The 230,686-nt window shown below is 34.5% G+C and carries 213 protein-coding genes, 1 tRNA gene and 4 pseudogenes (2 of these 218 cut by a window edge); 117 read left to right on the top strand and 101 right to left on the bottom strand.

The genetic code is table 11. The annotated features are described in order from the left end of the window. Both BFU36_RS07620 and BFU36_RS07615 read left to right on the top strand, forming a co-directional pair. Positions 1-406: the 3' end of a xanthine dehydrogenase family protein molybdopterin-binding subunit gene (locus BFU36_RS07620; protein ID WP_069283106.1), read on the top strand. The gene continues 1,916 nt to the left of window position 1, outside the view; the window shows 406 of its 2,322 coding nt (coding positions 1,917-2,322); its start codon lies beyond the left edge, outside the window; it ends in the stop codon at positions 404-406. Further along, positions 406-1,809 (top strand): FAD binding domain-containing protein, encoded by a 1,404-nt coding sequence (locus BFU36_RS07615; protein WP_069283105.1) that lies wholly within the window; start codon positions 406-408, stop codon positions 1,807-1,809. Before BFU36_RS07620 ends, BFU36_RS07615 begins: the two co-directional genes overlap by 1 nt. A 44-nt stretch (positions 1,810-1,853) precedes the next feature. Here the strand turns inward: BFU36_RS07615 and BFU36_RS07610 are convergent, their stop codons facing one another. The 6 genes from BFU36_RS07610 to BFU36_RS07580 form a co-directional block, all read right to left on the bottom strand. Continuing rightward, entirely contained in the window at positions 1,854-2,141 is a 288-nt protein-coding gene (locus BFU36_RS07610) for a hypothetical protein (protein ID WP_069284664.1), read from the bottom strand. A gap of 439 nt (positions 2,142-2,580) precedes the next feature. Further along, positions 2,581-3,654: a nitric oxide response protein gene (locus tag BFU36_RS07600; protein ID WP_069284663.1), complete on the bottom strand. Its 1,074-nt coding sequence runs from the start codon at positions 3,652-3,654 to the stop codon at positions 2,581-2,583. After that, positions 3,651-4,016 (bottom strand): metal-sulfur cluster assembly factor, encoded by a 366-nt coding sequence (locus BFU36_RS07595; protein ID WP_069283103.1) that lies wholly within the window; start codon positions 4,014-4,016, stop codon positions 3,651-3,653. The genes BFU36_RS07600 and BFU36_RS07595 overlap by 4 nt, the downstream gene beginning before the upstream one ends. 5 nt (positions 4,017-4,021) lie before the next feature. Further along, on the bottom strand, positions 4,022-4,633 hold the full coding sequence (locus BFU36_RS07590; RefSeq protein ID WP_069283101.1) for a DUF2249 domain-containing protein: 612 nt from the start codon (positions 4,631-4,633) through the stop codon (positions 4,022-4,024). Between the two features lie 38 nt (positions 4,634-4,671). Then, a complete protein-coding gene (locus tag BFU36_RS07585) occupies positions 4,672-5,088 on the bottom strand; it encodes a hemerythrin domain-containing protein (RefSeq protein ID WP_069283097.1) in 417 nt (138 codons plus the stop codon). 3 nt (positions 5,089-5,091) lie between these two features. After that, the gene (locus BFU36_RS07580) at positions 5,092-5,682 is read right to left on the bottom strand and encodes a hypothetical protein (protein WP_069283096.1); all 591 of its coding nucleotides are present in this window, start codon (positions 5,680-5,682) and stop codon (positions 5,092-5,094) included. Positions 5,683-5,798: 116 nt separating this feature from the next. Between BFU36_RS07580 and BFU36_RS07575 the strand changes: the two genes are divergently transcribed. Next, positions 5,799-6,503, top strand: coding sequence for a hypothetical protein (locus BFU36_RS07575; RefSeq protein ID WP_069283094.1), 705 nt, complete (start codon positions 5,799-5,801; stop codon positions 6,501-6,503). Positions 6,504-6,868: 365 nt separating this feature from the next. Here BFU36_RS07575 and BFU36_RS14255 read toward each other — a convergent pair whose 3' ends face one another. The 3 genes from BFU36_RS14255 to BFU36_RS07560 form a co-directional block, all read right to left on the bottom strand. Next, entirely contained in the window at positions 6,869-7,072 is a 204-nt protein-coding gene (locus tag BFU36_RS14255; protein ID WP_231961294.1) for a PIN domain-containing protein, read from the bottom strand. Between the two features lie 168 nt (positions 7,073-7,240). Further along, positions 7,241-7,504, bottom strand: a complete 264-nt coding sequence (locus tag BFU36_RS07565; RefSeq protein ID WP_231961082.1) for a hypothetical protein — start codon at positions 7,502-7,504, stop codon at positions 7,241-7,243. A gap of 64 nt (positions 7,505-7,568) precedes the next feature. Then, positions 7,569-8,003, bottom strand: coding sequence for a hemerythrin domain-containing protein (locus BFU36_RS07560; protein ID WP_069283090.1), 435 nt, complete (start codon positions 8,001-8,003; stop codon positions 7,569-7,571). A 226-nt stretch (positions 8,004-8,229) separates the two neighbouring features. Here BFU36_RS07560 and BFU36_RS07555 point away from each other — a divergent pair, with 226 nt between their 5' ends. Further along, the gene (locus tag BFU36_RS07555; RefSeq protein WP_069283088.1) at positions 8,230-8,583 is read left to right on the top strand and encodes a DUF488 domain-containing protein; all 354 of its coding nucleotides are present in this window, start codon (positions 8,230-8,232) and stop codon (positions 8,581-8,583) included. 5 nt (positions 8,584-8,588) lie between these two features. Next, complete coding sequence (locus BFU36_RS07550) at positions 8,589-9,197, top strand: helix-turn-helix domain-containing protein (RefSeq protein WP_069283086.1); 609 nt, start codon at positions 8,589-8,591, stop codon at positions 9,195-9,197. A gap of 208 nt (positions 9,198-9,405) precedes the next feature. On the opposite strand, the gene BFU36_RS07545 is transcribed toward BFU36_RS07550, so the two are convergent. After that, positions 9,406-10,839, bottom strand: a complete 1,434-nt coding sequence (locus BFU36_RS07545) for an aldehyde dehydrogenase family protein (RefSeq protein WP_069283085.1) — start codon at positions 10,837-10,839, stop codon at positions 9,406-9,408. Between the two features lie 85 nt (positions 10,840-10,924). Here BFU36_RS07545 and BFU36_RS07540 point away from each other — a divergent pair, with 85 nt between their 5' ends. Both BFU36_RS07540 and BFU36_RS13835 read left to right on the top strand, forming a co-directional pair. Beyond that, positions 10,925-11,806 (top strand): fumarylacetoacetate hydrolase family protein, encoded by an 882-nt coding sequence (locus BFU36_RS07540; RefSeq protein ID WP_197490554.1) that lies wholly within the window; start codon positions 10,925-10,927, stop codon positions 11,804-11,806. 371 nt (positions 11,807-12,177) lie between these two features. Continuing rightward, complete coding sequence (locus BFU36_RS13835) at positions 12,178-12,381, top strand: hypothetical protein (RefSeq protein WP_156770066.1); 204 nt, start codon at positions 12,178-12,180, stop codon at positions 12,379-12,381. A gap of 29 nt (positions 12,382-12,410) precedes the next feature. On the opposite strand, the gene BFU36_RS07535 is transcribed toward BFU36_RS13835, so the two are convergent. After that, a complete protein-coding gene (locus BFU36_RS07535) occupies positions 12,411-12,632 on the bottom strand; it encodes a VapB-type antitoxin (RefSeq protein ID WP_231961080.1) in 222 nt (73 codons plus the stop codon). Between the two features lie 312 nt (positions 12,633-12,944). Between BFU36_RS07535 and BFU36_RS07530 the strand changes: the two genes are divergently transcribed. Further along, complete coding sequence (locus tag BFU36_RS07530; RefSeq protein ID WP_069283083.1) at positions 12,945-14,318, top strand: APC family permease; 1,374 nt, start codon at positions 12,945-12,947, stop codon at positions 14,316-14,318. A gap of 214 nt (positions 14,319-14,532) precedes the next feature. On the opposite strand, the gene BFU36_RS07525 is transcribed toward BFU36_RS07530, so the two are convergent. Both BFU36_RS07525 and BFU36_RS07520 read right to left on the bottom strand, forming a co-directional pair. Continuing rightward, positions 14,533-15,261, bottom strand: coding sequence for a glycosyltransferase (locus BFU36_RS07525; RefSeq protein ID WP_069283082.1), 729 nt, complete (start codon positions 15,259-15,261; stop codon positions 14,533-14,535). A gap of 416 nt (positions 15,262-15,677) precedes the next feature. Continuing rightward, a complete protein-coding gene (locus BFU36_RS07520; RefSeq protein ID WP_069283080.1) occupies positions 15,678-16,232 on the bottom strand; it encodes a hypothetical protein in 555 nt (184 codons plus the stop codon). Between the two features lie 456 nt (positions 16,233-16,688). Between BFU36_RS07520 and BFU36_RS07515 the strand changes: the two genes are divergently transcribed. From BFU36_RS07515 to BFU36_RS07500, 4 genes are all read left to right on the top strand, one after another. Further along, entirely contained in the window at positions 16,689-17,765 is a 1,077-nt protein-coding gene (locus tag BFU36_RS07515; RefSeq protein WP_069283078.1) for an amidohydrolase family protein, read from the top strand. Positions 17,766-17,775: 10 nt separating this feature from the next. After that, positions 17,776-18,201 carry an iron-sulfur cluster assembly protein gene (locus BFU36_RS07510; RefSeq protein WP_185957817.1) on the top strand — a complete coding sequence of 142 codons (426 nt, stop codon included), beginning with the start codon at positions 17,776-17,778 and terminating at the stop codon, positions 18,199-18,201. Then, positions 18,198-19,223 (top strand): NAD(P)-dependent alcohol dehydrogenase, encoded by a 1,026-nt coding sequence (locus BFU36_RS07505; protein ID WP_069283075.1) that lies wholly within the window; start codon positions 18,198-18,200, stop codon positions 19,221-19,223. Before BFU36_RS07510 ends, BFU36_RS07505 begins: the two co-directional genes overlap by 4 nt. A 361-nt stretch (positions 19,224-19,584) precedes the next feature. Further along, a complete protein-coding gene (locus BFU36_RS07500; RefSeq protein ID WP_069283073.1) occupies positions 19,585-21,600 on the top strand; it encodes a GH116 family glycosyl hydrolase in 2,016 nt (671 codons plus the stop codon). Between the two features lie 178 nt (positions 21,601-21,778). Here BFU36_RS07500 and BFU36_RS07495 read toward each other — a convergent pair whose 3' ends face one another. The 5 genes from BFU36_RS07495 to BFU36_RS07475 all read right to left on the bottom strand — a co-directional run bounded on the left by BFU36_RS07495 (position 21,779) and on the right by BFU36_RS07475 (position 28,246). Continuing rightward, a complete protein-coding gene (locus BFU36_RS07495; RefSeq protein WP_069283072.1) occupies positions 21,779-23,314 on the bottom strand; it encodes a class I adenylate-forming enzyme family protein in 1,536 nt (511 codons plus the stop codon). Between the two features lie 180 nt (positions 23,315-23,494). After that, entirely contained in the window at positions 23,495-24,172 is a 678-nt protein-coding gene (locus tag BFU36_RS07490) for a helix-turn-helix domain-containing protein (RefSeq protein WP_069283071.1), read from the bottom strand. 162 nt (positions 24,173-24,334) lie between these two features. Then, positions 24,335-25,270 carry a nucleoside hydrolase gene (locus tag BFU36_RS07485; RefSeq protein WP_069283070.1) on the bottom strand — a complete coding sequence of 312 codons (936 nt, stop codon included), beginning with the start codon at positions 25,268-25,270 and terminating at the stop codon, positions 24,335-24,337. Further along, positions 25,267-26,658 (bottom strand): cytosine permease, encoded by a 1,392-nt coding sequence (locus BFU36_RS07480; protein WP_069283069.1) that lies wholly within the window; start codon positions 26,656-26,658, stop codon positions 25,267-25,269. The genes BFU36_RS07485 and BFU36_RS07480 overlap by 4 nt, the downstream gene beginning before the upstream one ends. Positions 26,659-26,836: 178 nt before the next feature. Beyond that, positions 26,837-28,246 (bottom strand): MFS transporter, encoded by a 1,410-nt coding sequence (locus BFU36_RS07475; RefSeq protein ID WP_069283068.1) that lies wholly within the window; start codon positions 28,244-28,246, stop codon positions 26,837-26,839. Positions 28,247-28,860: 614 nt separating this feature from the next. Between BFU36_RS07475 and BFU36_RS14250 the strand changes: the two genes are divergently transcribed. From BFU36_RS14250 to BFU36_RS14240, 3 genes are read left to right on the top strand one after another with little or no spacing between them, the layout of a single operon-like run. Next, a complete protein-coding gene (locus BFU36_RS14250) occupies positions 28,861-29,037 on the top strand; it encodes a hypothetical protein (RefSeq protein WP_231961077.1) in 177 nt (58 codons plus the stop codon). After that, positions 29,024-29,251, top strand: a complete 228-nt coding sequence (locus BFU36_RS14245) for a hypothetical protein (protein WP_231961074.1) — start codon at positions 29,024-29,026, stop codon at positions 29,249-29,251. The genes BFU36_RS14250 and BFU36_RS14245 overlap by 14 nt, the downstream gene beginning before the upstream one ends. After that, positions 29,211-29,450, top strand: a complete 240-nt coding sequence (locus BFU36_RS14240; RefSeq protein ID WP_069283066.1) for an IS200/IS605 family accessory protein TnpB-related protein — start codon at positions 29,211-29,213, stop codon at positions 29,448-29,450. The genes BFU36_RS14245 and BFU36_RS14240 overlap by 41 nt, the downstream gene beginning before the upstream one ends. Before the next feature lie 56 nt (positions 29,451-29,506). On the opposite strand, the gene BFU36_RS07460 is transcribed toward BFU36_RS14240, so the two are convergent. The 8 genes and pseudogenes from BFU36_RS07460 to BFU36_RS07430 all read right to left on the bottom strand — a co-directional run bounded on the left by BFU36_RS07460 (position 29,507) and on the right by BFU36_RS07430 (position 37,152). Beyond that, complete coding sequence (locus BFU36_RS07460; protein ID WP_069283064.1) at positions 29,507-30,163, bottom strand: helix-turn-helix domain-containing protein; 657 nt, start codon at positions 30,161-30,163, stop codon at positions 29,507-29,509. A 22-nt stretch (positions 30,164-30,185) separates the two neighbouring features. Beyond that, positions 30,186-30,450, bottom strand: a pseudogene (locus tag BFU36_RS13585) (zinc ribbon domain-containing protein); the annotation flags it as partial. A gap of 33 nt (positions 30,451-30,483) precedes the next feature. Then, positions 30,484-31,593 carry a glucose ABC transporter ATP-binding protein GlcV gene (gene glcV, locus BFU36_RS07455; RefSeq protein WP_069283062.1) on the bottom strand — a complete coding sequence of 370 codons (1,110 nt, stop codon included), beginning with the start codon at positions 31,591-31,593 and terminating at the stop codon, positions 30,484-30,486. Between the two features lie 2 nt (positions 31,594-31,595). Then, a complete protein-coding gene (glcU, locus tag BFU36_RS07450) occupies positions 31,596-32,486 on the bottom strand; it encodes a glucose ABC transporter permease GlcU (RefSeq protein WP_069284660.1) in 891 nt (296 codons plus the stop codon). A gap of 5 nt (positions 32,487-32,491) precedes the next feature. Further along, on the bottom strand, positions 32,492-33,328 hold the full coding sequence (gene glcT / locus BFU36_RS07445) for a glucose ABC transporter permease GlcT (protein WP_409349240.1): 837 nt from the start codon (positions 33,326-33,328) through the stop codon (positions 32,492-32,494). 44 nt (positions 33,329-33,372) lie between these two features. Next, a complete protein-coding gene (glcS, locus tag BFU36_RS07440; RefSeq protein ID WP_069283058.1) occupies positions 33,373-35,205 on the bottom strand; it encodes a glucose ABC transporter substrate-binding protein GlcS in 1,833 nt (610 codons plus the stop codon). A gap of 213 nt (positions 35,206-35,418) precedes the next feature. Further along, positions 35,419-36,093, bottom strand: coding sequence for a helix-turn-helix domain-containing protein (locus BFU36_RS07435; protein ID WP_231961072.1), 675 nt, complete (start codon positions 36,091-36,093; stop codon positions 35,419-35,421). A 489-nt stretch (positions 36,094-36,582) separates the two neighbouring features. Then, entirely contained in the window at positions 36,583-37,152 is a 570-nt protein-coding gene (locus tag BFU36_RS07430; protein WP_069283051.1) for a hypothetical protein, read from the bottom strand. A gap of 472 nt (positions 37,153-37,624) precedes the next feature. Here BFU36_RS07430 and BFU36_RS14495 point away from each other — a divergent pair, with 472 nt between their 5' ends. The 4 genes from BFU36_RS14495 (at position 37,625) to BFU36_RS07410 (ending at position 40,728) form a co-directional block, all read left to right on the top strand. After that, the gene (locus tag BFU36_RS14495) at positions 37,625-37,903 is read left to right on the top strand and encodes a hypothetical protein (protein WP_306416239.1); all 279 of its coding nucleotides are present in this window, start codon (positions 37,625-37,627) and stop codon (positions 37,901-37,903) included. Between the two features lie 171 nt (positions 37,904-38,074). Continuing rightward, a complete protein-coding gene (locus BFU36_RS14490; RefSeq protein WP_069283049.1) occupies positions 38,075-38,467 on the top strand; it encodes a zinc ribbon domain-containing protein in 393 nt (130 codons plus the stop codon). Between the two features lie 212 nt (positions 38,468-38,679). Continuing rightward, positions 38,680-39,603 carry a GH12 family glycosyl hydrolase domain-containing protein gene (locus tag BFU36_RS07415; protein WP_069283047.1) on the top strand — a complete coding sequence of 308 codons (924 nt, stop codon included), beginning with the start codon at positions 38,680-38,682 and terminating at the stop codon, positions 39,601-39,603. An 18-nt stretch (positions 39,604-39,621) separates the two neighbouring features. Then, positions 39,622-40,728 carry a hypothetical protein gene (locus BFU36_RS07410; protein ID WP_069283046.1) on the top strand — a complete coding sequence of 369 codons (1,107 nt, stop codon included), beginning with the start codon at positions 39,622-39,624 and terminating at the stop codon, positions 40,726-40,728. A gap of 125 nt (positions 40,729-40,853) precedes the next feature. On the opposite strand, the gene BFU36_RS07405 is transcribed toward BFU36_RS07410, so the two are convergent. Beyond that, complete coding sequence (locus BFU36_RS07405) at positions 40,854-41,924, bottom strand: alanine racemase (protein WP_197490524.1); 1,071 nt, start codon at positions 41,922-41,924, stop codon at positions 40,854-40,856. Between the two features lie 2 nt (positions 41,925-41,926). Beyond that, positions 41,927-42,295, bottom strand: coding sequence for a RidA family protein (locus tag BFU36_RS07400; RefSeq protein WP_069284659.1), 369 nt, complete (start codon positions 42,293-42,295; stop codon positions 41,927-41,929). 314 nt (positions 42,296-42,609) lie between these two features. Between BFU36_RS07400 and BFU36_RS07395 the strand changes: the two genes are divergently transcribed. Further along, positions 42,610-43,779 (top strand): PLP-dependent transferase, encoded by a 1,170-nt coding sequence (locus BFU36_RS07395; protein ID WP_069283044.1) that lies wholly within the window; start codon positions 42,610-42,612, stop codon positions 43,777-43,779. A 1,640-nt stretch (positions 43,780-45,419) separates the two neighbouring features. On the opposite strand, the gene BFU36_RS07390 is transcribed toward BFU36_RS07395, so the two are convergent. Both BFU36_RS07390 and BFU36_RS07385 read right to left on the bottom strand, forming a co-directional pair. Further along, the gene (locus tag BFU36_RS07390; RefSeq protein WP_069283043.1) at positions 45,420-46,184 is read right to left on the bottom strand and encodes an SDR family NAD(P)-dependent oxidoreductase; all 765 of its coding nucleotides are present in this window, start codon (positions 46,182-46,184) and stop codon (positions 45,420-45,422) included. A 53-nt stretch (positions 46,185-46,237) separates the two neighbouring features. Continuing rightward, complete coding sequence (locus BFU36_RS07385) at positions 46,238-46,963, bottom strand: cyclase family protein (protein ID WP_069284658.1); 726 nt, start codon at positions 46,961-46,963, stop codon at positions 46,238-46,240. 114 nt (positions 46,964-47,077) lie between these two features. Between BFU36_RS07385 and BFU36_RS07380 the strand changes: the two genes are divergently transcribed. Genes BFU36_RS07380 through BFU36_RS07370 form a run of 3 tightly spaced genes read left to right on the top strand, consistent with a single transcriptional unit; the run spans position 47,078 to position 49,859 of the window. Beyond that, a complete protein-coding gene (locus tag BFU36_RS07380) occupies positions 47,078-48,106 on the top strand; it encodes a sugar ABC transporter substrate-binding protein (RefSeq protein WP_069283042.1) in 1,029 nt (342 codons plus the stop codon). A gap of 18 nt (positions 48,107-48,124) precedes the next feature. Further along, positions 48,125-49,135 (top strand): ABC transporter permease, encoded by a 1,011-nt coding sequence (locus BFU36_RS07375; RefSeq protein ID WP_083216365.1) that lies wholly within the window; start codon positions 48,125-48,127, stop codon positions 49,133-49,135. Further along, a complete protein-coding gene (locus BFU36_RS07370; protein WP_069283034.1) occupies positions 49,119-49,859 on the top strand; it encodes an ATP-binding cassette domain-containing protein in 741 nt (246 codons plus the stop codon). Before BFU36_RS07375 ends, BFU36_RS07370 begins: the two co-directional genes overlap by 17 nt. Positions 49,860-50,067: 208 nt before the next feature. Here BFU36_RS07370 and BFU36_RS14535 read toward each other — a convergent pair. Both BFU36_RS14535 and BFU36_RS14530 read right to left on the bottom strand, forming a co-directional pair. Then, positions 50,068-50,209: pseudogene (locus BFU36_RS14535) on the bottom strand (IS6 family transposase); the annotation flags it as partial. 151 nt (positions 50,210-50,360) lie between these two features. Next, on the bottom strand, positions 50,361-50,531 hold the full coding sequence (locus BFU36_RS14530; protein ID WP_156770065.1) for a hypothetical protein: 171 nt from the start codon (positions 50,529-50,531) through the stop codon (positions 50,361-50,363). A gap of 303 nt (positions 50,532-50,834) precedes the next feature. Here BFU36_RS14530 and BFU36_RS07365 point away from each other — a divergent pair, with 303 nt between their 5' ends. Next, a complete protein-coding gene (locus BFU36_RS07365; RefSeq protein ID WP_069283032.1) occupies positions 50,835-52,166 on the top strand; it encodes an MFS transporter in 1,332 nt (443 codons plus the stop codon). Between the two features lie 25 nt (positions 52,167-52,191). Here the strand turns inward: BFU36_RS07365 and BFU36_RS07360 are convergent, their stop codons facing one another. Further along, the gene (locus BFU36_RS07360) at positions 52,192-52,653 is read right to left on the bottom strand and encodes a MaoC family dehydratase (protein WP_069283030.1); all 462 of its coding nucleotides are present in this window, start codon (positions 52,651-52,653) and stop codon (positions 52,192-52,194) included. An 85-nt stretch (positions 52,654-52,738) separates the two neighbouring features. Between BFU36_RS07360 and BFU36_RS07355 the strand changes: the two genes are divergently transcribed. The 3 genes from BFU36_RS07355 to BFU36_RS07345 all read left to right on the top strand — a co-directional run bounded on the left by BFU36_RS07355 (position 52,739) and on the right by BFU36_RS07345 (position 56,331). Next, on the top strand, positions 52,739-53,944 hold the full coding sequence (locus BFU36_RS07355) for a CaiB/BaiF CoA-transferase family protein (protein WP_231961069.1): 1,206 nt from the start codon (positions 52,739-52,741) through the stop codon (positions 53,942-53,944). Positions 53,945-53,963: 19 nt separating this feature from the next. Continuing rightward, positions 53,964-55,103, top strand: coding sequence for an extracellular solute-binding protein (locus BFU36_RS07350; protein WP_069283028.1), 1,140 nt, complete (start codon positions 53,964-53,966; stop codon positions 55,101-55,103). Between the two features lie 589 nt (positions 55,104-55,692). Continuing rightward, on the top strand, positions 55,693-56,331 hold the full coding sequence (locus BFU36_RS07345) for a helix-turn-helix domain-containing protein (RefSeq protein ID WP_069283026.1): 639 nt from the start codon (positions 55,693-55,695) through the stop codon (positions 56,329-56,331). A gap of 267 nt (positions 56,332-56,598) precedes the next feature. Here BFU36_RS07345 and BFU36_RS14225 read toward each other — a convergent pair whose 3' ends face one another. Continuing rightward, positions 56,599-57,903 (bottom strand): MFS transporter, encoded by a 1,305-nt coding sequence (locus tag BFU36_RS14225; protein WP_083216443.1) that lies wholly within the window; start codon positions 57,901-57,903, stop codon positions 56,599-56,601. 1,108 nt (positions 57,904-59,011) lie between these two features. On the opposite strand from BFU36_RS14225, the gene BFU36_RS07335 reads away from it, so the two are divergent. Further along, positions 59,012-59,683 carry a helix-turn-helix domain-containing protein gene (locus BFU36_RS07335; RefSeq protein WP_069283024.1) on the top strand — a complete coding sequence of 224 codons (672 nt, stop codon included), beginning with the start codon at positions 59,012-59,014 and terminating at the stop codon, positions 59,681-59,683. Positions 59,684-59,776: 93 nt separating this feature from the next. Here the strand turns inward: BFU36_RS07335 and glcS (BFU36_RS07330) are convergent, their stop codons facing one another. Further along, positions 59,777-61,474: a glucose ABC transporter substrate-binding protein GlcS gene (gene glcS / locus BFU36_RS07330; RefSeq protein ID WP_069283022.1), complete on the bottom strand. Its 1,698-nt coding sequence runs from the start codon at positions 61,472-61,474 to the stop codon at positions 59,777-59,779. Between the two features lie 679 nt (positions 61,475-62,153). Between glcS (BFU36_RS07330) and BFU36_RS14080 the strand changes: the two genes are divergently transcribed. The 8 genes from BFU36_RS14080 (at position 62,154) to BFU36_RS07290 (ending at position 70,916) form a co-directional block, all read left to right on the top strand. Beyond that, a complete protein-coding gene (locus BFU36_RS14080) occupies positions 62,154-62,378 on the top strand; it encodes a hypothetical protein (RefSeq protein WP_069283020.1) in 225 nt (74 codons plus the stop codon). Positions 62,379-62,837: 459 nt separating this feature from the next. Further along, entirely contained in the window at positions 62,838-63,485 is a 648-nt protein-coding gene (locus BFU36_RS07320; protein WP_069283018.1) for an RraA family protein, read from the top strand. 246 nt (positions 63,486-63,731) lie between these two features. After that, on the top strand, positions 63,732-64,493 hold the full coding sequence (locus tag BFU36_RS07315) for an SDR family oxidoreductase (protein WP_069283016.1): 762 nt from the start codon (positions 63,732-63,734) through the stop codon (positions 64,491-64,493). Positions 64,494-64,612: 119 nt separating this feature from the next. Further along, positions 64,613-66,292 carry a glucose ABC transporter substrate-binding protein GlcS gene (gene glcS / locus BFU36_RS07310; protein ID WP_069283014.1) on the top strand — a complete coding sequence of 560 codons (1,680 nt, stop codon included), beginning with the start codon at positions 64,613-64,615 and terminating at the stop codon, positions 66,290-66,292. A 172-nt stretch (positions 66,293-66,464) separates the two neighbouring features. Next, the gene (locus tag BFU36_RS07305) at positions 66,465-67,703 is read left to right on the top strand and encodes a mandelate racemase/muconate lactonizing enzyme family protein (RefSeq protein WP_069283013.1); all 1,239 of its coding nucleotides are present in this window, start codon (positions 66,465-66,467) and stop codon (positions 67,701-67,703) included. A gap of 38 nt (positions 67,704-67,741) precedes the next feature. Further along, entirely contained in the window at positions 67,742-68,803 is a 1,062-nt protein-coding gene (gene glcV / locus BFU36_RS07300; protein WP_069283012.1) for a glucose ABC transporter ATP-binding protein GlcV, read from the top strand. A gap of 153 nt (positions 68,804-68,956) precedes the next feature. Then, positions 68,957-69,985, top strand: a complete 1,029-nt coding sequence (locus BFU36_RS07295; protein ID WP_069283011.1) for a mannonate dehydratase — start codon at positions 68,957-68,959, stop codon at positions 69,983-69,985. Continuing rightward, entirely contained in the window at positions 69,972-70,916 is a 945-nt protein-coding gene (locus BFU36_RS07290; protein WP_069283010.1) for an MBL fold metallo-hydrolase, read from the top strand. Before BFU36_RS07295 ends, BFU36_RS07290 begins: the two co-directional genes overlap by 14 nt. Positions 70,917-71,149: 233 nt before the next feature. On the opposite strand, the gene BFU36_RS13825 is transcribed toward BFU36_RS07290, so the two are convergent. After that, on the bottom strand, positions 71,150-71,320 hold the full coding sequence (locus tag BFU36_RS13825) for a hypothetical protein (protein WP_156770064.1): 171 nt from the start codon (positions 71,318-71,320) through the stop codon (positions 71,150-71,152). A 454-nt stretch (positions 71,321-71,774) separates the two neighbouring features. Between BFU36_RS13825 and BFU36_RS07285 the strand changes: the two genes are divergently transcribed. Further along, positions 71,775-72,479, top strand: a complete 705-nt coding sequence (locus BFU36_RS07285; RefSeq protein ID WP_069283008.1) for a helix-turn-helix domain-containing protein — start codon at positions 71,775-71,777, stop codon at positions 72,477-72,479. A 352-nt stretch (positions 72,480-72,831) separates the two neighbouring features. On the opposite strand, the gene BFU36_RS07280 is transcribed toward BFU36_RS07285, so the two are convergent. Further along, a complete protein-coding gene (locus tag BFU36_RS07280; protein WP_409349239.1) occupies positions 72,832-74,886 on the bottom strand; it encodes an ABC transporter substrate-binding protein in 2,055 nt (684 codons plus the stop codon). A gap of 586 nt (positions 74,887-75,472) precedes the next feature. Between BFU36_RS07280 and BFU36_RS07275 the strand changes: the two genes are divergently transcribed. Beyond that, positions 75,473-76,933: an APC family permease gene (locus tag BFU36_RS07275; RefSeq protein ID WP_069283004.1), complete on the top strand. Its 1,461-nt coding sequence runs from the start codon at positions 75,473-75,475 to the stop codon at positions 76,931-76,933. A gap of 15 nt (positions 76,934-76,948) precedes the next feature. Here BFU36_RS07275 and BFU36_RS07270 read toward each other — a convergent pair whose 3' ends face one another. Beyond that, a complete protein-coding gene (locus tag BFU36_RS07270) occupies positions 76,949-78,049 on the bottom strand; it encodes a glucose 1-dehydrogenase (protein ID WP_069283002.1) in 1,101 nt (366 codons plus the stop codon). A 176-nt stretch (positions 78,050-78,225) separates the two neighbouring features. Then, positions 78,226-79,689, bottom strand: a complete 1,464-nt coding sequence (locus tag BFU36_RS07265; RefSeq protein WP_083216364.1) for a DUF2139 domain-containing protein — start codon at positions 79,687-79,689, stop codon at positions 78,226-78,228. Positions 79,690-79,787: 98 nt separating this feature from the next. On the opposite strand from BFU36_RS07265, the gene BFU36_RS07260 reads away from it, so the two are divergent. Further along, the gene (locus BFU36_RS07260; RefSeq protein ID WP_069283000.1) at positions 79,788-80,987 is read left to right on the top strand and encodes an enolase C-terminal domain-like protein; all 1,200 of its coding nucleotides are present in this window, start codon (positions 79,788-79,790) and stop codon (positions 80,985-80,987) included. A 21-nt stretch (positions 80,988-81,008) separates the two neighbouring features. After that, positions 81,009-81,890 carry a dihydrodipicolinate synthase family protein gene (locus BFU36_RS07255; RefSeq protein WP_069282998.1) on the top strand — a complete coding sequence of 294 codons (882 nt, stop codon included), beginning with the start codon at positions 81,009-81,011 and terminating at the stop codon, positions 81,888-81,890. Here BFU36_RS07255 and BFU36_RS07250 read toward each other — a convergent pair. Continuing rightward, positions 81,883-83,973, bottom strand: coding sequence for a glycoside hydrolase family 31 protein (locus BFU36_RS07250; RefSeq protein ID WP_069282996.1), 2,091 nt, complete (start codon positions 83,971-83,973; stop codon positions 81,883-81,885). The two genes, BFU36_RS07255 and BFU36_RS07250, sit on opposite strands and share 8 nt — an antisense overlap. 256 nt (positions 83,974-84,229) lie before the next feature. Between BFU36_RS07250 and BFU36_RS07245 the strand changes: the two genes are divergently transcribed. From BFU36_RS07245 to BFU36_RS07180, 14 genes are all read left to right on the top strand, one after another. Further along, on the top strand, positions 84,230-84,739 hold the full coding sequence (locus tag BFU36_RS07245; protein ID WP_083216363.1) for a cupin domain-containing protein: 510 nt from the start codon (positions 84,230-84,232) through the stop codon (positions 84,737-84,739). 194 nt (positions 84,740-84,933) lie between these two features. Further along, on the top strand, positions 84,934-85,989 hold the full coding sequence (locus BFU36_RS07240) for a Gfo/Idh/MocA family protein (protein ID WP_069282988.1): 1,056 nt from the start codon (positions 84,934-84,936) through the stop codon (positions 85,987-85,989). 427 nt (positions 85,990-86,416) lie between these two features. After that, positions 86,417-87,094, top strand: coding sequence for a sugar phosphate isomerase/epimerase (locus tag BFU36_RS07235; protein WP_069282986.1), 678 nt, complete (start codon positions 86,417-86,419; stop codon positions 87,092-87,094). Between the two features lie 380 nt (positions 87,095-87,474). After that, positions 87,475-89,817 carry an ABC transporter substrate-binding protein gene (locus BFU36_RS07230; RefSeq protein ID WP_069282984.1) on the top strand — a complete coding sequence of 781 codons (2,343 nt, stop codon included), beginning with the start codon at positions 87,475-87,477 and terminating at the stop codon, positions 89,815-89,817. Between the two features lie 77 nt (positions 89,818-89,894). Further along, positions 89,895-90,923: an ABC transporter permease gene (locus BFU36_RS07225; protein WP_069284655.1), complete on the top strand. Its 1,029-nt coding sequence runs from the start codon at positions 89,895-89,897 to the stop codon at positions 90,921-90,923. After that, a complete protein-coding gene (locus tag BFU36_RS07220; RefSeq protein WP_069282983.1) occupies positions 90,920-91,861 on the top strand; it encodes an ABC transporter permease in 942 nt (313 codons plus the stop codon). Before BFU36_RS07225 ends, BFU36_RS07220 begins: the two co-directional genes overlap by 4 nt. After that, positions 91,861-93,708 carry an ABC transporter ATP-binding protein gene (locus BFU36_RS07215; RefSeq protein ID WP_069282981.1) on the top strand — a complete coding sequence of 616 codons (1,848 nt, stop codon included), beginning with the start codon at positions 91,861-91,863 and terminating at the stop codon, positions 93,706-93,708. The genes BFU36_RS07220 and BFU36_RS07215 overlap by 1 nt, the downstream gene beginning before the upstream one ends. Before the next feature lie 340 nt (positions 93,709-94,048). After that, positions 94,049-95,821, top strand: coding sequence for a hypothetical protein (locus tag BFU36_RS07210; protein WP_069284654.1), 1,773 nt, complete (start codon positions 94,049-94,051; stop codon positions 95,819-95,821). A gap of 159 nt (positions 95,822-95,980) precedes the next feature. Then, the gene (locus tag BFU36_RS07205; RefSeq protein ID WP_069282979.1) at positions 95,981-97,012 is read left to right on the top strand and encodes an ABC transporter permease; all 1,032 of its coding nucleotides are present in this window, start codon (positions 95,981-95,983) and stop codon (positions 97,010-97,012) included. After that, positions 96,999-97,976: an ABC transporter permease gene (locus BFU36_RS07200; RefSeq protein WP_409349238.1), complete on the top strand. Its 978-nt coding sequence runs from the start codon at positions 96,999-97,001 to the stop codon at positions 97,974-97,976. The genes BFU36_RS07205 and BFU36_RS07200 overlap by 14 nt, the downstream gene beginning before the upstream one ends. Next, complete coding sequence (locus BFU36_RS07195) at positions 97,964-98,959, top strand: ABC transporter ATP-binding protein (RefSeq protein ID WP_069282975.1); 996 nt, start codon at positions 97,964-97,966, stop codon at positions 98,957-98,959. Before BFU36_RS07200 ends, BFU36_RS07195 begins: the two co-directional genes overlap by 13 nt. Further along, positions 98,952-99,752 carry an ABC transporter ATP-binding protein gene (locus tag BFU36_RS07190; RefSeq protein WP_069282974.1) on the top strand — a complete coding sequence of 267 codons (801 nt, stop codon included), beginning with the start codon at positions 98,952-98,954 and terminating at the stop codon, positions 99,750-99,752. The genes BFU36_RS07195 and BFU36_RS07190 overlap by 8 nt, the downstream gene beginning before the upstream one ends. Before the next feature lie 51 nt (positions 99,753-99,803). Then, the gene (locus BFU36_RS07185) at positions 99,804-100,760 is read left to right on the top strand and encodes a GH12 family glycosyl hydrolase domain-containing protein (RefSeq protein WP_069282973.1); all 957 of its coding nucleotides are present in this window, start codon (positions 99,804-99,806) and stop codon (positions 100,758-100,760) included. Positions 100,761-100,835: 75 nt separating this feature from the next. Beyond that, positions 100,836-103,016, top strand: coding sequence for an ABC transporter substrate-binding protein (locus BFU36_RS07180; protein WP_185957804.1), 2,181 nt, complete (start codon positions 100,836-100,838; stop codon positions 103,014-103,016). A gap of 26 nt (positions 103,017-103,042) precedes the next feature. Here BFU36_RS07180 and BFU36_RS07175 read toward each other — a convergent pair whose 3' ends face one another. Further along, a complete protein-coding gene (locus tag BFU36_RS07175) occupies positions 103,043-104,557 on the bottom strand; it encodes an amidase (RefSeq protein WP_069282972.1) in 1,515 nt (504 codons plus the stop codon). Between the two features lie 48 nt (positions 104,558-104,605). Then, on the bottom strand, positions 104,606-105,382 hold the full coding sequence (locus BFU36_RS07170) for a sugar phosphate isomerase/epimerase (protein ID WP_069282971.1): 777 nt from the start codon (positions 105,380-105,382) through the stop codon (positions 104,606-104,608). Between the two features lie 91 nt (positions 105,383-105,473). Between BFU36_RS07170 and bgaS the strand changes: the two genes are divergently transcribed. Genes bgaS through BFU36_RS07155 form a run of 3 tightly spaced genes read left to right on the top strand, consistent with a single transcriptional unit; the run spans position 105,474 to position 110,159 of the window. Beyond that, positions 105,474-106,943 carry a beta-galactosidase BgaS gene (bgaS, locus tag BFU36_RS07165; protein WP_069282969.1) on the top strand — a complete coding sequence of 490 codons (1,470 nt, stop codon included), beginning with the start codon at positions 105,474-105,476 and terminating at the stop codon, positions 106,941-106,943. Between the two features lie 14 nt (positions 106,944-106,957). Continuing rightward, positions 106,958-107,881: an alpha/beta hydrolase gene (locus tag BFU36_RS07160; RefSeq protein WP_069282967.1), complete on the top strand. Its 924-nt coding sequence runs from the start codon at positions 106,958-106,960 to the stop codon at positions 107,879-107,881. 55 nt (positions 107,882-107,936) lie between these two features. Further along, positions 107,937-110,159 carry a glycoside hydrolase family 3 N-terminal domain-containing protein gene (locus BFU36_RS07155; protein WP_231961280.1) on the top strand — a complete coding sequence of 741 codons (2,223 nt, stop codon included), beginning with the start codon at positions 107,937-107,939 and terminating at the stop codon, positions 110,157-110,159. On the opposite strand, the gene BFU36_RS07150 is transcribed toward BFU36_RS07155, so the two are convergent. Beyond that, positions 110,145-111,173 carry an aldo/keto reductase gene (locus tag BFU36_RS07150; protein ID WP_069282963.1) on the bottom strand — a complete coding sequence of 343 codons (1,029 nt, stop codon included), beginning with the start codon at positions 111,171-111,173 and terminating at the stop codon, positions 110,145-110,147. The genes BFU36_RS07155 and BFU36_RS07150 overlap by 15 nt on opposite strands. Positions 111,174-111,416: 243 nt before the next feature. Here BFU36_RS07150 and BFU36_RS07145 point away from each other — a divergent pair, with 243 nt between their 5' ends. Then, complete coding sequence (locus BFU36_RS07145) at positions 111,417-112,232, top strand: sugar phosphate isomerase/epimerase (protein WP_069284652.1); 816 nt, start codon at positions 111,417-111,419, stop codon at positions 112,230-112,232. Positions 112,233-112,442: 210 nt separating this feature from the next. Next, positions 112,443-113,903 (top strand): sugar porter family MFS transporter, encoded by a 1,461-nt coding sequence (locus BFU36_RS07140; RefSeq protein ID WP_069282961.1) that lies wholly within the window; start codon positions 112,443-112,445, stop codon positions 113,901-113,903. A gap of 150 nt (positions 113,904-114,053) precedes the next feature. On the opposite strand, the gene treH1 is transcribed toward BFU36_RS07140, so the two are convergent. From treH1 to BFU36_RS07125, 3 genes are all read right to left on the bottom strand, one after another. Continuing rightward, on the bottom strand, positions 114,054-115,754 hold the full coding sequence (gene treH1, locus BFU36_RS07135) for an alpha,alpha-trehalase TreH1 (RefSeq protein ID WP_069282959.1): 1,701 nt from the start codon (positions 115,752-115,754) through the stop codon (positions 114,054-114,056). Between the two features lie 315 nt (positions 115,755-116,069). Beyond that, entirely contained in the window at positions 116,070-117,200 is a 1,131-nt protein-coding gene (locus tag BFU36_RS07130) for an MFS transporter (RefSeq protein ID WP_069282957.1), read from the bottom strand. 51 nt (positions 117,201-117,251) lie between these two features. Next, positions 117,252-118,919, bottom strand: coding sequence for a thiamine pyrophosphate-binding protein (locus BFU36_RS07125; RefSeq protein WP_069282955.1), 1,668 nt, complete (start codon positions 118,917-118,919; stop codon positions 117,252-117,254). A 224-nt stretch (positions 118,920-119,143) separates the two neighbouring features. On the opposite strand from BFU36_RS07125, the gene BFU36_RS07120 reads away from it, so the two are divergent. Further along, the gene (locus BFU36_RS07120) at positions 119,144-119,998 is read left to right on the top strand and encodes an amidohydrolase family protein (protein WP_069282953.1); all 855 of its coding nucleotides are present in this window, start codon (positions 119,144-119,146) and stop codon (positions 119,996-119,998) included. Positions 119,999-120,017: 19 nt separating this feature from the next. Here the strand turns inward: BFU36_RS07120 and BFU36_RS07115 are convergent, their stop codons facing one another. Continuing rightward, positions 120,018-121,085 (bottom strand): Gfo/Idh/MocA family protein, encoded by a 1,068-nt coding sequence (locus tag BFU36_RS07115; RefSeq protein ID WP_069282952.1) that lies wholly within the window; start codon positions 121,083-121,085, stop codon positions 120,018-120,020. A 123-nt stretch (positions 121,086-121,208) separates the two neighbouring features. Between BFU36_RS07115 and BFU36_RS14075 the strand changes: the two genes are divergently transcribed. Beyond that, positions 121,209-121,382 (top strand): hypothetical protein, encoded by a 174-nt coding sequence (locus tag BFU36_RS14075; protein WP_197490545.1) that lies wholly within the window; start codon positions 121,209-121,211, stop codon positions 121,380-121,382. 11 nt (positions 121,383-121,393) lie between these two features. On the opposite strand, the gene BFU36_RS07110 is transcribed toward BFU36_RS14075, so the two are convergent. Next, positions 121,394-122,335 carry a Gfo/Idh/MocA family protein gene (locus tag BFU36_RS07110; protein WP_069282950.1) on the bottom strand — a complete coding sequence of 314 codons (942 nt, stop codon included), beginning with the start codon at positions 122,333-122,335 and terminating at the stop codon, positions 121,394-121,396. A gap of 145 nt (positions 122,336-122,480) precedes the next feature. On the opposite strand from BFU36_RS07110, the gene BFU36_RS07105 reads away from it, so the two are divergent. Continuing rightward, positions 122,481-125,066, top strand: a complete 2,586-nt coding sequence (locus BFU36_RS07105) for a DUF1854 domain-containing protein (RefSeq protein WP_069282944.1) — start codon at positions 122,481-122,483, stop codon at positions 125,064-125,066. On the opposite strand, the gene BFU36_RS07100 is transcribed toward BFU36_RS07105, so the two are convergent. The 5 genes from BFU36_RS07100 to BFU36_RS07080 all read right to left on the bottom strand — a co-directional run bounded on the left by BFU36_RS07100 (position 125,041) and on the right by BFU36_RS07080 (position 133,082). Beyond that, entirely contained in the window at positions 125,041-126,126 is a 1,086-nt protein-coding gene (locus BFU36_RS07100) for a Gfo/Idh/MocA family protein (RefSeq protein ID WP_069282942.1), read from the bottom strand. The two genes, BFU36_RS07105 and BFU36_RS07100, sit on opposite strands and share 26 nt — an antisense overlap. A gap of 66 nt (positions 126,127-126,192) precedes the next feature. Then, on the bottom strand, positions 126,193-127,365 hold the full coding sequence (locus BFU36_RS07095) for an MFS transporter (RefSeq protein WP_069282940.1): 1,173 nt from the start codon (positions 127,363-127,365) through the stop codon (positions 126,193-126,195). A gap of 94 nt (positions 127,366-127,459) precedes the next feature. Further along, positions 127,460-129,637, bottom strand: a complete 2,178-nt coding sequence (locus BFU36_RS07090) for a xanthine dehydrogenase family protein molybdopterin-binding subunit (protein WP_069282938.1) — start codon at positions 129,635-129,637, stop codon at positions 127,460-127,462. Between the two features lie 364 nt (positions 129,638-130,001). Beyond that, entirely contained in the window at positions 130,002-131,234 is a 1,233-nt protein-coding gene (locus BFU36_RS07085; RefSeq protein ID WP_069282936.1) for a Gfo/Idh/MocA family protein, read from the bottom strand. Between the two features lie 54 nt (positions 131,235-131,288). Then, positions 131,289-133,082, bottom strand: a complete 1,794-nt coding sequence (locus BFU36_RS07080) for a DUF4434 domain-containing protein (protein WP_069282934.1) — start codon at positions 133,080-133,082, stop codon at positions 131,289-131,291. A gap of 37 nt (positions 133,083-133,119) precedes the next feature. Here BFU36_RS07080 and BFU36_RS07075 point away from each other — a divergent pair, with 37 nt between their 5' ends. The 7 genes from BFU36_RS07075 (at position 133,120) to BFU36_RS07045 (ending at position 143,709) form a co-directional block, all read left to right on the top strand. Further along, positions 133,120-136,011, top strand: a complete 2,892-nt coding sequence (locus BFU36_RS07075; protein ID WP_069282932.1) for an alpha-mannosidase — start codon at positions 133,120-133,122, stop codon at positions 136,009-136,011. After that, a complete protein-coding gene (locus BFU36_RS07070; protein ID WP_069282930.1) occupies positions 136,008-136,892 on the top strand; it encodes an SDR family oxidoreductase in 885 nt (294 codons plus the stop codon). The genes BFU36_RS07075 and BFU36_RS07070 overlap by 4 nt, the downstream gene beginning before the upstream one ends. Next, a complete protein-coding gene (locus BFU36_RS07065; RefSeq protein WP_069282928.1) occupies positions 136,889-137,893 on the top strand; it encodes a BadF/BadG/BcrA/BcrD ATPase family protein in 1,005 nt (334 codons plus the stop codon). The genes BFU36_RS07070 and BFU36_RS07065 overlap by 4 nt, the downstream gene beginning before the upstream one ends. Before the next feature lie 91 nt (positions 137,894-137,984). Further along, positions 137,985-139,085 carry a glucose 1-dehydrogenase gene (locus tag BFU36_RS07060; protein ID WP_069282927.1) on the top strand — a complete coding sequence of 367 codons (1,101 nt, stop codon included), beginning with the start codon at positions 137,985-137,987 and terminating at the stop codon, positions 139,083-139,085. Between the two features lie 210 nt (positions 139,086-139,295). Continuing rightward, the gene (locus BFU36_RS07055) at positions 139,296-140,705 is read left to right on the top strand and encodes a glycosyltransferase (protein ID WP_069282926.1); all 1,410 of its coding nucleotides are present in this window, start codon (positions 139,296-139,298) and stop codon (positions 140,703-140,705) included. A 99-nt stretch (positions 140,706-140,804) separates the two neighbouring features. Next, positions 140,805-142,403 carry a thermosome subunit alpha gene (thsA, locus tag BFU36_RS07050; protein WP_069282925.1) on the top strand — a complete coding sequence of 533 codons (1,599 nt, stop codon included), beginning with the start codon at positions 140,805-140,807 and terminating at the stop codon, positions 142,401-142,403. A 46-nt stretch (positions 142,404-142,449) separates the two neighbouring features. After that, complete coding sequence (locus BFU36_RS07045) at positions 142,450-143,709, top strand: mandelate racemase/muconate lactonizing enzyme family protein (RefSeq protein WP_069282924.1); 1,260 nt, start codon at positions 142,450-142,452, stop codon at positions 143,707-143,709. A gap of 245 nt (positions 143,710-143,954) precedes the next feature. On the opposite strand, the gene BFU36_RS07040 is transcribed toward BFU36_RS07045, so the two are convergent. Beyond that, positions 143,955-145,106, bottom strand: coding sequence for a 3-hydroxyacyl-CoA dehydrogenase (locus tag BFU36_RS07040; protein WP_069282922.1), 1,152 nt, complete (start codon positions 145,104-145,106; stop codon positions 143,955-143,957). A 127-nt stretch (positions 145,107-145,233) separates the two neighbouring features. Between BFU36_RS07040 and BFU36_RS07035 the strand changes: the two genes are divergently transcribed. Then, positions 145,234-146,439 (top strand): NRAMP family divalent metal transporter, encoded by a 1,206-nt coding sequence (locus tag BFU36_RS07035; RefSeq protein ID WP_069284651.1) that lies wholly within the window; start codon positions 145,234-145,236, stop codon positions 146,437-146,439. A gap of 10 nt (positions 146,440-146,449) precedes the next feature. Here BFU36_RS07035 and BFU36_RS07030 read toward each other — a convergent pair whose 3' ends face one another. The 3 genes from BFU36_RS07030 to BFU36_RS07020 all read right to left on the bottom strand — a co-directional run bounded on the left by BFU36_RS07030 (position 146,450) and on the right by BFU36_RS07020 (position 149,421). Next, complete coding sequence (locus tag BFU36_RS07030) at positions 146,450-147,322, bottom strand: hypothetical protein (RefSeq protein ID WP_069282920.1); 873 nt, start codon at positions 147,320-147,322, stop codon at positions 146,450-146,452. Between the two features lie 225 nt (positions 147,323-147,547). Beyond that, the gene (locus BFU36_RS07025) at positions 147,548-148,957 is read right to left on the bottom strand and encodes an NAD(P)/FAD-dependent oxidoreductase (protein ID WP_083216360.1); all 1,410 of its coding nucleotides are present in this window, start codon (positions 148,955-148,957) and stop codon (positions 147,548-147,550) included. Continuing rightward, positions 148,954-149,421: a sterol desaturase family protein gene (locus BFU36_RS07020; RefSeq protein ID WP_069282918.1), complete on the bottom strand. Its 468-nt coding sequence runs from the start codon at positions 149,419-149,421 to the stop codon at positions 148,954-148,956. Before BFU36_RS07020 ends, BFU36_RS07025 begins: the two co-directional genes overlap by 4 nt. 120 nt (positions 149,422-149,541) lie before the next feature. Here BFU36_RS07020 and BFU36_RS07015 point away from each other — a divergent pair, with 120 nt between their 5' ends. The 4 genes from BFU36_RS07015 (at position 149,542) to BFU36_RS07000 (ending at position 152,599) form a co-directional block, all read left to right on the top strand. Beyond that, positions 149,542-150,387 carry a phytoene/squalene synthase family protein gene (locus BFU36_RS07015; protein ID WP_069284649.1) on the top strand — a complete coding sequence of 282 codons (846 nt, stop codon included), beginning with the start codon at positions 149,542-149,544 and terminating at the stop codon, positions 150,385-150,387. Then, complete coding sequence (locus BFU36_RS07010; RefSeq protein WP_069282916.1) at positions 150,360-151,052, top strand: lycopene cyclase domain-containing protein; 693 nt, start codon at positions 150,360-150,362, stop codon at positions 151,050-151,052. Before BFU36_RS07015 ends, BFU36_RS07010 begins: the two co-directional genes overlap by 28 nt. Then, positions 151,037-151,921 carry a hypothetical protein gene (locus BFU36_RS07005; protein ID WP_069282914.1) on the top strand — a complete coding sequence of 295 codons (885 nt, stop codon included), beginning with the start codon at positions 151,037-151,039 and terminating at the stop codon, positions 151,919-151,921. Before BFU36_RS07010 ends, BFU36_RS07005 begins: the two co-directional genes overlap by 16 nt. A 390-nt stretch (positions 151,922-152,311) precedes the next feature. Continuing rightward, a complete protein-coding gene (locus BFU36_RS07000) occupies positions 152,312-152,599 on the top strand; it encodes a winged helix-turn-helix domain-containing protein (RefSeq protein WP_069284648.1) in 288 nt (95 codons plus the stop codon). Here BFU36_RS07000 and BFU36_RS06995 read toward each other — a convergent pair. Then, positions 152,588-153,106, bottom strand: coding sequence for a hypothetical protein (locus BFU36_RS06995; RefSeq protein ID WP_069282910.1), 519 nt, complete (start codon positions 153,104-153,106; stop codon positions 152,588-152,590). The genes BFU36_RS07000 and BFU36_RS06995 overlap by 12 nt on opposite strands. Positions 153,107-153,223: 117 nt before the next feature. Next, positions 153,224-153,799 (bottom strand): NADPH-dependent FMN reductase, encoded by a 576-nt coding sequence (locus BFU36_RS06990; protein WP_069282908.1) that lies wholly within the window; start codon positions 153,797-153,799, stop codon positions 153,224-153,226. 459 nt (positions 153,800-154,258) lie between these two features. On the opposite strand from BFU36_RS06990, the gene BFU36_RS06985 reads away from it, so the two are divergent. Beyond that, a complete protein-coding gene (locus BFU36_RS06985) occupies positions 154,259-155,503 on the top strand; it encodes a glycosyltransferase family 4 protein (protein WP_069282906.1) in 1,245 nt (414 codons plus the stop codon). On the opposite strand, the gene mvaD is transcribed toward BFU36_RS06985, so the two are convergent. Both mvaD and BFU36_RS06975 read right to left on the bottom strand, forming a co-directional pair. Further along, complete coding sequence (mvaD, locus tag BFU36_RS06980) at positions 155,481-156,464, bottom strand: diphosphomevalonate decarboxylase (RefSeq protein ID WP_069282904.1); 984 nt, start codon at positions 156,462-156,464, stop codon at positions 155,481-155,483. The genes BFU36_RS06985 and mvaD overlap by 23 nt on opposite strands. A gap of 27 nt (positions 156,465-156,491) precedes the next feature. Then, positions 156,492-157,190: a hypothetical protein gene (locus BFU36_RS06975; RefSeq protein WP_069282903.1), complete on the bottom strand. Its 699-nt coding sequence runs from the start codon at positions 157,188-157,190 to the stop codon at positions 156,492-156,494. Between the two features lie 195 nt (positions 157,191-157,385). Here BFU36_RS06975 and BFU36_RS06970 point away from each other — a divergent pair, with 195 nt between their 5' ends. Then, positions 157,386-157,955: a hypothetical protein gene (locus tag BFU36_RS06970; protein WP_069282901.1), complete on the top strand. Its 570-nt coding sequence runs from the start codon at positions 157,386-157,388 to the stop codon at positions 157,953-157,955. A 3-nt stretch (positions 157,956-157,958) separates the two neighbouring features. On the opposite strand, the gene BFU36_RS06965 is transcribed toward BFU36_RS06970, so the two are convergent. Continuing rightward, positions 157,959-158,564 (bottom strand): hypothetical protein, encoded by a 606-nt coding sequence (locus BFU36_RS06965; protein ID WP_069282898.1) that lies wholly within the window; start codon positions 158,562-158,564, stop codon positions 157,959-157,961. A gap of 49 nt (positions 158,565-158,613) precedes the next feature. Here BFU36_RS06965 and BFU36_RS06960 point away from each other — a divergent pair, with 49 nt between their 5' ends. The 4 genes and pseudogenes from BFU36_RS06960 to BFU36_RS14220 all read left to right on the top strand — a co-directional run. Next, positions 158,614-159,588: a phosphomevalonate kinase gene (locus tag BFU36_RS06960; protein WP_069282896.1), complete on the top strand. Its 975-nt coding sequence runs from the start codon at positions 158,614-158,616 to the stop codon at positions 159,586-159,588. A gap of 113 nt (positions 159,589-159,701) precedes the next feature. After that, on the top strand, positions 159,702-159,929 hold the full coding sequence (locus BFU36_RS06955) for an AbrB/MazE/SpoVT family DNA-binding domain-containing protein (protein ID WP_069282895.1): 228 nt from the start codon (positions 159,702-159,704) through the stop codon (positions 159,927-159,929). Continuing rightward, the gene (locus tag BFU36_RS06950) at positions 159,889-160,317 is read left to right on the top strand and encodes a PIN domain-containing protein (RefSeq protein WP_069282889.1); all 429 of its coding nucleotides are present in this window, start codon (positions 159,889-159,891) and stop codon (positions 160,315-160,317) included. The genes BFU36_RS06955 and BFU36_RS06950 overlap by 41 nt, the downstream gene beginning before the upstream one ends. Before the next feature lie 1,262 nt (positions 160,318-161,579). Beyond that, a pseudogene (locus BFU36_RS14220) lies at positions 161,580-161,732 on the top strand (putative integrase); the annotation flags it as partial. A gap of 28 nt (positions 161,733-161,760) precedes the next feature. Here BFU36_RS14220 and BFU36_RS06945 read toward each other — a convergent pair. After that, a tRNA-Ala gene (locus BFU36_RS06945) sits at positions 161,761-161,834 on the bottom strand. A gap of 171 nt (positions 161,835-162,005) precedes the next feature. Here BFU36_RS06945 and BFU36_RS06940 point away from each other — a divergent pair. Next, entirely contained in the window at positions 162,006-163,346 is a 1,341-nt protein-coding gene (locus BFU36_RS06940) for a hypothetical protein (protein ID WP_069282887.1), read from the top strand. A 1-nt stretch (position 163,347) separates the two neighbouring features. Here the strand turns inward: BFU36_RS06940 and BFU36_RS06935 are convergent, their stop codons facing one another. Next, positions 163,348-164,649, bottom strand: coding sequence for an MFS transporter (locus BFU36_RS06935; protein ID WP_069282885.1), 1,302 nt, complete (start codon positions 164,647-164,649; stop codon positions 163,348-163,350). Between the two features lie 532 nt (positions 164,650-165,181). Here BFU36_RS06935 and BFU36_RS06930 point away from each other — a divergent pair. From BFU36_RS06930 to BFU36_RS06915, 4 genes are all read left to right on the top strand, one after another. Beyond that, a complete protein-coding gene (locus tag BFU36_RS06930; protein ID WP_069282883.1) occupies positions 165,182-165,451 on the top strand; it encodes a hypothetical protein in 270 nt (89 codons plus the stop codon). Between the two features lie 73 nt (positions 165,452-165,524). Beyond that, positions 165,525-167,474, top strand: a complete 1,950-nt coding sequence (locus tag BFU36_RS06925; RefSeq protein ID WP_069282877.1) for a hydantoinase/oxoprolinase family protein — start codon at positions 165,525-165,527, stop codon at positions 167,472-167,474. Then, a complete protein-coding gene (locus BFU36_RS06920; protein ID WP_069282876.1) occupies positions 167,471-169,003 on the top strand; it encodes a hydantoinase B/oxoprolinase family protein in 1,533 nt (510 codons plus the stop codon). Before BFU36_RS06925 ends, BFU36_RS06920 begins: the two co-directional genes overlap by 4 nt. 170 nt (positions 169,004-169,173) lie before the next feature. Next, the gene (locus BFU36_RS06915) at positions 169,174-169,797 is read left to right on the top strand and encodes a hypothetical protein (RefSeq protein ID WP_069282875.1); all 624 of its coding nucleotides are present in this window, start codon (positions 169,174-169,176) and stop codon (positions 169,795-169,797) included. Between the two features lie 179 nt (positions 169,798-169,976). Here the strand turns inward: BFU36_RS06915 and BFU36_RS06910 are convergent, their stop codons facing one another. After that, on the bottom strand, positions 169,977-170,525 hold the full coding sequence (locus BFU36_RS06910) for a hypothetical protein (protein ID WP_069282874.1): 549 nt from the start codon (positions 170,523-170,525) through the stop codon (positions 169,977-169,979). Positions 170,526-170,746: 221 nt separating this feature from the next. Between BFU36_RS06910 and BFU36_RS06905 the strand changes: the two genes are divergently transcribed. Continuing rightward, a complete protein-coding gene (locus tag BFU36_RS06905) occupies positions 170,747-170,920 on the top strand; it encodes a hypothetical protein (RefSeq protein WP_156770063.1) in 174 nt (57 codons plus the stop codon). A 3-nt stretch (positions 170,921-170,923) separates the two neighbouring features. Here BFU36_RS06905 and BFU36_RS06900 read toward each other — a convergent pair whose 3' ends face one another. Further along, positions 170,924-171,721 carry a helix-turn-helix domain-containing protein gene (locus tag BFU36_RS06900; protein WP_083216359.1) on the bottom strand — a complete coding sequence of 266 codons (798 nt, stop codon included), beginning with the start codon at positions 171,719-171,721 and terminating at the stop codon, positions 170,924-170,926. Between the two features lie 97 nt (positions 171,722-171,818). Between BFU36_RS06900 and BFU36_RS06895 the strand changes: the two genes are divergently transcribed. The 5 genes from BFU36_RS06895 (at position 171,819) to BFU36_RS06875 (ending at position 176,031) form a co-directional block, all read left to right on the top strand. Then, complete coding sequence (locus tag BFU36_RS06895) at positions 171,819-172,409, top strand: hypothetical protein (protein WP_069282871.1); 591 nt, start codon at positions 171,819-171,821, stop codon at positions 172,407-172,409. Positions 172,410-172,499: 90 nt separating this feature from the next. Next, entirely contained in the window at positions 172,500-173,378 is an 879-nt protein-coding gene (locus BFU36_RS06890) for an ABC transporter ATP-binding protein (protein WP_069282869.1), read from the top strand. Continuing rightward, entirely contained in the window at positions 173,375-173,992 is a 618-nt protein-coding gene (locus BFU36_RS06885; RefSeq protein ID WP_231961277.1) for a hypothetical protein, read from the top strand. The genes BFU36_RS06890 and BFU36_RS06885 overlap by 4 nt, the downstream gene beginning before the upstream one ends. After that, on the top strand, positions 173,989-174,366 hold the full coding sequence (locus BFU36_RS06880) for a hypothetical protein (protein WP_069282864.1): 378 nt from the start codon (positions 173,989-173,991) through the stop codon (positions 174,364-174,366). Before BFU36_RS06885 ends, BFU36_RS06880 begins: the two co-directional genes overlap by 4 nt. 504 nt (positions 174,367-174,870) lie before the next feature. Next, positions 174,871-176,031 carry an MFS transporter gene (locus BFU36_RS06875; protein WP_069282863.1) on the top strand — a complete coding sequence of 387 codons (1,161 nt, stop codon included), beginning with the start codon at positions 174,871-174,873 and terminating at the stop codon, positions 176,029-176,031. A 1-nt stretch (position 176,032) separates the two neighbouring features. Here BFU36_RS06875 and BFU36_RS06870 read toward each other — a convergent pair whose 3' ends face one another. Beyond that, positions 176,033-177,841: a cation:proton antiporter gene (locus tag BFU36_RS06870; RefSeq protein WP_069282862.1), complete on the bottom strand. Its 1,809-nt coding sequence runs from the start codon at positions 177,839-177,841 to the stop codon at positions 176,033-176,035. Positions 177,842-177,906: 65 nt separating this feature from the next. Between BFU36_RS06870 and BFU36_RS06865 the strand changes: the two genes are divergently transcribed. Further along, positions 177,907-178,140: a hypothetical protein gene (locus tag BFU36_RS06865; protein ID WP_069282860.1), complete on the top strand. Its 234-nt coding sequence runs from the start codon at positions 177,907-177,909 to the stop codon at positions 178,138-178,140. Here the strand turns inward: BFU36_RS06865 and BFU36_RS06860 are convergent. The 8 genes and pseudogenes from BFU36_RS06860 to BFU36_RS06825 form a co-directional block, all read right to left on the bottom strand. Next, positions 178,117-178,695 (bottom strand): class I SAM-dependent methyltransferase, encoded by a 579-nt coding sequence (locus tag BFU36_RS06860; RefSeq protein WP_231961276.1) that lies wholly within the window; start codon positions 178,693-178,695, stop codon positions 178,117-178,119. The two genes, BFU36_RS06865 and BFU36_RS06860, sit on opposite strands and share 24 nt — an antisense overlap. Before the next feature lie 73 nt (positions 178,696-178,768). Beyond that, a complete protein-coding gene (locus BFU36_RS06855; protein WP_069282857.1) occupies positions 178,769-179,557 on the bottom strand; it encodes a DUF929 domain-containing protein in 789 nt (262 codons plus the stop codon). Between the two features lie 49 nt (positions 179,558-179,606). Next, the gene (locus tag BFU36_RS06850; protein WP_069284646.1) at positions 179,607-180,293 is read right to left on the bottom strand and encodes a hypothetical protein; all 687 of its coding nucleotides are present in this window, start codon (positions 180,291-180,293) and stop codon (positions 179,607-179,609) included. An 82-nt stretch (positions 180,294-180,375) separates the two neighbouring features. Next, positions 180,376-180,813, bottom strand: a complete 438-nt coding sequence (locus tag BFU36_RS06845) for a hypothetical protein (protein WP_069284645.1) — start codon at positions 180,811-180,813, stop codon at positions 180,376-180,378. Positions 180,814-181,010: 197 nt separating this feature from the next. Beyond that, a complete protein-coding gene (locus BFU36_RS06840) occupies positions 181,011-181,463 on the bottom strand; it encodes a quinol oxidase subunit 2 (RefSeq protein ID WP_069282856.1) in 453 nt (150 codons plus the stop codon). Position 181,464: 1 nt separating this feature from the next. Beyond that, complete coding sequence (locus BFU36_RS06835; protein WP_069282854.1) at positions 181,465-181,905, bottom strand: cytochrome c oxidase subunit II; 441 nt, start codon at positions 181,903-181,905, stop codon at positions 181,465-181,467. Further along, positions 181,892-183,415, bottom strand: a complete 1,524-nt coding sequence (locus BFU36_RS06830) for a cytochrome bc complex cytochrome b subunit (RefSeq protein WP_069282852.1) — start codon at positions 183,413-183,415, stop codon at positions 181,892-181,894. The genes BFU36_RS06835 and BFU36_RS06830 overlap by 14 nt, the downstream gene beginning before the upstream one ends. A gap of 1 nt (position 183,416) precedes the next feature. After that, positions 183,417-184,177, bottom strand: a pseudogene (locus BFU36_RS06825) (Rieske 2Fe-2S domain-containing protein). Positions 184,178-185,214: 1,037 nt separating this feature from the next. On the opposite strand from BFU36_RS06825, the gene BFU36_RS06820 reads away from it, so the two are divergent. The 3 genes from BFU36_RS06820 to BFU36_RS06810 all read left to right on the top strand — a co-directional run bounded on the left by BFU36_RS06820 (position 185,215) and on the right by BFU36_RS06810 (position 188,902). Beyond that, positions 185,215-185,802, top strand: coding sequence for a sulfocyanin (locus tag BFU36_RS06820; RefSeq protein WP_069282850.1), 588 nt, complete (start codon positions 185,215-185,217; stop codon positions 185,800-185,802). 127 nt (positions 185,803-185,929) lie between these two features. Then, a complete protein-coding gene (locus BFU36_RS06815; RefSeq protein WP_069282849.1) occupies positions 185,930-188,287 on the top strand; it encodes a cbb3-type cytochrome c oxidase subunit I in 2,358 nt (785 codons plus the stop codon). 12 nt (positions 188,288-188,299) lie between these two features. Next, positions 188,300-188,902, top strand: coding sequence for a DUF1404 domain-containing protein (locus tag BFU36_RS06810; protein ID WP_069282848.1), 603 nt, complete (start codon positions 188,300-188,302; stop codon positions 188,900-188,902). Here BFU36_RS06810 and BFU36_RS14215 read toward each other — a convergent pair. Then, positions 188,834-189,034, bottom strand: coding sequence for a hypothetical protein (locus tag BFU36_RS14215; RefSeq protein WP_231961292.1), 201 nt, complete (start codon positions 189,032-189,034; stop codon positions 188,834-188,836). The genes BFU36_RS06810 and BFU36_RS14215 overlap by 69 nt on opposite strands. Here BFU36_RS14215 and BFU36_RS13815 point away from each other — a divergent pair. Both BFU36_RS13815 and BFU36_RS06805 read left to right on the top strand, forming a co-directional pair. Beyond that, complete coding sequence (locus BFU36_RS13815) at positions 188,961-189,125, top strand: hypothetical protein (protein WP_156770062.1); 165 nt, start codon at positions 188,961-188,963, stop codon at positions 189,123-189,125. The two genes, BFU36_RS14215 and BFU36_RS13815, sit on opposite strands and share 74 nt — an antisense overlap. 118 nt (positions 189,126-189,243) lie before the next feature. Beyond that, on the top strand, positions 189,244-189,651 hold the full coding sequence (locus tag BFU36_RS06805) for a hypothetical protein (RefSeq protein ID WP_069282847.1): 408 nt from the start codon (positions 189,244-189,246) through the stop codon (positions 189,649-189,651). On the opposite strand, the gene BFU36_RS06800 is transcribed toward BFU36_RS06805, so the two are convergent. Beyond that, positions 189,641-190,657 carry a stage II sporulation protein M gene (locus tag BFU36_RS06800; RefSeq protein WP_231961273.1) on the bottom strand — a complete coding sequence of 339 codons (1,017 nt, stop codon included), beginning with the start codon at positions 190,655-190,657 and terminating at the stop codon, positions 189,641-189,643. The two genes, BFU36_RS06805 and BFU36_RS06800, sit on opposite strands and share 11 nt — an antisense overlap. A gap of 5 nt (positions 190,658-190,662) precedes the next feature. Continuing rightward, positions 190,663-191,754: an S-methyl-5-thioribose-1-phosphate isomerase gene (locus BFU36_RS06795; RefSeq protein ID WP_069282845.1), complete on the bottom strand. Its 1,092-nt coding sequence runs from the start codon at positions 191,752-191,754 to the stop codon at positions 190,663-190,665. Positions 191,755-192,269: 515 nt separating this feature from the next. Between BFU36_RS06795 and BFU36_RS06790 the strand changes: the two genes are divergently transcribed. Further along, on the top strand, positions 192,270-193,181 hold the full coding sequence (locus tag BFU36_RS06790; protein WP_069282844.1) for an NAD(P)-dependent oxidoreductase: 912 nt from the start codon (positions 192,270-192,272) through the stop codon (positions 193,179-193,181). Here BFU36_RS06790 and BFU36_RS06785 read toward each other — a convergent pair. Next, positions 193,173-194,132, bottom strand: coding sequence for an alpha/beta hydrolase family protein (locus BFU36_RS06785; RefSeq protein ID WP_069282843.1), 960 nt, complete (start codon positions 194,130-194,132; stop codon positions 193,173-193,175). The genes BFU36_RS06790 and BFU36_RS06785 overlap by 9 nt on opposite strands. A 346-nt stretch (positions 194,133-194,478) precedes the next feature. After that, a complete protein-coding gene (locus BFU36_RS06780) occupies positions 194,479-194,697 on the bottom strand; it encodes a hypothetical protein (RefSeq protein WP_069282842.1) in 219 nt (72 codons plus the stop codon). Positions 194,698-194,754: 57 nt separating this feature from the next. Here BFU36_RS06780 and BFU36_RS06775 point away from each other — a divergent pair, with 57 nt between their 5' ends. Then, on the top strand, positions 194,755-195,273 hold the full coding sequence (locus BFU36_RS06775) for a hypothetical protein (RefSeq protein WP_069282841.1): 519 nt from the start codon (positions 194,755-194,757) through the stop codon (positions 195,271-195,273). 149 nt (positions 195,274-195,422) lie between these two features. Here BFU36_RS06775 and BFU36_RS06770 read toward each other — a convergent pair whose 3' ends face one another. Next, a complete protein-coding gene (locus BFU36_RS06770; protein WP_069282840.1) occupies positions 195,423-195,830 on the bottom strand; it encodes an STK_08120 family protein in 408 nt (135 codons plus the stop codon). A gap of 136 nt (positions 195,831-195,966) precedes the next feature. Between BFU36_RS06770 and BFU36_RS06765 the strand changes: the two genes are divergently transcribed. The 3 genes from BFU36_RS06765 to BFU36_RS06755 all read left to right on the top strand — a co-directional run bounded on the left by BFU36_RS06765 (position 195,967) and on the right by BFU36_RS06755 (position 199,349). Then, on the top strand, positions 195,967-197,079 hold the full coding sequence (locus tag BFU36_RS06765) for an MFS transporter (protein WP_069282839.1): 1,113 nt from the start codon (positions 195,967-195,969) through the stop codon (positions 197,077-197,079). 385 nt (positions 197,080-197,464) lie between these two features. After that, positions 197,465-198,475, top strand: coding sequence for a TrkA family potassium uptake protein (locus BFU36_RS06760; RefSeq protein WP_069282838.1), 1,011 nt, complete (start codon positions 197,465-197,467; stop codon positions 198,473-198,475). Positions 198,476-198,800: 325 nt separating this feature from the next. Further along, the gene (locus tag BFU36_RS06755; protein ID WP_143576854.1) at positions 198,801-199,349 is read left to right on the top strand and encodes a DUF998 domain-containing protein; all 549 of its coding nucleotides are present in this window, start codon (positions 198,801-198,803) and stop codon (positions 199,347-199,349) included. 89 nt (positions 199,350-199,438) lie between these two features. On the opposite strand, the gene BFU36_RS14485 is transcribed toward BFU36_RS06755, so the two are convergent. Beyond that, entirely contained in the window at positions 199,439-199,558 is a 120-nt protein-coding gene (locus BFU36_RS14485) for a hypothetical protein (protein WP_342719106.1), read from the bottom strand. Between the two features lie 173 nt (positions 199,559-199,731). Between BFU36_RS14485 and BFU36_RS06750 the strand changes: the two genes are divergently transcribed. Together BFU36_RS06750 and BFU36_RS06745 are read left to right on the top strand one after the other, a co-directional pair. Next, positions 199,732-199,998 carry a VapB-type antitoxin gene (locus BFU36_RS06750; protein ID WP_069284644.1) on the top strand — a complete coding sequence of 89 codons (267 nt, stop codon included), beginning with the start codon at positions 199,732-199,734 and terminating at the stop codon, positions 199,996-199,998. Between the two features lie 9 nt (positions 199,999-200,007). Further along, a complete protein-coding gene (locus BFU36_RS06745) occupies positions 200,008-200,400 on the top strand; it encodes a PIN domain-containing protein (RefSeq protein WP_083216356.1) in 393 nt (130 codons plus the stop codon). Between the two features lie 12 nt (positions 200,401-200,412). Here BFU36_RS06745 and BFU36_RS13810 read toward each other — a convergent pair whose 3' ends face one another. The 3 genes from BFU36_RS13810 to BFU36_RS06740 form a co-directional block, all read right to left on the bottom strand. After that, positions 200,413-200,574 (bottom strand): hypothetical protein, encoded by a 162-nt coding sequence (locus BFU36_RS13810; protein ID WP_156770061.1) that lies wholly within the window; start codon positions 200,572-200,574, stop codon positions 200,413-200,415. An 80-nt stretch (positions 200,575-200,654) separates the two neighbouring features. After that, the gene (locus BFU36_RS13805) at positions 200,655-200,792 is read right to left on the bottom strand and encodes a hypothetical protein (RefSeq protein WP_156770060.1); all 138 of its coding nucleotides are present in this window, start codon (positions 200,790-200,792) and stop codon (positions 200,655-200,657) included. Positions 200,793-201,743: 951 nt separating this feature from the next. Beyond that, a complete protein-coding gene (locus BFU36_RS06740) occupies positions 201,744-202,361 on the bottom strand; it encodes a hypothetical protein (protein WP_069282836.1) in 618 nt (205 codons plus the stop codon). A 107-nt stretch (positions 202,362-202,468) separates the two neighbouring features. On the opposite strand from BFU36_RS06740, the gene BFU36_RS06735 reads away from it, so the two are divergent. Then, entirely contained in the window at positions 202,469-203,134 is a 666-nt protein-coding gene (locus BFU36_RS06735) for a DUF72 domain-containing protein (RefSeq protein WP_069282835.1), read from the top strand. A gap of 324 nt (positions 203,135-203,458) precedes the next feature. Here the strand turns inward: BFU36_RS06735 and BFU36_RS06730 are convergent, their stop codons facing one another. The 7 genes from BFU36_RS06730 to BFU36_RS06700 all read right to left on the bottom strand — a co-directional run bounded on the left by BFU36_RS06730 (position 203,459) and on the right by BFU36_RS06700 (position 209,600). Continuing rightward, positions 203,459-203,809, bottom strand: a complete 351-nt coding sequence (locus tag BFU36_RS06730) for a Zn-ribbon domain-containing OB-fold protein (protein ID WP_069282834.1) — start codon at positions 203,807-203,809, stop codon at positions 203,459-203,461. Further along, complete coding sequence (locus BFU36_RS06725; protein ID WP_069282833.1) at positions 203,809-204,963, bottom strand: thiolase family protein; 1,155 nt, start codon at positions 204,961-204,963, stop codon at positions 203,809-203,811. Before BFU36_RS06725 ends, BFU36_RS06730 begins: the two co-directional genes overlap by 1 nt. Continuing rightward, entirely contained in the window at positions 204,960-205,697 is a 738-nt protein-coding gene (gene fabG / locus BFU36_RS06720) for a 3-oxoacyl-ACP reductase FabG (RefSeq protein WP_069282832.1), read from the bottom strand. Before fabG ends, BFU36_RS06725 begins: the two co-directional genes overlap by 4 nt. A gap of 171 nt (positions 205,698-205,868) precedes the next feature. Continuing rightward, on the bottom strand, positions 205,869-206,258 hold the full coding sequence (locus BFU36_RS06715) for a CBS domain-containing protein (protein ID WP_069282831.1): 390 nt from the start codon (positions 206,256-206,258) through the stop codon (positions 205,869-205,871). A 170-nt stretch (positions 206,259-206,428) separates the two neighbouring features. Next, positions 206,429-207,355 (bottom strand): hypothetical protein, encoded by a 927-nt coding sequence (locus BFU36_RS06710; RefSeq protein ID WP_069282830.1) that lies wholly within the window; start codon positions 207,353-207,355, stop codon positions 206,429-206,431. Between the two features lie 98 nt (positions 207,356-207,453). Further along, entirely contained in the window at positions 207,454-207,885 is a 432-nt protein-coding gene (locus BFU36_RS06705; protein WP_069282829.1) for a universal stress protein, read from the bottom strand. Between the two features lie 185 nt (positions 207,886-208,070). After that, positions 208,071-209,600 carry an APC family permease gene (locus tag BFU36_RS06700; protein WP_069282828.1) on the bottom strand — a complete coding sequence of 510 codons (1,530 nt, stop codon included), beginning with the start codon at positions 209,598-209,600 and terminating at the stop codon, positions 208,071-208,073. 572 nt (positions 209,601-210,172) lie between these two features. Here BFU36_RS06700 and BFU36_RS06695 point away from each other — a divergent pair. The 6 genes from BFU36_RS06695 (at position 210,173) to BFU36_RS06670 (ending at position 214,645) form a co-directional block, all read left to right on the top strand. After that, on the top strand, positions 210,173-210,490 hold the full coding sequence (locus tag BFU36_RS06695) for a DUF4364 family protein (RefSeq protein WP_069282827.1): 318 nt from the start codon (positions 210,173-210,175) through the stop codon (positions 210,488-210,490). Positions 210,491-210,557: 67 nt separating this feature from the next. Beyond that, positions 210,558-211,541: an iron-containing alcohol dehydrogenase gene (locus tag BFU36_RS06690; protein WP_069282826.1), complete on the top strand. Its 984-nt coding sequence runs from the start codon at positions 210,558-210,560 to the stop codon at positions 211,539-211,541. Between the two features lie 2 nt (positions 211,542-211,543). Beyond that, complete coding sequence (locus BFU36_RS06685; RefSeq protein ID WP_069282825.1) at positions 211,544-211,981, top strand: hypothetical protein; 438 nt, start codon at positions 211,544-211,546, stop codon at positions 211,979-211,981. A 56-nt stretch (positions 211,982-212,037) separates the two neighbouring features. Further along, positions 212,038-212,577 (top strand): ParA family protein, encoded by a 540-nt coding sequence (locus BFU36_RS06680; RefSeq protein ID WP_069282824.1) that lies wholly within the window; start codon positions 212,038-212,040, stop codon positions 212,575-212,577. Positions 212,578-212,667: 90 nt separating this feature from the next. Further along, the gene (locus BFU36_RS06675; RefSeq protein ID WP_069282823.1) at positions 212,668-213,585 is read left to right on the top strand and encodes an alpha/beta hydrolase; all 918 of its coding nucleotides are present in this window, start codon (positions 212,668-212,670) and stop codon (positions 213,583-213,585) included. A gap of 55 nt (positions 213,586-213,640) precedes the next feature. Continuing rightward, a complete protein-coding gene (locus BFU36_RS06670) occupies positions 213,641-214,645 on the top strand; it encodes an acryloyl-coenzyme A reductase (protein ID WP_069282822.1) in 1,005 nt (334 codons plus the stop codon). Here BFU36_RS06670 and BFU36_RS06665 read toward each other — a convergent pair. The 5 genes from BFU36_RS06665 to BFU36_RS06645 all read right to left on the bottom strand — a co-directional run bounded on the left by BFU36_RS06665 (position 214,642) and on the right by BFU36_RS06645 (position 219,645). Beyond that, positions 214,642-215,832: an acetyl-CoA C-acetyltransferase gene (locus tag BFU36_RS06665; protein WP_083216441.1), complete on the bottom strand. Its 1,191-nt coding sequence runs from the start codon at positions 215,830-215,832 to the stop codon at positions 214,642-214,644. The two genes, BFU36_RS06670 and BFU36_RS06665, sit on opposite strands and share 4 nt — an antisense overlap. Positions 215,833-215,890: 58 nt before the next feature. Then, complete coding sequence (locus BFU36_RS06660) at positions 215,891-216,781, bottom strand: acyl-CoA dehydrogenase family protein (RefSeq protein WP_069282821.1); 891 nt, start codon at positions 216,779-216,781, stop codon at positions 215,891-215,893. An 11-nt stretch (positions 216,782-216,792) separates the two neighbouring features. Continuing rightward, positions 216,793-217,716: a R2-like ligand-binding oxidase gene (locus BFU36_RS06655; protein ID WP_069282820.1), complete on the bottom strand. Its 924-nt coding sequence runs from the start codon at positions 217,714-217,716 to the stop codon at positions 216,793-216,795. A gap of 92 nt (positions 217,717-217,808) precedes the next feature. Continuing rightward, positions 217,809-218,567: an SDR family oxidoreductase gene (locus BFU36_RS06650; protein WP_069282819.1), complete on the bottom strand. Its 759-nt coding sequence runs from the start codon at positions 218,565-218,567 to the stop codon at positions 217,809-217,811. 31 nt (positions 218,568-218,598) lie between these two features. Beyond that, entirely contained in the window at positions 218,599-219,645 is a 1,047-nt protein-coding gene (locus BFU36_RS06645) for a zinc-binding dehydrogenase (RefSeq protein WP_069282818.1), read from the bottom strand. A 436-nt stretch (positions 219,646-220,081) separates the two neighbouring features. Here BFU36_RS06645 and BFU36_RS06640 point away from each other — a divergent pair, with 436 nt between their 5' ends. Both BFU36_RS06640 and BFU36_RS06635 read left to right on the top strand, forming a co-directional pair. Next, complete coding sequence (locus BFU36_RS06640) at positions 220,082-221,248, top strand: alpha/beta hydrolase (RefSeq protein ID WP_069282817.1); 1,167 nt, start codon at positions 220,082-220,084, stop codon at positions 221,246-221,248. A 328-nt stretch (positions 221,249-221,576) separates the two neighbouring features. After that, positions 221,577-222,974: an MFS transporter gene (locus BFU36_RS06635; protein WP_069282816.1), complete on the top strand. Its 1,398-nt coding sequence runs from the start codon at positions 221,577-221,579 to the stop codon at positions 222,972-222,974. A gap of 90 nt (positions 222,975-223,064) precedes the next feature. On the opposite strand, the gene BFU36_RS06630 is transcribed toward BFU36_RS06635, so the two are convergent. From BFU36_RS06630 to BFU36_RS06620, 3 genes are all read right to left on the bottom strand, one after another. Next, positions 223,065-223,469 (bottom strand): STK_08120 family protein, encoded by a 405-nt coding sequence (locus BFU36_RS06630; RefSeq protein WP_069282815.1) that lies wholly within the window; start codon positions 223,467-223,469, stop codon positions 223,065-223,067. Positions 223,470-223,528: 59 nt separating this feature from the next. Continuing rightward, positions 223,529-224,917 carry a 4-hydroxyphenylacetate 3-hydroxylase family protein gene (locus BFU36_RS06625; RefSeq protein WP_069282814.1) on the bottom strand — a complete coding sequence of 463 codons (1,389 nt, stop codon included), beginning with the start codon at positions 224,915-224,917 and terminating at the stop codon, positions 223,529-223,531. A gap of 311 nt (positions 224,918-225,228) precedes the next feature. Beyond that, positions 225,229-226,656: an MFS transporter gene (locus BFU36_RS06620; protein WP_069282813.1), complete on the bottom strand. Its 1,428-nt coding sequence runs from the start codon at positions 226,654-226,656 to the stop codon at positions 225,229-225,231. Between the two features lie 284 nt (positions 226,657-226,940). Here BFU36_RS06620 and BFU36_RS06615 point away from each other — a divergent pair, with 284 nt between their 5' ends. Next, complete coding sequence (locus BFU36_RS06615) at positions 226,941-227,534, top strand: TetR/AcrR family transcriptional regulator (RefSeq protein ID WP_069282812.1); 594 nt, start codon at positions 226,941-226,943, stop codon at positions 227,532-227,534. Here the strand turns inward: BFU36_RS06615 and BFU36_RS06610 are convergent. Further along, on the bottom strand, positions 227,526-227,969 hold the full coding sequence (locus BFU36_RS06610; RefSeq protein WP_069284641.1) for a Fis family transcriptional regulator: 444 nt from the start codon (positions 227,967-227,969) through the stop codon (positions 227,526-227,528). The genes BFU36_RS06615 and BFU36_RS06610 overlap by 9 nt on opposite strands. Before the next feature lie 98 nt (positions 227,970-228,067). On the opposite strand from BFU36_RS06610, the gene BFU36_RS06605 reads away from it, so the two are divergent. From BFU36_RS06605 to BFU36_RS06595, 3 genes are all read left to right on the top strand, one after another. Continuing rightward, positions 228,068-229,216, top strand: coding sequence for a thiolase family protein (locus tag BFU36_RS06605; protein WP_069282811.1), 1,149 nt, complete (start codon positions 228,068-228,070; stop codon positions 229,214-229,216). Further along, complete coding sequence (locus tag BFU36_RS06600; protein WP_069284640.1) at positions 229,216-229,566, top strand: Zn-ribbon domain-containing OB-fold protein; 351 nt, start codon at positions 229,216-229,218, stop codon at positions 229,564-229,566. The genes BFU36_RS06605 and BFU36_RS06600 overlap by 1 nt, the downstream gene beginning before the upstream one ends. Before the next feature lie 208 nt (positions 229,567-229,774). After that, positions 229,775-230,686: the 5' portion of a long-chain-fatty-acid--CoA ligase gene (locus BFU36_RS06595; protein WP_069282810.1), read on the top strand. It continues 738 nt past the right edge of the window; 912 of the gene's 1,650 nt are visible here — the first part of the coding sequence; its start codon is at positions 229,775-229,777; its stop codon lies off the right edge, out of view.

Genomic DNA, 230,686 nt, shown 5'->3' with positions numbered 1-230,686 from the left:
TCCTATTACTTATGACGTTAAAATACTAAAATATGTAATAATACATGATGTGGGGAAAATATTAAAGAAGGAATTATTAGAGGGACAGACTATTGGAAGTCTATTTCATGGCATAGCAGAGACACTATATGAAAGATTAACTTACGATGAAGAAGGAAATCCTTTAGTAACAACCTTTGATGCTTATGAGACTCCAACACTTTCAGAAGCATTAGATATCGAGGTGATTATGAAGCACTTCGAAAGCCAAATTGACTACATACCTTCAGGTGCTTTAGGAGGTGGAGAAGGTCCTATGATGGGAGTTTTAGCAACCATAATTAATGCGATTTCTAATGCATTAGGAAGGAGAATAAAAAGTGAAGTTCCCATAACTCCAGAAAAGTTAATGGAAGTGATGAAATAATGTTCGCTCTAGGTTTTCCTAAAAAGTTCAAGTATGAGAGACCTTTGAATCTGTCAGAGGCACTCAAAATTCTAAAGGACTCTAACACTAAGGCATTAGCAGGAGGCCAAAGTTTAATCCCAATGCTTAAGTTGAGGGTCATTAACGTCGAGAAGCTAGTGGATATTAACGAGTTAAAGGAGCTAAAAGGAATAGAAGAGAGGGAAGGAGCGATAAAGATAGGTTCTTTAACTACTCACAACGAAATAGCTACTAGCAAGATTATCAGAGAAAAATTTGAAGCTTTAGCTAAATCAGCTTGGACCATAGCAGATTTACAAGTCAGAAATAGAGGGACTATAGGGGGATCGATAGCCCACACTGATCCATCTGGTAATTACTTCCCAATCTTATTAACATTAGACGCTAACGTAGTGATCGTAGAAGAAAATGGAGGTAAGAGAAAGATCAAATTAGAGGACTTCGTTAAAGGTCCTTATACTAATGATTTAAGGGAAGGAGAGTTAATTGAAAGCGTTGAAATACCTTTAAGATCAAACATAATAAGCAACTTTAATCTTATCAAGAGAGGAGGAGCATCATATCCGACAGCCTTAGTTGCAGTAACGTTTGAAGTGGATAAAGAGGAGATTATCTCTTCTAGAATTTCTATAGGTGGAGTGTTTGAGAAGCCAGTACTATTTAAGGAAAATCCATTATTAGGAGTCAAATTAAGCGAATTAAAGAAAATGGACTTGTATGCCTTAGCTGACAGTTTACTTAGAGATGTGAACCTTAATGTGATCTCTGATTCACATGGCAGTAAAGAATATAGGATTAGATTAGCTAGGAATTTATTAGTCTCCACTATCTTAGGATATAATAACATAAAATTACCAAAAAAAGAGATTATAAATGATTGGCATACCGGCGTAAGTTTGGACGTTAGGGAAGTATATGCCATAAAATTAAGGGTAAATGGAGAAGAGATTGAGGGATACACTGAGGCGAGAAAACTTCTCTTAGATTTCTTAAGGGATAAAGGATTTGTGGAGGTTAAAAGGGGATGTGATGAAGGTAAATGCGGAGCCTGCACCGTATTAATAGATGGTAAGTCGGTTAAGTCTTGTAATATGCTTGCTATTCAAGCAATAAATAAGGATATAAGGACTATTAAAGGATTAGGCAATAACAGTTATGAATTAAACTACTTACAAAAAGCTTTCCTCGAGAATTATGCAATGCAGTGTGGGTATTGTACTCACGGGTTTATGATGGTTACACATGATTACTTAAATAATGTGGATCCAGATGCAGATAAAGACGTAATGTATTATGCGATAAAGAATATTTGTAGATGTACGGGATATATAAACATTATCAATGCTATAAAGACTTCAGCAGAACTCTTGAAAGGAAAATGAAGAAGACATAGCCCTATAAGGCATGAAGAGGTCCAGAAAACTTTTTAGTCAGCTCGTTTTTTTAGATACTGAATCTCCTTTTCTACAATGCTCAAAGCATCTTTAAGATCTCTTTCAATAAGCTCAAGAACTTGTATTTTAGCTTCATTTGGCAAATATTGTAATAATCTTTCAATAGCCTCATCAGATACCTTAGCTCTACTAGCCCAGAAGAAACTTTTCTTATGTTCCCCTACAATCTCTTTAACTTGTTTAGAAGTTAGATACTTTAATACGAGACTATAAATTTCTCTTCTCGTATCATTACTGACGTAACTTATATATTTTACCATAATATATTGTTTGAAAAACATGCATATACATTATTACCCTTAACTTTTAGGGTATAAACTATTAATCAACATTTTGTCAATCCTTTTATGGACTTAGTCGTTACAATTTTATCGTAAATAATGGTATTAGAGCATGCTTTGATAGGTACACTAGCATTAATAAAACATAGGACCGTAAATCGAAAGATAGGAGTTCCATTAGCTATATTCGAGATGATATACTACTCTTTTCTGCTCATAACCTTTCTAAACTTCTCATATCAATTCATTTCTATAACAATTGTTTTCCTTCTAATTCATTTCTTAGGAGGATTTTGGTACATATTTGATAAACTGTATAGTTATAATGATAAAGGAACGATAAGCCTTACCCTTTTAGGGCGGGAAGGAGGTCAGAAAAAACTCTATACTGTATATTCTTTTTTCGAATTTGGTGAGCTCATTTTTCTACTTTATATCCTTTTCTTATCTGTTTAAATACTTGTCTAAATGTGTTTAAATAGAATGATAAAATTCCAATCCCCTGCAGAGGTGCGGATAATATCAATAATGGTGAGCTGAAACCTAAATCGTATATTGTTCTCAGCAATAATCCGATATTAAGAATTATAATGGGTATGTATGAAGGTTTAATCTTAATGTGAAAGCCTGTGGAGGCAATTAACATGTCTATTAATACTGCATCTACTCCAAATACCGTATTAAATAAAAAACCTACAGCAATTGAGTGTATGAAGGCATCATAACTCTTCAACGACAAGATTGCTGAAGCTAAAAGCCAAGTCCAAGCTATACTCAGACTAATCCTTGGATATAGTCTTCCTTTAGCCTTTAATAACCCAGATCCATGGAAGGAGAGTAGCCATCCTAAAAATATAAAAACTGATGCTAAGGTTAAAGGATAAATCAAAAGTCCTAAAAGTAGGAAAATATAAGCTGCGGCTATTTCCTTATCTCTAATTAATCTTCCTCCGAATACTAGTCCAATGTCCCTACTCATCACGGAGAAGATAGTAAGTGTAGGGAAAATTAGGGATAACCAAGGTAAATCGAAGTTAGTTTGAAATGCGGTGATGAAAATCGTTATCATGAGAGTTGCAAATAATAAGTAATTATACGTTGTTGGCTTTAATCCTAGTTGTGATGAATTAAAGTAAATTTTAGAGTGGTAGATTAGCATAGCTAAGGAGATTAATACCACGTATAGCGCATAAGGGGATGAAGGTAATAGAACTGAAAGTAGTAAGGAAATTAGCACAGTTATTGCGAATACTATTACGTAATAATTAGGGGCAGGCTTACCACTCCATTCAACGCTCAACGCGACAAGTATTTCGTTGCCTATTATTGTTAAGAAGAAGCCATAAATCATAATAAACCAATGAGATTCAAAAAATGTTGTAGGTAAAGGGTAAGGAAATCCTTGCAAATTCATGAAGTTAAAAACTGCGGGTATTCCACCAAATAAAAGAATAATAAAGCCTTCAATAAGTAATAGCATTCCTACTTTCATTGATCTTCCCCATATTGTAATTTCCACATCTGAACTATATCGTAACCATACTTCTGTTTAAACTGCTCTCTACCTTCCTCAGTCATCATTAAAGGAGTCCATCTCGTATCTAAATCTAGATCTACCTTTATGCTTTTAGCGCTAACAGTTTCCTTAATCACTTGTTCTACAGTATAAACTAGATCTTCCGTAACCGGGCAAGCTGGTGTTGTAGCTCCAACCCTAATATAAACATCTCCATCCCCACTTATTTTTAATTCATATATTAGACCTAAATTTACAATATCTATAGGTATTTCTGGGTCATATACTTCTTTAAGCCCCTCCATTATTTTCCTTTTCCACTCATCAATATTTACCATCTCTCCTAACCCTCAAACTTGCCCTTCCTTAATCCATCTTCTACTTCCTCATGATCTTTTTCAGTAGGGGGTGGTGAAACTATATGAAGTATTTCCATTTCTGTCTCAGCCAATACCCCTCTTTTTTCGCCTTTAGGGACTATTATCAAATCCCCTTCTTTAACATCATACTCCTCATCTCCTGCTACAACTTTTCCTTTACCTTTCTTTATAAACAGAATAACATCTATGTTAGGTTTGTGAACAGGTATAAATTGACCAGCTTTAAAGTACGCTAAAATCACAGCATAGTTATTGGTTCTATAGACTTGTACTGGTGTGAATGAGTTTTCCGAAAATTTTCTATTCTTATCGAAATTAGTGAAAATCGTTTTTCTGACCTCGACTTGTTTCTTCTTTAAGAAGGCAATCCATTTACCTCCTTCAATTTCTTTAGCATAATATGCATCCATATCAAAATCCTCTCTATGAGATAGGAAGTGCAGTAGATGGACTGGTTCATGATCATTTATAATGTACATTGCCTCTCCAGATTTTAACTTCTCAAACTCTTGAAGAATTATTGAGTGTCTAACAGACGGTGAGTATTTTCTTACATCCAAGATTTTTTGCTCCATAATTCCCTATTCATAAAATAAATTCTAAAGTATATACCCTAAAAAGTTAGGGAATTTTCTCTCATAAACTTAGGAACCCATTCCTTCGGCATTTTTTCATTTATGTCCTTTAAATTTAGTTTTTCGAGTTCTGGATATACGTTACTCTCCTCTATAGCATTATGTACTTTTAATAGTGAGGATAATAGGCTTAATGAGTTAAGATACTCATCATCCTTTACTGATTCCTCAATTCTACTCATCAAATTCCACATGGCAACGTGTTGGTGCATTAGTTCTATAATTATAGGATCAAGTCCAAGCTTAGGGAATAATATCTCTTCCTCAATGAAAATATGTTTCTTCAAATTTTCTGAAAATTCATAAAATTTTTCGTTACTACCCAATTCCCTTATTTCTTCAATTAACCTATCCTCTTCCAAATGTTCTTTTATTAATCTCTGAACTAAGCTCAAAAATCACACCTCAGCTATCCACAAATCTTCCCCCACTTTCACCTTACGTTTAACCTTATGTAATCTCTCTGGATCTAACCCAGTTACAAGAATTACCTTATCTCTTTTAACCTTATGCTGTATAGTATCTATAATTGAGTAGTTATCCATTATTTTACTGAAAATCTCATTTGCCTTAATTACATAATTTCTATGTACATCTTCTCCTATTTCCCTCTCAACCTCCTCTAATACCTCAGAGTAATCCCCATCTAAATTGTTTAACCATCTATTCTCCTCCTCAGTAATATGATCTAGCATTGTACTCACGAATTCTCCTATCCCTTCTTGTGAATTGAGAGCTTTTTCCGCCAAGCTTTTCATAGATGGATGATCTTTAACCACTTCATCAAACCCGCTTATTGAAGCTATTCTCTCTTCTTTTTTATTGTGGCAACTGATTACGAAGGTATAATAGAAGTCTTTATAAAAAGATAGTATATCATTGAAATAATTGGAATCCCCTAAGAGGGTTTTTATAGCATAAGAATATAGTAATGATTTAGTCGCCTTGAGAATAACAAGGTGTTCCTCTTTAATTTCTTCTTTCCACATAGGTTAGTCTCTAGACTAAAAGTAAATAATGGTAGACCCTAAAAGATTAGGTTTTACACCCAAAAGGTTTAGGGTACAGATTTTTTTTAATCACGGAAAGCTAGTCATGGTGTCTTATGGTGAAAGTTAAAGCTAGAAATCATGCCTTATACTTTGTCGGCGTTTTGTCATACTTAGTGTCCCTAATACCGTTTTACAGCATAAACGCCATCAGATCGTTAATCCTTATCCCTATACTAGTATATACCTTACCCATTTTAGAATATCTACAGCCTAAGATATCAATAATTAGATTGAGTTACAAGGACTTCTTATTGATTATATTAGCTGGCATTCCTTACTTGTTTATTAAGCCGTCCATTTTCATCTTTATCCCATTACTTCTAATCTTTATAACGCTTTGGTTATTTTATGTCAAGAACGCAATGTGGGGAAACGTATTAGGCACTACATTCCTAGCATCCTTATCAATCGTTTGGAGTATCTTTGTTGATAATAACTTTATTTTACCTTCCATTTATTGGATATTATATATTTTTACCGGTGCTTTATATGTGGAATACAAGATACCGTATAGAAAATTAGATAAAAAGGTAGTAGAAGTTTCTTGGGTAATCTCGGTAATAATCCTCATAATACTAAGCGTTAAAACTCCATTAATGCTAATTACACTTTTAGAGCCTTCAACGAGGTATTTACTACCGGGGGCTAAGCTGAGCTCCGCTAAGGAAATTGGAAAATTAGGTAGGAGAGGAATTAAGAGGGATATATTCTTCGTAATTTTGCTGATATTGACTGGGACGTTAACTTTTTTGTTATAGCACTCACTATATTAGTTCTAACTTCCTCCCCGCCATAGAGGCTTTCCTCACTTTGTAAATATATCCATTTCAATAAATACTAACTCTTCCTTGCGTCTCTTTATTTCACTCCACTTACTTCAGTCCTTTCATCTCATTAGCTCAGCATACCTCATGGACCCTATTTCTTTAATGGACTCTGGCCGTGACCAAGAAAAGGCAAGTCTCACCTTTTAAGGCGGGGAGGAGATCAGTAGAAAGCTTTCTTAACTCTGACTTCCTCACCGCGATAAATGGCGAGGCTTGTCCTTCCTTTGTCAGCAAGGCTTATATGTTTTTCTAGCTATTCGAGTTGAATAGGAAAGTTCCTCCTAATACTAAAGCCCTTATTCACCTATTAAAATAACCTCTGGAATATTTAGTTCTTTAAGCTCCCTCTCCTCTCTAAATAAGGCTTTAGTATTTTCCACCCTCGCAGTAGCTATTGTTATACAGTCAGCTAATGAGATAGGGTATTTACACTTACACTTCCCAGCTTCCCTTATTACTTTCCTATTAACTCCAACTACTCTAAATAACCCTGAACTTATTAAGTTATCAATTATCTCCTCAGCCTTCTCTGCACCAAAGTCCTACAAATAATGTAATAGGTTTCAACTAAGCTTAACGAATTAACTATAGGTCTTATTTTACCACTCCTTATCTTATCAAAAATTTCCTTGTACTTCCCTTCAATAAAGGATAGCAATATACCGCTATCAAGAACTAAACTTTCTGACAGCCCTATCTTCTCTCCTCTCAGCCCTCAACATTTCGTACAGCTCAACGCCTTTAGCTACTCCAAATACTTGATCTAAGAGTTCAGGTCTTTTTCCTCTCCTCTTTTCTAACAAATAGTTTATTGCATCATCAATAGTGAATTTTCTTCCATACTTCATTTCCAATTTTCCTATTAACTTTATTAATTTCTTTTTTGTTCCAGCTTTAATCTTTACTGTTTCTAGTTTTTCTCCCTTTTCCACTTTTTCCACCATTATAATTTTTCACACTAGCCTTTATCAAGCTAGTTCTTCTCTCTTCTCAGCCTTATTGCAGCCTCAGTCCAGTAAGCTCTGAATATAAGGGGTACTTCTTAGCATCGTCCAATATATACTTCATCACGTCTTCTTTTATCACAATACTATCACTGAAGAGCATCACCTCCTCGTTTAAATTGTGGTCTAAAACTATTTTGACATATCTTTTTATCCAATCCTTTCTTCTCTCCTTTATCGCAGATCCCCCATATTTCTCTATTAATAAATGATCATTGCTAAATGGTTTAGCCTTATCTCCGAATAGCGGGAAAACATACTTATCCTCAATTTTTGCATGCCAATTAACAATGAAGTCGTGCGTCTTCTCAAGGATTTCTATCGCCTCGTTTTCAGACTTGTCGAGAAGAGAAAGGGCAATTGAAAATCTAACCCTTAATATCGAGTGCTCGAAATATAGTAAGTCTATAGGACTTTTGATCCACATAAGATAGCATAGGTTAAAGATGGATAAAAAGATTCAACAAAGACGTACTATTTTATAGTTAGATATATTTAATATTACGGGTGTATGAAAAAAGTTAATAATAATTACCTTGTACTTCACTATTAAGAGAACAGCAAACCTCACCTTTTAAGGCGGGAAAGAGGTCAGATACCCTAAAGGTTTAGGTTATAGCTTTTATACACTAAGTGAGGTAATTATAGTGAAAATGATAAAAGTAAAAAGAGTGTACGAGAAGCAAGAAAAAGATGATGGAATTAGGATACTAGTTGACAGACTATGGCCTAGGGGAATTAAGAAAAATCAGATTGATGTTTGGCTTAAAGATATAGCTCCATCAGAGGAATTAAGGAAGTGGTTTAATCATGATCCTAGTAAATGGGAGGAATTCAAAGCAAGATATTTTAATGAATTGAATAATAATCCAAAAGTAAAGGTTCTCTTAGAGCTAGTAAAGAAATCTAATAACATTACCTTGTTATATTCTGCTAGATCACCTCATAATAATGCCATAGCACTTAAGGAATATTTGGAAAACTTATTAAAGGTCAATGAGAGTTAGAATAGATGAAACAACCCGTTGAGGCTACAATCCTAATAGAGAATCATCCTTGTGAAGTAATGGCAACTTTCCAGAAATTGGGTATCAATGCCAATGTGGAGAATATAAAACTGCGTGATGACGTTACTGATCACGTTGCTGAGTTGAAGTCAAATAATGGTAAGGTTGTTGAAGAGCTTAAGAAAGCCTCGCTTAAAGTTTTAAGAATAAGCGAGGATAAGGTTTGGATAAGGACTAATGGTTGTAGTGTTTGTAAATTATTATACCACAATGATGTGATTGTGGAAAAAGTGAAAGTCATCGGTAACAAAAGTGTCATGTATTCCCTAATGTTACCCAACGTGCATTCCCTAAAAAAATTTTTAGAAGAACTGAACAATATAGGAGTTAAAGTAACCGTTATTAACATTTCTGAGATAGACAGTGAAGAACTGACTGAGAGGCAAATGGAGATATTGAAGTTAGCTTATAAGTTAGGTTATTTCGATGTGGATAGGAGAATTTCGTTAAGAGAATTGGCTGAAAAGCTAGGAATAAGCCCACCAACGTTAGAAGAAACGTTAAGAAGAGCATTAAAGAAGGCAGTTAAATATTATTTAAATAAGAAAGGATAAAACGATAATAATGATCCCATAAAACTTAAAATATCTCTACATCAAGAATTTATCGCCAGTATAACTAAAACAGTTATACTAAAAACTTTTTATTATAATCGATCATGAAAAACTTTTGGCTTATCACGAATTTTGTAACGAATTTATAAAATGAGGAAGGAGGGAAGAAAGCAATAGCCTTTAAATGCTTTTCATTACAAAATCTACCTCACCAGCCCTCATATATTGTCTTCTCTCTGGTGTAAAACTCTAATGCCTCTTCTCCCATTTCTTTCCACGTGGTAGCTCCAGAATTCTTAAACCCACCAAACGGAGCTTGCAACTCTAAACCCACTGTAGGCTTGTTAACCTTTATAACACCTGCTTCAACCTTTGTAACAAATTCATTTATTGCCCTTATGTCAGTTGCTACAATTCCCGCGGTATGTCCATAATCAACAGCATTCACGAGATCTATAGCCTCATCTAAACTCTTCACCTCTGTTACGCTTAGGATTGGTCCGAATATTTCTTCTTTAAATAGCCTCATCTCCTTAGAAACTCCTTCAAATATAGTTGGCTCTAGGAAATACCCTTTACCTCCCAATGTATTCCCGCCATAAATTAATTTAGCTCCCTCATTTTTACCAACCTCAATGTACTGTAAATCTTTCTTATATTGTGATTCGTCTACTACTGGTCCCATATCAACATCTTCGGTACCTGGTCCCACTTTCCACCTCTTTACCCTTTCTAACAATTTTTGCTTAAATTGACTATAAACCTCTTTATGAACAATCACTCTACTTGTCGCAGTACAAGACTGTCCAGTGAGTCCAAAGGCACCCCTAACAGCTAACTCTGATGCTAATGTTAAGTCAGCACTTTTATCAATGTATAAAGCATTTTTTCCTCCCAATTCCAATTGTATCCTAGTCATTCTGTCTTTGGAGCCAACTAGTTTATATATCCTTTTACCTGTTTCCGTAGAACCAGTAAACGATACTGCAGCTATGTTATTATCTGTAACTATAACGTCTCCTACTTCATTTCCTTTACCTACTACAAGGTTTATTACGCCCTCCGGTAATCCGGCTTTATGTAATATATCTACGAACTTAGCTACTATTAAAGGTGTCTTGGATGCAGGCTTTATTATTACAGCGTTTCCTGCTGCTAATGCCGGAGCTACTTTCCATACTGGTATTGATAGAGGGAAGTTCCAAGGCGTTATTGCAGCAACAACTCCTAAAGGCTCCTTAATAGTAAATATTCTAGTGTTTTGATCAGCTGATGGTAAGGTTTTTCCTCCCAATTTAAAGGCTAAAGCTCCATAGAATTTTAATAGATTGTAACTTCTAGTCACTTCTGCCATGCTATCTTTTAGCGTTTTCCCTTCTTCTAGCGTCATAAGTAATGCAAAATCTTTAGCTTCCTCTTCCATGAGCTCCCCTGCCTTCAATAGTATACTCCCCCTCTTTGGGGAAGGGGTCCTAGCCCATTCGTCAAATTTACTGATAGCCTTATTAATAGCCTCCCTAACATCGTCTTTAGTAAATAATTTTATCTTAGCTAATACTTGATCTTTATCAGCGGGATTAACATCTAGATATTCTTCTCCACTCCCCTTAATCCACTTGTCAGCTAACTCTTGATAAGACATATGAACATTTTGTAATCATGCTTTAAATTTTATAGTGTTAACATGTTTAGTATCAAGCTTATTACTTCTCGAATAAATATTTATAATTATGAAACTATTTAGGGTCTTGAGAAGGAAAAGTAATTGTTACATATCATATGCAATAATAAATAATAATGTGATCAGATTAGATGAAGATCCTGTGAAAACTTTAATAAGGTACTCAGAAAATAAGGAAGTCCTAGGAGATAAGGTAGTAGACTTAGATTATAACGTGTTGCTGAATAAGTTTGAGGTAAATGAAGCAAGGATCACTAAACCGTTTGATCCCTTAGAAGTATGGGGTTCTGGAATTTCGTACGAAATGGCTAGGCAGAGGTACTCAGAGGAAAACGTGGCTAAAATTTTAGGTATGACGATTTATGAAAGGGTTTATGATGCAGTAAGACCAGAAATATTCTTTAAGGCTACAGCTGATAGATGTGTAGGTCACGGCGAGGCAATTGGTGTTAGGTCAGACTCTGAATGGACATTGCCAGAGCCAGAACTTGCCGTTGTTTTAGACTCTAAGGGAAAAATATTGGGATATACAATTATGGACGACGTGTCAGCTAGGGACCTAGAAGCTGAAAATCCATTATACTTACCTCAATCTAAAATATATAGTGGTTGTTGCGCTTTTGGTCCTTTCATAGTAACTCCAGACGAAATAGGGGATCCATATAACTTAGAAATAAGATTGAGAATAATTAGGGAGAATAAGGTGTTCTATGAGGGTAGTGTAAGCACAAGCAAGATGAGAAGGAAAATTGAAGAACAAATACAATACTTGATTAGAAATAATCCTATACCTGACGGCACTATATTAACTACTGGTACAGCCATAGTTCCGGGAAGGGATAAGGGATTAAGAGATGGTGATATAGTAGAAATAAGTATAAGCAATTTAGGAACCTTGATAACACCAGTAGTGAAGTTAAAGGGCTAATCCATCTATACTTACTTCTCCCCATCCATAAATGGCTTTCCTCATTTGTGTGTGAACAACAATTTGGTTGTTTTGATATAAATTGAATTTTCCTTATTGTGGAAAAGTATTTTTAGAGTTATTTATTAGGATGAGAATAGGTTTGATTTCCTCGCTTACCCAAATTATCTCTTATCCTTTTAAACTTACTTTCATTCCTTGGACGAGATTAGCCTTGACGTCTTACTCGCTTGCCAAATTGGAGGACTTCATTGCCTCACACTACGTTGATGAGGGTTAATGGTGAGATGGGTTGTTAGGCATTACGAGTCTGTGTATTCTTCATGTTCTTAGGAGTGATAGCTTCTACGTTTACGTAAATGGTATTAAGCTTGAGAATTGGAAGGATAAAGTTATCTTCCTACACGATAAGGCATCAGTCTACAAGACATTCTCTTGTTCAGAAGCCTAAAACTAGCAGGCATGAACTTCACATGGAACTCAACAAGAAACACAATAAAGAGATGGCTAAAAATATTCTTCAATACAATTTACTCGAAATCTATTGGCATAAGTTAGAATATGGGGTAAATTAAATTGTTGTCCACACACAAGACGTCAGTATCTAGGCAAATCTTCTTTTCCATCTTGTCCTATCCTCCTTAATAATCTTTTTTAGCAATTCTGCCTTCTCCGGTGACAACTTTGGGACTTCTTCTTTTAATAGCTCATTAAAGAACTCGTCCCAAGATAAAGGTCTATTAATCTTTTCCTCAATTTCTTTTTTCTTTAGCTCTAACAACTTTTTCGTTTTCTCACTAATGGATATTGTAGTTATATTTGACACAATATAATTATATAGTTTTTAATTATATAAAGCTGAGTAGCCTAGCTTTAGAAAAGGTAATTCTTCACACATTAAATGCCGTAGAGTGCTTATAGACTTTGAACTACCGTTAACTATTAACAGATAGTTTACATTATTTATATGTGTAGATATTTCCTCCCATTCATAAATAGCTTTACTCGTTTCGTAACTTTTTAGATAGATTAAAATCGTATATATTAAATAAACTTTAGATTTAAGGTTTATATTTTTATAGAAGATTCTTTCAACTTCATAAAAAATGCTTAAATCCGAATATGTTATTTACGAGTTATGCCGAATAAGGATGACAAATACCTAGCCAAAAATTCAATAACATATAAGGAAGTATTAGCTCAAGGTATAGGTGGAGCAGCTCCTGCTATGGCAAGTTTAGTTACACTGACAGGGGCAGCGGCATATACGTACGCATCACTCCCGTTAGCTATGGTATTAGCCCTATTTGCAGTATTATTGGACGCCACCAGGCTTTCAATAACCGCTAGATATGTTCAGAGTGCAGGAGGTATCTATGCCTTCATTTCCTATGGATTTGGAAAATTTGTAGGTTACTTAATAGGTTGGGCTTACGTACTTTATACGTTAACTGCTCTAGTCTTCATCTACTTATCAGTAGGTGTATTCTTACCTGCAGCTTTTAGCGTCATTGGTCTTAATACGCCAGATTGGCTTTGGTTACCAATAGTTATAATAGTGTCACTGTTTGGTGGAGTTTTATCATACTTAGGTATAAGACCATCCCTAAGATTTTCCCTAATAATGAGCATGCTAGAAATAGCTTTCATAATTGGAACCTCTCTGCTAATAATGTCAAAAGTTCCACCGGATCCTAAGACATTTACCCCCGCTTATGCTCCCTCTGTTTTCAATATAGGTGTAGGCATGGCTTTCGCTTTTTTAGCCTTTGCTGGTTATGAGACTACATCAGTCCTCGGAGAAGAATCAGTAGACCCTAAGAATACTATAGCTAAAGGAGTTTTCACTAGCGCGTTACTTGTTGGGATTACTTACATTTTGGCGAGTACTGCCTTCGTTACTGGATGGGGAGTAAACAATATGCCTAGTTTCTTCAATAATTTAGTCCCTGGAATAGTGTTAGGTGTAAGATACGGAGGACTCATCTTAGGATTAATCTTAACAATCTTATTAATTAATAGTGGATTAACTGACTCCGTAACATTCTTTAACACGGTTTCCAGAGTGTTGTTCGCGATGGGAAGGGATGGAGTGCTGTCAAGAAAGTTGCACGAAGTACATAAATTTAGAAAAACCCCTTACATAGCGATATTTTTCTCATTAGCCTTCTCATTAATATACACTATAATTTTCTCATTAGTTATAGGTCCAGCTAATGTGTTTCTGGCTGTAGGTATAACATCGACTTTCGGATTCCTCATTGCGCTATTCTTCGCCAACATAAGTCTATTGCTAATATTAAGGAGGAATAACGCCCTAAGTATATGGAATATATTGTTAACAATCATAATAAACGCTATAATATCGTTTGTAATATTCGCAAATATAATCACTACATCTGTAAACATTCCAGTATTAATAGGTGTGATAACGTTCTTAGTATGGATGATAGTTGGCGTAATCTATTATTACTCAATCGGAAAATATCAAGTAACAGAAGAGAAAAATTAATTTTTTTAAAATTCAATTAAATCCAAATATTATACGTAAATATTTTTGGTTTGTATCAAGCTTCTCCACTAAAACTACTATCTGCAAGCTATAACACTCTTAACGTTTATTTCTTATTCTCTTAGGTAAAATATAGCTCTCAAATATCAATACTACAATATAGAAACTTTAAGAATATTCTCAAATTATTGGCAAGGAATTAGGTGGAAAAATGCTACCTTAGCTTATTGAGTATGTAGCTTTGAACCTTATTGAATGTATTAGTGTGGAGAATCTTTCTAAGTGGGGAGTAGTAAACCCTCAACTTGACTAGGGATAAGAACATTAGTATTATTACTTTAACCAATTTCTTAGATATTTTACTGTTGCTTTCATCATGAATATAGCTAATTTCAACTTCCTTTATTTTATACCCCCTTCTCTTAAAGGCGTAAATCAAGTTTACATCAAATAGTAAGTCATTTATAATTAATTCGTCTATTAAATTACTGACTTTTTCCTTATCAATTAATTTAACGCCCGATTGAAAATCGGAAAATTCTGCTAAACTAGGAAAGAATATTTTTACCAGTAATATAAACGCTTTATGCAAAAATCTTCTTCTCAATGGCATGCCTATAATTTTTCTCTTGGGTAACACTAGATCAGCATCAGTTAATAATATCTTTTCAATGTCATTCTTCATTACCGGCAAGTCAGCATCTAACAGAAGTATCTTTTTATTCATTGATCTAATGATTCCATCTCTGAGGGCTGCACCCTTACCCACTCTGGTTTTATACTCTATAACTTTCACTCCATACATTTTAGCTACTTCTGCAGTGTTATCGTTACCATCGAATAGTACGATGATTTCTGAGTTAGGTAACCAATCTTTTAAAGAACCCAACGTCTTGTTGATTCTTTTCTCTTCGTTGTACGCTGGTATAACAATCGACAGCATTTTTATAGAACTACTCCTTTGTAATTTAAAAGCTTTACTTTGCGTAATATCATGAACATTAAAAAGTGATTAAAAGTATTTCGATTGGAATACGATTATTGTTCACTTTGTCCTAAATTTTCTTTCGTAATACTTAAAAATTTTATGCAGCTAATAGGAAAGTTCCTAACTATTTTAATATGAATTAATGTGTGTATCATAAGGCGTATTTAACTTTCAATTAATTATTATTTAAAAACCTAAAAAAAGATTATGGTACTAAAGTAACTCTATCCTAGTATATATAGTAACACTACAAGAAACTTAAAAGAAACTATTCCTAAAAATCTTAAGGCTGACAATATTATTAGGCTCTTATTTAGTGATTTCTTATACTCTCATAATATTTTATTCATAAAAACTTCAGTAATGACGTTCTAATTAAAATACGAGTAAATCAATTCTCTCCTTTGTTTTATGGGCGAGAACTTCTGATTAATATCAATCTCCTCATTGGAAAATACCACGAACTCAGTTAATGGAGACATAGCTAACTGCTTTCTCCATAAATTTTTTGCAAAAGCATATATTTCAGTGTAAAAATCCTCATACTTTAAGCCTAACGGTTTCGAAATCCAATAAGCGTACTTTAACGATGGAGTCTTAAACTCACCTCTTAATAGTTTATATAACCCGCCTTTTCCATTTCTAGCCATTTTGGCGATTATATCGTGCACCCGTTTAGTACTGGGATCGTTTACTATAGAATCGTTAAGTATATCCAAAGTTTTAGAACTTTCTATAAAATACCAGTCCTCGTATGCAGATTCATTAGACCAAGGGACATAATCGACTTTTACTACTATAGAGCCTAGGTAACCTTTGACCTTGACGTTATTATTATAATACTTATGAAAACTTATCAATGCATCATCATATTCCTTTTCAGTAAACTCACTTCCTCTTTGATGCCAAAACACATATGCTAACATTCTATCTTATTCTAATATCTTCCTTTATTATATTTTCGGATAATAAACCGGAAGTAATCTAGTGTATAACTGACTTCCTCCCTGCCATAAATGACGAAACTCACTTTCTAAAAAGTCTAGGAATGCATGCTTATATATAGCTTATTGGCGTTATAGATTTTCCTATGCGATATGCCTTTTACTCATAAGTACTATCGTTGTGTAAATTGTGGTTATGAGAAAGATCGTGGTGTTGTTATAATAATAATACTTATGGTAATCCGAGTGTCTTAACTGCCCCTTAAAGATAAGAGATACAATTCAGAATCGATGAGGGGAACCCCTCTAAAGGGGGAGTTAGTTTTACCACCTTATATTTATCATCCACTACATCAAATTCGAACTATCTTAATCCTTATTATGCTTATTATCACGATAATCCTTATATGCTAAAGAGATAATATTAAATTGATTAATATGATAATAGTTGAAACCCAAGAAGGAAAAAGGCATGAAATACCGGTAATAGATTATCACGTCCACGTTTGGAGAGCTGATGAAGATAATTGGCTAAGACCAGAATTAGGTAAAGGATGGATAAATTGTTTTTATGACTACCATAAGAGTCTTAGCCCAGAAGATTATATCATGGATTTTAACACGTTCAAGTACTATGGGCATAATAGAATGATAGAAGATGTAATGATTAAGGGTTATGTAGATGTTGCCATAACTCAGCCCCAGTATTTACTTTACTTTTATAGAAGACCTTTTGGCAATACTGAGGAGTTTGGAAAGTTAGCATTAGAAAATCCCTACAAGTTTGTTATAGGTACTAGATGGGATCCTAGAGATGGTGAAGAGGGTAAAAGGCAACTAGAAGAAGACGTTAGAAAGTATAGGGTTAAACCATGGCAAATGAAGCACGTAAAGTTATACACCGCTGAATGGAAGGAGATTAATGGCAGTTTATCCAGAGGCTGGAGATTAGACTCTAAAGAGGCTTTCGAGTTCATAGAGTTCAGCAAATCATTGGGAATAGAGATATTAGTCCCACACAAGGGTCCAACGGTTTGGCCTTTAGATAAGGACGCATTTGACGTTAAAGACGTTGACTCTGCAGCATCATCTTTTCCAGAGATGAAATTTGTTGTAACTCATGTAGGCTTACCTAGATTAGACGACTTCTGCTGGATAGGGGTTCAGGATAAGAACGTTTACGCTGGTTTAGCTGTTGCGACAGCTTTCATAAGGAAAAGGCCTAGATATTTTGCCCAAATCATGGCTGAACTGCTCTTCTGGCTAGGACCGGATAGAATACTTTATGGTTCAGATTATGCAATATGGAATCCAAAGTGGATAATAGAGGACTTCATAAAGTTCGAACTACCTAAAGATATTGAGAGAGAATATGGTGTTGAATTGACGTTAGACGTGAAGAAGAAGATATTATATGAGAACTCTGCTAAGTTATGGGGAATTCCGATAGAAGAAGTGGTAAAAAGAGAAGATGAGATTTCTAAAAGAAGGAACGTGTTACAAGTTAAATTATAAGTGATTGAACATGAATATAGAGGATATAATCAAGGAGGTAATAGATCCAGAAACTAACAATTCCATTATTGATTTGAAGTTCTTGAAGGGTTATAATATCGATAAAAATGGTAAGTTGACAATTACTATTTCTCCTCCAACCTTCTTCTGGCCGCCAATATTTCTTTATATGATAATGGAAGATATTAAGAGAAAATTACCTAATGTAATAATAAACGTTATTGACCATCACGATGCTAAGAGATTAAGTGAATGTATCAATAGAGGGTTAACATTTAAAGAATGTTATCAAGATGAGGCAATAGGAAATCATTATGAAGAGGTTAGGAATAAGTTTATGGTAGAGAAAAGAGGTAAAGAAGATAGATTAACTAAACTTTCGTTAAGTATAAACGGGGAGTTCTGCAAACTAATAGCTGAGGCGAAAGAGAAATGAAGGCTGTAAGGATTCACGAGTATAATAAACCATTAAGTGTAGATGAAGTCCCAGAGCCTAAAATTACCTCGCCTTATGACATAATTGTTAAGATAAGAGGGGCTGGGGTTTGTAGAACTGATTTGCATATCCAAGAAGGAGTATGGAAGGATATCTTTAATCCAAAACTACCTTTTGCAATAGGACATGAGAACGTAGGAATAGTTGAAGAAGTTAGTGATAATGTTGATTGGCTACAGAGAGGGGATCAAGTAATATTACACCCATTTATAACTTGTAGGAGATGTAAGGCTTGTAGAGCTGGAAATGACATGCATTGTGTTAATGGAAAGTTTCCAGGTTTAGATGGTACTGATGGAGGATATGCAGAATATCTGAAGACGTCAGCTTTTTCAGCTGTAAAGGTACCTAAGGGTGTTGATTTAGTTTCGATGGCTCCATTAGCTGATGCAGGATTAACTGCATATCATGCAGTAAAGAAAGTTTCTAAAGAACTTTATCCCGGCACGTTTTTAGCAATAATTGGCGTAGGAGGTTTAGGTCATATAGGTTTACAAGTAGCTAAAGCATTAACATCAGCTAAAATCATAGCAATTGATATTGATGAACGAAAATTAAAGTTCGCAAAGGAGTTAGGAGCAGATTATACGATATTAGCTAAGGACGCAATAGATGAGATTAAGAAGATAACTGATAATGTAGGCGTTGACGTGGTAATTGATTTCGTAGGTGAGCATAACACTCCTAGAGATTCGCTTCAAATGATAAGGAAGGGAGGGTTGTATTCTATAGTAGGTTATGGTGGAGAGTTCAGAGATCTAACGGTGGATTTCATCAGCAGAGAGATAAGCGTAGTTGGAAATTTAGTAGGCACGTATAATGAGTTAGCTGAACTAGTTGAACTATATGTCCAGGGTAAGGTGAGGGTAAATGTTAAGACTTTCTCACTTACAGAAGCTAATCAAGCTTTAGAGGAATTGAAGAGAGGACAGATATTAGGAAGAGCTGTACTAATACCATAAGTCTTCCATTTTATTAAATGAGTGATACTAATTCTGATAGTGATAAAAAGAACGGCAGACCTCGCCCTTAGGGCAGAGAGGAGGTCAGATTTTTCTTAAACAATCTTAAAGTAAAAATTCATTTTATTGATTTTAAACGGTAGATATTTAATGGAGTCTGACAAAGGAAGGACAAGCCTCGCCCTTTAGGGCGGGGAGGAAGTCAGCACTTATGTGATAGAGTCTTCTTTACAAACGAAAGGAAAGACTCACCCTTCAAAGTGGGGTCTGCTTTAATAAAATTCTCCATCTTAATTCGTGGTTTAATAACGGCGCTAAATTCACATATGACTTTATAACTAACATCATTAAAATTTAAAAAATGGTTATTTATAGCAGTGACAGTAAACTCTCGTCTGGCGTTCCTTTAGGAGGAATAGGGGCTGGTAAGATAGAATTAGATAATAAAGTGAGGATGGTAAATGTTTCGATATTAAATAATTGGAATAATCCCATAAGACTGCTTAGGGGTTTTCACGTTTTTATAAAGCCTAGAGAGAAATCTCAAGGATTCCTCTTTCAGAAGAATAGCGGTTTATCAACAATTAGGGAATATCAAGGAGAAATTACTTACGAAGGAAGATATCCTTTTGTTAAGGTATTAGGTAAAATTGATAACATTTCAATCAAGCTAGAAGCTTTCTCACCTATAATCCCCCGAGATTTAAAGAATTCTACTTTACCCGTAGTAGGCATTACTATAACTATAATTGGAAGCAAAAATGGTATAATATCTATATCTATGCCTAACATAATTGGAACTACTAGTATAGGAAGGATTAACGAAAGAATTAGTGATAATGCAGTTATACATAAAAATCTTAAAGCAAATGAATACGATCCAGCTAAAGGTGATGCAACATTAATAGTAAATAAAGCTAAACATATCATCACCCAATATAACTTAAAGAAGAAACCAAGTGAAAGTTTGAATTATTGGTTAAATCAGTACGAAAACGAAGAGCCTTGGCAAAATTTGGACAAAGATAAAATACCAGTTGATGATATCCACGAAGTTCAAGGTCATAGAGATGAACCTGCCAGTATAATAATATCGGAATATGAGGAGAATGAAGAGGTAAGATTTGCTTACTCTTGGTATATAACAGGAAAATATGTATTTTACCCTTATGGACATTATTACCACAACTTCTTCAAGAACTCTTACGAAATTGCCAAGTACTTCATGGAGAACTATGAAGAGTTAAGGAGAAAAAGTGAAGAATGGCATAAAAATTTGCCAAACTATTTTCCAGATTGGCTTAAAGATGCAATAATAAATAGTGCGTACATACTTTCTACAAGCACTTGGCTTGACGAAAAGGGGAGGTTTGCAATCTATGAAGCACCAGAGAACTGCCCCTATCTAGGTACGATTGGGACTTGTTATGAATTTGGTTCATTACCAGTTTTATTAATGTTTCCGGAATTAGAAAAATCGTTTCTTAAAACCCTTTCAAGTCAGATTAGAGAAGACGGCTATGTTCCACATGACTTAGGATACAATTCCTTAGATTCTCCAATAGATGGCACAACTTCTCCACCAAGGTGGAAAGATATGAATCCAACATTTATTTTATTAGTATATAGATACTTCAAGTTTACTAATGATTTAGAGTTCTTAAGGGAGATATACCCTAGCTTAGTCAAAGCAATGGAGTGGGAGTTTGACGTATGTAAGGATGGATTACCCTACCTGGAGGGAGAAATGGACAACGCGTTTGACGCTACTATAATTAAAGGTCATGATAGTTACACTTCTTCTCTGTATATAGCCTCTCTAATCGCCATGGAGCAAATCGCTAAGTTGATGAAAGATAATAAGACGCTAAGTAATGTAGAGGAGAAGCTAAAAATAGCAAGAGAAGTGTATAGAAAGATGTTCAATGGAAAGTATTTCAAACCCTCAGATAATTTGGATGGCTGTTTCATAGCCCAGATTTTCGGAGAATGGTGGACTTCTTTACTGGGATTAGAAAAAATTATGGAAGAGGAAAAAATAGTTAGTGCGTTAAATTGTATCTTAAATTTAAACGGTAATGCATCAAAGTACTGTACTCCAAACTTAGTTAGTGATAAGGGCGAAATAATGAATTACAGCCAACAGACTTACTCCTCATGGCCCAGAATGGTCTTTGCCATTTCTTGGCTGGGGTATAAGTATGGTATTACAGACTTCTTGAAGTTAGCTGAGAAGGAGTGGAAAAATCTAGTCGAGAATGGATTAACTTGGGATCAGCCTTCTAAGATTAACGCTCGTAATGGTAAACCTGAGCCTATTGTAAACTATTTAGACCATTACATAGGTAGTCCTAGCGTCTGGAGCTTTCTCTTCTAAAATTAGAGCTCCAACCTCTTCCAACACCTTAAAGCGCCTAGATTTATCTCCCCTTTTTAACGAAAGCCTATTATAGATGAAGTTAATACTCTATCGATTCATTAGGAAGGCTTACAAAGTGAGGAAAAAGAGGAAGGCGCTCTATCTATACGTTAGTTCAATAGCTTCACCAAACTAACTAGCCTAAGGAATCACCTTTGAAAACCCTTCTCATAATTTTCCCAGAAGGAGTTTTAGGGATCTCATTCGTAAATCTGACCTCTCTAGGAACCTTATAAGGCGCTAGATTCTTCCTACAGTGATTAATGATATCCTTTGCTAATTCTTCTGATGGAATAAAACCTTGTCTTAACTTAACGAAAGCTACTACAGCCTCTCCTCTGTAAGCATCTGGTAAGCCGACTACTGCTACTTCATCAACTGCAGGATGCTTATAGATAACCTCTTCAACCTCTCTGGGCATTACCTTAAATCCAGAGGTATTAATTATATCTTTCTTTCTGTCCAAAATGTAAATCCATCCGTCAACTATTTTACCTAAATCCCCAGTTGGAAGCCACCCATCTTTAAATTCTCCTAACTTCCAATAACCTTTAACCACTTGAGGTCCTCTAACAAGTACCTCGCCATCTTGAGCTATTTCAATTTCAGTTTCGTAAACTGGTACTCCGGAACTAACAATATCCGTTTCTGGATCAATCGGTAACTTTCCTTCATAGGGATAAGGCCATAAGGTAGCTGGAGAAGTAGTTTCTGTTAATCCCCAAGCCATGTAAATGTAAGTTCCAACTTTAACTTTCCATTCCTCTTCTAAAGCTTTAGGCATAGCCATTCCTCCAGACGACCATACTCTCATACTAGATAGATCTTGTTTATCGTACACGTTTAACATTGCCCTATAGGTAGTAGCGACAGCCATAGTAATTGTAGTCTTCTCTTCTTCGACCGTTTGTAAAGATAAATTGGGATCAAAGCGGAAGAACGTTGATATTGATGAGCCAGAGTAAATTGAGGTAGTTATGTGAAATATTTGCCCGGTTATGTGAAAAAATGGGGCTATACCTAATACTTTATCATTTTCATTAAATTTAAACCACTTATTATATATCCATGTTGAAGCATAAATATTGGCATGAGTTATAGGCACTCCCTTGGGTTTTCCCGTAGTCCCGGAGGTGTAAACTAGTAAAGCTATATCTGATGGCTTTACATCTCTTCTTATCCCCTTCTTATTGCTTTTTAGATCTAACATTTCCTCACATTCATCATTTATCTTCCATTTCTCCTTATACTCACTGGGAATTTCTGCAAAAGTGTTAGGATTTGTAGTTATCGTCTCTATGTTAGCCTTAGTAGCCTCACATGAGGCTATCATTAACTTCGCTCCAGAGTCATTAACGAGAAATTCTAATTCTCTAGCAGAGTAAGCTGGATTAACTGGTAATACAATCCCCCCTAAACTCCAGACTGCGTACTCAACTATTATGAACTGAGGTATATTTTGTGTAGCTAATATTACCACGTCTCCCTTGTTTACTTTTTCTGATAATTGCTGGGAAACAGAGTTAATCATTCTTAATAAATCATCATAGTATATATTCCTCTTAAAGTATGATAAGACAACACGATCCTTATATTTGTGACTACTTTCCTCTAAAATTTTTGGTTGTATAATTGGAATGTACAATTCTTTTGCCTCTTCTCCCTTAATCATGAATTTTCCACCTCTTATAGGAAGCTAAAAATTTTTATGATGAAAGATGTCAGAGTTATACTTGTGGAAGACAATTTAAATACCATATACTTTACAAGTATATCTAGAAATTGATAAAGGCTATTCTATATAATACTAACCTTCTGCCCGCCCTAAAAGGCGAGGTTTGCCGTTCTTTTATCAAACTAAGTTAGATAATTTCCTAAAAATGCTTCTCATAGATAGGGATACATACATCTTACTTTTACCGAGCTCTTTTGCCACATCATCTAGTCTCATCTTCCTAGGAGAATTTAAATAACCTAGCTCTCTAGCTCTAGTAATAACTTTTCTTTCGTTATCAGTTAATAGCATCTCTCCTACATTCCTAGATATCGCTTTAAATAAGTTTTTCTCATTTAAATCTCTTTCAGTGAAGTTTATAATTTCAATTCTACTATCACTTTTTTGCAAACTGTTAACAAAGGTTTTAGGAGGTATGTTAAGTAAAACATCATAATACTCTAAGCCATCCTTAATAGTAGCGTTTATCAGTAATACTCCCTTAGAGTTAAGTCTACTTATTACTGCTTTATCAGCATCTTGAAGCATTGATATAATGAATACTGAGTATCTATTCGTAGTTAAAACGTTCCACAAGTCATAATTTATTATGCTACTATCCCTATCTAAAGCATACCTTAGCTTCGATTTACCCTCATCACTCCTACCCCTAATCATTGTAATTCTGTTCGCTTTAAGAATTCCAAAACTAGAATACTCTACGTTAATAAGGGAATCAGCATAAGTGAAATTTGTTAGCTCAGACCAACACCCGTTATGCTTTATTGTGAGACTTACATAAGAAGTATCTCTCATTGATTGAATTTATAATGTTTATACATTATAAAACTTATGTCTAATTAGTGTTGAGATTCTTGAGAGGAAAAAATATGCATTAATCATTCAAAGAAGTCATCCTAAGTATTAAATTAACAAAAGACAATAATACACTACAGTATTTAAAAAATTCCCTTAAATTTAAAACCAGTTAAGTAAGTCATATAACATCTCTAAGAATTTTCCCTCATTTATCTGATATACTAATTCGACATTAGGTTCTTTCTTCCATATAGATAAATAGTCAACCACAGTCATACCTCTAGTTAAACAATCGCAATTCTCTATATCAATATAGTGTTTCTCCGAACTCTTTACTACACTATCATGATCTATAGCTACAGCTGTAGTAATCAAATCTGGATGAGGATTTCCTCTCATCTTCTGTCTAGTCATGGCATAGTTTCGATAGTAGGTGTAAATATCAACATAAAAATTAGCCATCCTTGTATTAATACTCATTATCTTCTTCCAATTTTGTTCATCTATAGCATAATTAACTATCACATCCCAAGGAACCATAGTTATATTAAAGCCAGCATTAAATACTATCTTAGCTGCATCAGGGTCAACCCATATGTTATACTCAGATACTGGCGTGATATTTCCTCTTCCCCATGCTGTACCACCCATGACCCAGACTTTCTTAATCTTATTTACTATAGACTTATCTTTCAAGTAAGCTAATGCGAGATTAGTTAAAGGGGAAATGGCTAAAAACTCTAGCTCACCAGCATATCTATCTGCTATTTCAACTATTGCATCCATAGCCTTTTTCTTATCAGCAACCAACTTTTTCGGTAATGTTACCTTATCCCCTATTCCTCCTTTTCCATGAACCTCTTCAACAGTTCTAAAACTTTTTATTAACGGTCTATCACTACCTGGATACACTTTAATGTCTTCCCTTCCAATGAACTCTAAAGCCCATAATGCGTTGTTTATTTCTTGTTCATAAGATATATTTCCCTCAACAATTGTTACTCCCTCAACTTTTACGTTATTTCTTAGCAACATGTATAAACTCATAATATCATCTTCGGCCGTATCACAATCAATTATGAAAACTCTACTCATTGTCTCACCTTAATTTTTAGTATATCATGACCTCTTATCCTCAATAACAAATAGTAAATAAGGGCTGATATTAAGCTACCTAAAACTTGATATGGGAAATAGTTAGACACAGCTCCAAAGACGTCATAATAGTTTAAGGCTACTCCTATTGCCAATGCTATTATACCATTCCAACCAATTGATTTGGTTGCTTTATAGAATACAGTAATTGGTGCATTTCTTAATGAAAAATAATAGTCCACTATTAAGATAAACGTAAATGGAAATATCACATCACCTACTAGTAATAAGAAGTTCTCTACATAATTAAGTATTCCTAAAATTGCTAATATCGTAGAGATAACACCTAAACTTAAGGTAGATATGGGTTGAGAAATCTTATAGGACTTTATCCTCTTGAAGAAAACCTCAACAGCTACTAATAAGTCAGCTACAGCTGGGTACAAGTTCATTGCATTAGTGTGGATTATAGCTATTGACGCACCTATAGCTGCAAATATTACCCAAACTGGATCTCCCGGTCTATAGATGGCTGCTAGGTTCCAATTTCCGGTAGTAGCTTGAGATATGTATCCTAATATTCCCATCAATAGTACTGGTAACATTATTCCTAAACCTGGGGAAAGAAAATAGGCTACTGACCTCCCGTTATAGGGCTTTGCAAATCTGGTTACAGTAGTTATCTTATATGACCATGACAGTATGGAGAAGGATAGTATCAAATCCATATCTAGACCCCAATTTATGGGAGAAGAAGGCTGTAACAATTTATTTAAGTCTGGATGGAAGGCAGAGAATAGGTAATAAGTTAATATTGCATAACTTATCACGAGTAAGGGAGCAGTATATTTGTAGAAATAGTTTAACCATTTTGCTCCAAACATTACTAGAATTATTTGTAATATGCCAAGAATGATAGCCCATAATACGAAGGATAACCCACTTGTAGCAGATAATATCTGTGCACCTACAGCTAAGTTAAGTCCAAACCAACCCATGTTAACTATCGTATATAACATTGAGAGAGCGTTAGCAGGATAGTATCCAAACGTTCCTCTAGCTTGGACTAATGACACAATTGGTTTCTGTCTACCTATTTCAGAGAACAGTCCTGCTGGAATTATTCCTATGATAGTTGAGAGCAATATTATGACAATAAAATATGGTATACCAACACCATATACGAGTAAGCCTGCTAAGGGAGTTGCAGCAGATGCACTAGCCATTGCCCAGAAAATAAATAGTGAAGCATAGCTCATGTTTCTCATCTTGTTTGGGATTGGAAGAATTCCTATTGTCTCCATCTCTCTACCTACTTTTCCAATCTCTGGTATTCCCTCTGATGCAGCTTTGATTTTCTCTTCTAATTCTTTTTCATCTTCTGGCATCGAGATTAATATAGAGAAAGGACATATATTAAATATACTATTTACAAGGGAAAAGGGAAACCCGTTATCTATAGTGAGGAGGAAGTAAGTTAGAATAGAATCACGTCCATATTTAAACTAATAGAATAATTTTTCATGTAAAGTTTCGAAGAATATAAAAAATGTAGCTTTAAAAAAATTATGTAGCTTTAACTACTTCTTCCACATCTACTAACTTATATGTTCTAGTATCATAACCTATTATCAAACCTATTATGCCGGTAATAATGCCATATGCTGATAGCCCTAAAGTAGTAGTTACTGGATTTAGTGTGACTCCAGCGAATCCTATGATTATTCCGATTACAGCAGCAGCCTTCACAAAAGCGTATCCCCAACCAGCGGCTGTACCTCTTTCAGCTGTCCCAAAAAACGCATTTATCGATGTCATTCCTTGACTAGCAGGACCTATAACGTGGAAAAAGTAGAATAGGAATGAAAAGAACACGAAGAAGGGTAATGGTAAGTGTAGAATGTATGTTAGTGCTATTAATCCCACGGAAATACCTTCTCCGACAGCACCAATTACATACTGTGACTTCGTACCTATCCTAGGAGTCAGCCATGCAGTTAAATACCCTCCTATTACCCCTCCTAAATAAAGTATTGCTGAAGCTATCAGAGTAGCTAAAGGACCAACTAATTTTAAGGCTAATAAAATATATGGTATATAAAAACCAAATGTGTAAAAGATGAAGCTCTGCTCAAAGTTACCATTAAATGAATACACTAACTCCCGCCATTTATCGGCTTTAAATATACTAAATGCACTTTTAACCCCCTTAGCTACTGGTCTCAAGCTCACATCCACGTCTGGTATTGGTAAATCAACTCCATAAGTTTGTTTTATTATCCTTTTAGCAGTAGCTAACTTACCTTGATATGCTAACCATAATACTGACTCCGGTATTTTACTTCTCAGCCCTAATATAATAGCAGCTAAAACTCCCCCAATTATCATAATTACTCTCCATAATATAGGAGTAGTCAAGCTATGTTCTATGAAATAGAATGGAAATAGTATAAGAAATATAGTTACAAGATACATTATATACCACTGTAATTGCCATAAATTACTCCAAAATAACCTCTGATTTTTTTCTAAATATTCAAAAATATATGCGAAACCAGTAGCAGTATCAGCTCCTAATGCAAAACCTAAAAGACCTCTGAAGACAGTTAGTTCATAAATGTTTGCCGATATCCCCGCTAATATAGCCATTAATACGAAGAGTATCATATTCAATATGAACATATTCCTCCTTCCTATTCTATCGTTTAGCCAACCCCCAGCTATAGCTCCTATTACTGCCCCTAATTGTATTACACCTATACTAAAAGAAATTAATATTGAGGGAACGTGAAGAAACGTATTTTGTATCGATTTTACAGCAAAAGTTATTGCTGCAAAATCATATGCATCCAACCACAATGAGGCTAAGGCTATTATAACTATATACTTTGCTGTAACATTCTTTTTAGATAAGACGAAATTATATACCTCTTTTATTCCGTTTTCTATTTCTTGTCTACTGGGTTGTGATGCCACAAGAGTTTTCTCTACATAGGGGTTTAAATAGATTTACGTTAACAAGTTAAGATTGATTCATTATTTTATCAACTATTAAGATTTTATATTTAGAATTTAAAATAAATTTACAAATATTAGGAAAATATTCTAGTTAAACGTTATAGATAAGTTAGAAAATGCTATTGTTGTGCCGACTTCTGACCTCGTTCCCACCCTAAAGGATGATGTTTATCCTCTTTTTTATCAAAGCCTGCCCTATACGTGAAAAACTTAATTCATAACTACATTACAAAGTTAAGGAAAGCCTCGCCCTTTAGGTGAGGATGAAAAGTATATAAATGTTTTCCCATTCTATATTTAAGGGCTAAGAACGAGGTGGGTTAGGAATCTTGGCTACTCTAAGCTTTCTGATTTCCCTCTCCTATTCAGCCTTATTCAAAGATATGAGATAGGTTTAAAATATGTCCTTAATTGGTTGAGGGAAAGTAAGCTTGAGAAGAACTTGTTTAAAAAAGTCCATAGGTAGACTTATGAATTTTTAAAAGAGAGATTTAGCCTACACCCTAAGCTTGCCCAAGACTACTATAAGGATGCTATAGCAATATACAAGAGTTAGTTAAAAAATCCCAAACGTGGTAGGTATCCTAGAAAACGTAAAGTATCAGTTTGTTGACTCCCATAAGTTAGATCTTGAGGGGATAAGGGTTTGGGTTAGGCAAGTTTATGAGTTACCAATACTGGGTTATCCAAGGAATTTATCGTTTTACAAGGATTGGGAAGTGAGAGAGGTTAGTCTTGAGGGATGGTAATGCATTTTTGAAAGTCTCTCTTTTAAAGAGTGATGAGTCCTTAGCTAAGGATAGTGTTGATATTAATATGAGTGAAATCGTTGTTGGCAAAGATGATTTTAATTACGTTAGAATACCAACACGTCTAGATGATGCACATCATTATAAGAGTTTGCTGCCCCTTCAGGAGAAATATGATAAGGAATGGAAGGGAGAACGAGAAAATATTAAGTAGGGATTTTCATAAGAAGGCTAAAAATATACTGGAGGATTCTGTTAAGAAAGTTGGTAAGTGGATTGTCGATACAGCTAAACTATTTAACGTTTCAGCTGTTTTCCTAGAGGATTTAGATAATATGATTAAGAAAGTTAAGAGGTTGCCAGTAGATTTTAGGGATAGGCTATATTTGATACAATATCATAGGATACAATAGTGGATTGAGTGGGAGGGTAAAAAGCATGGTCTAGTCAACATGAGTCTGATTTCAAATTAAAGATTATTTTCTTTCACATACGTTTTAACAAGTTTATTCATCGCCCTCCTTAAAGTTTGTAACGTTGCTGTTTTGCTAATTCCTAACTGATTTGCTAAATCTTCTAGATCTATCTCCTTAGGCCAATTGAAGTAACCTAATTTGTATGCCTTGTAAATAATCTCCTTCTCCTTAGATGTTAAGGAATTCCTTGCGCTTAACAAGTTATTTTCGAGTTCTCTGTACTTTAGGGTATAAGTTACCTCTTTGAGTTTAGCTAAAGCTTCCTTAAATGTCTTATCGTCTATCACTATGAACCAATTTTCAAGCCCTTCATATATATTCTCAGAAACATAGAAAGCTCCGTTGTTTATAAGTATCTCAGATATACCGCCTTCCAATTTTGCGGTAACCAATAAAAGAGCCCTCACTTCATTTTTTGTATTAATTCTCTCAAGAATCTTCACTTTGCATATTCTTTTATTCTCTTTTATCCAATTTATCAAATTATTTAACGTAAGCAGATCAGACGTGTAAACCTCAGCAATGATATTTTCTTGACCTAAAGAAGAGACCCTATTTTTCATTAAAACTCTTAGTTCAGTCTTGGGATATCTCTCAGTGAATAAGGACCAATCTTCATGGGATAGTACTATATTATAACTTTTTATCACAATATCAATTTTCCACTTAAGCCTAAATAACTTTAGATGATAATAACAATTCTGACTTACTCCTAGCCATAAATAGCGAGAGTTGCCCTCGTCGATTAGTAATTACATCTCTCATATGTCGAGAGGGTCAGAGACCCCCTCCCATACAAATTCATTATTCCAATAACATTCCTATCATTCTCATAACCACAATTAACACAACGAAAGTATCTATAAGCAGCTTCCTCCATCTTACAACCACACTTTGGGCAATGGGTAGATGAAAAACTAGGATTAACATAAACAACCTTTAAACTATAAAAATATTTTGTGGAAAAAAATTATGTTATCATTTTTTCTCTGTATAAAATATTTTTGCCATCTTTACTGAAAACTTTTACCTTTCCAGCCCTTATTAGTAGATGCTTCTCTGAACCTATCTCTAATGGTTCATCTGAGTCTACTATGATCTCTATATCCTCATTTGATATAGGATTTACGATTATCTTAAAAATTCCAGAACTATAACTAACTAACTTTACTTTAACCATACCTACGTCCATGTACTTATCTTTCCTTTCATCAGATAGTGTTATATCATCTGGTCTAATTCCTATTATAGCCTCATCTATATCGTCTAACTTATAGTCTAAAGGTATGTTTAAATTTCCTACTATAGCGTAATTCTTTATAATTTTAGCATTTATTAGATTTATTTCACCGGTTAACCTTGCTATTATTTCACTTGCAGGGGACTCATAAATCTCTATTGGGTTTCCTATTTGAGCGAATTTCCCTTGTACAATAACTCCAGCTCTATTTGCTATTGCAAAAATATCAGCTGGGTCGTGAGACACTATAAGAGTAGTTAATTTTCTCTCCCTCTGAATTTTTCTAACTAATGCCCTAGCACTCTCCCTAACTTGAGCATCTAAATTACTAAACGGCTCATCCAATAAGAGAACCTTTGGATCTTTGACTAATGCCCTAGCTAGAGCCGTCCTTTGCATTTGTCCTCCGGACAATTCTTTAGGATATCTATTTAATACGCCACCTAATCCTAGTTCATCTGCCACTTCCTTTACTTTCGGTTCTATTTTATCCTTAGGCACTTTTGCTAATTTTAACGGAAAAGCAATGTTGTCAAATACTGTCATGTTAGGATATAAGGCCCAATTTTGAAACACCATTGCAATCCCTCTTTTTTCCGGTCCTAAAACAACTCTTTTCGGTTCAGATACCACCTCATTACCAAAATAAATGTACCCATCAGTAGGCTCTTCAAGACCAGCAATTAATCGCAAGAACGTAGTTTTACCGTGACCACTAGGTCCTAAAACTCCAAAAGCAGTTCCGCTTTCTAGTGTTATGCTAATATTGTCAACTGCCCTTACCTCAGTTTTACCTTTCTTAAAAATTTTACTTAATTTTTCAACTTTTATATCCACCATTTTCACACCCCTTTAGCTCCTCCTCCTAATGCTGCTAACCCACGAATGAAGTATCTTCCAAGAAATATAAATATTACGAGAGGAATTAAAGAAGATATTACTCCCGCAGCGAATGACCTATTATATATTAGGGCGTAAGCTGCGGTATAGAATCTGGCTGCAACCGGTAACATCAACATGTTTGGAGTGTTAGTTAATATTAAAGGTATAAAGAACTGGTTCCACACTTGTAGGAAGACAAATATTAACGTTGAGAGAAATCCGGGAAAAATCAATGGAAATACAACTCTCCATAATATGGTCCAATCACCAGCACCGTCAATTCTTGCCGATTCCAGTAGATACTTAGGTACAACAGGGATAAATATGGACATTAGTAAAGCTGACGTTGGCACATAAAATATGAGTAGTGCAAATATTAATCCTTGATATGTATCATATAGGTTTAACGAAGTTTCCATCTCAATTAAGGGAAATGTTACAGTCTCTATAGGCAAGAAAGTTGCTAATGCCAAAATCGAAAATAAGGTATTACTTAGAATATTGTGCTTTTCGCTTAATATAAAGAAGAAATAGGCAGTCATCGTACCTAATACTGTGGATAATAGTACTGAAGGTATCACTACTATTAAATATCTTAACATAGTTGGTTCTAGACCAGGTATTGTTGCATAACCAAACCACGCAAAAGCATATGCTTCTAACGACGGTTTGTTAGGAGGGAGAAGAATTGAGGTACTAGCTGCCTCGAGGTTAGACTTTAAACCTCCCAAGATCATGGCATATAAGGGGACTAACCATAAAATTATAAGAATAGCTGCAACTAATTCGAGTAAAGCGTACTTAATAACATTTAACGTATAGTTTGACCTGTTCACGCTTCTTTGCCCCATTTTACTCACCTTCTGAACACCCATCTCTTCAATCCGAGTATAGCATAAGGTATGATCACTATCGCAGCAATGATTGCTACTAATACCGATAGCGCTGACGAAAGAGAGAAATACTCAGTGCTGAATAAAATATAAATATATTCCACAAGACTCATCATATTAGGATTCGTAGGGCCACCTATAGTAAATGGTACTGTGAATATTCTGAAAGAAAATAAGAATAGTAAGGCTGTAGAGACTATCATTCCGTTCATTGAATTTGGCAATATTACTCTAAATAATATGTATAAATTATTAGCTCCGTCTATTTTAGCAGCCTCTATAATTGATCGATCTACACTCATATATGAGGCTAAGAAAAATAGTACAGCTAATCCGGTATATGCCCAAGTCTCTATGATTATCATACCAGCATATACAGTGGGCTCAGTAGTTAACCAAATTATGTTCGGAAAATGAAATACCCTTAGAACAAGGTTTATACCAGTTTGAGGATTAAATAACCATTGCCAAGTAATAGCGTAACTAGATGATGGTACAGCTAACGGATATAAGAATATTGATAGATATATGGCTCTTCTTATGTTGCTTTTAATAAAGTATAATATTCCCGCCACTAGAATTCCTAATACATCACCTATTATCACAGCAGATAAGACGTAAACAACAGTGTGAGTCAAAGCCAGCTTAAAGAAATATTGAGAGACTAACGACTGATAAGTAGATATTCCCGCAAAGCTAGGGTGAAGATTAAAAAGGGACCAATTCAAGAAAGAGAAATATACATTTAACACTAATAAATATATCAATATCGCTCCAAATATAAATCCGGGAATGGCCATCAATAATCCTTGTTTACCCAAATTTATATCACCTTTATATATAGTTAATAATCGTTCTTAAATATAAAAAGTTTCAAAAAAAGAGATACCTTGATTTGACTTACAAAATCTTTCAGAAAAATATAATATTTTTTGTCAGCTAGCAGTAACAGATATATTACAGTAAACGCGATGAAATTAATTTCGTTTGTTAGAACTGCTATACCATGATTTGAGCTACTCTTAGGTGAGGTTAACATCTTAAGATAAGGCAACATATACTTTGGAGGTGATAGTAAGAATGACGGAGTATAGCTTGAGTTATAAGTATAAGTTTGAGGATTAACCCATGGTGGTAAATAGTTGCCAAATGGTTGCCCGGGTCTGCCTACAAATCCAAAACCATCCTTAGCTGCTATTTGCCATTCGTGGAAGGTCATATTCTCAGCTTTTAGTAAAGCTGCGTTAAATGTTGGAATGTACGAAGAACCTTGTTCTTGTAAGTTAAGTTCTTGACTTATTAGGAAGTAAAATACATCATCAAACAATGTACCATCAGCAAATGCCCAAGTAAAGTTCTGAATCGGAGTGTTAAACAATGCTTGATAATCATACCACTGCATAGGCGTAGCGTAATAGTCAGTTGCGTTATCCCAGAACGTCACTCCCTTATAATAGGTCCATATTTTTTGCCCTTCATAAGAGGACCAGAATTTAACAAAATTGATTGCAGCTTGTTCTTGTGGATTATTCACAGTAGGTATAGCTACAGAGTCTACATCTATTACATAAACTCCTTGTGTGCCGGGGAATGGTAATGCCATTAATGTAATGTTCGTCCAATTCAAGTAAGGTTCAGTGGCTGGATATGTAGTAGTATTATACCAAATCGCGGCATACTCAGCTAACCAATTTCCACCAGCTTCAAATACTGCTTGTCCTTTTATGACTAATGCCAGAGCTGACCATATGGATTGACTCTGCCAACTTGGAATAACAGCACCTGGACTAACAAATTGTACGAATATATTGTCAGTTTGATTAATAATCTTTTGTACTGTGGTATTATCTAAGTTTAACACACCATACATTAGTTCATTAGATAACTTGGCAGCACCAGCTGGACCATAATATTGGGCTGCAACTGAAAGGAATATTGCAAACCATAAGTGTAATTGCTCATATCCGCCTTCCGCACCTGACACAGCCCATGGAGTTATTCCGTGAGCCTCCAGCTGTTGAGTATCGTAAATTAGTAAACTTAGATTAGTAGGAATAGGTAAGTTGTATTTTCTTAATATTTGAGGATTAAAGTACAATTCTTCAGCCCTGTGAACATTAGTTGGTGATCCGAAAATCGTACCGTTGTACGAAATAGCTAACATAGTAGCTAAAGAGCCCTTTTGGAATGCACCTTCTTGTTGCAATAACGGCGTCATATTGTATAAGTCATGAGGATTAGGTAATAACTCCACGTAAGATAACACTTCTGGACCTCCATGAGCCCAAAAAGCTCCTTGTAACTTTCCAGCTTCTATATCATTAATTACCACATATCTCTCTTCTACGCCACTAGCTCCAGGTAAGGAAGTATACTGAACAGAAAAGCCAGGATAGTATATGGAGAAATTACCTTGTATCCATTTCAGACCTACAGGATCTTCAGCACCCCATGGGTTTATGAAATCTACCACTTGTGATGATGTAATAGAAGAAGTAGAAGAAGTAGTTGTAGTGACAGAAACGGATGAGGTAGGAGTGGAAATAGATGTGGTAGTTGTTGAAGGGTGCCTAGTTAAATAATAACCACTTACTCCTCCGACAACTGCTATGACTATTATCACTACTATAATTGCTACTATCGTCCTTGATATAGCTCTATTTTTCTTATTTATCATGCTTCTTCAGATCATATTGTCACTCATCATTATAATTAATATTATACTTAACTTGTTAGTTTAACATTTTATTTTGCTTTTATAGACTATGACTCTCTAATATTCTTTATTTTTTATGAACCTATCCGAAAAATTAACAAAGAATTGATCACTACGATATAATATGCATACAATATAAATATCTAAGATGACAAGATATTGACCAAAAATAATTTATTTAGCATTATCGAATATCTGTGATAATATCTTTCTTAACCCATTTCTTATCGTCCTATCTAAGGCTACTTTAGTAACACCAAAAGATTTAGCTAAATCATCCAGCTTTATGTTTTTAGGATAGTCAAAGTAACCCATCTTATATGCAGCATATAATACCTTCTTTTCCGTAAAAGTTAAACCATTTATCAAGAACATTTCCTTTTTCATATCCTCCATTTCAAATCTGTCATAAGTTAAATCCTCTATCTTAACTTCCACTTTACTTAATTCCTTTGAAATATTACCCATTACAGAGTCTATATCATTTCCTAAATAATACAGATCCCATTCCTCTACTCCATTATAGGCTAATACATTACCTATTATTACACCATTACTAAGTAAAGTTCTCGTTATGGATCCGTCGTAAAGTTTGAAGTAATACATTAATGCAGTTTTTGACAATCTTGAACGTTCGACGTCAATTAGACTTAGGTTACGTCTATATTTCTTACTATTCATTAAGTTTATGAAATCACTTACATCACTTCTGCTTTCAGAAGTGATCTCAGCTATCTCGAAAATCAAGTTCTTGGAAACTATGGGAAATAAGTACTTAACGTGAGCTTTTACGTCATAATTTAACGTGTTAAACGTCCAGCACGTAGGATGCTCGACTTGAAGCCTCATTTTATAAGCCTTTAACATTTTCCTCCTATTACATTAGGCTTCTAGGATTTTATATATTACGGCGTGTTTATCGATATGATATCGTACTTTTTATCATAAATAAGATTGCTAAAACGTAGTATTAAGTTAACTGGCTTCCTCCCCGCCATAAAAGGCGAGGCTTTACCTCACTTTGTAAATGGAATTAACTATTATCTGATACTTCCCGCCCTAAAGGCGAGGTTTACTATTCCTTTGTCAACTATATTACCTTTTTACGTCCTCAGAAAGTCATAGTAAAATTAGAAATCTCTTAAAGGTTAGAACCATTATATGAACAACATAATTAAATCGATAAACAGTTTTAATATAACTATCTTTTATGATGATAATTTTTCATTAAAACACGGTAATATATAATTTTTAGACAACGAATAAAGGTGTTTAGCACGAAATTTTAAAAAAATATAATATATTTTTAGTATATAATTGGGAAAGAGATATACATCGTCATCTAGATACATTTAAGTCTAGCCATAATAGAGTATATATAGATAAGTCTCTTGATCCACAAACGCTACACTTTCTATCATATAAATAATTTATGCTACCGCATATCTTGCATATCTTGTATTGCCCACCATCTCTATAACCTTTACTCATAAGAATTTTTCTAATCTTGCTTATATTTCTATTTAAGATCACAAACTTGAAGATTAACTTGTTATTATAGGTTATTACTAGCCCTCCCAAGAAGCTACTCCTCTTCAATCCTATTAACAAGTTAACGTCTTTTATTTTGAACTCAGTCAGAGAGGGTCGAAATATCAAATTTTTAACGAACATTTCGCTTTCCTTAAAACTTATCTCATAAGTTAATGAGAGGACTATGACTAATATTATTATAAACGAGATAAAGTAAATGAAGAAGTCCAATGTGATAAGCATAGGCATATTCATAGTTACGATTAAATATGCTGAAATGAATACAGCTATTACTATAACTGAAACATGAAGAATCAAGTAGGGTACCCGGAAGTCTGTTATACTTATAACTCTAAGCGATTGAACCTTCTGCATAATTAAATATATGTAATTGACGTTAAATAACTTAGTCTATAAATAGTTAAAAGCGTGATGGAAATAATCTAAAAATTTTGTACTTGATTGCTTGTAAATACTTAAATTGATCTCTTAATTTTAAAGAAGAGTTAGTGTTTTTTAACGTGTATTTTTATAATTAACTCCTAATGAAGTTACAAGGTGAGGAAGTCCTCGCCCTTAAGGGAGGGGATTGTAAAGTATATAAACTCCCTTTTTCCTACATGTATCTGTGGGTAGGGGAGCTATTAGTAAGGGTGGGTTAGGAATCAGGGCTACGCTAAGCTTTCTGATTTCCCTCTCCTATTCAGCCTTATTCAAAGATATGAGATAGGTTTAAAATATGTCCTTAATTGGTTGAGGGAAAGTAAGCTTGAGAAGAACCTAATTAGAGAAGTTCATAAGGCAAATTATCAAGTTTTGAAGGAGAGGTTTAACCTTCACCCTAAACTTGCTCAAGATTGTTATAGGGATGCTACAGCAATATATAAAAGTTGACTTAGGAACCCTAAGAAGGGTAAGTACTCTAGGGTACGCAAAGTATATTTGGTTAACTCCGAGCATCTCGTTAGATCTTGAGGGAATGAACGTTTTTAGGGGTGTTAATGAGTTGCCAATTCTAGGTTATCTAAGGAGTTTATCATTTTACAAGGATTGGGAGATAAGAGAAGCTAGTTTTAAGGAATGGGACGCTTATTTGAAGATCTCTCTTCTTATGATCAACCCCTAGCTAAGGATGGTGTTGCTGTTGAATATGAATGAAATTGTTGTTAGCAAGGATGATATATGTTACGTTAAGATTCTAACACGTTTAGAGGATACTTATCATTTTTAAGGCTTTAGCTGAGGATTTGCAAAGGAAATATGATAAGAGGAAGATAGTGAGAAAATATTAAAGATAGTGAGAAAATATTATAGGATTAGGGATTTCCATAAAAAGGCTAGGAAAATCGGTAAGTGGGTTGTTGATACAGCTAAATCACTAAACGTTTCAGCTATCTTCTTAGAGGATTTGAATAATATGATTAAAAGGCTACCAGTAGAGTTTAGGGATAAGTTGTATTCGATCCAGTATGGTCGCATTCAATACTGGATAGAATGGCAAGCTAAGAAATATGGTGTTAAGGTTGTTTATGTTGACCCTAGTTTCTCATCTACTCACTGTCCTAAGTGTGGTAAAGAAATGAAAGAGGTTTCTTATAGGTATTTTCATTTTATAAAGTGTGGTAATGAGAATGATCATGACGTTATTGCTATTTTGTATGGTTCTCTGAGCATCTCAACTGTTCCTTAAATGAGAGATGTAAACACGAATCGATGAGAGAAACCCCTTAAGGGGAGGAAGTCAGTTACGTTATACTAAAGGTAATCTTCTAGGGATCTGATAGATAGCTGACTTTCTCCCCGTCTTGAAGGGCGAAGCTTTTCTCATTTTGTAAAGAGCGAGGCTTTTATACTTAACTTGTAATATAAATAGCTTATTATTAAGGGGGTTAAAAACAAATTATGCGAAGAATATTATTGGTCTCTTTAGCTGTTCTAATAACTGTCTTATTATTGATTTCATTAATATTTTTACAACACCAAGGTAATCCACAACGTATCATTAAGGAGAGTTTACTCCAAGGTGGGGAATCAATAGAGATAATTGGAACTCCTACTAATCCCTATAATTCCTTTTCAATAAATCACATAAGCATAAATACGAATCTATGGAACATGGCTAACTCATCAGTTGGCAATGTTACTATGACGTTGTTTAATAATAAGATGATAGTAAACCTAAGTTTCATTAGAGCGTTATATGAAGACAATCCCACAGTATTGGGTTATCCGGAAATACTTTATGGCGTTAATGTATGGGGTGGAGGCATACCGTCTCCTAGTGGGATTCTCCCACTACCTATAGTGCTATATAACGTTAGTAAGGGAGTATACTTGGAAGTTAATTACTCTATTAAAGACATATCAAATACTCCTATAGATTTCGCGTATGACATCTGGATGACTAGGAACGTCACCACGTTGGGAGCAACACATGGAGATATAGAGCTAATGATATGGCTTTATCATACAGCAGGCACTGTGCCAGCCGGGACCTATGTTACGACGATAAGAATACCAGTGATAGTAAATGGTAAGACAGTATATGCGAATTGGGAAGTATACGTGGATAATGGAAGTTCTAATCCATGGACTATAATTACTTTTTCAATAGATATAAGAGGAGGCGATGTAATGGTAAACTTATCAAATTTCATCAATGAAACTATATACATTTTATCTCATTACTTTAATTGGAATTCTGAATACATATATAATCTGCATTTGCAGACAATTGATCTGGGTTCAGAGTTTAGACCCAATCCAAATGGTGAAGTAATGTATTCATTCGAAATATTTTCATATGATATTGTTGTTAAAAGTTAATGAGGAGGAGATCCAGTCTTGATAAAATTAGCCAATGTCAAACTTTTCACTGGAGAAGAGTTAATTAAGTGTGACGTTAGGATAAATAATGAAAAAGTCGATAAGATAGGGGAAATTTCAGATTCATCAGTAGATAAGACATATAATTTGAGAGAATTGATACTAATCCCTCCTCCAATAGACTTGCACACTCACGTTTATTATTATGCAACAAGTTTAGGAGTAAATCCAAACGATATAGTTAGCAAAAGTGGGTTAATGACTCTAGTTGATGCCGGAAGTTCTGGAGCTGGAAATTTCATGGGTCTTAGGAAATTCGTAATAGAACAATCTGAAACTAAAATTTTTGCATTCATCAATATTGCCTTCGCTGGAATACCTTTCTTCGGAGTTTCTAAAAAAGGACAATACTCAGACATTCCTAATATTGAAATAGCTGATGTTAACTTGTGTAAGTCAACTATTCAAAATAACTTAGATGTAATAGTAGGCGTGAAGGTTAGATTAAGTGGAGACGCTAATGGAGAATTAGGAATCGAACCATTAAAGAGGGCTAAAGAGTGTGCTAAACCATTCAATTTACCTGTAATGGTCCATTTTGGCATACCCCCTCCAGACTTAGATGAGATTATTCCTTACCTTGAGAAGGGGGATATTTTAACTCATACCTTTAGACCTGAACCAAATTCCATCTTAAATAGGTTAAATAAAGTAAAGGGATTGAAGAATAAAGGGGTTATAATTGACGTTGGTCATGGTCGGGGAAGTTTTTCATTTACAACTGCTAAAAAGGCACTAGAAGAAAACCTTCTACCGGATACTATAAGTACTGATATACATAAATATAGCATACCGTTGCCAGTAGTTGACTTATACACTACTATGTCAAAATTCTTACATCTAGGCATGGATTTACAAGATATATTAAGGAGTGTGACGATAAATCCAGCTAAGGCTATAAATAGGCAATTAGATGGGAAGGCTAATTTCATAGGCATCGAGGTAGTAGAAGGAAAAAGAGTTCCACTATATGACTCTGAGGGAAAAGTGGAACACTCTACAAGATTTATTATACCTAAGGTTCAAGTCAAAGGTGAGGTAATTAAACCTTTGCAATATAGCTGACTTTTTAATGAATACTCTTTTTACAATTATTGTCTTCATATAAACAGATCGTACTTTGTAAGAAGGAATTTCTGCTTAGATCTACTAACGTCATTATATGAACAGATCGTATTGTCAGATTAATGTTATAGTTTCTTCCCCCTCGCTTCTATTTTTAAACTCGTTATAACTTTATCATTATTTACCAATATAGCCTCATCCCATAAGTCAATAGTAGGGCATACGTGATATGGTATTAATTGAACTTTCTCCTCATAGTCAGGTAAAGGTGATCCTTTCAATACAGTGTGTTCTTCAGACATCGACTTCACGGCTAACCATTTATGCGATACCACAGTCGGGTATATGCCTTGTTCTATGGTAATACCCTTATAGCCCACATCTAAAACCACTCTATCTTCAGCCCTACTTATAACTTGGCTTAAAACGTAAGCTGATATGTGATCTATATCAGTTACACCCAATTCTACTTGATGGATATCGTAGAAAACATATGTCCCAGGCTGGAGTTCATTTATTTCCTCCTTTAAAGCCCACAAACTGGCTGATGGTGTACCTCCCACTGATACTATATCAGCATGTAAACCCTTCTTCTCAAATAAACGTTTAATCTTTAAAATGTCTTGATATCCCTTCTCCACAGCCTCAGCCCTAAGTTTTAAATCTTTTATGTTCGCTGTATGCCCATCGTATCCCATAAAGCCCTTAAATAACACGTGGGGAGAGTTCTTCAAGCTATCGACTATCTTTTCTAAACTATTATTGTCATTGACGTTTACTCCACATCTGTTCATTCCTACGTCTACATCAACTAAGACCTCAACGTAATTAGAATACTCCTTACCTATGGTCTCTAATTCTCTTATACCAATATGGGAGTCTACGGCTACACTTATTTTGTTACCTAAGTTTATTAGTTCAAATATTTTTCTTATTTTCTTCTCTCCTAATACCTCATTGCTAATCAGAATATCATTAATACCAGATTTAGCGAACACTTCAGCTTCACTTACTTTTTGCGCACATATTCCTACTGCTCCCTCATTTATCTGCAAATGGGCTAGGTACGGTATCTTATGTGTTTTGGCATGGGGTCTTAATCTCTTTCCACTCTTATTAGCTAACGCCTGCATTTCTTTTATGTTTCTGATTGTCTTTCCATAGTCTATCACTAAGGCTGGGGTTTCAATATTCATTTTCATATACCTGCAACCACGTCAATTTCAACTTTTATTTTATCGTTAACGAATCTACACACTATAGTTGTTCTCGCCGGTGGATTGTTAGGAAAATAATATTTGAAGAGTTCGTTCATCTTATTAAAGTATTGAGGATCAGAGAGATAAACTGTCACTTTTAAAACTTTATCTAATGACGAAGAAGCTTGCTCTAGTACCTTAGCAATCTTTTCTATGGCGTTCTTAAACTGCTCCTCAAAACTAAGATCTTTTTCTGGGTCTTGTCCAGTCATGCCCGAAATGAAGACTAGATTGTCATAGATTACTGCATGAGAGTAGGGTCCTCCTTTACTTAAGCTTGGTACGTCTATAACCTTTTTCTGAGGCATATAGAAGTTTTGATAATACATATAAAAAAGCTTCTGGGGAAGGAAAAGCTTACTTACTTTATACAATTAGTCTCAAGTATTTTAACCCTCTATTTAAGAACACTTTAAAAAGAGGAATAGCCTCGTCTTTTAGGGAGGGAGAAGATCAGTTGTTTTGGCTAAGATTCACGTCAAGTTTTCCCACCTCCTTAGACAAAACGTTAAAATTTAAAAAATGAGCCTTCGCCATTTATAGAGGAGGAGAGGAAGTCAGATAGTTTCTTGATGATTCTGCTTATATAATCTTTTATTCCTAGAACTCTACTTTTCTACTGATGAAGGGCTTTAATACTAAGGCAGTACATGAAGGAGAATTGATAGATAAGAGATTTGGCAACGTGGTAACGCCAATATTCCAGACCTCAACTTTCCTTTACCCTAACGAATATGTGGAAGCGTATAGAGATCCATTTACTGGGAATACATACTTATATACTAGAGAGAGTAATCCTACCTTAACATCACTAGAGTTAAAGTATGCTTCACTCGAGAATGCTAAATATGGAATATCTTTTTCTTCTGGTATGGCTTCTATTTCATCAGTGTTACTAAGCTTAATAAGGAAAGGTACTAAGATTCTTGCAATTAATCAGCTTTATGGAAGAACGTATACTTTACTTAATGAGCTAAAATCAAAAGAAGATATAGAAGTAGATTTCGTTTCAGTTAGAGCAATCAACTCATTAGATATAAATAATAAGAAATATGATATAATCTACGTTGAATCTATAACTAACCCTACTGTTCAAGTAGTAGACATGGTTGAACTAGGTAAGTATAGCTATGAGACTGGTTCTAAATTAATAGTAGATGCAACTTTTGCCTCGCCCTATAATCAGCAACCTTTAGACTTAAAAGCTAAAATCGTTGTTCATAGTGGTACTAAATATATTTCTGGACACAGCGATGTGGTAATAGGACTTTCAGCTACAAACGATGAAGAAATGTTTAATAGAATAATTAATGTTAGGAGAACTTATGGAGGCATACCAGACCCTTTTAGTGCTTACTTAACTTTACGAGGAATTAAGACCTTAGGTTTGAGAATGGAAAAGCATAATAAGAACGCGATGGAATTAGCTAAGTCCTTATCTGAAAATAGTAAGGTTAAAAAAGTATATTATCCGGGCTTACCAGACTTTGAGTATTATGGTGTTGCGAAAAAAGTTTTAAAGGGCTTTGGAGGAATGCTATCCTTTGAACCTAAAGGAGGATACGATTGCGCTAAAAAGATAATTAGATCGTTAAAAATAGCGATATCTGCGTCAAGCTTAGGAGGAGTGGAGACGTTAGTTACATTACCTAGAGAGACAAGTCACGCTTCACTATCTAAAGAGGAGTTAAAGAGAATGGAAATACCCGAGGGACTTGTTAGAGTGTCAGTAGGTATAGAGGATATAGAAGATTTAATAGAGGATTTCAATAATGCTTTAGCTATTTGCTGAGAACTCTTTTTCACTTTTTAACTTTCACTCAAAAAAAGTCCATAAGTTTAAGATACGTTACAATATTGAAGATTGTAACATTATTAGTATATCGATAAGCTATACCCCTTATCCTATACTTCCTACCTTTAGAGAGTTACTTTCATCGATTCTAATCTGAGAACTTTTTTACTGACAGACCAACCTATTTACAGTCTTTTTCCATATGATGATTGCTCACTTGATGCTCTAAGGGTGGGTAAGAGGCTAATGGGGATATGAGCTCTGTGCTGTTTAGTTCGAAGGAATACCATGAGTCACCTATCCTAAGCAGATGGCTGAGGACTAAGTTCCTACGCTTGAATTTCGATGAAATGATAGAAATGATGTTGCAATAATGAACTTGTATGATTCTCTGAGCCTCTCGACTGCTCCTCATATAACAATCGATGAGAGGAACCCTCGCCTTTCAAGGCAAGGAGGAAGTCAGAACCTATCATTCCTACATCATGAATCAATATAACGGAAATACTTATAAATAACTTCTTTCACACCCTTACATCACTTAGAATAATAAGTAGAACAACAGTGAGGATAAACAAATTTCATACCACGGTTCTCGGCTTAAAACTTATTCCAATGTTGTATGCAATGATGTTGCATTAAGTATAACTCATCCCTAAAATCTATTGACAATATCTTAATGCATTTTATAAAATTCTTCGAATTCTCCAAGAAGATATGTGGATATAGTGCCGTTATGAAGTTAAAAGTTTACTAATCCCTTTTTCCATCTATGCGTGAGGGAGGTAGGAAGAAGGTTTATATGGATATTCCTCGTTCGTTGTCATGACGTTGTTAATGTTAGGGGTAAGCAGGAGTATAAGCGGTAGGAAGATTCTTGAGGATACTAAGCATAAAGTAAGCACGTTAAGGAATTGTCTCTGTCTTATCCTACAAGTTACTTCTCCCTACCTCTTAATGCAGTACCCCCTTACTTAAAAACCCTAGCTATAGCCCTAGCCATTAGTATATTCAAGGACAATTTCAAAATTTTCTAACTCGCATGAAAAGGACTATATAAGTGGATATTCATAATAATACGTAGACAACGGAATTACTTAGTATTCTAAATTGGAACGAGAAAATCTTCAAGGAAGCTAAAATACATTACGAAGAGTGATCACTATAATGTGTTACCTAAAGAAACCATAATACATCCAGTAAACGATGGAATTAACTCCTCAATGAAACTAGTTAAGAGGGGAACAAAGGCAGTAAATAAAAACACTCAAATACACACTATCCACGTTTGAAATAAGACTATAACCACATTTTGTAGCTTAATAACGGTACCTATATCCACACATATTTTTTAGATTAATGATAAGAAGTTTGAAAAAGATGAATAAGTTTATAATGGGTTAATCGCTCATGATATCATTAAGGAGAGGGAAAATGTTTTAGCATCGAAATGATCACAGATTTAAGCTTGAAGTTTTGAAAATAGATAGCAAGGTTAGAAATTTTAATGGAATGTTTCTCTTTTGAGAATCTTTGCGTGCAAAAATAATATATTTTAGGCTTTTTCTTCATATTTAGCATCTCTTAATCATCTTCAAATATAAAAAACAGAAATATATTATCAAAAATATTAAAAATTATCTTATTAGATACCCCCCATCAATAGGTATTAATGAACCGGTCATAAAAGTTGAGAGATCTGATGCTAGAAACGCTATCAAGTAAGCTACTTCCTCAGGTTTACCCCATCTCCCCATAGGTACCATTTCCTTAATTAATTTCTGCCATTTTTCTTTGTCTATACCTTTGGTTCGTCTAAAAGTTAATGGCGTATCTAATGGCCCCGGTAAGATAGCATTAACTCTTATATTATCCTTTACAAGCGTTCTTGCTAACGTGATGGTTAATGAAATTATACCTCCTTTTGTAGCTCCGTAACACACTAAGTCTTCTTCTCCTCTAAACGCTGTAACTGACGAAACATTAATTATTGATGCGTTTCCGCTTTTTCTAAGTAGTTGCAAAAAATACTTAGTCAAGAAAATATATGGTTTTAGATTAACATTAATTACTTTATCGCATTCTTCCTCTGAGAGTTCTTCTAAGATTTTATATTCTGCTGTTCCAGCATTATTTACCAATATATCTACCTTGTTAAACTTTTTTTCTATAAACTCTGCTAACTCTTTAAATTGTTTAGTATTAGTTAAATCTATTGTTTTATGCACGAACCAATTTCCCTTATTGTTATTTATTTCTTGCTCCAATTTTTTCCCTTCTTCCTCATTAATGTCTAATCCTATTACATTAGCCCCCAAGCTTACAAATAATTGGGCTGTAGCTCTTCCTATCCCTGATGATGATCCTGTTACAACTGCCACTTTATTATTTAAGTTTAACATGCCTCGTATCACCTTTATGAGTATACGAAGTTTAGGATATAAATATGATACGCTTAACTTGTTTTGGGCTTAAGGAATACAGCCCTAGCTATTCCTCCATCTACTCCTACTATATTAAGCGGTAACGCTATTAATATACCCTCAATAGTTGGTTCATTCTTTACAAAAACTTTATTTAAACCATATAGTCCTTCTAGAATTAGTATATCTTTTTCCAATAACTTTAAATGTATTTTTATAGCCTCATCCACAGTTATTTCGTGTGATTTATACGGAACCTCTCCTGACCAGCCTGCAATACTAGGAGAATCTATAGCTACTAGCCTCACATTATTAAATCTACTTAAATATTCAGCACCAGACACATCTAGATAAGACCAATCGTATTCATATTTATGTAAGTCTTTATTGAAACCAGTATAAAGAATTATTCCAGAATAACTATTTAAATATTTTTGAAATTTTTTCAAATCTTCTTGAGATATTGGAAATCCATTTCTATTTTGTAAGTTCAGAATTACAGCGTCTAGTATAAATCTATTTATTTCGTACTTATCTATACTTTTACCATCAGCTATCATATGTGAAGGAGCATCATAATGTGTATAATCTTGTGTGGTCATGCTAATTTCATGCATTTCATAGAGATCTCTATCGACCCTCTTAACCTTCTTGACCATTATTGGTTGATGAGTGGGCCATGACACGACATCATGTGAAAGAGGAAAAGACAAATCATACATCTCGTATTCATCTAGAACTACCTTAAATTTATTCATTATCTTTGTTCCCCTCATATTCGATACTTAGCTATAAAATAAAGAATCACCTTAACATATAAAGGTGAACCTTTTTAAATTTAGCCCAAGAAAGGATGCGCGAGGAGATATTAGATGCCTCTGGATAAAACTAGACGGAATTTATTAGTGGGGATAGGTGTAGCTAGTGTATTAGCTGCCGCAGGTTGGGGAGTTGCAGGCTATGAAATGATTAAACCTCCAAAGGTCACTCAAGCTACTTCAAGCTTTGGTAAAGGAATTAAAATGATTTTTAATGGCCATTGGGGTCCAGAGAATGTATTCGGTAACGTAGTAGAAAACGGCTTTGATGCGGCATGTGAATTAACCGGGGCTGATTGCAAGATGTACAGACCACAGAATGGTTCTTCTGATGTATCTGAAATTATATCTAATTTACAAACAGCAATAAACCAAAACCCTGATGTACTTATAGCTACTGACATTTATACTAGCGTGCAGCCTTATCTTCACCAAGCTTCACAACAAGGGATTATAGTAATTCTTGTAAATGTTAATGCTCCTACTCAGCAAGACTTTGAATATACTGGAGCAGTTAGCTTCATAGGACAAGATTTAGTCGAGGCTGGTTACGTTCAAGCTCAAGCATTAAGTAAGTATTTTCCCCAAGGTAGTCACGTCGTTATAATAGATGAGGGACCGGGTCAAGTATGGGCAGAACAAAGAAATCAAGGAATAGAAGAATTTCTAAAAAGCTATGGCTGCACCTGGGATGTAATAGAATCAAGCTTTGACTTATCTCAAGTTTCCTCACAGATTTCTGCTTATCTTGAAGCTAACCCAAATACTAAAGCAATATTGAGCAATGGATATGGGGGGGCAGTAGCTCAACAAGTATTCCCTAAACTCAATATTGCTCCTGGTCAAATACCCGTGGCTACTTTTGATATCACTCCACAAGTTTTAAATGCAATATTAGCAGGTTACGTGCAACTTACAATAGATCAGCAACCATATTTACAAGGCTTTTTACCTGTAATTCAAGGTATATTTATAAAGAAATATATGTTCGGCGGATGGAATGTGAATACAGGGAGTTTAGTAATAACCAAAGATATAGCAGAAGAAGTGCAAAATCTAGTCAATGAAGGTATATTCTATTAAATCTATTAGGCGATCAAGTTGGCTGATAGTAAAAGGAGAACATTTTTATCTAAGCTTATAAGTAATAAGGAATTTGCAGCTATATTCACATTAATACTATTATGGTTATTCTTTTATATACTAAATAATTCTTTTTTGAGCTTAAATAATTTAGGCATATTATTTTCAGTTATACCAATATATGGATTGGTAACAGTAGGTGTTACATTACTTATGATAGCTGGTGAATTTGACCTATCAGTAGCTGCTGTCTTTGCTTTAAGTCCTATGATCTCTGCGTTGCTTATAGCTGAAGGGTTTAATGGGTATTTAGCTCTATTTTTATCGTTATTAGTAAGTGCAACAATTGGATTTTTAAATGGTCTAATTACTACTAAGGGAGGTATACCCTCATTTATAGTAACATTAGGCACACTATTATTGTGGTTAGGTATAACCTTACAGTTGTCAGGTGGCGAGCCTCATGCGTTTCCGGTCCCTATATCGCTTGAAAAGGTATTGGTAGGAAATATATATTTAGATGGGATAATTAACTCACAATTGTTATGGTTCGTTTTAATCTCGTTTATATCTACTATATTACTAGAAAGGCATAAATGGGGTAATTGGATTTACGCCGTAGGTGGAAATAAGGACGCAGCAAGGGCTAAAGGAATTAACGTGGATCTTGTAAAAATTAGTCTATTTATTTTATGTTCGCTCTTAGCCGGTTTCGCCGGCTTGATGCAAAGCGCCTTATACGGACAAGTAATAGCTAATCAAGGAGGAAATTTAGAACTTGATGCTATTGCCGCAGCAGTCATAGGTGGAACATCACTTTTTGGTGGAGAAGGTAGTGTAGTTGGGGGAGTAATAGGTACGATAATCATTTGGAGTATGGAAAATGGCCTAATATTAATAGGCGTTACCTCTTATCTTTATGAAACTTTAATAGGAGCTATAACTATAATTGTAGTATTGGTATATAGATATAGTAAGAAAATGAGTAGAAATATAAGATTAGGTGAGCTAAATGAGTCAGAGGAGTGAACTATTAGTTAGAATGGTAAACATTCATAAAAGATTTGGTGGATTACACGCTGTAAGGGGAGTGGATCTCGAGATTTATAAGGGAGAAATTCTTGGTCTAGCTGGGGACAATGGAGCAGGCAAATCGACATTAATGAAAATATTAGCAGGATATTATAGACCAGATGAGGGAGAAATGTATTTCGAAGGCAATCGAGTTTCTTTTAATTCGCCTAGGGAGGCTAGAGAGTACGGTATTGAAATGATGTATCAAGATTTAAGCTTGATCAACGTGTTAGATATTACACGAAATTTCTTCCTAGGGAGAGAAATTACTGGTAAATTCGGATTTTTAAATTTAAGAAAAATGAAAGAAGAAGCAAGGAGGGCAATAGAAGAAGTAGGGTTAAGAGTCCGTAATTTAGAGTTAAGAGTAAATGAGTTGTCTGGGGGACAAAGGCAAGGATTAGCTTTCGCTTCAGCTTACTATCACAAAAGAAAACTACTTATACTTGATGAGCCTACAAATAATTTATCAGTAAAGCAGACAGAAAGTGTTATAAATTTCATAAGGGCATTAAAGGAAAAAGGCATATCCGTAATATTTGTAACCCATAATCTATTCCATATACACGAGGCATCTGATAGAATAGTGATTATGGCTAGAGGAAAGAAAATAGGCGAATATTTAAAATCAGATATAAGTGTCAATGAGTTAGCTAATTTAATCATAAAAAACAAATAAAAACTCAGAAAATTATTTTGTGCAAATATGAGATTAAAAATTTATTTAAGAAAAAGTTATAAATACTTATTTTAAATTGCAACCTTGGAATATGTGAATAACAATTTTGTTATATATTCTTCAATTTTTTGTATACAAAAAGTGTGTGGACAATAATTTCATCCACCCCATAAAATTCAATTTTATTCCAACTTATGCCAATAGATTTCGAGTAAACTGTATTGAAGAATATTTTTAGCCATCTCGTTATTGTGTTCCCTGTTGAGTTCCATGTGAAGTCCATGCTCGCTAGCCTATGTTTTAGGCTTCTGAATATTTGCTAAGCTTCTCTTGCCAAAAGTTTCAACCTCTGTATTAAACCAAGAGAATGTCTTGTAGACTTAACCGTGTATGAAGATAACTTTATCCCTCAAATTCTCAAGCTTACGTAGACGTCGAAACCACTCTTAAGAACATGAAGAATACAACCAGACTGGTAATGCTTAACAACTCATCTCACCATTAACCCTCATCAACGAGCAAATGATCCCCCTCTTTAACATCAACCTTGACCTCGTAATTAACATTAGCCAACTTATGAAAATAGTAGAGCAAGGTAGTGTGAGGCAATGAAGTCCTCCAACTTGACAAGCCTAGCAAGTAAGACGGCAAGGCTAATGCAATCTCATCCAAGGAATGAAACCTAGGCTTAAAAGGGTAGAGATAATTTGGGTGAGGGCGAGAAAATCAAACCTATTCTCGCCCCAATAAATAACTCTAAAAATACTTTTCTATCTAAAGAAAATTCAATTTATACCAAAACAACCAAATTGTTGTCCACACACATCTCTATAAACCTCCTTCCTACCTCTCTTACCCATAAGCATTACTTTTTGGAAAAAGGTACTACTTTTTACTTAATAAATTAACTTAACATATTAAGAGGAACATTTTAAAATCAAAATTAGTCATGCAGTAAACTGAGGGAAAAGAGTGATGCCGTCTAAAAATTCTAATAAAGAAATTAGAGACTATGTAATATTAAGATCTCTAAGGTATAGGATTTTCCTTACTGTAATAGCATTAGCAGGTTGGGCATTACTGGCCTATGATATTCAATTATCCTCGATAGTCTTGCCAGTAGTAGCTAGTTCCTTAAATTTCGCAGTGTTTGAGATAGGGTTATATGGATTTTTGATATATGCATCACAAGCTATTATGACATTTTTAGTTTCTCCATTAAGTGATTATTTAGGCAGAAAAAGGCTATTTCAATGGTCACTTATAATAACAGCGTTAACTACCGGAATGACAGGTTTAGCAAATTCTTTCGCCTCATTTGCGGTGATTAGAATGTTAGCAACTGGTATGGGAGAGGTAGAGCAGACCGTAGGGCCCGCCATTACAATTGAAGAATATCCTGCCAAAACCAGAGGAAGATGGTATGGATGGGTTCAAGGAGGTTTTCCTTTAGGGGCATTTTTAGCGTCAGCGGTTTCTGGGATACTATTACCAATAGTAGGATGGCGAGGAGTCTTTATAGCTGGTATTATTCCTATGATATTGGTGATTATTGCAAGGAGATGGATATCAGAGCCTGAAAGGTTTGAGAGAGTTAGGCAAATAAGAAAAGCTCTTCGACAAGGGCAGATTCAATATGCTCAGCAACTTCAAGAAAAATACAAAATTAATGCAGAAGAATTGAAGAAGGTTACATGGCATCAAATAATATCAGATATAAGGTTTAGACGTACAGCATTAGCTTCTATGATTGCCTATTTTATTAATTCAATTAATTGGCCTGTGATAGATGGCTTCGTTACTTATTGGCTTGTAAACTTTAAAGGATGGCCAGAAAGCGAGGCAATAAAACTAACCTTGATAGGAAGTGCAGTTATATATTTTGGCTATGTATCAGCAGGTTTTCTTGGAGACATTATAGGTAGAAGAGAGGTAATAGCAATTGGAGGGATAATCTCAGCTTTGGGAGTATATCTTATGACAGTTTCTAACTCCTTCTGGCCAATGACTATAGCATGGATATTAGCGTTCTATGGAAATGGGGCATGCATGGCAGGAGCAGGATTTGGATATTGGGCTGAGGTAGCCCCTACGCGTGTAAGATCTACATTCATAGGCATGGTTTATGCATCGGGTATGTTAGGAGCCATGCTAGGTACTTTCTTATTTGGAATACTTTATACCGCAGTGGGAGGAGCATTAACATGGATATATCTAGGCTCAATCCCTGGAATCCTATGGACTGTTACGATTCTTTTCGCTAAACGAGTTAAACCCGGTACACCATTAGAAGAAATAAGTCAATAAAGTTTAAAAAGAAAACTAAAAATTTTTACTCCCTTTTTTCCTTTCCATCTTCTGACTTATATAACATAAAGATATAATCGTATGTACATGCAGTTTCACCAGTATGTTTTTTACATTCACACTTAAGTGTTACTATTTTTGCACCGGGTCTACTTTTACTTTCTCTTACCTCAGTTACTTCGAAAACGGAAAAGATAGTGTCTCCCGGATACACGGGTAAAAGAAACTTAATGTTATTAAATCCTAGTAATACTATTCTATCTCTTTCCCAATCAAAAACGTTAGATCTAACAAACAGCCCTTGAGATATACTTAATACCAAAAGTCCGTGGGCTATTCTCCTTCCTAATAATGGGTCTTTTTTAGCGTATATCTCATTAGTATGTGCTGGATGATAGTCACCAGTTAAACCAGAAAATAGAACAATATCGGCATCAGTTATAGTTCTAGCATTAGTTACTATTCTTTCACCTTTCTTTAATTCCATAACAAACAATGTTTAATATATTTTGCTAATAATTTATGACCTTAATATGTAAAGGTAATAATTTAAAAGTTTTCGCCAAGCGCTTATGGTTGAGATGAACCAATTCAAACCATTGTCAGATATAAGAGTTCTAGAATTAACTGTATTCTGGAGTGGACCTTATACTGGAAGACTTCTAGCAGAATTAGGTGCAGAAGTAATAAAAATTGAACCTCCTTGGGGAGATCCGCAAAGATATGTCCCGCCATATGTTAACATTGTAGATGAAAAAATGTCATTACATTTCATATTTTATAATGCTAATAAGAAATTTATAACCTTAAATCTGAAAACTGAGAAAGGTAGAAGTTTATTTTTGGAACTTATTAAGAAGACAGATATATTTATTGAAAATTTAAAGCCCGGTTCTCTAGAAAGGATGGGATTAGGATACGATACCTTAAAGGTAGTTAATCCAAGGCTTATCTATTGCAGTATTACAGGCTATGGGTATCATGGACCGTATAAAGAATTACCAGGTTTTGATCCTACAGTAGAAGCAGAAAGCGGATTTATGGATACTAATGGTTTTCCGGAAATGCCCACCAGAGTAGGTATGGGTATACTAGACATCATGACACCATATGCCGCAGTAGGAGCAATTCTAGCAGCATTAAGGTATAGAGACAAAACCGGAGAAGGGCAAAGAATTGATATGGCAATGTTTGATATGGCTGTGATTGCGTCGCAGCAAAGTATGGTATATTACTTAGGGAACTTGCCATACAGAGTAGGACCATCTAGCAGTATGTTCTATCCAGAGTATTTATACAAGACTAAAGATGGTTATATTTATGTTATTATTCATACGGATGACGCATGGAAAAGATTAGCGGAATACTTTGGAAGGGAAGATTTAGCAAATAATCCTAACTATAGGACTAATGAGGGTAGGCTAAGACATAAAGAGGAATTACATAAAATAGTTTCAAAGTGGTTCGAAGACTTATCTACTGAAGAAGCTTTTAGGATAGTGAGCCAAGCTGGAGGAGTTGCAGGAAGATTTAGGCCTTTATCATCTCAACTAACTGATCCTCATGTTAGAGCTAGAGAGCTATATAAAGAAATAGAAATACCGTCTGAAAATAAGAGGATCATCCTTCCTAATTCGGTGTTTAAGCTAGAAAAAATTCAGGCTGAAGTAAATACTGTGCCGATGCCAAGAGGATATCATAATTTTGAAATATTTAAGTCGCTACTAGGCTTAACTGATGACGAAATCAAGAGACTAAAGCAGGAAAAATCAATTTAAGGTTAAAAGATGATTAATTATGATAACGCTGAAAGGTTTAACTTGGAATCATATACGAGGTTATAGTGGCCTTATTGCTTCCTCTAAATATTATACAGAAAACGTTAATAATCAGATTAAAATTGAATGGAATACCATATCTTTAGAGGAATTCGAGGGACCTTTCTTTGAAAAATACGTTAATAATTATGATCTTCTTGTTATCGATCATCCTACTATAGGATATTCAGTAAGCATAAATGCATTTACTCCTATAGATTTAATAGTAAATGAGAGAGATCTACAAGAGATCTATAGAAACTCTATAAAGAGGTCTCTAGTAAGTTATATATATGATAATCATATATGGGCGTTACCTATAGACGTTTCAAGTATATTTTCAGCATATAGGGAAGACATTGTTAAAAAAGTTCCTAAAACGTGGGATGAAGTAGTAGACTTAGCTTTACAATCTAAAAATTTTAAAATAGCTCTCCCATTAAGCCCAGTTCATGCATTATGCAGCTTTCTAACTTTACTCTCGAATTATGGAGACTTTCCACTATATCATAAAAGATATTTCGCAAACAAAAGTATATCAATAAAAGTTTTGAAATTTATGTCAAATTTACTGAAATACTTACACCAAGATTCTTTAAAAATGAATCCAATTTTAGTCCTAGAGAAAATGAGCGAGACTGACGAAATAGGCTATGTTCCTTTAATTTTTGGATACGTAAACTATTCAATAAGGGGATTTAGAAAAAATGTAATAAAATTTACTAATATTCCCTCAACCTCGTCAGGTCCAATAGGAAGCGTCTTAGGAGGAGCTGGAATAGCGATATCAAATTACTCTAGATATAAAGAAGAAGCTATAAAATTTTCAGTATGGCTAATGAGAAAGGATATCCAGAAGAGTTTGTACTTCGAAAATGGTGGACAACCTGGAAACTTATATGTGTGGCTTGATGATGAAGTAAATAATAAGGCGAATAATTTCTTTTTAGATACTCTACTGACTGTCGAGAATTCATATATACGACCTAGACATCATAATTTTCCAAGATTCCAATTAGAAGGATCTATCATATTACATGAATATTTAAGGGGAGAAACCTCTGAGAACGAGGTTTATAGAGAATTGAACGATCTGTATCTAAGTTTACTAGGAAATTAAATGAGCGTGTAAAAATTCATAAGTTTATGAAGTATAAACTAAAAATTTTTACTTAAACTCCTTTTTTACCCCTTGAAAAGTTACATCGCTTGCTTGTGTATTAATTGTGAACATTCACTTGTATACTCCTTTGAACTCTTGATGTAAACCAATGAATTTTGGGATCGCCTTAGACTCAACCTTATCCCACAGCTCAACAAGTTGTAAATACTTTTGCTTGCCTTTTAATCCAAGCGAAAACGTATACCCTCTTATTTAAAAACCCTAGCTATAGCCCTAGCCATTAATATATTCAAGGACAATTCCTTAACGTGCTTACTTTATGCTTAGTATCCTCAAGAATCTTCCTACCGCTTATACTCCTGCTTACCCCTAACATTAACAACGTCATGACAACGAACGAGGAATATCCATATAAACCTTCTTCCTACCTCCCTCACGCATAGATGGAAAAAGGGATTAGTAAACTTTTAACTTCATAACGGAACTATATCCACACAATATATTAATAACAAATCTCTTCATTTCAAAGAATGAGATGTAATTGTATGTAAGGCTTATTAACCTTAGTCTAAAAAATCTTTAGATAATGATAAAGGCTAATCTTGAATTAATCCATAGTGGAGATTGGACTGAACTTACTAAAGGTTTAGAGGTTAAGCTAATAAGCTTATATTATCTAATAAATCCAATTAATCATATTAATCTGGAGATTATGTTATTTTATGGTAATGATCCATCTAAGTTCATAAGTAATTTAAAAAAACATAATAACATATATAAGGTTATAAATACTAAAAAAATAAGAAGAAATTTATTTGAAATAAGTTTTATGGGGAATTATAATGACTCAATAAGAAGAGTATTATTTCAAAATAATGTTATAGCAAGCTCTCTAGTGGTAGAGGATGGAGTAGAAAAATTTTCCATATTTTCTTTAAATGATAATAACTTAGAGACGGTTACAAATTCTTTAGCTAAAATGAAAAATGTTAACTTAATTAAAAATCAGAGACGTAAATATGATATAGTTGACGCTATACAGCTACTTACTCCTTTAGAGTCCCGAATAATCATAGAAGCTTACAATAGAGGGTTCTTTGAACATCCAAGAAACATAACTCTTGATAAGTTAGCTGAAGAATTTGGTATTACCAAAACTACACTTAATTTCCACTTAAGGAATGCAATAAGGAAGATAATATCGAATTTTCTATATAATCAATAATGACTATATAAGTAAACATTTTCACTATAAAAACTATTTCAACATCTATATGAAGACATGTTTATAGCATTACCTCAAAGGCATAAGTTAGGATTACCTCGATTGCATAAGCCATAAATATAAAAAATTTTATATTTATGATTTACTTTTATTTATTTTATATATATTTGGATATTAAAGTTAAATTAACATTATCAATTTTGCATGAAAAAGATTTTCCTATTATTGTCTCCAAAAATTATAAAAAATATTTTGTAGAAAAATGATCTAGCTTACATTCTTCCTCTTAGATTCAGTACTTGCTAATTGCTCGGTAAAATCTAACGGTTTATCCTTCAACTCTAATGCCGTAGTAGACATTGTGACTACATAAATAATGAAGCAAATTATAGAAGAGATAAATACTAGGTTCCACTCGTTCAGTGCAATCCATATACCTCCTATATATGCTGCAATAGAATAAAATAGTCCATAAGTTAACGCCCATAAGAATCCTTCACCTGAATGTCTAATTCTTGTAGGGTATATTTGTGGCATATAAGCTGGAGCGAAACCCCATATAGTCTGCACTGAATATCCTACAAAGAACAATATTATGAAATCTATTACTGGGCTAATCTTAATGGGTACGAACCAAAATGCTATAAGCGCTGGTACCGTAGCTAAAGTTATCATAGATGCTTTTCTTGTTCCTATATGATCCATAAACCAACCTTCAGTAGCATTCGCGACAAAATGACCCAATACAAATCCGTAGAAAACTATCGTAAAAGTAAAAGCCGGAAGTGGTGATCTAGTTATTCCTCCTATTAGGTACCAATCCTCATAATAGTAATCATGAAATGCAGTACCGAAAAATGCTGCAGCCAATCCTATAAATGCTAGTAATGTTATATTTCTATACTGGCCACTAAAGATCTCTCTAACTCCTTGTTTTATCGTAGCTCCTTCTCCCTTAGTTTTTTTAACACTCATTATTTTTTCCCAGCTCGGAGATTCTTTAATAGCTATTCGTATTAGATAAGCTGCAAAACCAAATGCAGCATTAGCTAAAAATCCAGCCCTCCAACCTAACGCAGACGCTGCAGCAAAGGTACCTGCGAACGTGTCAGCCAGAAAATATCCAACAGCTACACCCCCTTGTGAAAAAGATATGTACCAACTCCTCTTACCTGTTCTAACTTGCTCTGCTAATATAACCCAACCAGCAGTCATTTCCCCACCAGAAAATATTCCAGCCCCCAGTCTAGATATCAGAAACATTGGGTAATTTATTGCTAGTCCACTCATCGCTGTAAATATCATTACACCTACTAACGTAGTCAAAAATGTAAGCTTTCTACCCCAAGTGGTATCATCAATTTTACCGAAAATAAATCCTCCTATTCCATCACCTACACCAAACATTATGCCTATAAGTCCAAAAAGCGCTACAGAAATGTGGAAAGCCTTAGTTATCTGGTCTATTAAGAAGGCGTTAAGTACTATATCGGTGGCGGAAACGGCCCAGCCGAAGAATACCGCTATTAAGAGCAAAGCCTCATATTTACTATCATAATTACCGTCTGACATTGCTATTCTGTAAAAAGCTCTTTTGTTTTGCTTAAAAACATACATTCTTATCTGTAAGATAGGTTACAGATGCGGTGTTTTATTGATGTACAAATTATGGTTATCTTTGGGAAGACAAAGAATTAGCACATGTTTAAGTTTCTCAAGTTACATGCTTTAGCCTTTATCGAACTTTTTAATCTGATGAGTAAGCACATTACCTTATCAGGAAATACAGTTCCTCGTTTAGTAAAACTGGGTACGGTGTGATTCTTTAATGAAAAGATGTAATCATCGCCTATTCATTCCCTCTAGACAGTGTATTTTTCCTTAAGTGATCTTTCATCTCTATCTCTCATTGACAATACTAAGTACTGTCCACTAGTTGTATAAGCTTTTTATCATGAGATGCACTTACAGAAGGTTTTATTATTTCTCCTTAAACACGTTTAAGTATCATCAATGAATTTAGAGATAACTGTACGCTCCTTCACAGTCTTGTCTTATAATCCAATTAGTCCTAATTATTCTTACCATTTCTTAATCCAAGTGAATACAGTATTCCTCGTAGTTTAAAGTCTTGGTTATTGCCCTAGCATTCATACAATTTGAATACATCCTCAAGGTTCCTTAATGGCCTCATCAGGACGGTTGTTCTTGGAATTCTCTATAAAATACATATCACAATTCTTGCAGTTGTATTCTTGTTATCTCCACCGTTCTTATCAATCCTAACAATCTAATCTACAGTCTATGAGTAATATTAATTAAGGAATTAATAGACATACATCAATAGTAACGCTACAACTATAATTTAACTATACATCTAGAGGATAATAGTATTATAGCTTTGATCAGATTTATCTTAAATTCTTGATAAGACATCTTATAGAAGATACTTTATTTTAAAACCATTATCGAGAAACCTTTATAGGGCTCATCAAGGTGAGCTAAAGATACATCTTAATGAATAGTTTGGTAGCATAACTAAAAGTTAGATTAACGTTTTTAAAATAAAATCACACTACAGAAATCTACTAGCAAGTTACATTTTCTCTCTCGGCTCGCATAAATCTTTTCCTTTCTCAGTGAGAAAGAATTAATACTCTATAATTTAGATTATTAAATAATGATAGCTAGATTAAATGTAGCTCTTGAGCACTATGGAGATTGGAGTTTACTCACTAGAAGCTTTGATGTTATAGTAACTTCGAGATACTTTTATCCGTATAAAGAAAAGGGATATAGCTTAGAAGTGATTAGAGTTGAAGGCAAAAAAGACGAAATTAGAGATTTTATCAAAAAATTAAATAAATCTAGTAATATAAAGAAAGTAATAAATATAATTAAAATAAATAATATTCAATATGATATAATATTCTTAGGAGATTACGAGGAAATGGTAAAGTATGTATTTCTTGAGAGAAACGGGATATTAAGGAAGTCTGTTGTTAAAGATGGATTAAAAATATTTGACGTATATTTTATAAGATATAATAAAACTCAAGTAGAAAATATATATGATATTCTTAGAGATAAGGGAAGAATACTGAGGTTTAACATAAATAAAAATGATAAAAATAAATTAAAAACATTAAGTGAAAATGATTATTTAACACCAAATGAAAAATTGTTGCTGGAATTCGCTTACAAAAATGGTTTTTTCGATACCCCTCGGAAGATAGACCTAGATCACATAGCTAAAAACTTTAAACTTAGCAAAACTACTGCTAATTTCCATATTCGGAATGGAATAAAGAAAATCTTGAAAAATGCCTTTTCAGATGATGATATAATATAATTGTTTTTGAGTATGAAAATTTATTTTGCGAAGTTGTAGAAAAGACTTATATAAGATTTCTTTTATATATGAATTTTTGAATATTAAAAAAATTTATCTTTTAATTAGTTTGGTGATCATTTCCTTGCTTATGAATTTTTTGTTTATTAATACTTCAGTTGCCAATATTGTTGAGCCTAATAGTATTAGTATTAATGATAAGCTTGATGTATCACTATTTACGCTTTTACTACTCTTTAACCCATATGCTGCTGGATCTTTAACCCATGGTGGATAATAGTTTGCAAATGGATGGTTTGGAAATCCTAAGTATCCTAAGCCTAGTTTTGCTGCCGCTAGCCATTCACTCTCCTCTTCATGCATTGCTGAGACTAGTGTTGAGTTCCAAGCTGATAAACCTGCATTACCAACTTGAGCTAGAGTTAAAATTCCACTATCTAATTCAGCAAAGACGTCATCAAATACTCCACCATCAGATAATTGATATACGAAGTCTTGGGGTGAAGTGTTTAGAAGCCTCTCATAATTGTACCATTGCGCAGGAGTAACATAAAAATCAGTGTCATTGGTGTAATACCCTATCATTTTCCATTTAGTCCATAATTCTTGTCCTTGATATGATGCCCAAGTCTCTGCTAAAGTTATTCCGGCATTTTGATAAGGAGATTTAGGAACCGCTACAGAGTCTACTACTAATGCGAAGTAGTTTTGTGTACTTGGGAAAGGTTCTACTACTACAGAAACATTAGGCCAACTTATATAAGGCTCAGTAGCAGGATAAATTGTAGTATTAAGAAAATCGTAAGCATAATCTGTTACCCAGTCACCGTTGGTCTGAAAAGCTGTTTGTCCTTGGATTAATAAGGCAATGCCTTGAGTCCATTGCATAGGCTGCCATCCAGGATAGTTATACGAACTGTAATTTAAGAAGAGGTAGTTGGTCTGATTGATTATTTTTTGTACAGTAATATTATTGAAATTTATAGTACCATAAGTCATTTCGTTATATAGTCTAGGTCCACCTAATGCTAAAAATATATTCTCCCACAGATTAAGTTGGTCCCATCCCCCGTCCCCACCAGGTATTATCCACGGGTGAATTCCGTGATTGTATAATTGAATAGTATCGTAGGTTAAAGCGGATAAGTTGGTAGGTAATGGCAAGTTATATTCCCTTAATAATTTAATATTGACATAGAGAAGTCCACCTTCACCTGCATCTATAGGTAATGAAAATAAAGTGCCATTATATGCTCCAGCCTCAAGCACTGAAGGAACTACGTACTTAAATAAGCCCATGTTTTGCGCTATAGGAGTCATATTTACAAAATTATATGATCCATTAGGTGCAGCTTCAACATAACTAATCATTTCTGGACCATAATGAGTTTGAAAAGTAGTAGGAGGTTTGCCAGCCTCTATTAATGCCAATATAGCATATTTTGCGTTTACTCCTCCAGCACCTGGAACTAAATAGGATTGAAACATATAATTAGGATACAACTTCTCGAAATATGGGATAAAACTATTAAATGCATCTTGATTTACAGAACCCAGCCAATTATAGAATACTATATTTACTTTAGCTTGTGTTATACTTGTTGTTGTCACTACTGGTGTTGTTGTGCTTGTTGTTATTGTGCTTGTTACTGTTGTTGTTACTACTGTTGTTGTTGGTTTTCTTGTTAGTAGTACTCCTGCTACTGCCCCAATAACTACAATTATTACTACTACAGCAACAATTATGGCTATTTGTGTTGATGATAAACCCTTAACTAAACTATATTTCATAAGTAAACGGCAACCTAATGAAATAATAAAGTATAGCTCTTATCAGTAAAAAGGATAACATATTAAAATATGAAAAACATAAAAATAACCAATAACAAACAAAATAAAAATCTCTTAAGTCAAATTCTACGATAGTATAAATACTACTTGTTAAATGGATAAATAAAGATTATACCTACAATTTATTTAAAACTTACTTAAAATGTTGTATAAACGCTATTAGATAGTTTGACGCCTTTTTGTACAGTATCGTCATTAAGTCATAGATTTCTGGTTATAGTCCCGATTCAAACGTGTATATTGCTAGTGTGTATTTGAGTGTTTCTAGACTTACTGCCTTTGTTGCTCTTTTAACTAGTCTGTCCCTCATCGATATGCCCTCATTTACTGGGTGTATTACAGTGTGGTTTCTTAAGGTGAAGTGCACGTTGTAATAATCGCTTATCCATCCTCTGGGCAATATATTTTATAGTCCTTTTTGAAGTATGTCGAAGTCTACGAATTTTGATGTTGCCTTGGACTCAAGCCTTGTCCCACGGCTCAACAAAACTTGCCATACTCAAGTGAGTGCGTGGAAAACAATTTGGTTGTTTTGATATAAATTGAATTTTCTTTATTGTGGAAAAAGTATTTTTAGGGTAAGGGCGAGTCATTTATTGGGACGAGAATATGAATAGGTTTGATTTCCCAAATTATCTCTACCCTTTTAAGCCTAGGTTTCACTCCTTGGATTACCTTTGCTTTTTACCTCTTACTTGCTAGGCTAAAGGACTTTACTACCTCACGCTACCTTGCTCTTCGCAAGTTGGCTAATGTTAATTATGAGCTTAAGATTGATATTAAGGATGGGGATCATTTACTCGTTGATAAGGTTTTGAGGGTTAATGGTGAGATGGGTTGTTAGGTATTACGAGTCTGGGCTAATTCTTCATGCCTTAGGAGTGGTTTCCACGTTTACGTAATATTAAATTAAGCTTGAGAATTGGAGGGATAAGGTTACACGATAAGCCTATAAGGCATTCTCTTGGTTTAAACACGAGGTTGAAACGTTTGGCAAGAGAAGCTTAGTAGAACTATTATTCAAAGTTTAAAACTGGCAAGAATGGACTCACACTTCACATGGGACTCAACAAGAAACACAATAACGAGATGGCTAAAAATATTCTTCCACAATAATACAAAATAATACAATTTACTCTAAATCTATTAGCATAAGTTGGAATAAAATTTTATGGGGATGAATGAAATTGTTCTCCACACATGTAAAAGGGGTTAATAAATTTTACCTTTATTACGGCATTATATCCACACTTTCTCACACATAGCGAAATGAATATAAGCCATTTATTAAGAACTTATTAACATGATACAAGATTTTGAAGAAGTAGAGAGAAAATTATATTCTGCAGTTATTTCAGATATTCTAGATGATTTAGGATATAGAAAACATGTTATGAGCGCATGTATTAAGCCTTTAAGAAATGATATGAGGATTATTGGTAGAGCTTTACCTATACTTGTTAAAGAAGTTAAAGAGGAGCCTATTGAACCATATAAAATTATGCTAGAGGCAATAAGTAATATTAAGCCTAATGATGTTGTGGTTATAGTTTCAGAATCTAAGAATACTGCGTTATGGGGGGAATTATTTTCTAATGCTGCAAAGATCAGAGGAAGTAGGGGAGCTATAATAGATGGCTATAATAGGGATACACATAAGATACTTTCCATCAATTTTCCAGTGTTCTCTTGTGGCGCGCTTCCCTTAGATTCAAAAGGCAGAGCAGAAGCAATTTGTTATAACTGTAGGGTATACTCTGGTGAAGCTATTATAGAACCTGGTGACCTAATATTTGCAGATCTTGATGGGGTAGTTGTTATTCCTAAAAATATAGAGGATATCGTTATATCTAAGGCTTTAGAAAAAGCCAAAAAGGAAGATATAGTAAGAACCGAAATTCTTAAGGGAAGTTCGTTATCAGAAATGTGGAAAAAATATAGAGTATTATAAATATACAAATACAATTTTTATATCACTTTTAGTTTTATATAATGTATCATATTGAAACAATTAATTCTAGAAATAATTCGATTAGTGGATAAGAAAGATCAAGATAAAAATTATTCATATAATGACAAATTTTAATTATATAAAATACATTAGCTCAAATATTATCAATAATTTTATATTACATTGGTATCTGATTATCAGTTGTTAGAGTCATACTTTATATAGCCTAAATTCTCATTTAGAAATATGGACCTAAATATTAAAAATAAAGTTGTAATCGTAACTGGAGGATCCCAGGGTATAGGTAAGGGAATTGTTAATGTTCTTATGAACGAAGGTGTAAATGTAATAATTTTTGATAAAAAAGAGCCTTCCATGAATGTCGAGTATATTAGCACTGATGTTTCAAAAAAGGAAGAAGTTATTAAGGGAATAGATTATATTATCACAAAATATGGCAGGATTGACGCAATAGTCAATAACGCTGGTATAGAAATTTATGGTTCAGTTCATGAAACAAGTGAAGAGGATTGGGATAAAATAATTAATGTCAATGTGAAAGGCCCCTTCTTAATGTCTAAGTATTCTATACCGTATATGTTAAAGCAAGGTAAAGGTGTAATAGTTAACGTAGCATCAATACAAGCTTTTGCAACTCAACGCAGAGTTGCCGCTTATACTACTAGCAAACATGCATTATTAGGCTTAACTAGAAGTATTGCAGTTGATTACGCCCCTATAATTAGAGCTGTCGCAATATGTCCGGGATCCATAAGAACACCATTGTTAGAGTGGGCAGCGGAAGAAGAAGTAGGCAAAGAACATATAGAGGAAAAAATAAGAGAGTGGGGCGAAGCATATCCTATGAGAAGGGTTGGAGAACCTGAGGAAATTGGATATCTTACAGCATTCTTAATTTCTGATCTTGCCTCATTTATAAACGGGGTTTGTGTAACAATTGATGGTGGATTAACAGCACTAATCCCATTAAGTAGCCCAAAGAAATAGTATTATATTATTAGATTTTGTTTGTTATTGGTTATTTTTATGTTTTTCATATTTTAATATGTTATCCTTTTTACTGATAAGAGCTATACTTTATTATTTCATTAGGTTGCCGTTTACTTATGAAATATAGTTTAGTTAAGGGTTTATCATCAACACAAATAGCCATAATTGTTGCTGTAGTAGTAATAATTGTAGTTATTGGGGCAGTAGCAGGAGTACTACTAACAAGAAAACCAACAACAACAGTAGTAACAACAACAGTAACAAGCACAATAACAACAAGCACGACAACACCAGTAGTGACAACAAGCACAACAGGACCAATAGTATTCTACACATGGTGGGCAACAGAAGGAAAGGTTGGATTGGAACACCTAGTGAAAGCATTTCAAAATACTACTGGATTACAAATGCAACCCTATATTGTTCCTGGAGCTGGTGGGACAAACGCTAAATACGCAATAGTAGCTCTAATAGAGGCTGGAAAACCACCAGCGGGTTTTCAGACACATTTTGGTCCGGAAATGATTAGTTATGTTGAGGCTGCGCCTAATGGTGTAAATTCATTTGTTAACGTTACACCCTATGCCCAACAATGGGGACTATTCAACAATGCAGTATACGAAGTATTACAAGCAGGAACATATAACGGTACGCTGTTGTCAGTCCCCTTAAGTGTAAGTAGAGGATCTCTTATATATGTTAATGCTCAGTTATTAAGGGAGTATAATTTACCATTCCCCTACAATTTGAGTACACTAATTTATGATACAGTACAGTTGGCAAACCACGGAATTCACCCATGGATAATACCCGGTGGAGATGGGGGATGGGACCAATTCAACCTATGGGAAGACATATTCCTATCCCTAGCTGGACCACAATTATATGACGAAATGATATATGGAACCATAAACTTAAACAACGCTACAGTCCAAAAACTAATAAACGAGACCAACTACTGGTTCCTAAACTTCACATCCTACGATTACCCAGGATGGCAATCAATGACTTGGACACAAGGACTAACACTACTCGTACAAGGAAAAGTAGCATTCCAAGCAAATGGAAACTGGCTAACAGGCTACGCATATGACTTCCTAAACACATCAGCATACCCACCACTACCACAATACATAAACAACACAAGCATAACACTAATAGAATCCCCATTCCCAGGAACACAAAACTACTATGCACTAGTAATTAATTCAATGGGTATACCAGTAGGTCCTCAAGAACAACAAGCTCTACAACTAGCCCACTTCTGGTCATCATACCAAGGACAAATAGCATGGGCAAAATGGGTCGGTGTATCTTTCTATAAAAATTCCACAGACTTTTACAATACTCCTGCTCAATGGTATGATTATCAACAGTTGATAAATGATTCTAAGAATCCTCAAGACTTCGTATATCAATTATCTGATGGTGGAGTATTTGATGATGTTTTCGCACAAATAGACTCTGGATTACTAACACTACAACAAGTCGGTAATGCAGGTTTGTCAGCTTGGAACTCAACACTAGTCTCAGCGATGCATGAAGAGGAGAGTGAATGGCTAGCAGCAGCAAAACTAGGCTTAGGATACTTAGGATTTCCAAACCATCCATTCGCAAACTATTATCCACCATGGGTAATGAACCCAATGGCATATGGGTTAAAGAGTAGTAAAAGCGTAAATGTTAATGCCGGAATACTGATAATATCGTTATTAGGAGGATCTGTAATATTATTAAACGAAGTAATAAAGAGGGAATACTTAAATGTAAACTTTACCTTTATTAAAAAATGTTAATTTAGTTTTAATTTTTCATTTTCTTGCTTGGACCTTCTTCCTTTTCCTTTAATAACTTATTAATCTTTGATTCTCAATTCGAATTATTTGCTAGAATGCTTATTTATATTTCTCAGTTTTTTTACACGTGATAAGCCATATTTTTTATGTTTAATGTATAAAACTTAATTATATGGAGCTTAAGATAACTGATTTTAAGGTTTTTACGGCTCAAGCTAATTTTGAGTGGACTTTTGTTAAAGTGTATTCTAAAGACCTTTATGGTGTTGGTGAGGCTGGTCCAGCACCCGGATTAAAGGGAATGGAGAGTGAGTTCAAACAATTATTACTTGGAGAAGACGCCTTTAAGATTAATAGGATTGAACAGAAACTAAGATACGCTACATTATACTCAGGGAGCACAACACATCATTTAGTAGCAGGAACTATAATAGCAATTTATGACTTGATTACGAAATACTTGAATATCCCGTTATATAAGTTTTTAGGAGGAGATAGGGATGAAATTAGGGTATATGCTGATGCTCATGCTGGTAACGGATTAGAAGCGATTAATTCACTCTTATTACCAGTATCATTATGTGATAATAAACATGCAGAAATAAGATCTAATATCCCAATTAGCGGAAGACTTACAGAGGATAAGTGGGAGAAGGAGTATTCAGTCGAAGCCTTCGTAAAAAGAGCTAAAGATCTAGTTAATGAAGGATATACCGCGATAAAATTTGATTTAGACATACCTACTCCTTACTTAAATTTAGGGAGAATTAGAGTTGGCGATCTATCACTTAAGGATATTGATTTTATGATTGAAATAATTAAGGCTATAAGAGATAGTATAGGTAACGAAATAGATTTAATGGTAGATTTGCATTGGAGATATAACTTGAATACTGTATTAAGGTTATGTAAGGCTCTTAGCCCATATAGGCTTAGATGGATAGAAGACCCTACTCCTGCTAGCATAGGCTTAAGTAATTTTGATGAATTAAGAATTATTGCAGAGCGATGTAATACTCCTATAGCTATAGGAGAAACCCTTTACTCTTATCAGCAATTTAAAGATCTTATTCCATCAAAGATTCTAGTTTGGACACCTGATATAGCGAAAACGGGAATTATTGAAGGAAGAAGAATAATTGAGTTAGCGTCCATGTACGATATTGAATTTTCCCCTCATAATATAGGTTCTCCCATAGCTACTATGGCAACAGCACATTTATCATCATTATCGAATACTCTTGGAGCAATGGAATTTCATGCTCATGATCTTCCTTTTTGGAATGAAATAGTAAGGCCTAAAAAAAGAATAATTGATCATGGTTTTATTAAGTTAAATGATGAACCAGGTTTAGGTATTGACTTAGATACTGACGCAGCTAAAAAATATTGGGATGATATAGATCTTTAAACTAAAAATACGTCATGTATAATGGGAGGGTGTGATGTTTGGTTAGGATTGTTGCTAGGAGTATTAGTAAGGTTTTTAAGAGGGGTTCTGTTGTTGCTTTGGATAATGTTAGTTTGGTTGTTGAGAGTGGTTCTAGGTTTGGTGTTTTGGGTCCTAGTGGTGCTGGTAAGACTACTTTTATGAGGATTGTTGCTGGTTTGGATGTTCCTTCTAGTGGTGAGCTTTTGTTTGATGATAGGGTTGTTGCTTCTAATGGTAGGCTTGTTGTTCCCCCTGAGGATAGGAGGATTGGTATGGTTTTTCAGACTTGGGCTTTGTATCCTAATCTTACTGCTTTTGAGAATATTGCTTTTCCTTTGACTAATATGAGGCTTAGTAGGGGTGAGATTAGGAGGAGGGTTGAGGAGGTTGCTGAGATTTTGGATATTTCTCATGTTTTGGGTCATTATCCTAGGGAGTTGTCTGGTGGTCAGCAGCAGAGGGTTGCTTTGGCTAGGGCTTTGGTTAAGAATCCTTCTTTGCTTTTGTTGGATGAGCCTTTTAGTAATTTGGATGCTAGGATGAGGGATAGTGCTAGGGCTTTGGTTAAGGATGTTCAAGGGAGGTTGGGGGTTACTTTGCTTATTGTTAGTCATGATCCTGCTGATATTTTTTCTATTGCTGATAGTGTTGGTGTTTTGGTTAAGGGTAGGCTTGTTCAAGTTGGTAAGCCTGAGGATGTTTATAATAATCCTGTCTCTGTTGAGGTTGCTAGTTTGATTGGTGAGATTAATGAGTTGGAGGGTAAGGTTACTGATGAGGGTGTTGTTGTTGGTAGTTTGAAGTTTCCTTTTGTTGGTGGTTATAGTGGGGATAGGGTTGTTGTTGGTGTTAGGCCAGAGGATGTTAAGTTGGCTAAGGATGTTTTGAGTTTGGATGATTGGGTTTTGGTTGGTAAGGGTAGGGTTAAGGTTGTTGGTTATCAAGGTGGTATGTTTAGGATTACTGTTATGCCTATTGAGGGTAGTGATGAGATTGTTACTTATGTTGATCATCCTTTGAGGAGTGATGAAGAAGTTTTAATATATGTTAGGAAAAATTCAATAAAAATATTCAAATAAAAAATATATAAATTCGGCATAAACATATGGTCTACTAAATAAAAATCAGCCGGTTATGAAACTTACGTAAATAATATACTCATAAAACCTAAACAAGCTTCTTACAGATAAGAGGTTAGACTTATTTTTATAAAGAAAAGATATTTATATGTAATGCAGAAGCTTCCTAGGATTAGGCTTGCAGAAATACTTCTTGAAAGTTCTCCTACCCCTTTTTGGCAAATTTTAAAACAAATCGGTGTCGAAGAAGCCACAGGTATTTTACCTAGATGGTATCAAGACCAAAGACAGTGGAGAATTGATGAGCCTTGGGATTATGCTTCCTTAGCTAACTATAAGAGAATGGTTGAGGATGCCGGTTTTAAGTTAACCGTAATAGAGGATAATCCACCAATGGATAAACTGATTTATGGTTTACCGGGGAAAGAAGAGCAAAAGGAGTACGTTTTTAAACTTATTGAGAATATGGGGAAGCTAAAAATACCAATATGGTGCTACAACTGGATGCCTACAAATTGGCTCAGAACAAGGACTGCTTTAAAAGGAAGAGGTGATGCGGTAGTTTCTGGCTTTGATGAGGAGGATTTAAAAAATACTCCACCGCCCAAGTATGGAAAAATAGATAAACCTACTCTATGGAGAAATTTAGAGAGCTTTCTCAAAGAGATACTCCCAGTAGCTGAAGACGCAAATGTTAAATTAGCTATTCATCCAGATGATCCCCCAATTGATGAAGTGAGAGGAACAGCGAGAATTATGAATAGTGTAGAAGCTTTTGAAAGGCTAATAACAGAATTTCCTAGCGAGTATAATGGAATTACTTTTGATCATTCAATTTTTTCATTGATAGCAGATGATGAGGTTGCTGTAGTTAGTCGTTTCCTAGAAAAAGGTAGAGTATTCTTTGTGCATTTTAGAGAGGTCATAGGAAATAAGAGAAAGTTTGTTGAGGTTTTCATCGATGAAGGATTAACTAGGCAATTTATGGAGATTAGGGAGTACGTAAAACATGGATTTTACGGTCCATTTAGAGTAGACCACACTCCCACACTTTTGGGGGATACTACACAGTTATCAATGCCAGGGTATTCAATCTTGGGGAGGATACATGCTATTGGGTATCTTCAAGGACTTTTTAGAGCGGCAATAGAAAGTTTAGGAACTAATTATGAATATAAGTGATATTATGATAGAGCTTAAGGAGATAGATAAAGGAATTACATTAATAGCTACCGAATATCATGACGTTGATCTTAATCTATTACATGTGAATAGAATGGATAGAAGATATTTACTCGATACCTCAACTTCTATACAGATAGAGTCAATAATAAATAAGATAGGAGAATTGCCAGATAGTGCAATCATATCTCATGCGCATCTGGATCATGCCGGTGGATCTGGATACTTATCAAGTAAAGGCGTCAACGTTATTTCACATAAAATAACAGCGTCGTTACTGTCAGACAATTACAGTGCTATTTATAGTTTCTTTCCAAATAGATTTATAAAATGGATCGGAGAAGAAAATGGTAAATCATTCGTTAACCTTATAAAGACGGAATTAGGATCGCCTAAAGTTTCTAGCACTGAGTTGCCTAACGATTCAGAATTCAAATGTTTTGAAGCTTTTGGTCACGTAGCGGGAGCAATAATATGTAAAGTAGGTAGTGTATTTTTTACTGGTGATGAAATTCAGGGTAGCGGGATCAGGGGTAGAGAGGAAACTAACTCTATACCACAAATCTCGTCAATAGAAGAATATTTGATGACAGTGTACAAGCTTATAAAAATGAGGCCAGATATTATAGTTCCAGCCCATAATTACTTGCCCAATAACTCAAGAATTATTGAGGGTACGGACGTAGATAAGTTTTTATACTCATCATTATATTCTGCACTCGAGCTCATAGACATAGCTGAATCAATTCTGGATAAACCTAAAACACTAGGAGAATTTACGGATAATTTATTAGCAGAATATGGGATAAAAAGAAAAGTATATCCGCAAGCATTAATTACGGCAGAGGCTATACTCAACTACTTACGTAAAAGCGAAAAATTGATAATAGTTAGAGAAGGTGAAGCGGAATTATATCTAGCGTCTAGGTAAAAAATTTCATTAATATTACTCAACCATCAATCAAATGTAGTAAAGGAATATAATACTATTATCATTATCTAGGTATAATTTTTAGAACGGTTTTTAATCATTTAAGCCATAACAGCTAATAAACTACACTATAATTTATGTGTGTATAACGGTATTATGAAGAATAATATAATATCGTTCTATCTTGCTCTGGGCAATGTATTTTAGCTTCCTTGAAGTCTTTTCATCTTTACTTAGAATACTAGGTACATAGCCTTATCCGTGTAGCTTATTATTGTGAATATCCACTTATATAACCCTTTAACATTCCTCTTGAAGTATGTCCAGTAGACGAATTTTGATATTGCCTTGGACTCAAGCCTTATTCCACAGTTCAATATATTATAAATACTTCTGCTTTCCATATCTAAGTGAAAATAGTATACCCCTTATTTAAAACAGTTACCTCATACTATTAATACGTTCAAGGAATTTTGCTTTATCTATACTTAGACATCGTTAATAAACTCGGTATGTTCATACTCTAGTTTACCCCTTAACAAGGCGATAACTATCACACTTTGTATAAGTTGTATCCCTATAAAGCTCCATCCTTACCCATAACAAATATAGAATTGGTCAATAAATAATACCTTCATAACTATAATTATGTTAATATATCGCTCGATTATAATATCTCGATTACAATACTAGGAGTCCTCTAGTTAGTTAGATATACGTCTGTGCTTAAGAAAGTCCATGAGCGTTATAGTTAGATCTTATGCTAAAACCCAATAGATTCTCATTTTATCTTTAGAAAGCTAGAGATAGCAAGATACGAAGAAGATTTATTTTATCACTACAAGATATCTAATAGTTATGAAAAGTAAAAATGATTTGAGAGATCAAGAATACTATTTGTATAGATTAGAATTAAGTCATGATGATTGCTGGAGCTATCACATTAATGGCGAGTACATTGATTCGTTAATTGGATTTTATAGTTATGGTGAACATCTTGAGGCATTTAGAATAGCTAAAGTTGAACGAAATAATATAATAGATGGGTCATTTATGAGTAAAAGTTTCAGAGAAAAGTTTGGGATAAAAACCGTTACGATAAGAAAGCTTAATAAGAATCTATATCTTCTTCACATGATAGTTCCTTATGAGTACTCATCTATAGTCAAGCTTTATAGGAGTGGGATAAATGATTTCTCTCAATTAGTTATTAACAATCATGAAATATTTTATTTTATCTCAAATGATATAGTGGTTAAAAACTTAATTACAGTATTAACTGCAGATGATAATTTAAGAGTATTAGATATTAGAAGAACTAGTCTCACTGTTGACAATTTATTCTCATTAATGCCTTTACGTCTTGTTCCTGTCTTACTATTTACAAGAAGAGAAAGGGATATAGTATTAAAAGCATTAAATGGTGGTTATTTTGAAATTCCCAGAAAAATATCTTTAGATGAACTATGTAAAGAAATAGGGATAAGTAAAACCGAAGTAACGATGCTCATAAGAAATTCTATTAAAAAATTACTAAATAGCATGTTTCATACAGTATTTTAAATGTTACATATTAACTACAATAGCTCTATTTTACAGCGAGGTAGAAAAGTTATTCAATGTATTATATAATCATGGTTCTCTCACCTTAAAATATTGAGCCTCTCCTGCATTTTAGTTAGGCATAAGTAGAACTGCTCACTTGGCATAATCCCTTGGATCTATTAGCAATGGGACTTAGTATGTGAATATAGCGCCGTTGCGAAGGTAAATCCTTCCATAGAGGATATACTAACGATAGCTAATATAGGTTTAAGATGTAGGTCTCTATATAATCCGCGATACGTTTTCCAAAAATTTTCCATAATTTGAGCTTCTTCATTTATACGCGACTAACTAGGAAATATTTAAAAAATTACTTTCTTCTCCTCGATAGAACAAGTGCACCTACAATTATTATTACGATAAATATTATGACTAAAGCAATATAATATAACGTATAGTTGGATGAATTCTTCAATGTCTCTGTAGTTAAGGAGTTAGAGGAAGTAGTAGTCGCTATTATATTACTTGAAGAGCTTACGGTATTACTAGATGCCAGATTAATCGTATAGGGTTGATAGTACATCATGTTATAGAAATAGCCATCGAATTGATTCCATACAAATCCCTTAACATATGGTTGGACGAAGAAGTATACTATATAGTTAGGTAACCAGATGTAAGGGGCTTCGTTGTAAAGTATCTTATAAGCTTGTGCTACTTCATTAGTTTGAAGTGTAGTATTAGTTATGAAAGGCAAGTTACTATATATTTGTTGTAAGGCTGAGTTATTAACCCAAGCAAAATTACCACTAATCCCTCCAAATTCAACGTCAGTTTGTGCTATAAGCTCTTGGAATACTGGATCTGGCCAATCGGGGAACCAACCTAAGTCAGCCATAGCTGGCGTATCATTAGGAGAGAGCCAGTTGTCTATTACCGCTGGTAACACATACTTAAAGGCAACTGATATGCCTAGTTGGCCTAAGTTTTGCTGAACAATATCCAATTCCTCTTGTTCCAGCTCAGTTACTGGAGTTATAGAGTAAATCTCCAAGGTTGGTAATTGACTTCCCTTAGAATCTCCTACTACAGTCCCATTAGGTAATATTACGTAAAAATGCCCTTCATATCCAGCCTCGTTTAAGTAATGTAAGGCTAATGAAAAGTTATATACGTAAGGATGTAAATTATCAAGTTGCATAACCTCGTTATATAAGGGAAAGACTGGTGACATAGGTCCGAAGTACTCTGTAGCTCCTATTTGTCCATTTGGAAGTTTAAATAATTGTAGGAGTTCAGTATAGTTGATTCCATATACTAAAGTTAATCGTAAGGCTGTTATGTTAGTAGGAAAAGTTTCAGTATTCATGGAGATGAAGTATGCAGCAGCCTCATAGCCTAAGTTAAGGAAAACTTGGCTAAAATTAACATATTTATTGTATTGGTAAGCGGAGTACATCTGTTCCAAAAAAGGTTGTGAAACGTAAGATATTTGTGCTTGATTCGTTGCGAAATCTTCAACTCTATCAGTATGAGATAAACCGTAATCTACTATTATGATAGGTATATGTGCTGGTTCAGCTACCGCTGGAATATTAGTTAGGTTCTCTGCCCAATAGTGAGGATTCTTTTCAAGAGTGATCGTTGACATCCCTGCCCCTACTTTTTTGATCACATATGGACCAGTTCCGTTCATCCCATTTTCATTTATATATGAATTTGCACTGTTTGGTTGTACTCCTCCGTGTTGGTCTACGTATACTGGGTTTACTATTGCTCCCCACCAGTTTGCCAAGTCTAGTAGGAAGTCTCTGTAGGGTTCTAGTGTGTTTATTTCTACCTCATATGGTCCTTTAACAACTACTGCTTGGTATGGGTATTCCATTATCTTCTGAATTGTTTGATTGTTTGCGTTGAAGTGTGATAGGATAGATGCTAAAACCTTAGCTGTTAAAGTAAAGTTTCCTCCAGTTTGTAATCCAGTAACGTTTTGAATTGCATTGTTTACACCCCAAGGTATAGCGTATCCAAATGTACTAAACACTGTTCCATTAAACAATAAACCAACATAATTAGAGATGCCTGCTCCTTGTCCCATTAGTATTGTCCTATATAACGAGAACCATACTGTTGACGCGTTGACTTGTACTCCGTCTGGGAAGTAAACTCCTTGTCTTATGAAGAACGTCCAGTTCTCGTAATTGGATGTACTCCAATTCTGAGCTATTACCGGAACTACATGGAGATAGTCTGACCCGTTAAATTCCACAAGTTCTTGGAATACAGCTGTGAAGAAAGGACCATCTTCCACTGCAAACCCTGTAGCTGGATCTAATGCATCTGGAGGAATAGTTTGGGATACGTCTATTAGTTGTGAAGTATTAGATGGAGCTATAGTGATAGTAGTTTGGCTTGATACTACCATGGATGCTAATGAAACTAATAACACATTTAGTATGATTGCTATCAAGAAGAAGGAAGCTGGGTTCATCCTCTTTTTTATGCTTTTCATGCACGTATAATTTTTAGGCCAATTAAAAAGCTTTCTTAAAATAAGAGTTTGCTATAAATACTTTAATTTCATTTTTAATCATTCACAATTAATATCTTTTTCTAAAATATATTAAAATCTAAGGAATACGTAATACAATGTCATCGCGTATGCCTACTTTAGATATATAGTTCCTAATGTATCAATCTGAGCGTTTAAGATAATTTATGCCTCAATACTGTGTTGATTTATTTCGACTTCTGGATTATTCTGACTTTTCCCATAAATTAATGCTAAACCTATTACATGGATTTAGAATTTTGTAAGAATACCGTTTGATAATGAAAAACTTTAACATCATAAGGCAATTATATTTTCAACTATACGATGCAGGCTTTTTTACATATTTTTATTATAGATTGTTCCTTAATGATTTCATTTTAAACAATAATTTATTTAGTTTTAATAAAAATACATAAGACTAAGGTTTAAATACAAGTTAGTATGCAAAATATGTTGTATGAATGATGATCATCATAAGTTAAAAGAAAATACAATAGGATTCTGGGGGTTAGTCGCAATAGGTTTAGCAGGTATTCTACCTATTTTCGGTCCTATAGAAGTTTCGGCGTTTATTAACGATGCGGGACCAGCCTCAATGTGGCCAGTAATCTTGGGAGCAATATTGTTCCTTATAATCTCACTGCCTATTATAGAATATACAAGAATTGTACCATTCGCAGGGGGCTATTATGGATTAGCGGAATTAGGATTTGGAAAAGCTGCGGGCAAATTTACTGGTCTTTTAAACATGATTTATGGTTTCTTCTGGCTAGCCTCCAATGCTTTCGCAATGGGATGGATAATTACTGATACCATTTATTACGTCTTAGGTTATCTAATTCCTATCTGGGTATGGATGGTAGTAGGAATTATGGTTCTAATCGCTGAATATTTTGTAGCTACATTAAATTCAAATTTGCTCAGTAAGATTATTTTTTATACTATATTATTAGGCATGTTGGTAGTGTTAATATTTAGTATATACGTAACTATAAGATCTCCATACAATTCTCTTTACTATCTTAATCCTCTTAATAGCCCTACTGGATTCAGCGGAGTAGCTTTAGCTACGGCTACGGTCGGCTTTTATACATACGTTGGATATGGAACCAGCTTATTTTTCAGTGAGGAGGCTAAAGATTCTAGAACATCTGTATATAAGGCAATATACGTTTCAGTTATTATTTCTACAATTGTTATAGCTTTCATAGCATATTCAGAAACCGTGGCTGTTCCTCTTTCACAACTGTCTACAGTAGGTTCATCATCACTTCCTCAGATAGTATCCTGGAGTAAGTACCTCCCTCTCTTTTCTTTACTAATTCTTAATATGTTTATATTTATAGCATCAACCATAGCTATGTCTGCGGATATAGGATATACTGGAAGGTTAATGTGGAGCCTTGCTAGGGATAATTTCATTAAAAATAACTGGATTAAGAAATTAGATCCTAAACAAAAAACCCCTAAGAATGCAACGATGTTATACGTTATTTTTTCGTCAATTATATTCTTGGTAATAGGTCTAGTATTGACTACTATATATGGCTATAATGCCTCTACTGTAGCTGTTACATGGTATACAGACGCTACTATAGGTACGATAATATGGTATTTCCATCACTTCATACCAGAAGTAGGATTATTCAATTTTATTAGGAAGCATAAGGAAATTTCTTATTCTAAGATTAGACTATGGATAGTGGGATTAATAATTCCAGTAATAGGCATAGTATTTTTCGCATATACGTTCTATGAGGGTATAATAGGAGATCTGGCGGAACCATATTTTGGGGCACTAATCTTAGCAACTGCTGTAATCATAGGATCGCTTGGTTATATAGTATATAAATGGAGGAAAAACGATTTAGGGGAATCCTGGGTACTGAAAAATGTTAGCGAAAGCAACAAACAATAATAAAATTGTAAACCACTATAGCCAAGATATTCTTACTTTTATTTCTCCATCGGCTTTTTCCCTTAAAGCCTTTAAAACCTCTTTCTCGTCGTTAATACTTATTGTCTTAGTAATTAACAATTTTGATGATTTTGGGTACAACGTCTTCCACGAAGCCAAATAAACCAATGCTTGTTCAAAGTGAGGCTTTTGACCATTTACCATGCCTATTATCAATTTATTAGCATGAACTATGTCTTGAATATCTTTATTATTTAGTGAAAAAGTGCCGGAAATTGGGTAGCCAAATAAGCCTAAAATACCGTTCCTATTCAGCAACGGTAAAAGAGAATCAAGCAAGGACGCATCAGCTCCAGTAGCGTCAATTATAACGTCAAACTTACCTTGTGTTTTTAACAGTTCATCATAACCCTTATAGGAGTTGTAGTAATTGATCTTAGCTTCTTCCATTAACGTTTGCTCTATTATTAATGGTTCCCTTATATTGCTCATCCATACTTCTAAACCGACAGTCCTCAAGGCTAAACTAAACAAAATACCAATAGGACCAGTACCAACAACCAAAGCCCTCCTACAATTCAAAGTACCATCATCACAACTCCACAAAGGAACCCTCCTCTGAACACTCAACATCTCCTCAACACTCTTCACAACATCAGCCAAAGGCTGAGCCAAAATACCAACATCCTCCAAAGCCCTAGGAACCCTAACAAGATACCTAACATCATCAAACCAAAACTCACGCATAAAACCATCCTTACCTTTAGTTCCCAAGTCTGTAGCTCGTCCAGTTTCGCAGAAATCTGGTCTACCCGCTAAACAATTCCTGCAAACACCACAACCCCTCCTATTAACAGGCATAACCAACTCACCTTGAGAAAAACCACAACAAGACTCCTCAACAACACCAATAGCCTCATGACCTAAAACCAAATAATCTCTATTTTCAGGTAATATAGCATGCGAAAGTCTACCATTCACTATTTCTCTGTCAGTTCCGCATATTCCATTATATAACGTCCTTATTTTAACCTTGCCATAATTATCGACTTCCCCTTCTTTCACATCTTTTATTTCTACTCCAGCCTTAGGCGGTCTGACAATGATAGCCCTCATCAAACTATATTCTTTTAGGTTTTAGATTTTAAGCGTTATAACTAACAAGTTAAAAATCTTAAGAATTAGATACAATTATATAATTTTTATAGAAACGATGCATAATACCATAATTATCTAACGAGATAATTACATGATCTTATAATTTGCTTTAGAGTTTGGATATTTGTGACTTCTCAAGGATCTAAAATTATTTCCATCTTAATTCTTTTGATATTTTCATCAAAAGAGAAGGCTAGAAGATCATAGTATGAGGATAGATCTACTGTATTCCATCCCTCTCTTAAGTGAATGTGATCTTCAACAACCTTTGATAATAAGTTATATTCACAGATGTTTAGGTTAGTGCTTTCATCAGTAAAAACTCTCAACTTCTTATTTGTGAAACCTTTCAGTGGTATACCCCCAAACCAACCTTTAATGCCAGTATTTCCCTTCACGTAACTTCCATCAAAGATCCATATTCTAATAGCATTCCATGCGTTTGACATTAATTCCCTTGTTCTTATGGCGTAAATTTTTCCCTCACCACTCCTATAAGTGTAAGCCGGGGAATGATTAGCATAAGATGTGCCGAAATATACGTTATAACCATCGCTCACTATTCCAGATATAAATCCGCTGATGGAGATTATTTGAGGAACGACTGGGTCAACTCTTAAAATCATACTTACCGTAGTCCTAAGTGTAGGTTCTGTAAGCCCTTCCGAAGGATTAACCCCTATGATAGGAATTCCCATCAAGTAAACTTTTTGGGTTCTCAATCCGGGTATATAAGAAGGTCTTTCCGACTCATTGTTAATTACCTCTAAGAAGGGATATAAAGTGTGTTTATCCTTATAAGGATCAGATACTACGAGAGCTCCACCGTAAAACGATATTAACTTATTCTGAAGCTGAACGATTTGTCCTCCGTCACGTTTAATTTTGATCTTATCATCAAGGTTTATTCCAAATTCAAACTCCTCAACTATTTTAGACTTATTTTCTATCATATCATAAACTACTATAGATGAATTTTCAAAGTGAGCTGGGTTGAACACAGTACCAAAAATCTTGTCATCCTTAATCTCCAATTTATAAACAGTCCTATCTCTAATTATCCACTCAGCCTTTCTATCGCCTAAGCTTAGTTTCCATAGTCCTAGTTCAGCATGACCATCAGCCCTAGAGAAATATAAGGTATTCTCATGACCGTCATAAACTAAGTCGGTTACTTCTCCATACCAATGATTAGGTGGTATCTTATCATCCCACTTTCTACTCCACAATAATTCTACTCTATCCTTATCATCTATGGCGTGTATATGGCTGTATTTTTCCCTCATGTCCTGCTTAACCAAAGTTCTGTCACTCGAAACCAATAGTCCAGGAGGAGCTTTTAGCCAACCTCCGAAAAATACTAGGTCTTTGGAGTTAGTAATTGCTCCATGCGTATCCCCTCCAGCTTTAGGAAGTTTCCCTAAGACTTCATAAGAGTATATTAGCTTTTCTTCAGCATAGACTTTACCCGAATGTCCTTCATGAATTATTAACTTCCCATTAGAAGGGTGGAAAGTCATATAGAAACATCTGAATTGGTTTTGTCCCATTCCTACTTCATCATATGTTATAAATTTTCGTAAATTTAGATTATTCATATAGATCACTCTGCTATTTTTATCATCAGTCTACTAAAAGTTTCTTTATTAACTTGTTAACACTTACATTTATTTGCGAAGTATAAAAATAGATAATTATGAAAATAACTAAAGTAGAAGCGAAAAGTATCTCTTTACCTCTTAAAAGAAGATTGCTACGAGTGGCTGGTGAACATCCTGGTACTACGGTTTTCACGCTGGTTAAGATAAGTACTGATGAGGGAATAGTAGGATATGGGGAGACGGGTGGAGGTGGTTATTCTCTAGTTCCCCTAATAGATAAACTTAAAGATTTATTAATAGGAGAAGACCCTTTTAATATTAGAAGATTGAGATATAAGGTAGCTGCCCCCATAACGACAACTTATTATAATCAACTCTTACCTCAGATATGGTTCCCTATAGAGACTGCATTGCTAGACATTAAAGGGAAAGCTTTAGGCTTACCCTTACATGATTTGCTTGGAGGTAAGGTAAGGGACGAGGTGGAGACTTCTGGCTACATATTTGCAACACCGGAGACAATAAGCGTTGATGATTTAGTGAAAATGGTAAAAAATATCGTAAAAGAGTATGGATTTAGAGTTATTAAGCTAAAAGCTGGAGTATTCAAGCCTGAGCATGAAATTGACGCCATAAAGACGATGGCAACTGAAATTCCTAAAGTTAAGTTTAGGGTTGATCCTAATGGGGGATGGAACTTATCTGAGGCCTTAAGCGTTTCCAGAAGCTTAGAAGGAGCTAATATAGAATACTTTGAGGATCCAGTGTGGACATGTGAAGGCTTAAGAGCGTTTAAGGAAGCATCGAAGTTCCCCGTGGCAACTAATACTGTTGCGACTAGATTTGAAGACATTCAAAACGTTTATACGAAGAGGTGCGTAGATATAGTTTTAGGGGATCCGCATTGGTGGTTTGGTGTTTATGGATATTTGGAATTGTCAGCTACTTTATGGGCACTTGGTTTAGAATTAGGTATGCATAGCCCTAGTGAAACTGGAATATCTCTGTCAGCTATGGTTCAAGTTGCTAGCTCCACTTTTAACCTAAGCTATGCAATAGATACTCACTACATTCATCTAGCTGGTGATATAATAAAGAGACCGTTAAAAATTGAAAATGGAAAAATTAAAGTACCTAACGATCCAGGATTAGGAATTGAAGTCGATGAGAATAAGGTAGATAGATTTGAGACGTTATATAAAGAAAGTGGAGAATACGTTTATCACTTGAGTAAGGATAGTAAAAGTATACCAACTATTCCTAAGACGGACTTCATGAAATGTGATTGCCATTAGAGAAGAGAGGGGTGTTATAGAGTGGAAGGAGTTTTCCTAACTAATATAACCCCATTTAATAAGAACCTTGAATTAGACATACAAGGTTTAAGAAATATTATAAGTTATGCTGAAAACGTTAACATGAGATATATAGTCCCTTTAGGTACTGCAGGAGAGTTTTCTTCTCTATCAATCGAAGAAAGAGTAAAAGTAGTAGAGAACGTTGTAAAAAGCGTTAACAAGTCAGAAGTTATAGCTGGTGCCTCATCAACGTCATACGTAGAAACGGGAAATTTGTGCAAAAAATATCGTGATTTAGGTGTGAAGAGAGTAATGCTTACACCACCTTATTATCTTAAAGGAAACCATGAGGGGATTATTGAATATTTTAAATTAGTAAGTTCTTTATGTGAAATGGATATAGTGATTTATAATAATCCATCTGTGATTAACTTTGATCTATCGCCTAATCTTATATATGAATTAGTTAGAGAAGTGCCTTCCATAAAAGCATTAAAAGAAGCTAGATATAACGTAGTAGAATTTAAAGAAGTTGTTAGGTTAGTGGGTTCTAAAATAGACGTGATAGATGGATTAGAGGAGAGAGCATTACTTGGAATGATATTGGGCGCTAAGGGTTTCACCACGTCTATGGGTTCTTTCTCTTCATTACCTATAAAAATATACGAGAGTTACGTAAGAGGAGAGTACGAGAGGGCTTTTAAACTATATGACCTATTATTAGAATATAGGTCGATAATCAAACCTCCGATAACTATGGCTCACCTCGCAAAATTAGGAGCTGAATTAAAGGGATTGATCTCATCTTCAGTGGTGAGACCGCCTCTACCACAATTAAGCGATGAACAGAGAAAACAAGCTTTAAAGATCATTCAAAAAATATTAGCTGAATTCAATTAATTTTTACTTTTATTTCATCGCCATTATATTCTACAATTTTATCACCTTTATCTTCCTTAATTCCAATTCCCTCCCTTACGGAAACTATTTTAAAAACTTTATTAACAGAATACTCTCCTATTCTCTTCCCAATTGTAAGATAATCGTTATTCAGATTAAGAGGTATTAATGAGTAATCACCTTTTTCATAATTATATGTAATACCGTCATCATCGTAAAGTAAGAAATTTGTCTTCCCTCCCGGATAAACCCTAATCTCTATACTATTATCTCGTGAGGCTAATGGTATTATGGCTCCTTCCTTAACGTGAATCGGTATTATATCAATAGGCGAATCTACCTTTAACCACCTTCCTCCTTCGACTTTTCTACCAGTCCAAAAGTCATACCATCTCCCTTTAGGCAAATAGATTTCTCTTTCTGTAACTTCTGGTAACGTAACTGGGCTAATCAACATGTATGGACCGAACATGAACTGATCGTCTATATTATAAACGTTCGAATCATCTCTGAAGTCCATCACTAAAGCTCTCATCATTGTATATCCTTCACTAGTAACCTTCCATGCTAGAGAATATATATAGGGTAATAATCTATAGCGTAAATTAATATATTTTACTATAATTTTCTCAAAGTCTCCAAATCTCCAAGGTTCTTTAGGGAATATAGTCCCGTGAACTCTAAATATAGGACAGAAAACTCCCCACTGAAACCATCTAACGAATATTTCCTTATAAGCTTGACTCTCTGGATTACCACTGAAAAAGCCTCCAATATCAGTCGTCCAGTATGGAATACCGGAGAGGCAAAAGTTCAGCCCGGCTGGTATTTGTCCCCTTAATGTAGCCCAATCAGATAAAATGTCTCCAGACCAACTGATTGCTGAACTAGCTTGCTGACCCGCAAAAGAAGATCTAGTCAAAATGACAACTCTTTTATTGCTGACCGCTCTCTGTCCTTCATAAACTGCCCTAGTTTCCATTAACGGAAAAGCATTTAAGTACTTGAAACCATAGTTTTCATTAACTTTAGCGTCATGTAAAGGAGAATAGAACAAGAGACCATAGCCTGTTTCCGGTTCTGACGCGTCTAACCAATAACCATCTACACCAATGTCGAAAAAACTCTTCTTTATATGCTCCCAAAACAGCTTTCTACACTCATCTTTGAAAGGATTAAATGCAGTAGTGTTTTGTATTATGCAACCCTTACTCTCAAATTCCTTGTAGATTTCAGTTTCCTTTCCAAACGTAGGCCAAATGGAAATAACTAACCTACATTTCTTCTCATGTACTTGATTTATCATCCCTTCAGGATCAGGGAAATCGTTTTCATCGAATTTAAATGCATTCCATCCATACCTGCCCCAATATCTCCAGTCTAGAACTATAACGTCTATAGGTATGTTTCTTTTTTTAAATTCCTCTAAAGTATTTAATAACTCATTTTGTGAGGCATATCTTTCCTTCGATTGCCAATATCCATAAGCCCATTTTGGAAGTAAAGGCGCGTCTCCAGTTAGTCTTCTATAGCTAGCAATTACTCTATCCAATTCTGGTCCGTAGATGAAATAGTAGTCTAAGGCATCTCCAGCTTCAAACCAGATCCTTAACTTATCGTCTCTATTATTTATAAGCATCATTGAATAATTATCCCATAAAATTCCATAACCTTTACTTGAGACCATGAAGGGTATTCCTATGTCCGTATTTCTCTGAGATAAGATTATTGTAGAACCCCTATAATTGAATAACCCGAATGATTGACCTAGTCCGTTTCCTCCTGCGTGTTGTCCAAACCCATATATTGCCTCATCTTTCGATAATTCAAATTCTTGTTCTATGTGATTTGTAGGTTCACCTAATATATTTACTGGTATTATAGCCCTATTGACCTCCTTTAAGAGAGTTTTACCATTAGGATCAGTAAAGAGCAATTTTTTGGATACCCCATCATAAGTCACTTTAACTTCTTGAATTTCGTTTTTTATCTGCTTGCTTCTAATTATTAAGCTAGAATCTTTCCTATTCCCATAAGTTATTCTCGCTATATTTGAATCATAGTATTCTACTTTAGGTTCCATGATAGTGCGTTAAATCAAGAAATATATAAGACTTAAGTATTGCAAAAATTTTTAGAGTAACGAATTAATGGAAATCAATATCATACTTAAACATAGTAAGTATAAACTGTTATAGTAGATTTTAAATATATGCTGAAATATATAAATCAAATCTCTTAGATAAAACAGAATGTTGACTAAGTTCCTTAATATAAATTCTGAGCCTTATTTACAAAACTTTATAACAGAGTTTCGAAAACTTCTAAATTAGGTAAGCATGCGGGTAATAAGGTCTAGACAAGTGAGAAGAGGAGAAGAGCAACACTTCAGCGGTAATGTAAAAATAGAAATGCTATATGATGCCGAACCACCTGCCATGATCTCCGCGTCATTAGTCACATTTGAGCCGAGAGCAAGAACAGCATGGCATTACCATCCCCTAGGTCAATTATTGATAGTAACAAATGGTAAGGGTATAATAAAGGCAGAAGGAGAAGAGGCTGTAGAGATTAAAGAGGGTGACGTGATTTGGACCCCTCCCGGACAAAGACACTGGCATGGAGCATCACCAACATTATCAATGACTCACATAGCAATTCAAGAGAAGAAAGATGGTAAAAATATAGAGTGGTTAGAGAAAGTAAGTGATAATGAATATGATAACACTTGGGCTACAATAGGTAGTCTAAAAGCCTATAGGGCTAATGATGATAAAGAGTTAAGAACGTTATTAAAGATGCTAGGAGTACTATTGCCTATAATTACAATTAGGTTAGATAGTATATAGATAAGTATTTTTCTCCTTATTTTATAGAAATAAGGTGTAAAATTTCATGTCTAAACTATACTAAATAATGAAAGACTTGTCAATGGGGAGGAATTTAATTATGCCCTATTAGGAAAGGCTTAAGACTTGTACTAGATTGGCTTATTAAAGTGTTAAAGATAAGCCTTAAATTCCATAATCTCTAATCTACGAACATGATCGGAGTTGTAGTTGTAGGATTGGGAAATATAGGTAAAGTCCACATTAGGGCGCTAAAAGAATTAGAGAAGGAAAATAGTAACGTTAAGCTGATAGGTGTAGTGGATCAAATAAGCACCTTAGCAGAGGAGATAGCTAAACAATATGATGTTATAGCATTCTCTTCTCTCGACTCAGCTTTAAGGAATCCACAAGTTGATATAATTACTCTTGCTACTCCCTCTTATCTTCACTCACCCCAAGCAATACAAGCGTTTGAGTATGGAAAGAGCGTAATAACAGAGAAGCCGATGGCTACTACTTTAGCTGGAGCTAAAGAAATGATTAAGAGAGCTAATAGAAATGGAGTAAGATTGGGTGTAATATTTCAAGAGAGATATTCCCCAGACATCAAAAGAGTGAGGTATGAATTAATCGAAAAATTGGGTAAGGTATATCTGTTAGAAGCTGAGTTGAAGTGGTATCGTGATGAAAAGGAGTATTATAAAAAAGATGAGATTGCCAGAAGTTGGCGTGGCATGTGGAACACGGAGGGTGGTGGAGTATTAACTAATCAAGGCATTCATACTATTGACCTCTTGTTATGGTTTGGAGGGGAAATAGAGGAGGTTTCTGGATTCGTTGATACTTTAACTCATCCATCTATAGAGGTTGAGGATAACGCGGTATCTATATTTAAGTTTAAGAGTAAGGCATTAGGAGTTATGGCTCAAACGGTCTCCTTTATCCCTAAGGATAGCCAATATAGAAAGATCAGGATAAACGGGACTAGTGGTTTCATAGAAATTACGGATAGGAAAATTAGCTCAATTAAAATTGAGGGAATAACAAAAGAAGAGCTAATCGGTAAATCTTCTGATACACTAAGTCAAAATATAGACTTACATAAGGAATTATTTAGAGATTTCCTTAAGAGATATGAGGAAAATGATGATTTCCCTATAAATGGAGAGGATGGAATAAAAAGCCTAGAATTAATTAAGGCAATTTATCTCTCTTCAGCAAAAAGAGAGGTTGTTAGGTTACCGTTAAACTTTGATATAGTAATTTAATGGTTTTTCTTACGATATTATTAGGATTAAAATTTGAAATATTTTTAGTACATTAATTGGGACTTGTAAAATGGTATTATACAATTAGGAATTCACCATAACTTAATTGAAAATAACAGAATTAAATTCTTCGAGATTCACGTATAACTTATCCATATAGGGCTATCTGAAAAATAAAATATCTATTTTAATTTAAAGCGAAACTATACAAGTGCTGAGCTTACATTATATGACATCTTGGTTTAAGGAAGTATACGCTTACACTATTTTTATAGAAAGGTTAACAAGTAAAGGGTAACTTTTTAAATAAAACTATTTTGAGTTACATTATTATCACTATATTATGAAAATATGGATTATTTAATTTTTAACACATAAACGAATAGGACAGAAAAACTTTAAATTGTTTTCCTGATAGTTTTGGTCGATGATATTAGGAGTTCAAAGTTACTCATTAAGAAACCTAAGTTATGAAAAAGCATTAGAAGTTATTTCTAATTTAGGATTTAAGTATGTAGAGGCATATCCTAGACATTTGGAACCAAAAGCGGAAAATGTAGGAATAGCCCTCAATATACATAAAAAATTTGGGATAAAGTTAATCTCACATGGAGTTAATCGAATGAGTGAAAAGGGATTGAAAGAATTATTTGATTTTGCAAATAGTGTAGAAATTGAAATCTTAACAGCTGACCCAGATGAAGAGACCTTACCTAAAATAAATGATTTAGTTAAGGAATATAATATAAAGGTAGCAATACACAATCATGGTCCTAATCACAGATGGGGATCGTATAAGAAGATTTATGAGAAAGTGGAGAATCTAGACTCAAGAATAGGCATGTGTCTAGATCTAGCCCACTTAGCAAGATACGGAGAAAATCCATTAGAGGCTATTGAGAAGTTAGGTAAAAGAATATTAGAAATTCATCTTAAAGACGTGAATGAGAATGGTAGTGATGTTATTATTGGTAAGGGAGTTCTTAACATTAAAGACGTAATGAAGAAAGCCAAAGAGCTGGATATACCAATTATGATAGAATACGAGCTAGATGATCCCGTGAACGGAATTAAAAAGTCATTAGAGTTTTTAATGTCAATGTGAAGCTTCTATGTGCTCTATGACTAGGAAAGCCTATTAATACTTACAAGGTGAACAATGATGAATTTAAATGGGATTTCAACTAGTGTTCAATTAGTAGATTTTTCCTGTATTATAGATCAAGGAAAATGAACGATATAAATTCTTATAATAACATGAAAATCTTTCTATCCTTCCCACTGTTTAAGGTTAAGTTAACCGCATGAAATGTAATTCATACATGCATTTGAAGACAACAAAGATTAAGTAGAAACAAATACTGATGTAAAATTTTATATAATTAGTTTTAGATTTTTGATTGGTTGCATAATTTTGCTTATTTCATCAATCTGGTTAACAAGTTAACGTAATGAGTTATTTACTATCTTTTATAAAAAGTGCCTATGCATAAAAGTAGGTTTTTAGAAACGATACCTATACTACTTTTGACATTAATGATAGCCCTAGGAGGAATAGTAAGTATTGCGCAGCCAACTCCTAATCCTCAACCAACATTTTCGTATGCTTCTAACTATCCAGTGTTTAGTATAGCTAATGGTGACGGTCCTTTCGTTCAAGGAAACTGGAATGTTTTTTCACCCTCAGTTAGGTATGGAGATAATTATCACATGATGGCATTCGTGTTAGAGCAATTAGCTGATGCTGAACAATATACGGGACAATTACTTCCAATATTAGCCACTAATTGGACATTCGCAGATAATTATCATGAATTAATAGTGTATTTAAGACAAGGAGTGTACTTCTATTATAATGGGACATATAATGGGACACAGCAAGTAATTGAGTGGCCTTTCACTGCTAAAGACGTAATAGTAACCTTCGAGCTGTACTTTAAGGTGTTTGGAAACCCCTTCCAAATTACTATGAGTTCACCTAACCCTTACGAAGTAATATTTAATTTCACTACTCCCAATATTCCCTATGCATTATATACTATTTTATCTGGGCAATACATAGTACCATGGGAACAATACGCTCCTTTGCTAAACTCTTCAAATCCGGCTAATGCAGTAATACCAGTCCCCATAGGAACGGGACCATATTATTTAGCTAGCCAAAGTACCAACTTACTGATATATTATAGAAATCCAGTGTATTGGATCCCTGGCAGACCATTCTTACCAGAAATAAAGGTTTATGGAATCTATAATCCACAAGTTTACTCAATGTTAGCTGAGGGACAATTACAATGGGCCTCTTCAGGTAGCAATGGACCGACACCTCTTGAATCATTATTTATAGATAAAAATCCTCAATATTATCACGCAATGATGGGATTTCCAAATGGTACTGGTGGAAATAACTGGTATTTGTATATTAACAATCAAAAACTAAACTATTGGCCTTGGAATCAAACATGGTTCAGAATGGCTATAGCATTAGCCCTTAATATGACCCAGTTATCTGACGTTGCAACAGGTTATTTACCTAATGGAGCGGTTCCCTATCCAACATCGTGGTATTTGCCGCCAATTATGGCACAGAATTGGCTATCCCCTCAAATTTATCAACAAGGCTTCATCCATCCTAATGTTTCTGAAGCTTTACAGATATTGCAACAACATGGATTAAAGATTATTAATGGTAAACTATCTTTTCCAAATGGTACGCCATTACCCCCAGTAACCTTGTATAATTTCGTAGACTGGTCTGATGTATATGCTCAAGCGTATGCTTTCGCTCAAGAAATGCAAACAGAATTAGGTTTGCAAGTACAAGTAGTTTCAGTTAGTCCTTCTACACTACCATCTTATATGGAGGCAGGAAATTATGAGCTAGCTTATTGGTATGGAGACGATAGTTGGCTATCTCCTTATACTGTATGGGGGTTCTTAGTTATACCACCGCTAGTTTCTATAGTGCAATTATCGAATGGTAAATATGCAGCGAATATAACTGCCCTCAATAACACAGAGATAAGACTGCCTAATGGAACACTGATAGCCAATTTAACTGCAGCACAAGAATATTTATTAAACTTACCTCAGCTAAGGGCAGAAAATAGTTCATTATTAAATAACAGTACTATAGTATACGTAGCAAACATAACAGCGATTTTGAAGAGTACAACTCTTCTCTCTGATTGGGAAAGATGGATTCCACCACAGCAATTAATCAACTTATACATACAAGCTGGTGAGACTAATAATGTCACACAACTTAGACAAATATACGATCAGATGGCTCAAATAATAATGAACAACACTCCAGTGATACCCTTTACGACAACTGAATGGCCGTTTGAGGAGTGGGAAGATCAATATTATATAGGATTCTCTACTCCTCAATATATGTACTGGCTAAACGTATATGTTGGGAATGCCGCCAATCCAGCTGAACCCATAATATGGAATATAGCCCCTAGACCTCCGGGAATGACGAATCAACAAGCATTGAACTTTACTCAACAAGCTTGGAGCGATGTACTAGCATTTCTATATGGTAAGGCATCTACGGCAACACCGCCTTCCTTATTGGCAATGTTAGGAGTTAGCACTGTCACTACAACCAGTACTGTTACTAGTGTATCGTCTTCGACAAGCACTGTTACCACGACCTCAGTGAGTACCACAACGAGCACGGTCACGACAACTAGCCCAACTACCGTAACTACGACTTCCACAGTTACCAGTAGTAGCAATACTGGGCTTTACGTAGCTATAGCCGTGGTAGTGATAATAATAATAATTATAGGAGTAGTATTGGCTTTAAGAAGGAGATAAAAAGATGACAATAAAGATAACAGATTTTAAGTTAATATCATTTTTTATCTATTTACAAATTTAGTAGGGTGAATGATTTGAACTTAAGAACTATAAAATTTTTAATCTATAAGATTATAACATATTTTATAGTATTTTTCATTGCAATTACTATAAATTTCTTCCTTACCAGGCTTATTCCGGGTAATGCACTTTCAACACTTATAGCTGCACTCTCCGGAGCTGAAGCTGGATTATCTTCAAGCACTGCTGCAGGAGGGGCGTCAGTTGCCCAACTTTCACAAGAAATTCATCAATTAGAAGCAGAGTTTGGTCTTCTACCTCAACCTTGGTACGTTGAGTATTTTCATTATCTTAAAGGAATTTTTACTGGAAATTTAGGAGTCTCAATAACATATTATCCGCTAAGTGTAATTCATATCATATCTTCGTCTATAGGAATTACTTTAGGTGAAGCTCTTATAGCCTCTATATCTGCTTATTTCTTAGGCTCATGGTTAGGTTCGATATTCGCTATAAGAAGAGGAACTAAGTCTGGAACTCTCGCTGACGTGATTTCAGCTATCTTAATTACTATTCCGGCTTTCGTTATAATTATGTATCTAGAGCTAGCGTTTTCAGTAAACTTGAAGCTGGTCATGATATCTTTTCCTGGCGTTTCACTTACGCCCAAAGGCATTTTGAATTTGATTAACTTTTATATTATACCAATGATAGGTTTCATTGTCTCTTTGATGCCTGGATTTTATTTCGGAATGAGAAACACCATGGTTCATACATTGAGGGATAATTACGTCAATTATGCGGAAATATTGGGCTTTAAGAGGTCAACAATAAGGAAGTTTGTATCAAGGAACTCTATGTTACCCAATATTACGAACTTTAGCATAACTGTAGGTTTTGGAATAAGCAGTGCCCTAACTATAGAAGGTTTATTAGCAGTACCGGGAACTGGGTATTATCTAGGGAATGCCCTTCTCGATAGAGATTTACCATTACTACAAGGTATATTCTTGATCATTGTTGTTATGCTAATAATATCCTTAGCTATTATAGAGATAGTTTATGGTTTACTTGATCCGAGAGTGAGAGGTGGTCAAGGATGAGTTCAAAAATTAAAAAATATATATTTACAAATGCATTTACTACGGTAGGATTCTCGATTTTAATAGCTGATTTAATCTTAGGCATTATTGGGCATTTTTGGACACCATATCCCCCTACCGCTACATTTACACCAAATTTACCACCTTCTTCACAACATTTATTGGGTACAGATACATTTGGACATGATGTTTTTTCTGTTATGCTAGTTTCAACTTTGCCCACATTATTAGTTGGATTAGGCATTGGCGCATTAACAACGCTGATATCAACAGCAATAGGAATCTTAGGAGGATATTATGGAGCTAGGAGGACGGGTGTAATAATTGACGTTGCTACGATATTAGCCTTGGCAATACCCGGTGTATTAATCTTAATATTATTAGGAGCCTATTTTCAATCAGCTAGTTCAGTGATTGGTTATGACGTGGTTGTGTTCGCATTAGCAATAACCGGTTGGGCTTGGGGAGCAAAAGTAATGAGAGCCCAAGTTTTGTCGTTATCGAATAGGGAGTATATTATAGCTTCTAAATTGATAGGGGAGAAGTCATGGAGGATTATGTTCCAACAAATTCTACCTCCAATTGTACCATTAACTATGGGGCAATTCTTGTTTGGGACGTTGTACGGAGTTCTGTCACTGACTACAGCAGAGTTTTGGGGAGTCATTCCCGTGACCACGGAAAACTTAGGTACTATGCTATCTCTGATAGCGTCTGGATCTGCTTATTTAATAGGAGATTGGTGGTGGATCTTAGGAGCAATACTACCAATAGTTGTAATGGCAATAGGTATAGGATTTCTAATAGTAGGTCTTGATGAAATTTCTGATCCTAGGCTGAGAAAGATGAAATTCACTACTGAGAAAATTGAAGTTCCTATACCAACAGATGAGAAGGTAGTTAATATAGTTGTTACTAGAGAGGAGGTCGAAAAGTGATGAATTCAGTATTGTCTGTAAAGAACCTTGTAGTAGGATATTACGCACCTTTTGGAGTAGTCCTAGCAGTTACTGGTGCGTCCTTTGACGTTTACGAAAACGAGATATTTGCGATAGTAGGAGAGTCGGGATCCGGGAAAAGCACACTAGCATCAGCAATTTATGGTGTTTTAAAGTTTCCAGGAAAGGTGTTTTTCGGTGAAGTAATATTTAACGGTAGAGATATATTGAAACTAAGTTATGACGATATTAGAGAAGTAAGAATGAAGGAGATCTCATTGGTTCCCCAATATGCTATGGACGCTTTAAATCCCGTTATGAAAATAGGCGATTTTATGAGGAGGGCATTGGAAGAACATGGTATAATCGGAAGTGAGGCTGATAAGGTTATTAAGGAGAAATTAGAATTGGTTAGATTACCAAGCAGTGTACTTAACATGTACCCTCATGAATTATCCGGAGGAATGAGGCAAAGAGCTGTGATAGCAACGTCTCTATTGCTGGATCCTAAACTGGTAATACTGGATGAGCCGACCACTGGATTAGATGTAATAGTCCAATACAACATGTTAAAGGATATCAAGGAAATACAAAGAAAATTAGGTATATCAATAATGATTATATCACATGACTTACCCTTAATGATGATGATAGCTGATAGGGTAGGAATAATGTATGGAGGAGAAATAGTAGAAATCGGTTCTAGAGACCAGATACTTAATTCTCCTAAACACCCATACTCATTATTATTATTAAAAAGCGTACCGTCATTAATCAATGTGAGAGATAAGCTATTTGCTATACCGGGTAACCCACCCGTATTGGTTAATAACGTTCCGAACTCATGTAGATTTTATGATAGATGTCCATTTCACTTCGAAACTTGTAAGATGGAGAGACCTAGACTATTGAATGTAAATGGTAGTCATTTCTCTAGGTGTTACATTCCACAGCAAAATAATAGTGTCGATTTAAACTCCTTACCTGTCCCTCCAGAATACTATAGCGAGGAGGGAGGAAGTCTTAAGGTAGAAACTGAAAGCAACGATGCCAGTATAATTCTTCGTGTTGAAAATTTAACTAAAGTCTTCATGGTTAGTAAAGGGTTGGTTAGTAAAGAACCGCTTTATGCCGTTAATGGAGTATCTTTTCAACTTAAAAAAGGGAAGATTATAGCCTTAGTGGGTGGAAGTGGACATGGTAAGTCAACTATTGCGAGAGTATTAGCTGGTATAGAGGAGCAAACAAGTGGAAAGATATACCTAGAGGATAAAGACTTTTCCTCAACTTCTAAGAGGAGAAGCATATATTATAGATCAAGAGTTCAGATGATATTCCAAGACCCTTATTCCTCATTAGATCCTAGACATACCGTGAAATGGCATATAGAGAGACCATTGTTACTTCACAAAAAAGTAAGGAATAAGAGTGAGTTAGAATCTAAGATAGGGGAAATATTGAAGACTGTTGGACTAAAGCCTCCGGAGAAGTACTTAGGTAAATATCCTCATGAGTTGTCCGGGGGAGAGAGACAGAGAGTGGCAATAGCTAGAGCTATAAGCGTAGAGCCTAAGGTTCTAATAGCTGATGAACCGGTATCGATGTTAGATGCGTCAGTTAGAGCAGGAATCCTAAATCTTTTGAAGAATTTTAAGAAACTGGGCATGAGCATATTATATATTACTCATGATATAGCTACTGTATCATATGTTGCAGATGAGATGATGGTTATATACAAAGGGAAAATAGTCGAGAGCGGAAACGTATGGGATATCGTCAAAAATCCAAACCATGAATATACTAAGGAACTGATTAGTGCTGTGCCTGATCCGTACAAGAGAATATAAAAACTTTTTTATTAACTTATTTATTCAAATATTTTATAAATTGTTATATAAATTTCCTTATATTATTATGTAACTCTTATGATAAACGTATTAAAAATAAAGTTAAACATCTAGGTAATGTATAACCTTGACTATATTCCTTATATTACAGAAGATCATACATATCGATATAATCTTGACTAATCGAGGATTTCTCGTGTATTAAGTTCTACTATTTAACTAATGTTTATATCATTTCAGTGTTCTAGAACAGGTTTAGTATATATCACCTCCTTTATACTTGTACAATCTGATGATTTCTTGAAATTAAAAACAAGTATCTTAAAGGTAAAGCATGATAATGATAGAAGATTCTTTAACTCTAATATTAATAGTAGTTATGGACCTAAAATTAGCTACGTACTTCACTGCATTTGATGTAGAAAGAGTGCTACGTGATGTAATGACTAGAAATAAAATTAGTAGCTTATTAAAGGAGATGAACATTACAAAAATATACTTAGAGAATTATAGGGATGGTTATTTACTTTCAACAGATGAAATGAGTAAGGTTAAACATCTATTCGAGAAGGAATTTGAAGTAGCAGGAGGTGTTGCTATAGGTACTTGGGGCGAAGGGTGGGGAGAAAAGAGATCGTTGGGCTTTAACGTAATCTGTATATCAGATGATAAGAATAAAGAGTTGGTAGGTAAAGTTATGAGTCAACAAGCTACAATATTTGATGAAATTATTATAGATGATTTTTGGTCGAATTGGTGCTATTCTGATCATGATGTAGAGTTATTTAACGAGAGATTTGGTTTTTCATTAACCAAGGAAAGGCTGATAGAGAGTATAAGAAAAGGAGATGCCATGATAAGTAGTCTATGGGCAGTATATTCGACTGAATTGCTCTTGGATGTCTCTAAGAAATACGTCGTCGACGTATCTAGAAGAGTAAATCCTAGAGTGAAAATAACCCTTAAATTGCCAGAGTGGAGAGAGGACTTTTATCATAGAGGGCTTTTTCTTAATAAATTAAAGGAAATGTTTGATAGTATCTATGTAGGAACTGAGTCGAGAGAAGGGACGGGGAGATATGGTTCTTTCTTTATTGCTAATTTCGTTAAAGCATTAGTTGGAGATAAGTTACTGGGAGTATGGTTTGATCAAGGGAATGGATTCAATTGGAGTATTCCAACTGCCGTCAAGTCATATTTAGAACAAGCTCTGCTCAGTCTATTAAGCCTTACTAGGGAAGTAACATTATTTCACGCAGGTTCATTATTGGGATATTATAATGAACTTACAGCAGAGCTAAAGAGTAAACTAAAGGGGGTAATAGATTTGAGAAATAAGCTAAAAGGGAATTTGTCAGGTATTAAAGTGCCTGTTACTCAACCAATCTATTCCAACAGTTCTGACAGATATATTGAGGATTATTTAGGAATGATTGGTATACCTTTGCTACCATCTAATAACTTTAATGAAGGAGACTATGTATTAATTACAGATAAGTGGATTAGGCAAGGAGATATATTTGATTTAGTAAGAAAAAAAGTTAGTTTAATTTTGACTTCATCAGCTACAGAAGTAATAGCTAAAGGAGGTTATATAGATGGTTTAGAATTGGTCGATGATGTTATTCATGTTAAGGCGTTCATCAAAGGAGACAAATTTTACTCTATGGATCACCGAAGACAAATTGGATTTCCAGTCGGTCCAATAGTAGATTATAAGGGAAAAGAGGAAATACTTTTATATGCTACTGACGGTAATAGGAGTTACCCGGTATTACATAAAATAGCATATGATAATTCCATAGTTTATTTGCTATCTTTAACTAAGTACACCCCTTATCTCGTGGAGTATTACCCGGAGATAGTCAGACAAACTATGAGGGATATAGTTTACGATTATTTAGGATTCACTCTCGAAAGTGATATGCCATTATTTAATGTATGTCTTATTCCATACGATAAAAGAGTTATAGTCTTAAACATGAATGACTACGATATCGAAATCAAGTTTAGGATCAGGGATAATTTAGCTAACGTGAAAACAGATAATCAACTCAACAAAGTCAGGGTACCTAAGGGAAATTTTATTGATATACAGCTGAAACGAGAGTAAGGGAATTTTACTAATGTTTTGTATACATATTTATAAACTTTAAGAGAAGTTTAAACATAATATCGACTAGACTTATATAATTCATCTAACCATCTTTACATTATTAATTAAAATAATGCTTTTATACTCCTAATTATTTATGAAATATTAGGAAGAATAATGAGGAAGGACTACATAATAAAAAGAGGTATATACTATGTTATTATTTGGTTTATCGGAATCTCTTTGGATTTCATACTTCCTAGGCTTATTCCAGGGAACGTTCTGGGTACTATAATATATGGAAGAATAGGAGGTAATCTTTCTGCATATGGGCAAAACGTCCAGCAAGAAATTGAGACATTGGTACAACAACTAGGTTTATCCCAATATTATCATACTCCACTTTATATACAATATTTCGACTTCTTAAAGGACATAATAAGATTAAATTTTGGACCCTCGTTGACTGAGTTCCCCATCTCAGTAGGTAAAATAATCGCAGAGGCTGCTCCATGGACATTCATGATTGTAATACCAGCGGTGGTCGCAGCTTTCTTCATAGGTAATCTATTGGGTAGATCAGCAGCCTTACATAGGGGAGGCATTAGAGATTACGTAATTCTAGGTGGTACCATGTTCTTATATACTTTCCCGGTGTTTGTGACAGGGGAAATCTTAATAGAATTTCTGGCAGTAGATCTTCATATTTTCCCTACCGGCGGGCAATACAATACATTTATATTTCTAAAGCCTACATTTTCACTACCTTTTATATGGTCCGTTATATATCATGCCATATTACCAGTTTTAACCCTAGTGTTGTTTTCACTTGCAGGGTGGATAATAGGCATGAGAAATAATATGATTCCTATATTGCAAGAGGATTATATGAATTATTATAGGTTAATGGGTGTTCCGGAAAGAGTAATTTCGAGTAAAGCATACAGATTAGCCTTATTACCTAATTTTACCAGTTTTTCAATCGCCTTAGGATATTCCGTTTTAGGGGCTGTAGCTATAGAGTATTTGTTTAATTATGCTGGACTAGGATATTTCTTCAATCAAGCGATTACGGGTCTTGATTATCCGTTATTAAATGGAATATTTTTTATGTTAGTAACTGCTATGGTGTTAAGCAATTTCGTAGCGGATATAATTTATGGAATCATAGATCCTAGAACAAGTAAAGAGGAAACTGAGGGAGAGTAAAATGAGAAGGTTTAAAATAAATAAATATAGTCCGTTTTACAGCTTATTACAAGGCATTTGGGAACAGAAAGTTGCTAGGGTAGGGATGTACATCTTATTAGCAATAATAATATTTTGTTTAATAGGGGTTTTTTGGACTCCTTATAATCCTAATTCTACGCAATTCCCTAGGGATCTTCCTCCTTCACCTAAACATTGGTTAGGAACTGATGATTATGGACATGATGTGTTTTCTCAACTATTAGTTGGAGGTTTCCCAGTTATAGGAGTAGGCTTACTTACGGGCTTGATAGGAACTCTTATTTCAATTTTTATAGGTATATCTGCTGGATTATATGCTGATACGTTAGTGGACAGAATATTAAGTGGTATTACACAAATATTCTTAGTAATACCAGGCATATTAATTATTGAACTAATAGGGGCTTACTTAGGAGCTGAGCAGATAAAGTTAGGTTATATCACGATTTTAATAGCTTTATCTACTACAGGCTGGGCGTGGGGGGCTAGAGTTCTCAGATCGTTAGTTTTACCGTTGAGGAGAAGGGAATATATACTGTCTTCAGAGCTTATAGGAGAATCTAAACTTAGCATAGTTGTTAGACAAATAATACCAAACAATTTACCCTTTATAGCTTCTAATTTCTTCTTCACTGCAATTTACGGAATAGCTGGATTCACTTTTATATATTATTTTGGTTTAGGAAGCTTAACTCAAGTAAATTGGGGAACATTGCTCTATTGGTCACTGGGAGGAGAAGCTTATTTAAGAGGTTTATGGTGGTGGTACATTCCACCTGGATTGATGATAGGTTTGGTTGCCCTCTCGTTCGCATTGATAAATATTGGGATCGATCGGGTAGCTAATCCTAGATTAAGGGTAGATAATAAGAAGTATAAGAAGATGTTAAGTGAAATTAAGAAAAGAAGAAAGGAGGAGGAGGTTATAGAATGGACGAAGTAAGTATATCAGTAAAAAACTTGAGTGTAGGCTATTTATCAGATTATGGACTCATTAGAGTGTTGAGGAACGTAAGTATAGATATTCCTAGAAATAAAATAACTGGCATAGCTGGGGAATCTGGTTCTGGTAAATCTACTCTAGCTACTGCTGTAATGGGATTCGTCAGCCCTCCAATGATAGTAGAGTCCGGTGATGTGATAATAAACGAAAAATACAAAATATTTAATTTAGATGATATTGAATTAAACCAGATTAGAGGTAAGATAATCTCCTATGTTCCTCAAGCTGCCCAAAACTCTCTAAATCCAATACGAAAGGTAAAGGAAACCTTTGCTGATATACTTAAGTCGAAAGGGATGGATTACTACAATAATCTAAGCATGATTTACAAAGCTTTAGAGGACGTTGGTCTTTCTGATAAGCAAATATTAGATATGTACCCGTTCCAGCTTTCTGGAGGTATGAAACAAAGGGTTGTAATAGCAATTTCACTTCTTCTGAATCCTGAAATAGTTATAATGGATGAGCCAACTACTGGCTTAGATGTAGTAGTTCAGTATGAAATACTCAGACTTATAAAGAAGCTGCAAAAAGAGAGAAATTTAACTTTAGTTATTATAAGCCATGATATCGCAATGCTATTTCAAATATCTGACTACATAGCGGTTATGTATGGAGGTCAAATAGTAGAATATGGCAAATACAACACGTTACTCGAAGAAGCTTATCATCCTTATACTTACCTTTTACTTAATAGTATACCTACGATTAGAGCTAGGGGTAAAAAGTTGCCTAGGATTTCAGGTGATTTTGAAGGATTTATAAGGTATCCTAAAGGATGTGTATTTTCGTATCGGTGCCCCTTCGCGACAATAACTTGTAAGGATAGTCAGCCTGAGACAGTTAAATATGATTCTTTCGGGTATTATAAATGTCATAGATATCCAGAGTGGAGAAATGAGGTGAAAAAGGCTTATGAGTAAATTAATAGAATTAATCCACATATATAAGGATTTTATAGTAAGAAAAAATATATTTCAAAAAGAGCATAGACCAGGCATATGGGACGTAAATATGGAAATTAGAAGCAATGAGATAGTAGGCATGGTTGGAGGGAGCGGGGGTGGTAAGACAGTAATTGCGTGGATGATAGTAGGCTTGTTAAAGCCCACTAAAGGACAAATAATCTATCATCCGATGAATTTAGATGTTGTTAGGATGAACAAGAAACAATTGAAAAAATATAGAGCTGAGGTTCAACTAGTCTTTCAAGATCCGTATTCCTCATTAGACCCTGCTCACACAGTGAGATGGCACTTGGAAAGACCACTAAAGATCTATGGCTACGAGGGTGATATGGATGAGAAAATAAAAGAGTTATTAAAAGAAGTAGCTCTCACTCCCCCATCAGATTTCTTAGATAAGTATCCCTTTCAATTATCTGGAGGACAAAGACAAAGAGTATATTTGGCAAGAGTACTAGCACTTAACCCTAAGGTTATAATTGCGGATGAGCCAGTATCTAATGTTGATGCCTCAATTAGGGCATCTCTACTAGAATTATTTAAGCAGTTAAGAGATGAAAAAGGTATATCAATTATGTATATAACTCACGACATAGCTACAATAGGTTACGTAGCAGATAGGGTTTATGTAGTAAAACAAGGTAGAATAGTGGATGAAGGTGATGTAGAAACTGTATTATCCCATCCTAAAGACGAGTATACTAGGTTACTTATAGAGTCCGTCCCAGATCCTTACAAAAGAATTGAATGATTAGATTAATTTTTTATTGATAAAAAAGAATCACTATTTTGGAAGATGTTTATGAAAAGAAGATATTTAGCGTTAATTGCAATTATCTTATTCCTAACTTTCACAATATTAGTATACATAAAATTTAGTATCATTAACTCAAATGTAAAAATTCACGAAATATTTCTTTTATACAACAACTCTGATATGTCAATAAATTGTGTGTATCCTTATGGATATGGATATCAAATTAAACAATTATATTCTAATAACGTTTCGATATTTATTTCCCCATATCTTTGGAATTATAGGATGGCTGAAGGGTTCATTAATCTAACTTATATTAAAGATTATGGGCTTAGACTAATAGTTAATTTAACAAGTTTTAAGAAAATAAATCCAAATATAGATGTAGATGGTTACCCCGGAATCATGTACGGTCAAGAGTATTGGTTTCCATTTCAAGGTAAAACAGCAGAATCGCAATGGTTAGAGTTACCTATCAATGTAACTACCACCCCTAAGATATATTCCTTGTTAAATTATACTATATGGGATGAAAATGGTACTATTGATGACTTCTCATATGATATATGGTTAAGTCAAAATCCTAATATTAGTAATCTACAATTTCCAGATATTGAATTAATGATTTGGTTGTATCATGAAAGTAATATAACATCACCCTTCTTCATTAAAGAAGGCAACGTTACTGTTACGATCGAAGTAAACGGGACTAAGGAAAATGACACTTTTCTAGTATACGTTTTACCGCATACCGGTTCTGCCTCAGGATGGATAGGGGTATATTACCTTAGTGAGAAAAACTTAGAGGGTGAAGTAGAAATTCCCTTAAATTTCTTTCTAAACAACGAATTCTTTTTTATAAATAAAGTTTTTCCTCAAATATATGAAAAAACATTCTATTTAGATGCTATACAAATTGGTATGGAATTCAATGATAACCACGGTAATGCTCAAATGGGATTTAATTTATATTCATGGGATCTCACTATTATTGATGAATGACTTTCTAATTATCATGACTAATTTCAATTATATATATTTATGCGAGTAATAAAATTTATATATACGTAATAAGAAATGTATACGCAGTGGTGTAAGTTGAAAGAAAACTCTAAAGTAAATCTTAGTAAGATGCTACTATCTACAATCTTCACTTTATTACTACTAGCTAGTGCAGGCGTCTTTATTAGACCGGTAACTTCTCAACAGTCATCGTCATTTCAACCTGAGGGAAGTATAACCTTATTGCCATCACCCGGTATTGTATGGCAGGATGACTTTAACCCATGGAATTATCCTGCTTTGCCCGGTGGGCTAATATGGTTCATTTATGAGCCTCTGGCACTAGTTAATTATCTTAACGGACAAGTTATACCTTGGCTGGCAACCAATTGGACGTGGATAAACACTTATTATTACGTAAATAGCTCTGGGCATTTAATCCAAGTACCTACTCATGGACTTATTTTTAAACTTAGGCAAGGGGTATACTTCAATAATGGAGACCCATTCAATGCAACTGCCGTATGGTATACAGTAGCGTTAGAACAAGCTTATCCTCAATTAGGCTATTTAGCTGGTAACGTAGCTAACATGACCATAATAAATCCGTACGAGATTGAGATAGTGTTCAAGAACACTACTTCTCCACTAATCCTCTATACTGCCTTAGAGCAATTCATTGTTGATCCAAATCAATGGGGTAAGGTATTTCCAGTTGAGCAATTTCCAAACGGAAGTTACATAGGGTTAAACAAGACTGGAAATCCATATACATACGAGCTGACTGATCCTATCGGAACTGGTCCCTACATGCTTTACAGCTTCAGTCCTCAAGAGATAGTCTTAGTTGCTAATCCACACTACTGGATGCCCGGAGAACCTAGAATAAAGTACTTATTATATCCCTCATATCCTAGTAACGTACAAGCTGATACTGCCTTAAATAATGGACAAGTGACTTGGGGAGGAGTATTTGAACCAGATATACAGCAAGACTTCGTGGCTAAAAATCCACAGTATTATCATTACTACTTTGCACCAAGCGTACCCGTGATGCTGACCATAAACGATTTGAAATGGCCATTATCGGATCCAGTATTAAGACAAGCTATTAGTCTAGCAATAAATAGAACTGCACTGTATTATTTAGCAGAGTATGGATATGAGCCTCCAGCAGAAACTCCATTACCTTTACCACCTCAACAATTATCAGTCTTAAACTCTTCAGTACTTCAGCTAGCAGAACAATTTGCACCTCCTTATGGTAATGTTACAGCAGCATTACAACTATTAGAAAGTCACGGCTATCATTTAAACTCACAAGGTCAGTTAGTTGCGCCTAACGGGTCAGTAATTCCTCCTCTAACAATAATTACAGTTGCAGGCTGGACTGATTGGGACGCTCAGATAAGCCTAATATCTCAAGAGTTGAAACAAATAGGATTAACAGTGGAAGTCGAAACTCCACCCTTTACTGTATGGTTTAGCAATATGGAGTCCGGTACTTATGATTTAGGATTAATGTGGGAGTTGATTAATGGACCTACTCCTATTGACGAATTTGAAGGTTACTTATATAATTACTGGAACTCTCCAGGCAATGTAACACCTATAGGTAATAGTACTTACTTCGATCTGAATAGACTTAACTTATCTGTTGTTCAACCAAGTTTTGAACAGTGGGTAGGATGGGCAATGGGGAACTTTAGTATAAATCCTTCTAACTACAATAAAATAATAAATAATTTAGCTTTACTTTGGATAAAATACATGCCGTCTGTTGCTACTGTTTATGCTGCTTTATGGTATGAGTATGTAAATCAAACTGTAGTAGGCTGGCCTACACAGCAAAACTATTATTGGATAGCTTCTCCATATACTGGTTTACCATCGACACCATTACCAGTTGTATTAGCACTACATTTAGTTAATCAGTCAGTGCCAGAACCTTGGTGGTATTATACCTCACAAGTACCTCAAAGTTGGTATACCTCTAACGATCCGTTCGTATATCAAGTATCTACAACCACCTCTACAACAACGACAACAAGTACAACAACAACTACCTCAGTTAGCACAACTACATCTACAAGCGTATCTACTACTACGACGACAGTTACTACAACAAGTGTTTCCACATCTATAGTTCCAACGACTGTTACTAAGAGTTCCGGAAATACGCTGCTTTATGTAGCAATAGGCGTTATAATCGTAATAATTATAATAGCTGCTGTTATATTACTGAGAAGAAGATAAAAATTAATAAAAAGTAATGTTATTTTTTATTTCGTGCTTTGTTCTATCAGATTAGAAAGTTTAAGGATTGTTTCTTCCTCAAAGTGCCTTCCAACTAACATCATTCCCACTGGTAGACCGTTAGAATAACCTACTGGGATACTCATAGCTGGATGACCAGTTACATCAAAGGGAGCAGTGTTATTGACCATACTTAGTGCCATCATCACATATTCTTGGAAGGATGGGTTCTCTTTGTATCTCATTGCCTTCATAGGAGTGGTTGGCATAATAAGTATATCATATTTCTTTAATGCTTCATCATAAGTATCCTTGAGTATATGTGATAAGTTTCTAGCTTTAGCATAATATTTGCTATTATATTTGTTTATCATAAAATATCCTAATAGAATTACTCCTTTTACTGTATTAGGCAAATCCCTTGCTTTAGCCTTTAATGCGTTTCCGAAAAATTCTGCTATCGAAGTTTCGAATAAACCCTTTCTCCCCCAACCTAATCCACTCCCTAATATCATCGTAGCCATTGCCCCTTCCATACCTATCGGCATCCATATATCCAAACCTAACCTATGCATAGGTATTGATATCTCTTCCACTTTAATTCCAAACTTTTCCAAGCTTTTTGCTGAAGTCATGACTAGTTCATCAACATCCTTCTCAGAGTTATCCCAGCCAAATCCTTCTTTTACTATTCCAACTCTTACTCCTTTCACCTCACCTTTGATTAGCTTAGAATATTCTTTTACCGGCGGATAAGGTAGACTTTCTGGCTGTCTTGGATCTAACCCATCTCTTCCAGCTATGACTTCTAAGAGTAATGCAACATTTTCAGTTGAATTAGCCATTGGTCCTAAGTGATCTAAGGTAGGCTCTATCGAAAAAGCACCAGTATAAGGAACTAAGCCATGAGTTGGTTTTAATCCATATATTCCAACCCAAGAGCTTGGTATTCTTATTGACCCTCCTTGATCTCCACCTACTCCCATTTCACAAACTCCACTTGCTATAGCAGCAGCGTTACCACTTGAGGAACCTCCAGCCATGAATTCTGGATTTCTAGGGTTTAAAACGGGTGAGGGAAATGAAGTATGACTACCTCCAGAGAAGCATAAATCTTCGCATGTGGTCCTGGCAACTATCTCTCCACCCTCATCTAGAACTCTTGTAACTACCGTTGCATCCATATCTGGAATAAATCCTTCAAGGAGTCTCGATCCATTCAGCATCGGTAATCCAGCTATCATAATGTTGTCTTTTATACATACTCTTTTCCCTTTAAGTTTGCCCTCGTCCCTACCTTTTATTCTAGCAATCCAGGCTATAGCATTATACGGGTTTTCCTCTTTACTAGGGGGTCTGCCAAAATTTCTGGGATATTTGGGTAATGGCTTAAAATCTGGCAAACTGTCTAATCTTTGATATGACCTTAATTGTATTGATATTAAAGTCTGGAAATTTCTTAACTCTTCGTCATCTAATTCTAGGTTAAATTGGTTTGAAATCTTTTTCAGCTCTTCTAATGTAGGTGTTTTGATTCCCATCACTAAAGTATTGTCCTCAAGTTTTATATCTTTTAATTAAAAAGACAGTTAAATCAAATTTCTTAAATATGAAAGATATTTTGGTAAGACTAAATCAGCATCTTCTAACTCTTGATGCCACATTTTCTCCCATTCCACTGAAACGTAATAATTATATTTATTTATCTTGAGATCATTAATTATCTTATCTATTGGAACGACTCCTTGCCCGGGAAGGGTGAAGACTCTTTTACCATTTCTGAATACAAAGTCTTTTATGTGAACTTGATATATTCTTTTCGAGATTAACGGATAAGTCTCTTCATGTTTACCTTTTGCAAAAATTACGTTCGCAGGATCATAAACAAAGCCAATGGTCTCGTTGATCTGCTTGAGCAATGCGATAATATTTTCCTTTATAGCTAAGCTGTCGTGTGTTTCCACTAAGATTTTGACGTTATAGTCTTCAGCAATTTTGCTCATTCTGTTTAACGAGTCGGCAATTCTCCCTATTATTTTAGGGTCATTAAACTCTCCGCCATACACTCTAACACCCAAAGCATTTAGTGAGTTAGCAATTTTAATTAAAATTTCTAATAATTTTTCATTTTTCTTTCTCTCATTTTCATCACTTGAACTAAATTTCGCATATCCAGCTATGTCCGAAATGGTTATCGAAGAAAGTAAATCCAATATGTCCTTGGTTAAAGGATACTCTGGTCTTAAGTGCCTTCCATCATCTGCAACTCTTAACTCTAATCCATCAAAGTTAAAATTAATAACTCTACTTACTACCTCTCCTAAGGATAAATTTGGATAGGCAAGACTAGAGAATACTACTTTCATATTATATGTTTAATAAAAAATTAGACTAAATATCTTGTATTTAACACTTTAACGGAAAAGCTTAAAATTGTACGTCTAATAGTAGACTAACATGATAAGCTTTCCTAAGAGCTTCAAGTTTGGCTGGTCTCAAGCGGGATTTCAATCAGAAATGGGAACTCCAGGTAGCGAAGATCCTAACAGTGATTGGTATGCTTGGGTTCACGATCAAGAAAACATTGCCTCTGGCTTAGTTAGTGGTGACTTTCCAGAGAATGGTCCCGGATATTGGGGAAACTATAAGATGTTCCACGATAACGCTGAGAAGATGGGATTAAAAATAGCCAGAATAGGAGTTGAATGGTCAAGGATATTTCCTAAACCATTACCTAAACCTGAAGGATTTGACGAGAATAAGAACGATGTGGTTCACGTAGAAATAAATGAAAACGTGTTGAGGAGGATGGACGAATATGCCAACAAAGATGCAATAAATCATTATAGGGAAATCTTTACTGATCTAAAGAGTAGAGGATTTCATTTCGTACTTAACATGTATCATTGGCCAATGCCATTGTGGCTACATGACCCTATTAGAGTTAGAAAAGGGGATTTAACTGGACCCATAGGTTGGTTAAGCACTAGGACAGTTTATGAGTTCGCTAGGTTTACAGCTTATGTAACGTGGAAATTGGATGATTTAGTAGATGAATATTCTACGATGAACGAACCTAACGTTGTTTTTGGTTTAGGTTACGTTGGTATAAAATCTGGATTCCCTCCGGGGTATTTAAGCTTTCAATTGGCACAGAGAGCTAGGTATAACATTATTCAAGCTCATGCGAGAGCTTACGATGCGATAAAGAGTTTAACAAAGAAAAACGTTGGAATAATATATGCTAATAGTTCGTTTCAACCCTTAACTGATTCTGATAGGGAAGCTGTAGAGATGGCTGAACATAGCGAGAGGTGGTCATTCTTTGACGCTATAATTAAAGGAGAAATCGTTAAGGATAATCAAAAAGCGGTAAGAGATGATTTACGTAATAAGCTGGATTGGATAGGAGTAAACTATTACACTAGAACCGTTGTTAAAAAGACGGAAAAAGGTTATACTGCCTTACCCGGTTATGGTCATGGATGTGAGAGGAATTCAGTTAGTTTAGCAGGATTACCAACTAGTGATTTCGGTTGGGAGTTCTTCCCAGAAGGTTTAAACGATGTTTTGACTAAGTATTGGAACAGATATCATCTTTACATGTACGTCACTGAGAATGGCATTGCCGATGATGCAGACTATCAAAGACCTTACTATCTCGTATCTCACCTCTATCAAGTTAATAGGGCAATAGATAAAGGAGTTGACGTAAGAGGATATTTGCACTGGTCGTTAGCTGATAACTACGAGTGGGCTTCAGGGTTCTCGATGAAGTTTGGTTTACTAAAGGTTGACTATTCTACTAAGAAGCAGTATTGGAGACCTTCAGCATTAGTTTATAGAGAGATTACAAAGAACCAAGGTATTCCAGATGAAATACAGCACTTAAATAGTATACCACCCGTTAAGCCATTAAGGCATTAAAGGTAGTTTTTCCAATGCCTTTAGATCCCGTGGTTAGAAAATATTTAGAAGAAGAATACTATAAGAGTAACATCTTTGACTCGAAGAAGTACACTATACAAGAAATTAGAAGAATGTTTGAGGAAAGGGCTAGAAAATATCCTAAAGAGCAGATATATAAGATTGAGGATAGGAAAATTGACTCTAACGGTTATGAGATGTCTGTGAGGATATATTATCCAGATGGGGAGAAAGGACACCCAATTATATTGTACTTTCATGGTGGAGGATGGATGATAGGAAGTATAGAGACAGAAGACAGTGCTTCTAGGATATTGACTAAAACGTGTGACTGTATCGTCATCTCAGTAGATTATAGACTAGCTCCGGAGTATAAGTTCCCTACAGCGGTTTATGATTGTTTTAACAGTATTTTGTGGGCGAAGAAAAACGCGGAAAGTATTGGAGGGGATAAAGACAAAATAGGGCTGTTTGGGGTAAGCGCTGGTGGTAATCTAGTTCTTACAAGCTCTATACTAGCAAAGCAAAAAGGTGTAAAATTAAGTGTTCAAAATGCTGTAGTTCCTGTTTTAGGACTTGACTTAACGTCTAAATCAATGATGGAATACAGAAAGGGCTTCGGTTTAGATATGGGTTTACCGATAGACTTCATGATTCGTAATTATATAAGAGATGAAAAAGATTTACTAAATCCCCTATTCTCTCCGCTCTTAGCTGAGGACTTAAGTGGGCTTCCGTACACGATAATAATTACTGCAGAATACGATCCTTTAAGAGATCAAGCTGAGGCATACGCTTACAGATTAATGGAAAGCGGTATACCTACATTAAGTGTTAGGGTGAATGGTATGATTCACTCCTTTTCTGGCTCTCCATTGGTAAGTAGGCAAGTATTAGTAATGTCTGGCGCGTTAATGAAGGATTTGTTTAATCAATAATAAGTGTTAACCAAAATAGTTTTTATCTAATGGGCTGAATTGGTGTTGATCTTGATTGAACCCATCAGATATCAAAAATCTTATCAATAAAATGAAAATAGAGGAGAAGGTAGCACAATTAGGTTCAATTCAAGTAAATGAATTACTAGAGAACAATGAATTCTCAGAAGAAAAAGCGGAGAAATTATTGCGATATGGGATCGGGGAGATAACCAGAGTCGTAGGCTCAAATTTAAGACCAAAACAGGCTGGGAAGGTTATAAATCAGATACAACGTTACTTAATAGAGAAAACAAGGGTTAGGATACCTGCAATAGTCCATGAAGAGTGTTTATCAGGTCTAATGGGACCTACTGCTACACTATTTCCCATACCTTTGGCGTTGTCCAGCACATGGGATCTAACTACTGTAAGCAAGGTTACTAAGGCAATCAGAAATCAGACTACCATTTTGGGCATTAGGCATTGTTTGTCACCAGTCCTTGACCTATGTAGAGATCCTCGGTGGGGAAGATGCGAAGAGACGTTTGGAGAAGACGTATATTTGACGGCAAGTATGGCAAACGCTTATATCACTGGTCTTCAAGGAAATAATCAACTCATTGCCACTGCTAAACATTTCGTAGCTCATGGTAGTCCGGAAGGCGGGAGAAATACTGCACCGGTTAACGTCGGAAATAGAGAGCTAAGAAATGTTTATTTATATCCCTTTGAAGTAGCAGTTAGGAAATCTGAAGTATTATCCATAATGCCAGCCTATCATGAAATTGACGGCGTTCCTTGTCACGCCAATAATGAGTTACTACACAAAGTTCTAAGAGAGGAGTGGGGTTTTAAAGGAATAATTGTCTCAGACTATTGGGCAGTAAAATATCTAAACACGGTACATAGAGTAGCTGATAGTTGTAAAGAAGCAGGATTATTAGCACTTAACGCGGGAGTCAATATAGAGTTTCCCTCATTAGAATGTTTTAGGGAGTTAGAGGATGCCATTAGTAGCGGAGAAATTCCAGAAAAGATAATAGATAATGCCGTTGAGAGAGTTTTATACGTAAAATATCTTATAGGACTCTTTGATAATCCCTTTGTTGATGAGAGTAAAATACCAGAAATATTAGATAATAAGGAGCACAGGGAAATGGCTAGAGAAGTGGCTTCAAAATCAATTATACTACTAAAGAACGAGAATAATTCACTGCCATTAAATAAAAGCAATGAGAGGATCGCAGTTATAGGACCATTGGCTGATAACCCATTAGCGATGCTTGGCGACTATCATTTCCCGACTCATACTAGGACTTTTAAAGTAGACGTAAACGTAGTTACAGTATTGGAAGGGATTAAAAACAAAGTCAAGAACGTAATTTACGCTAAGGGATCTGAGGTGAATAAGTTAGATCTTGGCTTGCTTAACGAGGCTAAAGAATTAGCAAGCAAGGCTAACGTAATAATAGGAGTAGTAGGAGACATGTCTTGTATTTTCGATCCAGAGATGTGCACATCTGGTGAGGGAGTTGATAGAGCTGATATTGAACTACCGGAGCCACAAACGAAATTAATTGAAGAATTAAGTAGCCTTGGAAAGCCAATAATATTGGTAGTAATTGCCGGCAGACCCATGTCATTAGAGAAGATAATTAATAAGGTCGATGCTGTATTGTGGGCGTGGAAATTAGGAGAAGAAGGTGGTAACGCTATAGCCGATGTGATATTTGGAGAAGTTTCGCCCAGTGGAAGACTCCCAGTCTCATTGCCTAAAAGTACTGGACAAATACCCGTGTATTATTCTAGAAAACCATCATCGTTTGGAAAATATATCGAGTCTTCCTCTGATCCTCTATTCCCGTTCGGTTACGGTCTAACTTATTCTAAGGTCAGCTACAACAACTTCAAGATACTCACACCTGAAGTGAGAGCTGGAGAGGATATTAAATTAAGCTTAGAGGTTAAGAATGAGGGAAAATACGAAGTTGACGAAGTGATTCAAGTATATATATCTAGAAGAAAGAGTAATGTAGCTTTGCCAGTTAAAGAGCTTAAAGCTTTCATAAAAGTCAACTTAAGACCTAATGAGGTTAAGAAGATAACGTTCGCTATTCCTACAGATCTGTTAGCTTTTTATGATAAAGACTTAAAATTAATTCTACAATCCGGAGAGTATAAGGTTATTGTTGCTAAGAACGCGCTCGATAGTGTATTTGAGGGAAGTGTAAAATTAGTTGAAACTAAGGAGTTAACGAAGAGAAATAATTACTTCTCTTCTTCAAGCATTTCCTAGAGCCTCATCAATTTTTTTCATATCATCGTAAGACAATTTTATTTTAATAGCATTTAAATTATCATCTAGATGCTCTAGTCTCGTAACTCCAATAACTGGGATTATAGGTACGTTAAATTCTTCCCCTCTTTTTAGAAGCCAAGCTATACTAATTTGTGAGATAGTCGCATCTTTCTCATCAGCAATCTCCTTTAACGTAAGTAATACTTTAAGATGACTATCTCTAAAATATCTAGTTTTAAGTCTTTCATTTAATGAAATCCTAGTAAGTTCATCTACCTTCCATGTCTTATTATTGAAGTCTACATATTTGCCAGTTAGGAAGCCGTGGGCTAAGGGAGCATAAGCCATAATCGCAAGTCCAAATCTTCTAGCGATACTTAATTTATATCTCTCTACTTGCCTTTCTAAAAGATTATATAAATCTTGAATTACACTAAACTTCTCCAAGTTATATCTCTCACTTAATTCTAAGAATTCAATTATGTCATGAGCCTCATGATTGCTAACACCTAAGTAATAAACTAGCCCACGTCTTACCAAATCATTTAGAGTTCTGAGCGTCTCTATCTTAGGGGTCTCGTGATCTGTCCAATGTATTATGTAAATGTCAACATATTCAGTATTCAACCTCCTTAAACTTTCCCTTATTTGCCACGTTATATGCTTTCTAGACAATCCTTCTCCATTAGCCCAATTAGCCATCTTTCCCCTTACCTTGGTTGAAATTACAACAGATTCCCTATCCACTGAAGAAAGGAACTTACCCACTAATTTTTCTGATAAACCCACGTGTAGAGGGTCCGTTTCCCATAATGCCCCGTGATATACGTTAGCAGTATCTATGAAATTCACTCCCTCGTCGTAAGCCTTCTTAAGTATCTTTAAAGTAGTCTCTTCATCTACCTTATATACTCCTAATTCATCCTTCTCCGATAATAGTGGTAGAAACCAAGTGCCTAGGCATATTTGAGACACTTTTAATCCGCTATCTCCTAACCTAACATATTTCATACTATACATATCTCACCTTTCCCTTTTAAACATATTTAAGGGAAAACTTTTCTCGAGAATTCAGCTTATCTTTTTCTAATAATTTCAAAGTTAACTTAATATATACTTAGCTTTACTCTAATTTCCTCCTCACTATTGGGTCCTCCTGATTTTGTTGTAGGTTTATAGCTGAATTCTCTGATGATCCCTTTAATACTTGTTATTTCTAAAAATTTATTATCTAATCCCCTTTACTCTGTAAATATGAAGTGGAATTTAGGAATAATTTCAGACGAAATATCACAAGATTTTGAGCATTCTCTAAAGGTTATATCGGAACTAGGTGCTAATTTCGTTGAAATAAGAAATCTATGGAACAAAAATGTTGTTAGTTTAAGTGACTCGGAAATATCTGAAATGAGAAATTTAGTTGTAAAATATAATTTACAAATATCCAATTTGGATTCGTTCACATTTAAGACTTATATTGATGACGAGAAAGAGTATAGGGAACACTTAAACGTATTTAAGAAGGTAATAGAGTTAAGTAAGAGACTTGACTTAACTTACACTAGGATATTTACTTTCTGGTATGAAGGGGAATTAGACCATTATTTAGACAAGCTAATTGAGAGGCTTAGTGAGGCAATTGATATCGCTAAAACTGAGGGAATCATTATTGTAATTGAAAATGAGTATAGTTGCCTAGTCGGTAATGGAAGAGATTTAAAGACCTTATTGGATAAGGTAGATACAAGATGGGTTAAAGTATTATGGGACCCCGGTAATGCTTTCGTAGCTAGGGAAACACCTTTTCCTAATGGTTATGGACTAATAAAAGATCACGTAACTCACATGCACGTTAAAGACGTAAAGGTAATAAATGGTGGTTTTAAATGGATGCCTATTGGCAAAGGAAGTATTAACTATAGAAATCAATTAAGTGCTGTGAAGAATAAACCTATAGTTATATCTTTAGAAACTCACTATAGAAATGATAAGAATGATCCTGAAGAGAGTACTAGGGAATCCTTCCTAGGTATGAAGAAGATATTAAATGAGATAGAAGATTCCTTTTAGTTTGTGATTTTTAAATATTCTAATCTATTATAGTTTTTTCATAATCTATCTTAACTTATAATTTTCTGTCGTAAATAAAATTTTACTTTGTCTGTTAATACTTCATTATAAAGAGTATAAACATAAAATGATACTAAACGTACTATTATGTGAATAAATTATAAAATAGAGTTTATAAAGAATGTGATAGATATTATAATGTGACTTTCCATGTCTTCACAGTCTGCATTACAACAGATTTTAGACCATATAGATACTAAGAAGGTCACAAGGTTCTATTGGATAATTACCATACTGGCTGCAATAGGTGGATTCTTGTTTGGTTACGATACCGAAGTTATAGGTATTGCCTCAGTGTTCGTTCCCTACCACTTTACTGGTTTAGTTTTAGGATATGAAATAGCTAGTGCTTCACTGGGAGCAGCGATAGGAGCCATCATAGCTTACTTTTATACAGACAGGTATGGAAGAAAATCTCTGCTTATAGCTGATGCAGGAATTTATGCAGGAGCTGCAATACTTTCTGCGTTAACGATAAATGGTTTAATGCTCCTAATAATGAGGACAATTATTGGTATTGCAATTGGTGCTGATTCAGCTGTAGCCACAGCGTATATCACAGAATATGCTCCGAAAGATAGGAGAGGAGCTCTAGGCATAATGCAACAATGGATGATAACTATAGGTATTTTAGGCTCTTATATTGTAGGTTCAGCAATACTATTGATTGCACCTTCCTTAGCTTTCACCATAGATTGGAGGTTAATATTAGGAGTAGCTGCAATCCCGGCAATAATAGGCTTGGTTTTCAGATTCTTAATGCCTGAATCTCCTAGATGGTTATTATTAAGCGGGAAGATTGATAGGTTAAAGAATGACCTAAAAAGATTTGGGGTTGAGGTCGATGATACACTAATACAGAAGGCTATTCAAGAAGTTAGGAGTGAGGCTTTAGCAAAGTTTGATACACCAACAAAAAGGGCATTGATTGTAGTGGGCTTATGGATTGTTTTTCAACAAATAACGGGAATTAACGTACCTTTCTACTATGGACCTACAATAATATTAAATCTACATATATTTGGTAGTTCCTCAAACCCAGTTTATAGTGAAATATACTCAGTTTTAGCTGCCTCAGTACTCGCTGTTATAAACGTTGCTGCAACATTCATAGCGTTTAGATATATTGACAGAATCGGTAGGAGAAACTTAGGATTATCTGCTTATGCTGGTATGTTAGTATTTGATCTTTTAGGTGGTTTTCTCGTAATGAAAGGGATATTAATAGGGGCACTCATAGCTTTCGCTGGCTTCATAATATTCTTCGCCTATGGCGTAGGAGGAACCGGATGGCTAATTCAGGCAGAGTACTTTAAAACTGCATTAAGAGGTAGAATGGCAGCTATAATAGCTTTAATTGATTGGTTATCAAACTTCGCTATAATAGAGGTCTTCCCAGTGATGTTATCAACAATAGGTCTTGCAGGATCTATGTTTGTGTTTGCAGCATTCGACGCAATAGCCTTGATATTGATGTACTTCATATTGCCTGAAACTAAGGGATTGTCTCTGGAGCAAATTGTTAAGATGTTCTCAGAAACTTCATTATCACAAATGAGAAAAGGTAGAGAATCAGTAATTAAGATGGAAAGAAAAGAGGAAGTTAAGTGAAGGATCTAATTCATTTTTTTAAATTTCTCATATTAACCTAAAATTTGATTTTTAAGATTATTTAGTATTTTTATCTTAGATAAATCATTAAAATTTTCTTGCCCATTTGCTTCTCGCTGTGATACTTTAGTTCATATCGGAATAACTAAATTATTGCTCAAAAAATTTGTTATTACTTAATTCATTTAATGCTATCAGTAGTTGTGCGTGAACGAATGCTTGAGGATAGTTGCCAGTATATTCCATTTTTTCTACGTCAATATGTTCACCTATCAAATATAACCCACCAGAAGGTTTCAGCACCTTTCTAATTAGCTCTAGGGCTTCATCTTTTCTTCCTAATCTTAGATAAATTCTAGATAGCCAAATACTAGCAAGGGAAAATGGATGCATAGCTTCACCTAGAGAGTCTTTTGAATACCTCTTCACAAAACCTTTTACATGAAGTTCCTCTTCTACCCTTTTAAGGGTCCTTAAAAATATCTCGTCATTCACTTGAACGAAACCATATAGTGGCAAAGTTAGTAAATTAGCATCAACATCATTTGAATCTGAGCTTCTTACGAAGCTACCTTCCTTAACGCAATTCCTCATAATCCAATCCCTTAACTTATCTTTTTCTCCATAAGAGAGACCTAAAATCTTCTCAGCTCTATCAAGGGTTACCCACATCATAACCTTAGAGTGTGTATAGTGTAATGGCTTCCCTCTGTCCTCCCACATTCCCGCATCTCTCAGCATCCAATTTTTGGATACCCAATCCGCAATGTACTGTATCTTCTCTTTATTCTCCTCTATGAACACCTTGTCATTAGTCATGCTGAAATATTTATATATAGCATCAATAAGAAAACCCTCTATATCTAACTGTACTTGCGAGGCAGCGGCGTTTCCCACCCTAACTGGCTTCGAATCCTTATATCCTCTTAGCCAAGATATCTCCATCTCAGGAGGGGGATCGTTACCGTCTACGGTGTATAAAGGATGCAATAAAGGTTTAGACGTGAAGTTGACTAATCCTAGGAGAAAGTTAATTATTCTTCTAGCTTCTACTATATATCCGGAAAACAACAATGCTTCTGAGATCATCGCTGAATCCCTTATCCAGACGTATCTATAATCCCAATTTCTGCTTCCTCCCTCTACCTCTGGAAGAGAGGTTGTAGGGGCTGCTATGCTACCACCAGAAGGTGAATAAATTAGACCTAATAGTAGTCCTAAGCTTATCGACTTCATTTTACCTATCTCATCCTTATCGTCAACTTTTACCTTATTTTTCCAATAATTCAAAGTGAGGTTGAATGAATTCTCTAAATCTTTTCTTAACCTCTTACCTTTATGGAATGGACCATATGAGTAATCAGAACTGTAGACTAAGTAGAGTGTTGTCTCACCTTTAGTCTCAAATGAAGATGATGATAAGGACTTATCACTCATTAACGCTAAACATTCCCTAGATAAGGGGTTTAGAAATCTAATCCCGTTATCTTCTAGTTCCATAACTGGTCGATACAGTCCATAGTTGAACATAGGTTTAATATCAATTCTTAACGTTATTTCACTCCTTATCTTTCTTATTATAGCTTTTTCACCTATTGGCATTAAATCTATTATATCAGCTTTACCTTCCTTAGTCTTAAATTTAGTAAGTAATACGTTTGGGACGAGAAACTGTTGGGTAACTTCATATTCTTCCTCTCGTGGTAATATGCTAAATTCTCCCGCTTCGTTATCAAGTAGTTTCCCAAAGATTGAAGGTGAATCAAATCTGGGAAAGGCAAGCCATACTATTGATCCTCTGTCTATTAGGGCTGATGTCATCCCGTTAGATACAAACCCTAAGGGTCTCATGTCTTATATAATTATAGTACTGTATAATAAAAATGAGGGAAATTAACTCTTTTTTTTATAAATTATGTTTAAAAATTAAAAAAATTTTAACTTATTTTCTGTAACTCCAATAGAAAAGTATAAGGTCCTTTAAAAATAAATATGAGAACTTAAACATAAAACTATTCTGAACTAGATAACGTTATAATCAATTTAGTGAATTTGGAGAAAATGTAAAATTGGCTGTTATCGATGAAATTTCATCATTAAACCGGAAAATTTGCTACAAGATTTACCAGATCTAAGAAACATATATCAAAAATTTAAAAGATTCTATCATAATTTTTTAGCCTTATCTACGATAAGGAATAATGGAGAGACAGAGAGTCTAAGTAAAGTAGTTGTTAACAACATTATATTTATAGAAGCTATTACGCCATATATATTTTCTAATACTCCATAAATATATCCTCCTAGAATAGAACCTATAAATATGGCTGAACCTATGACCAAGTTATATAATGCTAGGTTGTTCTTCAGATTATATCTGGTAGATTTATCAAATAGGTATGCTATGAAAGTAATAGAATAAACACCATTCGTGAAGCCAGACAGAGCATTGGCTAAATATAAATAAAATACTGAATTAGATAAATAATAACTCATCGGATATATCGCATATGTGGAGCTTCCTAAAAACATGGTTAAAGTTCTTCTCACATCCGTAAGTTTAGCTATGATCCTTTGAAAGACAACTGTGAACACACCAGTCTCTATGCTCATAATGGCAACTTGTTCGTCATTCATATGGAATTTATATACTTGTGCTATGGGGAATATCGGCCATGCTAAGGAGAGAACCAAGTTAAACATGAAAGTGCTTACTAGAAACCTTCTAATTTCGTTATTTCCCTTATTTTTATTATTATCATCATTGTCTACATCTACCTCTATCTTATTAGCTACCAAGGAAGAAACATTTAATAAAAGACCAGAAGTCATGAAGAAGTATTTTATCAGTTCCGTGTCTTGTTCAGTTATTAATCCGGTAATGAATGTCGCTAACATACCTCCGATTGTCGTATAAACTAGGTAACTTGATAATGTTTTACCTCTATTGTTCACACTAACCTTGTTCATTATAAGTAGCCAACCGAAGTTAGCTATCCCACCAGTTATAGTGATTGCAAAATATATGATTAAAAATATCCAATTGAATTTGATGAAAGAACTTAGAATCCACAGTATTCCATTAGTTAAAGTTCCTATAAACAATAAAAACCTAGCCCTAGATTTAATGAAACTTAGAAAGTACTGTGAAATATTCGGTACTGCGTTAGTAGCTGCGGTAATTAAGGCTATCTGTTCAGAAGACATTCCAAAATAGGCTGATACGAAAGATATAAAAGGTGAGACCAAATTATTTGCTAGATTAGATAATATTGCGTAGACCTTAAGATACTTCAAACTACTTCTCTAGATTCTAGATAAATGTTACAATTTTAAAAGTTAACTTAATTACTTCGCTTCTCTAATGTTTTCCCAATCTGGAACAGGGGGAAGTAACTTCTCTTCACTTTGTATTAATACCTCTACTAGTTTGGGTCTCTCGTCCTTAAATATACTATTCATTACTTCCTCTATATCGTCAGACCTCTCTATCCTCATATAATCCAGGTTGAACGCAGAGGCGATATCGGAGTACTTTACCTCGCTTATGTCTGTACCTTGTAATATCCTTCCATATTTAGACAGCATAGCAGCCCTTATCCAACCAAAAGACTTATTGTTGAAGAGAAATATTTTAACGTTAACGTTTAACCTATTTATTGTCTCCAATTCGCCCATGTTAAAATATAGATTACCGTCAGTTGTAAGTGCGACAATTCTACGCTTAGTCGCTATATAAGCTCCTATTGACGCCGGTATTGCATATCCCAAACCACCTAAAGAATAGTTATACATTATTCTTCTCCCAGCTGAGTTCAATTTAAGATAAGCAGAACTATAGATAGCGCCAGTACCGGGATCAGAAACGATGTAAGTGTTATTATCTATAAATCTCGATAAATATTTAACAAACTTTATAGGGTTAACTAAGTTCATCTTCTCTTCAGCCAATGAATTTACGTAATCCTCGAACTCCTTCTTTTTCTCTATAAAGGTTGACAAGTCCCTTTTCCTTATCTCACTTATCATATTTATCATCTTCTTTAACGTCAATTTAGCGTCTCCTAAAAGCGGATAAACTTTATAGTTATTTCCAAGTTCACGCTCACTTACGTCTAATTGGATAATAATTGATTTCTTGCTCGGTATTCTCCAATCCCAAGTATTTGCTGAGTCAGTATTAGTTCCTATTAAAAATACTACGTCTGCTTCTTGTACCACGTTATTAGAGAACTTCGTTCCACCCCTAGCTCCTATCACAGCTAAAGATAACGGATGATTTTCTGGAAAAGATCCCTTTCCGGTTATCGTAGTTCCTACCGGTATATAAAGCGTTTCAGCTAATTTTATTACTTCTTCCCAAGCTTGGGACAATAAAACTCCTTGACCACAAATTATTACTGGTCTCTCAGCGTTTAATAATATCTTTAAAGCCTCAGCTATCCTTTCATCGTCTGGAGCAAACCTAAGCGAGGGATAGCTTGAATACTCAGTTTGAGCGTAAATTTCGTCCTCACTTACCTCTCCCTCATATACGTTCATTGGGATTCTAACCACTACTGGACCGGTCCTGCCAGTCGTGGCTAATCTAAAGGCTCTCCTCAATAGTCTTGGGAGGGAGGACGAGTCATTGACGTTAATGAAATCTTTTACATTATATGCTAAGTATTCTTTTTCATGTTCAGTCAGAACGTTTCTCTTCTCGTTATAGCTAGGAATATCGCTGACTATCATTATGATAGGTATTGATGAAATATTTGCCTCGACTAATGCTGGTAAAGTATAAGGTGCTCCCACTCCGGGGACTTCAACTATGCCGGGTTTAAAAGAAAATCTAGCATATGCGTCAGCCATTATTACAGCATTTCTTTCATCCCTGGCAAATACGTGAGAGACTTCCCTCTCATAGTCGGACCAGTATTCGTATAGGGGAAAAGATGTCTCACCAACTAGACCAAATACGTTAGTTACGGAATACTTTTTTAGGAGTTCTAATATAGCTTTAGAGGCTTTCATAATTTAATAATTAAATCATAGCTTAAATAATGATTATTCACGGAGTTGAGGGAAAGCCTCGCCATTTATGACGGGATGGAAGTCAGCTCACTAGAGACGGAATAGGGCTTAAGTACCTCCTACATTGTTTCCACTATTAAAAGCTATAGAATTTTTTGAACTGAGTTTTTTGTCAAAACATTTTACTGTTAAGTTTATTACTTTTCAACTAGTTAATTTTTATCATGGGTTATGTTGACGCTCATACCCATGTTTGGTTTAAGGAAACTCTTCCGCAAGAGTTCTTTAATAATAACTCTGGTTACGAGTTTTCTCCTCCTAATGTCAATGATATTTTGAAGGAGATGAATGATGTTAACATTGATTATATAGTAATTATAGCATATCCATCTAGGGAGATATGGAGAACTAAGGAGAACTTTCCAGTAAATATGATTAATTTTCTTAAGGATTATAGTGATAGATTTTCAATTGTAGGTGGAATAGAGCCTAACAAGATATCATTAGATGAGGCTAAGTATTTGTTGGGAAAACAATACGAAGCGGGAATTTCTGGATTAAAACTACATCCTGTTCATTCTCATCTCAAGCCCAATGCTTACAGAGAGGAGGAGGGAGGGCTGAAACAGCTTAATTTGATGTATGAATTTGCTCAGGATCACGACTTACCAGTAATAATTCATACTGGAACTAGCATGTTTAATAATGCTAGAAACAAATATGCTGACCCAATCTTTGTAGATGATGTTTCAGTAGACTTCCCTAAGCTAAAAATCATCATGGCACACATGGGAAGACCAAATTACGTTTCAACTGCATTTCAATTAGTTAGAATTAGGAAAAACATAATTGCTGAAATCTCTTCAATACCCCCAAAGAAGCTACTGGACTATTTACCTAGAATTGAAGAAATTGCCAGCAAAACTATTTATGGAAGTGATTATGGAGGTCCGGGTATTAAAAGCATTTCCCAAAACTTAAAGGAATTTTTGTCTATTAGTATAAGTGATAAAGCTAAAGAACAAATTGCAAGTAAGAATGCTAAATCGATATTCAAACCTCTAAGTGAGCTAAAATGATAAACAGTTTTTACTCTTCCTAATCTGGCAAAGTTACCCTCACTTCTCTATTTTCCTCAGAGGATTTATATATTGCGTCAATAATTGAATGGAGTACAACGCTCTCATATCCAGTAATTGGAGGTACTCTATTCTCCATAATGCTTTTAACAAAAGACTTGACCATTTCAAAGGGTAGATCAACCTTTCCTAAATGTGGCTTAGTATCGACTAAAAAGTTTTCAGTCCTACTATGGTACGAAATATCAACAATTGCCTCATTTCCAATCCCCTCCAATCCTCCCTCATCCCCTAAAATTCTAATATAACCTCTTTCTTCGACGTGAGAAACATTTCCAGCCCAACCTACTTCTAGAACGAAACTGATGTCTTTCTCTAGCTTAATGTAGGCGATAGCGTAATCGTCCAAATTAAAGCGTTTTGGATCCCAAGTTCCCCAATTAAATTTTGTCTCTTCGCTTTTATTCCCGAATTTAGTATAAACCTTACCCATAACGCTTATTGGCTTCCTAAATTTAAGTATAGATAATACGTTATCAATTACATAACATCCGATATCTAAAAGAACTCCTCTTCCACCAGATAACTTTTGATCTATAAACGTGGGAATACCGGGAATTCCTCTCCTCCTTACCAAATATCCATAAGCTACATAAGGTTCACCTAATTTTACTTCCTTAGCGAACTGAATCGCTGGAGAAAATCTAGTCCAATACCCCACCATTAGTTTTGCTCCCTTATTCTCAGCTGTCTTAACGACTTTGATCACTTCCTCTAGATTAGCACCGAGGGGCTTATCAACTAATGCATTAATTCCCTTACTTAAGACGTCAATTGCTATATTAGCATGTGTACCAGTTGGTGTGACTATACTAACAGCATCTAACGCCTCTTTCTCTATCATTTCCATGTAATCGTAATAACATTTAACTTTAAATTGTGATGAAATCTCTTCACATCTTTGTTTATTTATATCGCTTACTGCTGACACTTGCACTTGATCACTTAATCTCGTTAAGGGTATTAAGTGTCTATTCTTACCATGTCCTCCAACTCCAATTACGCCGTACCTTATTTTTTCAACCATAATAATATAAAACTACGTGAGCCTATTATCTTTTGGTTTGCTTATATTTTACTAGTTATATTAAAGTATAAGGATAGATAGATTTAAAAACTAGTAGTTAAACTTATACTTTAGTGAAATAGAATGGCTTTACTTCAATTCAAACAAAAGCAAAAAAGTAATGAGGAGGAAACAATAAACGAAGAGCTGATCTCTATAGATAAATTACCAGAGGAATACCTAAAGTTGGAATATCCTAATGAATGGAAATACCTTCAGAAAGTGAGGAGAAATAGCTACTATTATGAGATAATTTAAAAAACTTTTTACTACATACAAGTTTTGTATACGTCTAATACAGCTTTTAAGTCTCTTAGTGCTATCTCTGGAGGCATGGGAACTGGCTCATTATTTTCCACAGCTTTAATGAAACCCTTTATTTCTTCCTCTATCGGATTAACTTGATCTACTTTTACTACCTCGCCATTAAAAACTAGATCTCCAAATGGTTTACGATTTATCCTCGTGTTAGGATCTTCTATTATACTACCATTTTCTCCATGTATTTCAAAACCGGGTACTTTAGGGGGCTTAGGAACTGACCAGCTATAAAGTATTGTGCCCAATGCGTTGTTCTTAAACTTGAAGAGAGCTATTGTAGTGTCTTCTCCTTCTATTCCAGAGAAGTAATTATTACATAATCCTAAAGCTTTTTCATAATCCCCACCAAGATTAAGAAGCGTGTCAATAAAGTGTACTCCTCCATCTATAAAGGCTCCTCCTCCCATCTTTTCCTTATTCGTCCTCCAACCTTTAGGTTGATATAAGTGGGTAGACCTTACTATTATTAACGATATTTTACCCAATTTAGGCATAATTTCCCTAGCTTTACGTACAGAGGAATCGAAGAAGAACTGTTCTAAAACCATAAATTTAACTCCATTTTCCTTTGCAGTATTAATTAACTTTTCTCCTTCTTCAATAGTTCTGGCTATTGGCTTCTCTAACATCAAATGTTTTCCACTCCTCATAGCCTCTACTCCCATTTTTAGATGTTGATCGTGGCTTACTAACAAATCTATCACATCAACATTAGATCTTAAAATGTCCTCATATTTTGTGAAATAGCCCGTTGCATTGAATTCTTTCATACAATCTTTTGCCTTTTGCTCATCCCTACTAAACACATAGTATTCTATACCTCCAATATTTCTCATTGCGCTTAGATGGATTTTACCGAAACCGTTACATCCTACTACAGCTACTTTCATGAATTCTACTATAAGTTGCTAGAATATAAATATTATTTTTAGTTTTCTTCACAATTTTTTGTAGGATTATTACTTGGTTTAAGTCTTTTTACCCTTGAGTTTAAAAAATAATATTTATAAATTTTCACAAAGTTATAGTCTTATCATGAAGAATACTCTGCTGTCAACTAAGTTCTCTATAGAGATAAAGACTGATCTCGATAGAGACCTTAAGTTAGGAGAGGAAGTAATCAAAATAGATGGAAAAACAATTACAGTATACGATTCGAAAAGGAATCTGATATTACGCGTAGATAACGTAATAAAACTTAGTGTAGAAAGTGGAATTACTATTAGCAAGTTAATAGCTTACACTTCGGATGGTAAGAGTGTAGAAATAGCTTACTTTACGAAGAAAAAAGAGGAAGTCTTTAAGAGATTAGCTGATGCTTTCAACAGAAATGAGCAAATAGATATTAAGGATGAAGAGGCTTCAGATATTCATAAAGTAAGTATTAGTACATTGAGGTGGCTCTTCAGTATATCATCTAAGTATAGGAAGACAATGATATTAGGCGCCATATTATCATTAATAACTACTGGGCTTAACCTAGTTCCACCTTACTTGTTAAAAGTATTGATCGATAGCGTTTTGTTATCAAATACTCATTCCCCAGCTTTGTTTGAAGACATAATAATTTTCTTAGTCTTAACTTATTCTAGTCTTGCAATTGTTTCTTCAATACAAACTAGAACACTAAACAATTTAGGATCCAGAATAATAAATGATTTAAGGGAGATCCTTTATAACCATGTTATTAGACATGATTATTCGTTCATAGAGAGAATATCTCCAAGTAGAATTCTATCAAGACTTACTACAGATGCTGGGAACACTAATTGGTTATTAGTATGGGGTTTGCCAACACTAGTAACTAACCTGTTTACCATAATTGGTATAGGTGTTATACTTTTCACCCTAGATGCTACTCTGGCTACTTTCATCTTGATCCCTATTCCAATAATAGTTTTAATGATAATAAGATATAGAAGAAAATCCCATAGATTATACCACAGAAATTGGAGGAGAAGTGCTGACATAACTTCAAGAATAAATGATACTGTTCCAAACTTCCTAGTTGTTAGATCATTCTCCAAAGAAGATTATGAAAGCAAGAGATTGAGAGAGATGTTGAACAGGTTATATGAATCTAGTGTTTCGATAAATAAGATGAACTCTTATTATTGGCCTCTAATGGGACTAGTGGTCAACTTATCAACCGTAATAATTTGGTGGCTAGGAGGGCATGAAGTTATATCCGGAGTTATAGAATTAGGTATAGTAACTGCTTTTATAGCTTATGTATCCCAGTTTTACGGTCCAATAAATAATCTAAGCAATGTTTTACCTTTCATACAACAATCCCTAACATCAGCTGAAAGGATAAGAGAAGTATTGGAAGTAAAGCCCCAAATTTCGAACTCAGAAAGTCCTAAGAAACCCAAGATGCCAGCTGAAATAGTTTTTGATAAAGTTTCCTTTGGTTATGACCCTCACTTTCCTGTAATAAAAAACGTTAGTTTTATGATTAAGCCTGGAGAAAAGGTAGCGATAGTAGGTAAAAGCGGTTCTGGTAAGAGTACAATTGCTAAACTCCTTTTGAGATTTTATGATGTTGATGAAGGAAAGATAAGCATAGGTAATGTTGACGTTAAGGAAATTGATCTTGAGTATTTAAGAAAGAAGATAGCTTACGTACCTCAAGACGTAGTCCTATTCGATACTACAGTAGGATACAACGTTGCTTATGGTTCCGATAACGTTGATGAGCTGGATATAATAAGGGCTTGTAAAATTGCCAAAATACACGATGAAATAATAAAATTACCATTCGCTTACGATACTATTCTAGGGGAGAGGGGGACATATTTATCGGGTGGACAAAGGCAAAGGCTAAGTATTGCAAGGGCTATAATAAAGAACCCTGACGTATTAATATTCGATGAGGCTACATCGAATTTAGACGTAATAAGCGAGAGAGAAGTATATGAAGCTATGATTAACGTATCACAAGGTAAAACTGTGATCTTGATAACCCATAATGTTCACGAAGTGATGAATGCAGATAAGGTAATAGTGTTAGATAAGGGTAAGATTGTAGAAGAGGGAACTCCGAGAGATTTATTGAGTAAGAAAAGTGCTTTCTATGAAATGTTTAAGGATCAAATCAATGAGGAGAACATTTTTACGAAAGCTAAAGAGAAGAGGAACCGAGAAGATCAATTGAGAGTCGTAAGAGACTTAAAAGTTTATCCCACTAATAGGTCAAGTAGGGTTAACGTTCAAATAGATGGTATAGTATATCATGACCTAATTCCTAAAATGTTATTTCCAATTACTAAGCCTACATTTATAGGATTTTATGACGAAAATGGAAAAGAGGTACTATTGCTAGAAGATTATACTAAGATTACTGATGAAAATTCTAGAGAAGTATTAGAAAGGGCTATATCTTATAATAACTTAATATTCAAAGTTAATAAAATAAACGAAATAAATATAAAGGGAGATCAACTCGAATGGAATTTAATAACCGATAGAGGTGGAGTTACAACATATACTTTGGGTAGGAGAAATGTTGTTGTGTTTGATTCTAAAGTAGTTTTAATAGATAAAAATGATAATCTATATGAAATTGATTTAAATCAGTTAGACAAGAAAAGCCTTAATTTACTTCTAGAGACTGTTTAGCCGACTGCAATAACCAAGCTGGAATATCTATTTTAACTTCTTTACCTTCCATAGCCGATTTATACATACTCTCTAATATTGCTACATTAATTGCCCCTTGTTCCACTGTACAAAATGGATACGGTATTTCGGCTTTCTCAATAGCGTTAATAATTTTACTCCAGACCTCTTTATATACGCTTCTTTGCTGAGTGGTTAATGGATTAGAGATGAAGAATTCATCAGCTATATTTCTCATAAAGTATAAGGAATTATCTATATGAATTCCACCCTTATTACCTAATATTACTATTTCCCTCTTGCTCTCTTTAATGTAAGAAGCCCAGCTAGTTTCTATATACACTGAAATACCGTCAAGATCTAGAAACGCTGAAGCGAAGTCCTCCACCTCTACCTTATCTTTAGGTAAGGTAGGTGAAGGATATGAGGAAAACTTAGTCTTATCTTGAGAGAAGACGTAATGAGTTCTAGATACTACGCTTTTAGGAGTTGGGAAATCTAAGAAGAACATTATAAGATCTACTAAGTGAGTCGCTAAATCAAAAATTACTCCCCCTTTAGCTAAATCCTTCCTTATAAAGGTAGACGAAGTGGGTATACCTTTTTGCCTTATATATAAGCTTCTTACATGATATATATTACCTAGTTCACCGTTTTTGATCAATTTTTTAGCAGTAAGGGAGTTTTGTTCAAATCTAAATTCATGACCTACTACAAGAATCTTGTTCTTTTTCTTAGACGCTTCAACTAACTTTAATGCTTCCTCAAAAGATGTAGCCATCGGTTTTTCAACATACACGTTAGAGCCGTTGCTAAGAGCATCTAAAGCAATTTTAGCATGAAGAGAGTGAGGAACTGCTATTAAGACTAGGTCAGGATTTTCGTTTTTTAACATATCTATGTAATCAGTATATCCTTTACAGCCAGTCTTTGAAGAAAAATCCTTTACTCTCCTTTCATCTATATCTACGCATGATTCCACTTTAACTCCTAGCTCTGATAACGCTGGTAGATGCCCATAGGTAACCCATCCACCTAATCCTATAATGCCTAATTTCATGTTATATAATTATGACATACGTTTATAAGCCTTTGATTTATCTTTTCATTTATTCTTCAGAAATATTTAGTATTTATTAATAATGTTAGAGTTTTCAGCCTTACTCCTATCTCTAACGGTCAGAAATAATAATGACGCTAAAATCCTCAAAATACCAATCATTAATAACATTAAATCGATACTGAAGACTAAGCTAAGATGGCTGGATAGTATTTCAAAAAAGACACTCGATAACGTAGATCCTATCAACGCCGCAAAACCATTAAACATATTATATAACGCTATATTAGCTCTTTTTTCGTAGTAGTTAGAGTTATCAAATAAGTATGCCGTATAGGAGATCGATGCTGAATTTGTAAAACCAGATACTAGATTAGCTAAGTATATTTGATATGTATACGTTGAAAGTGCATAAGCCAAAGGAAAAGTAGCTAAGGCAAATCTTCCAAAGAACATAACTCTTCTTCTATGCTTGTCTACCAATCTTCCTACTAACCTTTGCAAGGCTACTGTTGACAGACCGCCAGTTAAATTAATGATAGCTATTTGAAACTCGTTCATATGGAATTTATATACTTGAGCTAGGGGAAATATTGGCCATGCCATTGACCAAATTAATGTAAAAATGAAGCTTGCTAATATAAACTTTCGCATTTCAGAATTATTGAGAATAAGATTTTTAACTGAGGTTTTACTCTTAATGAATTTGACGTCTACGTCTAATCTACTTATCACAAAGCAATTTATTATGTATATTATTCCCCCAATAATGAAGAAATAATCCATGAGAGATAGATCATCTTTTACTATTAAGCCCGTAATAAGCGTAGCAACTAATCCCCCAATATAAGCGTAGAAGTTATAATAAGCTAATGTAGTTCCTCTTTTAGTTCCGCTTACCTTGTCTAGAATCAATAGCCAACCAAAATTAGCCACCCCCAATAGTGCAGCAATTATAACATATATTAGCACAAACATGGAATTGTAAATTCCTAAGGCACCGATGGTTATCCATAGAATTCCGCTTAACAGATCCCCTATTATTATCATTCTCTTTGCCCTTATCGATAAGTTAGCTAATATATATTGCATTATTCCAGGGAATGCAGTATTAGCTGATGAAACTAAAGCCAAGAAAGGTCCTATAATTCCATTTGATGCACTAAAGAATGATATGAAAGGGTTTATGAGGCTCGTGGCAAGATTGTTAAGTAGAGCGTAAGTTCTCAGAGGTCTCAATGAGGGTCATAATGACTACTTAATATGAATTAATTTTAAATTTAACTCCTAATTAATTCGTAAAAACACTTTTAAGTTAGGAAAAAGTTTAATTTTAATCCAAAAGCTTTAGAATAATCTCTGGCTTAATTGGCATCGTGTAAATGTTCTTATTCACTGCATCTTCTACTGCGTGAAGAATAGTAGGTGTTGAAGCTATCGTAGGCAATTCACCTATTCCCTTGGAACCTATTGGAGTATCGGATTTTGCTAACGCTAACGACTTCCATTCAACTTTTATGCTCTCTACAGCCGTGGGTATTACGTAATCGGAAAAGTTAGAAGTTATTAAAGCTCCTTCTGGAGTGTAGACCGTTTCCTCATATAGAGCTTGTGAAATTCCTTGAAGAGCTCCTCCGTGAACTTGACCTTCAGCCAACAATGGATTCACAACTATTCCTACGTCATCAAATGCTTTGTAATCCAATATCTTGACAAAACCAGTTTCTCTATCAACTTCTATTAATGCCATATGGAGACCGTATGGGGAAGTGTATAGGTTCATAACGTAAGAATACTCCTCCTCGGGTAAGACACCCATATGAGTTGAAATACTTGAAGCTTCAGCTAAAGTCACAGATTTGCCACTCTGTTTATGAATGAATTTTCCATTTTCATAAATTACTTCCTCTGGTTTAACACTCATCCTCTCCGATACTATTCTCAATAGTTTCTCCTTTAATCTCCTAGATGCCTCAAATACTGCTGAACCACCAACAGTTACACTTCTACTTCCTGCTGTTAAATCACCTTCAGCTATTAGGTCCGTATCTCCCCATAAAACATCAACCTGGCTAGGATCTACCTCAAATATTTCAGAGGCTATCTGGGCAAAGGCTGTAGCATCACCTTGACCATGTGGCGTAGTCCCAGTTACTACTTGTATCCTACCATTAGGCAGTACCTTAACCTTCGCTGTAGAGAAAGGACCGAAAGAGGCTATCTCGCTCACTATCGCAATACCAACACCAGCTAGCTTACCTTTACTCCTTAGCTCATTTCTTCTCCTCAGTAATTCATGATAATAAGGCTTAGCTATTCTTAACATTTCCCTATACTTTCCACTGTCATAAACTATACCAGTTGGTAATTTGTAAAAATTCACGTCATCCATTATATTCCTTTCTCTAATTTCAAATTGATCAATTCCTAGCTCTCTCGCTCCAAGGTTTAGAATTCTCTCTATAAAATATGTAGCTTCAGGTCTGCCAGCTCCCCTATATGCTCCAATAAATGTTTTATTGGTAGCTATTCCTAATACCTTCACCTTTAACGCATTTACCTTATACCTTCCTATCAATAACCTTGCTGCAGTGGTAGCCATGCCAAAGGAGTCCCCATTAATCTCTGGTATTGGAGCACCTAAGTCCATAATTAAAGTACCTTCAATGCCTAACAGCCTACCCTCAGAATCGAAGGCTGCCTTAAATTTAAATCTCATATCTCTTCCATGGTTAGTAGTTTGCATATCCTCAGACCTAGTGTTAAACCATTTTATTGGCTTGCCAGTAATAACTGATAAATATGCTACTATAAATTCCTCTGGATAATTAATTATTTTACTTCCAAAAGCTCCTCCAACAAACGGTTGAATAACCCTTATATCATAAACACCATAGTTACCTAGTAAAGCTGATAGCCCCTTTTTCAAATCAAATGGAGTCTGTGTACTACTCCAGACAGTTAACCTTCTCCCATCAAAGTAAGCCACAGCTCCTCTAGGTTCCATTGCTGAAGGGATTACCCTTTGGTTAACCAATTCCCCTTCAACAACCTTATAAGCTTTCTGAAACGTCTCTCTAATATCTCCCACTTCTATTTCATCTTGCATTACGATATTAGATTCTAAGTCACTTTTAGCCTTATTAACATCTCTCAGTGCTTCTTCTACACTTATAACCGCTGATAAAGGCTCATATTCTACTTCAACCTGTTCTGCTAAATCTCTAGCTTTATACTCATCCTCAGCTAATACTACTGCCAATGGTTGTCCTTGATAGATTGCCTCGTCTTTAGCAAAGCCTACAATGTTAGGTAAGTTCTGAGCTGTATAACATAAGGAGTTAGAAGGGCATCTAACACTTTTTATTTTCGCGTGGGCATATTGACTTCTTATAAATACGGCATAAAGGGCTCCTCTAAAGTCAATGTCATAAACGAACCTACCTCTTCCAGTGATTAATGGTGGATCTTCTATTATTCTCCTCAATGCTTTTCCTATTGCTTGAGTCATTGTTATACCTTAACGCTATCAATTTATTAAACTTTATTAAAGGAGGACTAACTAAAAAATAATATACAAGTTTTCATAATACGCTACGTTTCAATGCTTAACAAGTTAAGATTAAGTATTTATATGAAAGAGTATTTACCTTACGTCTTGAAGTGAAGCTCAATTTTTATAATTTATGAAATTTTATTATGTCGAGCAGGAAGGGCCAGAGCCAACCCCAACGTTGATCCCCTTTATACCCCTATAAATCCCCATTGCTCTGGCCCTCTTCCCACTTGACTATAAGTTAGTAGTGAAGTTAAAAAATTTTACTTTCATCATACTAAGTAAAAAGTACATATTCTATAATTATAGTATATAAACTCTATTCCGTCCCTCTCCACTCACCTTTAGCTACCTTTGGAATAAAATCTTCTATTTGCTGAGGACTGAAATTAACCTTCTTTCCTAATTCAGCTGACAAGTAAGCATGCATCATTAACTCAACTATGAATAGTCCATCATACCAGTTTTCCGTTGGCATTCTACGAGCTAGAAACGATTCCACCATGTGTCTATCCTCCCCTTGATAACCATAAGTCACTGCCTCATCTGGGATTACGGGCATAAGTCCTTGTTCCGCGTTTTGCTTCTCCACAAAAGCTTCAGATTGAGGTATCTTTACATTTCTACTAAAGAAAGTAAATAGCTCGGGTTGAAGTGTATTAATATTTAAACTGTACTCTGGACCTAATACTTCAACAGTCAATCTTAAACCAGCACCGACGAAGTTCCATGAGGTTCTAGTCTCAGATATAACTAGATTATCTTCATTATCCTTATAGTAAACTATCGTGAGGGCGTAATCTTCAGCTTGTTCCTTGTCGAAATCTACGTTATATTTTTGTTTTAAGTAACTAACATACTCCTTCTTGTTCCACTTTAAAGTAGCTATCTCGCTATAAACACTTACGGGTTTCAATGAAGATTTCTCCTTATTAGGGTCTGTGAGAACGTATCTTGTGGTCTCTAAACTATGGCAAGTCATATCTAACAAAGCTCCTCCACCGGAAATAGTGGGCTTCCAAAACCAGCTGTTATGAGGACCAGAATGCTCCTCTGCAGCTCTAGCTAAATAAGGTCTACCAGAGCTCTTAGCACCCATTTGCCATAATAACTCTTTCCCCTTAATGACTGATGGCATAAATACTTGGTTTTCCAAGTACCCGTGAAGTAAGCTCGCTTTCTCAACTAGCCTTATCATCTCTTTAGCCTCCTTAACGTTTCTAGCTAATGGTTTCTCTATAGCTATGCCTATAATATTGCTTTTACCTTGATTTACCTCCTCTACTATTCTTCTCGTGTATTCTAAGTGAACGTTATTTGGCACGGTAAGCCATACTGCATTTATATCCTTATCGCTCAGCATCTTACTTATGTCATCGTAAACTTTAGGTTTACCTACTCCTAATTCCTCTGAAATCAAAGAGAATTCCTTAGCTGATTGAGGATTTCTGGAATATACAGCCCTAACTTCAACGTTTCTCACACCTACTAATCCTCGTAAGTGAAAACGGGCTGAGAAACCACTTCCTAAAAAGGCTATTCTCAAGTGCATAGAATAATGATAGAGATTAAAACTAATAAAGATTTTAGAGTTTTATTTTTCAAATTATTTTGAAACTCTAATCAAGCAAGCAGACTTAGGAGCTAAACTTATTGTTTCTTCTTTAACACAACTGTCAATATCCTCTACAATTCTCGCATCAATTTTTACTTCCTTATTCTCCCACGAGTGATTAATAACTCCCAATAAGTCATCTTTTTCTCCCTCTAAGAATTGAAATTCCACCCCGGAAACATTTGAGATGTACTTCTGGGTTACATTAGTTAGTTCTGCTAAGTATCTATAAAACTTTAGTAAGTTACCGTTAATACTCTCTCTGGATGATGATATTAGCTCAAAAGGTATGGTTGAGAGCACTGCATACCCTTTTCCTCTCTTTGTTAAGAATATCCTCCCAATCCCTTCTTCATCTACACCAATTACGCTAGCATCTTTCTCCTTAAATGAGTACGTTAGTAGTTGAACTTCTCCTCCTATGTTAATTTCCTCAGTATTTACAAATCTAATCGCTTTGGGTATTTTTACTCCTTTACTCCCTGCCTCTAATTTAGGAACTACACCAAATATCTCCTCCCACAGATGGGTTGCTGACATATGTAAACTCATTGCGGTGGAAAAGTATAATGTAGAACCATTCTCCACTGCCCTCAATAATCTCCTCCAAGTAGTGTTAAGTAACCTGGTTATCGATGGGACTATTATTAATTTATATTCGTTAAGATCATCATTTTCCCTAGAAAAGGTAACTTGTATGTTTGATAACCTAGCTAAAATGAAAGCTTCGCTAAGTGCTCTAACGAAATCAGATCTTTTTGATTGCTCTGGTACAAATTGAAAATTCTTGTAAAGCCAAGTGGGCACGAGAATGGTTGCATCTCTTTTAGGTATGTGATATTTTCCTATTTTTCTGCTGGAGAAACTCTTAAGCTCCAAGGCAGATCTCTTCAAACTCCTATCTTTCCTCACTATTCCATAAGTCAGCTCATGTGGCTCCCAAAGATAAGGTTCGTCCTCTTCTCTAGCAAAATCTGAGAAACACCATACTAGTGCCCCTTTAGCCCCATAAACCAAAGCTCCCCTTAATATCAGTCCTACGAACCTGCCTACTGACTCCTCCGAATAAACTGCTGTTGGTAATCCGAACTCCTCTAAAATTACTGGTAATCCAGAGCTTCTATCATACTCTATTGTCATGAAGTATTGCATTGTAAGTCTAATGGGATCATTATCGTAGAGGTAAATATGTGGAGAAGCGTAGTCTACAATGCCTTTTACGTTCTCTGGCTTTAGGAAAGTGGGAGAAAATGGAGAGACAGAATCACCTAAGGAAACTAAATGTTCATTGTCTATACTTTTTATTGCATTATATATTTCCCTTAACCAAATAAAGAATTGTTGATCGCTTTGAGGAATTTTAACAAGAGATATTTCATTAGTTAATACCCATCCCAGTAATGCCTTATGCGACTTGAAGTGGCTTACTATCTCTGTTACAAATTTCTTAGTTAGTTCTATTTTGTCATATATTGAATTGTCCTCATCCCAAGGTATTCTCCAATTCTTACCACTCATATGACCTACGATAAGGGTAAGTAATACTTTTATTGAGTTTTTCTCTGCTATATCTAAGAATTGTGATAGTTTGACCTTACATTCTTCCTTGAAATTAGCTTCCTTATCTGAACAATCTTCATCAAGTATGAAAGCCCTTATCGTATTAATACCTAGTTCTTTCATTAATTCAAAGTCCTCATTAATTTCATTTACATTAAACCTACTCCATACCTTTATATTGGAATCAGATGGCCAATAATTTACTCCTATAATAAAATCTTCCATGTTAAATCTTATAACTTAAAAACTCTTTTTAAATTATATGCGAACATTTTCAGAGCTTGAGGCTAGAATTGTATTAATTTTAGCCAGTTCTTTCAAAAACTTGAAGGAACTTAGGTGGAAGTATAACAATTCTGAACCTTTCGTTGAGGTTGAGGGCAATGGCAAGAGCTCTTATCTGGTAATAATTGACCATAGAGGAAGTGGGTTAGTTAGGCTAGACGGAAAACCATACTTTGAATTAGACGCTTATCATACCCTAATACCAATACCCAAAGGAAAACACGTCTTCAACATAAATTTATCAAACTATATGGATTTCGGAGAGAAGATCGATCCTAGCCCAGGATTACCATTTTACACAGAATTAGATCTTAATGCCTTTGAACTATACATTTATGGCGATTTGATTCTAGATTTGTTAAGGGATAATAATATAGAAAGAGAGATAAAAGATGATTTAGCGGAGGCTTTAACTAAAGGGTTAAGAGAAGCATATTTTGAATCAGTTTCCAAGGATCAAATCTACATTGCTTCTAAGTTCGTTAAAACTAGCTTAGACTTAAACAGAATGTATAAGTCGATCAGTGATGATGAAGTGTATGCCCAGAATGAAAATAGTGAGAAATATGTTAAAGCCTTAAACGTCTTAAGAGATGAGTTAAGAAAACTCGTTTCTATTTACGGTAAAAGAGGTAAACTGATAGGTGTAGGTCATGCACATATAGATACTGCGTGGCTTTGGCCTTTTGATGAGACTAGAAGAAAGGTCATAAGGACCTTTGCAACTATGTTAACATTACTGGATAGATATGATTTTCATTACATTCAGAGCGCTTCAATTTACTATGAATGGGTAAAGGAGGATTACCCTGAACTTTTCGAGAGGATAAAGCAAAAGGTTAAGGAGGGAAAGTGGGAGATAGGTGCACTATACGTTGAAAGCGATACTAACATGGTATCTGGGGAGTCTTTAGCAAGACATTTCTTATACTCTCAGAGGTTTTACTTGGAGAACTTCGATAGATTAGCTGAGGTTTTATGGTTACCAGATACGTTCGGTTTCACAGCTTCGTTGCCTCAAATAGCTAAACTAGGAGGAGTTAAGGCTTTTGCCACACACAAGGTCTTTTGGAATGATACGAATAAGTTTCCATACAATGTGTTTAACTGGGTAGCTCCAAATGGTGAGGAATTGCCATCAATAGCCTTTGGTAACGGAAAGGGAGGATATAATTCAGATTTTTCCTCATCTAGCGTACTACAACAATGGCAAAATTGGAATGAGAAGAACCAGCCAATGCTATACTCTTTCGGATATGGGGACGGGGGAGGAGGACCAAACGAGATTATGCTAATTAAGGCTAATGCGATAAATGACATACCGATTTTGCCAAAAGTTACCTTAAACGGTTTGAGTGAAATGCTAAACGAGATTAAGCCAATCAATAAATGGAGAGGAGAGCTCTATCTAGAGACACATAGGGGAGTATTAACTTCGCATTCTAAGATGAAATTACTTAACAGAAAGGCTGAGATCTTGTTGAGAGAAGCAGAAATTTGGTCTACAATAGCTGGTAACTATGATCATAATATATTTAGAAGACTTTGGAAAACAGTTCTTAAAAATCAATTCCATGATGTTTTGCCCGGTTCAGCTATAAGAGAAGTATATGAAGTTGCCTATAAAGAACTGGAAGAGGTTATAATAGAGGCAGAGAGAATTACTCAAGAATCGATTTCAAAGATAGTAGGTAAAGGAGAAGATCTAGTAGTATTTAATTCTCTTAATTGGGAAAGAGAAGAGTACATCGATAAGGTAAAGGTAAGGGTTCCACCATTAGGTTATACTAAATTGAATCCAGTCGACGTTAAAGACACCGTAAAGCTTGATATTGACGAGAAGGAGTATATTATAGAGAATAGGTACTTTAGGATTAGAGTTAGTAAGAGCGGTGAGATATTATCTCTTAATGATAAAGAGGTCATGAGGGAGGTAATTAAAGAGCCTAGTAATTCAATAGTGTTTTATGAGAATATACCCGGATGGGCGGACGCTTGGGATATTGAAAAGGGGTACAAGGAGACTAGCTTTAAAGTGAAAGCCTCTTCCTCTGAAGTGATAGAAAAAGGACCTACAGTTGTAACCATTAAATTTACATATAGCTTTAGAAGGTCAACCATTACACAATTATTGAAAGTTTATGCTGATTATAGGCGTATAGACTTCGTCACTACGCTTAAGATGAAGGATAGAGAGTTACTAGTTAAGACTTGGTTCTACTTTGACCTCAACGTTGATAGAGCAGTTTCAGATATACCTTTTGGAGTTGTCGAGAGATTCACATGGAGTAATACTAGTTGGGATAAGGCTAGATTTGAGGTGCCCATCCAAAAGTTCGTCGATATGTCGGAAGACAATTATGGAGTAGCAATACTTAATGATGGTAAGTACGGCGTGTCATTAGAGGGTAATAGTATTGGTTTATCTTTGAGTAAAACGCCAATATTTCCTGATCCTAATACTGACTTAGACGAAGTAACTTTTACCTACGCATTATACCCTCACTTAGGAGATTGGAAGAGGGGTGAGGTATTAAAGAGAGCTTACGAACTTAACGTTCCCTTAAGAGTAATAAAGGGAAATGGTACTAGTACTAAAAGTTTCGTAAAAATCGATGGTCCATTAATGCTGGAATCGATCAAAGTCTCAGAGGACGACAATGGAAGTATCATTCTTCGACTCTATGAATACGCAAACTCTAGGGGGGAAGCTACTATCGAATTCCCTTATAACGTAGAAAAGGTTGAGAGCTTAGACTTAATAGAGCTTAACCAGATACCTAGGGATATATTGATAGAGGGAAATAAGATTAGAATAAAATATAAAAATAGAGATATTCTAACTATAAAGGTGAGGTTTTCGAAGTGAGGAAGATAAGCATTGTCACTGGAGGAGCGAAAGGAATAGGAGCATGTATAGCTTATACGCTGGGAAAGAAAGGTTATTCTGTAGTAATAGCTGATATTGATGATAAAGCTGGAGAATATAGATTGAAGCAGTTTAGGGATGAAGGTATTGACTCCCTTTTCGTAAAAACTGACGTATCATCGGAGAACGACGTTAAGAAGCTTATGGATCAAGTGTATAAAGAGTATGGAAGAATTGACGTGTTAATTAATAATGCAGGAATTGGTTTCAGCGGTAGAAGTATTGAAGAGCAGACTTTGGAAGAGTGGAAGAAAATAATAGATACTAATTTGACTGGAACTTGGCTATGTTCTAAGTATGCAATCAAATATATGAAAAATACCGGCGGTGTAATAATTAACATAGCTTCAACTAGAGCATTTCAGTCAGAACCTAACACTGAACCATATTCAGCCTCAAAAGGTGGTATTATAGCTTTAACTCACTCGCTAGCAGTAAGCTTAAGTAAATATAGCATAAGAGTAATAGCCATTAGTCCAGGCTGGATAGATACTAGCAATTGGCAATTTCCGCCAAAGGAATCTAATTTGTCTAATTTAGATAATAAACAACACTTAACTGGTAGGGTAGGCAGACCAGAAGATATAGCGTCGTTAGTATCATTCTTGGTCTCAGATGACGCTTCATGGATCAGTGGCGTAAACTTTACAGTAGACGGAGGTATGACGGTGAAGATGATTTACTTAGACGAGAATATAATACAAGACTCTTTATCTTTACTTTTTAAGGATGAAGAGCTTTCAATACTAATGAGAAAACTTATAGAAAGAGCAAAACAAAATAGGGAGGAAGTAAAGAATATACTTAGGGCAATTCTATGATTTTGTCTGTCGATGGAGGGGCTAGCAAAACAATAGCCGTGATCTATGATAATAACCAGATACGAGGAGTGGGCATTTCCGGACCCTCAAGTTTTTACGTCGTGGGCAAAAGGACTGCAATAGCTAATATATTGAGCGCAATCAGACAAGCTAAAGGAAAAATACATGAGATACCGAGGGCAGTTTTTTGCTTATCTGGAGCTGGAGATTCCAACGATTCCGATGAGATAGTTAATGAGATAGTCAAGGCAGTATCGATCAAAGCTTTCATAAAAAGCTACAAGGTGTATAATGATGGAGTAGCTGCTTATAGAGTAGCTAATGCTTTTGAAGATGGAATAACTGTAGTTACTGGATCAAGTAACATAAACTATTATCAGAAGAATGGGATATTAAAGAGACTTGGGGGATGGGGTTGGTTTGCTGGAGATGAAGGATCCGCTTCATGGATTGGTAGAAGAGCGTTAACATACGCTATTAGACAGCATGACGGATTACTTGAGGGATACGATCTAGTTGAGGCTGTAGAAGAATACTTTGGTAAGCCTTTAAAGAAGGTGATTCAACAATTAGAGCTTAAACCAGATAAGGCATTAGTATCTGGCTTAGCCACAAAAGTGGTAGAATTAGCTAAGTCCGGGTCAAGTTATGCTAATCTAATATTAGATGAAGCTGTAGAATATATATCTACTACTATTAGAAAATTACTGAAGGAATTCGATTCGACTCATCCTAGAATTTCATTGGTAGGTGGCTTAATGCAAGCTGGTGACTTCCTATTAAATAAGGTCAGGCACAGTCTACCATCAAGTCTAGACTTTCACGTATTCTACGGATATCAAGCAGTAATTGGTGGGATAGTTATATTGGATAGGATAGAAATATTCGAAAAAATTCAAGATTTATTATTTCAGTTAGATGATTTCATAGAAGCTAACTTACCTCAAAAACAAGTAGAAAGTATTCTATTTTTTAGAGAGCCTCCACGTGAGTGGGGATGAAAATTATTAAATTTATCGAATTATATTGATCTTTTATTTATCTAACATAAACATAAAGGTTTATATTCTACTTTATGTAGTATAAACTCTAATGAAAGCAATCATAGTAAAACCTCCAAATGCTGGAGTAGAAATAAAAGATGTGAAAGAAGGGGAAGTCGATAATTATGGCAAGGTTAAAATAAGGACGTTATATAATGGAATATGCGGAACTGACAGAGAAATAGTGAATGGAAAGCTGACTTTAAGTAACTTACCTCAAGGAAAAAACTTTTTGGTTTTAGGTCATGAGGCTATTGGTGTTGTTGAGGAGTCTTGTTGTGGTTTTTCTCAAGGGGAGTTGGTTATGCCTGTTAATAGGAGGGGTTGTGGTGTTTGCAGGAATTGTTTAGCGGGTAGACCAGATTTCTGCGAAACTGGCAAATTCGTTGAGGCTGGAATTCATGGTATAGATGGTTTTATGCGTGAGTTTTGGTTTGATGATGTTAGGTATCTTGTTAGGGTTCCTAGGGCTTTGGAGGATGTTGGTATTTTGGCTCAGCCTTTGGCTGATGTTGTGAAGAGTGTTGAGGAGATGTTGAGTGTTCAGAGGAGGGTTCCTTTGTGGAGTTGTGATGATGGTACTTTGAATTGTAGGAGGGCTTTGGTTGTTGGTACTGGTCCTATTGGTATTTTGTTTAGTTTAGCCTTGAGGACTGTTGGTTTAGAAGTATGGATGAGCAATAGGAGAGATCCCAGCGAGACTGAGCAGATATTTATCGAGGAAACTAAAACGAATTATTTCAACTCGTCTAATGGCTATGATAAGCTGAGGGAATCCATCGGTAAGTTTGACGTTATAATTGACGCTACTGGAGCTGATGCATCACTAATAAATAATTTATTGCCATTATTGAACAGAAACGGAGTATTAGGTTTGTTTGGCTTTTCAGTATCTGGGACATTTTCGATAAATTATAATATGTTACAAGACATCATTCACGCAAACAAAGTAATTATAGGGCTAGTTAACGGTCAAAAGCCTCATTTTGAACAAGCATTGGTTCACTTGGCTTCGTGGAAGACGTTGTATCCAAAATCATCAAAATTGTTAATTACTAAGACAATAAGTATTAACGATGAGAAAGAGGTTTTGAAAACATTAAAGGAGAAAGAACACGGGGAGATAAAGATAAGAATATTATGGGAATAATTGAAATTTCAATCAAGAATTTTTTTAAGTAAATTTTCCTCATTCTATTAGTTCGAAATTCCCTAAGATTTTATAAGTTTCTAGTTATATCTTCCTATTGTTTTATGGTGTTAAATATACTAAAATAGTTTCATTATAAATCTAAGTTGATATATATTATGTTTAAATGTCAAACTTTTGGAAACCTTTTTATATTTTCCCATACATTATATGTATAGGGAAATGATAAGGCTGGATATACTATTTTATTTATTGATCTCCACTATTATCTCAATCGCAACTATAATTTACATAAGCTTTACTGTTCCCTTAGCGTTTTCATATAGGCAAAAATTTTCTTCAAGTAAAGTAAATAAAAATGACATAACTGCTTTGATACCAGTGTATAATGAGAACGTTAATACTTTTAAAGAAGTAATTAATTCCGTAAAGGAGAATGGAATTAATTTTATAGTAGTTGGAGACGGATGTGATCAGCCCTATAGAGAGATTGTGGAATCGTCTGGCGGTGTTTTTATTGGATTAGCTAAGAACGGTGGGAAGAGGAATGCAATAAGGGAAGGATTCAAGTATGTTAAGACTCCTTATGTATTACTACTTGATAGCGATACTGTACTCCCAAAGGGAGCAATTGAGAAGTTATCTTCTAAACTAGATGATAAAGTAGTAGCAGTTAGCCCGGAGATAAGGGTAATGCCAGGGAAGGATAAAAATGTATATTATATTAGCGAGATGATGCAAAGATTAAGAGAGTTAAGTTATAGAGCATTGCAGAAAGTAGGTAGTATAGTGTCATTAAATGGTCAGTGTATCTTAGTAAAAACTGAGGTCATAAGACCTTTAATTGAATCTGGTGATTTCAAGAGTGTTAAACTTTGGAGGTTTACTACAATTTTAGGAGATGATAGGCAAATAACTAATTACATCTACTCTAAAGGATATAAGGCAATAGTAACCAGTGAAGTAATGGTGAAAACTAAGGCACCTGATAATTTAAAGGGATTATTAAGACAGTTAGTGAGGTGGTATAGATCGAATAATTTCTTCTTGATAAAGGAGCTCACTGATGGAACTCTCATGAAGAAGGGGTTCTTTTACGCGTTTACTTTACTTTATTGGTATACGCTTCCATTGCTTAGCTTAAGCAATTATTTATTATACACTGAAATAGTAATGAGGCATATACTTACCCATTGGAATATTATCGTTAAAGTAATAACTAGGGATCCAATTAAATTCATAGAATATGTTATAGTGAGAAGGATAAATAATGTATTTAACTTAGATCCATCTCCTGTTACAAGAGAAATTAGTAAACTATCACATCTTTCACCTAACTTTTATCATCATTATTTTTACCATCGCCACATATTAGTTATAAATCAAAAGCCATTAGATGTAAATATAATATTCTTCTATTACTTCTATAATTTCCATAACCTCGTGGGGGAAATATCTACTATTGTTTCAATTATTATGATTCTTACAATTATTTTATATACTAAAAAGAGTTTTAGGGAATTCACAATAGGAATGCTTGCCTTTCCCCTAATGTTCTTCGCTGACATTTTTGCCTTATTTACTATCTGGAAGCAGAAAAAATGGTCTGGTCGTAGTTAGTTTTTTAATTAAAAATTGTGTAATTTATTAGATAAAATGTAGACAAAAGAATAGATTTTTTACTTTTCTAAGCGGTGTGATAAAGAGTGAATAGAAAAAATGGCATATCTATTTAAAGAAGGCACGCAAAGGTCATCTGGAAATGACGTAATACTAAATAACATAGCTGTAGCTAAAATATTGTCAGAAATGTTAAAGTCTAGCTTAGGACCTAAGGGTTTAGACAAGATGTTGATAGAGGGTCAAGATATAACTATTACCAACGACGGAGCTACAATAGTAAAGAATATGGAAGTGGAACATCCTACTGCAAAAATTCTAATAGAAACTGCTAAAACGTTAGATTCAGAGGTGGGTGACGGGACTACATCAGTTGTGGTATTAGCAGGTTTATTACTTGAAAAAGCTGAAGACTTGATAAACCAAAAGATACACCCCACGACTATAATTGAAGGATACAGATTAGCACTTAATGAATCCTTGAAAGTTCTTAAAGAGATTTCAGATAAGATAACGCCAGAAAACAGAAAAGCACTTCACGATTTAATTTACACAACATTATCCAGCAAATTCTTCTCTACAGAAAGTACATTAGAGAAAATAATAGGATTAGTAATAGAGGCGTCGTTAGCTGTCTTAGATAAAAGAGATGGACAGTACAACCTTGATATAAAGAACATAAAAACTGTGAAAATAAATAGTGGAGAATTTGATGATAGTGAGTTATTTAATGGCGTTGTTTTAGACAAGGAACCAGCTAATGAGAACATGCCAAAGTTTCTAGAAAACGTTAAAATATTACTGATAGATTTCCCATTAAAGTTAGAGAAAACCGAGATCAACATGAAATTAGGCATAACTGATCCAACGCAGATGAAAGCTTATTTGGATGAACAAACAGCCTACATAAAACAGCTAGTAGATAAGATAAAAAGTCTAGGAGCTAAAGTTGTAATAAGTCAAAAGGATATTGATGAAGTAGCTTCATATCTAATGGCAAAGAACGGAATTATAGCTGTGAAAAACGTTAAAAGAAGCGATATTGAACTACTAAGTAGGGCTACGGGAGCAAGAATAGTAAGTAGTATTAAAGATGTAAGTGAGAGCGACCTAGGGGAAGTTAAAGTAATTGAATTGAGAAATCTAGGTAAGAATAAGTTCCTCTTCATAAAGTCGGACAAGGCTAAAGCTGTGACTGTTATAATAAGAGGGTCTAGCAGTTTATTAACTGATGAAGCTGAGAGGAGTTTAAACGATGCATTTAACTCAGTCAGAAATTTACTACTCGAACCGTATATATTACCGGGTGGGGGTGCTGTTGAAGAAGAATTAGCGTTGAAGTTGAAGGAAAGTGCGAACAAGATTAAAGGTAAGGAACAGATTGCCTTTAATGCCTTTGCAGATGCTCTAGAAGAATACGTAGTTACTTTGGCTAACACAGCAGGCATGGATCCAACAAACACATTAGTGGAAATAAGGAGCAAACATGCCAAAGGTTTGAAAAACGCTGGAATCGACGTAATTAAAGGTCAAATTAATGATAATATGTACGATTTAAAGGTCATCGATTCCTTAAGAGTTAAGGAGCAAGTAATAAAAAGCGCTACAGAGGCTGCTACAGCAGTTTTAAAAATAGATGACGTAATAGCAGCTGCTCCTGCTAAACAACAACCACAACAACAACCGTACATGGGTTGAAAAGTTAAGATATGAGTTAATATTTTTATGTCATATTATATATCATATGGAGCTTAAGATAACTGATTTTAAGGTTTTTACGACTCAAGCTAATTTTGAGTGGACTTTTGTTAAAGTGTATTCTAAAGACCTTTATGGTATCGGTGAGGCTGGTCCAGCACCCGGATTAAAGGGAATGGAGAGTGAGTTCAAACAATTATTACTTGGAGAAGACGCCTTTAAGATTAATAGGATTGAACAGAAACTAAGATATGCTACATTATACTCAGGGAGCACAACTTATCACATGATCTCAGCAATTAATATAGCGTTATTTGACTTAATAGGCAAATACTTGAACTTACCTATCTATAGATTGTTAGGAGGAGATAGGACAGAAATACCCGTTTACGTTGATGCCCATGGTGGAAAAGGTCTAGAAGCCATGAATGCACTACATTTACCCGCCAAACTACCTTGGATAAAAGAAGCTGAGGTAGAGAGAGGTAGATTATTAACTGATAACAACCCTATTCATGGTAGATTATCTATAGAGAGATGGAATGAGGATTATACGCCAGAAGCATATTCTAAGAGGGCTTTAAAGATGAAAAATGAGGGATTTACAGCGATGAAGTTCGACTTAGACGTTCCTACCCCTTATGTGGATATAAGGAGGATTATGTCTGGAGACTTATCTCTTAAGGATATAGATTACATGGCTAGTATAGTTAGAGCTGTGAGAGAAGCAGTAGGAGATGAGGTAGAAATAATGGTTGACCTTCATTGGAGATATAATTTAAATACTGCAATAAGGATTTGCAAGGCATTAGATCCTTATAGACTGAGGTGGATTGAGGACCCGATACCAGCAATAATGTCCGTTAGTAATTTTGATGAGTTAAAACTTCTTACTTCCCAATGCTCTACTCCGATAGAGACTGGAGAAAATCTGTACACTGTAGTTCAGTTTAAGGATTTGCTAAATACTGGTGTAAGAGTCTGGGCGCCAGACATAGTTAAAGCTGGAGGAATTACTGAGGGGAGAAGAATAGCAGAGCTTGCATCAATGTATGATATAGAGTTCTCTCCCCATAATATTTCCTCGCCTATTGGTACTTTAGCTCACGCTCATTTAGCCAGCATAGCTAATACTTTTGGATTTGTAGAATTTCACGGACATGACGTACCATTTTGGAATGAAATCGTAAAGCCTAAGAGAAGAATCATCGAAAATGGAATTATAAAGCTTACTGATGACCCTGGATTAGGAGTGGACTTAGATGATCAAATTATGAAAAAGTACTGGGAAGACTATGATTTATAGATAGCATTTAAAAATACAATGAACATATAAACTGATCAGCTCCCGCCCTAAAAGGCGAGGTTTATCACTCTATTATCATTTGTGTATCCTATTCTTTCTTATGAAAGTTTTAAATCATTATCTTGATATTTAACCTTCTTCCAGCAATAAAAGCGAGATTCTTGAGTAAGTTGAGCAAAGAAGTAAGATTCTTTCATTTCTCGCTATAGATATATCACAATGTATATACTTTCCTCAGCTAATACTTAATAAAATCCTTTTTTACCTTCTTTTACCATCTCTTCTAGAATTTTATTGGGTTTGTAAGCCTTATATCCTTTGGAATAAATGTCAACTAAATGTTGGTAAATTTTATTAACTCCTAATTCATCAGCAATCTCTAATATCCCTCTAGGGAAATTAAATCCATAAACCATTACTGTATCAATATCTTTAGCATTAACTATATTATTTTCAATAAGCCAACTAGCCTCATTAACCGCCAATGAAATTAGCCTAGCAGGGTCTACTTTACTATGTTGAGGTAGTTCAACTTTCTTATATTTTCCAGGCTCTGGATAAACGTAGAAACCTTTACCACTTTTTACACCTAACTCCTTATTGTCCACTCTTCTTTGATACAGAGAACACTTCACATCTTCGGCTGTCCCGCTCTCTACTATAACCTTCCATAAATCTACTACCACATCTAAACCTACGTAGTCAGCTAACTCAAATATGCCCATTGGTAATTTTAAACCATTCCTCGCTGAACTGTCTACCTCTTGAATTGTTGCCTCTCCGCTCTCCACTTCCCTACACGCCTCTTGTAATAGCCTTAAAAAGATCCTATTACTCACGAAACCTGGAACTTCAACTCTTAGCCTAACCGGTATTTTACCCATCTTATTAGCTAGCTCAATCGTCACATTAATAACTTCCTCAGACGTATATTTACTCGGCACTATTTCAACTAATTTCATTATGGGTGGAGGGTTAAAGAAATGCATCCCTATCACCTTTTCTCGCCTCTTTGTAACTTCAGCAATTGTTGATATGGGAATTGACGAAGTGTTAGAAGTTAAAATAGTATTTTGTGGAGTGACCTTGTCTAAGTTTTCAAAAACTTTTCTCTTTAAATCAATTAACTCTGGAACCGCCTCTATTACGAAATCTGCGTCTTTCAATACATCATAGGAAACGGAAAAATTTATTCTACTCATCACGTTCTCAGGTTTTTCCTTTAATATCCCTTTTTCATAAAATTTTATCAATGATTCATTTATTCTTTGTTTAGCCCTATTTAAGAAGTCCCAAGAAACGTCGATAACATAAACTTCAAAACCAGCTAACGCTGATACCTCGGCTATTCCATGACCCATGGTTCCAGCTCCAACTACGCCTAACCTCTTTATCATATGATACTATCATCTCGTTACTTAATAAAATTTTCAATTCATACTTTAGTTGATATAAAGTAAACTAAATTTATCCAATTACGATTAGGCGTAAAGAATATAAAGGGGTATGAGAACAGATAATACTGTGACCATTAAGGATGCGATAAAACTCTTTGGACCCGCATGGATAGTTATGATGGCTGATGTTGATGCTGCAAGCGTTTTAACGGGCGTAGCTGATGGACAAGAATACGGCTACAGATTAGTATGGCTATTATTGCTCTTAACTTTACCACTATTTCTTATTCAAGACGCTGCCGGTAGGATAGGTGCAGTGAACAATGGAAAGGGTCTTGGAAGCTTGATTAGAGGAAAATTCTCTACTAGTTTGGCCCTTCTATCTTCAATGCCTATGTTTGGAGTAGACGTCTTTACGTATGTAGTGGAGTACAGTGGAATAGCTGTTGGTTCCTTAATCCTAGGCATACCTATTTACATAAGCTTACCTTCATTTTTCCTAATTCATCTTGCTATAATACTTACGAAAAAATATACAAAGGCAGAAAAAATATTATTGGGAATATCATTCATATTGATGATTTCATTTATAATTCAAGCGGGATTAAGGGGAATAGTCCCTAATCAGCAAATATTCTATTTCTCCTCCTCACCATCGTTTATTTTTCTGGTAGCAGCAAATATAGGAGCAGTAATAATGCCATTCATGTTGTTTTATCAAGCTTCCGCTACTGCTTACAAGTACATAGATGCCAATTCATCATCTGAAGTGAAGGTTAGATGGTCGTCTTATGAAACTATAATAGGAGCTATCGTTTCAGAGGCATTGATGGTAGCAATAGAACTAGCGACGACTGGTATTTCAAAGTCTGTAGATCCATTAAACTATGAACAAGTATCTCAAGCTCTTTCAATAATCTCTGGTAACCTATCTCCCTATATTTTTGGTATAGGATTAATTAGTGCTGGCTTCTTAGCACTAATCGTAGAGTCTTTTGGAAGTGCATGGGGCACTTTAGAGTCCTTGAATAAATACGATCCATATGATGAAAAGAGTTATAAGAACTTAGTTTGGCTTTACCTTACGGAAAGTGTACCGGCTTTAATAGTAGTAATGATATTTAGCAATAATTTTGACAAGATAGTAAATTTTGTCTTAACTCTAATGTCTATTTCACCTATAGTAGCCCTAATTCCTGCCTTCTTCATAGGAATTCTCGTAGGAGATAGGAAAATAATGGGGGACTATGCATATGGTAAAACTAGATTGATAATTTACTGGATTACCATGGCGTTAATAGGAATTAGTGGATTCATGTCTCTAATTTATTAACATAATTCTTCTACTTACCCTTCCACATCTTTAATGATGATACAAAGTCGTTTATTGAATACCTACTTTTCCAACTCAATGGATATGAAAATTGTATGTATTGTGAGGAAGTGTAATCTACATTAAGCAGTTCCTCATTGTCTAATGTTAAACGTATCCTCTTGTTATCCGCCTCTATTCCCAACTTCCCATTATCATTCGAGCTTTCAAGAAATTCAAACCCCTTATCGTATCTTAAAATGACGAATTTTTCTAAATTGTTTACGTTATTATTTACAACAAGAATACCTGACCCAAAGATTATGTAAAATAGCCATAGTTTCACTACGTTAAGGTTTTGATCAATACTTCTTATACTGTAAGCTTCATCACCAAAGGATGTGCATCCTCTTAATGCAATACACATCTGATTACCGTAAATATAAGCTGTATTGTTAGCCCATTCAGCATATTTTTCCATACTCTTACTTAAAGGCTCTATATGAGCGTAATACTGAGAGTCTATCTCTATAAGTCTAGTGGGGGGTAAATATTTTATTGTGTCGGGGCTGAGGTCCAAAAATACAACGAAACTAGGATATGATCCACTCCATATGGAATAAGCCCTCTCTGAGACCTTTCTAATTTCAGTAAAAGGAGGTAACTTGTAAATTAATCTGTATAATCTATCAGCCAAAACTGGATCTAATCTACTTAAGACTATAGCTCTAAACGCTGAAGAAATAGCGCTAATGTAAGGCATAATGTCACTTTCACTCTTAACTCTTTTCACTATTCCATTTTTTATAATATATACCTCGTTATCATCACTAACTTGAACTTCTATTTCACACTGAGTATTAACTAAGCCCTTCTTCCATTTGATACACTGTCTATATACCACAACTTATATTTAGAGAATAGAGTAATTAAGTTTTATATACCAACCTTCATGTGTTAACTTATATAAATTAAAGATTAGACATGAATAACTAAGATCCCTTCATAGCTAATTTTCCGTTAAAATTTACATAGTTATATCCATTTGAGCTTTTAAAGATACTATAAAGGTTAAGGGGTCATTAGAATGTTTTTACCATATAATAATAAAAAGTTAAGTTATTCCTTATTATCTCCGCATCGAGGTAATGATTTTCTCTCCTACTAACATTGAAGATATAGTAACCATGGGAACACCTATGCCGGGCTGAGTATATTGTCCCACATAAAATAAATTGTCTATACTCTTATTCTTCAAAGGAGGTCTGAAAGGACCAGTTTGACTTAAAGTGTGAGAAAGACCAAATGCTGTTCCCTTATATGCATTATAATTTCTCATAAAATCAAGAAGTCCAAAAGTTCTCTTAAACTTTATGACAAAATTAGAACCAGTCTTTATCTTAAAATCTTCAATTGCTTTATTTAACAAATACTCTTCCCTTTCCTTAAAACCTGGAGGTATTGGAATGAGAAAAACTAAATCATCACCCTTTAAATTCTTGTCAGTAGCTTTCCTATAACTCACATAATATGACATGTTCCCCACATCTATTTCCTTACCTTTACATATTGAGTCAAAATGCATCTTCCAGTCTCCATTAATTATTATGGTATGATGGCTTGACCTAACCTCTCCTTCTACGCCTAAATAACCTAAAATAGCAGAAGGAGCTAATTTTCTCCTTTCCCAATAATACTCTCCTAATGCGTATTCGGGGGGCAGGAGAAGGTCAGCGTAATGATAATCCATATTAAATACAAAAAGATCTCCATCTACCTTCCTACCCTCTGATTCAACATATATAACCTTGTTCTCCTTTACCTTTACTCTATCTACTTCAAAGTTAAACAAGAAATCGACTCCAGCTCTCTTACATGCCTCGAATAATTTATTTACCAAACCCTTAAATCCACCCTTTGGATAATATACACCTTTCCCCAAGATTGCGTAGTTCACCATTGCATATATTGCAGGAGTGCTAAAAGGAGAACCTCCTAAAAACACTGAAGAAAAACCTACAGCCTTCAATGAAACATCATCCTTAAAGTACCTCCTGTTAAATGAATCCAAATTCAAGAATATGGGGAATTTCCTAAAGTTTTTAATTATGACACTATCAAACATGTCACTAATTCTCATTTCTTTGAAAAGAAACCTCTCCATTGCAAGTTCATACATGAACTTCGTATCTTCTATATACTTTTCAACATCGCCTTTAATTACGTTAGGTTCAGAGGCATATATATCAACACCTCTGCCTAACTCATTTAATTTTCCTACATACAGAGAAAATAGAGGATCAACTTTCTCTATTTCTGGAACTTCTTCTCCTACTTCTCGGTAAAACTTTTGAAATACTTCTGGCATTAAGTACCATGAGGGACCCATATCAAAAGAGAATTCTCCCACTGAAAAATTCCTAGCCCTTCCCCCAGGTTCACTTAGTTTTTCTAACACAGTGACTTGAAAACCTTTTCTCTGTAAATATAGTGCTGTTGATAATCCTCCTATCCCAGAACCTACTATAACTACATTCACTTAATTTCACTCTCGTTAGGAATCTTGTCTATACCCTTAATTACCAGTAGAAAACCCCAATTCCCTCTTCCTTCCTTGTGATGAACGTCATGAACTAAAATAAGCTGTCTAAATAATCTGTGTTTTAAACCCCAAGACCTTAGATGTAAATGCCTATCGTGGATGATCATATCATGAATAAAAAAGTAAGCTAAGCCATATGCAGTCATCCCTAACGCTACAGACAAGAATAGTAGACTCCCAGTACTTAACCACTCTATTATTAGAAATATTGCTATTGATGCGAATAAAATTCCAAAGGCATCATTTTTCTCTATCTCAGCTTGTTTTTCCTTATGATGGTCTTCATGTAATATCCATAGATAACCATGCATGACGTATTTATGTAGACCTCTAGCTATGAACTCCATCCCAAAAAATACTGTAATACTGATCAGGATTAGTTCTATGGTATGGAATAGCATATCATATATAAGGCTTAATATAAATAAAGCGTGTGTTAAAAATATTTTAATAGCTTTTAAAAAGCGATTGTTAAACGGTTTTTTATACAATGCTTTATCGTGTACTCCTCTTATAGAATTATGGATGATTATAAAACATTAAATGCCATCTTTAGGAGGGGCAGTGTAACTTATTATAATAGTACTCTATTCTTTCCAGATGAAGTCAGAAGAGATGTGACGAGGCTTTACGCTTTTGTCAGAGTTTTTGATGATTTAGTTGATTCGATACCACAAAAAGTAGATGAATTTTATGAAATGAGAGACAAGTTCTACCGTGTGTTAGAGGGTAAGCAAATTGATGGCGTTGTTCTAACTAACTTTTCAGACCTAATGAAAAGAAAAAGGATTGAAAGGGAGTGGGTAGAGGCATTTCTGAATTCTATGGAGTCTGATATTTATAAGAAGACATATTACACTATCGATGAGACATTAAAATATATGTATGGCTCAGCTGAGGTAATTGGTCTAATGATGATGAGGATTTTGGGTTTAAATCAGGAGTCAAGTTACTACGCTAGAATGTTAGGAAGAGCAATGCAGTATTTGAACTTCATTCGCGACGTTAAGGAAGACGTTGAGTTAGGTAGACAGTATCTGCCTTACGACGAAATGAGAAAATTTGGTATTAAGAGCTTATGTGAATGCAATGAAGGGTTTAAGAAGTATATGAGGTTTCAGATTGAAAGGTTTAATGTATACCAAAGAGAAGCCGAGAAGGGATATAAGTACATTCCATTGAGGTATCTAATACCGATAAAGACTGCAGCTGATATGTATAAATGGACAGCTAATAAGATATGGCACGATCCATGTGTAGTGATAAGGGTAAAGGTTAAACCAAAGAAGAGGAGGATAATAACTCAAGGTGTCTATAATTCGCTAGTAGGTGTATTGAGATGGTTACCTTCTTTTATCCCCATTTAGCATATATCGAAATAGACTCCATGATATTCTTTCCTACTCTAATCATATCTCTTCTTTTCGTGAAAAGAAGGTACAAAGCTTTAGCCTTTTCCATTCTAGTATCCTCTATACCATTCATATTGTGGGATATTTTTGCAACCTCTATAGACAGTTGGAGCTTTAACCCGTATTGGATAATTGGACTCAAAATTATCAATTTACCAATTGAGGAGATACTATTTTTCTTCGTTACACCTTTCGCTTGTCTGATGATATATGACTTTGTAAATATTAAAATAAGAGACAATAAGATACCTTTTGTCAGAAGAGACAAAGTGTTGATTGTATCAATTATTGTTTTAGTATTAGACTTCTTTTTTAGATATTTTTCATATACTTTTGTAGACCTTATATACTTCTCAGCTTCTCTCATTCTAGTAGAGATATTTGATGAAGAAATGTTTAAATCAACTAATTATTGGGTATTTGTTGCTTTAACTTATATTCCTTTCCTAGTTTTCGATTACTTTTTGACTTCCCTTCCTATAGTCATCTATGGACCTCACTCTATATTAGGGATTAGAATCTTGACTATTCCAATAGAGGATGCAATATATTCTTTAACTATGATGAACTTCTACACATTATTTTATAGAGTAGGTGAACGAATGTGGAATCTAACATAGAGACCTATTACTCTAGTGAAGAACCTAGGAAGATAGAGAGAGTATATCAATTCGATAGAGATTCGATTATTAAATGGATGAAAAATAGACCTTCAGCGGAAATCAAAGTAATTAAGGATAATACAGAAAATGATGTAGTAGTCGTTATTCCCACTATGGACGTTAATTCTGGGAGAGCTAGGCAAGCTAAATCAATTTTCTCACCTTTACCAATAGTTTTCGTTGAAAGTAGGGGGAAATTCTTCAACTATGCAAGAAGCGTAAATTTAGGTGTTTTAAAGGCTATAGAGTCACATCCGAAATGGGTAGTTATTTCAAATGACGATATGCATAAAGTAGATAATGCTACTAAGTTAATCGATGAACTTTCTACGGCTACAAAAGGTATGGTATTGGCTAGTCCATCATCATATCATACGTACAGAGTATCAATAGTAAAACCAACTTCCGATTTCGTTAGAGTAATGCACATCATAGGCAAAATATTCCACTTGCCACCAGCAGAAGTATATGGTTATTTGTTAAATAAGTATGGAGAAAATCTCAAGATTAAACACGTCGTATTAATTAATTCCATGGTAGGTCCCTTTATTAAGCTTTCCGGGGAAATTATTGATTCATTCTTAAATGCAGGAAGTTTTCTAATCTTGAATAGAAGGGTAATCAATGGAAAAGTTTTTGATGAAACGTTTATCAATGGGTACGAAGATGTTTACCTATCGATGAAAATGAGAGAAGATCTTGAGATAATAAAGTTTAGGATAAATGAAGATAGAGGTAGTAGTTTAGGATTCAATAAAATTAGATTTTTAAAATTATTTGTAAATGAAGTTTACATGAATTATCTCCTAGAGAGATTTAAGTTCTGACTTCCTCCCCGAAGAGTGAAGCTTTCCTCAAATCGTAAGAAACATATGTCAAGAAATTTCATAATAAAGTGACGACAAGTTTCACCATTCGAGATGAGATCGCTAATTATAAGTAGTAGATCTCGTTGTAAGAAAACAATTAAGTGATAAATTTATACATATTAAGGGAAGCAAGTGTTAATGAAAGATAGGAATAATAGTAAATAGATGCAATATATACTTTTTGTAGATAGTGATATTCAATAAATTGTTTCCTGATAACAACTTTCTATAGGACATAGATCACGATAATTGATATCTTATATCTGATATTATATATAATGTTGATGCCGTTAAAGTAATTATGAAAATAAATATATATGCGTTCAATTAAAGGTTATCATGATAATAATGAGGAGAAACCGTGAAGAAATAATTTCCGACATACTAGAGGCTATTGACAGTAAGATAAATAGAATATCATCGATAATGAAATATGTAAATCTTAGTGCATCTTTGGCTAAAAAATATTTGGCATTAATGAAAGAAAATGGTTTAATTGAAGAAAAAGACGGTGAGTACGTAATCACTGAAAAGGGAAGGAAAGTCCTAGAGCAGATAAGAAGTATAAGAAAAGCTGAAATAGACTTAATTACCTTGGTTAATGAATTAAAGAAGGAAATAAATCTAACTGAATAATGAAAATATAAGATAACCCAGTGTAAACAAAGCTATTGACATATTCAGAATTTTGTAAATTCTCTTAGGTATGATATTTAATATTGAAAGGGAAAATATTGAAATAAACGATGCAAATATGAAAGCTAAGAGTGTTTCTATAGAATATAATAAATTATATCCAGATGATGCTATAACTATCACTATAACCTTTGTAGGAGTAATAACAAAAGCTCCTTGAAGTACTCCAGCGGTATTAGCACCAATATCGAATTCTTTACCAGTTATAGCTTCGATTATAAGAAGGATTGAGAATATTATTCCTACTATATCTGCAATTATCTCAAGAATCTTATTATCCCCTATTAATATGACGAGCGGTATAGCTATAACTATGAAACCAGCTGAATGTGATAAAGCGAATTGTAATATCTTTCGCCTAGTCTTTAACAGTCTTGCCGTAACTACATGATCAGGTTCTATACCATGAGATAAGCCTAATATGACTGCTAATATTATAGGATTCACGATTTAGATTAGGAACTTTAACTAAAAATTAGTTATTGACACTAAAAAATAAATTGTTACTACCACGCAAATATTGATTAATTTCCTCAAACAAGGAATAATAAAGTAAAAAAGCTGTTATACTCTTATTACTTGAACATTTTTAGATATTTTCACTTGATAAACTAAATTTGATATCAACTGGCTTATTAACTTCTTCGCAGTCTCATCAGTTAAATTTCCCTGCTCGTCGAACTTTTGCTGAGCAAAGCTTACGAATACCTCTGGTGCAGGAACTACTATTACATTAAGGAAGGATAATATTTGCCTCAAGTGATACTGAGCCAAGGATCCTCCTAGCATTCCCATAGAAGCACTAACAATAGCAGCTATCTTTCCACTAAAAGCATTGTCGTTATATGGCCTTGATGCCCAATCAATTGCGTTCTTTAACACCCCTGGTATTGACCTATTGTATTCCGGAGTAGCTATTAATAGAGCGTCAGCTTCCCTAATCTTTTTCTTAAACTCTTTTACAATTTGAGGGGGATTATTCTCTTGATCTTGGTTAAATAGTGGAATCTCTCCTAAACCTTCAAAAATCTCCATAGTAACGCCTTTAGGCAAAAGATTTAAGGTAGATCTTAGCAACTTTTTATTGTATGAGTCTTTCCTTAGGCTTCCTGCTATACCAAGGATTTTGATTTCGTCCATGGGATTTACTTGGTAAAGTAAATTATAAAGTCAGTGCTAGTGGCATTGTTTACATAATTAAATAAAGAATTATACATAAAATGCGCCCCAAAACGTATTTGCTATAGTGAAAAATTATTTATATTATGTCATTTTATTTAATAATTGGAGCACTATTGATTGAAGAGAAGACTGTTAACCTCCTTACAACTCTATAGGCAAGGATTTTTGCCGAGGTCTAAAGCGTTAATCCTTTTCACGGGAATTACTCCGTTTGATGAGAGAAAGGAGGAAAGTGATTTTCAACACATTAGTTACTTTATTTATTCCTAACTTCATAATATTAAATTTGCCATTAGTATTAATATCCTATATCTGACCTCCTTCCTGCCTAAAGGGCAAGCCTAGTCTTCATTTTGTCAGTAATTGTGCGATAGGTGAAGCAAAGTGTTAATAAAATGTAAAACTTATGTATAATGAATGAAGATACTGGCAATAGGCAACGTATTTAATATTTCAGGGGTTTCTACACATATTATTAACGTATTAAAAGAGTTAGTGAAATTAGGGGATGAGGTTACACTTTACGTTCCTTCTTTTTTGGTTAAAAATAATTATGAAGTATTGAAAGACTTAGAGAAGAGTGGGGTAAGAGTCTTTGACTCAGTGTATGATGTGATAGAAAAGTATAACGATGAGTTAAAGCAAGGTACTTTCTCGTATTTCCTTAAATCTCATACCGTCTATATAAAATGGAATGATCTAGGGATTGATAGGAACTATATTGAAATGCTAAATAATGTAAAGGCAGACTTAGTTTATGATATGCATGAGGACTCAATTACTCTTAGATTATCGTATCACATTGCAAAAAAACTTAATAAACCTCTTATTAAGCTTCTTCATGATGAACCTTTTAGGAAGACTTTTGGAAGGGGATATAGGAAGATTTTAGGACTTTATGGTTTAGCCTATGATACTCTGATGTGGTATTTTTACAAGCTAGATAGAAAGGCTTACATAAAGGCTATGAGTGATGGTGTATTGAAAGGAATTGCGTCCGTTTCTCAAGCTTCCATTGAATTATCTAGAATAGATGAGATATGCAATAAGTATAACATTAAATTAAAAGTATTTAGAGTAGGAAATGCGTTTAATAAGGATTTAATATATAAATTTAGGAGGACCAAGGGAAAAGACGATTATGCGGTATTCTTAGCAAGGTTAGTTCCTCAAAAGGGAATAAGAGAGCTTCCTAATATTGCTAATCTATTAAAAAGTAAGGTAGTCGTCTTCGGCAAGACGATAAATGAGAGGGATGAAGAGATGCTAATGTCCTCTAGAAAAATAGAGTATAAAGGATATAGGCCAATTGAAGAAGTATATGATACCGTATCTAAGGCTAAAGTGTTAATATATCCCTCGCACCAAGATGGATTTTCGCTGGTAGTATTAGATACTTTGGCCTTAGGAACTTCTGTGGTAGCTTATGATATACCGGCTATAAGATACGTTTACTCTGGACTGAAACCAGTTAAAATCGTAAAAGAATATGACATAAAAGCCATGGCTAACCTAGCTAATAAAATTCTAGAAATGGATGAAGAGTCTTATGAGAAGGAGCATGAAGACGAAAGGGTAAAACGGTTCTTAGAGGAGCACTCTTCCTGGGCTAACGTTGCTAAGGAAACACATGAGTTTCTCAATACTTTTGTTTTAAGCTAGGACCTTGACCCACTCTAGAGATTACTACTCTCTTGACTCCTACTTTTTCCAAAAAGTCCATCACCTCATTAATATATTTCTCGGTAGTAAAGATATGAGGATTTGGACCAGCATCGAATGTGTAACCGGCATTACCAAACTCTTGAACCCATTCCATTATTTTCAGAGATTTATCATTCAAGTAGAAAAATGAGGGCCAACTATCAAGTATAACCGCGTGCATACTATTACTATGTCTCATTACGTAATAGTAAAACCTTTTTTCATCCTTTTTCCTTATCGCATCAACCACCTCGTTTATGCTATTCTCTATGAATTTCAACCTACACTCCATTAACTCCGAAGTTTCAGCTGATCTCATCATCCCCCTTCTAGACGAAATCTTCTTCTCTTCTTCACTTATAATCGCAATGATATCTACTAAATCCCTCCAATGGTCACTTGGAAATAATTGGTAGCAATACGAATCTTCTCCATCCTCTCTAATTCCCTTCTCCCACATAACGAATCCTCCGAACATACTTCTACACGCACTACCTGAACCTAACCTAGCTATTTTTGAGAGCTCTTTCAAAGGTAAATCAAGTCCTAAAAGCTCATTTAGCCCTAAAGTTATTGCAGCTATTCCCGCAGCTGATGAAGCTAAACCTGCATTAGCTGGAAAGTTAGCTATCGATTCAATCCTAACATGAAAGTTCTTACTTACGATCTGTCTGAACTTTTCTATAACCCTTCCAGCGTATTCCCTGCTCTCCTCTTCAGACAATATCTTACCGTTCACTATGATTACATCTTTCTCATCTTTATTCAAGCTTATTGTGGTTGTAACCGATAACTGCTCATCTAAAGTTATAGAAATTGAACTGTTTAACGGAAGATTTAATTTTTCATCTCCTCTCTTTCCCCAGTACTTTACGATTGCAATGTTTGAGGGAGCTGTAACGGTTACACTATTTAACATCATTGGTTCTAAAAACGATTAAAGATTTTAATCTTTACCTAAATAAATTAAATCGTATAACTCCTTCCTACTCAACTTAAACTTTTTCGTCTCATTATATATTCCTTCTTTAGAAATTATTACTCCTATATCTCTTATTACTATCTCATCTCCTCTTATAATGTAGTCTTTAGCTAATATTTCTCTTAATAAATTAAGATCCCTGATTCCATGGGCTTTAAGCAAAATAAAGGCTAACATATCATTAACTCGCGTAATCCTTCCTAAGTTGACATCGGTTAAATTAACCTTATCCAATATTAAACTAAGATAGTAAGTGGCTTCTAAATCCCTACTATCGATGAAGGAGATGTTCTTATCTATAATTCTGATTTTTACGGAATCTCTGAAGACGTTTATTTCACTATAAGGCAAGTTGGTCCTTTCAAGCTTATCTAAAATCTCCCTTAAGGAGGGACAGTTATGAAAGGTAATCTTGAATCTATTGGTAAACAGTTCTTCAGATTTATTTAACGTTTCCTCTAATTCGCCTAACGTTAAATTTGCTAAATCTAAAATCACATTGCCTTTCATAACCCTTATGTTTACCTTTCCTCTTAAGTATTCTACTTTATAATTATACGCTTTTACATTATATTTTTCTAGCAAATCTACCAATTCTTTTAACTCATGTATATTATCGCTATCGGAAGTAATGACATATTTATCTATGATATTTTTAATCATTCTGATACATCTTAAAAATCAGAGTCAAATATATAATTTGTTGAATAAATCTTTATACACACCCTCATAGTAAAGATATAACTAGCTGTTGATTTAAGACAAAAATTTATTTATCTGTTTTCTGTACATAAAATACGTGGTTATACCGATTACAATATTAGATTTGTATAATAATACTAATCACCGGGATAGGATATGACAAACCTAATTTTTTTAGAGTTTATATCAATATCCTCTCTGCTTTACGTACTCTCAACCTTGTTACAGCTTACGGCAGAGAGGAAAGCTGCTGAAATTTTACGAAATTCCTCTAAAGTGATTGACCTTGCTAAAATCGAATCGTTACTCTCACTAATCCATATATTATCTTCTGATAATATGTCAGAAATCTTAGAGGGAGCAATATTGGCAGTTCCACTAAAATTGCCAATGGATGACGCGATAAAATTTATTTCAGACAATTGGAGTTCATTCAAGTCATTAGTAGATGTTTTAAATTCTAAGATAGAAAAGGTAAATAAATTGGTATTTTTGGAAAATGAGATAAAAACATCCCTTAGAAACGTTTCGATTATTAATAAGCTACTTTTAATACTATTATTATCCTCAATTATACTTATTCTCACTAATCAAATTGTTACATCGTTCCTTCTCTCCGGATTAACCTTTGGAATATCTCTCATGTCAGTAATTCTGTCAGTAACCAGTATAAGATATACAAGAGAGTTCAAAAGAATAGGTGAATCATGCATAAAAGGTGATTAAATTTCATTTATTATTTACGTTTTCCTTAGCCCTCTGTAAGAGTGTTTTAAGCTGTTCAGCCTCTTTTTCTCCTCTAAATCTGCTAATTAACGAAATAAAAGTAGCTAATTCCTCTTCACTCATATTTTCTTGGATTATAGGTAATAACCTAGAAAGAAATTCCTTGTCTAAATTCTCCAAAAGCTCAATATATTCTGGTATGGTTAAATCTGGTAAATCGTTAAATAACGTGATAAGAGATGTTGAGATCTGAGACATTAGATCCCTAATCAAATTCTTAAATGCTCCTATCTGCTGTTGCTTATCTAACTTACTTATTTCCTCGACATCCTTCTTAAGCTTCTCGAGATTCTTAAGTAATTTATATTTATGAAATTCAAAGTTCACCATAGCATTTCTCACGTTTTTCGACGCTATATACCTTATTTCATCAACGTCCCTTATAACGTTAATATACCCCTTAAAGTACAAATCCTCTATTATTCTCTGAATAGTGTCCTTAGTCATAACGTAACTTAATGCTGAAAGGCTAGAGGATGGTATCCCGGCTGGACCAGCTTGGGCTATAGCTATCAGTACAATTCTCTCCTTCTTACTCAGAAAATCCATGTGGTGTATATATGGTTAAAGATTAAAAAGCTATTAAAGAATATAACGTGTGATTAAAGCAACATCACCGGGCAAAATACTTTGGATAGGAAGTTATAGTGTAGTATTTGGAGGAATTTCCCACGTATTCGCTATAAATAAGAGGGTAAAGTGCAGTATAAAAGGGAGTAATTCAGATGAGTTAATCTTTCACACCTCATATGGAGAATTTAAGAACAGAGGTAATGAGTTAATAAATTCCGTTATAGATACGTTTAAGGAAAGACTCGGAGTGGAATTAAAGGGATATGAGGTAGAGTTATATAATGATAATGAGTTCATAATTGACGGAAAAAAGACCGGCTTAGGTAGTTCATCAGCCTCAACAGTGGCATTAACTGCATGTTTTTACTACATGATAAACAATAAGATAGATTTAATGGAAATTCACAAGCTAGCTCAAATAGCTAATTATAAGAGACAGAAGGGAATAGGTAGTGGTTTTGACATAGCATCAGCGGTATTTGGAAGCATAGTTTACAAACGTTTTAATGATTTGGAAAAAATGGACTTTTATTACGAGAAATTAAGATTGAAGGGAAACTATGATATGATTTTAGGATTCACTGGTAGGAGTTCTGAGACTGTAGGGTTAGTTAAAAAATTCGTTGAGAAAAGTAAAGATGAGGACTTTAAGGAGTTGATGAAACTAATAGATGAAGAAAACATGATGGCAATAAAACTCATAAAGTTAGATAAAGTAGATGAGGCTGTAGAACACGTGAGGTTAGCTAGGAATTATTTGAACTATTTAGCTAGGAACGTGATTAGGGTTAACTTAGTTAGCGAGGAGGAAGAGAGGCTTATCAGAATCGCTGAGAACAACGGTGCTTTACTAGCATTATCGCCGGGGGCTGGAGGTGGCGATTCAATATTCGCTTTAGGTGAAAATTTACATAAAGTCAGAGAGGAGTGGAGACAAAGGGGTTTAAAAATAATAGATGTAAAGGAAGATGATGGATTAAGAATCGACGAATTGTCATGATAAAAAGAACAGCAAACCTCGCCCTTTACGGCGGGGAGGAGATCAGCCTAATTAGGTAGTGCCTCAATGTTTACCGGAAAAAACTTATTATTCAGATTTACCAGAGTAAGCGCATGGTTAAGATTCTAAGAGTAGGGAAAAAGTTCGCTATATACTTGCCTAAGGAACTTGTTGAAGAAACGAAAATTAAAGAGGGAGACTTGTTGATGGTCATTAAGGAAGGAGATAAGATTTCGCTTATTCCTCTTAAAAAGCCGACAAAATATTGGGCAGAAATAGACGCTGATGAGGCTGAAGAGGTTGGAGAAGAGATTACTAAATCACTCGGAATTAATAGTTGACACTTCTTTTCTACTCCCTTTTGTAGGTATTAAAGTTAAAGGGATAGATGAAAGATTACTGGAAGGAAAGAGGATTTATTACCCTTCCCTAATGTTAACAGAACTTATTGCAGTTATAATGAAAGAGGTGAGAAAACTCAAGTTAAAGAAAATACCGGAAGAAGCAATTAAAGGATTATTCTACATAAATAGCACTGTTAACTTCATCACCTTGGAAGACTTAAACTTAGTGTATGAAATCATAAGTGAGGGTTGGAACGATATATTCGATGCTATATTATATTCCTCATATGCTTCTACCAAAATACCATTGATAACTCTAGACAAGATGTTCTACGATTTTCTCAATAAGAAAGGTTTTAACGTTAGTGAAATCATACTTCTCTAAATTCCTAGTCCACATCATGCCAAATAGGGAAACTCATAAACCTTCCATGTGTGGACAATAATTTGGTTGTTTTGATATAAATTGAATTTTCTTTATTGTGGAAAAGTATTTTTAGGGTTAGGGCGAGAAGATGGATGGGTTTGATTTCCTAATACTCACCTAACTTAACAAGAAACACAACGATGAGATGGCTAAAAATATTCTTCTACAACACAATTTACTCGAAATCTATTGGCATATGTTGGAATAAAATTGAATTTTATGGAGGTGAATGAAATTGTTGTCCACACACTCCTCCCCTTAGAGTGTTCCCTTAGGGCGGTTCACAAGTTTACCGCCTTCACCACTTCATAGCTAGTGGGCTTTAGAGCCCGCTCCATTCGTCCAGCGATAGCTGGATCTTCAGCCAAATTACCCCTATCCCTTTTCCCTCACTCCACCCTCCTCGAGACTTGGGGATATGTACTGAGGAGTAGGAACACACTCTCATTACCCCTTTTTGGCTTCCCTCCTCCCCAATGATCTTCCTTCACTTAAAAACTTTACCCCAAGGTGAGGCTTGTCCTTCCTTTGTCAAGTTGGAAGACTTTACTACCTCACACTACCCTGTCTTTCGCAGTTGGCTAATTATGAGCTTGATGTTATGGAGATTATTTAATCGTTGACGAGAGTTAAATAGTGAATTAGTCATTATGAGTTTGGGCTGTCTTCTTCATACCTTAGGAGTAGTCTTCATGTTTACGTAACATTAAATGGTTAGAAAATTGGAGGGAAAAGGTTACACGATAAGGCATCATCCAGGATTAATGCAAGACAAGAGATTAGTAGAACTATTATTCAAAGTTTAAAGCTAGTAAGCATAGACTTCACATGGAACTCAGCAAGATGACTGAAACATTCCTCCACAATATATTCAAAATCTATTATGGTCGGGATTTAACTCATAATAAGTTTCAATTAATGGTTACTGAACCTTTCAAAGTCTCCCAGTCTCGAACATTATCTATATTTCCTCTTCACTCTATCTTTACAATCTTCATACATATAGACGTGTTAAACGAGGATAAAAAGGATTTTTGGATATCGCGGTGCTAATTTTGAATCAACTCCGTAGTTTCCACTTTTACCATTATTAATATCATTTTACCAATATTACCAATGAGAAGTTTTGCCATCTTTCTTCAACTCCACGATCGGTTAAGGCAACTAACATGATATTTAAGCTTTAACTGTCATAAAAGGCAGAGTTGAATATATGATTTATTAAGACTTTCTCAGTCGGGCAATATAAAATACGTCAGAGAGGTAATAGGTATTACGTCTATGAACTAGAAACGATAAACAGTTACGTAAAGGAAACTTACGTTGGTCCTTTAGATAAGATCGTCGAAACTTATCTCAAATTGAAAAATGGAATCGGGGGTGTGGGGGTATCCCCCACAGTGGACCGGCCGGGATTTGAACCCGGGACCTCTCGGGTGCGAGCCGAGCACTCTTCCAGGCTGAGCTACCGGCCCAATAAATAGTATAGGGAGAATGTATTTAAACTTAAACATATTGATGACTATCTTGAAGTGTAGGATTCACACTAGATCGGTTGTCAAGTTTGTTGTTAAGATAGATGTAAAATTTTAAGAATCGATTAGAGCGTAAAGTTTTATAAAGCGTGAAAATTAAGAGAATTTCTAATGGATAAAGTCATAGACCTAATATCAGAACTACCTAGTGATGCATTACTGAACGTAGTTCAATTACTTACTTTAGATACTCTCAGTAGAGTAGATAGAGATATGATTCTTTTTCAACTTGGAATAAATATAGGTCGTAATATAAACAGATCTAGCTTTAGAGGTTTGATCAACTTAATACAATTATGCGATTATTACCCTAATTTGTGTAAAGGAATAGCCAGAGGAATTTATGAAAGTGAGGCTATAGATAAAGATTTGATATTAAATTTAGGTAAATCAAGTCCTATAATGGCTAGGGAGCTTCTCGCAAATTTGGATCTCTATAAGTTTCCAGAAGTTATGAAAAGTTTAGCGAATAACGTAAGTCAACTAAAATACTTACCTAATGTTGGAAGTAATATTGCAAAACAAATAGATAAACTACCATTCGAATATAGAAATCAAATAATAAATACGTTGAAAGATAATGGAATGTTCTTATACGAGTTTTTACAAACGGTAAATTTGAGTAAAATCGATAATATTGATCAGTTTATTGGTAAAAACAAGGATATAGATGAAATAATAGGCTATAGGTTAAGTGAGTTAAATGATAAGTTAAAGGAGAGATTGTTAAACTTTCCTACTATAGCTAAGGGAGTAGGAAAAGGGTTTCAGAATCTTTCATACTATTGGAAGAGAAAAGTCATAGAAAAAGTAAGGGAAGATAAGGAATTTGCCAAAGGTTTTCTCTCATCTGTAGATCTAATATCTTTAGAGGATGAATTCGTTGAAGAAATTATAAAAGTAGCAACACAAGATGAGGAACTTTCCAAAATACTTGGAAAAAACTTTGGTGAAAGTTTTCCATCCCTAAATGAATTTTTAAAGAACGTTTCATTTAAAATTGCAGAAAATAATCCTAACTTCGCATATGGATTCGGAGAAGGAATTAGTTATTCCATCAGTAGTTTTATAAATTTCATAAGGGGGAAAAGCTATGAACTTAAAAGAGAAGAACAAGAACGTATTTTAGAGTTAGCAGATAGAGTTGATTCCTTTGCGAAGGGTTTGTTAATGAACATTAATTCTCTCTTCTTCTTTGAAAATAAGGAAAAAGTGATGACACTGGTGCTGAAGTATGATGAGTTTTTATTGCAATTTGTAGAACAAATGGGTAGGAGAATAAGTGAATTTAACCTCTCTAGACTGGTCATCTCATTAAGAGGAAAAGTTGCCTTTGAACTTGGTAGGGTGCTTTGTAGAAATTATGCCAGTCTTCCTAGAGAGAATAGAAAAATTATTTTATCTCTTTTAGATAAAAACAATGAGTTAAAGGAAGGGTTTATTGAGTGTTAATTCACTCTAGTTCCTTTCCCTTGGTCTCCTTTAACACTGCTAGAGATGCTAAAGATATTGCAAAGTATATAGCGAAGATTAATCCGAAGAAATACCAATTATTAGCATAATTCTCTCCTATTAGAGCAGCAACAACTAGCGGAGCTAATCCACCGGCGAAAGGAGCTGCCATGTGATAGCTTAAACCTGTGCCAGAGTACCTATATTTGGTAGGGAAATTCTCAGCGAAGAATGCAGGTATTATCGCATAGGATCCTAAAACTGCTATAACCATCAATAACTGAGCTAACAGTATTAGTAAGAAATTCAACTTTAACAATAGTAAAACGTAAGGGAAACTGAATATAAATCCAAAGCCAAATGCTGTTATCATTCCAATTCTTCTTCCTATTTTATCGGCATATATGGAAAACGCTATTGTTATAAATATTCCAATTAGTGAAGATATTGTAACTGATAAAAGTGCCAGGTTCCTTGAGAAATGTAGCCCGACTAAGAAGTCAACAGAATAAACTGAATATAAATAGAATCCTGCGTTTTGTGCAGCCCAAGAAGCAGCTAACAACAGAATCTTACTCCAATACTTTCTCCAAACCTCAATGGAGGGCACTTTCGAAACCTCTCCTTTTTCTAAAATGGATTCAAAGAGAGGACTTTCGAGCAATATTAATCTTATTATAATACCTACTATTGCGGCAATTGCCCCTATCCAGAATGCTAACCTCCACCCATAGTTATAGAGACTTAAAGGTGAACTATCAGGGAATGAGGCGAACAAACCTAACATCCCTGAAGCCCATAACAGTCCTATCGGAACTCCTTGTTGTACCCAACTTCCCCAAAAAGCTCTCCACTTCGATTTAGCGGCATATTCTGTTAACCATGTTGTAGCACCGCCCCATTCACCTCCTACACCTATTCCTTGAAGTATCCTAGCAATGGTTGCTATAATTAATGATCCGAATCCAAGCACTGCATAACTTGGGAGAAATCCTATAACTCCCGTTCCTATTCCCATTAGTACTAGATCCCATAATAAACCAGTTCTCCTTCCCAGTTTGTCACCTATATGTCCAAAAATCATGGCTCCTATAGGTCTGGCAACAAAACCTACTGCATAAGTTGATAAAGAGATTAGTAAAGCCGTTATAGGAGAGTAGAAAGGAGGAAAGAAAAGTTTCGGGAATATTAAAGAGGCAGCGTAACCATATAAGAAGAAATCATACCACTCTATTGTAGTTCCTAACGACGTTCCAGCTGCTACTTTGATCACTTGAGTTGTACTGATTTCTTTCCCTCCCATATGTATGAATTACTGGTAAAGTTAATAAAATTAATGTTTTACACAAATATAGAATTTTTGTTTAAAAATTTAAATTTGATCTCAAATTTATAAATATGTTTGAATTCTACTATTGATCCAAAAAGCCATACCCTCAATATATAATTCTAACTATGTTTACCATTACACGTCTACTATATTTTAGTCTGATTTATACTATTATGAATAATACTGACTTCCTCCCACCTAAAGAGCTAGACTTTCCTCAACTTTGTAAATAACTAATCCATTACAGATCTAAAGATCGAACATAATTGGATCAAGTTTAAAAACTTTCACTTATGAGCAAATTATGGATATATGGGGGTAAAAATATTAATCACTCACATACAGCTTATTATTGTACAATTTAAATCCTCATGACACTACTATACTTACATTTATTACTAAAATAATAATATAGGATGATGCTAATATTCTTTGTTAACTATTTTAAAGTAAAATAGTTAAACAAGATAAGCTTAATATAGTTTGAAGACTAAAGTTAATTGAAATGAGCTACAGTATAAATGATATAAAAGCCATTGTCGAAAATCCATCCATAAAAGGGTTCAAAATGAGTATAAGAAAAGCTAGGGATTTTTCAGAAAATAATACTTTCCAGTCTATTTCAAAGACAACTGTGAAAGAAGGGATGAATATGGGTAACATGTGGATAAAGTGTTTTAAGGAAAGAGCGGAATGCGATGTAGTAAATGAGAAAGGGGAATTGTTTATAATTAATTTTAAGGATAAGATAATAATTAAGCTGGAATATATTTAAATAGATAAAGCACCTTATTCAAGAGTGTTAACATGTAAGTTGAATATAAAAACATCTATTGTATTGCCTATTTATGAAATGTAAAATAGCTGTCGATATAGGTGGTACTTTTACCGATTTTATTATCCTTAGAGAGAACGGAGGAGTAAGCACTCTTAAGGTCTTAACGAATCCCAAAAATCCCGGTGAAGTCATAAAAAACGCCGTGAGTAGTTTAGATTGTGAGGTTGATGAGGTAATACACGCAACAACGCTAGCTACTAATACGTTGCTTGGACAAGAAAATCTAAGCATACCTAAGACTGCTCTTCTCATTACCAAGGGATTTAGAGATATAATAGAGATAGGTAGGCAAAACAGACCTAGATTGTATGACTTATACTTCGAAAAGCCTAAACAAATTGTAGAAAGAGATCTGAGAATAGAGGTTGACGAAAGAGTTAATGCCAATGGGAATATAATAAAAAGTGTAAATGCTGAAGAAATATCTAAGATATCCAAGGAGTTAAGTGAAAAGGGTGTAATATCCATAGCAGTGAGCTATCTTCATTCTTACCTTAATCCACAAAACGAGCTTATAACTAAACAGGTCTTAAAGGATCGTTTTAAGTATATATCAATATCCTATGAGATAGCCCCAGAGCCTAGAGAATATGAAAGAACGTCAACTACCGTGATTAATGCAGCGCTAATGCCTATCGTTAGTTCTTACCTAGAGAATTTAGAACACTCTTTGCCCACTAAAAACTTTTACATAATGTCAAGTTCGGGCGGTATTATAGATGTAGAAGAGGCGTCAAAGAAACCCGTACAATTGATAGAATCTGGTCCGGCAGCGGGAGTTATTGCTTCAGCCAACTTCTTACCAAATGATAGTTTGATAAGCTTCGATATGGGAGGAACTACCGCTAAGGCTGGAGTTATAATAAATGGTGCTTATGAGATAACGTCTGAATATGAAGTTGGTGGAGAGGTTCATCACGGAAGAGTGGTTAAGGGAAGTGGATATCCCATCAGATTCCCATTCATAGATCTAGCAGAAGTGTCGGCAGGAGGAGGTACAATAATTTGGAGAGATGAAGCTAACGCTTTAAAGGTAGGTCCAATTAGTGCTGGTGCCGATCCAGGTCCTATTTGTTATAATAAGGGAGGAAATAAACCAACGATAACTGATGCCAATTTGGTCTTAGGTAAGTTAGGGGATGAGTTAATAGGTGGTAATCTAAGACTAAATAAAGAAAAGGCTTTACAAGGTTTATCAAAGTTAGGTGATCCTTTTGAGGTAAGTAGAAATGCCCTAGAACTAATAAACTTGGAGATGGCTAGGGCTATAAGGCTTGTCACTGTGGAGCGAGGTCTAGATCCTACATCTTTTAGCCTGATAGCTTTTGGCGGTGCTGGTCCGCAACACGCACTATACCTCGCTGATGAAATTGGTATTAAAAAAGTAGTAGTACCACCTTACCCAGGTCTCTTCAGTGCTTTAGGTCTTTTACTTGCAGATTGGAGATTTGAGATTAGAAAGTCATTTCCTAAAGACCTAGAAAAGGAGTATAAGGAGTTGGAGAAGAAGTTGTTAGAGAGACTTAAACAAGTCGATTATTTCATAAGATACGCCGATATTAGATACAAGGGTCAAGGGTGGGAGTTAACAGTACAATTGCCAAGTGAAGTTAACGAGGAAATAGTGAGGAAAACATTTGAGGAGAAACATTTATCGACTTATGGATTCATTATGAAGGATAGAGAGATTGAGGTGGTTACTATTAGAGTTTTTGCTGTAAGGAAAAGGCTTATTCCTAAGATATCTTCAAAATTCGGGAGTGATGATAAACCAGTAGGACGTAGGAAAGTGATGATGGAAGATGATTGGATAGATGCTGATGTTTTTGTCAGAGAGAAGTTACCTAAGGGACTAAGGATTAAGGGACCTGCAATAATTGAAGAATATAGTTCAACTACAGTAATTAAGCCGGAGTGGAATGCAATAATAGATGATTCGATAATACTGGTGAGAGAATGACCAATTGGGAAGTGGTTCATAAGGCTTCAGAATTTATTGCAGAAGAAATGGGTGTTATGCTAAAGAAGTCAGCAATGTCTCCAAATATTAGGGAGAGAATGGATCACAGCTGCGCTATATTGGACAAGGATGGTAATGTAGTAGCTCAAGCTGAGCACATACCAGTCCACTTGGGCTCGTTTAGAATAGGTGTCAAAAACACTTTGAAAATGGTAAATTTGGAAGAAGGAGATATGGTAGTATTGAACGATCCTTACATTTCGGGAACTCATCTAAATGACGTAATGTTGCTAGCTCCTATTTATTACGGAAATAAGTTAGTAGGTTACGTTGTAAATAAAGCTCATCAGGTAGACGTAGGAGGACCATCCCCCGCTAGTCTGAACCCTCAAGCCTCAACGATCTATGAAGAAGGATTGGTAATACCACCCGTAAAGTTGGTCAAAAGAGGTAAGATTGATAATGAAATTATAAATATTATTAAAGAAAATTTCAAAGTACCAGAAGTATCGTTAGGTGACTTAAATGCTCAGATCTCAGCAAATCTAACCGGAATAAGTAGAGTTAAACAACTAGTTGATAAGTATGGTCTGGAAACAGTTTTAATATCTTGGGAGAAATCAATTGAATATAGTAAAGAATTAAGTCTCAAGGAGATTTCAAAATGGAACGTAGGCGAAGCAGAGGATGAAGACTATTTAGAATTAGATGAAATCAAAAAGATTAAATTGAAAATAAATGTTACCTACGACGGCATTTACGCAGATTTCACTGGTACGGATAGGCAAGTTAACCTACCTTATAATGCAGTATACGGCGTTACGTTTTCAGCTGTTAGCTTTGTTATAAGATCCCTAATACAGAAAGAAATACCCACTAATGAAGGATTCTATGGCATAATTAATGTAAAAGCACCAGAGGGAACAATAGTAAATCCAATAAAACCTGCTCCAGTTGGTGGCGGGAACGTTGAGACTTCTCAGAGAATCGCTGATGTCACTTTCAAGGTCTTATCTCATATAATCCCAGTTCCAGCTGCGGGTTCTGGAACCATGATGAACGTGATGATGGGAGGTATACATAATGGAGTATATTGGGCATATTATGAGACTATTGGAGGAGGCACTGGCGGTAGACCTAACAAAGATGGAGTATCCGGTGTTCACGTAAACATGACAAATACACTTAACACTCCTATAGAGATTGCTGAGAGACAATATCCAATTCTATTTACTGCTTATAAAATTAGGGAGGGTAGTGGTGGTAAGGGAAAGTACAAAGGAGGGGATGGAATAATAAGAGCATTTAAAGTGTTAGACGAAACTAGACTATCCATAATGGCTGAAAGGTTTATAATACCACCTTGGGGTCTAAATGGAGGAGAAAACGGTAAACCCGGTAAAGTAACGATAGTGAGGAATAATGGAAGGATTGAGAACATGCCTAGTAAGTTTTCAACATTACTTAAAGAGGGAGATGAGGTCATTATTGAAACTCCTGGTGGAGGAGGATACGGTAAGTATAATTAAGTAGAAAATAAGCTAGATAAATTTACTGAACTTACTCCCCTGCTATAGATGATGAGATTTTTTAAGTCTTATTTCTTAAGGTTATTTCTATTGGGTGCTTAGATCTATATAAAGTGTTCTGGACTATTTCTAGGTTAAACTTTATTAAAATAGTCGAAGAATATTTGTGCATGGATATTTCAGTCTTATTGGCATCTCTCGGCATAAGTGTATTAGAGTTATCCGAGGCAAGTGCTGTAGCGGTGATCTTTCAAGGCATATACAAAAACTTTAAGCCTATCCTTTATGCGATAGCAGGAATATTACTAGTGCTCCTCCCGGTTTTTCTTTTAGGTAGATACATAGTTTTCTTACCGATAGAATACGTGTTATTAGCTGCTGCAGTCATATTAGCTTATTTCGGTTACAGGTTACTAGCTAGTGCTAGGAGAAGCTTTAAGGGTATAAGAAGAAAGCATGAGGAAAAAGAGGAAGGAATTATAACAGTGTTTGTAGTCTCAGCTACTGAGGCCTTGGAGGCTGGTCTGGTCATATTAGCATTAATTCCACAAAGTTTCTCGTCTACGCTTCTAGGTACTCTAATAGCAGTGGTGGTGGTAATAGCTCTAACGATTGCGTTAAGGGCTCAAATTATGAAAATAAGGGTTCCGCACCTTAAATTTGTTCTCTCGGCTTTACTTTTCGGTCTTGCCACGCTATTTATGGGTGAAGCTTTGTTGAATATAGATGAGGTTTTCCTACCAGTGTTCTTTGCAGTCTTCCTAGGAGTTAATTATGCACTTATAAAGCTTTAACACTAAAACGTCTTATTGATATTTATACTATGCATTGTTGTTAGTGTTATAAAAAATTAGGAAATCTTATCTAGTATTTAGAATTATACCAAAAAAATATTACGTTTCTATATTGGATATTATAATATCATTTAATTTATAGATAAATTAAAAAATTGGAAGGAAAAATTCTTATATTTTTATTCATCTCCCTGATCGTTATCATCATGATCGTGTTTGTGTTTTCCATGATTTTCATTCGTACCAGTAACTCCTTGATGGCTAATCTCTTCATTTCCATACTTTATTATCAAGAACGGTATATTACTAACAGACTTTGCTTCTGGGCTCTGTGATACTTGATAAGATATCTTAATATTAACTGTATATGTACCCTTCGTTAAATACACTGCGTACTGACCTTTCCCATGTAGCATTAGGGTAAAAGTATAGTTTGCAATATGAATAGTGACATTAAACTCAGAGAATACGTCTTCCAATACGTCCTTTACTAATTTTATTGTATAAGTACCATTGGCTGAAACAGTAACAGTCGCATTTTGGGTTAGAGTTCCACTTTGCCCTGCTGTTAAGTTACCTAGGTTAAATGAAGCGGAAATTGTTTGGATTGTAGGAGAAGTAACGTTATAACTTATATTGGCTAAACCTCCCGTAACCTCTTCGCCTATCACTATTCCTCCAGCTAATACGGTAGCTAACAATATTCCGATTAGGGCTAACTTATTCATTTTTTGAACACCTAAATATCATCTTGTAGTTTCATTCTTATAAGGTACAGTTCCATTTTTATGATATCTAACCATTTAGTTTAGGCAGGGTAAATCAAGAATTAAAGTTCCATTAAAATGAAACACATTGAAACACATCAACGTTAAATTCAAGATAACTAATTGAAAGTCTCGGTACGGGTCTCTTAATAAGAATATGTATGAATTATGATTTGATAAAAATGGGAGAGACAGTATATAATTTTGAGGAGGACGAAGGGGAAAAAGAAAGTTACATAATAGATACGAAGAAAGTAACAATTATATTATTGATAGGGATATGTATATATGCAATAGTAGATGCAATAATAATAGCTACAAGCGGATATAATATGGAACTACTTCCACCCAATTAAATTTTATTTTTTCTTTAAAACATATCTTATTTTTCCTTCTTCTCTTACCTCTTCTATGTAACCCAACTTAACGAGTTTTTTAACTCTTCTGTACGCTGTAGACTTAGGCAATCCGGTTTGTCTAATAATATCAGCCAGCGTGTTAGTACCCATTTTTATGGCTTCCAAGACTATTGTATCTCTCTCGTCTAATATATTGGGCACTATATCCACATTTATGCTTTGGTCATCAACTTCTTCTCTAGTCTTATTTCTCCTCAAAACTAGAAATATCAGTGAAGCTAATATTGCATCGCTACCTACTAACCCTCCTATTAAGTACAACTCTATATTTGATTCATTAGATTTCTGTATCAATGCAGTAGAGAAAGCATATAGTATTGTAACTTTATTTGTATAAAATGTAATATTATAGAAATTATTATTTATTGTAAAACTAGACGGCTGTGGAATAATATAACTAATTGATGCGTTAATAGGTAGCAATATAATCATACTGTAATTTCCATTTTCGTTCGCTTGAATTACACCCTTAGGGAAGACTGCCTTATAGGTGATTAAGGCGTAAGCGTAAGTGTAATTTCTTAGATAAAGCATATTACCAGAGAGATTATACTGAGCTCCAACTACTTTTAGATTAGTAACGTTGTAGCCAATGAGAATGAACTGAGAAACGTTGTATAGTTTAGCTTCTACAGTCCCATTATAGTAGATTGTTATTACACTTGGACTACTATTGGCAACTATAGTGAACGCCAGTGGAATTACTAGTAGCATTAGAAGTAATTGTCCCTTTATCATCTATTTCTATAAAAGACAATCTGGCTTTAATAACTTAATGACAGTTCCGCTGTTCCGGAACTAATACTTATATGAGATAAATTGCAAAGATAATATTGTGGATAGACAAGTATTATTAGCTAGCCTAGTGATAGTCACTCTTATTGTAAATATAGCTCTTGGTATAGAATTATATTATGCATTGCATAGACCTAATCAGCCTATTAGCCAAGTCCCAATTAATGTTTCTAACGTACAAATAGTTAGTAGTAGTAATTCAGCCCAAATATCTAACACCCAGACATCAACCAATACTTTACCATCAAATACTTCCACACTTTATTCTTTTTCCTTTACAGCTAAGTTAAAAGTCCATGTAAAGGATAAGGGACTATACTTAGTTGGTATAAAGCCTGAGATAAACTTTTCACAATTATACGTGGTTTTATATTTCGAAGATGGAAATGTAGTTACGCTAAACTTGAACCATACCTCATCGAATGTAAGTATAAACGATAAAGAAGTAGAGATTACAATTTACGTTACAGGTAAGGCATACCAAAATTTGACTTATCAAGAAGTTTTAAATGATATCGGTTTGTATTTTCAACTCATCTCACCCCATCACGATAATGAAAATAATGATGACCTAATCTTAATTTTTATTAGATTAAGCTCACTATTCATAAATCTGATATATGATAATTAAGTTTATTTTTAAGATATATATCTAATTTTTATATAATCTAATCTTTTCTGGAAAAGTTTTTAACGTTCTCATCTAATCATTAATTAAAGCATGAGCGTTATCGAAGTAAAGAATTTAGTGAAGAGGTATGGGGACTTTGAAGTTCTTCATGGACTTTCATTTCATGTTGAAGAAGGTAGTATAACGGCAATATTAGGTCCTAATGGTGCTGGTAAATCTACTCTCATAAAAATACTTTCTGGTCTAATAAATAGAACTTCTGGTGACGTGAGCGTTTTAGGAGAGGATCCTTGGACTAGTAATAAACTCTATAGGAAGTTATCTGTTATTCTAGATAAACCTTATCTTCCACTCTACTTAACTGTATATGATGTTATTAACGAGGTAAGTAAGGAGTTCAATTATCCCTTAAGCGACGCTAAGGAATTATTAGATCAATTCAATTTATATAATTTTATAAAAAATAAAGTAAAAGACTTGTCAACTGGTACAAGGCAGAAACTTCAGATAATATTCGCGTTAATGAAAAATCCAGACATTATTATAGCTGATGAGCCTACAGCAAACCTAGACGTAACATCAAGATATGAAGTTTATAACACCTTCATGCGTCTTAGAGAAAAATTAGGTTTAACTGTATTAATATCTTCTCACATAGCTTCAGAAATACTTGCGTTTTCTACGCATGTTCTAGCTATCAACAACGGTGTATTAAGATTTATTGGAAAAGTAAATAATCTTTTAAGAAATGACTTTCTTGAGGAATTTTACATTGTGGTAGATAATGTAAGTAAGTCAGTTGAATTATTAAACGAGAAATTTAACATAGAAGTAATAGGAAATCAGATTAAGGTTAAAGGCAATCTATCTGAGATAATAAAAGTATTAACTGATGCAGGTATAAAAATACTTTATGTAAGAAATTCGATTATAGATAAAAGTATTCAGGGTGGAATAGGTTGGGAATGACTACTTTAGTATTGAAGCATAGGTACGGCAATTACGGTCTATTAGCTTATATTGACTTAGCATTCATATTAAGTGTAGCTTTAGTTGCATCATATAACTTCTTATTTCCACAAGTAAGGGATGTAGTCACTTCACAACAGTTTCAAATACTTAGTTTAGAAATATGGACAATCGGAATAATATTATCTGTTATAACAGTTAAAAATATAAGCCTAGGATTAGGACAAGATCTATTCGACGGCACAATAGTAACTTTTCTTCAAATAAAAAATAAGAGAACGGTCTTTTTTATTCTTTATACTTTAGACGTCTTAGCAATATCACTCCTCTTCATCACAATATCTGAAATCACATTTCTGCTATCTTCTTTTAGACCTCCATTGATTTGGATAGAGGAATTTATTTCCCAGTATTTGTTTATATGTAATCTTTCATATCTTATCACTCTACTAATTAAGAGACCATTCAGAAGCTTTTTCATAAGCATTTTCATAATACTCTCCTTATTAGGGGCTGAAGTTGTCGGTTTAGCTTATATTTTTTATTACTTCTTACCGGTTGATTTTTTACTAATCTATTTTTCCTACCACATATTTAAGAGGATGTCTATATGATAAGGATAGGGTTATTCTTATTATCAATAGGATTGATAATAGTCACTTTAGGAGAGATCACTTTTCCATTGAGCTTAACAGTATATACTAATAGTACCTTTACCATGCCTCCTTGGTATACCAAAGCAGAGATCATGGTAAATTCTGGAAATTTCACTATATTCTATGAAAATGGGTCTATCAACAAACTAAACTCTTCAGATTCGATTGTAGTTAAAGAACTATTTTATCTGAAAGGGAGTGGAAATGCGAGTATGTTACTAGAGGGATATAAGATTTTTTATGGAAATGAAGCGATGAACGTAGGATTAATATTATCCATCGTGGGTATTGCAATTGAAATAACAAGATTAATAATAAAAAAAGAGCAATAGAAATGTTTGACTTAGAACAATGCTAAGCAGATACTATTCAATTTCAAAAATATAGAATTTACTTAACACGCAGAAAGGTTTTATGATGCTGAGGATTTAAATTGGACTAATAAAATAATAAACTACATGTTTGATTTTTATAGCTATATAACAATATTATGGAAAGCCTCTATTTACAGATTACTTCACATTATATAAGAAAAATACTTAAACTCCATCTAATTTTTCATAATGATTTTCTAGTTATAATTCTATAACTTAAATGTATAATTTGATTTAAAACTAATTTAAGCTGTTAGAAATTTGATAAAATTTTATATTATATATCATATATCTTTCTATCAAACTTTATGGAATGTTAAATAAACTCTTTTTGAACCCTTATAGAGACTTTAAATTAACTAAAGTAGAATAAGAATGGTTTAAATGAGGATAATCGAGGTTAAAATAAATAGTCTATTTTTCATATAAAATATTTATAAATAGTTTAAGATAGATAGATTTGTGCCTTCTCCTTTTCAATATAAAGCCTTCAGACAATATACTACGTTCAGCGTATTTGCAGGATTCTCGTACATTCAATCAGAACTTACTACTTATTGGCTATTTTTCCTCTTATTTAAGACAGAGCCCTTATTATTTGGTTCAGCTGTAATTGCAAGACCTCTATTTAGAATTTTCATTTCATACTTTATCGGATTTTTATCAGATAAATATAATAGAGCAAAACTTTTTTTCATTAGTCGAGGAATATCAGCTTCCTTAGCTATTGTATTGGCGTTAGCATTCTTAACTAAATCTCCACTCATAATATTTCTAGTTTATTATATCAGGATCCTTGTGGCTGAGATATCGAATAACGTAGGTTATGTAACGTATTATGCAACAATGCCCGACGATGCTAGGGCAAAGGCTATTTTATATGTAAATGTTATTTCGATGTCTTCCAGAATAATATCTGGGGCTGTTTGGTACATTTTATTTAACTTCCTAAATGCATATGACTTAATTTTAGTTGGTTTAGTTTCTGGTTTAGGTCTTATAGTTCTCAAAGGATTTAATATAGGAGGGGGAAGTAAGAGAGTTAAGTTAAGTACCGGTATAGATTACATGAAAAGAGATGAAAAAGTAAGAGGAGTCATACTAACTTACGCTATTTCTGAGGGATTTCTATACCCCATTACATATATTTTACCCCTATTAATTACTTTATTCAGAGGAACTACTCAGATCTATGGTTTTTCCCAAGCAATTTATTATTTTATCTTCATATTATCTATTTTTGTTATGACAAAACTTCATAACGGAAGAAATATTATGATAATTTACCTTACTTCGTGCTTCATGACTTATTTACTTTTATTATCACCCTCGATATCGCCATACCTTCTATTAGCATCACTATCATTTATCTCCTTCAGTCAAGGTGTGATAGAGAATTTCGTAATGGCTGGAGTTAAATCCAGCACTGGCAATGAATTCTTAGGTAGTGTGCTAAGCATAGAGATATTAATAACCAGTTCATTGGAAGTTTCCTTAGTTTATATTTTTGAATATCTATTATCAGTCAACTATCTTTACTTCATTATTTTGGGAATATCCGGGGTATTCATCTCATTTGTATTATGGTTATTACATCCGAAACTGAGGGAAATAAATCCATAATTTATTTTTTTATTATTTTTCTTAAAAATGAACCAATTAGGTTGTTTTCATCATTTTTATTAATCTTTTTCTTTATGACTTTTTTACTTATCTTTACTAATTCTTTATCACTTATGTTTTTTTCACTAAAAATGCTGAAGGCAAATGAGTATGTTTTTAAATTCCTTCTTCTATATGCAATATATCCGCTAGCGATGAGCGTAATATAGCCAAAAATTGGCGGAAGATTATATAATAAAGGTATAATCTCAAATATTATGTAAATAATTGTAATAATAATTGTGTAAAATGTTGAGGAGACAGATGTTAAATTAAGCCAGAAGAGTTTGAATAACTTACTTTTCACCTTCACTAATTTCTCCAGTATTTGATTGTTTATCGTTAAATATAATTGAATACCTTCAGATAGGAAAAGCGATAATAAGAATAAGGCTATGATAATCTCACCTGCATAAATGAAGTAAGAGAATAATGAGATTCTATTTGGATCTATTATACTCGTAATCAAACTCCCAATTAGTGGAAATAGTACGTAAGGCAAAGTCATGTATATTAACATCTTTATGAAACCTCTGAATATTAATGATTTTGATAGAGGAGAAAAGTCCTTAGATATATTTCTATTAAGCCAGACAATAGCAGAGTCCAACTGTCTTAAGAAGTAAGAACGTGAGTAAATCATGCTGACTATCCTTCCAAAAATACTTACCCTAGTAGCTATAATTGACCCTATGGTAGAGGATAATAATACAACGACAACAGAAATATAGTATACTACATATACGTTGATTCCTCTATTTAATGCTTCAAGTGATACTATTATTCCAAATTCACTTATAGGTAACATATAAAGCCCGTTCGTGAAGGCTTTAACGAAGGTTGTTCCAGTGACCCATGATGCTGTACTAAATGAAATATATTTAATAAGAAGAATCAATACCGAAAATATTACGAAAGTTAATATTGATGTCGATACCTTTAAATAACTACCTACCGATAGAAAGAAGAATATTAGAGCGAACTCTCTAATGGGGGAGGTAAGCTTTAGCACTCTCTCACTTTCACTGATGGAGGAAAAAGCTAATCCAGCCAAAATCATTGTAAGAGTTGTAGGAATAGAAGTTACAGAAGAAATGTATTCAAAGAGGAAAACTAGAGCAACCGGAAATAGTATTAAAATACTCTCATCTTCTACATTGTTTAGCGTAAAAATTGATAATCCAGCTATAAAATACTTTGCAAAAACATACATTATTAATCCTGCAACTAAAACTTCCACAACTACAGATACAATTCTTATAGGGTTAAACGATCCATTAGCGGCTACTGCTATAGAGTATAGAAAGAATACCTCAATATCTTCTATCGATGCTACTGCAATCAATAAGTCCTTAGTGTTCTTGTCTAATTTGTTTCCAGCTATCTTATATAATATTGACGTACTAGTATCAATCGAAGCCATAACGAGAAATAGAGACAATAGAGGTCCTAAATGTAATAAGTACAGTCCAAAGTAGTAGGAAAGTAGTGTTATTAAGATTAGCTCTACTAATGAAATACTTAATGCCTTTCTGAATAATTCTCTAGCCCTAGATATATCAAATGAGGCACCAATTTCGAATGCTAAAAGGTTTAATGCCAGAAAGTTCAGTATACTGAAGTAAGAGGAGTTAAAACTTACTCCTAAATACGTAGTTGCCAATACACCACCTAAAAGATAAGCTATAACAGGTGAGATCTTGAGCCTAGTGAGCAAGAATGCTAATAGTAAAGTAGATAGTAAAACAAAACTAATTACAGCATAATTCATCTGATAAGAGTGTTGTCTCTGCAATTATAAAATTTAATTATTGCTCTAACGATATTATATATTTGATGAGCCCTAATGATATAAGAAAAATGTATCAGAATATTCTGAGTAAAATGGAGGAGTGTAAGAAGTGTAAAGATTGTGAAGTATGTGACACTGTTGAGGAATTATTGGATCAATTATCTTATTCACTGGAGAAGGTTCAGGCTAATGATGAGAAAGAAAGAGAGGAAATCAAAAGCATGATAAATTCATTAATTTTGTTAAAAAAGGAATTAAGTAAGATTATTAGACCATAAAAAGAACGAGAACCCATTTTCCTCACCGTACCACTTAAGTTTAAACATACCCTCTAAATCTTTTCTAATTTTTCCCCTGAAAACTAGCGTATCTACTACGATAAATAAGCCATTATTTTTTAAAACCCTTAAAACCTCTTTTCCTAATTTTAACCTACCTTCTCTTCCTATATTAGATAAGAACATTACTGAATAGACCAAATTAAAGCTTCGATCGTCAAAAGGCAGACCGTAGCCTTCATGAAAATCATTAAGTAATACTTTAGCGTTATCTTCCTTTATATTACGCATTACATCATCTTTAGATACTTGATTCCAATCGTCGATCACGTACACCTCTCGATCCAGTAACTTGGATAAAATTACCCCTATTAATCCATTCCCACAACCCACTTCTAAGATCCTCTCACTAGCTTTTACCATAGGATATAACCTTCTGGCAACGTATATCATTTCATCAATCGATATTCCCATTCTCATGATTGGCTTATATCTAGAATCAATATTCCTAAGTGATAATCCCATTCTATTAAGTTCTGGCCTATTATCTACCATGATTATAAAAATGAGTCTAATCTAAAAAATTTTATAGATAAAAAGAAATTTTAATGATTATCAGGAAAAATCTTTACAATACCTTGTTGATATCAAGAATCAAAAGTAAGCAAGAGACTCCGGTATTTGGATCATAAGAAGCTTTGTAAACAGCATTATATAACTCATTGTAACCGTTCATTATCGCTTGTATTTGATTCAAGTGTGACATTACATAAGAAATGTTATACCCCTCTAACGCTTTTGGACTTATTAATGGAGTAGTTAGTATATACGTTCCGTTTGGTCCAGTAATTAGAATTGCAAAGTTTAGGTGAGGTGGGTTAACGTATAACGCCGAGGGTTTACCATACTGTTTAATTGGAACTTGAGTCTCGTACTTTATTATTAATTGCGCTATCTGAGCAGGGAAGTCCTGCATTAATTCTTCTTCTCCAACTTGTACAAGTTGGCTTACAGGTATTGGAGTGCCATTGGGTGTTGCGTTAAGATATTCATTATACAGATAAGCTATATGAAACTCTAGGGAGGAGTTAGGGGTGAAGTTTAAAAATATTAACCCCGGTATATTAGAAGCTGTCTTATCATAAGGATCAGAATAATGTGCATAATACTCGACTTTGCCATAGTGCGATAGTAATAAGTATATAGCCCATGAGGCAGCTGCTCCCACCGGGCAACCTATCCACGATTGAACATAAATCGCAACCTTTCCTAAGGGAGCATAATCTTCATTTGAGATTTTAATGAATACACCAGCAGGAATTGCGGCGGAACTTGGTAAGACAAAGAAGTAATAATAAGATAATATTCCAGCTATTAAGAGAGCTAGTATAACCACTACTAGATATACTCTTTTCATTAACACTGTTTAAGAGATGTAGGATAAAAAGTTTTTCCCAATAAATTAGTTAATTAATTTTAGCTCTAAGTCTAATTAAAGAATTGGATAAATGCTTCAAGAATATTACTGTTATTATTGGAAGTGATATATAGGCTATAAATAAAGCTTGCCAAGAGGTTGTTGAAATAAATACTATATTAGCTAACTCAACTGATTCAGCTAACAATATCGGTATCGACACACAACAACTTGCTCCAGCAATAAGCCCTAATAGAGGAACTAAAATAATGTATTTTTGTTTCCCATTTATCGAAAGTATAGATATTAAAATAGAAGTTACAAGTATGGATATCAAAAGTCCAAATACTATACTATACAACGACAAATCAATAGCAAAATTAGGGCTTATGAAAATTGTTATCGTAGGATTAAATACTAAAGATAAGCCCAGATTCGCAAAACTCCTCGATTCTCCAAATGGTGTTGTAAAGAATCCTACAAACGAACTTTGGGGATATATAACTGGTCTAAATAAGTACGTTAACAATGTTTCTAAAGCTATACTATAAAGAACGTAGTGCACACTCATATACGAGGCCAAAATAGCCCACTTAGACTTACCATTATAAGTATTAATTACATTTACTTCACCTCTGAAGAAAACTCTCAATAGAAGATATGTTAAGAATATCCAGAAAATGGTGATTGGCAAAGCTTCATCAAGAGGAAATAAGTAAGCTAATACTAAGCCCATCACTATTGGTATAATCGAAAGAAAATATGTTTGCTTCACAAGAAACTATACTTAAAAAAACTATTTAAAATTTCCTCTTTTTTTATTTAATGAGATTTATCAACTGAGCTAAACTAGGCAAATTAGTGCTCACTGACCCTACGTAACTCACGTAAAATACGTGACTACCATCTAAAATATAAGCTGATTCAATTAACCCATGCGAATAGTATGAGACCAAATAACCTTCGAACATTTGCGGATTATTTAGCTGATTTGCGTAAATGAAGTTCAAGGCTTGCGATGGAGTAGAAAAACTGTATTCAGTTATTACTAGAACATCACCGGAGGAATCATATAAGGTTTCGGTAACAGTATTATTTCCCATGTAAAAGCTTTGGACAGACCACTTACCTCCCAAAGTATTGCTGACAACACTAGGTGATATGAACGGATTTCTGGCTGTAAGTATTCCAGAGGTCCCTATTATTAAGGCTACTAAAATTATAAGTATTGGTACCACAACTTTCTCTCTTTTCACTCCTTTCACTCAATAATATAGTATGCAAAAATTGTTTAATAAACTTTTCTCTTTAATCATTAAAATTAGTATAAGTAACTAATTATATAATATTTAAGTCTCTTTTTATGCAATAAAAGGAGTGGGTAAAACTTGATAAACTCGATTTAAATAAAAAAATATATTAAATAAAAGAAAAAACAAAAATAACTTTTAGCTTAATCTTCAAAGTACAACTTATATATTAGGTATATTATAGAGGCGAATATGAAAAGATCAGCAGAGGCTAATAACCCTATCGTAAACTGTGATGCTATTGTAAACATTTCGTAAGTTACTACTATACCCATTACTAAGTCTATAAATAGAGTCATATAGTAATATGTAGTTACGCTTACCCTCTTACTAACCCCAGTAGTCACTGCTTCAGGTGGGGCTCTAAACCTGACTGATAAAAAAACTATACTGCCCATAAAAATTGCGAAAACTCCCCCAGCTGCTATGTAAGTCACTGACCATAAGTTTTCAACATAATTAGTTAAAGGGCTTTGGGTTAGGTATGATAGTCTACCAAAATCTCCAATCCATAAAAAAAGCACGAAGAACCCTAGAACTGATATGACCCACCAAGCATAATCTTTTCCAGTTAATTTTTTACTAGTCTTACTCATCTTAACTCACCACTATTAGTGTTCCTTTCATTAAGTAATGCCCTGGTCCACAGAACTCAGCGCACCATATATCATATACTCCCGGCTTATTTACCACAATGTAAAAGTCATAAACATAGCCCGGTATTGCCTCAAACTTAAATCCTAGCTGGGGAATATAGAAGGCATGTATTACGTCCTTGGACGTAATCTCCAGCAAATAAGTTTGGTTTGCCTTAAGCACCAGTTTATCTATCGAGACCGTGCCGTTAGGATAGACGAATTCCCACGCATATTGCATGCCGATAACTTTTATTGGGATAGCGTCCTGTCTTTGCTGAGTAGTTAGATATGCTCCCGTGTTTATAGAGTTTAAATATATATCAGAAAAAACACCTAATACAGTAAGTATTACTATTGCAAAAATTATGGTTGATAGTTCAAATATTCTAGCTTTTTCCACTTCCCATCACCACATTTATGAAGACTGAAATTGAAAATAATACCAGTGAAAAACCTAAAAATTGACCTATTAAGAACTGATTAACTATGGGATTAGATGATAGAACATAAACCTCGTAAAGTGAGTATATTAAACCAGCCAATATCCCTAAATCTATACCTAAAACTGTGAGCCCATTCAGTACTAGCCTTCTTTTATCCTCGACTATAACTCCACCATCAGTTAATGGAGAACTCTGCATCCTTGCTAGAACCCTAGGCTGTGCTACATATCTCAGTAAAGGCCATATTACTGCAAAACATATTAGGAATATTGCACCATCCACTTCGACTCCGATAGGTCCTATATCCCTACCTGGAGTTAAACCAGCCCATACACTATTTACGATAAAACTTATGATAAACCCAGTACCGATAGCAATGGCAGCAGGTCTTAATGCTGGATGAGGGGCTTTATGCCTAAATATATACTCTTCTATGAACGGGAATAGTACAGTGATAATCACCCAGCCTAAGAATATTAACGACGCATTAGTTGGGCTAACAGACTTGTAGAAGAAGTAAATGAATAGGAAATACCAATCTGGGACTGGTGGAGTTTGAGCAGCCTCAACTGGGTTGAAGGGTGGCATTATATACTTTGGAGTTCCACCGCTTATTGTTATATTAAATGGTATTATAGAGGCTATGAAGAAGATTAGTCCAAATGTTAATAGAAATATCATCACTACCATACCTATTGACCTAATAAGTGGTTGTATTTCCCATCTTGGATTTGACCTTATTTTATCTTGATACTCATCAATTAGCTCTGGATCACCTGGTCTGACTTCAGAAATTGGAGGAGTTATCCCATGCTTCTCGAATATGTAAAGATGCAAGCCGATGAAGAGCATTATCAGTCCTCCTACAATCCAATGGAAAACGAAGAACCTCTGGACTAGAGGGTCTACCCCAGACATAATACCAGGCTGGTTCGGATTAACTACAGTTGCTAATGATATTAGATAGCCTAAATTAAATGGCATGTAAGAGAATAAGTTTAAACCAGTAGTAGTTGCTACCCATGAAATTAAGTTATAAGGTAATGAATAGCCTAAATATGCTTCAGTTAAGGTTAAACCAGCCAATATTGACCCAACAATCCACATTATCTCTCTAGGAGGTCTATAAGCTCCTACCAAGAAGTTTCTGGTCATATGAACTAGCATTAAAAATATCATGACGTAAGCTCCCCAACTATGCAAACTAAATAGTAACGCACCATAAGGCACTTTACTTATTAAGTAGGTAGTTGACGTATAAGGATCACTTGGAGTATAGTATATGGCTATCATCGCCCCCGTAAGTACTTCGAATATAAATGCAGATAACACTAAACCTCCAAGCCAGTAATCGATTGAATAAGCATATCTTGGAGCTGGTCTTAACGTATGCCCATATATACCTAATCTATCATCCAACCATTTCATAAACCTATCAAACAAACCCTTTTCCTCTTTCTCTACCATCCTAACCACCCTTACTACAAGAGGGATTATTAGGAGTACTGTAACTGTATCTCGGGTCGTAAAGTAAGTTGTCCGAGGGGGTTTACCCTAGGTATTGAAGCACTGAAATAGGGGGCGTTAGTACCCACGGCATAGATGTCACCAGTATTCTCGTCGTATTCCAGTATTACCATCGGTAGAGGTCTGGGAGCAGGACCGCCTACTACAATACCGCCACTCTTCAGTAAGTACATTGAACCATGGCATGGACAGTGTAAAATTGAATTCTCTATATCTAAGCCGGGGGTCATTTGAAGAAGTTACCAATACTTGAGCAGGTAACTGACAACCCAGGTGAACACATACATCAGAAAATGCATATATGGAATTATTTGGACCTACTCCTTGTATAGTTTTCATTTGTCCTAATGGACCAGCATATTGACCGTAATATGGATTTTCTATTTCTGGGACTGGCTCGCCTAAAATAGCCTCTAAATCTATTAAGAAACAAGGCTCGTTAGTTAACGGATATGCGAAGAAGAAAACCGGACAGCTAGAGTTCTTCACTTGTTGTTGAAAAGTACTGATATTTGTAATTTTATATTTAGGAAATCCTCCTATTCCATCAGTATTATTAGCAACTAGATACTGTTTCGAAATTGAACCTAACTCATTATAGAAGTATCCCACATAGTCAGCTAATGGCTTTATCAGTGGTGCTATCGCCACAGCAGCTCCAACTACTAAATAAAGTCTTAAGAATGTTCTCCTATTCATCAGTTTAATATAAATTTACGAGATATTTAAGTTTTAAGATGAACATATCTAACTAAAGCATTTATTCAATAATTCAAATGTTAGCCATCATGCCTAATTATCAATCAAAATTAACCTAAAAATTCCACTTTCATAAACGGAGAAATGTTTGAACAACAATTTTGTTATTTTGGCGTAGATCGAATTTTCTTTATTTCCGAAAAGTTTTTGAATGAGGTTATTTATTTGGATGAGAATAAGGTCAGTTTCCTCGCCCAAGTTATCTTCTTTAAAGTGTTAAACCAACGTTTCATTTCTTGGTCGAGATTTCGTTAGCCTTAACCTACTGGGTTGTAAAGTTGGCTTTTACCTCACACTACCTTGCTTTTCACAAGTTAGCTAACATTGAATATAAGGTTGATGTTATGGGATCGTTTATTCGTTTGGAAGGTTAATGGCAATTGCTATTAGCACATTACTAGTCTAGGTTTTCTTCATGCTTAACTAAATTCCACGTTTACGTAATATTAAATTAATGGAGGTATAAGATTTTATTTATACATGACAAAGAATCAGTCTACAAAGCCTTCTCTTGGTTTAATACAAACGTTTTGGCAAGAGATTAGTTATTATAAAGTTTAAAATTAGTTAGCATAGACTTCACATGGAACTCACAAGATGAGATAGCTGAAAACATTCTTCCACAATTTACTCGAAATCTATTAGCATAAGTGAGAATAAAATTTTACGTAGGTAGATAAAACTGTTGTCCACACTCCAGTCTTGAAGACCGAGGCTTTCCTCACTTTGTAATAAGTAATACTTCATTCCTCTTTAATTCGTTGTATAGAATAATGGAAAATTGCATCAAGTATTTTAAAACATAACCACAACACACTTGTACTGACCTCCTCCCCGCCTTGAAGGGCGAGGCTTGTCCTTCCTATGTCAGCTACATTCTCTTACACATTTTTAACATAACTATATAAATTATTTTTTAGTTCGAATCGTTCCCTTCATTCACTAATAAATTTATAAACAAAAGTAGAGTAGTTAAACACATGAAAGCACAGTCTTCATTTTTGCCAGTAATCGTAGGTATACTAGTAGCTATAATTGCTGTAGGAGCATCAGTATACGCATATTACGAATACCAACTACTTTCTAAGCCTGTTTCTACCGCGTCTACTACAACAACTAGTACTTCGAGTCAATTACCTTTAAAGTATGATTCTTCGAATAAGACGGTTTTCTTAACCATAGCCGTCCTAACTAGTGGTCCTGCATTTAACTTCAATGGTACTTCTAACGGACAATTAGTGATTTACATCCCAGCTGGTTGGTCAGTTTACGTAACTTACATCAATTATCAATCTTTACCACATAACTTGATCCTACTGGAAAACAACACTGCAACTCCTAACAATGCTGATGTAGCTCAATTCGGCAAAATATTATACATTGTGGGAGCGACAACGAGTAATTATCAATCCACTGGTATATCAAGTGGTCAATCCGTTTCTGGATTATGGGGTCCATTAAATGCCGGAACCTATATGTTAGTTTGTGGCATATTGGGTCATGCAGAAAGTGGAATGTGGGCTGTTGTAGTCGTATCTTCTAACGTGACTACGCCCTATGTAACTTAATAGTACCTATAAACGTGATAAAAAGACACCTTTTTTTATTTAATAAGCTAAATAACTCTAATTTATTTATACTTATTGCCTTTTAATAGAAAGATTTAAAAATATTAAATATAAAGATGTATATGAGATGAACCTAAAAAGAGTGATTAAAGTAGCATTATTCACTACAAGTGCAAGTGATATTGGACAAATGTATATAGTTTTAGGAGTAATTTCACTAATATTCGGCTCAATTAATGCCGCATTAATAAGGTATCAGCTGACGTTTCAATCACTAAGTGCAACTGAGTATTATAACGCTGTTACACTTCACGGAATTTACATGATATTCTTCATGGTAATGCCAATATCGGTAGGTTTTGCTAACTACTTAATACCTAGGATGATAGGTGCACATGATCTGTATTGGCCTAGAATAAATGCTTTATCCTTCTGGATTTTAGTACCGGCTGTAATCTTAGGTATGATATCTCCATGGTTCGGTCCCGTAAACACCGGATGGTATATGTATGCTCCTTTGTCCGTGGAAACTTCTGTAAACTATGGCCTGGGAGTTAACTTAGTAGAAACAGCACTAATTCTATCAGGTATTTCGTCAACTTTAACTGGAGTTAACTTTCTAATGACTATAACAAAACTTAAGAAAATCCCATATTTTAAAATGTCTTTATTTACGTGGTCATTCTTTGCAACTTCCATATTGTTAGTAATAGCCATGCCTCCCTTAACTGCTGGTCTAGTCTTCGCCTTCTTAGAAAGATTATGGAATACTCCCTTCTTCGATCCTAATTTAGGAGGAAGCCCAGTATTGTGGCAGAACCTATTCTGGTTTTTCGGACATCCCGAAGTTTACATACTAATGTTACCTGCAATGGGGCTAATAGGTGAAGTATTACCTAGAATGGTGGGAAGGCCCATATACGGTTATAAGGCTTTAGCATTATCTTCAATGGCAATTGCGTTCTTAAGCGCCTTAGGAGTTTGGATGCATCACATGTTCACTGCTATAGATAATACGGTTGCACAAGTAGTATCATCAGCTACTACAATGGCTATAGCTGTTCCCTCTGGAGTGAAGGTATTTAACTGGACTGCAACTCTTTACGGCGGGGAAATAAGGTATAAAGCTCCTACCATTTTAGTTATATCGTTTATTGCGTTATTCTTAGTAGGAGGAATTACTGGAGTATTCTTCCCATTAGTACCACTAGATTACGCATTTAATGGAACTTATCTTGTAGTAGGTCATTTCCACTATATGGTATATGCGATATTAGTTGCATTGTTAGCAGGACTAATTTATTACTTCCCATACTGGAGCGGCAAATGGTACAACGATGACGTTATGAAATCTGCAACTGTTTTAATAGTAGCTGGGACATTCTTGATCGCTACTGGAATGACTATTGATGGAGTTTTAGGAATGCCGAGGAGGTACGCTGAAGTCCCTGCTAGCATATATATTCCATTCCAACAACTAGCTGATGTTGGAACGGTATTAATGGGTATAGGGCTAGTAACAGCTTTCGTAGAATTAGTTTATTCTTGGATTAGAGGTAAAAATGTAATTGGAATAGATCCTTGGAATGCTATGGCAATAGGGTTAAATGATTTCTACATTAAGCCAGTAAAACTACCATTAAGTTTTGGGAAATCTTTGGATGGAGCACATGATGAGGAATACCATGGAATCAAGATTCCTTACTATAGTCTTCTAGGCATAATGCTCTCCTTCATACCCATTGGATTTACATTCATTCTAATTGGTATAATACCAGTGGGTTTAGTGTTCATTGCAGCATTCATGGGTATGGGGATATACTGGGCTTATGATCAATGGTTTAAGACAATTCCGCCTTCTATGTATCTGGATGGTGGATCTCCGTCAATAAGTAATGCTGTGAATGGATTGTCAACCTTAGGAATTACTACAATGAGGGACACTAGGACAGCTGTCTTATGGTTTATCTTGGCTGAGATATTCTTATTCGGTTCATTTATAGGAGGTTATATGTTTGTAGCTAGTCCAGTTACCAATCCAATAGCTTATGCAAATGTACCGCCTTTACGCGTAGAATACTTCCCGTTACCTACGATAATGACTATAATATTGTTATCAAGCTCCGTACCAGCTCACTTGGCATATGAATTCTTTAAGAAAGGTAATATGAAGATGTTTAAGAGTTTAGGTATATTAACAGCAGCCATGGGATTCACGTTCCTAATGGGGCAGCTATATGAGTTTACTCATGTTATACACTTCACTCCTCAGCAATCAGCTTTCACAGCTTTCTTCTTCTCGACAGTGAGTCTGCATGGATTTCACGTAATTATGGGATTAACTATATGGGCTTTCGTACTCCTAAGAACACAAAAGGGTGTTATACCGTACTCTGGATCAGTAGCAGCTACATACTACTGGCACTTCGTAGATGCAATATGGGTAGTAGTATTCAGCACTTTCTATCTCCATTTATTCGTATAAGGTGTTGATTTTTTGAAAAATAAGACTAATTTTTTTGTTCTTCTCTTAGCTCTTCTCTTAATTATTCTAACTGTTAATCCATTTACAGAATCCCTTATGTACGTTAATCCCATACCTTATATGTTAGCCCATTATTCCCTTTTCGGCTCTGGTCTTCTTCTCTCTTATTTCGTGTTTAAGAAAAAGCTAATACGAACGGAAATTTCATTATCTCTGGGTATTTTTATAGCTGTTCTATGGCATTATCCTCTGTTTTTTAATTTAGGAGCTATATTTTTATGGATAAGAATGATAGAGGAAGTAACTCTATTCTTAGGCGGTTACATGGTTGGATATTCTCTTAACGATTTAGGTAAGAATTATAAAATACTACTTTTAGCCATGTGGATGGCTGGAGATACTATTCTATCTTCAATGTTAATGATAAACCCATCAGTATATACTCATATATATAGTTCAACTGAACTGAAGTACCTTGGTATAATTATGTTTCTAATGATGAATTTAATAGCAGTGTATATATTATTAAGTTATGTGAATAAAATGTTAAGCCAAGAGGGAGATGTTGTTGATAAAAACTATGAGAGAAATCCCTATCCCAAATATGAGTACTAAATCTAATTTTGTGTATTTATAAAGAAAATATATTACACCTATTACACCCACCTTAATTATGAGGAAAGCTATTATAAATAGGGGAAGGGGTAGGGTTGAGTATAGGGCGTTAATTAAGGGGTTACTTTCCATTAATCCTTTAGATAATCCAATGACAGTGGTTAAAATGTCTAAGGACATCAAAGCGCTTAATGGAAGTAATAAAGCTTGTTTCATAAGCTAAATATGTTTATTTTTAGTTAAAAAGATGATATATAAATTTATATGTGTCTGTGGTAAAATGCCCACATTTGTATGTAGCAAAAGTATATTTAATAAGGGGGAATACAAAATAATATTTCATGGATTTGGAAAATGAAGTGCTAAAGTTCTTAAAAGATATGGCTAGAAAGGAAGAGGAGTTAGAATATTTAGTAATTAACATGTTTAAGCCACAGCTGGAAAGCAAAGGGGTTAAATTAGGTAAAATAAAAAGGGAATACTTTGTAGACGATGTAGACGTATTGCGTATAGGCTACATATTTCCAATAATGTATTATGAAGATGATGGAAAGATTTACTTATTCGTATCTAAAAATTACGCTGATTATTCTAGCATAGAACAGATGTTAGTGAGGGAGAAATTTCTTAAGAAGAAATTCGGTAAGGATGTATCAATGTACTTAGTAGCCTTCACAATTCCTAAAAAATACTACGATTTAGCTAATAAGTTGGGCATAATCGTAATTTCTCAGAACGTTATTGAGTAATCATGTGAAGGAATCTAATTATTTCTGAAACGTAATTTTTAAACGTAGGAAAATCATCCACCTTGTTTTCTACTCTAATTTTGAATGCTTGATTATATATTTCATATAATTGAGGATTACCTACTTTATACGAAACTGCTCTAACTATGTTATCATAATCCTCTTTAGATAGGCTAGGCATTCCAAGTTTCATCCCAGTAGCGGTTAAGAGATAAAATAACCCTTCCCAATAGTATCTCATTGCCTCTAATAGATTACCTTGAGACTCATAGTAACTTCCAGTGTTCCAAGCTTGAGTATATTTAGTTAAATAGTCAACTACGGGAGTGGTTGGAATTTGAGATTGTTGTTGGCTGGCAACTGTATTAATAGTTCCTTGTTTATTCCTTACTAAATTGTCTGATATCCTCTGCATAGTCTGATAGTAGAAATAAAGGAATACGAAGGCAGGTATTGAGTATAACCATAACAAGTAAGGATTAGTGTAAAATTCCCCTGACTCTACTAGGGCGGCTAAGAATAGTTCAATGGGAACCATAGTCATAGTTAATACTCCTCTAAACCATTCTCTCGGTTTTATTATGATGTATAATCCACTACCAGCTGCAATTGCATATGAGGGTAATTCTAACCATGAGTGTGGTAAAGTCATTAAACTTAAAGCTGCTAGGAGACCCGAAACATTTAATGAAGAGGAAAAGGCACTTAAGACTGCCCCCGTGGAGTAAATACTGATTCCTAAAACTATTAACCCCACTGCAGGTATTAATTCCATTGCTGCTACAGTTAAATTATGCGTAAATATCGTGAAGACTTTTTGAAAATATGTGTAATTTAAAATCTGACTTTCTGTAGAGTTAAATTGTGATACTAAGCTAGAATTGTTAATCGGTATCGCTGAAGCTATAAAGAAAATAGCTACTTCAAAGACAAAGATTATTAAAATGATTTTTGTTAATTCTCTCATGAGGTTAAATTCTACTTTAACATTTAAATTACTTTTCACAATATTTACTTCTCAACAACCCTCTTAATATTCACGATGAAAGGTGGATAAATAATTCCTTTTTCAGTTATTATTGCTGTAATATATTTTGGTGGGGTGGCATCAAACACTGGATTGTAAACTTCAACGTTCTCAGGTGCTATTGGAATACCCCTAACAGTCCTCACTTCATTGGGATCCCTCTCTTCAATTTTTATATCGTCTACACTATTTTTTAAATCAAAGGTAGATATTGGCGCTAATACGTAAAATGGAATACCAAGCTCGTGTGCTATGACAGCCTCTTTAAAAGTGCCTATCTTATTAAAGACGTGCCCATCTCTTAATATTCTATCAGCCCCTACCATTACGCTGTTCACCATACCCTTATACATAACTAGTCCTACAGCAGTGTCAGTAATTAGAGTAACCTTGATGTTTTCAGCCATTAATTCATAGACTGTCAGTCTGCTTCCTTGCAGCCATGGTCTTGTCTCGGGAGCTATTACTGATACCTTAAGACCTAATGCATTAGCAAGTTTTACTGGAGCTAAGGCTGTTCCTAATCCAGTTCCAGTTGCTAAACCTCCAGCGTTACATTGGGTTAATATAGTGTCCCCATCACTAATCTTTTCTAAACCATAAAGCCCCATTTGTATTTCAGCCTCGTATTCCTCATTGAATATTTTATTAGCTTCCTTCTTCAACTCATCTATTAATTCATTAACGTTCTTAACACTACCATCCTCGATTAACTTCTTAGCTGTATTCAACATCCTCGAGGTAGCCCAAACTAAGTTAACTGCCGTAGGTCTTGATGAATCTAGTATAGCCTTCGCATTAGTCAATTCTTTTATAGCTTCATCTAAATTTGACGGTTTTTTATTCAATAATGATATTACCATACCATATCCTGCAGTTATACCTATTGCCGGAGCTCCTCTAACTTGCATAGTTTTAATAGCCCTTGCTACACTATCAACATCCTTTAAGTCCACGTAAACTTGCTGGAAAGGTAAAAGTGACTGGTCGAGAATTGTTAAAGTATCGTTTTTCCAAATTATGGGTAATAATTTAGGTTTAAATATTTCTTTTATCTCTTTTACACTTAACTTCATGCTATTAAGATTTTTATCAGAAGGTATTAAGTTTAAATCCCCTTAACTGGCTTCTTCCCCTTAGAGGTTCTCCTCATCGATTTGGAATTCGATCTCTCATGTATTGAGAGGATTAGAGAACCATACAAATTCATTATTACAATAATGTCCCTATCATTCTAATAACCATAACTAACATAACGAAAATATCTATAAGTAACTTCTTTCATTTGCTATACTGATGGGAAACTAGAGACAACATAAATAACTTTAAGACCTTTGTCACCCCAGAGGCTTTTCCCCCATTTTGTGAGCTGAAGAATAACTTACAAAGTGAGGAAAACCTAGCTATTTACGGCTGGAGTCAGAGGATAGAGAGATGGTTTTAAAAGCTTGACTCCCTTAAAGCATTCTGACCTCCTCCCCCATCTTAAAAGGCGAGGTTTGCCGTTCTCGTTATCAAGTAGTTTTTTATTGGTCTTCATATTAAACTTCTCTTTTTTAAACTCTTTAACTCCTATAAGAAATGTATATATGTGAGAATCCTAACATTAGGTGGAACAGGGTTTGTAGGAAGTAATTTTGCGAGGTATGCATTAACTAAGGGACATTATGTCTTGGTCTACGCTAGAACGATGAATAAGTACGCACAAGATCTGAAAGAAGCAGGAGCTGAGATTACTTTCTCTTATGATGAGCACTTAAAGGATGTTGACTGTTTAGTCTACTTCATCGGGGCTATGTGGAATAAAAATCCTAACGATTTTGAGTATTTGCAAGTTAAGTTACCATATGAGATAGGAAAGAAGTTTTCTTCAGTGAACTCAGGGAAGTTCGTTTACATCAGTAGTATAGGGGTCTCGGAAAACATAAAAAGTAAAGAAAGGCCGATTAAGGAGGAAACTAATATTTGTGAGGGATTAGAGCCGAATACACTTCATGGTATAACTAAGTGCGAAGGCGAAAAGGTTATATCAACACTCCCAAATTACACTATTCTAAGGTTTCCAATAATTTATGGTCCTTACAGTAGAATAATGATGTGGAGAACGTTCATGTGGCTAGTATCCCACGATATAGGTGTAAAGAATGATAATCAATTTAGTGCAGTCTCCACGAGAAATACATCTAAGGCTATAGAACTAGCTTGTGGCTATAAGAAGAACGGACACTTTTACATAACAGATAGAGAACCCGCAAGTCTAACTAGTCTATTTTTAGACGCTTCTAGAGCGTTAAATAGAAATATTAGATTTTGGTTTCCCCTTAACCTTAAGCTAATAGAGCCGTTTAAGAACTCTCATCAAGTCATAACCATGTTATACGACGTGCTTTCAAATCAGTTGGTCTACTCGTATGAGAAAGCCAAAAGGGAGCTAAACTACGAACCTGATGACGTTAGAGTTGAAACATTTAAGGAAATGGCTAAATACTATAATCTACTCTAAAAGGGATTTCTCTATTAGACTAATGGATATATCATAGCGATAAGATATGCCGTTATGTCCATCATTAAATTCCTCATAATAATGCTTTATCCCGTATTTTTCTAATTTCTTATGTAAAATCCTACTCCCATACTGAATGTTGTACTCATCCCTTTTCCCAACATCTATGAAGATCAATTTTAACTGAGATAAATTATCTTTATAGCTATCAACCAGTCTCACAGGATCTTTCTCTAACCACCTTTTCCATACATCATATATTATTTCCCCAGTTTCTATATCAAACGGTAATTCTATCTCTTCTCCCTTGGGAGAATAAAAGGCTGACATACCAATCACGTTTAACGTATTCAGATCATCTCTGTGATGTTTATTCTCTCTTCTCCAATAACTATCTATCCATTCCTTTACGCTTCCGAATTTTCTCAATTGCTCTATTGCCCTTGGAAAAGTGGGTAAGTAAACGTATTCAAAGTAGGCATCACCAGCGTGGTCTGCTATAGCTCTTATGACATTAGGATATTTCATACCTAAAACTAATGCCCCATAACCTCCAGAGGAATGTCCAAAAACGCCTATAAGATCACTCTTAAATTTATCTTTTAAATATGGTATTAGCTCTTTGATAAGGAAGTCTTCATACATTCCTACTGCAGTAGAATTAATGTATTGATTTCCACCTAACCTAGTGAACATGTCTGGCAAAACAACTATTACGTTATTTATCTTACCCTCTCTCTTCAACCTCTCTAATCTACTTCTCATGTCTTCCCCTAAGGGCTGATAATTCAGTTGCGTTAGAGATGAAGAAAAGTATCCACTTAAATAAATAACTATAGGTCTTCCTTCAAATTGATCAGAGTATAATAAACCTATTTTTCTCTTATAAGGATCATTCAAAGGATTGTCCTTAAGCACATTACTTTCAAATTCTAGTATATCAACTTTCACAATAGATGATTATAACTCATTGTTTTTATTCATATTGGTATGAGTATTTATTAACCATATCTTTCTCTAACCTGTATACGAATATAATGATTTTATTCCTCAATATTTTTCCCTCAATTTACAAAACGCCAAATGGATAAGCACGTCATGTCCAATACTCAGTCTAGAGAGTAGAATAATGGAAAGTCATTTGGAGGTAATGCGATAAGATCTCTTCTTCAAGAGTTAAGCTCTCGTAGAAGGTCTTATTAGTAGAGGAATGTGTTCTACAAGATATTAAATCCTAAAAATTTGATAAGAAGAACGACAAACCTCGCCCTTTAGGGCGGGAATGAGGTCAGATTGACTACTCTTTAATAACCCTTACTTTTTCAATACTATTGCTATAAAGAAACCTTGCTAAGTATAACGCATCTGTGTCTAAAAAACCAGCAAGTTTAACTAAACTAATATCTGGATTATCCTTGATGATTCTCACAACTGTCCTTAACTTATATGGTATCTCTTCCTCCTCGGTCACCAAAGCCCACTTTCTGAATTTTCTCCAAAATCTAGAGTAGTTCATGATATAAAAATACTTGAAGAATAATTTTTAAGACTTATCACATAATCACATTTTGTTATGCAGATCGGAATAGCTGTTCATAGCTCCTCTTCTAAGGATATGGAAGAGAAAGTAGCCCGTTTTATAAATTCACTAGATTGTAGACCCACGATCTTGGTTGGAGGGTATTGGGGATTAATGAAGACAGTAGTAGACGAAGCCTCTAAAAGGGGATTAGAGGTGATAGTGTTCTTACCGATAGAGAGGGAAGATATAGATTTACCAGTAAATGTAATAAGAGTTAATACGGGCTGTGAATTTAGATGCAGATCTGTGATGTTGGTAAGATCATCTGATGTTTTAGTCTCTCTAGGTGGTGAAGTAGGAACAATGATAGAAATATTCATGGCTTACGCAATGGGAAAGCCCTTACTTGTGTTAAATCACACTGGATTATCGTCTGACGTAATAGCAAGAGCCTTTCCAGAGTACATAGATCAAAGGAAGGTCATTAAACCAAAGTATTTCGATTCACCGGAAGAATTAGCTAAAGAAGCTTGTAAACCTCAAGTCGGCATTAGGGCATCATATGGATAAGCCCTATTCTTTCCGTCCATTATATGTTGTGGCACATGATACTTCGAATATAAATATGCATACAAAATTTGTCGTAAAATTTTTTCATTGCTAACGAATTAGCTTAATAACTTTAAGATAAGGATTTTCATTAAAATATATACAAAGAATTATATTTTTCTTCTGATTCTTTCTATTCTTATCTCTTCATCTAATTCTTTTTCCATCTTCCTTAGGTTAGACGAAAATAAGAATCTTATAAAATAAGAGCTTAAACCATTATCATGTTCAAGTTTCAGTTTAATTATGCCTACATTCACTTTCTCTATCTCTAGAGTTCCATTTCCTTTAGTCGTATTATAAATGTACTTAATCCTCGAATCACCGACGTAAACTCTCCCTCTGAAATCATATTCGCCCAAGATAGAAAGGTTTCCATTTCCTTTGAACTCGTCCCCTTTACACTCTATATGTTTGATAGAAGGGAAAATTTTGGGTATAATGAAACAAGGATCTGAAAGTATCTTAAAGAGCGAGGTAATCTCATGGTTTACTTTAATCTCCTTCTCTAATTCCATAGCCTATCCTATCTTCCCCTTTTTTAAAATATTAAAAGTTTTAGTTAAACTACGTTTATTTCATGAATATAAAGATAGGCTGATTTTGACTTTTAAAGTGATTAATTTTTAAACAGTAAACGTTAAGACTATTTCTATGCTGAGGAACCTTCTCACTGGATGGTATGGTACCTTCCTTCAGTTACTAATAAGATTAAGTTGGGGAGTTATAGCTTTGCCTGTATCCATAATTCTACATTTAAATCCGGTACAAGTGGGATTCGTAGCCACGTCTTTTTATATAGGTTACATAGTAATGTCAATTCCATGGGGGTTAATAATAGATAAGATTGGACCTAGTAAAGCAATTGCCATTTCTTCAATATTCTTAGTATTGCTCAATCTAGTACTATTCCTATTCTTTAAATCATATTTAGTTTTAACTTTAATCTATTTGCTTGAGGGATTAGTAGCTTCTTCAATATTTCCCTCAGCTATGAAAATCGTAGCTGTATCTTACTCTAATCATTTAACATTTTATGTAGCGATATTAGAGAGTGCTGGTCCTATAACGATTTTATTATTAGGATTAATATCATCTTTAATCTTAAATTCGTGGAGATATCTTTTCTTATTCTTCTCCTTGGCCTTTCTATTGCTAGTAGTAATAAGTACGAAAATCAACATTAGAGTAAATTCCACTGAAGTAAAGAAATCGTTCAAAGTACTCTTTGATAAGAAAATCGCCTTATCTACTCTAATTAGGTTAGGCGAATTATGGGCAACATGGGGTACTACAACTTGGATATTCTCGATGCTCGTATTATATAGGCACATTCCAGTTATATTATCCTCGTCATTTTTGCTTTTGTTTGGACTTGGTCAGCTAGTTGGTATATTGAGCGTAGAGAGACTGGTTTCAATAATTGGAGATAAGAAAGTCATCATGGTTAATTTGATAGGCTTTATTGCATTGACCTTATTAATTATTATAACCTCTTTTCCACTGCTTGTTTTAACTGAAGCTTTCTTTCTTGGAATTTTCTCGTTCTCGTATAGACCTCCTACTGACTCATTAATTATGAAAATAGGTGGAGAAGGTAGAGCTGGTACCTCCATAGGTTTTGCAAACGCCGTTTCTCAGATTGGCACTATGATAGCCCCAACTTTTGTAGGTTTTGTATTATATTTAACGCATAGTTTTGCGTTTTCCATGTTAGCCTTAGATCTAGGGTGCATAATCTCGCTAATTTGTTTATTCCTGCTTTAGAAGAAAAAGGTGAGAGAGTAGAGACTTTTCTGACTTTCTCCCCCTTAGAGCGTTCTCCTCATAGATTCATGTTTACATCTGAGGGGCAGTCGAGAGGGTCAGAGAACCTCTCCCATCTAGGGTATGTTTTTACGCTTAAAAATTTGTCATTCCCGCCCTAAAGGGCGAGGCTTTCCTCAACTTCGTAACTTCTAGTTACCTATGAGTTGTATTATTTTCTTTTCCTTAGCACTAGTATGTGCGGTACCATTATGAGGAAAACGAATACTATAATAAAGAGCTGTATATACTTCTAGAGTTTTTATTCATATGATGTACACTCACATATTTATCGCAAATAATTACTGTCAAAGCTTATTTAATATGAATTTGTAAGACTTATATTGTGAATAAAAACGAAATATGGAATAGAAGAATAATACCGATTATGGAAATTTTTGCATCACCTTACTCAGTTATTAGAAAAATATATTTACAGTTATTAATGCTAAGTATTGTAGTATATATTATAGCCTTAATATTTGTTTACTATCAACATTTAGATTGGATTTCTGCAATTTATGCAGCTGTTAACGTTATAACTACTGTTGGACTTTACGCGCCAAGTATTTACTCTATGCCTTCACAAGAAAAGTTATTCTTAACTTTAAGCATAGTTTTCAGTGTAGGACTATTTGCGAGTATGGCACAAAGTTTAATTTTAACAATTGTGAATAGAAATACTTGGATTGATGCTAGGGCTAGATGGAGAGGTAAGCATATGAGAGGTCATGTTGTAGTACTAGGGAATTCGAGAAGCGTATTGTCAGCTGTGAGGAAGCTAGAAGAATTGGATAAGGACTATGTTGTAGTTACAAATAATCAAGAAATTCAAAAATTGTTAAAGGGAGATAAGGTAATCTTGGGAGATCCTAAAAATGAGGATAATTTAATAAGTGCTGGAATTAATAACGCTGAGTCAGCTATAATAGCAATGGATGATGATTCAGAAACCCTTCTGCTAACTTTGAAGGTACAAAAGATAAATCCGCCATTAACAATAGTTACTGTCGTTAAGGACTCATCAATGATGGATATTATGAGAACAGCCGGAGCTGATATTGTCATACCGTTTGAGGAAGTTTTAGGGAGAATGATGGCTTCAGCTTCAGTATCTAAACAGTTTGCTGGTATGATTTATCCTACAAACAGCAGGGAGTTCGCAATAGGAGTTTTTGAAGTTAAAAGAGTTATAAAACTTAAAGATTTACCTAATGGTGTCATACCAATAGCAATACTAAAAGATGGTAACCTAGATCCCTATTTTGAAAAAGACACTGAAGTTAAAGAAGGGGAAGTTCTATTCGTTTTAGGTGACCCATCTAAATTTAAGGAAGTTAACAAGTTAGTTCAGTGATAAGTGAATAAAAATACGCCAAATCATTCAATAATATGGAAATAAGTCGTACTCCTTCTGTCGAGATATAAAACATGGAGTCTATCTATTAATTTGTAACTTGAAACATTTTTATACATCCATAATTCCTATATAAAAATTTTACTATATTAAATGTTTTAAATATTAATTTTATGATTTTCTATAAATATACATAAAGAATTTTTTGAGATAATAAATCAAGCGTTTTCACACAAAGCAGTGAGTAATACTTATACTATGCATAGTCTTTTTATAATCCATATTTTCAATCGTTTATGATTTAAATATATATTGTTCATTATATATGATGAGCAGAATTAATCTAGCTGGCTATTTAGTTTCAATAGGTGTAAGTGAATTCCTCTTACTAATGTTAATATCAGAGTTCTTTTATCCAAATTATTCTGTAAAATATAACTACATAAGCGATTTAGGAGTAGGCAGCACAGCAATAATTTTCAATTCATCAATAATTTTCATGGGCATATTAATAATTATTTCTTCTCTGCTAATAAGGAAAGAGTATCATTCAGTATCTTACATAATACTATTAACAGGATTAGGCTCTATGCTAGTTGGAATATTCCCTGAATATACCGGTCTCATTCATTCGATTTCAGCACTCATAGCATTCTTATTTGGAGGAATTGGTGCGATTCTCACTTCGTTGAAGAGAAACTACTTTTGGACGGTATTAGGAATTATCACTCTATTCACCCTTGTCCTTTACGTCTTAAAAATTTATGGACCATTCGGACCAGGTGGTATGGAGAGATTAATCGTTTACCCAGAGCTGATCTGGGGAATAAGTTTTGGAACTTACCTAATAGCCTCTAAAAACTCTTCCTATTAGCTTCTCTGCTGGGCAATATTTCTCATCATTTATTACCAACCACAACACCTCTTCTAGATGATTTAAATAATTATATGCCTCAGAATCGGTTATTTTCTACCTTCTGGGTCATCCAAAGCCCTTTTTATTTCACTCCACCAACTGCATTTACTTGCAACTTTCCTCATTATTACTATATATCTTTTACTGGTTACAACTCTGTTCTTCAAGAAGTTCTCAAATTCCTTTCTAATTAAATTTTCTGCAGTATGTAATTGTTAGCATTTGTGGAATTAGCTAGTTGAACATCTTAACTGTCCTTCAAGATGAACTTTTCAAAGGAAGCAGAGAGAGGAAAAGAAAGTTTATAAATAAATTTGCAAAAAACTATACATGTGGGAATATGATAGGGGAAAAAGTTGAGAGAAAAGTTGACGAAAAAGGGAGAGTCTATATACCTGAATATAAGGGTAAGAAAGTCTACTTAATCGACTTAGGTAATGGATATTTTTTAACTGATAATCAAGAGTTAGCTGAAGCTGCGAGCAAGAAAGCTTCAAACTTCTTTACTGAGGAGTTCATAAGGTTAGTAACAGAGCTTGACTTTAAAGAAGTTCATGAAGAGGCTGAGGAGGAGTTATCCAAAAGGTTTATGAAGGATTTAGGCTGAAATTCCTTGATGGAAGAAAAATACCTCTTAGACACAGATATCTTAGTGTCTAAGCAGTTCGTAAAGGTTAAGGAGCCCTTTATCGTTAGTTTAGTGTCAATCATTGAGCTTGCCATCGTCATACGCAGGAAACACCATGAGCTTATTAAAAGAGGAGAGAGACGAAGGGCTGAAGGTTATTTGAATTTCCTGTACCTCACACTATCGCAGATAAAAGATGTAGTAGTTGAAGTTTCCCTTAAGGATGTTGAAGAAGGGATAAAAATAATGTTTGAGAGAGACGTAAATCTAGGTGAAGCAATAAACGCTGTAATAGCTAAGAGACTGAATTATACGGTTGTTAGCAACGATAAAGACTGGGAGAGACTGAAAGATCTAGTTAGGATAAAGAGAGTACAATAAGAAAGGGAGACTTTAACCTACCGTCAATACTTGCTGAAATCTTATATTCAGTAGCATCTTTTGAGGTAAGGTCAATTCTAAAGCCTTATCATAGTCCTCATTTTGATAGGAGTAGTATCTGAAGCAATTTGACCAACTTGGTGCTCCTCCCATTGCTTCGTAAATTTTAATCATATTTACTAAAAACCTATTCCAACTTCTTTAAATCCTTTCTCTAAAAATTCCTTGCTTTTCTCTGTATCAAAAGGGGTAAATTATATTCTGTTCATTTCTCTCTCGTATAGAGGAGAACCAGGGTCTTCTATCTTTAAGTATCTATATAATAAACCAATCTTTAATCCTGTTAATATAGTCTTGACTTTCCTCAGATTATTGAAGGAAAGATAAATCAAATTTGCTCCCCTTAAATTAATTAGTTCTTGAGCTTCGTCTAAAGCTACAATAACTCTATCATCAGCCTACTCGTCAAGTGACTCTAACAGTGACGAAAATTTGACCCTATTAACTCTCTCCCCAATGGAACTTTACTTCATCACCTAGTACGCTAACAACCTCTATTCGTTTGAGGAAGTTCATTAGTGAAGGTAACTTACAGTTAAACTATTTATTTCTTTTTCAATGTCAAGTATGAAATCCTTAAAATGATATATAATTCGTCTCTTTGTATTTTCCCATATCTATATAGATATACGGAAGTTGCGTTTCATTTATGGCAATTTTTATTACTGAAGATTTTCCAGTACTTCTGAGGCCTAAGACTAAAGAGATTGATGACGATAGAGATTTAAACCTTTTCTATCTCTCTATTAAAGAAATCTTTTCTAGAACTTTTAGTTAAAGGATTGAAAAGATCACTTCTATCCCCAGAAGTATCTTCTAGTCCTAGAAGTTAAATAGTTTTTATACTTAGTACTTGCAGCTGAACAACTATAGAAACATTTAATAAAAATATATATATACATGCTTAGATTATGTTTTCTCAATTCTTTATATAAATATTAAATATATAACTTTATAGATACTATCAATAAAAAGTTTAAGTGTAAAGTTTAAATCTTCTAGGAAATCAGTTGATGCATTTAGCATTTTACCTAAACTTATTTACCATCTTCTTTATAGAGCCTTTAACATGTTCTTAGCTTTTATGTGAAAACTTAATGTTCACTATTCCTAAACCCAAAGGTGAGGCTTCCTTTTCGTTCGTGAAAGGTAAGAAGTATTTAGTATTTTTGAGGTGTTCTAACGGGGGCTCCTAACCTTATTATTAAATCCTCAAAATATTAGAGCTAAGATTGATAGCCAAATAACGTAACTGGCTTCCTCCAACCCTTTACAGTGAATCTTTACTCATTTTGTAACCTCCTCTTATCCTCTAAATAAGATCTAATGTCAGTAATTTGGATACTCTGCTTAATCCTCTTAGCTTCACTTAAGCTCTTATGTTCTATACTTAAACCTTCCGCCTTAACTCTCATAAATTTCAAACTGGATATGACGTCTCTTCTCACATTCTCTATAAGGTAAATCCAAGCATCATTTAATTTTTCGTTCCTTATCTTTATGTTGGTCAGTTTAGCTAATGTTTTTAAATCGTAAATACACTCGTTTTGAACTGGACAAAATTCGCAGTTATAATCATAATCTTTAGTATAATAATAAACTAGATACTTATTATCGGTAATGAACATTATCCCATCACTAATTGAAATATTATCTGATTTTGTCTTAAATGGAAATACCACCTTAAATCCTATTGCATTATCAACCAGTAGACCAATTTGTTTTAACTTGTTGACAATAAAATAATAATAACTCTTACTTATCTCATCCCCTCTTCTATCAGAAGCTAATACTTTAATATAAATTTCGTCCCCAAGCTTCTCGAATTCCTCCTCTTCAATCAAAAGTATATCATTGGAAAGTAATGGTCTTTGTACATTAATAGTCCTAAGCAAACACATAATAATATACGTCTTTACATAACCTTTTATTAGTTTTTCTCATAAATCCTCAGTAAGCTTACTTTAACAGAGTTAATGATTAAAACAATCTTCACATATACATAATAATGGAAGTTTATATAGGAACTTCTGGTTGGATGTACAGCTGGAACCCAAAGAAAAACCTTGATTGGTACGTAAAGAACTCAGGCTTTAATGCAGTAGAATTAAACGCTAGTTTCTATAAATTTCCGACTAGTAAGCAAATATCCTCGTGGAAGAAATATAATAACATAAGATGGGCAATTAAGGTAAATAGGATGATAACTCACGTGAAGAGATTATCTGATATTGAAATTTGGAGAAAATTTGAAGATAATATAAGGGAACTAAATCCGGATTTCTACTTATTCCAGATGCCTCCCTCATTTAAGTTTAATGAGGAGAACCTTAATAGGGTTAAAAAATTCGAGAATGAAGTGGGGAATAAGATGGCTATCGAGTTTAGAGATCCAGAATGGTATAGGAGGAAGTTGGACTTGAAGGTAACAGTAGTTTCAATAGATTCTCCAATTGGAACGTACTTGGTAAATACATCGGGGATCGTTTACTTGAGAATGCATGGCAGAGAAAACTGGTATTTTTATGAGTATAAAGAAGAGGAGTTGATTGAAGTAGCACATAGAATTCTTGAACAAAATCCCGAAAAGGTATACATATTTTTTAACAATGATTTGTGGATGCTAAAGAACGGTAGGAGAATGATGGAAATTATGAAGAGTATAATTAGTTAGCCTTACTCTCCAAGGAGTTTAAACTCAAGAACTACTAATTTTCAATCTTCATTAACTACAGTTTCGGATAACTAGCAAAGTTTGTATGACTTAACGCTAATTAGATTAAAAACATATGTAATGAAAATAAAGATTTAGGAGTTAGGTTGATGAAATCAAAACTCCTAGTAGTAGACATTAATCTGACTTCCTCGCCTTAGATGTTCCCCTCGTTAATAAATTATTAGTTATAAAATCAAATAAATTAAATAATTTTGTATATCTTTAGGTGTTGAAGATGTATATCCTACCACAATCTCTAGTTTAATAAAAGACGTCCTAACTTCATACTTTATCAAATACTGGTATTATCTTATTATTTACTTTTATAAACTTCACCTTAACTCTGTCTCCAATATCTATGTTACTCGTGAAATTCGTGTAGATTCTAAATCCCTCATTAAGTTCTACTATTCCATAGATTATTTCTTTTCCTTCTTTATTAAAAAATTTTGTATACGAAAAAACTTTACCTAAACCATTGCTTTCTAATACTTCTAATTTCCGTGATCCGCATTTTGGGCAATAATCTCTAGGGTAATAGAATATATATGAGCAGTTGTTACATCTTATGTAAGGTAATTTGTTTCTCTCAAACATTTCCGTATATTTCTTTTTAATTTCTTCATACATCATTATTCACCTGCTAGGACCATAGTGACGGAATGTCCTCTATTCCATCCGCCAATTCCGTTGATTAAAACCTTATTAACGCCCTTAACCTGTCGGTTATATCCCATATCATTTAGTTGTATTATAGCTTCTTCTAATATCACACCTCCACTCATATAGGCTGGTTGACCAACGTTTAATGATCCACCTCCAGTGTTTATTGGCACGTTTCCTTGATATGTGATATCATTACTTTCAATAAACTTACCTCCCTTGCCTTTCTCACTAAGTCCAATATCCTCTATTTGTAGCATGACCGTTATGGTAAAGGAGTCATATAATTGAAAAGCGTCTACTTTATTTAAATTCGCACCTTTACTACTTTCTATAGCAGGGGTGTATATAATATCATTCAATTCTGTTGGCATCTCGGACCAATGAGCTTCCCCATAAAACTCTATCTTTAGTGGTCTTAAATTTGATTTTCTTGAATGTTTACTCAATACAAAAACGTGAAACCCATCTACTGGATACACTATTTCTAATAGTCTTAATGGATCACTAACCATCCTTGAGGATAAGACTTCCTTCACACTCAAAGGTGTACGGTATAATGCTTTTTCATTTCCTAATGCGTTCTTCCTTTGCATTACGGCTATTAAAGCCCTCTGTTCATCAGTAGTATTGAATAGTTTAGCATGTCTTTTAGCCACTAATGCATAATCGCTAACAGGATTTATATCCTCATATACTCTGAAGAAATCATCATAAGGAGTTATTTGAACATTTCCAAAAAATCTATCCACACTGTCTGCAGTTACTCTATTTTCTCTTAATGAAGAAGATTTTCCACCAACTATACATAGAGCGTTCTCTATTTCTCCCATGCTTATCATTTTCTCAGCTCTGTATAGCATCGTTAAGGCTGAAGGCCCACCATATTCTACTATCTCTATAACTTTAGGCTTTATTCCTAGGAATGATGGTATTTGAAAGGAGGAGAAGTGAAGGGCAGCCTTACCATCAAATGTCCCGGGTAATATTGTGTAAAACACACCATCAATTTGCTTTAGTTCCATTGAAGCCATATCTAAAGCCTTACTTACAGTTTCAGCCAATAGTTGAAATGTTGATCCTTCATACTTCTTGTAAATCATACTAGAAAATCCTACTATCATAAGGTTAACCCTCCCGTAACCTCTATTATTGCACCGTTAATATATGAAGCTTCATCTGATGATAGAAAAGCTATTACATTTGCTACTTCCTCTGGCTTACCTATTCTGCTCATCGGAATCCTATCAATTATTATCTTTCTAACCTTTTCCGGCACAGATGCTGTCATTGGAGTATCTATGAACCCTGGTACTATGGCATTTGTAGTTATATTATATTTGCCTAATTCTCTAGATAGTGTTAAAGTGAATCCTATGATTCCAGCTTTAGCTGCTGAGTAATTAGCTTGCCCGATGTTTCCCCTCCAACTAGCTGATGACATGTTAATTATCCTACCCCACTGGTATTTTATCATCCCTTCAACTACTTGTTTCGTCATATTAAAAGTCCCATACAAATGCACTTTAATTACTTGATCCCATTGTTCGGGAGTCATTTTTGTGAATAATGAGTCCCTTATTATTCCAGCATTATTTACTAATATATCTACGTGATCGATGTTTAGCTCTAATAATGCTTTGTTATAAAATTCTCTGCACGAATTCCAATCGGTAACATCGACCCTAAGTCCAATAACTTTCTCGTTCCTTGTAATCTCTCTAATTTTGTTAGCTCTTTCTTGAATATTTTCTGAAATATCTCCCATTATTACTCCATAACCTAGTGAGGCTAATTTTACGGAAGTCGCAAAACCTATTCCACTACCCGCCCCGGTTATTATTGCATATCTAACCATTTCAAACTCTTTATTCCATATAAAATATTTAAGTGATTAGCTTTATATCATACAACGAGATTTTACAACACGCTTTCATCCCTTACCTCTAGAATGCTGACTTCTTCCCTAAATTTTGGGCTAGACTTTCCTCACTTTGCAATATAGAATCATTTCCTAATATTTATGAATTTATTCTCGATCACACTCCTTCTGAATACTATATAGTACTTCTCTAAGTGATAATACACTTATTGGTCTACCGCTATTATTTACTACAAGTACATAATTTACATTATTTTTTACCATCATAACAAAGATATCTAATAACTCTTCATCTCCATTAACTGTTATTATGGTTCTTGACATCACCTTAGATATATTATCACTTAAGGAGACGTTACTGCTAAGCCCCCTAATTATTAACTTTTGCGTAACTATTCCAACTATTTCTCCTTGTTTATTGGTAACTAACAGAAAGTTGGTGTTACCCTTTCTCATCATATCTAAAGCATCCTTTATTGTATAGGAATCTTCAATCAATATTGGTACTCTTTCTATAACTACTTCCTTAACCTTCATAAGTGGTATTATGTTCTCTTATAAGTATTTAAAGCTTATAGATAAATCCAAATTATAAAATCACATTAACTACGTTTACTAGTTTAGGCGTTTCTTAAACTATTCACGCACACTATAAAGCCAATCTGACGATATATCCTTGAATTAATTTTACAATTCTTAATAGAGAGCTAGTGTAAATACTTAGATGACATGCCTAATTTAATGGTTTCTATACTAATATTATCTTTAAATAAGTATATAAAATATAATATAGATATAATAGTAAATATCGGAGAGATAGTAAAGTATATAAATCTAAAGAAATATGCTAAGGCAGAAAGGTAAGGTATTGGGTAAACTTTACTGTAATTATACCTTGAAGTAGAGTAGGTTATACAGCTGAAGAAAAATGGTAACATAATACCAAATGCAAAAGCATGAGTAAACTCACCTAAAAAATAATAGGAAAGCGACACAGCTAACGCGACTATTATGACAGACAATGCAGAAGCATTAATTTTAACACCCTTACTGCCAATGAAGAGCCATATTATATAGCCTAAAATAACGATAAAGAGAAGCTTTTGTATAAAGATGAGCATGAAAATAAGCATGAAAATGGGTAATTGAGTAATTCCAAATTTAGGCTTAGCGTTTAATGTAGCAGTGAATACTCCAATATTAATTCCCAATAAATACAACATCAGTCCTACAATCAAAAGAGTGTAGTTATAGGGAAATATACTCCAAACTATTAACGAAATTATAGGGGACGAGAGAACTAAGGTATTTATCGGAAATCTACCACCATATGATCTTATATCCTTTATCCCCCATATTTCTGTAGCTAATAATGACGCTGATGCTAGGGCTTGAAACGGATAAAACGGTATAGCTAGAAGTATCAGAGATGTTAAATGTAGCGGGAGGTACTTTCTGGCGGGAAAGAATAATCTTGAGATCATGCCAAAGAATATAGAATAACTTCCTATCATCATAAAGTATGGGTGAAATTGTAAATTAGTATATAAGAAGATACCACCTAATAACCAATATAATAATCCCAAGATAATATAAGGTACATTAACTCCCCAGGGTTCTATCGCTTTCTCCATACGCTATAATAAGTTTAGTCCAAATATTAACTTAACCCTAAAATGTTAGTGTATAAAACGGGCAGAATTTTAGTAATCTATAATGATATTAAAAATTTCTATTTAACTACTAAAACAGGAATCTTAGCTTCATGAACTATCCTTGAAGATACACTTCCCAGAAATAACCTTTTTATAGTAGAGAGACCTCTACTACCTGTCACTATTAAGTCAGCCCCACTTTTTCCAGCTATATCTAATATAGTACTCGCGGGATCTCCCTCTACAGTGACAGTTTCTACGTCTTTAACTCCGCTTTTTAACGCCTTATCCTTAGCATCTTTAACGTCACTACTTGCCTTATCATATATCTGTTGTATAACTTCATTAGGAACGGGAGCTAATCCCATCCCAGAAAGTATAGCAGTATCAATAACTTCAATAATAATTAACTTTGACTCATATTTTTTTGCAAGATCTATGGCTATATCCAATGCCCTTTTTGCATTATCAGATCCATCATAAGCTAAAATTATATTTTTGAAAACCATTATTATTCCCTATTAATTATGGTTAATATCGGTATTAAAAGTTTTGGTATAGAAATATGACTTGTATATTCCAAGTTAAACTAACTACCCGTGTTCTCATTAATTTAATTCGCCTCTCCTATAGATATAGGAATAAACTATAATAATTATATATTATAAAAAATAAAATTTTTAATATTTAATTATTATTTTTTAGAAGATATTACTCCCCAACCATAAAATAGAGCTGAGCCTATGACACAAACTAGTGAGGCATAATAAAAGTTCAGCAATGATAAAGCACCAACACTTCCAATATACGTTAGTAAGGTAAGAAATCCTATGTATACAATATACCAAATGCTATTAATAAAATCCTCTTTAACTCTATATACTATTGAGAATATTACTGAAACTATTGTCAACAATAAAACTGCATATGGAACTGATGGCCAACCACTCCAGTAAACTATTAGCCCTGCGAAGATAAAGGCTAGAAATGAAATTACTTGATATAATGGAAAGATGGGCTTAATTTTACCTCTAGAGATTAAACTATGCATCGCTACTGGATTTACAGAGAACCCTATGTATCCCGCAACAACAGCATCGCTAATTAAACCGTAAATTGTAGGTAATGGAGCTGAAATGTAAGCAACTATAGCTCCGACTACGCTAAACACTATTAACGCCCACAATGGTACTGAATACTTATTTAACTCTTTCATTTTATCTGTGACATACTTAGACCGCGCCATCGCAAATAACACTCTCATTCCACCTCCTTGATAGATATACCCTACTACAAATGGTCCAACAATACCAATTACACTTGTTAAGATCAGTAGAGAGTAAAGGTTGCTAGCTCCCGCAATGTCAATAAACGGATTACCTGGCACGTTTTGAATATCAGTCCAATCCCCCGGTTTTATCCCTAATCCTGTCCAATTTAGCGAACCTATAAAAGCAATTGCAAAGATTATATAAATAAGTGTTTGTCCCAAGACAGTGTAAACAATAGCCTTCCCTAATACTTTATGGTCCTTAGTTTCTTCAGCATAATCCGGAATTACTCTAATTCCACCAAATGCGAACATTGCTAAGGGAATAGCAGAGAATATACCTGCGAATCCAAATGGGACAAATCCACCGTATTTTACAAAATTCATAGAATTAAATAGAAATATTAAGAATCCTAACGCTACTGCTAGATATAATAAAAGTTTTATTATTCCAAATACGGTAGTGGAAGTCCCAAAGAACTTAACTGAATAGTAATTGAAAGGTATAAATAAAAGCATTACTAGGACGCCAAGCAATGCACCTAAGCTAGTAGGATAGCCAGAGGAGTTGATAAGAACTATGCCATGAGGGGATGTGAAGAAATTTATTGCTTCTACTACTGCTAAGGCCTCTATAGGGGGAATGAACAGATACCAAATAAGATCTGAGAACGCATTTAACATATTGGTAACTCTGCCATGAGAGTATAAGGCGTATCTGGAAGGGCCTCCTGCTTCTGGGTAATTTAATGCAAGTTGAACATAAGTTAACCCAATCGTGAGATAAAAAATACCACCTAGCAACCATGATAGAACCATTGCAGGACCAGCTAACGAAGCCATAGCAGCTGAACTGAAAAGTATTCCAGTTCCTACAGCTCCTGCAATTCCTATAATTACGAGATTTAACAAGGATAATTCCTTTCTTAAAGTTTTTTCCTCTTTTTTCTCCATGTGTACTATTTAACGCAATAGAAATTTAAGCTTTATTACTACCTTAAACATTCTTATGTTAAACCTGGAAATCATTTGACATAATAATAAGATTGATGACGGAAATCATGTAAACTTAATAGGAACTTTCTATCAAATATTGAACATATTATAAATTCGTTTTATGTACTGACAGTCATAAATTGTAGTCCTAAATTTTTTAAAAGGTTCAGCAAATGAGCCCTTTCGTAAAAATTATCACGTAATGTATAGTTACCTTACAGCATGAGAAGAATTTTGTATAATATTAATTTTATGTCACATAACGGTTTAGCAGCTCACCCACGTAATAATAAAACTCGTACGATTATTAGATCGAGTATTAGGTTTATAATTTAAAAATCTCGCGCTGAATCATTATTACTTTTCAGCTAATTGGTGGTAATATTTTGTACTAACATATTTCTATTATACCTTTTGAATTCGAAATGCGTTTATATGTGTCTTCTGAATCTCGAACTACTGATATAAAATTCAATTATATATAAATTTTCAACAAAATACTTTTAATTTCGATTGCATTCTTATACTGTATGAATTATAAAATAAGGAAGAGATCATCTATTGAGATAATATTGGATATATTGAAGAGTTGTGAAGAGTCTTGCAACATAACTAAAGTGATATATGAGGCAGGTATAAATTACGCGGTCGCACAGAAATATGTCAATGAATTAATTAAGGTGAATGTATTAATAGTCGAAGGGGAAGGGAACAAAAAGTTGTACAAGCTTACGGAAAAAGGAAAGGTCTTAAAAGAACATTTAGAAGAATTTTTAGAACTAAGGAATAAGCTCGAGCTGGAAAGAGAAAAGTTAAAAGAACTTTTTGCAAGGAGTATGATCCTCTAAGATCTTCTATGGATCTTAGGTTACGTAAGATATAAACTTTATTTAGTAAAGCGCATTACAATACTTAATGTATAAATTAAATTATCCAACGGCACAAGTAATTTATGGATATGATGCCTTAGAATGGCTTATTAACATAAAAGAGAAGAAAGTAGCACTGGTGACAACGAGAAGTTTATTGAAAAGTAAAATTTTATCGGAAGTTCTTAAATTAGTGAGTGCAAATGTTATCGAGGGACCTAGACAACACGTTCCAGAATCTGACTTGAACTCTCTATATGAGAAATTAAAAGGTTATGAAACAGTAATAGGCCTTGGAGGGGGTAGTATTATAGATGGGATTAAATTGGTTACTGACGCATTTTATATAGCAATACCAACAACTCTTTCGGGAGCAGAGCATACTAGATCAGGTGGTTACACAGTTGATGGAGTTAAGAGTAGTAAATTAGGCAAAGATGCTGACGTAATTATACTAGATCCTAGAGCTACATTAGAGACTCCTAAATGGTTATTAGTAACTTCGGGTGTTAGGTCATTAGATCATGCTATAGAAGCGTTATACTCAACACAATCTACTCCATTTACCGATACATTAGCTATAGAGGGGTATAAAAAATTAATCAATTGCTTAAGAAATTTGGAAAGCTTGGAAGATAGACTTAATTGCCAAATAGGTTCTTGGCTATCATCAATTACTATGAGGTATGTCAAAATGGGGATGAGTCATATGTTCGGTTACGTCTTTGGTCCAAGGTTTAACATACCTCATGGCGTTACATCATGTATATCATTACCTACCGCGGTAAAGTTTAACTATGAAATAGCTAAGCATAAATTGAAGGAGATAGAAGATGGAGAGCCTCTATATATTTCGATAAATAATTTCCTAAAAGAAATAGGAGTAAGAAAGAGATTATCTGAGTTTGTTCCTTCTCTTGAGGATGCGTTAAAATACGCAAAGGTTTATTCGGAATTGGTAAATAACAGTGGAAATCCTCTAAAAGTGGATCTAAAGATGGCTGAGGACTTCATAAAGGAGGTTTATTAAAGATGGAGTGGATTGGATTTGGAAAGAATTGGGGTAAATGTAAAGATTGCTGGTTATCGTTCGAAAAGGGACTACAACACAATAATTCATTATATTGTTATAAATTAGGAGTTCCTATTAGTTCGCTAAAGGTACCTCTAGATGAGTTTTTAAAAAACGTCAAAGATATGCCTGGTAAGTATACTTTATTTCCTTTCCCAATCAATTTAATGAGTAAGGGAGTAATCATTTTCTACTTTAATACGGAAGATGAAATGAGACAATTCATAGATAGTATAAAATATTATATAAAGGAAAAAGTAAGTTTAAACGAGAAGAAATTTTATGATATTTTTGTTAACGTTGATTGGATAGGAGGAATAAACTGGAGAAGAGGATGCCCAGAATACGATAAGAAATTTGGCGATTGGAGAAAATGGAAGAAAATACAAAACTCTTAATGTGTTAAAAACTATCTAATCAATCCTTAAATATATTTTTTATCTAAATTTTCATCATGCGTATTGCGATATATATTTTGAGCCTCAAAGGAGGTATAGGGAAGACTAGCTTGGCTATAAAGATGGCTCATTCTTTGGGAAGGAAAAACAGAGTTTTACTTATAGATAATGATGGAATGTCAAATTTATCTCTAAGGTTAGGATATCATATAGAAAGTTTAGTTGATGGACGGTATCCTTTAGATAGTTTAGTAAAAATTAGGAGAAATACCTTTTTACTTAGGCTGAGAAGAAATCCATTTACTCAACTCAACGATATTAATAGGGAGAAGATTCTGAAGGATCTTATAGGTAGAAAATATTGGAAATATATTATTGTTGATAATTGGACCGGTATTACAGAAAAAGATAGAATAATTAGGAACATTTATGAGAATGTAGATGTAAATGTTGGTCTTTTTCTGACTGATCAACTCTCCCTTGATAAAACGTTAGAATATTTAAATAATTGGAGCCAATTAAATGCTAAATACGCACTACTAATTAACAATGATATTGATTCGAATTATCAGAAAGATATATACTTAAAATCATAGTTCTTCAAACGAATTTAGGAAAATAATTTTTCATTTCTTAACCAACTTTTTATAAAGTAAATTTATTTACCTTAAATTCTAACATTATTTATGCCACTAGACCCTAAATTGAAGAAGTTATTAGACTCAGGTTTTAACATACCTATAGGTAAAGCCCCCGTAGAGGAGATAAGAAAAGTATTTAGAGATCTTTCTTCACAAGCCCCAAGAATGGATGTTGGAAAAATTGAAGACATTAAAGTTCCAGGTAGTGAAGCTACGATACCTGTTAGGCTATATTATCCTAAATCTAACGGACCTTATGGAATTCTAGTTTACTTCCATGGTGGAGGTTTTGTAATAGGCGATATAGAGACTTATGATCCATTGTGCAGAGCTTTAACAAACGCTTGTAATTGCATCGTAGCTTCGGTAGATTACAGATTAGCTCCAGAGCATAAATTTCCTTCGGCTGTTATAGACTCCTTTGATGCCATGAAGTGGATATACGAAAATGCAGAAAAGCTTCATGGGGAAATGGGAGTAGCTATTGGTGGAGATAGTGCAGGAGGAAATTTAACTGCTGTAGTTGCTATACTTGCAAAGAGAAATAACATAAATCTCAAATACCAAATATTAATATATCCTGCTGTCAGCCTAGATAACGTTTCAAGATCATTAGTAGAGTATTCAGAGGGGTATTTTTTAACTAGAGACCAAATAGAGTGGTTCGGTTCCCAGTATTTAAGAAGCCCAGCTGACTTATTAGATTACAGATTTTCACCTATAATCGCCGATCTAACCGGACTACCTCCAGCATTAATTATTACTGCTGAATACGATCCATTAAGAGATCAAGGAGAAGCTTATGCAAATAAACTGTTACAATCGGGAGTTAAGGTAACAAGTGTTAGATTTAATAATGTGATTCACGGATTTGTATCCTTCTTCTCGATAATAGATCAAGGAATGGATGCTATAGGTTTAATCGGACAAACATTGAAAAGAGCTTTCTATAATTCCTTCTAAAAATATTACAATTTTTTAGAATAAATTTTAATTAGACAATTAACATATGTTATGTATGAAAGCCGTAATTCTCCCCGGCTACAAACAAGGATATAAGATAGAAAACATTAAGGAGCCAAAGCCGCAGAAAGATGAAGTAGTTATAAAAGTAAATAAGGCATCTCTTTGCTACAGAGATCTTTTGCAGATTGAAGGCTTTTATCCAAGGTCAAAATATCCTTTAATATTGGGTCATGAAGTGGTAGGAACTATTGAGGAAGTAGGTGAAGATGTTATAGATTTTAAAGAAGGTGAAAAAGTGACCTCGATGCTATTCGTTCCGGATTTTTCTTGCGAACACTGTAAGTTAGGTGAGGAAGTTTATTGTAAAAATAAATTACTCTATGCTCAAGAGTTGGATGGTTTCTTTGCCGAAAAAGGCATAGTTAAAGCTAATAGCTTATTAAAGGTACCGGAGGGTGTAAATGATGAGGGAGCATTAGTAGTACCTTGTGTAATTGCAATGGTATATAGAGGCTTAAAGAAAGCTGATGTAAAGGCTGGAGACTTAGTTTTAGTTACTGGTTCGAGTGGAGGCGTCGGAATTCATGCTCTTCAAGTAGCGAAGGCTTTAGGCTGTAAAGTAATAGGGGTTACCAGTAATGAAGAAAAGGCTAAAATAGTCTCTAAGTTTGCCGATTATGTAATTGTTGGAAATAAATTTGCAGAAGAAGCCAAAAGGATAGGAGACGTTTCAGTCGTAATTGAAAACGTAGGAACTGCTACTCTAGATGAGAGCATGAAGACGGTTAGGCAAGGAGGTAAAATTATACAGATAGGAAATTTAGATCCGTCAATATCCTATAACTTGAAATTAGGCTACCTAATATTGAAAGATATTAGTTTAATAGGTCATGCAGGTGCAAATAAGAAAGACATTATAGAGGCTTTAAATATGGTTAAGAACGGTAAGATAAAACCTATAATAGGAGGAGAAGTGAGTATAGAGGAATTTGGCAAGGCTTTAGAGATGCTAAGGGATAAAAATAGATATGGAAAAATATTAATTAGAAGTGATTAAGCTCTTTCCAAAACTATTGCTCCCCCTTGACCTCCGCCTACACATAAGGTAGCTACACCGTGATCTTTTCCCTCTAATATGAGTTGTCTCGCTAGCGTTCCTACCAGTCTAGCTCCAGTCGCTCCTAAAGGATGACCTATTGCGATAGCCCCACCTCTCTTATTAACTGAGTTCTCATCTAGCTCTAACTGTTTTATGGCGTAAAGTACTACTACAGCAAAAGCTTCATTTATTTCCCATAAATCTATATTTTTAGGGCTCAGTCTGGCTTTTTCTAGAGCTTTTTTAGAAGCAGGGACTGGTCCCTTTCCCATAACGGCAGGAGGAACTCCGGCAAAACCAAAGCTTAATATCCTTGCCATTGGAGTAAGTCCGTACTTTTTCACAGCTTCTTTAGACATTAATAAAACATAAGAAGCTCCGGAATTGAGTGGAGCTGAGTTACCGGCGGTAATTGATCCATTTGGCTTGAATGCAGGAGGTAATTGTAATAATTTCTCAAGACTTGTATCAGGTCTTATTGACTGGTCAGAGTTCAGAGTTATCTTCTTTCCACCTTCTCCTTCTACCTCTACCGATATTATCTCTCCTCTAAAATAACCATCTTGAGTTGCTCTCCACGCTAACTGATGACTCCTCAATGACCATTTATCCATTTCTTCCCTACTTATTCTACCTTCTTCAGCTAATTTTTCGGCAGTTAATCCCATTACATAGCCAGTAGTCAAATCGTAATCAGAGTATTTAGGATCCGTTAGAAATTTAGTATTTATTTCTATATGTGGATTGTCAAACATAGGTGTTTTTGACATTTTCTCGACTCCTCCTGCAATTATTATATCAGCCATCCCACTTGCTATTTCCATTGCCCCTATACTCACAGTTGATAGTGAAGATGCACATTGCCTATCCACAGCCATAGTAGGAATCGTATAAGGCAATTTGCCGGCAAAAATCTCATGTCTACCTCCAAAAGACCACTGTTCACCTACTTGTAACGCACATCCAGTTATTATTTCGTCTATTTCACTAGGATTTATTCCATTTTTCTCAATCAACTTATTGATAACCAAACTGGCTATTTCCTCTGGTCTTAAATTATAGAAAGGATCCTTCTGTGGTTCCTTTCTAGTGAATCTCGTGAAAGGTGTTCTAAGAAAATCTACCAGATAAACTTCTTCTAACACTTTCCCACTCCAAAACATTATTTGCAGTTGATCATTTATATGCGTATCTGATAATTCTTCATAGAAACTCAGATATATTAATTCTTTCATTATATATTTTACTCAGCGTTAACGCTCTCCTTAAATGCAAATGGATATCGATATCATCAGTAAATCCTATTCCTCCATGAACTTGAATACCACTCATAATTACTTTAGGTACTTTCCTATTAGCAATATCCTTAGCTAACCAAGCATATTTTATATTTTCTGAAGCCTCTAAAACAATAGACCTCGTTAGTTCAATATCTATTGCGTCATTTACTACCCTATGCTTTATTGCTTGATAAGAACCTATAGGTTTTCCAAACGCTATTCGCTCCTTGCTATACTTAACGGACATGTTCAAGACTTCTTCTCCACTTCCCAACATCTGTGAAGATAGTAATAAGGCAATTTCGGCATTATTAACTTCTATTGTCTCATTACTGTTACATTCTACTTTACTAATTTTCATTGTATTATCCAATGAATTAAAAGTAATAATACTGTTGCACTCTTTCCTCTTAATTAACTTATTATTTATCAATATAAGATCAGCTTGATCTCCAGATGGTACCATGTTAGAATCAGAAATAGCTATTTTCACTTCACCTGCATACAATTTGTTCAATACATCCTTATCCTTAATTCCCCTAGACGCAATAATACTACTTGCAACTATTCCGGGCAATAATCTGCTTCCTATCAATTCATTTAATATAACTACGTCTTTGAGGGATGAATTAGAAATGTAAGGCAGGATTTCAAGCCTAATTATTTCCTTCCATATCTGGTCAACGTATTCCTTATTACCCTCTATTACTGATCTTAACTTCTTTGTGCTCCATTGTGAATCTAAGGTTTCCTTTAGGCTATTCAGAATTAGCTTTAAGTCTTCACTAATTTCAAAATTTAAATCTAGTAACATTTATCTCACCATCACTGTTCTATAACGCCTAAATCCTTAGGAGTAAGCATCTCTAACTTCATTTCCTTAGCTCTATTAACAGCGTCTATCCTCACATTTAATAATTTCTTAGCGTATTCAACAGTTACTTCCGGGGTTAGGTCAAAAGGTATCTTACCTTCTTGAGGAACGCCTGGTTCTGAAAATATTCCTATAGCGTAGGGAGCTAAGTAATTCAAATGATCCATAGCTACCTTATATACTCTCTCCCCCCATTCTTTTATGAGTCTAGCTATTAAATATACCCCAAATGCGATATGTCTTGATTCGTCAGTTGCAATCCAATTTACCATCTTACCCAATCCCGGGAGTATGTTAAATTTCTTGTTTATGTATCTAAATATATTGTATCCTCCTTCAGCTGCAACACCTTCAACTATTAGGTTATATGTGACAACAGCCTTAACTTCATTCTCAGGTGATTGATCCTTAGATAAATTCCACATTGCCTTCGGTAATTCTTCATAAAATATCTTCCTATAGTTAGGTGATAACTCTTTAGTGAATGCCGTTAAATCCTCCTTAACCCCTACAGCATCAAAAAATCTTCTAAAAGCCTCAACGTGTTTAGATTCTTCATAAACGAATTGCTCTAAATACATAACCTCTTCAACTCTGCCCTCTTTAACCAGTGTAACTATTAAAGGATGAAGATCTAAAGCTACTGCCTCCTCTCCAGCCGAGAACTTAGACCCTACGTTTATTATAAATAATTTCTCTAAATCACTTAATTTTTTCCAATCCTCCACGTCTTTGGATAAATCTATCGTAGCTGGATCCCAGAATAACCTCTTACCTAATTGGTAAAGTTTCATAGGAAACAGTGCCCAATCTATCCCTCCTTTCCTTACAGATTTGAAGTATTCATGCTTATATTCCTCAAAATTAAGTCCCATATTAAATTAAGAATAGATATTTGTATTTAAATTTTGCCTATAAAACTTAGAACATGATATAATACATATTAATTAATTTTAAGAGGAAAAAATTATTTAATCCCTCCCTTAATTGCTTCCCCCGAATCTAACACAAACACTTGACCAGTTAACGATTCTATCTTGAGAACTGCTGTAACGAATTCGGCAACCTCCTCTGGATCTAAGATTTTGCCCATAAGAGTGAATTTTTGTGCAAACTCTTTCTCTGTCATTCCAAGCAACTGAAACATACTTTCTCCTAACTTAGTTTTCACAAAGCCTGGAGCAATAGCGTTTACCCTTATTTTAGGGGATAACTCTAAAGCTAAGTATTTAGTTAGCGCTATTACAGCTGCCTTCATTGCACCATATATTGATAAACCGTATGCAGGTGAAACTCCAGCAACTGAAGCCATGTTAAGTATTGCCCCATTTTCTCTCATTTCTTTAGCGAAGACTTGTGAGCAATAGACTACTGACTTGAAGTCGGTCGAAATATGTTTATCTAAAAGTTTATCGTCAACGTTAATGAACGGAGAGTACAATCCTAAACCAGCATTATTCACTAAAACATCAACAACTCCATATCTTTCTAGCGTAGCCTTAAGCAGTGTCTCACAACCCTCTCTAGTTGAAACATCTGCTAACACACCAATAGCTTCTCCACCTACGCTCTTTATAATATTTATTGTCTCATTCATTTCTTCAATCCTCTTCTTAGCATTAACAACTAACAAGCTACCTTCCTTAGCAAGTCTTACAGCAATAGCCCTACCGATACCTCTGCCAGAACCAGTTACAACAACTACCTTATCTTTTAAGGAATACATAAAAAATATTGAACTTCATAGCAAATAAAGTTTAGTTCCACTTAACAACAGCTCTAATATGCAGACCTTTCCTTAAATTCTCATAGGCTTCGTTTATGTGTTCAGGATAATATACATGCGATATCAACTTCCTTATATCTATTTTACCCGAGGAGGCTAGAGAGACTATTTCTGGTAGATCAATTCTAGGTCTGTAACCTAAACTTCCTATGATATTTATTCCATTGGATACTACATAAGTTATAGGTATTTGAGCTAAATGAGTGAAACCGCCTAATCCTGTAACAACTATACTCCCACCAGCTTTAACTACTTCTAGGGATAACCTCAAGTCCGGATTTGGCTTAGTCTCATACACAATATCAGCCCCACCGCCTAACACTTCTATAATTTTAGATCTAGTATCCTCATTTAACGGATTAATAACGTAAGTAGCTCCCAGTTCCTTAGCTTTTTCAAGTTTATTTTCATTGATATCAACAGCTATGATGGGATAAAGCCCCATCGCATTAGCCAATTGTAATGCAGCTGAACCTACGCCACCTACACCTATGATCACTAAACTATTCCCGCTGGTCGATTTAGCACTTTTTAATGCATTATACGCAGTACCATATGCACACGCTATTGGAGATGAAATATAAGGATCTAAATTTTTAGCTAAAGGTATTACAGCTATTTCAGGGACTGAAACGTATTCAGCATGTCCTCCATTGATTCCTAAAATTCCTACTAACTTACTTGCTACATTCTTACAGTAGTTTTCTTTACCACTCGCACAATTTCTGCAAACTCCGCAAGGTACTATCCATGAGACTAATACTGGATCTCCCTTTTTTAATCCATAAGGATTCTTAACATCACTTCCTAATTCCTCTACCCAACCGGATATTTCATGACCTATGATAAACCCATTCGGAAGAGGACCAACTAGCTCTCCATCAATTAAGTGTAAATCACTATGACAAATTCCAGTCGATGCTACTTTCACTAATATTTCGTCACCCTTTGGTTTTGGATCTGAAACTTCAGTTAGGTCTAAGGGTTTATTAACTCCCCTAAAAACTGCAGCTCTCATGTGAATTTTAATTCATTTTGATTCTTATTAAACTTTATTTAAAGGGACAATCGTATAAAGAGATCGTAATTATTTTTCCATTTAGTAAGGATTTAATCATATATGACTTTGCAATCAAACATGCCTATAAGCGAAAAGTTTATTATATCTAATTCTAGTTAGTTTACTTTGACTTTACTATGTTAGTATGATATATATTATTATTTAAATCTAATAATATAATAAATGAATGACAATAATGGTATAAGCATATTAGTCAACTTTGATGGTCAGAGCCTCTATAATTTTAAATAATTTTCAAAAAATTGATACTAGAGTCAGAACTCAATCGAGTTCTTACTTTAAAAATCATTTCATGAAATTTAAGTCCAATTTTATTTTCCTTAAATCCAATAAGCTATAAATACCTTAGCACCAAACATGAAATAGTGTAAAAATGAAAATATTAAAAGAGTATATGAGTAAAGACTTCCCACATATAAAACATACATTCTGGTCTAAAGAGGCTAAAACACCGCCAGTAGGAGAGTACAATAAAATCGGAGTACATAGACTAGTAAACGAGAACTGTAGCAAACTAGTCTCAGCTATACTGGTTTTACCCGGTACATGGAGCAGTGGAGAGCAACTTTCCTCCAATGAGGACAGATGGAGTAGAAATGAAAATGTTGATGAACCCTTCTTTTGGGCAAATCGATGTATCGATGTATATCTTATGGACTATCGTACTCATTTTGTTCCAATTGAAAAAGACTCAAGTGAACTAGAATTTATGATAAACTGGGGATGGGAACAATGGATAAACGATATAAAAGAAGTTGTAGACTTCGTTAAAGATATCTCATCTAATCAGAAAATATTTTTAGTGGGTGAAAGTTTTGGAGGGCTAGCGAGCATAAACTATGCTACACAATTTCAAGATGATCTTAATGGTCTAATCTTATTAGATGGGGGACCAGTTATAAGACAGCCTTCAAATTCCCTTAATTTTAATGAACTTCTTGAAGAAATGAGGAGAAAAAAGAGTTGGGTTATGGAGGTTGGAGGAGGAAAAGGAGCATTATTCTTGTTTAAGTATATAGACGAAAATCCTCTAGCTAATCCGATAAATCCGCTTACTGGAGAAGCTTTAAGTCCTCCGATAAATCCCATTACTGGAGAAAAATGGAATAATATTCTGGAATGGGCTACATTTATTCTTTATATCGCATGGGGACCTGGAATGCTAACGAACGTCTATGAAGGTTTTAACGATCCTAAAGTTCTAATTCACACTATGGCAACTTTCGATAGATATTGGCCATCAAGAATTTACCTTGAGACTCAAGCTATGCTAGATTGGGAGGAATGTCCTTATACAAAATACGACTTTGATAACCTATACTCGAATATAAAAATTCCTATTCTAGATGTGATTAGTAGGTTCGGTATTTCTATAGGTAGGTTAACTAATAATCCTTTAATAGGTTCCACATCACGCTCATATAATTTAATAACGTTGGATAAATACGGTCACCTAGATGTATATAACGGTACGTACTCAAAGAGGGACGTTGCCATACCGGTTCTCTCATGGATTTACTCCAAAGCATATAATGTTTAGATGAGATAGTTAAAGAGATAATAAATGGCACGGCTTTATAGATTCTACAATCGTATCAAGGCTAATAACGTTAATGATATAAGCTCTGACCAGAGACCTCTAAAGCCAAGGAAATGAGAAACTCTTGAAGCCGTTAAGATATTTTGAAATCAGCATTAAGGATATTGCATCTAGAGCTTTTCTTTTAAACTTTATATAGTCTTTATATATAGAATAGAAATCAATAACTTTCTTCTCAAAAATATTGAATCATCATCTTCTTAATTCTTGAAAATATCTTTATTAACAAGAATTATGTTTATATAAAACAGAAATAAAGTTATATTTAATGAGTTCTGATAATCAGCATAGTTTAGATGAATATTTAGCGAGAATAGATAGATTACCAGTGTGGGGACTACCATATCTCCTTTTATGGGCAATCGGAATTGGCTATTTTGCAACACTTTATGATGCTGTATCAAATTTAGGGTTAGCATTACCTTATATACCATTTATAAACTCGGAGGAAGCTGCAATAATAGTGTCTGTAGGACTAGCTGGATATATTATAGGATCTATAGGATTAGGTGCAGTAGCTGATAGGATTGGAAGAAGACTAGCCTTATTAACGTCATTTGCTCTATTAACAGTAGGAAGTTTAGGGATGGCTTTATCAGTAAATTATCCAACACTATTCGTCTTTAGAGTGATAGAAGGTGTAGGGACTGGTGCATGCTTAAACCTTGCTATGGTATACGTCACAGAGTTTTCACCTAGCTCTAAAAGAGGTAAGTACGCAAATTGGATATTTGTGTCAGGCTGGATAGCTGTAGGACTAGGCACTCTACTAGTAGCATTCATCGTAACACTTACCCCAACATTTGGATGGAGAATAGCTTTTGGGCTTGCAGCAGCCTTAGGTTTTATCTCTACCACTATAATTAGTATAATGGCTCCAGAGAGCATCAGGGTTTTAGTCAGAAAAAAGAAGTTTGATAGAGCTGAAAATCTTATAAGGGATATGGAAAAAATAAGTATGAAGAGAGCTAAAGTATCTACTTTACCTCCTCTTAAAGTAGTCAATTACGAGCAAGCCCAAGTTAATGCCATAAAAATATTGACTCAACCAACGTTCTTAAAAAGATTAATATCTTTAACAATATTTTGGTTTTTCTTATACTTCATTCAATATACCGCTACTGGATTGGCACCGACATTTGTTAAAGTTGTAGTAAATCTTACGCCATTACAATATACTGAATATATAAGGCTATTAGGCTTTGTAGCCATAGGTGCTACAGTTATATCATTTGGAATGTTGGGCTTTATTGAAAGGGTAGATAGAAGACTTTTAACTCAAATTGGAGCAATAGGCTTTGTGGTAAGTAGCTATCTTACAACGTATTTGATACTTAATAAAGAGCTAATAATATGGTTTATTACTTATTTCCTACTTGAATTTATCCTTAATCCGCCGTATTTAGCAGGTTATCTGATGTCAAGCGAATCTTTTCCGACAGTTGCTAGGTCTACTGGTTTTGCGATAACAGATGGATTAGGACATCTGGGAGGTGTAGTAGGACCTCTACTATTATTTCCGCTAATCTCGACATTTGGACCATTATATGCCTGGGTAATTCTGTCATTACCATTACCGTTTGCTGCTATTTCACTATGGTTTACTATTCCTAAAACAGTTAAGGTCAGGTTAGAAGAAGTAAATGAAGCTATTATAAAGAAATGATTAAGAAATATTGAGTCTTAATATACCAATTTTTGTTTTAAACCTAGAAATACACAATTCGTAACAAGGTAAAATATAAATTTAAATGTTTCATATTTTTCGCCTTATTCTTTCAAGTCTTATCTCCTCATTTAAATTATTAATGTTCTTCGCTATTCTCCTTCTAACCATGAAATTTATTAGAGATTTCATCGTTCCCTCATACTGAAAGATTACTTTAATCTCTCCCTCTTTAGGAACTGTTATGTTCAATTCACCGCCTTCTCCTCTGCTTAAACCTACCGTCGAAAACTTATAAGATACTCTATTATTGCCCTCATATACACTACCCCTAATGATTATACTTAGCACTCCTAATGGTAGAGAGGCTTCGAATTCCTTGTTTTCAGCTACTACTGTCTCAGCTCCTAGCAACTTATATAAGGTGAAATAAGGGTCAGAAAAGATTTTCAGTATAACTGCAGTCTCATGCTCTGTTTCAACATTGAACTCCATAAAATAAATATGTAAACATTTCTTTTTAAATTTTTTCTAACAAGCTAAGCAATTAAAGTTTAATCTAATATCTTCCTAACTAATTTCTCAGCCTCATCATAATTATAGCTTCTAAAGAGCTCTATTTTGCTAGCCTCAATTGAGCCCTCAGCATGTACCATAGCAGTCAGTAGATATCCTGTAACTGGACTAGAAGCTAATTCTTTTACAAGTTTCAAAACTTTTACTCTTTCCTCACCATCTACTGCCCCTCTCAAGTACTTAACAATATTCTTACCCTCCTCGCTGTCAAAATCTTCTTGAGAAGGTAAGGTAGCTATAATTCCACCTGATACATCTATTAAATCTTTAACAACATCATGAAAATGCATATTTGAGTATAATTTACCTATATTAGTAAATATTGGATTAGGCAACGCAATACCCTCAAGCATAACGGGCTTCACTGCGGAAGCAATAGCGCTACTTCTTAAAATTTCCTTGTACAGGATTATATCAACAATGTCATCCCTAACATGTTTTTCATTTTCTATTCCATTAACCTTAGCCATTAGCCTAGATGAACCTAAGAACAGATTGATCAGAGCAGATCTATAGGATAAAGCGGTAAATCTATGAAATGTGGCAAATAGCATCGCTAAGGTCCCCGCATAATCATGCTCTCTAAATAAGAACACTCTGTCCCATGGCACGAACACGTTATCAAACACAGTTATCGTCTCGAGTTCATAGTCCTTTTTACTTAATATTGCTGAGGAGTTTCCTTCTATCTCATCAATAGGTCTAGTATACATTTTTAATCCTGGAGCGTTGGCAGGTACTGCAAAGGCTACAGCATAATCTTTATCACTTTCCCTCATAGCTCTGGTAGTTATAACAATTATCTCATCAGATACTGCTGACTGTGTAGTATGAGCCTTAGCACCTCTAACAACTATTCCATCACTTCTTACCTCTGAAACCCTAACATACATATCAGGATCTACTTGCTCTGATGGCCTTTTACTTCTATCACCTTTTACATCAGTTTGAGCAGTAGCAAGTGTCAAATCCTCCCTCTTTACTTTTTCGAAATACTTTTCTACCCTCTTATAGTATTCTGTCCCATATTTTCTATCAACTTGTTTGGTGGTTATCATTAAGGCAAATAAAGCGTCGCTACCTATTGCTTGAGATATATTAAAAATTCCATTACAGTATAACGTAGTGTCGTATATAAGAGCGTGCCTATCTAATAAATCTTGAGAACTACTCGGAGTTTTAAAGTATTTACTTATTTTCTCCCCCTTATCTTCATAAAGTCTATCTGGATATTCGTATAATTTAGAAGCATGAAGAGCAGCTATCTTCAAAATTGGATGTTGCGTTATATCATCGACTAACTTACCTCTATAATAAACCTTTCTTCCATCTCTTAGAGACTTCAGAAAGTCCTCCTTTGTCCTCATAAATAATAATTAGTTGTGATGGTTTATTAAATTTTTGGAATTGATGAGGTTTTAACAAATAGGTGTAAGTAACCATAAAAAAGTATAAGCTTAGAAATCCTTAAGTTTATTTTAAATTAATCCACAAGCAATCTTTTTCCTTAACAATACGATTCTAGTTGCTATTTGCCAAAACTATGTCTATTTAACTTTCTTGCGTCGTAGCCCTTTATTACGACGTCAGCAATGAATTTACCTTATGCTAGATGAATTACTTAATTTAAATAAGGCTGAAGATAGAAATGAAAAATTAAAATAATTTATATAAAAAATTATTGCTTATCACTTTTTATTATTCCACTTTGTGTTGTAGGTGTAATTAGATTTTCGTTAATCTCCTCTAACCTAACCCCAACAGTCCTAGGTACGGTAAACCATAATGCAATAGCAGCAATAACTACAGGGAAGGAAAGAATTGCCCACGCGCTAATAGGTCCGTATAACGTTACCAATGGGAATAGAAATAATGGACCTATCGCCCCTCCTAAATGCCCTAATCCATCTGTTATCGCAAAACCAGTAGACCTAGCAACTGTAGGGAAGGATTCACTAGACATTAGATAACCTGCTAAATACGACATTCCTCCTCCTATCGCATTTAGTATTAAACCTAATGATATAGCCATTCCTATAAGGTTTAGATGGGCTACGAAAAATGCTGCCACAATAGTTCCAACCAGCCATCCTAAGGATCCTATTTGTGTTAACATCCTTCTATCTACCTTTTCTATAAAGGTTAACAATATGAATGCCATAGCTGTGTCCCCTAGTGCTGATAGTCCAGTTAGTAGTACGAATTCATTAAATAATGGTCCAGATATTCCCACAAATTTACCGAAGTAATCCCAAAGTGTCGAGTACGTATATTGAATAAAATATATGAAGAACCAAAAAGCTATTAGTCCTGCTAGACGCTTTAGGAAAACCCTATTAGCTAAAACCGAGAAAGGATTGGAAGGTGTTGGTGAGTATTGTATAATCTTAGGTTCAGGCAGAGATTGCAACCTAGCTCTCTTCATCGCTGTCTCTTCCATAATTCTAATGATACTTTCAGCGTCCTTTATCCTTCCCTTCTTAACCAGAAATCTAACTGTCTCTGGGGCTTTAGTTCTTAATACTAATGCAGCAAATGCCATAATAGCTGCAATTCCAAAGGCTAGTCTCCAACCTATTGAGGGAAATGAAGTAACTAAGAGTGCAGCAATGGTAGCACCTACGCCCACTGCTATCCAACCCGATAAGTATATCCAGTTAGCGTACTTTCCCCTCTTGGAAGCTGGCGCGAATTCCGATACATAAACCATTGCTAAGTTTAAATCTCCACCAATCCCGGCTCCTTCAATAAACCTAAAAATCGCCAACATTGGGTAATTTACGGCTAAAGCCATCCCTAAGCTTCCTATGGCTGTAAGCAAAACGGTCAATATTAGAACGGGTCTCCTTCCTATCCTATCGGCTAAGTATCCAAGTCCTAAAGAGCCAGGGATGTAACCAAACAGTCCTAATGATGCTACAAAAGCTGCTTGGGAAGCATTAATGAAAGGTATATAAGGTAATGCGGCACCAATATTTCCTACTGCGTCATATAACGTTATAAAATAGCTGAAACCTATTGCCCATAACAAGGCATATGATAGTCCCCAAGTAGGTAACCTATCTATTCTTGCTAAATATTCGTCTAACACATTTTTATTACTCATAAATCGGTCTTTATGCTTATCATTTATAAAAATTAATTTTAATAATCAAGTCACACTATATGTTATATAAACTTGATTATTTGAATATTGACCCTAATCTCAGTAGTGTAAATATTGATGAATTTATTTAACTATAGATTTTTTATAATTGTGAAGAAAACACATAACAAGGATGAATCTATAATAACTAATTAACACGTAGTTTAAGATTTAGAGAAAAATTTATAAGATATAAACTATTATATAGCTTGAGAATTGACTCAGTAATCAGATAGGCGATCAACATGTATAGGTCTCCTAAAACTGAGAAAGGAAAGGAAACTTTAAATAAGATAATTAATGCATCTGTAGATCTTATTTCAGAAAGGGGTTTTCTTAATACGAGTATTAGTGACATAACTAGTAAAGCTGGAGTAGCTTATGGTCTGTTTTATTTTTACTTCAAGAGTAAGCATGATATACTAGATGAATTAATTAGAAAATTCAATAGAGATATGAGATATTATTTAAAAGTTAACACTATGGGATTACAAAATAGAATAGAGATAGAAAAGGTAGGTATGAGAAAGTTTCTTGAATGGATGGATGAAAATAAAAAATATTATAAGATATTTGTGGAAGCTCAAGTACATAGACCAGAAATGTATATATGGCATTTCTATAAACTCTCGGAAAGATATAGAATAGGCTTACAAGAAGCTATGAATAGAGGAGAAATAGTACGTGTAGATCCAGAATTATTATCATACGTTTTAATAGGAATAGGCGAAATGTTAGGTAGAAGATATATTCTATGGACCAATGAAGGGTTAACAAATAAACAATTAAATGACTTAGATTTACTTTTATCCAATATGTTGAAACCGAAATCAAGCTAAGAATTTAGTATTTATTTGGTTCGATATCCTAGCCATTATAACTGACGCACTAGTATATCTGGCTAAGTCGAATAAACTCCCTTTTTTCAGCCTAATATTACCGGATAGAAGGGCAGAGACTACCTCCAGTTTCCCTGAAATAATGTTCTTCCACGTTTCATAACTCCCCTCAAGAATGTATGGAGCATCAGCCTTAGATACATCGGTGAAGAAATCAACACCTTGACATTGACCATTATTTAAATAAAGTTTCATAGCTAATGCGTTAACGTTATTTAAACCTAGACTTTGTATCACTTGACCAGGGACGTCAGTTACCACGAATAAGAGTGGAGCAACCCATCCCTTACCTGCATCATTATATTCTTTACTTTCGTTTAATCTTTTACACCATTCTTCAGCCCATTCCTTACTTGGATATACCAATTCCATAATAGAATTAGACATTTTCTTAATAAATAATTTTTCCTTCATTCCATTCAATATGCAAGCCCCTTAAAAGCTTAATAATCCTTTTAAAAGATAAAGAGCTTATGATTGTAGGATTTTCTGGCAAGATTTTCAAGAGATATGAGGGAGATGGGATGGATCTCTTAAGAGAGACGGTAGACGAGGCCTTAGAGATGGCTGGAATGGAATATAAAGACATTGATGGTGTTATAGCTAACGCGGGAAGAGGAGGATTCTATGGAGATAAGACCTTTTTCAATCCCGCTGATCAGATAAGTGAATACTTCGGAATTAGACCAAAATATATAGATCACGTTCAATATGGTGGTCCTTCAGCATTAACGATGATATATAGGGCTTACAAAGCAATAAGAGCAGGAGAGGCTGATACAATACTATGTATTCAAGGGGGGAAAATATCACAATTTAGAGATGGCACAGTGAGACCGCCAAAGACTGATATAATAGATACTCCGTTTGAAGATTTTATCAAAATTTATGACCAAATGCTTCCTATATCAGACTATGCAATGGTAGCGTATAGACATTATAAACTATTTGGTACTACAGATGAACAAAGAGCCCTAATCTCTGTAATGCAAAGGTATAATGCAATGTATAACGAAAAGGCTATATTTAGGAGTCCTCTAAGTGTAAAAGACGTCTTAAGCTCAAGGATAGTATCTTATCCACTTCACTTATTGGAAATTGTATATCCAGTTGATGGTTTTCATGCATTTATTGTAAGTAAAAAGACCAGCAAGTCGAACTTGAGAAATATTGACATATTAGCCTATGGAGAGGCACATTGGACGGAACCTCCGGCTGAATGGGAAGATATTGTATATACTCCCGCTGTAGAAAGTTCTAAGCGAGCTTCGTTCAATTTAGATAAAGTGGATACGTTTCAATTATATGATTCTTTTACAATTACAGTTATGTTACAAATGGAAGATATTGGACTAGTAGAAAAAGGCAAAGTTGGCAGTTTTGTGGAGTCAAATGACCTGACATTCAAGGGGAATATCCCCACTAACACAGGTGGGGGTAGCTTAAATACTGGACAACCTGCATATATGAGTGGTGGAGTCATACTTGAAGAAGCTTTGCTACAATTGAATGGAATGGCTAAAGGGCATCAAGTCAAAGACGTAAACGTTGCATATATTAACGGGATAGGATGGTGGAGTAGAAGACATTCAGTTACTTTAGTCTTAGGTGAGAAAAAATGATGAAAGATGAAGAGGTAAGAAAGAAGTACTTTGAGTATTTTGAAAAAGAAATCTTGCCATTTATTGAGTGTAGAAAATGTGGTCATAAATTCTACTATCCCAGAGTTATATGCCCTAAGTGTGGTAATAAATATCTTGAAATCAAGGAGAGCAGAGGAATGGGTAAGATATTTGCTATGACAAAAATATACGATAAAAAGGTGATTTACGGGATAATTGAGCTGGATGAGGGATTCAAGATTTACTCCAATATAATTGGTGACGAGAATGAAGTAGATATAGGTAGGAGGGTTAAAGTAACCTTCGTTAACGTAAACGGTAAGAAGTACCCGTTTTTCAGATTGGTCTGACTCCCCCCTGCCATGATGGTTACTCTCATCGATTCGAGATTACATACCTCATCTGAGGAGAAATCAAGAGAGTCATAGATCTCCTTCCCTTAGAAAAATGAATTTTTAAAGCTTTCCGTTCTTAAAGTGCTAGGCTTTCCTCATTTTGAAAATTTTTGCTTAAAGGATTAGAAAAAACTTAAATATCAAAAATAACATAACTTTCACCATGGAAATTATAAAGGGTTTTCCATCTACTATGATGGACGACTATCAAATGAATGTCACACAGATAATTTCTCACACAGCTAAGTGGTATGGAGAGCAAGAGATCGTCTCAAGAGAGATGGATGGAAAGGTTTTTAGATATACTTACTCTCAAGCTTATGATAGAATTAAGAGGTTTGCTAACGCCTTAAAGTCTTTAGGAATTAGAGTGGGTGATAGAATAGGTGTTCTTGAATGGAACACACATAGATTCTATGAACTATATTTCTCTATCCCAGCAGTAGGAGCTGTGATGGTAGAATTAAATCCAAGACTTCATCCATTACAGTTAGCTAAAATCATCAACCACTCTGGTGTGAGTTTGATAATACTAAATGAAAATTTCTTACCTATCATAGAAAGTATAGCCAACAACATAAAAGTGAAAGAATTCATAATTATTTCTAAAGGGATAGAAACTAAACTTCAACGAGTGCATAACTATGAAGAACTAATCAATGAAAATAATAGTAATTATGAAATACCTATGTTTGATGAAAAGACTGCTTGTTACTCTGCTTATACTACTGGAACTACTGGTGACCCTAAAGGAGTATTCTATTCTCATAGATCTATAGTTCTTAATACTCTGGTAATATCGAGGAATTTAACAATTGATGATACATTTATGCAACTAGTCCCCATGTTTCACGTAAATGGTTGGTTAGGCTTCATGGGGGCTACTCTTGTAGGCTCTAAGTTAGTTTTTCCCGGTAGGTACACTTTAGAAAATGTAGGACACTTAGTAGATCTCATGATAAACGAGAAGGTCACAGTTACTGCTGGAGTTCCTGAAATATTTAACTCTATTCTAAATTATTTAATGAAAATGGAGAAGAAACCAGTTTTCACTAACACGAGGATTTTAATAGGT

It is taken from the genome of Sulfolobus sp. A20 (assembly GCF_001719125.1).
Lineage (GTDB): Archaea > Thermoproteota > Thermoprotei_A > Sulfolobales > Sulfolobaceae > Saccharolobus.
The sequence above is the reverse complement of the archived record's forward strand: the minus strand, read 5'-3'. Positions and strand labels throughout refer to the sequence as shown.

Bases quoted from the DNA above. Each gene is read 5' to 3' on its own strand.
- BFU36_RS07115 (WP_069282952.1), bottom strand. From the start codon at position 121,085: ATGGTTGAAAAAATAAGGTACGGCGTAATTGGAGTTGGAGGACATGGT.
- BFU36_RS06865 (WP_069282860.1), top strand. From the start codon at position 177,907: ATGAGCCCTAATGATATAAGAAAAATGTATCAGAATATTCTGAGTAAA.
- BFU36_RS07175 (WP_069282972.1), bottom strand. From the start codon at position 104,557: ATGGGAATCAAAACACCTACATTAGAAGAGCTGAAAAAGATTTCAAAC.
- BFU36_RS06890 (WP_069282869.1), top strand. From the start codon at position 172,500: ATGAGCGTTATCGAAGTAAAGAATTTAGTGAAGAGGTATGGGGACTTT.
- BFU36_RS07360 (WP_069283030.1), bottom strand. From the start codon at position 52,653: ATGGAATTAAAGAAAGGTGAAAGAATAGTAACTAATGCTAGAACTATA.
- BFU36_RS06915 (WP_069282875.1), top strand. From the start codon at position 169,174: ATGGATATTTCAGTCTTATTGGCATCTCTCGGCATAAGTGTATTAGAG.
- BFU36_RS06675 (WP_069282823.1), top strand. From the start codon at position 212,668: ATGCCACTAGACCCTAAATTGAAGAAGTTATTAGACTCAGGTTTTAAC.
- BFU36_RS06795 (WP_069282845.1), bottom strand. From the start codon at position 191,754: ATGAAGTTAAGTGTAAAAGAGATAAAAGAAATATTTAAACCTAAATTA.
- BFU36_RS13810 (WP_156770061.1), bottom strand. From the start codon at position 200,574: ATGATTAAAATTTACGAAGCAATGGGAGGAGCACCAAGTTGGTCAAAT.
- BFU36_RS07275 (WP_069283004.1), top strand. From the start codon at position 75,473: ATGAATGATGATCATCATAAGTTAAAAGAAAATACAATAGGATTCTGG.
- BFU36_RS07555 (WP_069283088.1), top strand. From the start codon at position 8,230: ATGATAAAAGTAAAAAGAGTGTACGAGAAGCAAGAAAAAGATGATGGA.
- BFU36_RS07105 (WP_069282944.1), top strand. From the start codon at position 122,481: ATGAAGAATACTCTGCTGTCAACTAAGTTCTCTATAGAGATAAAGACT.
- BFU36_RS06885 (WP_231961277.1), top strand. From the start codon at position 173,375: ATGACTACTTTAGTATTGAAGCATAGGTACGGCAATTACGGTCTATTA.
- BFU36_RS06955 (WP_069282895.1), top strand. From the start codon at position 159,702: ATGGTTAAGATTCTAAGAGTAGGGAAAAAGTTCGCTATATACTTGCCT.
- BFU36_RS07290 (WP_069283010.1), top strand. From the start codon at position 69,972: ATGAATATAAGTGATATTATGATAGAGCTTAAGGAGATAGATAAAGGA.
- BFU36_RS06645 (WP_069282818.1), bottom strand. From the start codon at position 219,645: ATGAGAGCTGCAGTTTTTAGGGGAGTTAATAAACCCTTAGACCTAACT.
- BFU36_RS07210 (WP_069284654.1), top strand. From the start codon at position 94,049: ATGATAGAAGATTCTTTAACTCTAATATTAATAGTAGTTATGGACCTA.
- BFU36_RS07125 (WP_069282955.1), bottom strand. From the start codon at position 118,919: ATGAAAGCCTCTAAAGCTATATTAGAACTCCTAAAAAAGTATTCCGTA.
- BFU36_RS06750 (WP_069284644.1), top strand. From the start codon at position 199,732: ATGATAGGGGAAAAAGTTGAGAGAAAAGTTGACGAAAAAGGGAGAGTC.
- BFU36_RS07120 (WP_069282953.1), top strand. From the start codon at position 119,144: ATGGGTTATGTTGACGCTCATACCCATGTTTGGTTTAAGGAAACTCTT.
- BFU36_RS07405 (WP_197490524.1), bottom strand. From the start codon at position 41,924: ATGAATATTGAAACCCCAGCCTTAGTGATAGACTATGGAAAGACAATC.
- BFU36_RS07335 (WP_069283024.1), top strand. From the start codon at position 59,012: ATGATAGCTAGATTAAATGTAGCTCTTGAGCACTATGGAGATTGGAGT.
- glcS (WP_069283022.1), bottom strand. From the start codon at position 61,474: ATGAAATATAGTTTAGTTAAGGGTTTATCATCAACACAAATAGCCATA.
- BFU36_RS06635 (WP_069282816.1), top strand. From the start codon at position 221,577: ATGAGTTCTGATAATCAGCATAGTTTAGATGAATATTTAGCGAGAATA.
- BFU36_RS07215 (WP_069282981.1), top strand. From the start codon at position 91,861: ATGAATTCAGTATTGTCTGTAAAGAACCTTGTAGTAGGATATTACGCA.
- BFU36_RS07525 (WP_069283082.1), bottom strand. From the start codon at position 15,261: ATGCTGTCGATTGTTATACCAGCGTACAACGAAGAGAAAAGAATCAAC.
- BFU36_RS07500 (WP_069283073.1), top strand. From the start codon at position 19,585: ATGGTTATTTATAGCAGTGACAGTAAACTCTCGTCTGGCGTTCCTTTA.
- BFU36_RS06730 (WP_069282834.1), bottom strand. From the start codon at position 203,809: ATGATGTATGAAGAAATTAAAAAGAAATATACGGAAATGTTTGAGAGA.
- BFU36_RS06700 (WP_069282828.1), bottom strand. From the start codon at position 209,600: ATGGAGAAAAAAGAGGAAAAAACTTTAAGAAAGGAATTATCCTTGTTA.
- BFU36_RS07495 (WP_069283072.1), bottom strand. From the start codon at position 23,314: ATGATTAAGGGAGAAGAGGCAAAAGAATTGTACATTCCAATTATACAA.
- BFU36_RS06910 (WP_069282874.1), bottom strand. From the start codon at position 170,525: ATGAATAAGTTAGCCCTAATCGGAATATTGTTAGCTACCGTATTAGCT.
- glcS (WP_069283058.1), bottom strand. From the start codon at position 35,205: ATGATAAATAAGAAAAATAGAGCTATATCAAGGACGATAGTAGCAATT.
- BFU36_RS07415 (WP_069283047.1), top strand. From the start codon at position 38,680: ATGCGAAGAATATTATTGGTCTCTTTAGCTGTTCTAATAACTGTCTTA.
- BFU36_RS07530 (WP_069283083.1), top strand. From the start codon at position 12,945: ATGCCGAATAAGGATGACAAATACCTAGCCAAAAATTCAATAACATAT.
- BFU36_RS07220 (WP_069282983.1), top strand. From the start codon at position 90,920: ATGAGTTCAAAAATTAAAAAATATATATTTACAAATGCATTTACTACG.
- BFU36_RS06640 (WP_069282817.1), top strand. From the start codon at position 220,082: ATGAAAATATTAAAAGAGTATATGAGTAAAGACTTCCCACATATAAAA.
- BFU36_RS07060 (WP_069282927.1), top strand. From the start codon at position 137,985: ATGAAAGCAATCATAGTAAAACCTCCAAATGCTGGAGTAGAAATAAAA.
- BFU36_RS06655 (WP_069282820.1), bottom strand. From the start codon at position 217,716: ATGGGACTTAATTTTGAGGAATATAAGCATGAATACTTCAAATCTGTA.
- BFU36_RS07595 (WP_069283103.1), bottom strand. From the start codon at position 4,016: ATGGTAAATATTGATGAGTGGAAAAGGAAAATAATGGAGGGGCTTAAA.
- BFU36_RS06830 (WP_069282852.1), bottom strand. From the start codon at position 183,415: ATGGTAGAGAAAGAGGAAAAGGGTTTGTTTGATAGGTTTATGAAATGG.
- BFU36_RS07150 (WP_069282963.1), bottom strand. From the start codon at position 111,173: ATGAAATATGTTAGGTTAGGAGATAGCGGATTAAAAGTGTCTCAAATA.
- BFU36_RS07085 (WP_069282936.1), bottom strand. From the start codon at position 131,234: ATGCACTTGAGAATAGCCTTTTTAGGAAGTGGTTTCTCAGCCCGTTTT.
- BFU36_RS06920 (WP_069282876.1), top strand. From the start codon at position 167,471: ATGACCAATTGGGAAGTGGTTCATAAGGCTTCAGAATTTATTGCAGAA.
- BFU36_RS07090 (WP_069282938.1), bottom strand. From the start codon at position 129,637: ATGACTCAAGCAATAGGAAAAGCATTGAGGAGAATAATAGAAGATCCA.
- BFU36_RS06970 (WP_069282901.1), top strand. From the start codon at position 157,386: ATGACAAACCTAATTTTTTTAGAGTTTATATCAATATCCTCTCTGCTT.
- BFU36_RS06840 (WP_069282856.1), bottom strand. From the start codon at position 181,463: ATGAGTAAGACTAGTAAAAAATTAACTGGAAAAGATTATGCTTGGTGG.
- BFU36_RS06625 (WP_069282814.1), bottom strand. From the start codon at position 224,917: ATGAGGACAAAGGAGGACTTTCTGAAGTCTCTAAGAGATGGAAGAAAG.
- BFU36_RS07520 (WP_069283080.1), bottom strand. From the start codon at position 16,232: ATGTTAGCATATGTGTTTTGGCATCAAAGAGGAAGTGAGTTTACTGAA.
- BFU36_RS07305 (WP_069283013.1), top strand. From the start codon at position 66,465: ATGGAGCTTAAGATAACTGATTTTAAGGTTTTTACGGCTCAAGCTAAT.
- BFU36_RS06680 (WP_069282824.1), top strand. From the start codon at position 212,038: ATGCGTATTGCGATATATATTTTGAGCCTCAAAGGAGGTATAGGGAAG.
- BFU36_RS07080 (WP_069282934.1), bottom strand. From the start codon at position 133,082: ATGGAAGATTTTATTATAGGAGTAAATTATTGGCCATCTGATTCCAAT.
- BFU36_RS06930 (WP_069282883.1), top strand. From the start codon at position 165,182: ATGAGCTACAGTATAAATGATATAAAAGCCATTGTCGAAAATCCATCC.
- BFU36_RS06975 (WP_069282903.1), bottom strand. From the start codon at position 157,190: ATGATTAAAAATATCATAGATAAATATGTCATTACTTCCGATAGCGAT.
- BFU36_RS07185 (WP_069282973.1), top strand. From the start codon at position 99,804: ATGAAAAGAAGATATTTAGCGTTAATTGCAATTATCTTATTCCTAACT.
- BFU36_RS06990 (WP_069282908.1), bottom strand. From the start codon at position 153,799: ATGGACGAAATCAAAATCCTTGGTATAGCAGGAAGCCTAAGGAAAGAC.
- BFU36_RS07575 (WP_069283094.1), top strand. From the start codon at position 5,799: ATGGTGAAAGTTAAAGCTAGAAATCATGCCTTATACTTTGTCGGCGTT.
- BFU36_RS07550 (WP_069283086.1), top strand. From the start codon at position 8,589: ATGAAACAACCCGTTGAGGCTACAATCCTAATAGAGAATCATCCTTGT.
- BFU36_RS06860 (WP_231961276.1), bottom strand. From the start codon at position 178,695: ATGGTAGATAATAGGCCAGAACTTAATAGAATGGGATTATCACTTAGG.
- BFU36_RS07380 (WP_069283042.1), top strand. From the start codon at position 47,078: ATGCCTCTGGATAAAACTAGACGGAATTTATTAGTGGGGATAGGTGTA.
- BFU36_RS07160 (WP_069282967.1), top strand. From the start codon at position 106,958: ATGCCTTTAGATCCCGTGGTTAGAAAATATTTAGAAGAAGAATACTAT.
- thsA (WP_069282925.1), top strand. From the start codon at position 140,805: ATGGCATATCTATTTAAAGAAGGCACGCAAAGGTCATCTGGAAATGAC.
- BFU36_RS07270 (WP_069283002.1), bottom strand. From the start codon at position 78,049: ATGAGGGCTATCATTGTCAGACCGCCTAAGGCTGGAGTAGAAATAAAA.
- BFU36_RS07045 (WP_069282924.1), top strand. From the start codon at position 142,450: ATGGAGCTTAAGATAACTGATTTTAAGGTTTTTACGACTCAAGCTAAT.
- BFU36_RS07560 (WP_069283090.1), bottom strand. From the start codon at position 8,003: ATGTGGATCAAAAGTCCTATAGACTTACTATATTTCGAGCACTCGATA.
- BFU36_RS06705 (WP_069282829.1), bottom strand. From the start codon at position 207,885: ATGGTTTTCAAAAATATAATTTTAGCTTATGATGGATCTGATAATGCA.
- treH1 (WP_069282959.1), bottom strand. From the start codon at position 115,754: ATGAGACCCTTAGGGTTTGTATCTAACGGGATGACATCAGCCCTAATA.
- BFU36_RS07240 (WP_069282988.1), top strand. From the start codon at position 84,934: ATGATCGGAGTTGTAGTTGTAGGATTGGGAAATATAGGTAAAGTCCAC.
- BFU36_RS07315 (WP_069283016.1), top strand. From the start codon at position 63,732: ATGGACCTAAATATTAAAAATAAAGTTGTAATCGTAACTGGAGGATCC.
- BFU36_RS07295 (WP_069283011.1), top strand. From the start codon at position 68,957: ATGCAGAAGCTTCCTAGGATTAGGCTTGCAGAAATACTTCTTGAAAGT.
- BFU36_RS06715 (WP_069282831.1), bottom strand. From the start codon at position 206,258: ATGAAGGTTAAGGAAGTAGTTATAGAAAGAGTACCAATATTGATTGAA.
- BFU36_RS06615 (WP_069282812.1), top strand. From the start codon at position 226,941: ATGTATAGGTCTCCTAAAACTGAGAAAGGAAAGGAAACTTTAAATAAG.
- BFU36_RS07055 (WP_069282926.1), top strand. From the start codon at position 139,296: ATGTATAGGGAAATGATAAGGCTGGATATACTATTTTATTTATTGATC.
- BFU36_RS07015 (WP_069284649.1), top strand. From the start codon at position 149,542: ATGGATGATTATAAAACATTAAATGCCATCTTTAGGAGGGGCAGTGTA.
- BFU36_RS06620 (WP_069282813.1), bottom strand. From the start codon at position 226,656: ATGAGTAATAAAAATGTGTTAGACGAATATTTAGCAAGAATAGATAGG.
- BFU36_RS14240 (WP_069283066.1), top strand. From the start codon at position 29,211: ATGATAAGGAATGGAAGGGAGAACGAGAAAATATTAAGTAGGGATTTT.
- BFU36_RS07100 (WP_069282942.1), bottom strand. From the start codon at position 126,126: ATGAAATTAGGCATTATAGGATTAGGTGGATGGGTTACCTATGGGCAT.
- BFU36_RS06660 (WP_069282821.1), bottom strand. From the start codon at position 216,781: ATGTTACTAGATTTAAATTTTGAAATTAGTGAAGACTTAAAGCTAATT.
- BFU36_RS06725 (WP_069282833.1), bottom strand. From the start codon at position 204,963: ATGATAGTAGGATTTTCTAGTATGATTTACAAGAAGTATGAAGGATCA.
- BFU36_RS07020 (WP_069282918.1), bottom strand. From the start codon at position 149,421: ATGCTATTCCATACCATAGAACTAATCCTGATCAGTATTACAGTATTT.
- BFU36_RS07110 (WP_069282950.1), bottom strand. From the start codon at position 122,335: ATGAAAGTAGCTGTAGTAGGATGTAACGGTTTCGGTAAAATCCATCTA.
- BFU36_RS07195 (WP_069282975.1), top strand. From the start codon at position 97,964: ATGGACGAAGTAAGTATATCAGTAAAAAACTTGAGTGTAGGCTATTTA.
- BFU36_RS07230 (WP_069282984.1), top strand. From the start codon at position 87,475: ATGCATAAAAGTAGGTTTTTAGAAACGATACCTATACTACTTTTGACA.
- BFU36_RS07400 (WP_069284659.1), bottom strand. From the start codon at position 42,295: ATGCCTCAGAAAAAGGTTATAGACGTACCAAGCTTAAGTAAAGGAGGA.
- BFU36_RS07395 (WP_069283044.1), top strand. From the start codon at position 42,610: ATGAAGGGCTTTAATACTAAGGCAGTACATGAAGGAGAATTGATAGAT.
- BFU36_RS06770 (WP_069282840.1), bottom strand. From the start codon at position 195,830: ATGGAATTAGAGAAGGAGATTAAAGTAAACCATGAGATTACCTCGCTC.
- BFU36_RS07140 (WP_069282961.1), top strand. From the start codon at position 112,443: ATGTCTTCACAGTCTGCATTACAACAGATTTTAGACCATATAGATACT.
- bgaS (WP_069282969.1), top strand. From the start codon at position 105,474: ATGATAAGCTTTCCTAAGAGCTTCAAGTTTGGCTGGTCTCAAGCGGGA.
- BFU36_RS07250 (WP_069282996.1), bottom strand. From the start codon at position 83,973: ATGGAACCTAAAGTAGAATACTATGATTCAAATATAGCGAGAATAACT.
- BFU36_RS06740 (WP_069282836.1), bottom strand. From the start codon at position 202,361: ATGTGTTTGCTTAGGACTATTAATGTACAAAGACCATTACTTTCCAAT.
- BFU36_RS07260 (WP_069283000.1), top strand. From the start codon at position 79,788: ATGAAAATAACTAAAGTAGAAGCGAAAAGTATCTCTTTACCTCTTAAA.
- BFU36_RS07170 (WP_069282971.1), bottom strand. From the start codon at position 105,382: ATGAAAGTAGTATTCTCTAGTCTTGCCTATCCAAATTTATCCTTAGGA.
- BFU36_RS07600 (WP_069284663.1), bottom strand. From the start codon at position 3,654: ATGAAAGTAGGAATGCTATTACTTATTGAAGGCTTTATTATTCTTTTA.
- BFU36_RS06870 (WP_069282862.1), bottom strand. From the start codon at position 177,841: ATGAATTATGCTGTAATTAGTTTTGTTTTACTATCTACTTTACTATTA.
- BFU36_RS13825 (WP_156770064.1), bottom strand. From the start codon at position 71,320: ATGGAAAGCAGAAGTATTTATAATATATTGAACTGTGGAATAAGGCTT.
- BFU36_RS07000 (WP_069284648.1), top strand. From the start codon at position 152,312: ATGAGGAGAAACCGTGAAGAAATAATTTCCGACATACTAGAGGCTATT.
- glcS (WP_069283014.1), top strand. From the start codon at position 64,613: ATGAAATATAGTTTAGTTAAGGGTTTATCATCAACACAAATAGCCATA.
- BFU36_RS07320 (WP_069283018.1), top strand. From the start codon at position 62,838: ATGATACAAGATTTTGAAGAAGTAGAGAGAAAATTATATTCTGCAGTT.
- BFU36_RS07065 (WP_069282928.1), top strand. From the start codon at position 136,889: ATGATTTTGTCTGTCGATGGAGGGGCTAGCAAAACAATAGCCGTGATC.
- BFU36_RS07610 (WP_069284664.1), bottom strand. From the start codon at position 2,141: ATGGTAAAATATATAAGTTACGTCAGTAATGATACGAGAAGAGAAATT.
- BFU36_RS06650 (WP_069282819.1), bottom strand. From the start codon at position 218,567: ATGTATTCCTTAAAAGATAAGGTAGTTGTTGTAACTGGTTCTGGCAGA.
- BFU36_RS06695 (WP_069282827.1), top strand. From the start codon at position 210,173: ATGAATTATAAAATAAGGAAGAGATCATCTATTGAGATAATATTGGAT.
- BFU36_RS14215 (WP_231961292.1), bottom strand. From the start codon at position 189,034: ATGGAAAGTAACCCCTTAATTAACGCCCTATACTCAACCCTACCCCTT.
- BFU36_RS07145 (WP_069284652.1), top strand. From the start codon at position 111,417: ATGAAGTGGAATTTAGGAATAATTTCAGACGAAATATCACAAGATTTT.
- BFU36_RS07075 (WP_069282932.1), top strand. From the start codon at position 133,120: ATGCGAACATTTTCAGAGCTTGAGGCTAGAATTGTATTAATTTTAGCC.
- BFU36_RS13815 (WP_156770062.1), top strand. From the start codon at position 188,961: ATGAGGAAAGCTATTATAAATAGGGGAAGGGGTAGGGTTGAGTATAGG.
- BFU36_RS06855 (WP_069282857.1), bottom strand. From the start codon at position 179,557: ATGAAAAGAGTATATCTAGTAGTGGTTATACTAGCTCTCTTAATAGCT.
- BFU36_RS06775 (WP_069282841.1), top strand. From the start codon at position 194,755: ATGCAGATCGGAATAGCTGTTCATAGCTCCTCTTCTAAGGATATGGAA.
- BFU36_RS14225 (WP_083216443.1), bottom strand. From the start codon at position 57,903: ATGTCAGACGGTAATTATGATAGTAAATATGAGGCTTTGCTCTTAATA.
- BFU36_RS07390 (WP_069283043.1), bottom strand. From the start codon at position 46,184: ATGTTAAACTTAAATAATAAAGTGGCAGTTGTAACAGGATCATCATCA.
- BFU36_RS06850 (WP_069284646.1), bottom strand. From the start codon at position 180,293: ATGGGCTTAGTATTAGCTTACTTATTTCCTCTTGATGAAGCTTTGCCA.
- BFU36_RS07615 (WP_069283105.1), top strand. From the start codon at position 406: ATGTTCGCTCTAGGTTTTCCTAAAAAGTTCAAGTATGAGAGACCTTTG.
- glcU (WP_069284660.1), bottom strand. From the start codon at position 32,486: ATGGGGCAAAGAAGCGTGAACAGGTCAAACTATACGTTAAATGTTATT.
- BFU36_RS06900 (WP_083216359.1), bottom strand. From the start codon at position 171,721: ATGATAAAGGGACAATTACTTCTAATGCTACTAGTAATTCCACTGGCG.
- BFU36_RS06780 (WP_069282842.1), bottom strand. From the start codon at position 194,697: ATGAACTACTCTAGATTTTGGAGAAAATTCAGAAAGTGGGCTTTGGTG.
- BFU36_RS07355 (WP_231961069.1), top strand. From the start codon at position 52,739: ATGGTTGAGATGAACCAATTCAAACCATTGTCAGATATAAGAGTTCTA.
- BFU36_RS07510 (WP_185957817.1), top strand. From the start codon at position 17,776: ATGAATATAGAGGATATAATCAAGGAGGTAATAGATCCAGAAACTAAC.
- mvaD (WP_069282904.1), bottom strand. From the start codon at position 156,464: ATGTTAAATAGTGTAACCGTTACAGCTCCCTCAAACATTGCAATCGTA.
- BFU36_RS06940 (WP_069282887.1), top strand. From the start codon at position 162,006: ATGGATAAAGTCATAGACCTAATATCAGAACTACCTAGTGATGCATTA.
- BFU36_RS07505 (WP_069283075.1), top strand. From the start codon at position 18,198: ATGAAGGCTGTAAGGATTCACGAGTATAATAAACCATTAAGTGTAGAT.
- BFU36_RS07285 (WP_069283008.1), top strand. From the start codon at position 71,775: ATGAAAAGTAAAAATGATTTGAGAGATCAAGAATACTATTTGTATAGA.
- BFU36_RS07485 (WP_069283070.1), bottom strand. From the start codon at position 25,270: ATGAGTAGAGTTTTCATAATTGATTGTGATACGGCCGAAGATGATATT.
- BFU36_RS07345 (WP_069283026.1), top strand. From the start codon at position 55,693: ATGATAAAGGCTAATCTTGAATTAATCCATAGTGGAGATTGGACTGAA.
- BFU36_RS06685 (WP_069282825.1), top strand. From the start codon at position 211,544: ATGGAGTGGATTGGATTTGGAAAGAATTGGGGTAAATGTAAAGATTGC.
- BFU36_RS06690 (WP_069282826.1), top strand. From the start codon at position 210,558: ATGTATAAATTAAATTATCCAACGGCACAAGTAATTTATGGATATGAT.
- BFU36_RS06815 (WP_069282849.1), top strand. From the start codon at position 185,930: ATGAACCTAAAAAGAGTGATTAAAGTAGCATTATTCACTACAAGTGCA.
- BFU36_RS07350 (WP_069283028.1), top strand. From the start codon at position 53,964: ATGATAACGCTGAAAGGTTTAACTTGGAATCATATACGAGGTTATAGT.
- BFU36_RS14075 (WP_197490545.1), top strand. From the start codon at position 121,209: ATGGCTTTACTTCAATTCAAACAAAAGCAAAAAAGTAATGAGGAGGAA.
- BFU36_RS06745 (WP_083216356.1), top strand. From the start codon at position 200,008: ATGGAAGAAAAATACCTCTTAGACACAGATATCTTAGTGTCTAAGCAG.
- BFU36_RS07235 (WP_069282986.1), top strand. From the start codon at position 86,417: ATGATATTAGGAGTTCAAAGTTACTCATTAAGAAACCTAAGTTATGAA.
- BFU36_RS07040 (WP_069282922.1), bottom strand. From the start codon at position 145,106: ATGATAAAGAGGTTAGGCGTAGTTGGAGCTGGAACCATGGGTCATGGA.
- glcV (WP_069283062.1), bottom strand. From the start codon at position 31,593: ATGGTGGATATAAAAGTTGAAAAATTAAGTAAAATTTTTAAGAAAGGT.
- BFU36_RS06965 (WP_069282898.1), bottom strand. From the start codon at position 158,564: ATGGATTTTCTGAGTAAGAAGGAGAGAATTGTACTGATAGCTATAGCC.
- BFU36_RS06935 (WP_069282885.1), bottom strand. From the start codon at position 164,649: ATGGGAGGGAAAGAAATCAGTACAACTCAAGTGATCAAAGTAGCAGCT.
- BFU36_RS07280 (WP_409349239.1), bottom strand. From the start codon at position 74,886: ATGGTAGTATCAAGCCAAACTACTATCACTATAGCTCCATCTAATACT.
- BFU36_RS06670 (WP_069282822.1), top strand. From the start codon at position 213,641: ATGAAAGCCGTAATTCTCCCCGGCTACAAACAAGGATATAAGATAGAA.
- fabG (WP_069282832.1), bottom strand. From the start codon at position 205,697: ATGGTTAGATATGCAATAATAACCGGGGCGGGTAGTGGAATAGGTTTT.
- BFU36_RS06805 (WP_069282847.1), top strand. From the start codon at position 189,244: ATGGATTTGGAAAATGAAGTGCTAAAGTTCTTAAAAGATATGGCTAGA.
- BFU36_RS07205 (WP_069282979.1), top strand. From the start codon at position 95,981: ATGAGGAAGGACTACATAATAAAAAGAGGTATATACTATGTTATTATT.
- BFU36_RS07515 (WP_069283078.1), top strand. From the start codon at position 16,689: ATGATAATAGTTGAAACCCAAGAAGGAAAAAGGCATGAAATACCGGTA.
- BFU36_RS07490 (WP_069283071.1), bottom strand. From the start codon at position 24,172: ATGAGAGATACTTCTTATGTAAGTCTCACAATAAAGCATAACGGGTGT.
- BFU36_RS07385 (WP_069284658.1), bottom strand. From the start codon at position 46,963: ATGAATAAATTTAAGGTAGTTCTAGATGAATACGAGATGTATGATTTG.
- BFU36_RS06925 (WP_069282877.1), top strand. From the start codon at position 165,525: ATGAAATGTAAAATAGCTGTCGATATAGGTGGTACTTTTACCGATTTT.
- glcT (WP_409349240.1), bottom strand. From the start codon at position 33,328: ATGGCCATTCCCGGATTTATATTTGGAGCGATATTGATATATTTATTA.
- BFU36_RS06605 (WP_069282811.1), top strand. From the start codon at position 228,068: ATGATTGTAGGATTTTCTGGCAAGATTTTCAAGAGATATGAGGGAGAT.
- BFU36_RS07245 (WP_083216363.1), top strand. From the start codon at position 84,230: ATGCGGGTAATAAGGTCTAGACAAGTGAGAAGAGGAGAAGAGCAACAC.
- BFU36_RS07010 (WP_069282916.1), top strand. From the start codon at position 150,360: ATGGTTACCTTCTTTTATCCCCATTTAGCATATATCGAAATAGACTCC.
- BFU36_RS07365 (WP_069283032.1), top strand. From the start codon at position 50,835: ATGCCGTCTAAAAATTCTAATAAAGAAATTAGAGACTATGTAATATTA.
- BFU36_RS06735 (WP_069282835.1), top strand. From the start codon at position 202,469: ATGGAAGTTTATATAGGAACTTCTGGTTGGATGTACAGCTGGAACCCA.
- BFU36_RS07190 (WP_069282974.1), top strand. From the start codon at position 98,952: ATGAGTAAATTAATAGAATTAATCCACATATATAAGGATTTTATAGTA.
- BFU36_RS07480 (WP_069283069.1), bottom strand. From the start codon at position 26,658: ATGCCAGAAGATGAAAAAGAATTAGAAGAGAAAATCAAAGCTGCATCA.
- BFU36_RS06905 (WP_156770063.1), top strand. From the start codon at position 170,747: ATGGGAGAGACAGTATATAATTTTGAGGAGGACGAAGGGGAAAAAGAA.
- BFU36_RS06985 (WP_069282906.1), top strand. From the start codon at position 154,259: ATGAAGATACTGGCAATAGGCAACGTATTTAATATTTCAGGGGTTTCT.
- BFU36_RS06755 (WP_143576854.1), top strand. From the start codon at position 198,801: ATGATGAGCAGAATTAATCTAGCTGGCTATTTAGTTTCAATAGGTGTA.
- BFU36_RS06820 (WP_069282850.1), top strand. From the start codon at position 185,215: ATGAAAGCACAGTCTTCATTTTTGCCAGTAATCGTAGGTATACTAGTA.
- BFU36_RS07580 (WP_069283096.1), bottom strand. From the start codon at position 5,682: ATGTGGAAAGAAGAAATTAAAGAGGAACACCTTGTTATTCTCAAGGCG.
- BFU36_RS07180 (WP_185957804.1), top strand. From the start codon at position 100,836: ATGTATACGCAGTGGTGTAAGTTGAAAGAAAACTCTAAAGTAAATCTT.
- BFU36_RS07590 (WP_069283101.1), bottom strand. From the start codon at position 4,633: ATGGAGCAAAAAATCTTGGATGTAAGAAAATACTCACCGTCTGTTAGA.
- BFU36_RS07435 (WP_231961072.1), bottom strand. From the start codon at position 36,093: ATGAGGCTTCAAGTCGAGCATCCTACGTGCTGGACGTTTAACACGTTA.
- BFU36_RS06710 (WP_069282830.1), bottom strand. From the start codon at position 207,355: ATGGAGAAAGCGATAGAACCCTGGGGAGTTAATGTACCTTATATTATC.
- BFU36_RS06880 (WP_069282864.1), top strand. From the start codon at position 173,989: ATGATAAGGATAGGGTTATTCTTATTATCAATAGGATTGATAATAGTC.
- BFU36_RS06630 (WP_069282815.1), bottom strand. From the start codon at position 223,469: ATGGAGTTCAATGTTGAAACAGAGCATGAGACTGCAGTTATACTGAAA.
- BFU36_RS06765 (WP_069282839.1), top strand. From the start codon at position 195,967: ATGCTGAGGAACCTTCTCACTGGATGGTATGGTACCTTCCTTCAGTTA.
- BFU36_RS07370 (WP_069283034.1), top strand. From the start codon at position 49,119: ATGAGTCAGAGGAGTGAACTATTAGTTAGAATGGTAAACATTCATAAA.
- BFU36_RS06600 (WP_069284640.1), top strand. From the start codon at position 229,216: ATGAAAGATGAAGAGGTAAGAAAGAAGTACTTTGAGTATTTTGAAAAA.
- BFU36_RS07430 (WP_069283051.1), bottom strand. From the start codon at position 37,152: ATGCAGAAGGTTCAATCGCTTAGAGTTATAAGTATAACAGACTTCCGG.
- BFU36_RS07265 (WP_083216364.1), bottom strand. From the start codon at position 79,689: ATGAATAATCTAAATTTACGAAAATTTATAACATATGATGAAGTAGGA.
- BFU36_RS07545 (WP_069283085.1), bottom strand. From the start codon at position 10,839: ATGTCTTATCAAGAGTTAGCTGACAAGTGGATTAAGGGGAGTGGAGAA.